This is a genomic window from Hyphobacterium sp. (assembly GCF_965229905.1).
GTDB lineage: Bacteria > Pseudomonadota > Alphaproteobacteria > Caulobacterales > Maricaulaceae > Hyphobacterium.
The window spans coordinates 2018133-2247514 of sequence record NZ_OZ245930.1; the positions used below are offsets into that span (position 1 = coordinate 2018133).

The following is a 229382-nucleotide window of genomic DNA, read 5'->3' on the forward strand; positions in this document are numbered from 1 at the left end:
CCTTGGCCGCATCGATGGCGTTCTGTACGGATTCAAGACGCAACGCTTCGCCGGTCAGGTGATTGGGGTGTTGGGCGCAGTCGCCCAGGGCGGCAATGTCCGGATCGGATGTCCGGCCATAGGTGTCGACGACGATCCCGTTATCGCATTTCAATCCTGCTGTTTCAGCCAGCCCGACCTCCGGCGTGACCCCGGTGCCAAGTACGACCAGATCGGCCGTAATGACCGAAGCGTCGGCGAGCCGGATACCGTCGTCAGTGATGGCCTTGGTCTGGGTTTCCAGCCTGAGGGTCGAGCCATGCGTGCGATGCAAATCCTCGAAGAAGCGGGAGACCGGCTCGCTCACTGCGCGCTTCATTACCCGGTCGAGCGCTTCGATGATGGTGACGTCCCGGCCGAGTTTTCGAGCCGATGCGGCCACCTCAAGTCCGATAAACCCGCCGCCGATGACGGCCACCGAGCGCGCATTGGCCAGTGCCGATTTTAGCCGCAGGCTGTCATCCAGCGTGCGCAGGGCGAGGACGTGAGGCTTGTCGATGCCGGGAATGGGCGGAATGCGGACCTTCGCGCCAAGGCACAGGGCGAGCTTGTCGTATGGCAGCGTGTCGCCGGTCTCGAGCGTCACGGTCTTGGCGCTGCGATCGATCGCCGTTGCACGCGTCCCGAAGCGCGTCGTGATCCGCCGCTGCTGGTAGAATGCATCAGGCCGCAATGGCAGGCGGGATTCTTCGATCTGATCGAGCAGAAAGCCTTTCGAGAGCGGCGGACGCTGATAGGGCGGCTGTGTCTCCGCACCGACGAGCGTGACCGGTCCCTCATGGCCCTCGCGGCGCAGGCTGTCGGCGAGCTGAACGCCCGCCTGTCCCGCGCCGATGATCACAATCTGATCGCTCATTGAGATTGCCCTACCTGTCCGGCATCGATCATCCGCTGAATCTCTTCGGCGCTGTAGCCAACCTCTTTCAACACGTTGATCGTATCCTCGCCTTGGAAGAAGGCACCCCGCCGGAAGTCGGCATTGCCGCTCGCAAAGCGCGGCGAAGGTGCAGGTTGTGGATAGCCATCAAGTTCGCGGAAGGTGCCGCGGGCCTCATTATGCGGATGGCGGGGCGCTTCGGCCATATCGAGCACCGGTGACACACAGGCATCCGTGGCTTCGAACCGTCCGGTCCATTCATCCCGGGTGCGGGTTTTGAAAGCCTTCGCAAACTCCTCCTGCATGGCCGGCCATTCTGCCTGGTCATATTGTTTCGCGGCCCAGGACGGATCGGCTGCCAGCCCGTTCAGCAATTCGGCGAAGAATTGCGGCTCGATCGCACCGACCGCCATGAACCCGCCATCGGATGTTTCATAGCACCGGTAGAAGGGCGCGCCGCCGTCGATCAGGTTGGCTTCGCGCCGATCCTGCCAGAGGCCCGACGCGCGGAGCGAGTGGATGAGGCTCATGATGGCGGCGCTGCCGTCGGTCATGGCCGCATCGATGACATCACCCTTGCCGGTCGTCCTGGCGCGGACCAGGGCCGCCATCAGGCCGAAGACCAGCATCAGCGAGCCCCCGGCATAATCGCCGACGAGGTTGAGCGGCGGCACCGGACGGCCGGTCTCGCCAATGGCGGCGAGTGCGCCGGTGATTGAAATGTAATTGATGTCATGTCCGGCCCGGGCGGCAAGTGGCCCGGTCTGGCCCCAACCGGTCAGGCGCCCGTAAACCAGGGCGGAATTAACGGCGTGCACAGCATCGGGTCCAAGGCCCAGACGCTCGGCTACGCCGGGACGGTATCCCTCAATCAGGATGTCGGCACGTTCGCAGAAGCGCAGCACAATGTCCGCAGCCCCCTCTGCTTTCAGATTGACCGCGACCGAGCGCTTGTTGCGGCGGTTCGCATCTTTTGGACGATCGGGTAGTCGCGGCTCGGCCTTGCGGTCGATCGAGATGACGTCTGCCCCAAGGTCGGCCAGCAATTGCCCTGCAAGAGGCCCGGGGCCGATCCCGGCCAGTTCGATCACGCGCACGCCATCCAATGGTCCGCTCATAGATCCTCCGGCACGTCTTCGGGTTCCCGGTTCCAGACGAGCGGCTGCCAGCGTTCGCCATCATGACGCGCCGCGCAGACATGACCGGTCTTCACCTTGGCATCGCCCGTAAATCCGATCGCCGCATGGAAGTACCGCAAAATGCCATTGGAGGTGATGACGAGGGCGGGAGATCCGGCGGCCTCCATGCCGGCGAGCACGGCCATCGCATTCGACCGCAGGGTAGCGTCGTCCGGTGTCCAGCCCGCATTGTCCGGCCGTTGGTGATCTTCACGCCAGTTGGATATGGCCTCCGGCCCGAACCGGGCGACGATCTCTCCGTCTGTTTTCCCACCCCAGCTGCCGTAATCAATCTCGGTCAGCCGCTTGTCGATGTCGATGCCGGCGTCCGATGCGGTGATGGCCTTGACGATCTCGGCGGCCCGGCGCGTGCGCTTGAGCGGACCGGAGACAATGCGTTGCGGGATGAGGCTCAATTCGCGCAGCTTTTCGCCGAGGCGGGCAGCCTGCGCTTCACCCGATTTCACCAATGGCAGATCCTGGCGGGCGCCCACCCAGACAATCCTGTCGCCAGGTCCAAATGTGTTTCCATGGCGGGCGAGCAAAAGGAGCGTCACGGTACCAGTTCGCCTTCGCGCGCAATAATGGCCTCAACTTCCGTGACGTCGGAGGGGGCGTCCACCGACCAGGCCGAGCGGCCGCGGTAATCGACGGCGACGACCTTTATCGGGATGCCGTTCTCCAGAGCGCGGAGCTGTTCGAGACTCTCGGCCTGCTCCAAAGGCGTCGGATCGAGAGCCACCAGGCGCCGCAATGTCTCGGCGCGATAGCCATAGAGTCCAATATGTTGCCAGGTCGGCGTGCCGGCTTCCGGATTGCGCTGGAACGGAATGACGGTCTTGGAGAAGTAAAGCGCGTTCATCGACCTATCGAAGACGACGGTGGTTCCGCCGATCTCTCCTGCGGCTTTCGCTTCGCGGAACTTTGCTTCGGTCTCCGGCGGCATTTTCACGGCCGGTGTCGCCATCGCGATCTCTTTGTCGGCCTTCATGGCAACGGGCACCGCGCCGATCACCCAGGGCGGTGTCAGCACGGCATCGCCCTGAACATTGATCACGATCTCCGCGTTACCACCGAGCGCGTCGAGTGCCGCCAGCGCGCGTTCGGTGCCGTTTCGGCAACTGCCCGGCGTCATCACCGCCTCGCCACCAAAATCGCGCACAGCGTTGGCAATGCGTTCGTCATCGGTTGCCACAACGGCACGATCAATGCCGTCAGCCGCAACCGTGTGACGCCAAACGCGTTCGATCATCGGGCGGCCGGCGATATTCGCAAGCGGCTTTCCCGGAAAACGGGTGGACCCGAAGCGGGCAGGAACTACGGCGAGAACGGTCATGGATACTCTGAAACGGAAGGCATGGGCGATGTTTGGGCCATTCCGCGCGACCGATCAACATTTCTTGATTGGGGCCCAAGCCGATCGACCGCTAACATATATTCGTAAAATAATTCAAGGAATCGAGCTTATGAACAAGATGTGGCTAATCATCGGGATGGTGGCTGTTTCCGCGTGCGCGACGAGCGCTGCAGACGATTCGCAGCGCGTCAGCACCGGGCAAACAAATGAGGATGTACTGGTCTTGCGTCGCGACGGCTCCCGCATGGTCGATCAAGGATCTGCCGGCAGGATTGCCGGTCATGAAATGGTCTGCCGCGTGGAGGCAACAACCGGGTCGCGGATCCGCAAGACGCAATGCCGGACGCAGGCCGAGTGGGAAGCGATTGCCCGGGAAGGCCGGCGGTTCATGGAACTGCGCCAGACCGGCACCGCCGATAGCAATTAGGCAATTGGCGAGCCCGATCGTGGGTCGTTGCCATACAGCATTTTTGAGGGAGAGATCAGGGCCCGCGCTGGCCGACAATACGGAGGGAGAAGAATGCGAAAAACAGCCATTTTCTTGATGAGCGGCGTGCTTGCAGCCTGTGCGACGGCGAGCGAGCCCGGCTCGTCGCAGAGCGCCATGGTCGCGGAAACTGCGACGCCCAGTGAAGACCGCTCTTCGTCCGCGACTGCGGCGATGTCAGCTGATTCCGGTCGTCAGGAAGGCCAGGTTGTCGGCGAGTACATCTTCGTCGATGGGTTGCCGCCCGAAGGTCAATACAATGCCGTTGCCGATGAAAACGGGACGATCCTTCGTGGAATGATGGTGGACAGCCAGGGGCGCGTGTGCCGCCGCGAGCGGGTTACCGGTTCGAATATTCCAGAGCTTCGCTGCCGCACGCTTCAACAATGGCGGGCCATCCAGGAGGCGGGACAAGAGCGCATCCGGCACCGTCAGTCCACCGGCTATATGTTTCGCGGCGGCTAAACCCGGTCTCACGAGAATACCAATCGCTCAATAGCTTGCACCTACAGCCCGACACGTTTGTCGAATCGGGAACGGGCCAAGCCCGCAATGCTGTGAACGACATTGCATGCGGGCAGATTGACGATCACCGGCATGAAATTGCCGTGAAACGCCGTCACTATGAATGTACAGTCGAGCTTTATGCGGGCGGGTAAAACAGTGTGGGCCACGCTCTCACCGTGGCGGAACTGACGTTGGCCGCATGCGCGGCAATGACGGATGCCGAAACGGCCGCCTCGGCGAAGACTGACGCGGAAGTCCGGACATCACAATTTGTTGATCAGAGCGAAACCGGCGCCGCATCGAATGGCGTAGCCGCCGGCCGGTGTGAGCGGACTGCCGGACAAGTTTGCCACGAATGAATATGCCGCAGCGTGGCCATGCGGCGGGGGCATAAGGCAAAGCGAAGCGCAGTCCTTCCCAGCGTAACCGAGCGGCCGGACAGCGCTGGCCGGCAGGTGAAGAGCAGACGGACACCAATCCGCACGATGCTTGTTACAACCCGCCACACGGACGGCCGGGGGCAGTCGCAGATTGCCAAAATGTAAGCTGCAGTGCTTTGACATCCCCCGATGCATCCACCATGGTCCGCCGTGAGCGCGGATCAGGGGTGTCGAGGGTTCCTCTGATCCTATTTGTTTGGATACAGGGGAATGAGTGTGAGAGCATTTTTAATTGCCGTAGCGGGCATGGCCGTCGCAGCTTGCGCGACCACGTCTGAAGAGGGTGACATGGCATCCAGTGCAGCTGCACCCGAGGCCGTCGAGGCCGCGGAGACGAACGCTGCCGAGGGGGCTCCCGCGGCCACTCGGACGGCCGAGAATGCAGACGATCCCAATCGTCAGATTTGCCGGACCGAGCGGGTCACGGGCCAATTGCGGCGTCAGCGGATTTGCCGCACGGCTGCCCAGTGGGAAGCCATTCGCGAAGCCGGGCGAGCCAGCATTGGGAACCGGCAGACGTCGGGCTACCAGGAAAGCCCGCAATAAGGGCTGCCGCGCAAGTGGCTATCGTGCGTATGCGACACGATTTGCCGTATCAGATTGAGCCGGCCGGGGTCTCCCGCCCGGCTCTTTCTTTGGTACTGAAGTGTCGTCATTATCGCGCAAATCAACATTGTCGTGATCATGGTTGACCGGGTCTGTGGCGCGCATAGGCTCGGCCTGTAAACAACGGCTGTGGGGCCGTGTTCGACTTCGCATCATAGGGGAAGTCGCGTGAAAATACTGATTGTAGCCACCGCCAGCCTTGCGGCGGCGTCCTGTGCAACTGCGCCCGGTTCCGTCGAAGAAACATCCGGCCAGCCACAGCAAATCGCCGGTGCCGAACCGGCATTGGCAACTGAAGCACCGGTGCCAACCGAGCCGGTGTCGGAAAACGACGCCGATCCCAATCGGATGGTTTGCCGCACGGAGCGCGTCACCGGACAATTGCGGCGGGAACGCATCTGCCGAACGGCAGCCGAATGGGCCGCCATTCGCGAATCCGGTCGTGCCATGATCGGCCGGAATCAGTCGACCGGTAATCAGTGGGCCGCTGGGCAAACGCAAAGCGATACCAATCCGCATTGAATTCATCGTGAAAAGGGCGGCTTTCACACGAAGCCGCAAGTGGTAATAAAGCCCGGCTCGGTGAGCCGGGCTTTCGCTTTCTGGAGACGGCAGAGATCATGCGGCACTTTCTCACGACCGAAGACTGGGACCAAAACGCGCTCCAGCATGTGCTCGACCGCGCCAAGGCGCTGAAAGCCGGCGCTTCGAGCGCGGCGCTTGCCGGCAAGTCTGTGGCGCTCGTCTTTTTCAATCCCTCGCTGCGGACGCGGTCGTCATTTGATATCGGTATTGCGCAACTTGGGGGTCATCCGGTGGTGCTCGATGCCCGGGCCGGGACCTGGCCGATGGAAATGACCGAAGGCGCGGTGATGGACGGCGATGCCGAAGAACATGTCGTTGAAGCGGCGCGTGTTCTCTCGCGATATGTCGACATGATTGCGATCCGCTGCTTTCCGAAGTTTCAAGACTGGTCTGTGGAGCGTGAAGATCCATTGATCAGCGCGTTTGCACGCCATTCCAGCGTTCCGGTTGTCAATATGGAGACGATCGTTCATCCCTGCCAGGAATTGGCCCTCATGATGACCCTGCAAGAGCGTCTGGGCCGTGTCGAGAACAAGACCTTCCTTCTCACCTGGGTGCCCCATCCGCGGCCGCTGAACACGGCGGTGGCGAATTCGGCGCTGCTGATTGCCTCCAAGTTCGGCATGAATGTCCGAATGCTGATACCAGATGACGTTTACCGGCTGGATGACCGCTATATGACGGCGGCCGAGCAAGCTTGTCGGGTGCATGGCACAAAATTCGAGATCATGACGGATGTCGAAGCCGCCTATACCGGCGCGCAGGCTGTCTATGCCAAGAGCTGGGGTGCGCTACCATTTTACGGCCAGTGGGAGAGCGAAGGGCATTACCGCGAGAAGGGCGCCGGCTTCATGGTTGATGATGCCAAGATGGCCCTGACCGACGACGCCATTGTCAGTCATTGTCTTCCCATGCGGCGCAATGTGAAGATCGCTGATTCTGTCGTGGATTCGCCGGCTTTTCTCGGGATTGAGGAAGCGGAGAACCGCTTGCATGTCCAAAAGGCGATGATGGAAGCGCTGTCGCGCGAACAGGACGCGCGCGGATGACGGACGCAACGCGTGAAACGATAATCCAGCTGCTCTCGCACATGCGTGACGGCAAGGAAGTCCGCGATTATCTCAACCGGTTTTCGCGTCTCGACCAGTCGCGCTTTGCGGTCGTGAAAGTCGGTGGTGCGGTGATCCGCGATGATCTCGACGGGCTCGCCGCTGCGCTGGCATTTCTGCAATCCGTCGGTCTCTCGCCTGTCATTGTGCACGGGGGCGGTCCGCAACTCGATGCGGCTTTGCGTGCAGCCGGGATCGGCAGCGAACGGGTCGACGGGCTTCGTGTCACGCCAGAGCGCGCCATGCCGGTCGTCCGCCAGGCCTTAAGCGCCGCGAACATCGCCATTGTCGATGCCATCCGGTCGAGCGGCGGGCGCGCGGCCAGCGTGCCGGCCGGTGTTTTCATGGCCGACCTTATAGACGAAGAGGTCTATGGCCGGGTCGGCATGCCCACGCATACCGATCTCGGTCTCGTGGAGGCGGCGGTGCGCGGCGGCGAGATCCCGGTGCTGGCCTGCCTTGGCGAGACGCCGGACGGGAAGCTGGTGAACATCAATGCGGATCATGCGGTCGCCGCGCTCGTCAAGGCGCTGCAGCCCTACAAGATCATTTTTCTCACCGAGACGGGCGGTTTGCTCGACGACAAGGGCGAGATCATCTCGACGTTGAACCTCGCCAGCGATCGCGAGCATCTGATGTCGGCAGGCTGGATTACGGGCGGAATGCGCGTGAAGATCGATCAAATCCAAGCGCTGCTGGATGAATTGCCATTGACCAGCTCGGTGTCGATCACGTCGCCAGGCGGCCTGACGCAGGAGCTGTTTACGCATGCCGGCGCCGGTACGCTGGTTCGCCGCGGCGAGCGCTTGTTGGCGATCACCGAACGTCGAGAGGTCGACTGGGATCGGCTGGAGGCGCTGATCGCGACATCGTTCGGCCGGGCGCCAGTCGCAGGATACCGTGATCGCGTCGCATTCGACCGGTTGTTTGTGACGGAAAACTACCGCGCTGCAGCATTGCTCACCCGAATTGACGATACCGCCTATCTCGACAAGTTCGCGGTGCTCGAAGAAGCGCGGGGCGAGGGGCTGGCGCGCGCGGTCTGGCAAGCCATGATCCATTATGCGCCGCGTTTGTACTGGCGATCGAAGACCGCCAATCCCGTCAACAGCTTCTATTTTCAGGAGTGTGACGGCGCCGCCAAAACCGGTCCGTGGACGGTGTTCTGGAAAGGCGAGGCGGAGCTGGGGCGGATGCCGACTCTGGTCGAGCGGATCGCGTCTCTCCCGGAAACGCTGGAACGGGCATCATGACAGTGCGGCTGGGACTGATCGGCGGGCGCGGGCATACCGGACGCGAAATATTGCGACTTTTGTCACGGCGTGACGATCTGGTTCTGGCAATGGCTAGTTCGCGGGAGCTGGCCGGGCAAGCTGTCAGGGACACGGCGCCGGAGCTTGAAAGCGATATCGAATTCGCTGCCATTGCGCCGGACGAGCTGGGACTGGCGTCGCTGGACGCCGTGATTCTCGCCCTGCCCAACGGGGCGGCCGCGCCCTATGTCGCGGCGGTCGATCCGCAAACCGTCATCGTCGATTTGTCGGCGGATTACCGCTTCTCGGACGACTGGGTCTACGGCCTGCCGGAAATATACGGTCGCGATCAGATCCGCGGTGCGAAACGGATTGCCAATCCCGGTTGTTATGCGACCTGCGGTCAGCTGGCGATTGCGCCGATGCGGGACAATCTCGACGGGCCCGCTCACGTTTTCGGGGTCTCGGGATATTCGGGTGCGGGCACGACGCCATCGCGCAAGAACGATCTGGCGGCGCTCGCCGACAATCTCATGCCCTATGCGCTGACCGGTCATATTCACGAGCGGGAAATGGCGCGCCAGCTAGGTGTGGACGTCCGGTTTTCCCCGCATGTCGCGCCCTTCTTCAGCGGCTTGTCGACGACCGTGCAGATGTCGCTGCGATCGCCGATGTCGGCTGACGAGGTGCGGCAACGCTATGCCCAAGCCTATGAGGGCGAGGCGCTGATCACATTGTCTGGGGACATCCCCGAGCCGGCGATGGTTGCGGGACAGGCCGGCGCGATGGTCGGCGGCTGGTCCGTGTCGGAGGACGGGCGGCAACTCGCGCTCGTTTCAGCGCTGGACAATCTGCAGAAAGGCGCAGCGGTTCAGGCGTTGCAGAACCTGGCGCTGGCGCTGGGACTGCCTGAATATGTTTAGCCCGGAGGCAGGATCAGTTGTCGTTGCCTTCGGCGGCTTGCAGCGCATTGACCAAAGCCTGCAAGTCCTGCTGGGCGCGGAGTGTGGCTTCGGCAAGCGCCGCTTGAGTCTCGGGATCGAGCGCATAATCGTCATCCGACCCATTGGTCGGTGACGGTGCGGCCGCACCGTCGGCCGACGCAACGGCAGCGTTCGAGTCTGCGGCCTCCCCGGACTGGACGCCGTTCTCGGCATCGATCAGCGGCTGGACCTGCCGCTGCAGCATGTCGCTGACGCGAGCGCCGTCCTCTTCGGATACCCCCTCCGATATCCGCTCGACGCGCAATCTTTGACTTTCGTCGGGCGCTTCGCCGCTGCGGCCCGACAACAATACAACGCGCTGAAGCTGGCTCTGGGTTTGTGGCGTATCGCCATAAACCAGCGCATAATCATAACCGGCAAGCAGGCGGGCGAGGATATCGCCGAGTTCGCCGCTGAGATCCGCCGTGACGGGCCGGTCGTCGATGAGCCGGTCGGCCCCAACCAGACGAAAATCGGCTTCGTCCCGAAGGGCGTTCAGGACTTCTGACAGGGCGTCGCCGTCTGCCGAGACCTGCCACTGATCGTCCGATTGCCGGACCGCGATCTCCGCCCCGGCAGAGGCCGTGATCAGCGCGAAAGCCGAAATCGAAAAGCCCAGCACCGGCAGAGACGGTCTCATTTTGTTGCTCCTTACTGCGTACGCACGGCCACGCTCGTCGCGCCGCGCGGCAGCGAGCCCTCATTAAACCGTATAAAGATACGATTTGTCGACGGATCGGACGGAATGGCGTTTCCGGTGCCGCGGACAAATACTGCGAAGGTCGCTGTTGTATTGGTATTCAACACGGCATTTACCGAGTTGGACCGGGCCGTGACACAGGCGCCGCTGGCATCGGTTCCGCATAGCTCGATTGTCTGAATTTCGAGAGCGCGTCCGGCGGTATCAGCCGTCGCCGTTATTAGCGCGCCCTGCCCGACATTTGTAATCGCCACCGAGGCGACGCCGACCATATTTCCCGTCGTCGGGATATCGACCCAACCATCATTATTGAGTGTCGCCGCGAGCGCGATGACATCCGCGACATTTGTCGCGGAAGACACGAAGGTCAATGAATTGAGCCCAACCACAAACTCGTCAGACCGGCGGTTGTCGCAGAATGCTTCGATGAACAAATCCCGTTCGTCATTGCCGCTGGGAACGGCACTCCCGACAGCGTTTGTGTTGTTATCGAAAGTATCCGCAGAGGTGACGCCGAACACGAAAGTCTGGCTGGCCCCCGCGGCAATGTCGACCGGCGTATTCGCGGAGCCGGTCAACGCATTACTGGAATCGGTTGTCTGGTAAGTGAAGGTCGAGGCATCGGATCCAGCGAGACGCAGACCGCAGCCGGCCGCGGTGGAATTGGACGAGGCCGGATTGATCAGCGTGGCAAAAGCCGTCGCGGTTTCGCCATTCTGAACCGAACGCGTAATCGGCAGCACAGCGGAGCGGATACGCGGAACTTCGGCCCGGAATGCAGTGACATTCAAGCCCTCCTCGCGGGCTGCCCGAGCATTGTCGGCCGGATCCTGGGCATCGTTGCTGCCGCACGGTGCTCCGTTCGGGCACAGCGTGATGTCGGGGTTCGAGAAATACGGGACTTCCTCTTCGTTGGGGCCGGCGCCCGGGCAATTGACGGACCCTTCCGAGCCGTAGGACATGATCGTGCGAAACTCGCAATCGACGCGGTGGCCATGGGCGAAATCGCGGACGCCGGCACCGTCTGTCGTGTCTTCGCGATTGTGTGCGAAACCGAGATTGTGGCCGATTTCGTGAGCGAAGGTGAGGGGCGAGCAGAACGCATATCCATTGCCGAGATTGGTATCGTTGCCATCGATGAAATCGCTGACCACCGAAACGCCGTTCGGCGCATCAGCTTGTGTTATCGCGTCTTGTTGGCCGCCATTGACGAAAGCGACGCCGCAGCCCGAACCGGACCGGTTCACGGCGCCCGAGCCACGATAGTGCCGGCGAACGAGTGCGACGAGATCGGCTCCCACGGCATCACGGATGCCCGCCAGTGCGCTGAAATCCTGTCCGGCACCGCCCGGCGCATTGTCAGACGGGATGCCATTCCCGGCGCCATCCTGCAGATCGTAAAGCGTGTCCTCATTGCTCGCGGTTTCGCTGGCGCTGACAGCGCTTAGATGGACGAGGCGGGCCCGCAAGCCGGTATCGCTGTCGATCAACGCCTGATCGAGCAGCGCGACGAGATACTGGATCCGCCCGCCAAGAGCGATGCCCCAGAGATCGACCATGCTTTGCGAATGCACGACGGCGATATCGATCGTCCCGTTCGAGCCAACGGCGACAGCCTCGGCCGTCAGGTCGGCTGCGAATTCGGGCTGGCTGTCTGCAAATTGTGTGGCAACCGAACCGGCGGACGGCACCACCGCATCATCGCCCCAGGGCTCCAGGAAAGCGGTTTCCGGGTGCCGGAAAATGCGATGACCGCCACCTGCGGCCGGGACGATTTCCCAGACGCCCTCGGGCGTCGCGATCCGTCCAAACGTAATGCCGTTGAGCTCGGAGATGATCACCCGGTCGGCGATGTCGCCGCCTTCGAGCCGGCCGATCCAGGTCCGGGCGCCGAGCGCCTGCTCGTCAATCCGGTCGAGCTCCGCCACATAACCCCGTCCGAAGTTGAGCGTGATCGTGTCGCCTTCCCGCATCGTCATGATGTCGGGCGACAGATTGGCGAAACGAACATCATTGGCCGGGCCGTCCGAATAAGCGAGCGTTTGAACGCCGCGGAACATATCGTCCGCAGCGGCCAAGGAGGCCATGGTCACCGACAAGCCAAATGCTGCGATGATCGACTTTAACATACTCATACTCCTCGATGCCCGCGCGGGTCAGCGGCCAGTTCCCAGCTGGCGGCGAGCATAACGGCAAAACGAAGGCCTGCAACGCTCGGACGCGGTGCGGATGATGACGATTTCATGGCGTCTGCGGGGCCGGCGAAACGAGATCAATTCTCGTCGTCGCCGATGAAAAGTCGATAGCTTGACGATCCGTTCGATACTTCGATCGAGGTGCGGTTGATCGCGTCAATTCGCCAGCCCTCGATGCGGTCGCCGACATAGGCCCGAACCGTCTCGAGGCCGGTCCGGATGGTCGCGACGCCACCGGTTTCGGTGGTGCCAATTCCCACCACGACAAAGGCCGGCTCGCCATCGCCGGATTGCGGCGGCAGCGTGGTTTCGCCCTGTAGAGGTTCGGGGATCGCGGCCGGCCGCCGATCGGGCCGGAAAAGCGGGCGTTCCTCAATCGCATCGAACACGGCATAGGGCGGCAGGAAGTCTCCCGATTCCTGCGCGATCACAGCTGTTTGTGACGGCGGTGCCGGCCGGACAATGCCCTCATCGTCGGTCCCGATGACCTGACGCAGCACGAGCAGCACGGTCAAAATGCCGGCCACGACCAAAAGCAGGGCGAGGCGCCAATTCATGATTCTTGCCCTGGCTCGCGGCGTGCCCGCACGGTGGCGGTTAGCTGCAATTCGGTTGACCGGCGGATCGGCACGATCCGGGCCTGCTCGACGATCAGTGCTGGCAATCCGGATTCCAGGGCGTGAATGAGTTCAGCCAGGTCGTCGAGTTCACCTTCCGCTTGAAAGACAATGACCATCAGAAGCGGGTCCTCGCCGGACGGGGCGTCGATTTGTACCCGGCTCGCGGTGACCCCCGCATTGCGGGCTGCCGACGTCAGGCGGCTTTGCAGATTCGAACTGGCGATCGCGAAATTCTCGCCCGGTATCAGATAGCGGGCCGGATCGGCGGCGGGCGGCAGCGCGCCGTCAGCTTCGGCCTGGGCAATGTCCGATTTGAGCTGCGACCAGCCGATTGCCGCGATCGTGAGCCACGCGATCAGGATCAGCGGAATCAATGCCGCCGCGATCAGCGCCAGACGCTGTTGAAGTTCGGGTGTCATGAGCCCGGCTCCTGCGGCACGATCCGGTGGCGCGCCGTCAATTGAAAGCGCTCGCGGCCGGAGTCCTCGTCGCGCACTGTTGCGCCGTCGAAGGCGGCATCCACGAATTCCGGGGCCGCGTCGAGCGCGCGCAGGGCCGCGGCGGCATCCCAGGCCAGGCCCGTTATCACAATGGTGCCGTCCTCATAGGCGAAATTCGATATGTAGGCCCCGTCTGGCAGGCGTCGGCTCAAGTCGGATAGGGCCACAACAACGGAACCTGACCGCGCCTTCGCGTTGGCATGATCGATTGCGGCTTGAAGACGCACCTCCAGACTGGCCGGGCGTTGGGCGGCTTCAAGCCGGGGTTCCAGCCGCCACTGGCCGTCGGCGGCCAGACCGGCAATGACCGCGGATGACAGCAGGCTTAGTCCCGCCAGCCATGCGAAAGCAGACCGCCCCGCAGAGGGCGCGCTGCGGCTCTGCCGGAGGTCAATGACCGGCGGTGCCAGAGGGTCATCGTGTTCAAGATCGACGGCATCTGGCGAAAGTCCGAACTCCGCTGTGCGTGCCATTGCCGTTTCGAGCGCTTCGCGCCGCACGATGGCAACGGGAATGCTGATCCTGTCGTCGGATTCTGCCATCCTGCCACGATCGGCCGCGAACACGATGTCTTCAGGCGGCAAGGGCGAGAGGCGCGGCAGTGCCAGCTCAACCGCCTCGTCCAGATGCCGCCGCGCCGCAGACGGAAAACTCGCCGTGCGGCGAAATCCGAGGGGACCGGCGATACGCAGCACCAGCGGACCCTTGCGGCCGAGCCGGCCAATTTCTGCCCGGGCCGTTGCGGGATCTTCTTCGGCGCGGAGTTCAACGCTTTCGCCGTCGCTATTGGTATAGCGGATGCCGGAGGCGTCATAGCGCAGGACCCGCCAGTTGCGCGAGAACAGGCCGCCAATGCCGGGCAGATCGGCGGCGGCGCTATCGACATGGTCCCGCCATACCGCCACGGCGCGCAAGATCGGACTGAAAATAGCGGTCAACGGTCTGACTCCGGGTCGAGAAAGTCTGCATACCCCATGACATGGCTATGCTGCGAGAGCCTATCATACAAGGTTGCCTCTCCCGGCATGCTGATAATGATTTCGCGCGCCCGCTGTGCACGCCCTGTCCCTTCCGCCTCAATGAACACGGCGTAGATGCCGGACGAGGACGGATCGGCTTGCGCCGCGTCGCTCAAGACAGGCGGTGGCCGGTTGGCACGGCGTGCGGCGAGAATCCGGCGGGCTTCACTGTCGGACAAGCCGGAGGCTGAGATCAATTCCGCCGGGGCATAGACTGCCGCGATGGTTTCGCCGCCATTGATAGTGAGGAAGGGCGCGATGGTCGTGAAAATGGCTTCATCCACACCCAGTACATTCCGGAACTCCGCGACAGCCAAAAACGGCCGATTGGGGGGTGGCGGCAGCCGGTTCGCCCGGTAGGCGGCGGCTTCTGCACCGCTTTCCCTGACATCGTCGTCCGGATCCCGCCAGTCGGCTACCGCATTCGCTATCCGGCGCGCGGTCAGCGGCGAGATGTCTCGTTCGACCAACAGCGCATCGAGTACGGCGATATCGCCTCGATTCAGGTCGAACCGGCCGGTTTCTGCGAGGGCTCGGACGTGAACCACAATGTCATCGATACGGATTTCATAAAGGCGCCCGTCGCCGATCCACGGATCGTCGTCGCGAGATAGTGCCAGTGCCGTGCGCGCGGTTGCGGCGTCAATCGCGGCTGCGAGTTCCAATTGTTCCAGATCGGCGAAAGCGTGGGAGGTTGATTGCCTTGCGGCAAGCGCGGTCATGCTCGCCGTTACGGACAGCGTGCCGAGCAAGGCGACGACGATCAACAAGGCAATGCCGCGGCGTCCGGTCATGGCGCCGGCTCGTCGTCCGGTTCCGCGATTGCGGAAGGGCGCGGCAGCTGTGCCAGCATCGCGGGAGTGGATTCGTCCGGTCCGATGAGCGCGACGAATGCCGGATAGGCGCCGGTATCGGTCCAGACCGGCTGCAAGCGTGTGAGCGTGTTGCCATAGCGGAATTCAAGTCCGCCATTGAGTGGCAGGTCCCAGCTTTCAAACCGGGCACCGGCGGGTGCGCCAAACTCGGCCAGGTTTGCAATCGGACGCCGCGACAAGCGCAAGCGGGGCGCGAGGTTCTCCTCCTCATCCGCCGCCAGCAGTTCCAGCCGGTATTCATAGAGGCCGGCGCGAGACGGATAACCCGGATCCGCAGCGATAAAGGCCAGGCGGCCGGATTCGCCCGAAAACAGCGTCTGCGGCGATCCGCCGGCTTCGGTGCCGGCGCGGTTGGCCGGGACCAGATGGTCGATCCGGCTTCTGATAGCGCCCGAGACCGCCATCATGGTTTCGCGCTCGGCCCGCACGTTTGTCAGGCGCGACTGAAACTCGATGGTTCGCCGCACGCCTTCAGACATGATCGCGATCGCCACAGCCGTCAGCGTCAGGGCGATCAGGATCTCGGCCAGTGTGAACCCCCGTTTCATTGGCGGTCTCGCGGCGTGACGGGGCGGTCGAAACGAAGATCGTAAGCGCGGCCGGAGGCGGCCGTCAGACGGATGTGGACCTCCTCCAGACCGTCATAACCGGGCGCTGGGCGGGTCGTGATTGTCCACGCAAAGCCATCGGTTTCGCCGGTTCCTGGCTCCGGTTCGAAGCGCAAAAATTCCGTAAGGCGGACCGCAGCGCGGGCCTCGTTGGCGGCGCGTTCGGCATTCGCCGCGGAAGCATAGACCTGGTAAATCGCGGCAAGCCCGGCGCTGGCCAAGGCTAACGCAACAACCGTTTCCAGCAATGTGAATCCGCGCTTAGTCGATCTCATCGGCCGCGATCTCCTCCACGCTGCCGGTCAACCAGCTGATACGGGCTGCGGCCTGCTGTTCGTCAAGCGTCATCAGAATCGTACCGCCCGTCGCCGCTCCGTCCGGGAAGAAACGGATGCTCGCCCGGTCTCCGTCGAGTTCGCGCTCCGCAACGGTTGCGCGGATGTCGATGCGCGGGTCGAGCCGGATGACACTGTCCGATGACGATAGGGCTATCGTCCGCGCTTCGGTATCGAGAGTCAGCAAGGTATCGCGTCCGGTCAGCCGCGCTTCGCTGCGGGCCGCGCGGGCGGCCTGTTCGAGGCGATCGAGTGAATTATTGAGCCGGCTTTGAGGGGTGGCGCGGAACAGGGCCGGCGCGGTCAACGCGACCGCCAGTCCCAGCACAATCAGAACGACGAGGAGCTCCGTGAGGGTGTAGCCCCTGGCGTTATTGCAGCGTTCGGAAGATGTCCTCATCCTCACCTTCGCCGCCTTCCTCTCCGTCGCGGCCATAGGTTCCAATGCGGGCCTGGCCGTCGCCCAGATATTCATACACGTAAGGCCGATTCCACGGATCATCCGGCACTCCGCGGCCCTCTTCCATCACCAAAACAGACAAGCCTTCGGTGGCATCGGGATAATCGCCGTTCTCGAGCCGGTAGAAATTGAGCTGTGTGGTGATGCTTTCGAGCTGGGCGGCTGCCGTATCCGTGTTCGCCCGTCCGACAAAGCGGAACAGTTGTGGACCGACCAGGGCCACGAGCAGGCCGAGAATGACCAAAACGACGATGATCTCCGTCAGCGAGTAACCGCTGCGTCCGTCGTTCTTTTGCAAGCCGTTGACCGCCATCCAATGCCTCTTAAAGCCCCACATCGTTGATGCTCACCATAGCAGACAGTATCGAAACGATCACGAGGCCGATGGCAATGCCGGCCAGCACAATCACGGCCGGCTCGACGATCCGGGACAGTAATCGCGCATTCTGTTCGAAACGCGTTTCGTAAAAGCTGGCGAGCCGTTCCGCCGCGAGGCCCAGATCGCCGGTTTCCTCCCCCACGGACAGCAGCTCGGCGGCCAGGGGCGGCAATACGTCGGATGCCTCGACGCGTTCGGAAAAAGCGCGCCCCGTCCGGACTTCAGCCAATGCCTCCGACAGGCGGCGAACGGCCCACAGATTGCCTGCTGCACGCGACGCCAGACGCAAAGCCGGAACGGCCGAGAGGCCATTGTGCAAAAGCAGCGCCAGGACGCGGCAGAAACGGGCCGCGATCAATGTGCGGCTGGCGGTGCCGAGCAGTGGCACTTGCAGGATTCGCCGGTCGAAGGCTTCGCGTATCGCCGGGCGGGCCAGTGCGAAACGAATGGCCATGACGATCAATGCGATGGCGATAACGATGAACGGGCCGAACGTGGCCAAAGACCGCGACAGGCCGAACACGAACGCTGCCTGAGCCGGAATGTCGCGCCCGATCTGATCGAACAGGTTTTCGAAACGCGGGACGACAAAGATCAGCAGCCCGGATACGGCGACCGTGGCCAACACCAACAGAAAAGCAGGGTAAACGAGCGCGCCACGCACCGACGCTTCCACGGCCTGGCGGCGCTCGCGGGCATCCGCGAGCTCGCCCAGCGCCCGCCCCAAAGCGCCGCCGGCTTCGCCGGCTTCCGCAATTTCGGGAAAGGGCGGCGGGAAGATCTCGGGCCGCTTGGCAAAAGCTTCGGACAGAGATGCGCCGCCTCGCACATCGGCCAATAATGCGTCGGCCGCCGATTTCAGCTTCTTGTCGGCGGCATGGCGCGACAGTGCGGCCAGCGCCGGTTCAATACTGAGCCCCGCCGCGATCAGCACGGAAAGTTCGCGTGCAATACGCGTGGCGAGGCGGGCCGAACCGGCGGCCGGCCGTGGAACAGGCTTTTCGCGCGCGGTCTGAATCTGGATGGGGGTAAGCCCCCGCGCCGTGACCATCGCCGCGGCAGCTTGCCGGTCTGCCGCTTCGATCCGGATGGATTCCTCGCCGCCATCCGGCCGGATCGCTCGGATCGCGAACCACGCCATCACAGGACTCCGAGTACGCGCTCGACCTCGGCCAGGCTGGTCAAGCCGGTTTCGACTTTTGTTTTGGCGTCATCGTGGATGGATTGAATTTTCTTCTTTCGCGCCAGCTTCTCGATGTCTGATGCGGCGACCCCCGGCTTGAGAATGTCCGACAGCTCATCCTTCATGTCGACAAACTCAAATACGCCGACACGGCCGCGGTAACCGGTTTCGGCACAATGACTGCAACCGACCGCTTTCCACGCGGCTTTCAGGCCTTCCGGCGGGGTGTCCGGTTTCCGGCAGTCGGGGCAGAGGCGGCGCACGAGCCGCTGTGCAATCGACAAGCGCAGGGTCGAGCGCAGCAGGGCCGGATCAACGCCCATGTCGATCAGGCGCGGCGCGGCGCCTGCTGCCGTATTGGCGTGGACGGTCGCCAGCACGAGATGTCCCGTCAGAGCCGCATTCACGGCGATTTCAGCCGTCTCGCCGTCACGCAGCTCGCCGACCACGATGACGTCCGGGTCATGGCGCAGGACCGACCGGAGCACACTGGCAAAACCGAGGCCGATCGGCGTATTCACGGCGATCTGGTTGACCCCTTCGATCTGATATTCGATCGGATCCTCAATCGAGATCAGCTTGCGATCGGTCGTGTTGAGCTGGTCGAGTGCTCCTGCCAGCGTTGTGGTCTTGCCGGATCCGGTCGGGCCGGTCACCAGGATCAGGCCGAAGGGCGCGTTCAAATGCGCTGTCAGATGATCGCGCTGGGCTGGCGACAGGCCGAGATCGTCAAGCTTGACGTCCGTGTCGCGATCTTCGAGCAGCCGAATGGTCACGCTTTCGCCATGTGCCGTCGGCGCTGTCGCGACACGAAGATCGAGCGCGCGTCCGGCAATCGTAATGCGCGCCCGCCCGTCTTGCGGCCGCCGGCGCTCGGCAATGTCGAGATTGGCCAGGATTTTGACGCGGCTGGTGACGAGCCGCGCGAGACCGGGCTTGGGTGACGGCCGCTCGTGAAGCACGCCGTCGATCCGAAAGCGAACGCGGAGACGGTCGCGGAACGGTTCGATATGAATGTCAGATGCGCGCGATTTGAGAGCGTCGGCAAAGAGGTCGTTTACGAGCCGGACAACGGGCGCCTCGCTGGCGAGATCCTTGAGGTCTTCGCCATCACGGACATCGTCTGCGAACATATCGTGTGCTTGTCCGCGCTGGCCGTACAAGCGGTTCAATGCGGTCTCGATATCCGCGAATGGTGCGACGCGGATCTCCACCTGCTTGCCAGTCGCGAGGCGCACACCTTCCGCTGGCGCGGGATCGGTCGGATCCGCCACAGCCAAGGCTATCCGGGTGTCGTCTTCGGCAATCGGCAAAGCGGTGGCGTCTTGCAGGAATTGAGGCGAAATGTTGCCGGCTTCGATTGGGCGTTCAGGAAACTCCGCGATCGCGATCCGCGGGACGCCGCTGGCTGCCGCCAAGGCTTCCGCGATGGCATTGTCAGAAGCTGCGCCCAGTCGCTTCAACGCTCGCGGCAGGCGTTCGCCGGTTTCCGCCGCCAGCCTTTTTGCGCGGGCAATGTCGACTTCGGACAGTCCCGCGATCGTGTCGATCCAGCTGGTGTCCACCGCCGCCATCACACTACCCGGTTTTTTGCGATGGCGCGCAGGTGCCGGACGATCAGGTCCGGATCGTAATGGCTGTTCTCGGCGACAATGTCGCTCCATTCATAAAGGCGCGGCATGCCGATGGGGTTAGCCGTCAGCACTTCCCGCTTGAGGTAGGGGAACCCTCCGATGATGAGCTGATCCCAGAAGAAATGACAGGGATTCATCGGCGCGCCGGCATCGGCGAATTCGAGCATCCGTTGCAGCAGCCGGCGGTGCCGTTTCGAAAGGCTTTCGTCCGCCAATACGTTATTGTCGCGGACGTGGTTCGCAAAGCCTGTGACCAGTTCGCGGTAAGGAAACAGCGCGGCACATTTCAAGCCGTGCTTTTCGAAACGCCCAGTCAGGCCGATTTCCAGCCGGTTGATGGTCCAGGACTTCGACTGAACATGCTTCCAGTTCTGCCATAGCGCTTTCACCCAATCGTTTTGCAACGCCGTTTTGTGAAGCAGCAGAAAATAGCTCTGCAGATGCCAGCGCGTATCCCAGCTATCGGTCATGCCCCAGACGTCGGCTTTTGCCGGATCAGCTTTCCTGATCAGCTGATCGAGCGGATGAAAGGCACCGTAAATGCTGTCATTGATCAGGATGAGCGAGTTTAACCGGTCGTAATTGGGCGCCAGGAGTAGACCGTCGCGATAAGCGCCGAAGTCATAACCCCGGTTGTGCCGCCAAGCGACCAGAGCGCAATGTGCGCGAGCCTTGTCCATCTCCGATTCCGGAAATTCCGGACTGTTGGACACAAGTATGACCGAGCGCCCGGCCGCTTTTAGCGACTTCATGTGTTCGATCAGGAAATCGTGAATCCGCCCGCGGGCATCCCAGGTTACCAGAACCGCCACATCGGTGGCGGCCATCAGATCGTCTGAACCTTCCCAGGTTTGGCGGACCAAGGAGCGCGGCCCGATGAGTGTGGCGATCAGCCAGGAGGTGAACTGGGCAACATAGTCCTTGCGCTCGCGCTGATCGAAGACCCAGCGCCACGGCCACTTCATCCAGCGAAAATAACGGCGCCAGCTCAATTCGCCGCCTCCTTCGACCCCGACTGTGCGCTATACCTAGCCGTCAATTCCTCGATCTGCGAGCCTAAAAGTGGATCGATAGGGCGCTCTTTTTGTAATTCTGCCAGCAAGTTGGGTAATATTTGCGATCGATGATCGGGTGCCAGGCGTTCCGCGGCGATGGCTTGATGAAGCCGCGCCTCGGCACGCGCGTCACCGCTGGCTTTTTCTGCAGCAATTCCAAACCAGGTCGTGGCTGCCGCCGGATCGGCGGCCATGTTGAGATGAAAAATGCCGAGCGCGAAGGCCACCGGTTGCGGTATTGCGGATTGGCCGCCGGTGGCCACCAACTGCACGGCCAAACGCTTCGCCGCCGCGTTGTCCCCGGCGTTCACTGCGTCGATTAAGGCCTTGCCGGGATCTGATTGGCGGCTTTCAAGCGCCGCCATTCGGTCTGCAAACACCTGTTTTTCGCGGGGGTCGCTCATGGCTTCAATGGCTCGACCGTACCAGAGACGGGCGGCGTCGGCTTGTCCGCGATCGGCGAGCGTGCTGGCCAGTCCGGCAGCGGCATAGCCCTGTCCGACGGTCATTGTCTCACCGCGCTCGGCCATGAGCTCCAAGTGTCCCCGGACGATGGGTTCGATCGCGGCGACGGCGCCGGATCGGCCGGTCAATGTGCCGGATGCATAAACCCTGAAAGCAATTCGGCGCCATTCCGGTTCCAAGTCTTCACCGATGATTCCCAGGGTCTGGCGTAGGAGATGCGTGGCTGCGGCGGGATCGGCCTCTGCTTGCAAGTCGGCAATCGCCAGCCGGCTGCGAATCCCGAGATCCTCGGTTTCGCGGCACGCCGCATACATGGCGGAAAACACGGATCGCAGCGTGGAGGAGATACGCGCGGCGGCTTCAAACGCCGCAATTGCCTCTGATCGCTTTCCGGTTTCACGATGGACACAGCCCGCATAGTAGAGCGCGATAACCAAGCTGAACGGATGGTGCGCAGCAAACCTGCGAAGACGCTTGCGGCGCCCTTTTTCGCTGTCGTCAAAGCGGGGCTCGAGGCCCGCGGGCGAGTTCAGGTCGAGGCCGTAATCGCGAAGCCAGCGCTGCTGGATCTTGCGGCGCACCTCCTCGGCCGGTGTCCACTGTGCGGTATGAACGAATTCCTTGAGCAAGCGGACGGCAAAGCCGGCGAAAAATGCGGGATCCGATCCCAATTCGTCGAGCCGAGCGGCCAAGTATGACTGTAGCCGTGAGCGATCCAAACGGGCGTCGAAACCGGCCTCAATGCCTTTATGTGCTGCGGCGGCGGTGAGGGAGGTCCCGTTTTGGCGGACTTTGACGTGGCTGTAGCCGGCGCGGCGCAGTGCTGATTCAAGGCCGCGCTTCGAATAGATCACGAGATGATGGCCCGCCGTGATAACGGGCAGCAGCCGGTTCAGACCGGCGTCTGGCGTCACGACCGCCGCGTCCGGCGTGGTGAGAAGGAGAAAGCCATCGGGCGAGAGCGCAGCGTCCAACGCCTCGAGGAATGGGTCGGGATCTTTGACGTGTTCGATCACTTCAGACGACAACACAAGGTCAAAGGAGTTGTCGGCCAATTCATGATCCGGATGCAGGTATGCCGGGATATGGTTATGGCCCAGATCGCGGGCACCGGTCCGGGCAAGAAAGGATGGATCTATGTTCACGGCCGTCCAACCGAGTTCGCGGCTGGCAAAATCGACCGAGAAGCCGTACCCGCCGCCGACTTCGAGAAATTGCGAGACGTCGTCCAAGGGAGTCCACGCGAGTGGCGCGAGCATGGCATCGAGTCCGGCGCCGACTTCCAGATAGAATTTCCGAGCGAGATCGGCGTCTTTGCGGCTCTCGTATTCGAATACTTTCGCGTCGGGATAGTGAAGTGTGCCGCAATGTCCGCATTGGTAGAGTGCGAAGCGTTCGCGCGGCTTGAAGGGCGGATTGGCGTCGAGGCGCTTCGCCATCAGATGGGTGTCGTGGCATGCGGGGCAGGTCAGCTCGCGCCAAGCGTTCTCGCGCCAAACCATCCAGGGTTCCGCCCAGAGACCCGCGGATTTGCGGGCGCGGGACCGACGAGGGCCGATCTGGAGGGCGGGGCGGTTGAACACGGGAAAAACCTTATCACACAGTTGCTTGGATGAGGTCCGGCAAACAATAGGCGAGAAAACACCCGGCCGCGAGGCCGGGGCCCAGCGGTACCGCCGTTTCGGCGCTCGCCTTGCGCCCGAACACATGGGCTATGACCACAATGAGCAGTGTTGCACCCGCGCCGATCGCCACAATCCATGGCAATGCGAAGGGCCCGGTCCATGCGCCGCCCGCTGCCAGCAATTTGGCATCGCCCAGGCCGAGCCCGTCACGACCACGCAATTGACGGTATGACCAAGCGATCAGGCCGAGGCTTGCGAATCCGAGCATTGCGGCCAGCGCAGCCTGCATAAAAGCGTCCGGACCGCGGCCGAGATAGGCCAAGCCCAGACCGGCCGGTATCAGTCCGAGCGTCACGACATCCGGCAGCAGGAAAGTCCGCAGATCGACGAGTGCGCCGAACAGTAACACCCATCCGAAAAGGGCGGCGGCCAGCGTCCAACCGCCATCGAACGCGGCAACCGCGATGATGGCGATCAGCAAGGCGCAGATTTCGCCGGCAGGATGCACGCGCGTAATCGGGTTTCCGCAGGCGGTGCAGCGTCCGCGCTGGATCAGATAGCTGACGATCGGGACCAGCTCCCAAGGCCGGAGCCTGCGGCCGCATTCATCACAGGAGGACCGTCCCTTGACGATGCGTCCCCAGTCCGGCCACGCCCTCGACGATGCCGTCACGAAGCTGCCGACGAACGGTCCGGCGGCGATCAGGAAAACGTCTAGAAAGGTGGCGATCAATTGGTGTCCGGCGCGAGCAGTTCCATCCGTCGGCGGATCTCATTGGTGACGGCGGCGGCTTCCTCGTCGGTCTCAATGACCCGCGGTGTCAGGAAGATCAGCAGTTCGGTCCGCGATGTGGTCACCGACGTCTGGCCGAAAACATCTCCGAGAACAGGAACCCGCGCCAGTCCCGGAATGCCGTCGCGCGCCGAGTCCCGGCTTTCGTCAATCAGGCCGCCCAGGATAACGGTCTGCCCGGAGCGGATCGATACCGTGGTGGACAGGGACCGGGTAGAAATCGTCGGCGTCAGCGTGCTCGCCGTGCCGCTGGCAACATTCGAGACTTCCTGCTCGATATCGAGGGTCACCATGCCGGTGGAGGACACACGCGGGGTCACGGTGAGCAGCACGCCCGTGTCGCGGAATTCGACGCTGTTTACAACGGGAGAATCGGGATTGATGACCGAGTTCGATTGGCGGGTCACGATCGGCACCTGATCGCCGACCTGGAAATTGGCCGTTGCGTTATCGCGTACCAGAACGGTGGGTGATGACACCACGGTCAGATCCGTAACGCTGGATAAGGCATCGAGTGCAGCGCGCGCATTACCGCCGGTTTCGAGGATCATGTTGAAACCCGGGAAGGTGCCGTCGGCATCAAATCCACTGACCCCGAAGCCGCCCCGCAGATCGTCGCCAATTCCGTCAACGCCATCGCCCTCGAAGAAAAATTGCACGCCATAGCGGAGCGTGTCGTTCAAGGTCACTTCGGCGATGACGGCTTCGATCACGACCTGGGCGGGCGTGCGGTCGATGGCTTCCAGAGCGCGTTCGACAAGGGCCTGTCCGGACGGGTCGGCGAGGACCAGAATCGCGTTGTTGATGGTGTCGGCAATGACCCGGATCCCGCCTCCATTGCGGCTCCCCGAGCCGCCGGAGGACGACGCCGTGCCGGTTTCGAGATCGGGTGCGACGCCCCCAAGCGCGCCGTCGCCGAGGAGCTCATTGAGCAGGGCAGCGGTCTCTTCAGCTTCGCCGTTCTCGAGAAAATATGTGCGCAAGGTCGAACCGTCGGCGCCGCCGATATCCAGCCGGCTGATCCAGCCACGGGCCTGATCCAGCAAGGCGCGGCTGGGCGCGATGGCAAGAATTGCATTAAGTCTTTCAACGTCTTGCAGGCGGAGTGCACCGGTCGAGCCATCGCCGGCGGAGGCATAGATGGTCCGCACTTCCTCGATCACGTCTTCGGCATTGGCGTTGGCGAGCGGGATAAGGGCGACCGACATGCCGGCCATCCAGTCGACATCGAAGGCCTGCGCGGCCGCCGCCGCATTGCGCCGTTCCGGCGCGGATCCGACGATCAGAAGCAGGTTCCGGGCCGGGTCCGCGCGCAGGGCGCCGGGCCGCGTCACCACCGATTCCATCAAAGTTCTCAATTCGTTGGCGGAAATGTATTCCAGCGGAACGGCGGTCACCCCCCAACCCGGCTGATTGGCACCGGTGACGCGCGCCAGCCCGGCTGTCTGGGCTTCGCCGGCCGGCATGACGCGGTAGACGCCGTCGGTGGATATCAGGGCCGCATTGTTGACCGAGAGGCTGGCTTCGAAGAGCGCCAACAGGCCCTCACGCGACAGCGGGCGGGGTGTATTTACCGTGACCCTGCCCTGAACCCTCGGGTCTATTGAATAGGGCTCTTCAAGGAGGTCCCCGAAGATCGTCTGGGCGGCTTCATCGACACGGGCGTCGGCGAAGTTCACCGTGAAGGATCCGCCCGGCAGTGAATCGGCGCTCAGACGGCCGCTCCGGACGCGCTGGCCGCTGCCATAGACGACCTGTTCCTGCAAACCGTCCGTGGTCCCGCCCCCCTGGATCGTCTGGCTCCCGGTGGCGCGGGTTTCGCCGGTATTGGTGAGGGGGTTGGTGTCCGGCAGGCGCGAGAGCGGACCGTTCCCCGGCCCGGCGGATGACGACGAAGCGGCGCAGCCGGCCAGCACCGCCGCCAAAAAGGCGACGCCCAGTCCGCGGACCCAGTTCATCCCTGCCATACGCACAATCCCTTGCATCCGGATGACGCTAGTTAAACCGTTGCGGCGTCCGCTTGCAAAACGTTTCCACCTAATCGCCCCCGCGGCGGGCGGCGTCAGCCGCCGCCTGGGCGTCCTCATAAGCCGCCGTACGCGGCATGCGTTGATATCCGGTTGCCGCATACAGGACGAAACGCCGGTCGGCATGACCACCCGTCGAAATCGCGATCTCGCCGATTTCGGCGGTGTTCGCGAAATCGGCCGCAAGGCGCGCACGATCGAAGGCGCGCTCGGAAACAATCAGGAAGGGCCCTTCGGCCTGCGGATCAAGCGCCCAGACCGCCTCGGCATGATTGTGCGGTGCCGCATAGCGCTGCCACATCCGCAACGGCGTGTCCCAGTCACCGCCATATCGCTGCATCTGGTGGAAGACGTTGCGGTTGTCGAAGACGATGGCCGTGTAGGCGTCGCGCTGTGCCGCCGCGGCGATCGCCTCGGCGGTTTCGGGCCAGGCGCGCAGATGCCGGATGCCGCGCGTCAGATCGTGACTGCCCGCGATCGCCGGTTGAATGGCAACCGCCGAAATGCCGGCTGAAAACACCAGGCCGATGGCGACCGAAACCGCCAGCAAACCGCGCCGCCAGGCGGCGCCGCGCAGCAGCAGGCAAACGACGAGCAGGGTTCCCGCGACATAGGCCGAGGCCGCCCAATTGGCATGGGCGCGGCTGATGAAGGCCTGGCCGGCGACCACCAGCAGGGGCGGCAGGCTGAACAGGGTCAACAGGCGGCCGGTCTGCCATTGCGCATCGTCAAAGTGCCGCCAGGCGGTCCAAGCCGCGGCCAGCAGGGCGGGAAAGAGCAGAAGTCCGAACACGCCGAACTGGCCGGCGAGAAACTCCAGCAATTCCTCGAAATTGAAGAGCCGGCCCTGCCAGTTGGCATTGGCCGCCGTGTGCTGGACGGTGGCGAAATCATTGGCCGCATTCCAGGCGAGGTTCGGCGCGATCAAGGCGAGCACGATCAGTCCGGCGGCCAGTCCTTTCAGCGTCAGCAAAGCTTGCCGCGATGGACGATCGATCAGGACCGCCAGCCCCAAACCCACCAAGAAATAGATCGCTGCGTATTTGGCCAGAAAGGCCAGTCCAAGGAAAATCCCGAGCCCGACAGCGGTGCGCCATCCGGCGCCGGATCGCAGCCGCCAGAACAGGAAAAAAGCGCCGGCAAGGAGCGGCAGCAGCGTCGCGTCCGTCGAGATCACCAGGCCCGACAGGCCGATCCCGGGCAGTGTCAGATAGACGAGCGGCGCCCACAGCGCCGCCCATCCCGGCCGCATGTCGCGTGCGGTGTACATCAGAAAAGCCGCGCCCATGGCGTGAAACAGGATGGAGGGCAGGCGGATCGCAAAATCGGTATCGCCGAGCAGGCCGGTCGAGGCGGCTATGACCCAGGCGATCAGGGGCGGCTTTGAGAAATAGCCCCAGTCAAACGTCTGCGACCAGATCCAATATTGCGACTCGTCCGGATAGAGCTGCAGTTGGGTTAGCGCGAGCACGATCACGCGCAGCGCCGTTATGGCCAGAATAACGGTCCATCCCCACGTCAAAGGTGATAACGACTCAAGATATCCGGCCCGGCGCGACATGGGCGCTTCCTGCCCGACCAGAGTGTAACATACAAGCCTCACTCCAGACGAAATGCGCAGTGGCGAGTTGGGGCGATCTCCGCCCGGATGGTCATCTTGTGGAAAGAATCCGAAACGGGGATCGATAGCAAATACTGCGGTTATCCAACGTCCTGCATACCAGTTCTTGACCGTCAGGCCGCTTCCCTTGTGCGCAGCAAAAACCCCACCCGCGGAAACCGTCACAAAAGCTTTGCAATTGAGTCATTGAACCTTTTCGCGGAATCCGTAATTCGCCGCCGTGTTTAACCGGGGGGCGCCTGCGTCCCCGCCTCTCGACTCGGTGGAATTGGAAGAACCATGTCATTCACTCGCAAGCTCTCTTACAGCGCGGCCGCTGCCGCCCTGTTTGCCCTGGCAGCCCCGGCGGCTGTGTACGCACAGCAGATCACATCGAACATCCGCGGCAGCGTGGCTTCGCAAGACGGAACGCCGGTGCAAGGCGCCAGCGTCGTTATCGTCCACACGCCGACCGGAACGGCCTCCTCAACGGTCACCAACACGTCCGGCCGGTTCACGGCAACGGGCCTGCGCGTTGGCGGCCCCTACACGGTCACGGTGACGGCGCCGGGATACAGCAGCGAGCGCGTCGAAGGCCTGTTCGCTTCGGCCGGCGAATTCGTCGATGTTCCGGTAACGCTGTCCTCCGGCACGGTGGACGACGTGATTGTGGTGACCGCCTCCGCTCTGAACTTGGGCGGCCTGGCGACCGGCCCGTCGCAAGCCTTCAATGTCGACGACATCAACGGCCTGCCGTCGATCAGCCGCGACCCGCGCGACCTGGCACGCATTTCCGGTTTTGCCAATCTCGATCCGGAAAACGGCGACGCGCTGTCGATCGCCGGTTCGAACAACCGCTACAACTCGTTCACGGTTGACGGTGTGACGCAGAACGACCTGTTCGGCCTCAATTCCTCGGGTTTCCCTTCGGAAAACCGCGGTCCGGTCTCGATCGATGCGCTGGAATCCCTGACCCTGGAAGTTGCTCCGTTCGACGTTCAGTTCTCGGGTTTCACCGGCGGCACGCTGAATGCGGTGACCCGTTCGGGTACCAATGAATTCCACGGCTCGCTCGCATACTACTGGACCAATCAGGACCTGGTGGGCGACACGACCGAAGGCCGCAATTTGACCTCGGCCGACTTTGAGGAAACCACCTGGTCGGCGACGCTCGGCGGACCGATCATCGAAGACCGTCTGTTCTTCTTTGTGTCCTACGAGCTGTTCGACCGCACCGACCCGCTCGGTGAAGCGCCGACCGGCGGCCCGGCAGCCCAGTTCACGGAAAGCCGCGTAACCCAGGCCGAAGTCGACCAGATCCTCGGAATCATGCAGTCGGTCTACGGTCTCGACCTGACCAACTTCACCGAAGCCGATCTGACCAATGAAGACGAGAAAATCCTTGTTACCTTCGACTGGAACGTGAACGAAGACCACCGCGTCAAGTTCACCTACAACTCGAATGACGGCACCTCGACGCAAGAGCGTAATGACGGTGCGAGCATCGGTACGCCGTCGACCTGGTACAACCGGGCGGAGCAGACCGAAACCTACGCGCTTCAAGTGCTTTCTGACTGGACCGACAATTTCTCGACCGAGTTCCGTTATTCCTACTCGACCCAGCAAACCGGCCAGAATTCCTATGACGGTGCCGATTTCGCGAACTTCCAGATCCAAACGCCGACCGGCGGCACGGTCTCGGTGGGTCCGGACTTCTTCCGTCATGCCAACGAGCTTGAAAACGAGCTGACCCAGGTCCTGATCCGCGGTGAATATGTCGCCGGCGATCACCTGATCTCGGCCGGCTTCGAACGCCGCGACCAACAGACGTTCAACCTGTTCGTCCCGGGTTCCGAAGGCGCGTACGAGTTCGACTCGATCACCGACCTGCAAAACCGCACGGCGTCCTCGCTGTTCTACCAAAACGCCGTGACCAACAATGAAGACGATGGCGCCGCCAACTGGGACTACGCCATCAACTCCTTCTACCTGCAGGACGAACTGACCTGGAGCGATGCGCTCACCCTTATCTTCGGTGTGCGCTATGAAAGCTATTCGGCGTCCAACAACATCACGCCGAACGCCCAGTTCGCGTCGCGCTACGGCTTCACCAACACGACGACGATCGACGGCCTCGACATCTGGATGCCGCGCTTCGCCTTCAACTATGACTGGGACCGCCAGTTCTCGGCCGGCCTCATTGAAACCACGGGCATCACGCTGCGCGGTGGCTATGGCGCCTTTTCCGGCGGCAGCCCGGCTGTGTGGATTTCCAACAGCTATTCGAATGACGGTGTGACGATCGACTCGATCTTCCTCGGTGGCCCGATCACGAATGTCGATGCCGTGAACCTGCCGACCGCCGCCACGACCGGCCTGGCCGCCGGCGATGGCAGCGTGAATGCGCTGTCGCCCGACTTCGACGTGCCGTCCGTGTGGCGGGCTTCGTTGGGCGCCGATGTCGAATTCCGCATTGCCGATGTGGAAGGCTTCCTGTTCACCTTCGACGCCCTGTTCGACGAGCGCCGTGACTCGCCGTTCTGGTATGACGCCTCCTGCGTCACGCCGGTTGCACAGTCGCCGGTGGACCAGCGTCCGATCTACGATTGTTCGACCGCGCGTCAGGACATCGTCGTGCGCAATGTCGACGGTGGTGCGGGTACGATCTTCTCCTACTCGTTGGAGAACGAGTTCGACAATGGCATCTCGTTCTGGCTGAGCTACACCAACCAGGACATCGACGAAGTGCACCCGGGTACGTCCTCGACGGCGACGTCGAACTATTCGGACCACGCGACGTTCGATCGTCAGAACCCGCTCAACCGTCCGTCGAACTATGAGATCGAGCATCAGATCAATGCCCGTCTCGGCTGGCGTCATGCCTTCTTCGGCGATTACGAAACCCGTGCGGAACTGTTCATGGAACGCCGTTCCGGCCGGAATTTCTCGTACACCTATGGCTACAGTGAAGGCCCGGGCCGTATCTATCGCCGCATCTCGCCTTTCGGTATCAATGAGCGCGCGGCTGACGATGAAGGCACGCTGTTCTATGTGCCGGAAACGGATGCCAATGGCCGCGTCACGATGACGTCGGATCCGCGGATCAACTATACCGCCGGCTTCGATATCGACGGTTTCAACCGTTACCTGCAGCAAACCGGCCTGATCAATTATGCCGGCCAGATCGCTCCGGCGAACGGGTTCACCACGGACTGGTCGACGATCTTTGATCTTCGCCTGAGCCAGGAAATCCCGGCCTTCTTCCCGCAATCGGCTCGCGGTATCTTCTACATGGATATCGAGAACTTCGGGAATTTGCTCAACGATGACTGGGGCCGTTACGACCTCATTCGTTACGAGTACTTCCAGCCGGTGGTCGAGCTGTACGAATTCGATCGTGCGGCCGGCACCTACACCTATGACGATGCGCGCGGCATCCCGCACTCGAACGAGTTCCGGGTCTCCCGCCGCTCGCTGTGGCAAATCCAGTTCGGTGTCCGTTACCAGTTCTAGGACTGTGTAAACGGATCATCCGGATCCAAGATCGGGGCGGCTCTTTCGGGCCGCCCCTTTTCTTTTGCGCGAAGTGCTGGCGGGGATATCGCCGCCGTGCTAGCGCACCGGCATGACACAGACCGCTCATATTCCGCACGAATTCGCCCCGCAGGACCGGATCTTCACCTGCTGGCCTGCCGCTGCCGACCTCTGGGAAGACAATCTTCTGCCGGCGCAGGCGGAATTCGGTGCGTTTGTGAAGCTGTTGGCCGGCGACAAGGCGCAGCGCCAAGCGATGACCGTGATTGCGGCGAGCGATCAGGCCGAGGCTTCCGTGCGCGAGCATCTCGCTGACCGCGTGGACATCACTCGCGCAGCGTATGGGGATGTCTGGGCCCGCGATACCGGTCCGGTGTTTCTGTCGTCTCCCGACGGGCCTATCGCGGTGCGCTTCCGCTTTAATGGCTGGGGCGGCAAGTATGAGCTGGCGGGCGACGATACGATCGGGGGCGTCATCGCGGAGGCGGCTGGTGCAACGGTGAAGTCCGTCGATTTCATCTGCGAAGGCGGTGCGCTGGAGTTCGATGGCACGGGCGGGGTGCTGACCACGCGGCAATGCCTTTTGAACGCCAACCGCAATCCGGGCATCATCGAAGCGCAGGCCGAGGCCGTGCTGAAGTCTGCCCTGGGCGTGGATAGCGTCTACTGGATCGAGGACGGGTTGCGCTTCGATCATACCGACGGTCATATCGACAATATTGCGCGCTTCCTTGCGCCTGGCGTGGTGGTTTGCCAGTCACCGAGCGGCACCGATGACCCGCAGGCGGAGGTGCTGATCGCAATATGTGACCAGCTGCGCGGGCTGAAACGACCGGATGGCCAACCCTTCGAAGTCATTGAAATTCCCTCGCCAGGACGGGTCGAGGACGCGGACGGCGAGCCCATGCCTGCCTCGCACATGAACTGGGTGAGCGCCGGGTCACGGCTTGTCATGCCGGTTTTCGACGAGACTCGCGGAAATCTCGCGGCCCGGGCCTTGCAAGAGGTGCTGGTTGATAAGACAATATTAACGAGTCCGGCGCGGTCGATCCTGTCGGGCGGCGGGGCTTTTCACTGCGTGACCTGTAATCTTCCCCGCTTGCCTTAAGCCGCGCGGCTCCGCCGTTTGTGAGGGGAAGGGCATGCGCGCCCTGTGTGTTGTTGCGTTGATGTTGATCGGCTGGACCCAGCCCGCGGGGGCGTCCAGCCCGGCGCTTTATGCGCAAGTTACACCCGCCGTACTGGCCGCTATGGAACCCACGCTGGTGATGACGCCGCCGCGTTTTGACCCGCAACTGGCCTATCTCAACGCTTTCCGGCAGCGCCTCGAAGAGGTGGCCGCGCGTGATTACATGGCCGGCCTGGCAGTGGCCGTAATCGATCAGGGCGAGCTGGTCATGGTATACACGGCCGGCGAAGTCGCCGCCGGATCGGGTGAACCGGTCACCGACCGGACGCTGTTCCGCGCCGCTTCCGTGTCAAAGGGCATGACCGGGACGCTGATGGCCCTGCTCGAACATGAGGGCCGATTATCGCTCGATGAAAGTGTGCCGCGCGAATTGCTGCCCTTGCCGCACGGCCGCAGCGCGACCGCTGTTCAGGTGCTCGCCCAGCGGACCGGCCTTGTGCCGCATGCGTTGGACCGGTCCATGGAGCGCGGTATCGAGCTTTACGATTTGCGCAACCGGTTCCGGACGCAGCGCGCCGTCTGCCGTCCGGGCACGTGCTATTCCTATCAGAATGTCACCTATACCAGCCTCGAAACACTGGGCGCGCAGGCGGCGGGTCTGCCGTTCGAGCAGGCCATGCGGGCCTGGTTGTTCGAACGGATCGGCATGCCGGATGCGACCGTCGGGGTTGACGATCTGGTCACCGCGGAAAGCTGGGCGAGGCCGCATCGGCGCCGTGAGCGCGAAGACGGGCTTCCCGTGCCGGGCGATCCAGAGTCGGCATACGATGCCACGGTGTCAGCAGCCGGCGTCAATATTTCGCTGCGTGACATGATTGCCTATGCCCAGGCGCATCTGGGGATTAGCGGGCGGTTGCCGCGCGCCGTCATCGAGCGGGTACAGACCAGCCAGGGCGACACACCCGAGCAGACGCGGCGGCTCTATCGCCTGTCCGAGCGCATTGACGGCACGGGATACGGGCTCGGCTGGCGTTCCTATGACTGGAATGGCCGGCAGCTGATGACGCATTCCGGCTATCTTTCCGGCTACGGCGCGCAAATCTATCTGGAACCCGCGACCGGTTTTGCGTATGTGGGCCTGTGGAATGCGGACGGCGATGCGCCCTGGTGGCTGTTTCCGACGCTGATGGATTTGCGCACGGGCGACGGGCCAGGCGACTGGATCGACCGGCTCGACGAATAGAACGGAATTTCAATGGCCGGAAACAGGCTGACCGTCGCGGCGCTGCAGGCGCCGTTCGGCCCGAATATCGACACGAATATCAGAACCGTGGCGGACCTGGTGCGGGCCGCGGCGGCCGACGGGGCGCAGGTGATCCTGCCGCCGGAGCTCTTCCAGGGGCCGTATTTCTGCAAGACGCAGGAAGAGCACTGGTTCGAAACCGCCTTTCCGGCGCTGGAACATCCGTGCGTGACGGCGCTGCAGCCGCTGGCTGCGGAGCTGGGCGTGGCGATCCCGGTGTCGATCTTCGAAAAGGACGGGCCGAGCTACTACAATTCGCTGGTCATGGTCGACGCCGACGGCGCGGCGCTTGGCGTCTATCGAAAGAGCCACATTCCGGACGGGCCGGGCTATCAGGAGAAGTATTATTTCCGCCCCGGCGATACCGGCTTCAAGGTTTGGCCGACGCGGTTCGGCCGTATTGGCGTCGGCATCTGCTGGGACCAGTGGTTCCCGGAGGCGGCGCGCGCTATGGCGATGATGGGGGCGGATGTGCTGATGTATCCGACGGCGATCGGCTCGGAGCCGCATGATGACAGCCTCGATACGGCGGCCCGCTGGCGCCGGGCGATGCAGGGGCATGCAGTGTCCAACGTGATCCCGGTGATCGCTGCCAATCGCATTGGCGACGAGGACGGTCAGGTGTTTTACGGCACCTCCTTCATTGCCGATCATTCGGGCGCGATTGTCGCCGATCTTGATCGCGAGACGACGGGTCATATTTCTGCGGAATTCGATCTCGACTTCCTCAACCGGCACCGCGCGGCGTGGGGCTTTTTCCGCGACCGGCGTCCGGAGTTTTACCGCTAGACCCATGGCCGACGATAAGAATCCGCAAACCAAATCCGCCCGCCTTGTGATCCGCAATGCCGAGACGGACGACATTGACGACATCATCGCGCTGCAGCTGCGCGCCTTTCCCAAGATGGAGCCGGATTCGGCGGGCATGATCCGCGGCCGGCTCGAACGGTTTCCCGAGGGCCAGTTCGTGGTCGAGCTGGATGGCGAGCTCGCCGGCTGGGCCTCGACCTTCATCGTCGACGAGGCGCTGGCCTTTAGCGATCATTCGCTCGACAGCATTACCGGCCATGGCTATGGCTCGCTGCACAATCCCGACGGCGACTGGCTTTACGGGGCGGAGATCGCGGTCGATCCCAATGTGCGCCGCATCCGGCTGGGCCAGCGCCTGTATGATGCGCGGCGGGGCCTGTGCGAGGATTGGGGGCTGAAGGGCATCGTGTTCGGGGCGCGCATGCCGTCCCTGCGCCGCAAGGTGAAGGAGTACGGGTCGCCGGAAGCCTATCTCGACGCGGTGCGCGAGAAGAAGGCCAAGGACCCGGTCTTCGCCTTCCAGACGCGGCTCGGTTTCGAGCCGGTGCGGCTGTTGAAGGACTATTATCCCGAGGACAAGGATTCGCTCGGCCATGCAGTGCTGATGTCCTGGCCCAATCCGGCCTACGAGCCGGAAGACAAGGCGCCGGTGCGGCCCGAGCCGCGGACGATCCGCGTCGCCGCCGTGCAATTCCAGGCGCGGGCCGAGGAAAGCCTCGAAAAGTTCGAGCGCAATGTCGAATATTTCGTCGATGTCTGTTCGGACTACCGCGCCGATTTCTGCGTCTTCCCGGAAATGTTCACCGTCGCCCTCTTGGCGCTGGAAAAGCGCAAGCTGACGCCGGAGGAATCGATTGCCGCGCTAAGCCGGCACACGCCGCGCTTCATCGAGTTCATGCGCGGGCTGGCGGTCGGCTACAATATCAACATCATTGGCGGCTCGCACCCGACCGAGACCGAGGATGGCGACATCCAGAACGTCGCCTACGTCTTCCTGCGTGACGGCTCGGTGCACGCCCAGGAGAAGATCCATCCGACGCCGAATGAGCGCTTCTGGTGGGGCATCAAGGGCGGCGATGAGGTACGCACGATCGACACGGATTGCGGGCCGATCGGCGTGTTGATTTGCTATGACGCGGAATTTCCGGAGCTTGCCCGCAAGCTGGCCGATGAAGGCGCCGGCATTCTGTTCGTGCCCTATGCGACCGATGACCGGACGGGTCATTTGCGCGTGCGCTATTGCGCCCATGCGCGCGCCATCGAGAACCAGGTCTTCGTGGTGACGGCGGGCAATGTCGGCAACCTTCCGGGCGTTGAAAACATGGACGTCAACTATGCCGAGAGCGCGGTCATCACGCCGTGCGACTTCCCGTTCGCGCGCGACGGTCTGGCCGCGGTGGCGACGGAGAATGTCGAGACGATTGCGGTCGCGGATATCCGGCTCGACGATCTGACATCGGCGCGGCATTCCGGCACGGTGCGCAATCTGCGCGACCGCCGTTTCGATCTCTACCGGGTGGTCTGGAACAAGCGCTAGGCGTCAGGCCGGTTTGCGGCGCGGCAGCGCCATGCCGAGCACGAGTGCGATGGCGAGGGCCGGCCACAGGAAGGCGATGCCGGCATTGATATTGCCCTGCGAAAAGGCGACGGCACTGGCCGTCACGCCGGTGAGCACCAGCGCCAGGACTGTCACAAAGACCGCAAGCCTCAACATGGCGGCGAAACTCCTCAAGGCCGTCAAGTATACCGACGAGTCTTTAAAAAACGCTTGCGGCCAGATTGTGGTTCCCATTGACAAAATGCACTCAAAGAACTTTGATAATCAAAGTTACGAGGAGCGGATCTCATGAAACATGCGATGATGGCGATGGCATCGATGGGAGTCATTGCCGGGATTGCGCAATCCCAGCAGCCGCCCGAGGCGCTGCCCCCGGCGCAAGCCCTGTCTTTCATGCTGGGTCACTGGCAGGGGGAGGGCTGGCGGATTTCGGCGCAGGGCGAGCGGCAAGTTTACCGCATCGAGGAAACGTTGACGGCGCAGGCCGGCGGGCATGCCATTTCCATTGTCGGGATCGGCGAGGCCGGGGAAGGCGAGGACGCGCGCCGGATCCACAATGCCTACGCCATGATCTGGCGGGAGCGCGACGGCCGCTATCGCATGCGCTCGGTCGTCGCGCCCGGCTATACGATCGAAACGACGCCGGAGCTCACCGGGAACGGCTATGTCTGGGATCTCAATGCCGGCCCCATGACGATCCGCTATGAGACCGTCATCGCGGACGGGCTGTGGATCGAAACCGGCGAACAGCTCCTGCCCTCCGGTGAGACTGTGCAAGTTCATGAAATGCGCCTGCGGCGCGTCGATTAACCCGCCAGCAGCGCGCCGGAAATCCCGTCAAAGATGAATTGTGCGGCCAGCGCCGCGAGGATGACGCCGAGAATGCGGGTGATCATGGCGGCCAGCGTGTCGCCCATGATCCGCATCAGCGGGCCGACGGCGAGGAAGATCACCAGGCAGGCCACGAGATTGGCCGCAAGCCCGCCGAAGATCGCGATCTGGCCGATCGCCGTGCCGCCATCGCTGGACATGAACAGCATGATCGAGGCGATTGCGCCCGGCCCGGCCAGCATCGGGATGGCCATCGGGAAGACCGAAATGTCCTCATGCGTGCCGGGAATCGTCTCGTCCTCGTGGGACATTTTGTCGGCCCGCTCCTCACGGCGCTCGGTGCGCTTTTCGAAAATCATGTCGAGCGCGATCAGGAAGAGCAGCACCCCGCCGGCAGCGCGGAAGGCGTCGAGGCTGATATGAAGCGCGCCCAGCAGCCATTCCCCGCCATAGGCGAAAAGGACGAGCACGCCGCTGGCAATCGCCACCGACTTGATCGCCATGGTCCGCCGGTGCGCCGGCGTTGAGCCTTCCGTTAGCGCGCCGAAAATCGGCGCCACGCCAATCGGATCGATGACGACAAAGAAGGTGACAAAGCTGGCGGTCAGAAGGGCGTAGTCGAAGGCTTCCATGGCGGTGTCTGTCCGTGGTCCGGGGCCGATCCCCAAAAAATCAGGATGGCTCCGGCCCTATCACGCGCCCGGCCGCTTGGCGATACCCGCTCTTGCATGGCGGGTTTGTGTTGGCTTTTGCACAACAATTTTGTTGTGTCAATTGACCACAACAAAAGCGTTGTGTTAAATGGGCGGTATGAGCACGCATTTGATTCTAAACGAAGCTGGGTTGAAGGAAGCCCAGTCGAGATTGGCAGAAATCAAGAACGCTTTTGAACGGGGCGTTCTTTTGCAGCGGCTGGCAGCAGGGCTGTCGCCAGAAATCATCCAGATGGTTGAGACGTCGTTGCGCGGAGAAATAAACGATCTATCCGACGCCATTTCATCATACCAGTTAGCCAAAGAAACTGGCTCGTCGCGAGAGTTAGAGAATCGCGCCGGGAAAGACCCGGGCCTTATGCTGATAGTCGCTAGAGTTGCCCGAGGACTTACTCAGCGGGAGTTGGCGTGGCGCATGGGTATGAAGGAGCAACAAATCCAGCGTTACGAGGCGGATCGATACCGTTCAATCAGTTTGCGAAACTACCAGAGGCTAGCAAAGCTCTTGGGCGTGAAGTTGGATCCAACAATTGGCGATAAGTTCGCTATTAGCGGTTTGGACAATGTAATCGAGGATGTCTCGCGCGCCGATATACGAAAAATTCTTTCGCATGGACGGACCCACGGCTGGTTCACCGACAGCATGGACGAAAACAAACTTCGTCAGTTTATCGCTGAGAATAGAGTTGATTATGGCAGCCCTACGCTTCTTCGTACGGGCTTAAATGTTGAAGATCATAGCGAAGACGTGTTGCTGCAATCGTGGCGGGCTGTTGTTGAAGAGCGGGCGCGTGACGAAATAAGACTAGGAGTCGGTAGGTTTCGTCCGGCCAAATTAGATTGGCTTATCGATTTGCCGAAGCTCAGTATTTTCGAAGATGGGCCGGTTAGAGCCAAAGCTATTCTTAGAGAAAATGGAATTCTATTGATTGCCGAACCGCAAATACCGGGCTTAAGTATAGATGGCGCTGCGTTTTTAGTAGAAGATGTGCCAGTTATCGGCCTAACACTTCGGCGTGACGATGTTGGCAATTTTTGGTTTTCACTATTACACGAGGTTGCCCACGTAATATTGCACCGTCGCACTGGTTTAACGCTAGGATTCTATGATCAGTTTGAGGGCAAGCCCATTGATGATCAAGAGATGGAAGCTAACCGCTTCGCTTCGGAATTGTTGCTGAAAGACGAAATATGGCGGAAGTCGCCAGCGCGAATTACTCGATCTCCCAAGGTTGTTGAAAAATTTGCCCGCCAGATCGGAATCAGTCCATCGATTATTTTTGGTCGCATTCAAAAAGAGCGAGATGACTACAGCATATTTTCCAAAAACATCGAGCGCGGAAAAATAAGACAGCAGCTGTACAGAAGGATGAAACAGTAGGATGCCAATTTACCGGCCCGCACTTCGCTTCAAAGAAGGTGAATACTTGGCGCTTGCCTCTCTCCCAGAAGACATGAAGCGCGAAGTGATTCCATACTTCGTGATACCGCCGCTAGCCGAGCGCGACCCAGAAAAACGGCGGGCAATTCGAAGCGACGAAATCGCTTATATTACCGGCGAAAGAATAGGGAGATACTGGCCCCTGCAGTCCGCGTACGTTGATCTTAGGTTCGTACTTCCTGAACTAAGTGCCAAGGACGTCGCTCGAGTTTTCGCCCAAGCTGCTTCGAAAAATGACGATCTAATCCCAGTCATTCCTGCGGTAGATTTTGAAGGGTTTCCTTGGAAGGAAGTGATCCGTAACGAATCTCCGAAAGCGGCGATATACATACCGCATTCGGAATTGGATTACGATCTGCTCAATAATGTGTTGGCTAGTATCAGGCTTTCAGCTTCCGAGTGTGAGCTGTTTGTAGATTTCTCAAGCGAAGAGCTATCGCCAGAGATTGCTACCGATAGCGTTATTGCGACGGTTGAAGACTTAGCGATCCAACAACCGTGGGCTTGCATTATCTTTCAGGCTTCGAATTTTCCGATCAAGAATCCGGCCGATCCTGACAATGAATGTTTAATCCCGCGGTATGAGTGGGAAATTTACAAGCAATTGCTTGCCGCCGCGGATGTACCAAGAGAGCGATTGGGGTTCAGTGACTATGGACCGGACACCGGTACAATCGTGTTTCCTACGAAGTCTGGCGGTGGCATGCCAATCCGGCACCTGAGATATTCGACGACTAACGGCACCTTGGTGATGCGCGGCAAAAAAGAAGGCAATCAAAGCGACGAAATTCGGCGCATTTTGAAGAAGCTGATTTCGCGATCCGAGTTTTTCGGTGCCGATTACTCAATTGCAGACCGAGAGATGTTTGATGCTGCGACCGGGCGTTCAGGAGTTGGTAACGCAACAACTTGGCGACGGTGGAACATGGGGCACCATTTTGCTCTCGTGCTAAGGGAATATGGAAAATTTATTGGTCGCAAATTTGCGCCTGTAGTCATTTCTGAACATCACGACCAAATCCAATTACTGTAACAGTCTATTTGATCGCGAATTTGGCAAAGTAGTACTGTCATTTCGTTCGGCCTTGATGCGCTGTTCCTCACCCCACCCCGATATTCCGGTTGTTGCGGAACACATTCCGCTTGTCCCAGCGGGACTTGACCGTGCGCAGGCGGTCATGGTTCGCGCTATTGGTGGCGCGGATATCGGCCTCGGCATTGGAGGCGAGGTAATTCGCATAAGTCGGGATGGACGCGCTTCTTGCGATGACGGTGTTGGCAGAGTCGACTCAACCATGCGAGCGGTGGATTGTCCGATACGCTGCCAGGTCGCGGAAATGCAGAGACCGCCAGCGTTATACGGCAAGGCGCTTTCCATTGGATAATGGTTCCGTGGCCAGCGAACCTTTCGCTTGCCGATTCCTGCCGGCTTCGCCCTAAAACGGTGTCAAATCCCACATCAACGCGAACACGGTGAGCGAGATCGCCGCCAGCCCGGTCAGCGTCACACCGGTCAGCGTGCCGAAGCGCACCGCGCCATCGGCGCGGGACCGGAATAGCTGAACGAGCGCCAGCAGGCCGAGGAGGCCTGACAAGAGGCCGAGCCAGGCGCCGATCACGGCCGGGCCGGCCAGGCCGGCCAGGATGGCGAATTCCGAGATCTCGAAGGCCTGATAGCCGCCCAGCCCCATCAGGGCAGGGAAGGCGACGCCGGCGAGGGCCGCGCCCCAGGCAAGCCAGCGCGCACCGCCGGTATCGGCCCGCAGGGTTTCGGCGCTTTGCCGTCCGATCAGGCGCGCCAGCCAGGCGATCGGATAGATGAAGGCCGACAGCAGCAGGATGAGCAAAGAGAGCCCGACCCAGACACCGATCGGCGCCAGATTCGCCGGATCGTCGACGGCGATCAGGCCGGCGCGCACGATGGCGTCGGTGTGATACAGCGAGACAAACTCGGGCTCGGGCACGGCGGTTTCGAAACAGCCGGCATCGACAGATTGCGGATCGGGATTGTCGAAGAAGGCATTGAGGAAGGGTCCGGCGCATTCGGGCAGGGAACGTGTCGGACCGTGTCCGGCATAGGGCACTTCGACATAACGCGCATTCGAGAAGCCGGGCATGATCAGCTGCGCTAGCGGCGGCGGCGTGACCGGGTCCCAGCCGCCATTGACGACAATGATCGGCCGGTCGCTCTCAACGAATTCATAGGCGGCAGGGTCAGGCTGGGGCGAGAGCCCCTCCTCGGCGCATACCCGCGCGACATGGATGGAATTTTCGACAAAACCGGTGCCGGCAAATTGCGGGTTTTCCGCAAGATCGTCGGCCGCTACTTCGGCCGCGGCGCCGTGAAACCCGTCATTGCAGCGGATCGCGCTGGCCATGCCCATGGAAATGCCGATGCCGCCATCGTCGCCGCCATTCGCGAGCAGTTCGAAGACCCGCCGGTCATCGGTCTCGACGGCGGTGACGATGGAATCGAGGACGGCGGCCATGGCCGGATGCTCGTCCTGTTCGTACATCATCACGAAAGCCGGGAAGAGCAGGATTTCCGGACCGAAGCGGACCCGGCCTTCGGGGTGGAGTTCGGGATTGTCGACCTCGACGATGACGGGGTTCTCGCGCATTTGCGCGATGGCGGCATCGAGCCGCGGGCGCAGCCCGTCGCAGATCGCAGCGTCGGCGCAGGCCTCGAACATATTGTCGAGACCGCGATTCACCCAGCGGGCGATGCGCATCAATTCCAGCGGCTGGATTGGCGCGATCGCGTCGAGCACCATGGCGCGGACACCGTCGGCATCTTCGCGCAGCACCATCTGTCCGAGATAGGACCCGTAGGAAATGCCCCACACATTCCAGTCCTCGTATCCCAGAGCTTGACGCAGGGCACCAACGTCCCGGGCGTTCTCGACCGTGTTGTATGCCGCGAGATCGATGCCCGCGGCCGCTGCCGTCCGGAAGCATTCGCGCATGCGCTCGGCCGTGTTGCGGCCGCTTTCGTCGAGGGTTTCGCCCCAGGCCAGGTCGCGGCGGACCGCATCGAATTGCGGGCAGAAATCGCCGGAATTGCCGATGCCGCGATGCTCGAGAATGTAGAGATCGCGCTGTTCCAGCACATCGTGCTCGCGCAGCCGGTCGGCATAGCCTTCCAGCGTCACACCCGGTCCACCGGTCAGGTAGATCACCGGATCCGGGCGGACGTCCGCCTCGTCCTCGGCGGTCGAGGCAATGCGAACATAGAGCAGTTGGAGGAAGCGCGTGTCGGGATCGGCGCGGTTTTCCGGCACGGCGATGAAACCGCAGCTCATCTCGCCCGGCTCATAGTCAAATGAGAAGGGGCAGACCACGTCGGTCACGTCCGATGCCGGCCAGTCCAGCGTGGCCGGCACGGTCTCTTGCGCGAGGTCAAGCGCCGGTACCGTCGCCTCCGTGGGGGTCTCTACGGCCTCATCCTGAGCCCAGCCGGCTGCGCTGACGAGCAAAGCCGATAACGCGATCACACTCGATTTCATTGGATTGTCTCCCCGCATGTCCGGCGCCAAGCCGGTCTTGGTGTAGAGGTTAGTCGCAACTCTCAATATCGCAAAGACAATGCGCCATGGCGGGCTGGACCGCGCGGCGGTGAACTAACCCCCGTGCCAGCGCTGGAAGTTGGCGGTCAGGTGCGCCAGGCTCAGGCCTATGGCGGAGATGATCGTCATGATTTGCTCGGCCCGCTCGCTGACGCCGGCCAGCGCGGCGAGGAACAGGCCGGCGACCGACACAATGCCAAGAATGCGGATCTGTGTGCCAAGCGGAGACCGTGGCCATTGGCGCATCGACAAGACGAGGATGAATGCGGCCGCGATGGCCAACGAAATGTGAACCCATTCGCCAGCCAGCCAGGTCAGCCCGGGCAGAGCGGCGATCAGCAATGGCGTTCCGAGGCAATGCAGGATGCAGGCGGCGGACAGGCCAATGCCAATCCCGTTTGAGGCTTGTGCGCTGACCGGCTTCATCGAACTCGTCTTCTGCACGTTTTGCACCTCTCCTGGCTGACGCCAGCTTTGTTATGATATAACATTACGGGACACAAGGGCGCAAAACCGCCACGGGGCGCTGAAGCGCCCGCGCGCAACAACATGATGAGGTCGAGACCATGCTTTCTTCCCTTCCTGCCTTCCTTTTCGGCGCGCTTATCGTTCATCAGGGCGATGTGCATGTTCATGGCCATGGCGCGCTCGTGATCGGCGCCGAGGCGACCGGCCGCGTTGAGGCGCAGCTGGACGTGCCGGCCGAGTCGCTCTGGGGTTTCGAATATGCGCCGCGAACCGACGCCGAGCGGGCCGCGGTCCTGGCGGCACAAAACCAGCTGCGCGCGCCGGGTCTGCTTTCCTTTTCGCAGGCCGCAGGCTGTACGCTTGAAACGGTCACGATTTCCGGCCTTGAACCGGATGCGGACGCCGATGATCATCGCGGCGGACACAGTCATGAGAAGCGCGATCATGTTCACGGTCACGATGATGATCATCATCATGGCAGCGATGATCATCACGGCCATCAGGACATCTCCGTCCGCTTCCAGTTCTGGTGTGCCTCTGCGGACGATATCGACCGGATCGCGACGACGATGTTCGAGGCTTTCGAGCGGCTGCAGCAGCTCAATGTGGTGTATGTCGATGCCCGCCGTCAGGCCGGTTTCGATCTGACACCGCAGGAGACGATGTACCGCTTGCCGTAATGACAACTTTCGCCCTTTCCCTTTCTGGCGTGACGTATGGCTGGAAGCTGGAGTCACCGCTGCTCGATGTGCCCGAATTCGCTGTCGAACGGGGTGAGCGCGTCATGCTCATGGGGCCGAGCGGGTCGGGCAAGAGTACGCTCCTGGGACTCATTGCCGGCGTTTCAGCGCCGCAGGCCGGCGAGATCTGCGTGCTCGGCGAGCGGCTCGACCAGATGCGCCCGGCGCAGCGTGACGCTTTCCGGGCCGAGCATCTCGGCGTCATCTTTCAGCTGTTCAACCTGGTTCCCTATCTGACGCCGGTCGAGAATGTGGTCCTGCCCACGCTGTTTTCCGCGGCGCGGCGAGCCAAGGCGAGCGGAGCGGCCGGGTCGGTGCGTGACGAAGCGCTGCGCCTGCTGGGACGGCTGGGACTGGATTCGGCGCATGCGCACAAGCCCGCGCTGGAATTGAGCGTCGGGCAACAGCAAAGGGTGGCAGCCGCGCGCGCCCTGATCGGACGCCCGGGACTGGTCATCGCCGACGAGCCGACATCGGCGCTTGATGCGACGGCGCGGGATGTGTTCCTCGAACTGCTTAGCGATGAATGTGCGCGATCCGGTGCCACGCTGCTTTTCGTCAGCCACGATGTGTCGCTGGCCCCGCGTTTCCAGCGTTCCGTCGATCTTCTGGCCCTGAACCGATGCAGGCCGGCAGCATGAGGTTTCCGCTGCTCCTTCTGGCCATAAAAAGCCTGGCCAACCGCAAGGTGTCGATCGCTTTGACGGTTGTTTCCATCGTGCTGAGCGTGACGCTGTTTCTCGGCGTGGAGAAGATCCGCGACGGCGTGCGGGAGAGCTTCAATTCCACCGTGTCAGGGACCGAGCTGATCGTCGGCGCGCGCGGCGGGGCCATCAATCTCCTTTTGTATTCGGTATTCCGGCTCGGCGATCCGACGGCGAATATCAGCTGGCAATCCTATGAGCTGATCTCGACGGCGCCGAATGTCGACTGGGCGGTGCCGATCTCGCTCGGCGACAGCCATCGGGGGTATCGCGTCGTGGGAACGACGCCGGCCTATTTCGAGCACTATGGCTATGGCCGCGACCAGCGCCTCGAATTTTCCGCTGGCAACCCGTTCGCCGGTATCTATGAAGTCGTCCTTGGCGCAGATGTCGCGTCGCGGCTCGATTACACCATCGGATCCGAACTGGTGTTGTCGCACGGTATCGGCGATGTGAGCTTTTCCGAGCATACGGGGCATGATTTCCGCGTCGTCGGGATCCTTGCGCCGACCGGAACACCGGTCGACCGGTCCGTCCATGTGTCGCTGGAAAGCATTGAGGCGATCCATGAAGGCTGGCAGGCGGGCATAGCGCCGGGCGCCGTTGCCGCATTGCCGACCACGGGCGAAGACCTGACTCCTGAAAGCGTGACCGCAATATTCGTCGGGGTCAGCTCGCCGATCCAGATCCTGAATCTGCAACGGCAGATCAATACGTATCGGGGCGAGGCGCTGACGGCGATCATGCCCGGTGTTGCGCTGGGCCAGCTCTGGCAGGTCATTGGCACTGCGGAGCGCGCCTTTGCCGCTATTTCCCTGCTGGTCGTGTTGGTCGGGCTGACAGGGATTCTGACGGCTCTGTCGTCGAGTATCCATGAGCGCCGCCGCGAGATGGCGGTATTGCGGGCCGCAGGCGCCCGGCCGCGCGACATTTTCCTGCTGCTGGTGTTGGAGGCCGCGGTTGTCGCGCTGGTTGCCGCGGTGATCGGCATCGCCGTGGCCAATGCGGCCTTTGCCGTCATCGGTGGAATGATAACTCAGCGATACGGGATCAGCCTGCCTGCCGGCATCGGTGTCGAGGAGGTGTGGGTCCTGGTTCTGATGCCGCTCGCCGGTGCGGCGATGGGGGTTTGGCCGGCGGTCCGCGCGTTGCGGAATGCCTTGTCGGACGGTTTGTCGATCCGGCTTTGAGACGAGATGGAGTTGAGTTTGATGGTCAGATTATCGCTAAACCTGCTGGGTGTTTTCCTGCTGACCGCTGCGATCATCGTGTCGCCGCAGGCGTCCGCGCAGGATGATGGCGCGCCCCATGCCGCCACGCCGATCCCGCCGCGCGAGGATTTGCCCCAGCCGGACGAGGCCGGCGTGACGACCATCAATTGGGACCATTTGCTTCCCCAGGGCGAAATGCAGCGGATCGAGGAACTTTACCGGGCTGCCGACAGCATTATGGGCATGAACCATTTCGGTAACCAGATGCCGCAGATCGGCACCTTCAATGTCGAGCTTGGCCTGATCGGCCGGACGATCCGGATGCCCGGCTTCATCCTGCCCCTGCATTACGATGTGGGCGGCGCGGTGAACGAGTTTCTTCTGGTGCCGTATTTCGGGGCTTGCGTGCACACGCCGCCGCCGCCGCCCAACCAGATCGTCTACGTAACCACTGAGGATCCGGTCACGATCGAGAGCATGTGGGATCCCGTGTGGGTGACGGGAGAACTCACCGCGGAGCGCAATATGAACGGCATGGGCAATGCGGCGTACACGCTGCTGCTCGAAAGCCACGAGCCGTATCAATAAGACCTATTCCCGCTGCCGCCCCCAATAAAAGACCGGCACGCCCGCGGCGAGCAGGACCACGCCCCAGGCCAGGACTTCAAATCCGGAGCCGAGAATGGCGAAGACCGAATAGAGCGCGCCGGCGATCGCAATCGCGGCCCAGCCCCGGGCGGTGCGCCAGGAGTGCCGGAACTCGGCGAGCGCGCTGGCGAGCAGCGGGATCAGCGTCGTCAACGTGCTCATCATCAACAGGAAGGTGAAAGCGCCGACGAGGCCGCGGGAGAAGTTGAGCAACAGAAGCACCGACGATATCGAGGTCGCTATGAGAAGCGGCCAATAGGGCGCATGCCCCTTGTTCCGCCGCGCGAGAAAGGCGGGCGCAAGCCGGTCGAGCGCGACGGCGAGCGGCATCTGGCCGGAGGTAAAGATGTTGCCGTTGAGCGAGCCCGCGGTCGAAACCAGCGCGCCGATTGCCACCAGGGGCGGTCCCCACGTCCCCAGCACGCGCGCGGCATCGGAAAAGGGTGAAGTCGAGGCGGCCAGCGCATCCGCCGGGACGAGTAGCATGACGGCCGCTGTCGATCCGATATAGACCAGCGCCACGGTGATCACGCCGTTGACGATCGCGCGCGGCATGGTCTTTTGCGGATTCTCGACCTCTCCGGCCGGGATGACGCCCGCCTCCATGCCGGCAAAAGCCCACATGGTGAGCAGCGCCGTGGTGGCGAGGACGCCGAGCGGGTGGCCGCCAGCTGGATTGACCTCAGGCAGATTGCCCGGTGAACCGGCGATCACTCCGGCGATGATCACGAGGATCAGCGGGACGAGTTTCAGCACCGTCATGGCGAGCTGGACGAGACTGGCTTCCTTGACGCCGCGGATCGAGACGAGCGTTAATGTCCAGAGCAGGGCGAGGGCGATGGCGGCCTGGGCGATCGGATTATCGTTGAGCTGCGGAAAAAAGACGCCGAGATAGCCGACAAAGGCGAGGGCGATGGTCGGGGTGGCAATCCACACCGACGCCCAATAACCCCAGGCTATGAGGAAGCCGGGCAGGTCCCCAAACGCGTCATGGGTGTAGGCGTAGGGCCCTCCGGTCCGTGTCGTGCGCCCGGCGAGGCGGGCCAGAACAAGAGCGATAAGGATGGACGATCCGCCGGTGATCAACCAACCGCCGAAGCTCAACAGGCCGTAAGGCGCGAGCACGGTCGGCAAGAGGAAGATGCCGGAGCCGATCATCACGCCGACGGTCAGCGACCAGCAGCCCCAGAAACCCAAGTGCTTCATCGCCGGATTGGGCGGAGTGGGGACACTGGCTTCGGTTTCGGTGGTCATGGCGTGTCCTTTTGGGTGCCATAAGCGCGGCGTAACAGGTTCTGGAAATGCCAGACAGCGGATTCCTGCTGTGGTGACAGCCGGCCCGGCGTGTATGCGCCTGAAGCGAGGCCTTTCTGGACGCGCTCGCAGATCATTGCGTCCTCGGCCTGCACCTCGGTTGAAAAGGCGTCGTCTTCGGGGGCGCGCCTTTCTTCGCCGGGCAGATAGTAATAGCCGAACTCGACCTCGCAGCGGGCCGGTCCGGTCGCGATCACACGATTGGTCTGGACCCGGTTCGGCAGGATGTTGAGCATGGTGTTGGGCCAGATAAAGACGTAGCGGGCCTCGCCGGTGCCGTAGAGGCTGTCATCCTCCATCGGCGATTTCTGCACCGAGGCCCAGCGCGAGAGATCGATCGTGTAATCGCCGTAATCGATGATGGCGTTGAGCCCGGCATGGACGACCGGCACGTGATAGCCCTCGAGATAATTGTCGACATAGACCTTCCAGTTCGCGGCGACCGGATAGGTGCGCGAATGGTGATATTGCATGGCGGTGAGGTGATCCGGCGCTGCCAACGGGGCGAAGTCGGCGGCGACATCCGCGAAGCCGGGCCCGGGTCCGGCGCGGGCGAAGATCATGCCGCACCATTCCGCGACATCGATCGCGGGGAGGCGGATGCCGGACGGGTCGAAATTCTTCGCGCCGTCCATCTGCGGCGTCACTTTCAGCCGGCCGTCGAGATCGTAAATCCAGCCATGATAGGCACAGCGCAGGCGTTTCGCGCCCTTGCCGTCGCACAGGGCGACGGGTCCTGCGCGGTGGCGGCAGACATTGTTGAAGCCGTTGAGCTCGCCTTGCGCATTGCGCACGATCAGGACGGGCTTGCCACCGAGCTCCCGCACAATGTGATCGCCAGGCTGGGCAACGAGATCGGCGGGTGCCACGAGTTGCCAGCCCGGGGCGAGAATATGACGCTGGTCGACGTCGAAGGCCGCCTGGCCGAGATAGAAGGACGGGTCGAGCGCCTGCGCCTCGTCAAGCGGCCGGACCGGATCGTGTCGCCCGGTCTGGAAGTCCGTCGTCCCCATGCCGGGCATCTAGTGGACATTTCGTCCGGCTGACAAGCGGCGACCTATCAGCCGCCTTGGCGTTCGAGCATCATTTCGTTGCCATAGAGATTGAGCGTGGCGGCCGGGCTGCCCTCCGTGAATTGAAGGCTGATGGGCGCGGTGCGGGAGAAATACTCCCATGGCGCCGCGCGGAAAACCCGCTGGGGCGGCTGGTAAGGCAGAGCGAGGAAGAGCTGATCCGCCTGCTGGGTGATCGCGACGATATCGCCCGATCCCAGCGTCCAATCGCCGATCACCTGCGCTGTTTCCTGCGGATTCAACGGTAGCGACACTTGCGCGCCTTCGATACCGCCGTCGATACGGTTCGCGTCCTGCCGGTCGAGCGTCGTGGTGACATAGGTGACACTTGCAAAATCGGCCGAGACGACAAAGTGGCGCAGCGTGTCCGGCGAAAAGAAGAGCCCGTTTCCGCCATGTGCCAGCTCGCGCCAGTGGCCGCCGCCGATATTGAAGCGGATGCCGTCCTGAATGTGGAATTGCAGCACTTCACCATCGTCGAGCCGGTAGCGGCCCTGCATATCTGCCCATTGGGTTTCATCGAAGGGTTGTTCGGTGAATTCCGGCGCCGGCCGGCCGGCCATGATGGCGAGAATGCGCCGCAGCGTGTCGGTCGTGTTGGCGCGGTAGTAACCGTTCGAGAACACCGCCACGGCGCGCTCCGTTCCGGGTTGATAAGCCCATGTCGCCTGGAAGCCGTTGATCGAGCCGGAATGCCAGATCAGTTGCTCGCCCATGAAATCGGAAACATTGAAGCCGAGCCCGTATTGCGTGTCCGAGCCGTCGGGCAGGGCAACAGATGTCCAGGCTAGCGCCTGCATGTCGCCGCTTAATAGCTCGCCACCCAGCAATGCATGGGTGAAAACCGCCATGTCGTCGGCCGATGTCATCAGCGCGCCAGCCGCATCGGCCAGGCTGGTGTCGAAGGTGATCGTATTGACCGGTCCGTCCGGGCCCAGATCATAACCACGGGCGCGGCGCGGGATGATGGCCGATTGCCGGTCAAAATGGCTGTCGTCCATTCCCAGCGGCGTGAACAGCTCCTCCTCGATATAGCGGCCAAATTCACGTCGCTCAGGATCGACGGCGCTGATCACCCGGCCCAGCAGAACATAACCGAAATTGGAATAGCCCCAGCGCGTGCCCGGTTCGAACATCAGGGTCTGGTCCGCCATCAGCGCGGTTATGCCCTCCGGTGTGATCGGGTTACGCATGATCTCGGGAATGACCGGCAGGCTGAAATGATCGCCGAGGCCGGAGGTGTGGCTCAGCACCTGCCGCAAGGTGGGCTGAGCCAGCGATTCCGGAAGGTCGTCGAGATAGGTTCCGAGCGGGGCGTCGAGCTCCACCTCGCCGGCCTCGGCGAGCTGCAGCAGGGCGATCGCGGCGAAGATCTTGCTGATGGAGCCGATGCGGAAGGTGGTGTCCGCGCCGGCCGGCTGCTGCCATTCGAGATCGGCGAGGCCGAAACCCTCCGACATCAGCACCGTACCGCGTTCCATGACCAGAATCGCGCCACCCGGGGCGTTGCCACCGTAACGCGCTTCGGCGAGATCGCGCACGTCCGAGAGACGCCGATCCGGTGTGCCTTCCGGCGTGCAGGCGACCGCGACGAACAGACAAATCAGGCCGGTGAGATATTTCATTTCGACTCGGCCCCGGTTGGCTGGCGGTCCACGGCGCGGGAGTCCTGAAGACGTTCGATCAGCGGCTTGTCCGCCAGCCGGGCTTCCATTTTCAGCAGCGCCTGTTCCAGATCGACGCCGACTTCCGCCCACAAGGCATCGTAGACGGGTTCGAATTCGCGCATGATGGCGTGGACGGTTTCCGCGACGGGCTGTGCGTCCGCGGCAATCTCATACAGGCGGCGCCGCGTATCGTGCGGGTCGGGCCGGCTGGCGAAAACTCTGCGTCCGCGGGCCGATTTCAGGCGCGCCTCGATAAGCTGCCGCGAATGACCAATGATCTCCGCCAGTTCGGAAGATGTCTTTGGCCCCTGCGTATAAAGGACAAGAAGGACGGAGGTGTGGCGCGCATCGAAGTCGACGCCGAGCGCATCCAGTGCCTGGCTGCCCTGCTGGCCGATCAGCTCGGCGGCGCGAAACAGGATGGCGCCGAATTGCGGCACGCGGAGGGGTTCGGAGTATGTCACGGACTCCGTATTATGCAAAATTTTGCATAAAACAAATTACAAAGCTGTTGGAATGGGCGGGAACTTTCCTGAAGCCCGCGCGTAACATGGCGGTGTCACACCAGTTCCTGACGTCCTCGATCTATCAGCGCATCGCGCAAATCGGTCTCTCGGCCCGCGCGCTTGTCTACTGGCTGGTGGCCGGATTGATGCTGAAGGCCGCCATGCTCGAGAGCGAACCGGACTCCGGCATGGGACCCACCGAAGCCTTCCGCTCGCTGGAAAGCACGGGCGCCGGCCGGTTGCTCCTGCTGACGATCGGGGCAGGGCTGCTGCTCTATGCCGGTTGGCGGTGGACGCAGGCCATGCTGGATGTCCGCGACGAGGGAAATGATGTGAAAGGCCTTCTGGCACGCGGCGGCATGGCAATGTCCGGGATCAGCTACACGGCCGTCGCTGCCGCGGCAATCACGGTGACGCTGGGCGCCAATAGCGGCGGAGGCCCGGGCGCAACGGAAACCGCCTTGCGGTGGCTGCTCGACATGCCGCTGGGACGGTTCCTGGTCGTATTGCCGGGGCTGGTCTTCATCGGCATCGGCGCAGCGCAGATCTGGCGCGGCATCGATGGCCGATGGGCGGACGATCTGGAGCCCGGCGACTGGGAGACAATCGGCCGGCCCCTGACCTACTTCGCGATTGTCGGACGCGGCCTGCTGTTCGGGCTGATCGGTGTTTTCGCCGTGCTGGGCGGTCTTGGCGGTGATCCCGAAGACGCACGCGGCCTGGCGGAAACGATGGGCTGGCTGCGTCAATTGCCCTTCGGCTTGTGGCTGTATCTGACGGGCGCCGCGATTATCGGCGCATACGGTTTCTATTCTTCGTTTCAGGCGGCCTATCTGCGGTTCCGGACCTAGAGGCCGGTATTGTCTTCCGGAACGCGGGACCGGTATTCTGATGGCTGTCGGCAGGAGACGGCCATGACCCATGACGAGTTGAGCGAAGCGGAACAGGACGCGCTGGATGCGGCGGCTTTCCGGCAATTGCTGGCGCATCTCGACGCGCGCAAGGATGTTCAGAATATCGACCTGATGATCCTGGCAGACTTTTGCCGCAACTGTCTCGCCAAATGGTATCGCGCGGCGGCCGAAGAAAAGGGCTTCGACATCAGCGATGCCGCGGCGCGCGAGCGCGTTTACGGCATGGCGTATGACGACTGGAAAGCGAAGCACCAGACGCCGGCCACGCCGGAGCAGCAGGCGGCGTTTGCGGCGCGGCACAAAAGCTAGCGCCGATCCGATTGCGCCTGAAGTGCCGATCTTTTTCCTTCGGCATGCCCCGATTTATTCGGGGCATCTCTGCGAATTCCCGGCGATCCCCCGGACCCCGCAATTGCGGGGCCGGAGGATGACGCGGGGGATGTTGGCATAGCTGTGCAGTCCGCCTAGTCCTCGAACATGTCTGCGAAGCGGCGCTTCTTGCGGTTCTTCCAGGCTTCGCGGTGATAGACGTCGGAAACGATGAGCGGCGCCACCGTGGTGGCTTCAGCATAGACCATCTGTTCCAGCGCGACATCGACCTTGCCCCAGGAGCAGGCCTCTTTCAGCGTCGAGGAGGAGCAGGCGCCGTCGCGCACATCGGCCACCGTGATCTGCACCGCATAGGCGTGCATCGGTACTTCGTGGCCGAGGATCTCGGCGCAGACGACCGTGTCCTGGGCAAAGTTCTTCGGCACGCCGCCGCCGACCATGAAGAGGCCGGTCGTGCCCGCCTTGATCTTGATGTCGGTGAGCTCGCGGAAATCGGCGACCGCGTCGATCGAGAGATAAGCCTCGCCGGCTTTCATGCGGTCGACCTGGTGTTTCACCAGCCCGAAACCGGCCGAGCAATCGGCGAAGGCCGGCACGAAGATCGGCACGCCGTGCTCATAGCATTCCTGGATCAGCGAGCCCTGCTTCTTGGCGTTGCCGTCGGCCAGCCATTTGCCCATGGCGTGGATGAAGGCGCGCGAAGAGATCGGCTTGGCCGGCAACGAATTGGCGATCTCGCCAATCGTGTGGTCGCAGGCCTGCAGTTCTTCCTCGTCGATATAAGTATCGTAGATCCGGTCGATATAGAGATCGCGCAGGATGCGGTCGTCGGGGATATCCTTGGCCTGGTAGTGCTTGAAGCCGAGGGCTTCGAAGAAGTCCATGTCGACGATAGAAGCGCCGGTGGCGACGATGGCGTCGACCATGTTGTTGCGGACCATGTCGCGCCAGACATGCATGCAGCCGCCAGCCGAGGTGGAACCGGCCAGGGTCAGGATCACCGAGCAATCCGGATCGGACACGGCCGAGTTGAGGATGCGTGCGGCGCGAGCGGCATCGCGGGAAGTAAAGGACATCTTCTCCCAGGCATCGATGACCGGGCGGGCGTCGAATTTCGTGACGTCAATATGCTCGACAGGCGAAGACAGGAGCTCCGCCTTCTTGTTGGACTTGTCCATTCTGACTTTCTCTTCTGCTTGCTATCTGCGGCGCATGCGCTCGCGGCGGCGCCGGGTGCGGGGAAACGCGACGATGTCGGCGCTCTGGTTCTGGATCTGCTGCGGGTTCGAGACATACAGGCTTTGCCAGGGGAAATCACGCATGTCCGCGGTTTCGTACTCGCCGAAGCCGTTGAAGCGGGTCGCCATGGCCTCGCCATAGGCGCCCAGCATGCCGATCTCGATGACATCGCCTTCGCGGATATCGGCCGGCAGATCGTAGGGGCCGGGCATGGAATCGATCGAATCGCAGGTCGGGCCGAACAGCCGGAAGGGCGAGACTTCGCCGTTCAGCTGACCGTCGGCGCGGAAGACCCGCATCGGGAACGGCCATTTGGCGTGGGTGGCGTCGAACAGCATGCCGTAGGCGCCATCGTTCAGATAGAGCGCATCGCCCTTGCGCAGCTCGACACGGGTCAGGACCGAGGCAGATTCGGCGACCAGAGCGCGGCCGGGCTCGCACCAGAGGTCGGCATTTTCGAGGACCATCATTTCCTCGAACGTCTCTTCGATGACCTCGATATAGTTTTGCAGCGGCGGCGGGGTGAGACCGGGATAAATTGACGGGAAGCCACCGCCGACATCGACGATATCGACCGTCACGCCGGCGCGCACGATAAGACGGCTGGCTTCCAGCATGGCCTGGCGATAGGCCATCGGGTCCATGCACTGGCTGCCGACATGGAAGCTGACGCCGAGTTCGAACGCGGCATGGCGGGCTTTCTCGATCAGCGCCGGGGCATCAAAGGTGCTGGCGCCGAACTTGCCGGCCAGCGGCAGGACGGATCCGGCGTTCGACACGCCAAGCCGGACGATCAGGATGAGGTCGTCGGCGCCGCCGGTTTCGGCCACGATCTTGTCGAGCTCGTCCTCGCAGTCGAGGGCGAAGATACGCACACCATGATCATGGTAGGCGGCACGGATCGCGGCGCGGCTCTTCACCGGGTGCAGGAACGCCATGGTGGCGCCCGGGCAGCGGTCGGCGATCAGCCTGATCTCGTTGAGCGAGGCCACATCGAACCAGCGCTGTCCGGCCGCGTAGAGGCTATCGATCACCCATGGCGAAGGGTTCGCCTTTACGGCGTAGAGAACCTCACCATCGAAATTTTCCTGGAACCACTGAACCGCAACGGTCAGCCGGTCTTTCCGAATACAAACGTTCGGAACCTCGACGGGCCGAGTGCGGACCAGGTCCAGGGGCGTATTGAACGTGTCCAACGCACGAAACCCCCTGACAGCTATTAACCCAATCCGGCATCGTTACCTCCGCCGGGACTCGCCATTTATGGCCAATCCGCGGGGCTGTAAAGCGAAATATTTGAGCCGTCAGACTGACTCAAACCGGCCCGCCAAACACCACCAGATGTTGGAGGTGTCACACAAATTTAATACAATAAAGGTGCCAGCATAGATTCACCGCCACACAGTAAAATTTATCAAAAAAATCAATACTAAAATCGAACAATTGATCCGCCTAAGGACGGCTTTTCGGTTTCACGAAAATCACGACAAATTTCTGCATCGAAACCGTCATCTGAACATTACATTTCTCCGATTTTGTCCGCCGTGATCGTGCGCGTGGGCAATGAGGCCTGCGTGCTCCCGCCTACTCTGCGCTAATCCTTCTGGGGGTCATTCATGTCTTTGGACGTCTCTTTCAAAAAGCTGCTGCTTGTCGCCGCGGCCGGCACGCTTGCCGCGTGTTCCCAAGGCTCTGACATCGCCTCGCCGGGCGTTACCAATCCGGGCACGGGCCCCGGTGGTGGTGGCGGCGGCGGTGGCGGCGGCGGTGGCGGCGGTGCCGCGGCCTGTCCGGCCGGCTTCACCTGCGCCACCGGCACGGTGGCCGGCAATACGGTTGCCCTGGTGTCCGGTGCCGTTCTCACCAATCTGACGCTGCCGGCCGCGCAAGGCGTGGTCTATCGGATCGATGGGCGCGTCGATATCGGTTCCGACGTTGGCGCTGACGGCAATGCCGGCGGTACGGCGGCGCGCCTGACGATCGATCCGGGCGTGACCCTGTTCGGGACGAGCGGCGCCGACTACATCGTCGTCAATCGCGGTTCGACGCTGGAAGCCGACGGTACCGCGTCCAGCCCGATCGTGATGACATCCGAAGACGATCTGCTGCGCCGCGCCGACAGCGATCCGTCCAACGATGATGGCGGCGACAACATCTCCGAATGGGGCGGACTGGTGATCCTCGGCCGCGCGCCGATCAATCGCTGCCGCGACGCGGCAACGCCGGGCACTGTGGATTGCGAGAACATCATTGAAGGCGTGACCAATCCGGACGCGCTCTACGGTGGGGCCTCGCCGAACGATTCTTCGGGCATTCTCGATTATGTCCGCGTCCAGTTCGCCGGCTTCGCCATCAACACCCAGGGCAATGAGCTGAACGGCATCACCTTCGGTGGCGTCGGAGACGGCACGACCGTGACCAATGTCCAAGTGCATAACAATTCGGACGATGGCGTCGAATTCTTCGGCGGCACGGTCAATGTCCGCAACCTCGTCCTGACGGGCAATGACGACGACTCGATCGACACCGACAATGGTTATCAAGGCTCGATCCAACGTGCGGTCGTCACCCAGCGTGCCAGCGGCGGCGACAATATCGTCGAAGCCTCGTCGGCCGGTAATGGCGTGACCCCGCTGTCGAACGCGGCGATCTCGAACTTTACCTTCCTCGCGCGCTCGGGCGGCGGCAATGGTTTCCGCGTGAACACGGGTACGGTCGGCCGCTACATGAACGGCGTGCTGGTTGAAGCTGGCGACGCCTGCTTCCGCTACCAGGACTCCGCCGGTAACGGCACGGCGGGTTATCAGGGCCCGGGCGAAGACCCGAGCTTCGATTCGGTGCTGTTCGACTGCGCCGGTGGTATCGCCACCTCGAACTCGGAAGCCGGCACCGCTGAAGCCGCCATCGCAGGCGGTTCGAACAATGTCGTCGGCGCCAACTCGCTGGCCGCGAACTACTTCCCCGGCCCGATCGAAAACGCGATGACGCCGTTCGATCCGACGACGGTCGACAGCTCGCTGTCCAATCTCGGCTATGTCGGCGCGTTCGGCCCGAACGAAACCGAGACCTCGAACTGGGCGGCCGGCTGGACGTTCGCGCTGTTCCCGGAGCCGAGCTGCCCGACGGGCACGACGGACCAGGGTTTCGCCATCAATGGCGTGACGGTGTGCCGTCTTAACGGTGTCATCACCAGCGACATCCGCCTGACGCGCGGCAATCTCTATGAAATCGACGGCCGCATCGATGTTGGCGTCGACGTCGGTGCCGACGGCACGGCGGCGAGCGGCGTTCCGGCCTCGCTGACCATCGAATCGGGCGTGACGCTTTTCGGTGACAGCGGCTCGGACTATGTGGTCGTGAACCGCGGCTCGCAGATGTTCTCCAACGGGACGGCGGCCAATCCGGTCATCTTCACCTCCGAGAATGATGTCACCAACGCTCCGGGCGACCGCGTCGATGCGATCTCCGAATGGGGCGGTCTGGTGATCCTCGGCCGCGCACCGATCAATCGCTGCCGCGACGCGGCAACGCCGGGCACGGTGGATTGCGAGAACATCGTGGAAGGCGTGACCAATCCGGACGCGCTGTATGGCGGTGCGACGGCCAACGATTCGTCGGGCTCGCTGCGCTATACCGGCGTGCGCTTCGCCGGCTTCGCGATCAACACGCAGGGTAACGAGCTGAACGGCATCACCTTTGCCGGTGTCGGCACCGGTACCACAGTGGAGAACATCCAAGTCCACAACAATTCGGACGATGGTGTGGAGTTCTTCGGCGGGGCGCCGAACGTCCGCTACCTGGTGCTGACCGGTAATGACGACGACTCGATCGACACCGACAATGGCTATCAGGGCAACATCCAGTTCGCGATCGTTGTTCAGCGCGACAATGGCGGCGACAATATCGTCGAAGCCTCGTCGGCCGGTAACGGTGTGACGCCGCTCTCGAACGCCCAGCTGTCGAACTTCACCTTCGTGGCCCGTTCGGGCGGCGGTAACGGGTTCCGCCTGAACACGGGTACGGTCGGTCGCTACGTCAACGGTGTCCTGTTCGAACAAGGCGATGAGTGCTTCCGCTATCAGAGCTCGGCCGGTAACGGCACGGCAGGCTATCAGGGCGTTGGCGAAGACCCGAGCTTCGACTCGGTGCTGTTCGACTGTGCCGCCGGTATCGAAACCTCGAACTCCGAAACAGGTACCGCGCAAGCCGCGATCGACGGTGGCACCAACAATGTCGTCGGGACCAACACGCTGTCGGGAACCTTCATCAACGGTGCGAACGAAACGGCCGTAACGCCGTTCGATGCGACGACCCTTGATGCCTGGTTCATGTCCGCTGCCTACGCCGGCGCCGTCCAGAACAACCAGGACCGCTGGTGGGCTGGCTGGAGCTGTGGTCTGGAAGCCGCAACGCCTTGCTAGAGCCTGGAGACAAGGCGCCGGTCCTGTGGCCGGCGCCGCACTCCCGCTCTCGCTCTCGTGCACACGAATTCAAAGGTTGAAGCCATGAAATCCGTAACCACATTCGGCGGTGCGCTTCTCGCTAGCACAATGTTCCTCGCGCCTTCGGTCGCGATGGCACAGCAAGCGGATGCCACGGCTGAAACGACTCCGGACGACACGATCGTCGTTCGCGGTCAGTTCATCCCGGAGCCACAGCGCCAGACGGCGCAGGTGGCGAGTTTTGTCACCAATGAAGACCTGCAACGCTCTGGCGATGCCGATGCCGCGATCGCGCTGACCCGGGTGTCGGGTCTGAGCGTCGTCGGCGGCCGGTTCGCTTATGTCCGCGGTCTGGGCGACCGCTATTCGGCGGCCCTGCTGAACGGTTCGCCGCTGCCGAGCCCGGAGCCGCTGCGCCGGACCGTGCCGCTGGATCTGTTCCCGTCGGGCGTGCTCGACCGGATCGCCGTCCAGAAGACCTATTCGGCCAATTATCAAGGTGAGTTCGGCGGCGGTCTCATCGACCTCCGCACGCTCCGCCGGCCGATCGAGAATTTCTTCAACTTCTCGTCCAGCATCGGATACAATACCGAGACGACCTATGAGGACGGCCTCTTCCACTATGGTTCGGAAGACGACTGGACCGGTTGGGATGGCGGCCTGCGCCAGCTTCCCGACCCGCTGGCCTACATTGTGGCCAACGGTATTCCGCTCAGCTCGCTGGACGACGAATATATCGAGAATGCCGGTGAGAGCCTGGTCAATTCTCCGGTGACCGTCATCCAGCAGGGCGAACTCGGACCGAGCTCGTCTTTCGAAGCCGAGGGCGGTCTGACCTTCACGCGCGGCGATTGGGACATCGGCCTGATCGGCGCCGCCGGTTACAGCCAGGGTTGGGAGACCCAGCGGGCGACCCGCCAGTTCGTGCTGGGCGATATCATCGGCAATGAGTTCCAGACCACCGAAACGGCTCTGGACATCCAGACCAACGCTCTGGGCTCGATCAGCTTCGATAATGGCGATCACCTGCTGCAGGCGACCGGCTTCTGGGTGCATTCGACCTCGAAGGAAAGCCAGATCGATACCGGCCGTGACTTCAACGCGCCGGGTGCGACGGGCCAGGTGTTCGACGAATCGACGGGATGGTACGAGCGTGAGCTCGGCATGTTCCAGCTGGCCGGTGAGCACTTCTTCGGTGATTTCGAGGTGCGCTGGCGTGGCTCGATCGCGCAAGCGACCCGCGATGCGCCGTATGAGCGTTCGCTGCGCCGTTTCCCGGATCCGACGACGGGTCTTCCCGGTTATGAAGAAGCGAACAATTATTCGATCCGCTTCTCTTACCTGACCGACGATCTCACCAATTTCGGCATCGATTTGCAGCGCACGTTCAATCTGAACGATGGCCGTGAGCTGGTGATCATGGGCGGTTACGACCGGTCGCGCACCGAGCGGGAATATGACTTCCTGGCGCTGCGCTTTGCCGGCGGCAACTCGCTTCCGGATGATGTGAAGGTGGCCCGGCCGGACTATCTGTTCGGCCCGGACAATATCGATCCGAACCGGTTCGTGCTGCAGGAAATCGTGACGCCGAACGATTCCTACTCCGCCAATCTGGACGTGGATGCTTTCTACCTGCAGGCCGATTTCGACATCACGAACTTCATCCGCGCCACCGTCGGTGCGCGTTATGAGGAAGGCGAGGAGCGGGTCCAGACCTTCAACCGCTTCGGGCTTCTAGGGGCCGGTTCGGCGATTTCGGAAGACTATGTGCTTCCGGCGCTGACCATCACCTGGAACTTCGCGGACGATCTGCAACTGCGTGCCGGTTATTCGGAAACGATTGCTCGCCCGCAATTCCGCGAACTGGCCCGGTCGTCCTTCTTCGACCCGGAATCCGAGCGCTTGTACCGGGGTAATTCCGGTCTGGTGGACTCCACGATCCAGAACTTCGATGCCCGCCTCGAATATTATATGGGCCGCGATCAGTTCGTGACCGGTGCGGTCTTCTACAAGAAGATCGAGAATCCGATCGAGGAAGTGCAGTTCTCGACCTCGACCTTCGTGTTCGAAACCACCTTCATCAACTCGCCCGAGGCGACGGTGCAAGGTGTCGAGCTCGAATTCCGCCGGTATTTCAACCTGCCGATCGACACCGGCTTCTTCAACGACCGCGATTTCCGCTTCTCGGTGAACTATACCTACACCGACTCGGAAGTGACGGCCGGTCCGAACGATATGGTGTTCGACCCGATCACCGGCACGCCGGTCGCCGCGTCGCGGTTCGGGCTCGACGGTTCGGTTCTGCAGGGGACGCCCGAGCATATCGTCAATGCCCAGCTGGGCTGGGAAAGCGATGTCGAGCAGCTCACCCTGCTCCTGAACTGGGTGGATGAGCGCGTGCTTCAGCGCGGTCTGACCCAGCCGGGCGCCGAGCTGCCGGACGTGCTCGAGGATCCGGGCTATCAGCTCGACCTGACCTATCGCCGGGACATCGACCTCCAGGGTCAGCCGATCACGCTGGGCTTGAGCGCCCGCAATCTGCTGAACGAGGATCATATCGAGTTCCAGCGCAACCCGACCATCGGTGTGACCAACTTCAACACCTATGAGCGGGGCATTTCGTTCTCGGCGAGCCTGACGGCCCGCTTCTAGAGCGCGTGTTCAAAGTATGCGGCGGCTCACCCCGGGAGGGGTGGGCCGTCACATCATTGAAACGAAACTGACAAACAAACTGTAGCAAACCGTCGTAAACGCAGGGGAGCCGTGACCCGACGGGGCGCGGTCAACGAGAACCTGCCGTGGATGGCGATGGCGATTTCAAGCAACACACCGCACATGCGTTCTGTGCCGCGCGCTGCCGTGATAGCGGCGGAGCTGTCGGCATTGGCCGTGCTGGCCTTCGTTCTGGCCAGGGCGGTCTGGTTCGGCCTTTACGGGGCGTATAGCGAGCCCTTCGCCTTTGCCGAACCGGACTATGGCGTCACTGTCCGGGATACCCGGCTGCAGCCGGCCGCCGGCACGTTCGAGACCCTGTTTTCCGGCGGCGCCGCAACGTCGGCCGATGCGTCTCTCGAGACGCTTCCCGAAACCCGTTTGAGCCTGCAGCTCTACGGCGTCCGCATGGGCGAAACACCGGAAACCGGCACCGCGATCGTCGAGGCCGGCGCCAGCGGACAACGGACCTTTGCGGTCGGTCAGGCGATAACCGATGATGCCGAGCTGGCCGCGGTTTATGCCGACCGCATCGTGATCGATCGCGGCGGCATCCGCGAGGTGCTCTATTTGCGCGACGGACCGGCGCGGTCGACCGCGGTGGTGACCGGTGCGCGGGCGATCAGCCCGCAAGCCCTGATCGCCGATCTGGCCTTGCAGCCGCAAATCGAAAACGGCCGCCTGACCGGCTTCCGCGTCGATGCGGCCAATGACGAGCCGGCTGCCGTGATGCTGGGGCTGCAGCGCGGCGACATCGTTATCGAGATCAATGGCCGCCCGATCCCGCAAAACGCCGACGCGGCGCAAAGACTGCTGCCGCAGATCGGGCAATCCCTTCAACTAACCGTGCGCCGTGCAGGTGAGCGGGTCACTCTGGACGTATCGCAATGACCTTCAAGACCGTTCGCCTGCTCGCGGCCGCGCTGCTGCTCGCGCTGACACCGGGTCAGCCGGCCCTGGGGCAGGAGCACACGCTGAACTTCGTCAACGCGGACATTCGCGCCTTCATCGACGATATCTCCCTGTTGACCGGCTACACCTTCATTGTTGATCCGGACGTGCGCGGTGTCGTCAATGTGACCTCGCAAACCCCGCTGACCGAGGAAGGCGTGTTCGACGTCTTCCTGTCGGTGATGCGGGTGCAGGGCTATGCGGTCATCCGCAGCCCGAGCGGTGCCTATCAGATCGTGCCGGAACAGGAAGGTGCACGGGCAGCCGGCGCGGAGGGCGGCGCCGCCAATCGCGAGCAATTCGTGACCTCCGTCGTGCGGCTGCAATACACCAGCGCCCAGGATGCGCAGGACATTCTGCGGCCGCTGACCAGCGCGCAGGGCGTGGTCAATGCCATCGACAGCGGCAATGCCGTGGTGATCGTCGATTTTGCCTCGAATGTGGCCCGCGCCCGCCAGGTGCTGCGCAATCTCGACCGCGACAGTTCGGTGTTCGAGATGCTGGCGCTGGAAAACGTGTCGGCGGCCGACATGGCGCGGATCCTGGATTCGACCCGCACCAGCACGCGGGCGGGCGAGGACGGGCTGCGCTACGCCGTCACCATCGTGCCGGTTGCGTCGTCGAACTCGCTCCTTTTCCGCGGCGATGCCGACCAGATTGCCGAGATGATGCGCCTGGCGCGCCAGATCGATGCGGTCAGCGAGTCGAACCAGGATTACCGCGTCATCTATCTCAACCATACGGACGGGGAATCGGTGCTGCCGATCCTCGAAGACGTCGCGGCCACGCTGTCGCCGGCGGGCGATAGCGGTCCGGCCGGCGGCCCGATCTCGATCTCGCATCACGCCCCGACCAATTCGCTGATCATCAACGCTCCCGCCGATGCGCAACGGCAGATCGAACAGGTTGTGCGCCAGCTGGATATCCGGCGGCCGCAAGTGCTGGTGGAAGCGATCATCGTCGAGATTTCAGATACGGCCGCCGAAGAGCTGGGCGTGCAGTTTCTGCTGGCCGGTGACGATGATGGCGAAGCTCCGCTGATCATGAGCCGGTTCAACCGCGCCAATCCGAACATTCTGGCCCTGACAGGCGCGATCGCCGAAATCGACGATGGCAGCGGAAACGATGGCGGCGTCAATGCTTCGCTGCGCTCGCTGGCGCTGTCCTCGCTGCTGGCATCTAACGGCATCATCGCAGGCTTCGGCGGTCAGGATTCGAACGGCAATCTGTTCGGCCTGGTGCTCAATGCGGTCGAGCAGGATCAGAATTCGAACGTGCTGTCGACGCCGCAATTGCTGACACTGGATAATGAGGAGGCCTACATCCTCGTCGGTCAGCAGATCCCTGTGACGACCGGCGAGGTGCTGGGCGCGAACAATGTCAATCCGTTCCGGACCATTGAACGCCGCGATGTCGGTGTGCGCCTCGAAGTCCGCCCGCAGATCAATGAGGGCGATACGATCCGCCTCAACATCCGGCAGGAAGTTTCCAGCGTGGCGGGTACCGTCAGTACGAGTTCCGACGAGCTGATCACCAATCAGCGCGAGATATCCACGACCGTCCTGGCCGATGACGGCGAGATCATCGTTCTGGGCGGGCTCATCGAGCAGGACCGCCAGACCAGCGTCAGCGGTGTGCCGGGCCTGAGCCGCGTTCCCGGTGTCGGCCGCCTGTTCCGCTCGGAAGGCGAGTCCGTGGTGGAACGCAATCTGATGGTCTTTATCCGGCCCACCATCATCCGCAGCGAGGCCGACATGCGCGATGCGACCGGCCGCAGCTATGGCCGGCTCCGTGAACGCCGCGGCGATGTGCGGCCCGGCACGACCGATCTGGAAGCGATCGCCGACATGCTCACCGGCCCGGCCGGCGGCGCGGATTTGCCATGACACAAGCGCCCGCACGCCTGGCCTATGGTTTTGCCAAATCGCGGGGGATCGTATTCCGGTCCGGCGAGCGGCCGGCCTTTGTGCTGAAGCGCGGCGGCGACCGGCTGGCACTGCTGGAAGCGCGCCGGGCCATCGGCCGCGCCTATCCGGTCGAAGAAGTGGATGCCCCGCAATTCGACCGTGCCTTGTCGGACATTTATGCCTTCTCCGGTGCCGATGCGGGCAGTCTCGGCGATCAGGCCGAAGGCGAAAGCCTGTCCAGCATTATCGACGACATCCCGCCGGCTGCGGATCTGCTGGATTCCGCTTCGGATGCGCCGATCATCCGGCTGATCAACGGGCTGATCGCAGAAGCGATCCGCACGGCCGCGTCCGACATTCATGTCGAGCCTTATGAGGACCGCGTCTCGGTGCGCTATCGCATCGACGGTGTGTTGTCGGAACGCGCCAGCCTGGCGCCGGCGCTGGCGTCACCCCTGGTCTCGCGGATCAAGGTGATGTCGCGTCTCGATATTGCCGAGAAACGGATCCCGCAGGACGGGCGGCTGACGCTGACGCTGGGCGGCAAGGGCGTCGATGTGCGCGTCGCCACATTGCCGTCGCGGTTCGGCGAGCGGGTGGTGTTGCGCCTGCTCGACAAGGATCAGGCGCGTTTCACGCTGGATCAGCTGGGGATGGGGCCGAACAATCTGGCGGCGATGAAAAAGGCGCTGGCCCAGCCCAATGGCATCATCCTGGTCACCGGGCCGACCGGAGCCGGCAAGACGACCACGCTGTATGCCGCGCTGAACCTTCTCAACGATGCGTCGCGCAATATTCTGACGGTCGAGGATCCGGTGGAATATGCGCTCGACGGTGTCGGACAGACACAGGTCAATGCGAAGGTCGGCATGACATTTGCCACGGGGTTGCGGGCGATTCTCCGACAGGACCCCGACGTGGTCATGGTGGGCGAGATTCGTGACACCGAAACCGCCAGCATCGCCACACAGGCCAGCCTGACCGGCCACCTCGTGCTGTCGACCGTGCACACCAATTCGGCCATCGCCGCCGTGGCGCGCCTGCGGGATATGGGCATTGAAAGCTTCCTTTTGGCCTCCACGCTGAGCGCGATCGTCGCGCAGCGCCTGGTACGCCGGCTGTGCCCGCATTGCCGCGAGAGTTACACGGCGTCGGCCGGTGAACGTGCCGCGATGGGCATCAAATCGGCCGGACCGGTCCTGCTTTACCGCTCGAACGGGTGTTCCGCCTGCAAGGGGCTTGGCTATTCGGGCCGGGTCGGCCTCTATGAAATCGTGCCGGTCGATGACGGATTGCGTGCGCTGATCCACGACAATGCCTCGGAAAAAGCGCTGACGGATCACGCTTTCAGATCGCGGAAGACGCTGTTCCAGGACGGGTTGTCTGCCGCCGTCAACGGCGAGACGAGCCTGTCGGAAGTGCTGCGGGTCTGCCGTGAGGAGACCGAACGTCATGCCGGCGTTTGAGTATGAAGCCCTCGATACCGGCGGCAAGAAGAGTCGCGGCTTCCTGAATGCCGACAGTGAAGTCGCCGCTCGTCGCGAGTTGCGCCGGCGCAATCTGGCGCCGTTAAGCGTTGGGCGGGCGGATGACCGGCGAACCCGTTCGGCAGGGCCGTCCGTGGCGTTCCGTGCCGGGCTGTCCCGCCGCGAATTAATGATCTTCACCCGCCAGTTCGCCAGCCTGGTGGCAGCGGGTATTCCGCTTGAAGAAGCGCTGGGGCTTCTCACCCGCCAGGCCGAGTCTCCGGGCCTGCGGCGCGTCCTGTCGGCGATCCGTTCGCGCGTTCAGGAAGGCAGCCGGTTGGCGGACGCTATGGGTGATCATCCGAAATCCTTTCCCGCCGTCTATCGCGCCATGATTGCGGCCGGCGAGGCCGCCGGCGGCCTGGAGCGCGTGCTGGACCGGCTGGCGGATTATCTTGAGAAGGCCGATGCCGTGCGGCGGAAGGTACAGGCGGCGCTGGTCTATCCGGCGGCCCTGGCCGTAACGGCGATCGCGGTTGTGTCGGGCCTGCTGGTCTTCATCGTGCCGCGCATTGCCGAACAATTCGACGGGACTGGCGTGGCGCTGCCATTGCCGACCCAGATCATGATCGGCCTGTCCGGCTTTTTGCAGGACTACGGCCTCGTTCTGCTTTCAGGGCTTGGGATTGTCATTCTGGCTAGCGTGTTGGCCTTGCGAAGCGCGGCCGTCCGCATGCAGCGAGACCGGTTGCTGGTTCGCTTGCCCGTCGCCGGCGGCTGGACGCGCGACATGGAAGCGGCGCGATTTGCGCGCACCCTGGCGATCCTGATCCAGTCCGGCGCGGTCCTGCCCGATGCGTTGCGGGCCGCGGGCCGGGCGGCGGGCAATGCGGCCTTTGGCGAGGCGATTGCGACCGTATTATGCGATGTGGAGATCGGCACCGGCTTGTCGGAGGCCATGCGGCGCAATGGCTGGTTTCCGCCCCTCCTGGTGCATCTGGCGGCCGCCGGCGAACGGTCGGGGACGCTCGGCGACATGCTTGAGCGCGCCGCTCATCAGATCGAGCAGGATGCGGACGGGCGCACCTCAATGGCGCTGAACCTCCTGGAGCCGGCCATCATCATCACGATGGGCGCGATCGTCCTGGCGATCGTCCTGTCGATCCTTTTGCCGATCCTGCGCCTCAACACTCTTGCTCTCGGATAGGAGTTTCCGACATGAAAGCGCTCTCGACGACAGCCAAACCGAAAGCGGGTTTTTCGCTTCTGGAAATGATGGTGGTCCTCGTGATCATCGGCATTCTCGCGACCATTGTCGTGATCAATGTGTTGCCGAGTCAGGACCGCGCGATGGCGGAGCGTGCGCGCGCAGATATCCGCACATTGGAACAGGCGGTCGAGCTCTACCGGCTGCAGATGCTGGCCTATCCCTCTACCGAAGACGGGCTGGAAGCGCTGGTATCGGGGCCGTCCGATACCGCGCTGGCGGCGCGCTTTCCGCAAGGCGGTTTCGTGCGCCGGCTGCAGACCGATCCCTGGGGTAATCCCTACCAGTATCTCTATCCCGGCGAGCTTGGCGAGTTCGATATCTTCACCTTGGGCCAGGACGGCCGCGCCGGGGGTGAAGGGCTGGATGCCGATATCGGGAATTGGGGCGATTGACGCGCTCGCTTGCCTCCAACCGCGGATATTCGCTGGTCGAGATCATGGTGGTTCTGACCCTTATCGGGTTGATGACGGGTGTCGCGTTTCTGACGCTTCGCCCGGACAGCGATCCGGCACGGTCGGCCGCCGAACAGCTGCTGCTCGACCTGTCGCAGGCAGAGACCCTGGCCGTCACGCGCGGCGAATTCATCGGCATACGCGTCCGGTCTGACGGGTATGATTTTCTCGCTTATACGCGTGGTGCCTGGGTGCCGCTGACCGGCCGCCGAAATCTGTCCGGACGGGCCCTGGCCGAGGGCATCAGCTTGCGCGTGCAGGGCCAGGCCATCGCGGGCGGAACGGATTTGCCGGACTACTGGTTCGACCCGACCGGCGCGAACGACCGGGCGCGGCTTGAAATCCGGACCGACGAGACGTTCTGGCAGATCGATATCGGCCAGCGCGACGGGCTCCGCCTGAGCGGGGGTCCGGCATGACACAGCGCTGCGGATTCTCCCTGATCGAGATGCTGGTCGCGCTATCGGTGCTGTCTATTGCGGGACTGGCGCTGCTGAACGCGACGCATCAGGCGAGCCGCGGCGCGCAGATAATCGAGGCGCGCAGCCTTGCCGCGCTGGCCGCTGAAAACGTGATGAATGCCGAATTGATCGAGCAGGCCGGAGGGCGGCTCACATCGGATCGCGGGCGCTATTCGCTGGCCGGGCGCGAGTATGACTGGACGCTGACCGTGTTGCCGACCACCGATGCCGGCCTCGTCCGCGTCGAACTGGCGGTGGAGGAAACGGGCGGCGGCGGTGCGCATTCGATACTGACCTTCCGGAGGGCAGGATGATGCCGCAGCGCGCCGGATTCAGCCTGGTCGAGATCCTGGTTTCCGTATTCGTGTTCGCGGCGGCGGGGATTATCGCTTCAACGCTATTGAATGCTTCGCTGACGGCGCGCGACATCAACCGCCAGAGCGCGGAGCGTGCCGAGATGACCGACCGCGCCCGTATGCTGATGCGGGAAGACTTTGGGCAACTCGCGAGCCGGCCGGCCCGCCTGCCGGACGGGCGTTCCGGCGGTTTCACCTTCCGCGGCTCGAACGCCGGATTGACCGATCTCCGGCATAGTGCGCGGGACGTTGTACTGCTCGCTTTCACACGCGCCGGACGCCCCAATCCGGGGCAGGTGCATCCGCGCGGCTCCCTGCAATATGTGGAATATGTCCGCGATGGAGATCGGCTGATCCGGCGCAGCTGGAGCTATCCCGACCGGGTGTTCGAGACGCCGGCACAGGAATTTGTCCTTTTGGAGGATTTCGCCGAGCTGGAGGTCGAATTCCTCAATCTGAATAGCTGGGTCGGCGAGATGGCGTCCGGACGCGGGCCCGGCGCGGCGTCAGCCCTGCCGCGCGCGGTACGCCTGGCGACGCAGCAGGCGGATGGCACGGCACTGGAATTCGTCCTCCTGACGCCGGAATTTCCGTCATGATCCGGTTCGGCGACAAGCGCGGCACGGCGCTCATCACCTCGCTGCTTATAACGGCGGTGATGGCGTCGGTCTCGGTCGGCCTTTCCCAGAGCCTGTTCTATGCGATCGAGCGCAGCGGCCAGATCGGCCACCGCGATGCCGCCTACTGGTATGCGCTCGGCGCGCGCGATTTTGCTGAAAGCGCACTGCTTCGCTCCCTGCCCCGAAATGGCGAACCGATGCGGCCCGGCGACGCCTGGAATCAGGGCGCCCGGCAATTCGACATTGAGAATGGTGCGCTGACCGGCGAAGTCCGCGATGCGCAGAATTGTTTCAATCTGAATAGTCTGGTACGCGGCAGCGAGGACGGATTCGTGGAAGACCCGGACGCCGGTGAGCGGTTCATCTCGCTGCTTCAAGCATTGAACATTCCGTCCATCGATGCGCAGGCCATTGCGGCCCAGGCCACCGACTGGGTCGATACGGATGCGCGGCCCGCTGCGCGGGGGGCAGAGGACTCGGTCTATTCAGCCCGCCCGATACCGCACCGCGCGGCGAACAATCTGTTTGTCGAACGCGAAGAGCTGCGCGCCCTGCCGGCCGTGACGCCCATGCTTTATGGCGTCTTGGCGCCCTTTGTTTGTGCGCTCCCGGAAACGAACCGGACGACGCTGAACCTGAACACCTTGCGTCCGGAGCAGGCCGCTCTTCTGGCGGCGGCGCTCGATAACCGGCTGTCGCGATCAGATGCCGCCCTTGTCCTGTCGCGCCGTCCGACGACGGGCTATGAAACCGTCGCGGAATTCTGGACCGACCCGCTCCTGGCGGCGCTCGAATGGCCGGTCGAGGAACGTCCTGAATTCGGCCTGTCGACCCGCTATTTCGAGATCCATGTCGATGTCCGGCAGGGTGACAGCGTCTATCGCCTGACGGAATTGGTTGAAATCATGTCCGGCAGCCGCTTGGTGCGCCACCAGCAACGCTTCGGAGTGTTCTCGTGAGCCGAGATCTGGTGATCCGCGCCCCGGCCGGTGGCGATGCCAATCCCCATTGGGTGTTGGTGCAGGATGGCCGCCGCAAGCGTTCGGGCGATGGCGTCCCGGCGGTGCCGGAAACGCCCTATGACCGTTTGTTCCTGGTGCTGCCGAGCAGCGATCTTTTCGTGGCGCGCGTGCCCTTGCCGGCGCGATCCGAGCGCGAAGCGCGCCAGGCCGCACCCTTCCTGATCGAAGACGAGCTGGCGGCTCCTGTCGAGGATACCGCAACCCTTATCGGGCCGGCCGATGGCGATGGCCGCCGTTATGTCTACGCCATGCGGCGCGAGCTGGCGGAACGCTGGCAGGCCTTGGCGGCACGCATTCCGGCCCGGCGGATCCTCCTTGTGCCGGACGTCTTCGCCGCAATGGATTTCAGCGAAGATGCCGTGCTGTTCGCCGATCGCGGCCATCTCCTGCTGTGCCGCCCGCGCGCCGACCGGCCGGCCCTGTGTATTGAAGACGCCCTGCTGGCCGACGCATTACCCGCAGCGCTGGCTGAGGCGAAGCCGGACTCGCTGGCGGTCGCCGATTCGATCGACTGGACCGAAATCGTCGGCATCCCGCTGCCAAAGCCGCGGCGTTTTGCAGCGTTCGATCTGGCCCGGGCCATCGCGGCCCTGCCGGAAACGCTGATCGACCGGTTGCCGGGATTTGCGACTGTTCGCGGCGGCGGCGCCTCCTGGCTGACCGTGCTGTCACCCTTCCGGCGCGCCGGCATGGCGTTGGCCGCCAGCCTGCTGGTGGCCGCGGTCCTGCTGGGTGCCGAGGGGATCTATTACCAGTCGCAGCGCGCGGCGATTGACGATGCGGGCACGGCGCTCTTCAGCGCGACATTCCCCGGCACACCGGCGGTCAATCCGGAGGTCCAGCTGCGGCGCCAGATCGAGGCGCTCGAAGGCGCGGGCGGTTCCGATTTCCTCGCCTTGGCGACGGCGTTGGCGGAGATCACACGCGGCGTCGACAGCGTTCAGATCGACACGATGCGTTACGATCGGGCGCTCAATGTTCTGAATGTCACGGCGGTGTACGCCGGGTTTTCGGATTTCGAGGCGTTGGCGCGCGCGGCGGGCGAGCTGGGTGTCGTGCTGGAAGATGGCGGGGTGCGCCAGACCGGCAACACGTTGACCGGCGAGTTTGCAGTGAGGTTGCCATGAATGCGCTTCTCGCCTCCCTCCGCTCGCAATGGGCAGAACGCAGCCCGCGCGAACAATGGCTGCTGGCGGTGTTGGCGCTGATCATCGCCGGCCTTGGCAGCTGGTATCTGGTTGCGGCGCCGTTGATCGATTTCCGGAATTCGGCGCGCACCGCCTATGTCGATTCCGTCGAGCGCTACCGGAATTTGAGCGTCGGCGTGGCGAGATATCAGGCCTTGTTGGCCAATGCCGATGCCGCCGCGGGCGACGATTCGCGGCCCTTGCGCACGATCGTTGCCGAGCGCGCAGCGGCAATGGAACTGCCTTTGTCGCGTATGGTTCCCGACGAAGACGGGCGCTTGAATGTCTGGACGGAAAGCACCAGCGCGGAGCGCCTGATGGCGTGGCTCACCGATCTGGATCGCCAGTCCGGCATTGTGGCCATTCGCGCGAATATCGAACGTGAAGGCGACGGACTGGCGCGCGCGCAGATCGTTCTCGAAAGAGGGCCGGGCTGATGTCGTGGCGGACCCTCACTCTCACGGGCGTTGTTTTTCTTCTGGTGGCGCTGATCGCACTCATGCCGGTTTCATTCGTGCACGCCCTGGCGGGCGGGCGCCTGGGCGAGGATGCATCGACCTATGGCCGGATCTGGGACGGCCGCATCTACGGTGCCGGAGCCGGAGCGGCCCGCTTCGAGCGGATCGATATCGGATTGCGGCCGACATCCGTGCTGACCGGCCGTGCCGTATTCGACTGGCAGCTTGCCGACCCCGAGGCGCGCGGCAGCGGCCTGGCGATGGCGGGCATTTCATCTTTCGGCGTCCGCGAAACCCAGTTTACGGCCACGCTGCGTGGCCTTGGCCTGGAGCTGCCCGGCATCGATCCCGCCGAGTTGGTTTCGTTCGGCATCAATGAGCTGACTTTCGAGCGCACGGGATGCCACCATGCAGACGGCGACGTGCGGACAGCCGCGCTGGTCGGTTTCGCCGCGCCCTATGACGTCGCCGCGCCCCTGCTGGAGGGTCCGCTCGGATGCAATCAGGGCAATCTCACCGCCGATCTCACCGGTAACAGTGCGGACATGATGCTGACGCTCAACCTGTCCTTGGCACCATCAGGGCTTTGGCGATGGACGGCGGAGGCCCGATTGCCGAATGAGGGCCTGACGGCGGTTTTCTCGGCGGCCGGATTCACGCAGGATGGCGATGTCTGGCGTGCCCGCGGCGAAGGACAGCTATGAGCCTGCAGATGTCAATTCGTTGGGGAATGATCGCAACCGCCGGCCTGGCACTTTCAGCCACGGCCTGCGCTGAGGTGCGGCACGACGAGCCCCTCGCGGAAATCCTGTTCGGCAATGCGGAAAGCGTCACGGCCCAAACAAACGCAGATCCGCCGGCACCGCCAGCGGCTTCTGATTATATGAACGGCTTGCCGCCGCAGGATCTGGCGCCGGGCGAGTGCGGCGCGTTCTTCTGGGATCGGGCCGAGCCCAATCCGCTGCGCGTCTTCGATAATGAAAGCCGTGGCGATGCCCGTCTCTTGCTGAATGGCGAGACCGTTGCGGTCGCATCGGCCGTGCGCAGCTTCGACTATCGGGCGGGTGAGCGCCTCGAGCGGCGTTATGGAAATGTGTCCATCGCCGGCGAGATCACAGACCGGCGCAACGGTGAAGCCGTGATCGGGCGCGCCCTGATGCGTGTGCGCGACGGGGACGGTCGCGAGACGGTGACACCGATGGTGGGCTTGATCAGCTGTCGCGAATAGCATCGGTTTCACAAAACTGTCGTGTTTGAAAGGTTAGTGAGACCCCGGGTTCCCAAGAGGCGTAAGTTTCATGTCTGAAACGGCACCGGCCCTTCTGGCCGAAAACATCAATGTCACCTTCGGCACGACGCAGGCGCTGAAAGGCGTATCACTCACGGTCGAGCCGGGCGAGATGGTCGCTCTGATCGGCCCGTCCGGCTCGGGCAAGTCAACGCTCCTGCGGGTTTCGGCCGGATTGCAGACCGCGGATACCAGTTCCGGTGTGACGCGCCTTTTCGGTGACCGGGTTCAGGAGGCGGGCAAGCTGTCGCGCGGCGTGCGACGGGCGCGCGCCCAGATCGGTTTCATTTTCCAGCAGTTCAACCTGGTTAAGCGGATCAGTCTTTATTCCAATGTGCTGATCGGCGCGCTGGGCCGGATGCCGAGCTGGAAAGGCGTGCTCGGCCGGTTCTCGAGCGCTGACCGCAAGAAGGCGATGGATGCGCTGGAGCGGGTCGGGATCGCGGAATATGCCGGCAATCGCGCGGCTAATCTGTCCGGCGGGCAGCAGCAGCGCGGCGCGATTGCGCGGGCCCTGGTGCAGGGTGCGCGGGCCATCTTTGCGGACGAGCCGATTGCCTCGCTTGATCCGGTCTCGGCGCGCAATGTGATGCGATTGCTGGCCGACCTCAACGAACAGGATGGAATCACGGTGGTGGTGACGCTGCACCAAGTCGATTACGCGCTGAAATATTGCAAGCGCGCCGTCGCGCTGAAGGATGGCAGGATCATCTATGACGGTCCGACCGGCGGTCTGACGCGCGAGCGGCTGATCGAGATCTATGGTGACGAGTATATCGGGGTGCTCGACGAGGAAGGAGAACCGGCATGATGGCGCGGCTCCTCTCTCTCCTGGCATTTTTCGGCCTGTGGGCGGCCTCGGCGACGGCACAGGACAGTGATCAGACCACGGTCGTGTTCGGCGTGGTGGCCACCGAACAATCGGAAAACGTGCTCGCCCTGTGGGAGCCCTTCGTCGAGGACATGGCGGAGGACACCGGATACAATATCGTGCTGCGCTCGGCCGGGGATTATACCGGCGTTGTCGAGGCGATGCGCGCCAACCAGGTTCAACTGGCCTGGCTGACCAACCGGTCCGGTCTGGAAGCCGCCCGGCGCGCCAATGCCGAAGTGTTCGCGAAATTCATCTATCCGGACGGACAGCTGGGCTATCGCTCGATCATCATTGTCCCCGTGGACAGTCCGCTGCAGTCGCTGGACGATCTGCTGGTCTGCGATGGCAGCCTCAATTTCGGCTTCGGCGATCCTTTGTCGACCTCCGGCACGCTGGTGCCGAATGCCTATATTTTCTCGCCGCGCGGAATCGATCCGCAGACCTGTTTCAATCAGGTGACGCGGGCCAGCCACGAGGCGAATCTGCTGACCGTGGCGAATGCGCAGCTGGATGCGGCAACGAACAATACGACGAATATCGAGCGGCTTCAGCGGGCGCGCCCGGAAGTGCTGGAGAATATCCGGACCATCTGGCGATCGCCTCTGATCCAGACCGATCCGATCATGTGGCGCCGCGATTTACCGGCCGATGTGCGCGCGCGCATCCAGGAGTTTTTCCTGACTTATGGCTGGCGCGGCGATACCGATCAGCGGGCGCGCGAACAAGGCATTCTGCGCGAGCTGGAAATGGGCGGCTTTTTGCCGGCGACCAATGATCACTTCCTGCCGATCCGGCGTCTTGAACTGATCGACCAGCGCGCGTCTCTCCGTTCGGACATCGCGACGGTCGAAGCCGATACCAGCCTCAATGACGTGTTGCGCGAGGAGCAGCTGACCGAGTTGCGCGGGCGGCTGGCCGCCGTCGAAGACGATCTCACCGAGGTCGCGATCCAGGAGCGCGCGATTGCGACACAGACGGTGTCGCTGCAAATCGAATCGGCGCGCGCGGCGATGCTGGCCAATCCGGAGGGCGACCAGGGCGCGGTCTCCGAGCTCGTCACCAGCTTCCTTCGCGACCAGGGCACGCCGCCACCGCAAAGCGTGCAAGCAGCGCAGGGGCGCGCAGCGGATGACAACGATCCAACCCTGTTCCGGGCGATGGTGGGTTTGATCGTTGGGCTCGGCGTGTTCGGGCTGATCATGTTCATGAGCCAGCCGCCAAAGCATGCGCCGGCGCGGCTGATGACCGACCGGCTGATCGATGCGGTGATCTGGGGCGGGTTCTTCGGCCTGCTCATCTGGAGCTTCTGGTCGGCGGAAGTGTTCAAATTCCCGCTGCTTGGCGCCAATGCCGATCGGATGGGCGAATACCTGGCCGGCTTCACGCGGCCCGATTTCTCGGAATGGCAGAACTATCTCGAGCAGATCATCGTCACCATTCAGATCGCGCTCTGGGGCACGTTCTTCGCCGTCGTTCTGGCGATTCCGCTCGGATTGCTCGGCGCGTCCAATATCGCGCCCTTCTGGATCCGGCGGCCGGTGCGGATTTTGATGGATGGGTTGCGGGCCATCAACGAGCTGGTGGTCGCGGCAGTCTTCGTGGCGGCGGTGGGTCTTGGCCCCTTCGCCGGTGTGCTGGCGCTCGCCTTCCATACGGCCGGCGTGCTCGGCAAGCTGTTCTCCGAGGCGGTGGAGTCGATTGATGAAGGCCCGGTCGAGGGCGTGCGCGCTACGGGCGCCGGTCCAATGAATGAGGTGACCTGGGCCGTGGTGCCGCAGGTCATCCCGCTCTGGGCGTCCTATGCGCTCTACCGGTTCGAATCGAACACGCGTTCAGCGACCATTCTCGGCCTGATTGGCGCCGGCGGTATCGGTCAGGTGCTGATCGAAAACATCCGGTCGTTCGAGTATGGCAAGACGGCGGTGATCATCGGCATCATCATCATTGCCGTGACGCTGGTCGACATGCTGTCGCAAGTCCTGCGCAAGCGCTTGATGTAGACGTTGGGTCCAAGATGGCGGCCGCCCGGAGCCGGCGATTTCCGCCGGCTCCGCGCGTGCGGCTGTCACAAAAGCTTTTTCAATCCGACAAAAAAGTGAGTTCTAAACTTCATAGAGGGGCGCGGAATTTGTCGCCGTTCTGTTAGCAAATTGTAACGGAACGCCGGCGCAACCCGACGGGATTGGCCATGCTCCGATTTTCTCTCGCTCTTGTTCTTCTCGCCATTTCCGGCCCCGCTGTGGCCGAGGATTTCAATATCGAGCTTCGCGGGCGGTTGTTCGTCGACTTCGCGGCTTTCGAAGAAGATTTTGCATCCCTGCAGGACAGCCGGGATGACAATCAGTTCCGGGCGGCGCGCCTCGGCGTTCAGGGCGGCTGGGATGATTTCAGCTTCGTGGCCGAACTCGACTTCGGCGGTGACAAGATTTCCGTGAAAGATTTCCGCCTGCGCTGGAGCGGCGAGCAGTTCAACGTTACGGTCGGCCATCAGAAGACGCCGAATTCGATCGAATACATCACGTCCTCGACGGTGATGACGTTCCAGGAGCGTGCGCAACCGGCGCAAGCCTTCCGCTATGACCGCCGCGTCGGCGTTCTGGTTTCGCGCGGTGGCGACAATTACTCGCTGGCGGCGGGTGTGTTCGGTGGAGCCATCAGCGATGACAGCCGCGATTTCGACATCACCGATTCGTCGGTTGTCGCAGCACGGGCCACCTATGCGCCGGTCAATGAGGACGGCCGTGTGGTGCATGTCGGGATTCACGGCCGCCTCTATAATCGCGATAGCGCAGAACCGGAATCGGTGCGCTTCCGGGCGCGGCCGGGCACGGCGTTGGCGAATCGTTATGTCGATCAGCGCACGGCGGCCGACAGCTCGACACTGGTCGGTCTGGAAGGGCTGCTCATCCAGGGGCCATTTCACCTGATGGCCGAGATTGCCACCGAGGATGCCGATGGCGCGGCGGATGCGACCTCCTGGGCCGTGATGGGCGGTATCATGCTGACCGGCGAAAGCCGCGTCTATCGGGCTTCGGATGGCGTTCTTCGCGCCGTCACGCCATCCGCTCCCGTTTCTGAAGGCGGTCGAGGCGCCTTCGAGCTGGTCGGCCGAATCGACCAGCTGGAAACCGATCTCGCCGGCCGCCAGACAACCTATACCGCCGGCCTCAACTGGCTCGTCGAGCGCAATGTCCGGGTCATGCTGAACGTGTTCAGCGCCGATGTGTCCGGCCCGGCGCGTTTCGGCGAGGGTGACTTCCAGGGCGCGCAAATCCGCTTCCAGGTGAACTGGCCATAAAAAATTCACACAATGGGCAGGCCGCAACCGGCTAGAGAGCTCGGTCAAAGGCCAACCAATGCGACAGGGATTGCCACCAATGAAATCGTTTCTCGCTTCCACCATGCTTATTACGGGTGCGCTTGCGCTCGCCGCATGCTCCGACGGCTCGGGCACATCGGCTCCTGCCAATTCCGGTGCGGTATCTGAAAGCGCCTCGACCGGTTCCCGCAACGTCTTGCGGATTGTCGGTTCGTCGACCGTGTTTCCGTTTACGACGGCCGTTGCCGAGAGCTTCGGCGCCCGCACCAGCTTTGCAACACCGGTTGTGGAATCCACCGGCACGGGCGGCGGGATGCAACTGTTCTGCTCGGGCGTCGGCGTCGACACGCCGGATTTGACCGGCGCTTCGCGCCGCATGACGGCCAGCGAATTCGAGATGTGCCAAAGCAATGGCGTGCGCGAGATCGTCGAATTGCCGATCGGCTTCGACGGCATTGTGATCGCGAATGTCTCGACCGGGCCAGAACTGGATATTTCGCGGGGTCAAATCTGGCGCGCGCTCGCGGCGCAGGTGCCGGGCGACGATTGCGCGATGATCGACAACCCCTATGACAGCTGGTCGCATATTGACGCGTCGCTGCCGAATCTCCGGATTGAAGTCTTCGGACCGCCGCCGACTTCGGGGACTCGCGATGCGTTCGTCGAGCTCGGCCTTGAAGCCGGCGCTGAAGAAGTGGCTGCCGAAACGGGTTGCGAAATTCCCGAGGAGGCAATGGCCCGTATCCGTGAGGACGGCGCATGGATCGATAGCGGCGAAAACGACAATGCCATCGTTCAGACGCTGGTGAATACGCCCACCGCTTACGGCGTGTTCGGCTATTCCTTCCTGGCGCAGAATGGAGACCGCATCAAGGCGGCCCGCGTCGACGGTGTGGCGCCGGAATTCGACGCGATCGCGTCTGGCGAATACCCGATCTCACGGTCGATGTTCGTCTATGCCAAGGCGCAGCATGCCGGCGTTGTGCCGGGCATCCAGGAATACCTGCAGGAGTTTACCTCCGACGACGCCTGGGGCGATTTCGGATATCTGACCGACCGCGGCCTGATCCCGCTGCCGGACGCGCGCCGCGCCGAGCTCGTGCAGCGTGTCGCCGGCATGGAGACGATGAGCGCGGCACCGGGCGAGTAAACCGCTCGACATTATTGCAATGTGTTTGAGCCCCCGGACCGATGTCCGGGGGCTTTTTCTTTTTGATGCTCCGACCCGTCCGGGTCGTCGCTCCGCGATCTTCTTGTTGTTTCCGCTGCGCGGCCCACTGGCCGCTCGCATAAAACGCGCTTAGGGCTGCTCGCCCGGGCAAGCCGGACACGCTGCGGGTGGCTTTTTCCCCTCCCCCTTGTGGGGAGGGGTAGGGCATGGCCTCGAAAAATCTGAGCATCCGCCTTCCTCCGGTTTAACCGGAGGATCTCGATCATCGAGCCCCGAACAATGAGGCCCTCCGGTCCCCCGCTTGCGGGGGCGGGGGACCCCGAAGGGGTGGAGGGGGCAATTGCCCCCCTCGTCCCTCCGGGACACTCCCCCCGTTCACGGGGGGAGAAAACTATACGTTCACGCCATCCGGGCGAAAGCCGGGACGACGATCGGATACTTCAAGTATCAGCTCCGCCCTAAAACAGCGGCTTGCGCTCCTTGCGGCCCAGGCGCCGCAGGCGTTTCCAGAATTTCCGGCCTTCCGGTTTGGGCTGCGGTTTGAGGTTTTTCACGAATTCCTCGGCGCAAGCCGTCCAAGAAAAACCCTCGGCGTATTCGCGGCAGCGTTCGCGCTTCATTTTCAGGGCTTCAAGACAGGCTTCCTGGAGGTTTTCCGAGACCGCGCCCGCGCCGGTTCCGGGAATGAGGTCCTTCGGACCCGGGGCCGGGAAGGCGGCGACCGGCGTGCCGCAAGCCATGGATTCAAGAATCACCAGTCCGAACGTGTCGGTGAGGCTCGGGAACACGAAAACATCGGCGTCGGCAAAATAGCGGGCCAGCTCGTCGCCATATTTCGGACCGAGGAACTGGATGTCGGGATAGTCCTTGCGCAGCTGGTCGAGCTGCGGGCCGGGGCCGATGACCACCTTGGTGCCGGGCAGGTCGCAATCGAGGAAGGACTCGATGTTCTTCTCGACCGCCACACGGCCGACATAGACGAAGATCGGTCCCTCGAGGTCCTGGTAAACGCCGCCATCAATGCCCCTCTTATCGGGGTTGAAGAGGGTGGTATCCACTCCGCGCGCCCAGGGCGTGATGTTCTTGAAGCCGCGGGCCGCGAGATCGTCGCGCATGGACGGCGTCGCGACCATCAGCCGGCCGCCGGCATTGTGAAACCAGCGCATGAACTGATAGCCGGCCGACAGCGGGATGAAGGGGAAGCGTGCGTGGACATATTCCGGAAACTTGGTGTGGTAGCTGGTGGTGAAGGGCAGCTTCCATTTCAGGCAGACGGCACGCGCCGCCATGCCGAGCGTGCCTTCGGTTGAAATATGGATGGCTTCGGGTTCGAACGCCTTGAAGCGTTCCTCGATATCCTTGCGGGCGCCGAGGGCGAGCTTGATCTCGGGATAGGTGGGGAGCGGCCAGGTCTTGTAGCCGAGGCCGGGATGGATGACCTCCACCTCATGACCCATGGCGCGGCATTCCTCGACCGTGCGGGTCAGGGTGCGGACAACGCCATTGACCTGCGGTTCCCATGCGTCGGTGACCAGCATGATGCGTTTCGGCCTGTCGCCGAATTCGTCGTCATCGATTTCGGCGGTGTCGGTATCGCTCTGAATGTCCATCATGGGCGCTTGCATAGCCCATAATTCGCACATGGCGAAGAGGCGTTTCATCCTCTTGCCAGCGCCTTTTGGGCGTGATCAAAGCGCCATGATAGAGTTGGGCATTTGCGGAGAGGATGCCATGCCGGATACCGCGACCGTTCGGATCAATTGGGATCGTATCGACGAGATCAAATTCGCCGATGAGACCGAGGCAGCGCGTGCGCTCGCCGGCAAGATCGGCTTCTCGGACACCGACATTGACGAGGTGCGCAGCAACGCCATCGATCTTGTCGAGCGGGCGCGCAAATCGACCAAGGTCGCCGGGCTGATGGAATCCTTCCTCCAGGAATTCGGGCTCTCGAACAAGGAAGGCCTGGCGCTGATGTGCCTGGCCGAAGCGCTGCTGCGCGTGCCCGATGCGGAAACCGTCGACAAGCTGATCGCCGAGCGGATCGGTTCCGGCGAATGGAGCGGTCATGTCGGCAAGTCCGAGCACTGGCTGGTCAATGCCTCGACCCTGGGTCTGATGCTGACCGGCTCGCTGGTCGAGGTCGACCGCGAGGCGAAGAAAAACCCCGGCACCTATATGCGGCGGCTGACCCACCGCTTGGGTGAGCCGGTGATCCGCGCCGCAACCATGCAGGCGATGAAAATACTCGGCGAGCAATTCGTGCTCGGCCGTTCGATCAAGTCCGCGATCAAGCGGGGCCACAAGACGGAAGGCCGACTGCATTCGTTCGACATGCTGGGCGAGGGCGCGCGTACCCGTGATGATGCGGCGCGCTATCACGCCCGCTATCTGGACGCGATCGCGGCTGTCGGGGCGCAGCGCGGTGAAGGCGGGATCGAACAGGTCGACGGGATATCGGTGAAGCTCTCCGCGCTTCATCCGCGCTATCATGCCGTAAAGGAAAAGACCGTTTTCGACGAGCTCTATCCGCTCGTTCTGGCCCAGGCCGAAGCGGCCAAGAACGCCGATATCGGACTGTGCCTTGATGCCGAGGAAAGCGACCGGCTGATCATATCGTTGAAGATTTTCGAACGTCTGGCGCGTGAACCCTCGCTGGCGGGTTGGAATGGCCTGGGTCTGGCCATCCAGGCCTATCAGAAGCGCTGCGAGGCGGTGATCGAGCAGTTGATCGCCCTCGGCCGCGAGACCGGCCGCCGTTTCCTGGTGCGGCTGGTGAAGGGCGCCTACTGGGATACCGAGATCAAGTTTGCCCACCAGATGGGCTGGCCGGACTTTCCGGTCTGGTCGACCAAGCCGGCGACCGACCTCAATTATCTGGCCTGTGCACGTCTGATGCTGACGGCCCCGGACGCGATCTATCCTCAATTTGCCACCCACAATGCCTTTACGCTCTGTGCGGTGCGAAGGCTGGCCGAGAAAGCCGATATCGAAGCCTATGAGTTCCAGCGCCTGCACGGCATGGGCGAACCGCTTTACTTGGCGGCCAAGGCGGCTTTTGGCGGACGTCCGGTGCGCATCTATGCGCCGGTCGGCGAGCATGAAGACCTGCTGCCCTATCTTGTCCGGCGGCTGCTCGAGAATGGCGCGAACACCTCTTTCGTGCACTCCTTCCTCGACAAGTCGGTTCCGGCGGAAAATGTCGCCAGTGGACCGTTCGACGGCGCCGATACGATTGACCGCCATCCCTTCATCGCGATACCGGGCAAGCTCTATGGTGAAAGCCGCGCCAATTCGGCGGGGGTCGATCTCAGTCAGACCGGTGTGCGCGAGCGTTTGGCCAAGGCGCAGGCCAAGCTCGATTCGCAATTGCCGCTTCCGGCTGGCTCGATCGTGCGCGGCAAACAATACGAATCCGATCCCTACAAGCATGCCGGGCCCATCAATCAGCATGAGGTCGTATCGCTCATTTCGAATGCGACCGACGACCAGATCGACGATGCGTTCGAAGCTGCACGGGCGGCCCAGGCCGGTTGGGATCATCTCGGCGGTTCAAAGCGGGCCGAGCTTCTGCGCGCGATGGGAGATGCGCTGGAAGCCGAGACCGACCGGCTGATCGCGATCATGACGCGCGAAGGCGGCAAGACGCTGCCGGACGGTGTCGCAGAAGTGCGCGAGGCGGTCGATTTCTGCCGCTATTATGCCTGCGAGGCCGAGCGCAAATTCGGCGCGCCGACGCGGCTGCCGGGACCGGCCGGTGAGACCAATCACCTCGAGCTGCGCGGGCGCGGCGTCTTTGTCTGTATCAGCCCGTGGAATTTCCCGTTGGCGATTTTCACCGGCCAACTCGCAGCCGCCCTGGCCGCCGGAAATACGGTGCTGGCCAAGCCCGCCGAACAAACGCCGCTGATCGCATGCGAAGCCGTGAAGCTGTTCCAGAAGGCGGGCCTGCCCAAAGACGTATTGCATCTGATCACTGGCGATGGCCGCGCCGGGGCCGCGTTGGTCAATGACCCGCGCACCGGCGGTGTCTGTTTTACCGGCTCCACCGAGGTGGCGCGCGTCATCAACAAGGCGCTGTCGGAAAAGGACGGGCCGATTGTGCCTTTCATCGCCGAGACGGGCGGGCTCAATGGCATGTTCGTCGATACGTCAGCGTTGAAAGAACAAGTGATAGACGATGCGATTCTCTCGGCTTTCGGATCGGCCGGTCAGCGCTGCTCGGCGCTGCGCATCCTGTTCCTCCCGGAAGATACGGCGGATGGCTTCATTGACGGCCTGATGGGGGCAATGGACGCCTTGGCGCTCGGCGATCCGGCGGACGCCTTCACTGATGTCGGCCCGGTGATCGATGAAGAAGCCAAGGGCGTGCTCGACCAGCACATGACGCGCATGCGGGTAAATGCGAAAGTCCTGAAGCAGGCCAATCCCGGTCCGCTGGCCGATGACGGCTTTTATTTCGCCCCCGCCCTGATCGAGATTCCTTCGCTTGACCTGATGGAGCGCGAAATCTTCGGACCGATTCTCCACGTGCTTCGCTACAAGCGCAAGGACATCGGCAAGATCGCCGCGGAACTGGCGGCGAAGGGGTATGGCCTGACGCTCGGCGTGCATTCGCGGCTGTCGCGATTCCACGAGGACATCATGGCCGCGGTTCCGGCCGGCAACGTCTACGTAAACCGCAACATCACCGGCGCGGTTGTCGGCGTTCAGCCGTTTGGCGGGGAAGGATTGTCGGGCACCGGACCGAAGGCCGGAGGGCCACATTATCTTCCGAGATTTGCCGCTGAGCGAACGGTCACCATTAACATTTCGGCGCAAGGCGGCGATCCGGAATTGCTAAGTCTTTGACCTTTCGTGGGGTCGAAAAACCCCACTGAAAAAAGCATTACCGGAGTTTGCCTGTGGCGACAGGGCATTAGCCGGTCGTTAACCAAAAAATCCGGATTCGGACCAATAACCGTGTTGACCAAGGCCCGGCCTGGGAGCACTATATGTTGGGTCGGCTGGAAGAGCAGACACACCATCTATGGGATTGTTAGGGCAGCGGCGCGAACGCGCGCGTTCCGCGCAACAGGACAGCTGCGCTCTAAATTCCGGGGGAGACGAGATCGAAATGACGCCTTACGACGCCGCCGCCATGACCAAAACGACAACGGATCTCGATGCGCAGGACGCACAGCGACCGGGTAAGCCGCGTGCGCCGAAGCCGGACCTCAAACTGGTCCGGACCGTCGAGACCGATCCCTCGCGTGACGATTTGCTGACGGATTTTGGCAAGAAGACGCTCACCGACCGCTATCTGCTTCCGGGCGAGAGCTATCAGGACATGTTTGCGCGCGTATCGACGGCTTATGCCGACGATACCGACCACGCGCAGCGCCTCTATAATTACATGTCGAATCTGTGGTTCATGCCCGCGACCCCCGTTCTGTCGAATGGCGGCGCGTCACGCGGCCTGCCGATTTCCTGCTTTTTGAACACGGTCGGGGATTCGCTGAACGACATCGTCAATACGTGGAACGAAAACGTCTGGCTGGCCTCGAATGGCGGCGGCATCGGGACGTATTGGGGAGAGGTCCGCTCGATCGGCGAAAAGGTCGGTCAGAACGGTCAGACTTCAGGCATCATCCCCTTCATCCGGGTCATGGATTCGCTGACGCTTGCCATCTCGCAGGGTTCGCTGCGGCGCGGTTCGGCCGCCGTCTATCTGGATGTGCACCATCCCGAAATCGAGGAATTCCTCGAAATCCGCAAGCCGTCGGGCGATTTCAACCGAAAGAGCCTCAACCTGCATCACGGGCTGAATGTCACCGACGCCTTCATGCACGCTGTCCGCGAAGACGACGAGTATGAGCTGAAATCGCCGCGCTCCGGCGAGGTGGTCCGCACCGTGTCGGCGCGCAAGATATGGCAGAAGATTCTCGACCTGCGCCTGCAAACCGGCGAACCGTATATCGTCTTCTCCGACACGGTGAACGATGCACTGCCCGCGCACCAGAAGAGGCAGGGACTCAAGGTCCGGCAATCCAATCTGTGCGCCGAGATCATGCTGCCGACCGGCGTCGACAAGCATGGCCGGGACCGGACGGCGGTCTGTTGTCTGTCCTCACTCAATGCCGAGAAATTCCTCGAATGGAAAGACGATCCGCACTTCATCGAAGATATCTACCGTTTCCTCGACAATGTGCTGGAAGACTTCATTGACCGCGCGCCGGCGGAAATGGGCCGCGCCGTTTACTCGGCGATCCGCGAACGTTCCGTCGGGCTCGGCCTGATGGGCTTCCACTCCTTCTTGCAGAAGATGAATGCACCGTTCGAGTCGCCGATGGCGAAATCGTGGAATCTGAAGATGTTCAAATATATCCGCCAAGCGGCCGACAAGGCGTCGGTCAAGCTGGCGGAAGAACGCGGCGCCTGTCCGGATGCCGAGGAAGCCGGCGTGAAGGCGCGCTTCTCGCACAAGCTGGCGATCGCGCCGACGGCGTCGATCTCCATCATCTGCGGCGGCACCTCAGCGGGTATCGAGCCGATCCCGGCGAATTTCTATGTGCACAAGACGCTGTCCGGCTCGTTCTCGGTCAAGAATCCGCAGCTGAAGAAAGTGCTGGAGGAGAAGGGCGCCGATACGGACGAGGTCTGGGCATCCATCCTCGAGCACGAAGGATCGGTCCAGCATCTCGACTGTCTCGACCCGACGGAGAAGGATCTGTTCAAGACCGCGTTCGAGATCGACCAGCGCTGGGTGATCGAGCATGCTGCCGACCGCACGCCCTATGTCTGCCAATCACAATCGCTCAACATTTTCCTGCCGGGCGATGTCGATAAGTGGGACCTTCACATGCTGCATTGGACGGCATGGGAGAAGGGTGTGAAATCGCTTTATTACTGCCGCTCGAAATCGGTTCAGCGGGCGTCCTATGCCGGCGCCGAATCAAAAGGCGATGTTGCGGCTTCAATGGCCGCTGCGGGCAAGACCGATTATGAGGAATGCCTCGCCTGCCAGTAGGTGAAATCAATGGAATGAGGGGCGGCCATTGAGCCGCCCTTTGTTTGTTGCGATGCAAGGTGTCGTTTTCGAGTCACGGTTTCCGGAATTCTTGGCAGGCCGCGACCATTGCACCGATTTCGACCGTTATTTTTAACACACCGGAAGAGCGGTCGTGCTAGCTTCGCGCGTATTGGCTTCAGGAGTCGCCCGTGGCGTGTATGGGCAGGTCATTTGCGTTCATCGCGGCTGCCGTCATGACTCTGACGGGATCGGCGCTCGCGCAGGATCCGCTTCCGGCGCAATCGCCGATGATCTTCAATGTAGATCGCGCCATCCTCACGCCGTTTCTGAGCGAACCGCAATTCCAGACACAAACCATTGATCGCGATGCGTTGTTTGTGGCGTCCAGCGTGCTCGCTGAAACCGGAAGCGACAATGCGGCGCTGACCGCTTTTTCCGGGCAATCCACCGCCATCAACGCTTTTGACGGGGGCGCGCGCATTGAGGTCCGCGTTTTTCAGCCGACCTTGCTGACACGCTCCGACCGGCTGTTTGACCCGGCGTCCGGTATCGATCCTGCCGTGATCCAACCGGAGCGCGAGCGCCGGTCATCTGTGGCGGTCGATTATGTGACGCGGTTTGAATCCTATGGTGGAGCAGACGGGCTGGACCTGACGATCGAACCGCATGCCGGGGTCAGTTTCGGGCCGGAAGGTTCTGGCGCCGGAGCAGGTGCCGAGCTGCGCGTCGGACGCTATCTGCGCCAGGATGCGGCGCGGCCGAGCTGGTATTTCTTTGCTGGAGCGGAACGCCGTGCGCTGCTTTACGATCCGGCCGAAGGCTGGAATATGCGCGGCGCGATGACGCTCGAACCGTATGCTGTTGTGGGCGATGCCCAGGCCGGCGTTGCTATGCGGCTGGGGGAGAATGATCTGTCCTTCGCTTATGTCCGCCGTGAGCGCACCGCGCGGATCGGTATCGACGATTACGATGCTGCTGACGACTTTGCCGCGTTTTCGCTGAGCCGCCGCTGGTAGGCTGCCGGCCCGGTTTTCCCCGGTCTTTTTTTCTTCCCCCATGGCGGTTCCGCCAAGCATTGGCTTGAATGCCGGTCCGGGGTCAGGCGGGCTGCGGCCCGATGTGGATTGTGATCCACAAGGTCTGGACGTTCAGCGCGTTTTAACCCCAATATGTAGTTATTGAAGGCTCGAATTCGTGCCGAGTCGTTCACGCCAGTTTCCGGGGAATTCCATGTCCGCAACCGCTTCCACGCCAGGCCTTCTCACGTCCAGCCACTCCTACAAGCCCTTCCGCTATCCATGGGCGTACGATTTCTGGAAGAAGCAGCAGCAGGTCCACTGGATGCCGGAGGAAGTTCCGCTCGGCGAGGACTGCAAGGACTGGGCAACCAAGCTGTCGGACCAGGAGCGCAATCTCCTCACCCAGATTTTCCGCTTCTTTACGCAGTCGGATGTCGAGGTGAATGACAATTACATGGAGCGCTATGCGCGCGTCTTCAAACCGACCGAGGTGAAGATGATGCTGTCGGCGTTCTCCAATATGGAGACGATCCATATTGCGGCATACGCGCTGCTGCTGGAAACCATCGGGATGCCGGACACTGAGTTCTCGGCTTTCATGGAATACGAGGCCATGAAGGACAAGCATGACTACATGCAGGAATTCGGCGTCGAGACCAATGAAGACATTCTGCGGACGCTGGCCATGTTCGGCGCCTTCACCGAAGGCCTGCAGCTGTTCGCCTCGTTCGCCATGCTGATGAACTTTCCGCGCTTCAACAAAATGAAGGGCATGGGTCAGATCGTGTCCTGGTCGGTGCGCGACGAGTCGCTGCACTGCGAAGGCATGATCCGCATGTTCCACGAGTTTGCCGAGGAGACGGGCGCGCTGACCGATCAGGTGAAAGCGGACATCGTCGCGAACTGTAAACATGTGGTGGAGCTGGAGGACAAGTTCATCGATCTCGCTTTCGAGATGGGCGATGTCGAAGGCATGACGCCGCAGGATATCAAGAATTATATCCGCTACATCGCCGATTGGCGTTTGCGGCAGCTGAAGCTCGAGCCGGTTTATGGCATCGAAAAGCACCCGCTGCCCTGGCTGACCGAGATATTGAACGGTGTCGAACACGCCAACTTCTTCGAGGCACGCGCGACGGAGTATTCCAAGGGCGCGACCAAGGGCGAATGGCATGGCGAGGACGGTGTCTGGTCTAGCTTCGACAAGTGGCAGAACCAGAAATCGGCCAACGAGCTGCCGGCGGAGTAGCCTGCCTAGTCTACCTCACGCTGTAGCGTAAATTGGAATTCGCCGGTCTCGATATAGATCCGCTCCGGCACGCCCAACTCGGATTCGCCAAGTGACAATATGATCCCCGCGAAAGCCGCGGTAACAGGGCAATTTCGCTCGACACCATGTATAGAGGCGACTTCCGGGGTAAGGCCGCCAGTGTTTCCGTTATGCAGGTACGCGGTGAAGTGGCATGTTCTGGTGTCATTCCAGTCTCTCACAAATTCGCCTGTGAGACTGCCATCACCCAAGATTGTCACGCGGCCGGATGAATAGCCGGGCGTATCGACCCGAAAGGTGCCGGCCCACCCGGCAATGCCCCGGAAGGGCCGTTGGAAAACCAAATCGATGTATTCATTCGTCGTCAACGTGCTTTCCATCACGTCGTCTGGACGGATCACCGCGCTGACGACCTCGCCACTCGATCTCGCGCCCGTGAGAATGAGATTATTGGAATCGGGTCGTGCAACGGATTCGAACACGCCAACCAAGTTGTTCAGGCTCGACGGTTCGAAACGCCCCTGACCCCTCCATCGGAGTGGGCTGACCTCTATGAATTGGCCTCGTCCGGTCAAGGCCAGCATTTCCTCCGCATTGACCCAATATCCGTATGGCGATCCAACGGTGTTCGGCGCTTCGCCCTGCCGGACTGCCATACTGGTCGATGCCCCCGCCTGCTCCCGATGGTGAAGATCGACGCTGGCCGATTCAACGAAGCGCAGCGTAAGGCGGCGCAAATCGGGCCGGAAGGGCAGGGCGCGACCCGACTCGTTTCGCGCCAAAATTGAGAACAGGGCAACTTCACCGTTCTCCAGCGTGAAGGTGACCTCGGCGGTTCGCGGTGCCAGACATTGGCCGGCTTCATCGGACCGGCATAATACGGCTTCCGCCGGGCCGGAGATGTCGGCCCGCGCGATAAATTCGCCGGCGGCGCCATTATTTATGACAGCAGCGGCAGCGACACCGCGGCCGGTGCTTTCATTGATCGTGAGGATGCCGTCGCCCGAGGGCGATGCCAAAACAGCGATCAAGTCCGGCGGGGCGCGGCCTGAAATGAAATGGGTCGTGATATCAAAAGCGGCTCCACCACCGGCGATGATCCAATCGGCCCGGCCCAGTTGCGGACGGCACATCGCTTGGAGGTTTTCCGGTCCGATGAAAGAGCTCCCGCCGAGGCCGTCCGCCCCGGAATCGAACGCCGTCGCCGACAATACGAAATATCGCGTTTCGCCCGGGTCAATATGGAAAACCACGCCGGTGTCATGCGGAATCAGCTGGCCAGAGACATCGACGGGCGCCCAGTTGATCAAGACGTGATCCAGCTGCGGCGGCGCCCAGTGCGAGTTCTGAAAATGGCAGTTCTCGATCCGGTCAGGGCCCGGATTCACCACGGCTGCATAGTATGTCAGCGTTTCGCCAAACTCTCCTGTCCGGTGGTTGGGCAGTACAGATGCGAAGATACGCGGGTTCGCCTGGCCAAGCACTTCCGGGCAAAGCAACGCGAATGCCAGAAGCGTAGATGTAATAAACCTAACAGTGTGATGGCCCATGCAGCGCAATTAGCCACATGCTGCATGGCCTGTCGATGCGTTGGAGCGACGCTTGCCCAGCCTCGCCATTTCCGGCATTAGCCAGACATGAAGATATTCGAAGAAGCCAAAAGCCCGGAGGCGGCCGTCGACCGGCTAGTCGACCTCCACCAGACTTCAGTTGAAAACCTGCGGGACGCCCTGCGAGACTATCTCGACAATGGGACGCTCCCCGACCCGGAACAGCGGGCCGCCGGCGCTTTCGCCTATCCCGAACTGCGCGTTCTCTACGAGACCGAGGGTTCACCGCCGCCGATTAGCCGCGCCTTCGGCAAGTTTTCCGAACCGGGCCTCTATGTGCAGTCGATCACCGAGCCGGAATTATTCCGGGACTATCTGATCGATCAGCTCAGCCTCTTGCAGGCCGATTATGATATCACCATCGAAACCGGTCTGTCTGACACGGAGATCGCATTCTCGACGGTATTGGACGGCGCCGACGATCTCAATCTCGACGCGGCTTCTGTCGCCGATCTCGTCCGTAATTTTCCCTACGCGGATCTCGCCGGGATCGATGACGCCCTGCCCAATGGCGAGCGCGCATCGCAGCCGGGAGAGCCGCGGCCGCTGACGCTGTTCGACGCACCCCGCGTCGATTATTCATTGCAGAGGCTGAAGCATTATACGGGGAGCCCGTATGAGGACTTCCAGCAATTCATCCTGTTCACCAACTATCACCGCTATGTCGATGCCTTCGTGGCGTGGGCGATCGGCCAGCTGAAGGCCGACAATGAATATACCTCGTTTTCGGCGGCGGGGTTTGTCGAGGTGGACGCTCAGTCGTCCAATCCGCGCGCGACGGTGGAAGCAGCGCCCTGGCGGCGTTTCCAGATGCCTGCCTATCATCTCAAGGCGCCGGGCGGCCGCGGGATCACGCTGGTCAATATCGGTGTCGGGCCATCAAACGCGAAGACCATTACCGATCACCTCGCCGTGCTGCGCCCGCAGTGCTGGCTGATGATCGGACATTGCGGCGGGCTGCGTCATTCCCAGCGATTGGGCGATTACGTGCTGGCGCACGCCTATCTGCGCTATGACCGCGTGCTGGATCGCGACCTGCCGCTGGAGATTCCGGTACCGCCGATTGCCGAGATCCAGATCGCTTTGGCCGATGCGGTTAAGGAAGTCACCGGCGATGGCGGTGACGATCTCAAGCGCCGGCTCAGAACCGGTACGGTCGCGACCTATGCCGACCGGAATTGGGAGTTGCGATATCATGCCGAGGCACGCCGCATCAACCAGTCGCGGGCGATCGCCGTGGACATGGAGTCGGCGACGATTGCCGCGAACGGGTTCCGGCTTCGTGTTCCTTACGGCACCTTGCTGTGCGTGTCGGACAAGCCGCTGCATGGCGAACTGAAACTGCCCGGTGCGGCCAATTTGTTTTATCAGCGCTCGGTTTCGGAACACCTGATGGCGGGGATCGAAACGGTTGAAATCCTGCGCCGGAACGAAGCCGCTGCCCTGCATTCGCGCAAGCTGCGCAGTTTCGATGAGCCGCCATTCCGTTAAGGCTTGCCCTTTGTGCCAGCGTCGATTAGCAGGGCGCTCATGAGCCGGGTTCTGGAATTCGAGGGCATTCGCAATTTTCGCCATTTTGGCGAGTATGCGACGCCGGACGGGGCGAAAGTCCGGTCCGGGCTCTACCGCTCGGGGCATTTTCACAATGCGACCGAGGCCGACCGGCAAAAGCTTGTCGACATGAATATTTCTGTCGTGGCGGACCTGCGCCGGCCGCATGAGCGCGATCACGAACCATCGCAATGGGGCGAAGGATTGCGCGTACTCCAATCGAATGTTGCCGGTCACAAAGAGCCACCGCATCTTCGCTTCATCCGCGAGGGTGATATGAGCCTGGACGGGGTCGCGGCCTGGATGCGCGCCACTTACCGGCGCCTGCCGAACGAGCCCGGCAATCAGGAAGTGTTTGCTGCGGGTCTGCGCGAGCTGGCCACACATGGCGCCGAGGAAGGCTTTGTCGTGCATTGTGCGGCGGGCAAGGACCGGACGGGCATTTTCTGTGCGCTGACACTGGCGCTGGCGGGCGTTGAGCGCGAAGCGATCTATACCGACTATCTCATGACCAATGAGGCGGTCGATTACGACGCGCTGGTGCCGATGGTGCAGAAGCGCCTTAGGGACAGTTATCAACGGGATGTGCCAGCGGACGCGATGCGCTTGTTCCTGGGCGTCGAGGCGGATTATCTCGATGAGGCTTTCGACGAGATCGGATCGGCAGAAGCCTATGCATCCGGCGTGCTGGGCTTGAGCGATGACGAGATCGCGGCCGTCCGCGCCAAACTGATAGCACGGTGAGCGGACCGGTCAGCGAAACGCTCGACTGGATATTGCCCGAGCGCGCCTTTGCGCCTTTCCGGATGCAGGATAGCGCGCTGCTCTTGCATGGCGGCCGGACCTCGCGATCGCGGCTTTACGCATTGGCCTGGGACATGCTGACCTTTCGCCCGGGCGATGACCTCGATGCGTTTCTGTCCAAAGCACGGTCCGCCCTGGCTGATGGGTTCGAGCTGGCCGGACTGTTTGCCTACGAGTTCGGCCATGAGCTTGAGCCACGGACCGGCACGCCGCCGCGTTGGCAACCGATGATCCAGCTGGGCGTTTATCCGGCGTGGGCCGTGTTCGACCCGGCGACGGAGTCGCTGACGGTGCACGGCAACAAGGACGGTATCGCTGGGCTCAAGACCGGCCTGCATCTGGGCCGTCCGCCGGCCGGTGAAGCCACCGGTGCATTAGCGCCCAATTGGCCCCGCGAAACCTATCTGGGCGCTTGCCGCAAGCTGATCGAGCACATCCGCGCCGGCGATATTTACCAGGTCAATCTCAGCCAGGCGTTCAGTGGCCGCCTGACCGGGGATCCGTGGGCGGTTTTCCAGCGCCTGATTGCGCGCAGCGATGCCCCGCATGCCGCCTGGTTCAGGGCATCGGACTCGCATGTCGTCATCACCAATTCGCCCGAGCGTTTCCTGCGCTTGCAGGCGGGACGGGTCGAGAGCCGGCCGATCAAGGGCACGCGCCCGCGGCGGGCCGATCCGGAGGCGGATCGCGCGGAGGCGGATGCCCTCGCGGCCAGCGGCAAGGACCGGGCGGAAAACCTCATTATCGTCGATCTCGTGCGGCATGACCTGTCCCGGGTGTGCCGGCCAGGTAGCGTCAGAGTGCCACGACTCAATACGGTCGAAAGCTATGCGAATGTGCACCATCTGGTCTCGACCGTGACCGGTGAATTGGCGCCCGGACGGGATGCCTTCGACCTTATATGTGCGGCCTTCCCGCCGGGCTCGATCACCGGAGCGCCGAAAATCCGGGCCATGGAGTTGATCGCCGAAGCGGAAGGGGCCACGCGTGGGCCCTATTGCGGAGCCCTCGGCTGGATCGGGGAAGGCGGCCAATCCATGGATCTCAACGTGATGATCCGGACGCTGGACCTGATCCGCACCGATTCCGACTGGCTCGTCAAAGCCAGATCCGGCGGGGCGATCACCATCGATTCCGATCCCGATGCGGAGTACGAGGAGACGCTGCATAAGCTGCGCGCGTTGCAGTCCGCGCTGGAAGGGTGACGCATGTACCGGCTTGAGCCGACACGCTGGCAGAAGATCCGAACCGGTGACGTGGTGAATGGCGATCGCGGATTTCTGCTCGGCGATGGCGTATTCGAAACGTTCCGCATCGAAGCCGGCAGCATCCGGAACAGCCGCTTGCACGCTGCCAGTCTGGCCGCATCGTGTGAGGCCCTGGATCTGGAATGTCCGGCGTGGGACAGCGTCGAACAAGGCGTTGCCGACCATAGCGGACCAGCGGACGGCGTCGGCAAAATGATTGTTACACGCGGCGTCGGGCCTCGCGGTTTGGCGCCGATCGCTGAACAGCGGCCACAGATCTATCTTGATCTTTCACCGCGACCGAACCTGCCGCGTGGCCTCCGACTGGCCAGTGTTCCGATCCGCCGCTCGCCGACCAGCCTGACCGCCCGTTTCAAGACGCTGAGCTATGCCGACAATCTGGCGGCGCGGCGGGCCGCGGCGGGAGCTGGAGCCGACATGGCATTGCTGACAACGACAGACGGCGAGGTGTCAGGGGGCGATAGCGCCAATCTGTTCTGGCTTGCCGGCGGCGAAGTGTTCACCCCTTCGGCGGATTGCGCGATCCGGCGCGGCATCATGCGTCAGCGCGTGATCGTCTGGCTGAAACGGCAGGGTTACGCCGTCAACGAGGTGAGGGCGCGCCCAGAGCGCCTGGACTCGGCGGAAGCGGTGTGGATGACCAATGCGGTTATGGGCGCAATTCCCGTCACCGCGATCGATAGCCGCTTGTTCGACGCAAATCATGCCTTGCTTTCGCAACTGGCCGCGGCTGATCTGTGATCTATTGCCGGCTGACCGTCAAGGATTGGCGCGGACGGAGGAAGAATTCTTCCTCGATCTCGAAATCGCCCGTGATTTCACGAAAGGGCGCGTCGTAGGAGTAAGCGACCTCCACCCACACCACCGACCGGCCGGGGCTTAAAATGCCGCCGGGGATGGCCGGTTCGGATCCCGGAGCGCGTGCCGCCATGCCGCGCGCGTCGCTCCAGTCTACGGCAATGTCATTGGTCAGGCTCATTGAGATGCTGGAGATGCGAACCGAATAATCGGCGGCGTCAAAAGGAGCGATGATTGCGGCGCCGGCATTCAGAATGTCTGTCATCTCGTCATCGGTAATGACATCATCCTGAGCGATCAGGTCGGCCAGCGCGCTGGCGGAATTGGTCACTTTCCGGTCCACCGAAAGCGCCATCGAGATTTCGACCATGCCGAGATAGAGCAGAACCATGACCGGCGCGATCAGGGCGAATTCAACGGCCGAAACGCCGCCTTGATCGCGGCCCAAGCGCTGCAGGATATTAGCAATCGCGCTAGTCATCGAACGGCTCGTTGCGGAAGACGGTGGCGGACGTTATCAGCCGCTGATTACCCGGAAGGTTCGCGACGGACCCGAACATGTTCGGCAGGATCAGCGGATAGGCGTAATACACGCGGACCATGACGATATCGCCGGCATCGCCGGGATCGAATCCCATGCTGCCGCCATCAAGTTCGCCTTCCTGATTGGTCGGCGGGGTCGGAGAGATGCCGTCAAAGTCGGCGAACACGGCGACTTCGAAAACCATGTTGTCGCAATTCGCCACCACCTCGATCCGCGTGCAAACCTCGTCCCGGAATGTATTGGCGTCGCCGCCACCCCCCTGGAGCTGACCGGTCCGGATCAGGCGCGCGGATTCCAGCACGGCGTTCTCGATAACGGTCTCGGCAAAGAAGACGGCTGCGATTTCGATCAAGGCCATCAGAAAGAAGAAGAAGGGACCGGCAATCAACGCAAATTCGACGGCGGTCGCGCCGTCGCGATTCTTGCGGAAGGATGTCATGAAGGCCGGTCTGCGCATCTTTCGCCCGCTCCTCTGGGCGCGGTATACGCGCGCGCGATTGAAAAGCGGTGAAGAAACGGAGTTAACCGCTGTTTATTCCGCGCCGTCGAGGCTGCGGGCGGATTGCGAGCCTTCGCTGATAGCGACGGCATCTCCGGCGATACCGATGCGCGTGCTCTGCTGGCCTGTGAGCGTATCAAATATCTCTGGATCGTCGCCGACGGTCGGCGAGGGGCCGCAGGTCGGTGTGCAGGTCATGGTCATGCGCGACGTGCCGCGCTGATACACAAGCTGGCCGTCCGGTGAGGGGCCGACCACAAAGTCGTCGGCATAGATCACGCGGCCCTGGCGATCGAGCGCGATAATGTTGGTGCGGCCATAAAGCCGTCCGGTCACGATGAGTGTCCGGCGGTCATGGATGACGGCGTCGGCGATGGCCGGGTTGCCGACGATCACCGTATAGGCGGAACCGGGCAGCCGAACGACATCCGCATGCTCCACTTCGAGGATCTGATCGGCCAATGCGATCCCCGGCAGGGTGAGCAAGCCGGTGAGGCTGATGAGGATTTTGCGCATGGCGGGCTCCGCGGATGAAAATTCGCCCATCATAGAAACGCGGACGCGTGAAGACTTTCTAAATCAAAACGGTTGAAGATTAGATTTGAGTTACATTTAATATATTCATACGCGATTAACTATAACTGCCACGAAAATCGATTCATACATGGTTAAGTATGAGTATTCACCAATTCGAAATCGTCCCGTGTTTTTATGATGGCACACGACAAGAGAGGTCGGGACAAGAAAACCTTCTTGAAGTGGATGTGTGGCTAGCAACACGGGAGTAGACCCATGAAAACGATTTCTCGTTTTTTCAAAGACGAATCCGGCGCCACGGCTATTGAATATGGCCTGATCGCCGCTCTGATCGCCGTTGTCATTATCGGTGCGGTTACCGCTCTGGGTACCGGCGTGCGTGACAACATGCAGACGGTTGCCGACGCGATCTAATTCGCACAAACGTTTGCAAACGACATCAGGGGCCGCCCGAGAGGGCGGCCCCTTTTGCGTTCGGGCCGCTCGAACGGCCAACCGAATATTAAACCTGTTCCATTAGTCCGGATTCCAACGCTTATCGGAGTGGTGTCATGGCGGGTCAGTTCCTTCTCCTGGTCTTTGCTTTTCTCATGGTGTTGGCGGCCGCCAAGGACGGGATGAGCTTCACCATCCCCAACTGGCTGACCGGCGGTCTCGCGGTGTCCTTTCCACTCGCCGCTGCAATGCTCGGCCTGGGCTGGGTTGAATTCGGCCTGCACATGGCCACCGGTTTCGCGGCCCTTCTGATCGGAATGGCATTGTTCGCCCCGGGGTGGATCGGTGGCGGCGACGCCAAACTCTTTGCCGCAGCGGCTCTTTGGTTTGGCTGGCCGGATGCGGCCATGTTCCTGGCCAAGGCCGCCCTGATGGGCGGTGTGCTCGCGGTCACCCTGCTGATGCTACGCCGCGCCGCGCCGGCAAGCGGGCTTCCGCGGCAGTGGCTGGAAGGAAAACTACTGATGCAGGGCGGTCCCGCCCCCTACGGTATAGCGCTGGCGGCCGGTGCGCTGTGGACCCTGCCGGACAGCCGGTTATTCGCCTTGGCGGCGCTTTGATTTCGTAAATTGTGAAGAATTCTTCCCAATCGGTTGCAATCGCGATTCTATCTTAACGGCCCTTTTGGAAATTGGCGGTCAGATGGTGGCGCAACCTGAGGGGATTCGCGCCCATGAATGCTGCCCGAATCATTGTTTTGATTGCCGCCGGACTGGCGGCTGCGGCTGCCGCCTATTTCGTTTACCGGTCTTCTTCGGGTGCACCGGCGACGGTCGAACCGCAAATCGTGCAGGCTGCAACGGTTGACGTTCTGGCCGCGCGGCGCGATCTGCCGGTCGGCGCGCGGGTGCAAGCCAGCGATCTGTATTGGCAGGCCTGGCCCGAAGATGCGGTGAGCCCGTCACAGATTCTTCGCGAACGTTCGCCAGATGCCGCCGAGCAATACGCCGGCGCTGTGGTCCGCAGAGCAATCTCCGAAGGCGAACCGATTTCGCCACGCTTCCTGCTGCAGGCTGGCGAGGCAGGCTTCATGTCAGCCGTGTTGAGCCCCGGCATGCGCGCGCATGCCGTCCCGATCACCGCGGAAACCGGCGCCGGCGGATTTATCCTTCCGGGCGACCGTGTCGATGTGATCGTGGCTTACGAGGCGGAAGAGGACGGCAATAGCCGCCGCCGCTATTTCGTGTCCGAAACGGTGGTCGAAAACGCCCGCGTTCTCGCGATCGACCAGGTGTTTGGTGGCGACGAAGAGTCCGACAGTGTTGTGGTCGGCGAAACCGCGACGCTGGAAGTGACACCCGAACAGGCGCGGGCCTTGGCGCTGGCCACCGAGCGCGGGCAGATTTCGTTGTCTCTGCGTAGCCTGGCAGACGCCGAAGGCGGACCGCGCCTCGTGAGTACGCAGCCTGATCCACGTGTTGCACAGCCCGCCCCCGACCCGGTGACGCCATACCGCAATGATGACGGCCAAGTCGTTGTCTACCGCTACGGCCAGGCCCGCGTCACAACGGTCGACGAGAATTAGGAGGGGATGATGCTACGCGCCCTGATCTCCGCCCTGATACTGGCCTTACCCGCCGGTCCGGCGATTGCGCAGTCTGCCACCGGCTCAACCACGATGCAGGTGTATATCACCCGCACCGGCGATGCGCCGGCGTCCGAAGTGCTTGACCTTCCGCTGTCCAAGGCCGCGATCATTCACCTGCCCGTCGATGCCGCCGATGTCCTTGTTACCAATCCGGAAGTCGCCGATGCCGTGATCCGGACGCCAACACGGGCTTACCTGCTGGGTCAGTCGATCGGTCAGACGAATGCGTTTTTCTTCGACGCGCAAGGCAATCTCATCCTGGATCTCGATATCCGCGTGGAGCGCGACATGCGGGCGCTCCAGGAAGCGCTGAACCGTTTTCTGCCGGACCGCCGCGTCTACGCGGAAGCCATGAACGACAATATCGTGCTGTCCGGTTCGGTGCGCAGTGCGGCGGAAGCCGACACCGCCCTGCAGCTGGCGCGCCGCTGGACGGACGATCCGGAAAACGTCCTGTCCATGCTGGCGATCGAAGGCCGCGAACAAGTCATGTTGTCGGTACGGATCGTCGAAATGCAGCGTACGATCGTGCGGCAGCTGGGCATCAATTTGTCGACAGCCGGACAAAGCGGCGATGTCGCGTTCAATATTGCCACGGAACAGGAATTCTCTCTGGTGGGCCGTGCATTAAGCGGGCTGTCCGGCTCGTTCAACTACACCAATCCCGGCGGCGGCGTCTTCAATACGGCCGGTGCGCTTATTCAGGCATTGGAACGGGTCGGGCTGGTCCGTACCCTGGCGGAACCAAATCTGACAGCGATTTCCGGCGAAGCCGCGAATTTCCTGGCTGGCGGAGAGTTCCCGGTGCCGGTCGGCCGCGACCGCGACGGCAATATCATCGTCGAATACAAGCAGTTCGGTGTCGGGCTAGGATTTACACCGGTGGTCTTGTCGGAAGGCCGGATCTCGCTGCGGATCTCGACCGAGATTTCCGAGCTGACCAACCAAGGTTCCCTCGAGCTGGGCGCACAGGAAGTCACTGACGATCAGGGCAATGTGATCGGTACGATCCCGGGCCTGCAGATCCCGGGGCTGAACGTCAATCGGGCTGAAACCACCGTTGAGTTGCCATCGGGTGGCAGCCTCGTGCTGGCCGGCCTGATCCAGGAAGAAACGCGGCAGAATCTGGACGGTGTGCCGGGTATTCAGAATTTGGCGGTGCTGGGCGCCCTGTTCCGGAGCCGCGACTTCGAAAACCGGGAAACCGAGCTGGTCGTGCTGGTGACGCCCTATCTGGTCGACCCGATCGCCCAGAATGAAGCTGCGACACCGGCCGACGGCTTCCGGAATGTGAGTGAGCTGGAAACGCTGTTCCTCGGAAATATCAACCGTGCATACGCCGTGCCGGGCGCGCGAACCGAAGGCCGGAGCTGGTCGGGCCCGATCGGCTTCATCATGGACTAGGGGAGAGACTGCGATGAAATTTTCAACACTTGCTCTTGTCTTGGCCCCGGCGCTTTTGACCGCCGCCTGTGCATCCTATCCGGCGACGACCAATGCCATCGGATTTCCGGAAGCGCGGCCGGTCCTGGATACCGCGCGCATGGACCTTTTGGTCGATCCCGCTGCGAATGGCCTGCTTTGGTCCCAGATGGGCGCGTTCGGGGTTTTCGTGGATCATTACAAGTCGAACGGTCACGGACCGATCATTCTCTCCTATCCCGATGGCGGAGCAGAAGATCGCGCCGCGCAAGGCGCCATGGCGGAGCTGCGGAACTTCCTCGATTCTCAAGGCGTGACAGCGCGGTATACCGAGGAAGGTCCGTATGACGCGACCGGTATGGGTAATCCGCCGGTGATTGTCAGCTATCTGCACTATGTGACTGAGATGCCTGCGGAATGCAGTGAGCGCCGCTGGGATGATCTTGCCCGCGAGAGACTGAATGACGGCTATTCCGGGTTTGGCTGCTTCATGGCGCAAAACCGTGCCGCGATGATCGGCGATCCATACCATCTCGCCGGACCGACAGATCACGATGCGCCGGACCAGGCCCGCCGCCAGACGGTTCTCGACACCTATCGCCGGGGCGAACCGACCGCCACGCAACGCCGCGAGGACGAAAGCGGCGCGGTCTCTTCGGCAGTGGATTAAGGCTGGACGATCATGGCTGAACCGCAAGCATACGATGACGATTTCCTGGACGAGGACGATTTGCTCGATCCGGCGGAAGTCGAGCGCCGCCTGACCGGCGATGCAGACGGCGAATTCGAGGAATTCGGCGATTCCGATGGCTTTGAGGCTGATAGCTACAGTGCGGATGATTCGGAGGAACCGGCGGATGTCATTGATGAGCCCGAGCCGGCGCCGCCCGCGATGACTCCGGAGGGCGGCAGCCGCCCGTTTGGTTCGCAAGCCGGCGCGGCCCCGGCCCGCGAAGCCTGGCAGGAGACCGAAGCGGAGCCGGCCGCCTCGCCGTTCGACGATATCGATTTGGGGCATTTCGGTCCGGAGCTCGCCAGCCCGCTGGCGGGCGAAGTCGATGACGATATTCCCGATCAGCCGATTCCGCGGATCACCATTCATGCTTTTTGCGAACGGCCGGAAAGCGGCGCGCTCGTTCATAACGCGGCGAACGACCGCCGCCTGTCGAAAGCCCATGTCGAGGTCGAATTGGGCGGGCTGCCCGCGGCGATCGAGCGCTTCACGCACCAGGCGACGCCCGATCTTCTGATCATCGAGACCGGCATGCGCGGGCAGGGACTTTTCGATCAACTCGAAGAGCTGGCCGGAGTTTGCGATCCCGACACCAAGGTCATCATCATCGGCGCGGCCAACGATATTTCGCTCTACCGCGAGCTCATCAAGCGCGGCGTGAGCGAATACCTCGTGCCGCCGATGTCGCCGCTGCATCTGATCCGAACGATCTCAGGGCTCTATCTCGATCCCGAGGCGCCCTTCGCCGGCAAGACGGTGGCGTTTATCGGCGCCAAGGGCGGTGTCGGGGCGTCGACCATTGCGCACAATACGGCGTGGTGCATTTCGGAGAACGCCCAATCGGACTGTGTGCTCGTGGACATGGATCTGTCCTTCGGCACGGCGGGGCTCGATTTCAATCAGGATCCGGCCCAGACGCTGGGCGATGCGCTGGCCGATCCGGAACGGCTGGATGAAGCGCTGCTCGATCGTCTGCTGGTGCGTTGCACCGAGCGGCTGTCGCTGTTCTCGGCGCCGGCAACGCTGGACAAGGATTGGGATTTCGGTCCCGAAGCCTATGAAACCGTTCTGGAAATCGTACGGCGGCAAGCGCCATTCATTGCGCTGGATCTGCCGCACACCTGGTCGCCCTGGGTGCGCCAGACCATCCTCACCGCCGATCAGGTCGTGGTGACGGTCACGCCGGAACTGGCCTCGCTGCGCAATGCCAAGAATTTGTTCGACCTGGTGCATGCCTCGCGCCCGAATGACGAGCCGCCGAAAGTGGTGGTCAATATGGCGGGTATCGCGAAGCGGCCGGAAATTCCGGTGAAGGATTTTGCCGATGCGTTGGGTGTCCAGCCGACTTTGGTCCTGCCTTTCGAACCGCAGCTTTTCGGCAAGGCCGCCAATGACGGCCAGATGATCGCGGAGGTGGATCCGAAATCGAAGGCCGCCGAAGGCTTTGCGCACCTCGCCGCGATGCTGTCCGGCCGGGCCGCGCCGACACGCAAGCGGGGCCTCCTCGGAGGCCTGTTTGGAAAGTGATCTGAGCCATGTTCGGTAAGCGAGACGCCATCGCAACGCGACCAGACCCGAAGCCGGCCCCTGCGCCGGCTTCTGCTGCGCCTGCGGTCCGGCCCAAGCCTGCGCCGAAACCGGTCGAAAAGCCCGCGCCGAAACCGGCTGCTGCGATGGGTCCCAAACAGGCTCCCAAGGTGAAGCCGGTCGCTTCGACGGCGGATACGCAGCGGACCGACGAGTATTATGCGATCAAGACGACGATCTTCAACGCGCTGATCGACACGATTGATCTGGGCGCGCTGGCGCAACTCGATAACGAGACGGCGGCGGAGGAAATCCGCGACATCGTCACCGAGATTATCTCGATCAAGAATGTTGCGATGTCGATCGCCGAGCAGGAACGCCTGCTGCAGGACATCTGCAACGACGTTCTGGGTTATGGCCCGCTGGAGCCCTTGCTGGCTCGTGACGACATTGCCGACATCATGGTCAACGGTGCGGGCGATGTGTTCATCGAAGTCGGTGGGCGGGTCGAGAAGACCAATATCCGCTTCCGCGACAATGGCCAGCTGATGAATATCTGCCAGCGCATTGTGAGCCAGGTCGGCCGCCGGGTCGACGAGGCGAGCCCGATCTGCGATGCGCGCCTGGCGGACGGTTCGCGGGTCAATGTGATTGCCCCGCCGCTGGCGCTGGACGGTCCGACGCTCACCATCCGGAAATTCAAGAAAGACAAGCTGCGGATGGCGAATCTGGTCGAGTTCGGCTCGATCTCGCCGGAGGGCGCCAAAGTTCTCGAGATTATCGGCGCCTCGCGATGCAATGTGCTGATCTCCGGCGGTACCGGCTCGGGTAAGACCACTCTGCTCAACTGCATGACCGGGTTCATCAGCGAGGAAGAGCGGATCATCACCTGCGAGGATGCCGCGGAACTCCAACTGCAGCAGCCGCATGTGGTGCGCCTGGAGACCCGTCCCAAGAATCTTGAAGGATCGGGCGAGGTCACGATGCGGGATCTCGTCAAGAACTGCCTGCGGATGCGTCCGGAGCGCATCATTGTCGGCGAGGTGCGCGGACCGGAAGCGTTCGACCTCCTGCAGGCGATGAATACCGGCCATGACGGGTCGATGGGCACGTTGCACGCCAACAGCCCGCGCGAAGGCCTGTCGCGGGTCGAGTCGATGATCACGATGGGCGGTTACAACCTGCCGTCCAAGACGATTCGCGAAATGATTGCCGGGTCTATCGATATCGTGATCCAGGCGGCGCGGATGCGCGATGGCTCGCGCAAGATCACCCATATCAGCGAAGTCATGGGGATGGAGGGCGATGTCATCATCACCCAGGACCTGATTGTCTTCGAGATTGAGGGTGAAGACGAAAACGGGCGGATCACCGGGGCCCACAAATCCACCGGTATTGCGCGGCCACGTTTCTGGGATCGCGCGCGCTATTACGGCCTGGAACGCGAGCTGGCGACCGCGCTCGACGCGGCGGAAAGCTAGCCGATGAGCGGACAGTTGCCCCTTCTGTTTGCAGCGATCGCGGCGTTTATCGCGGTTGGCGGCATTGGCTGGGTCGTGACGGGTACCATTGACGACGGACAGAAAGCTGCCCGGCGCAAGGCCGTGGTCGCGAATGGCGCCGGCCGCAAGCCGCGGGCGCAAGCGGTCGATCAGACCCAGCAACGCCGCAAACAGGTGGCGGAGTCGCTGAAGGAAATCGAGGACAAGCAGAAGTCCGCCAAGAAAAAGTCGCTGACGCTGAGATCGCGGATCGAGCAGGCGGGCTACAGCTTTTCGGTCCGGACCTTCTGGATTGCATCGGCCGTTCTGGGCATCGTCGGCTTTGCTGGCGCCTTTCTGACCGGCCAGAGCCTGCTGGTGTCGGCCGGAATGGCCCTGTCGACCGGGCTTGGCCTGCCCCGCTGGTATTTGGGTATGCGCCGCACCGGCCGGCAGAAGAAATTCACCGGCGAGTTTGCCAATGCCCTGGATATCATCGTGCGCGGCATCAAATCCGGCTTGCCGCTGAACGAATGTATCAAGGTGATCGCGCGCGAGGCGCCGGATCCGGTCGGATCGGAGTTCCAGAAACTTGTGGAATCCCAAGCGGTTGGTGTGTCTCTTGAAGAGGGTACAAAGCGGATGGTCGAGCGCATGCCGCTGCCGGAACTCAACTTTTTCTCCACCGTGCTGACCATCCAGGCCAAAACCGGCGGCAATCTCGCCGAGGCGCTGGGCAATCTCTCGGCCGTTTTGCGATCGCGGAAGATGATGCGGGAGAAAATCGGCGCGCTGTCATCGGAGGCCAAAGCGTCGGCGATGATTATCGGCGCACTGCCACCGGGCGTTCTGGCGATCGTCTATTTCACGACGCCGTCTTACATGACCGCGATGTTCGTTGAGCCGAAGGGTCAGCTGATGCTGCTTGGCGGCGCGATCTGGATGGGCCTCGGGATTCTGATGATGCGCGGCATGATCAATTTCAAGCACTAGGAGGCGGCGATGGATTTGCAGGACATCGCCGAACTGGTCACAAATCCGCAGGTGATCTGGGCGCTGATCGCCGCGATTGCGGTGTTTGCGACGGTCGTCACGCTAACCTCTCCGATGCTGGGTCAGAACAAGCTCGAGAAGCGCATCAAGGGGGTGCAGAACCGCAAGGAGGAGCTGCGCCGAAAGTCACGTGAGGCCATGGAGGAGGCGCATGCGTCGAAGCTGCGCGGCAAGGAAACGAAAGGCTTCGCCAAGACGGTTGTGGAAAGTCTCAACCTCCAGAAACTGTTCGAAGATCCCGATCTCAAAAACAAGCTGACGCAGGCCGGTTTCCGGGGCAATGGGCCGGTCATGACGTTTTATTTCTTCCGCCTGGCAGCACCGATCCTGCTGTTCGGCGGTGCGGCCTTCTACGTGTTCTTCGTCAATGATTTCGGGCTGCCGACGATCACCCGCTGGTGTGCCGCCGCCGGCATCGGCATGCTCGGCTATTACGCGCCCAATCTCTACCTCAAGAACGCGGCAACCAAGCGTCAGCAATCGATCATGCAGGCCTTCCCGGACGGTCTCGACCTCTTGCTGATCTGCGTCGAGGCCGGCATGTCGATCGAAGCGGCGTTCCAGAAAGTGTCAACGGAAGTCGGTGCGCAGTCGATCGAGCTGGCCGAGGAATTGTCGCTCACGACGGCCGAGCTTTCTTATCTGCAAGACCGGCGGACGGCGTATGAGAATCTGGCCAAGCGGACCAATCATCCGGGTGTGAAGGCCGTCGCAACCGCGCTGATTCAGGCCGAGCGTTACGGCACACCGCTCGGACAGGCGCTGCGGGTCATGGCCAAGGAAAACCGCGATATGCGCCTCGCCAATGCCGAAAAGAAGGCGGCGGCCCTGCCGGCGAAACTGACGGTGCCTATGATCGTCTTCTTCCTGCCGGTGCTCTTCGTGGTGATTCTGGGTCCGGCCATCATGCGCTACCAGGCGATGTAAACCTCGCTTTTCTGGCGATTAGGCTCGCCAATCCGTCCTCCCGCCGTTACAACCGCCCCATGCTTAACCGTCGCAGCAGCGTTACGCGTAGCGAGATGAACGCGATTGCCAGCCGCGCGTCCGAAGCCGCTTTGGCGGCTCTGGTGCGCTCGGATGTGCCACGTGCGCGTGACGAGCTTAGTGCCGTACCGAAGCGCGTCGAATTTGCCGAAGCGGGCTGGAAGGTCGCGCTGGTCAATGCGCTGACGGAGCTTGCCGCCGGCAAGCGCAAAAGTGGGATCAACGCGCTGACCAAGGTGTTTCAGCGGCTCGACGACACCGGGTTAAGTGCGGACGACAAGGGCTATCTGCGTTTGTTTGCGCTGTACCGCGCGATCGAACATTCCAAGGACGGCCGGGCGCCGGGCGCATTGCGCGATCACGCGGAGAATTTCCGCTTCGATACGACGCTGGTCGATCCTTTGCTTAAAGCAATGTTTCCCCTGAAACGGGTGGAAAAGAAGCCGCCGGACATACCGCCGCCGCCATTCCCGGCAGGTATGGGATCTTCGGAAGCCTAACGCGCGCCGCTATCGTCGCGGATGGCATCCCAGCGCCGACCGGTTGTCAGCATCGACCGGATATAGGCCATGTTGGCCTCGGCGGTCTGCGGGCTGACATCGACACGGGCCATCGCTTCGGCCTCGTCAAAGCGGCCCTGCAGGGCGATCACCAATGCGAGGTTCTGCCGCACGGTCGCATCGGCGTCCGGGCGTGCCATGGCTTCCCGAAGCAACCTCTCAGCCTGTTCAGCATCACCGTCGAAAGCGTATGACAGAGCCAGATTGGAGAGTACCGCTGCCTCGCCCGGCGCCAGAGCCAGGGCTTGCCGGTATTGTTCCCGCGATTGCGGGCGCAGCCCGGCCTGTTCGTAAGCAACGCCTAGCATGTTGAACACGCGCCAGTCGGCCGGGCGTGCGGCTGCCACGCGCGACAGCGATTCAATCGCTGCAGCGCCGCGTCCGCCTTCGGTCAGGGCCGCTCCGTACTCGTAATGGAGATCATTATCGTCCGGATAAAGCGCCATGGCCTGCCGTGCGACCGTGGCGGAGCGTTGTACCTGGCCAATGCGACGCAACACGCGGGACAATTCAATCGCGGCTTCGCGGTCGGCCGGGTTGAGCTCATGCGCTTCGGCCCAGAAAGCGGCCTGGGTCAACAGATCCTGGCTGCGGATCGCGTCACGCTCGGCCTGGCTTGCCGGGACGATCGAAGCGCGCTCGGAAAGGTCCTGTGCCAGCGCCTGCTCCTGCGGCGTTCGCGAGGTCGCACACGCGGTCAGGGAGAGCGCTGCCGCCAGCAGGCTGAGTTTAGACACGACACGCATGGGTCAGGTCCTTTACCAGTTGCATGTTCGCCTTAGTCTTCGCTGCGCCGGTCAAGAATGCGTTAATCTATTGATCCGGTTTGTTGGCTTGTTTGCTGATTTCTGGAGGCCATCCGCGTGACCGAAATGTTTGCCGCCCCGACCAAGAAAGCCAAGCGATTGCTGGCGGTTTCCGCGAGTCTGGCTGAATCGCTGCCGGCGAGCCTGACCGAGACGGGCCGCGCCGTGGCGAAAGCCAATGCGTTTGCCGGTGAAGCGGGCCAAATTCTTCTCTTGCCGGATGGCAGCGGCGCTGACGCCTTGCTCGGGATCGGCAATGCGGCTGATCCGTTTGCGTTCGGCGATGCCTCCAAGGTGTTGCCGGAGGGTGAGTGGGCGGTCGAGGGCGATCTCGGCGATATCGATCCGACGATGGCAATGGTCGCGTTCGGCGCCGGGGCCTATCAGTTCACGCGCTACAAGAAGGCCAGTCGGGCGCCGGCACGTCTGGCGGCCATTTCCGGTGGCGATGCCGATGAGGCGAGGCGCGTCGTCAGGTCGATCTGGCTGGCGCGCGACCTGGTCAACACGCCTGCCGGCGACATGGACCCGGCGGCACTTCAGAAAGCCGCCGAAGCGCTTGGCAAGGAGTTTGGCGCAAAGCTTCGCGCGACGGTCGGCGATGATCTGCTGGCTGAAAACTACGGCATGATCCACGCGGTGGGCCGGGCCGCGCAATGTCCGCCGCGTCTCATCGAGCTGGAATGGGGCGATGCCAAACATCCGCGCCTGGCGATCGTCGGCAAGGGTATCACCTTCGATAGCGGCGGGCTTGATATCAAGCCGGCTTCGGGCATGCGGCTGATGAAGAAGGATATGGGTGGCGCGGCCAACGCGCTAGCGCTGGCGCGGCTGATCATGGATGCCAAGCTGCCGGTCCGGCTGCATCTGCTGATCGCCGCGGCCGAGAACGCGATCAGCGGAAATGCGTTCCGTCCAGGCGATATTCTGACATCGCGGCTGGGGCTGACCGTTGAAATCGAGAACACCGATGCCGAGGGCCGTCTCGTGCTGGGCGATGCGCTTGCCAAGGCGGCGGAAAACGAACCGGACCTGATCCTCGATTTCGCGACGCTGACCGGCGCCGCCCGTGTGGCGCTGGGCCCGGAGTTGGCGCCGTTCTACACCGAGGACGACACGCTCGCGCAGCATCTCTCGGAGGGCGGGACACAGGTAGCCGACCCGGTCTGGCGCATGCCACTCTGGGACGGATATGACAAGCAGATCGACGGCACGATCTCGGATCTCAAGAATATGGGCGATGCGGGATTTGCAGGTTCGATCACGGCGGCGCTGTTTCTGCGCCGTTTCATAGCGGGCCGCCGCTGGTGCCATTTCGACATTTTCGCCTGGAATCCCAAGGACCGGCCCGGGCGGCCGGCCGGCGGCGAGATGCTGGGTTCCCGCGCGGCCTGGGCCGCATTGAAAACGCTTTATGGCAACTAGATGACCCATCCGCGCCTCCTGCCCGCCCGGCCCGACCTTGCTGCGGCGCATCTTCGCGAAGAAGTCGAGGCGGACCGTTATGTCGAGCCTGTCGACATGCAGGTGACGGCGGGCGTCACTGCCATCCGGCGCGAGCCGCGGGATGACGGTCCGATGGATACGCAAGCCCTGTTCGGCGAAGTGTTCGCGGTGCTGGAGGAGCGGGACGGCTGGGCCTGGGGCTATTCCCGGCATGACGGCTATGTCGGCTGGATCGACATGTCGGCACTGTCGCAACCGGTCACGCCCGCGACACATCGTGTCTCGGCATTGCGAACCTATCTGTTTTCCGAGCCCGATCTGAAGTCGGCGCCGCACAGCCTGCTGTCGATGAATGCCAAGATTGCCGTGGGCACGCGGCAAGGACGATTTGTCGACGCCGGCGGGCGAGGCTGGGTTTTCGAAGGGCACATTGTCCCGCTTGGCGAGCCTGCGGCGGATTTCGTCGCAGTGGCCGAGCAGTTTACGGGTGCGCCCTATCTCTGGGGTGGCAAGGAAAGCCTCGGCCTCGATTGTTCGGGCCTCGTGCAGTCGTCATTGGAGGCGGCCGGCATCATGGTATTGCGTGACACCGACATGCAGGAAGCCGAGTTTGCCCAGCGTTTCACGGCGATCGCGCACGATGCGCCGCGCCGCCGCGGGGATATCGTATTCTGGAAAGGCCATGTCGGCATCATGGTGGATGAAGAGCGGCTGTTGCACGCCAATGCCACCTATATGGCGACGATAACCGAACCGGCCGCCGAAACAGAAAGGCGCGCCACGCAAAGCGGCTCGCCTGTTACGTCCGTGATCCGGATCGGAAGCTAGTTTCCGTTATCCTCGGCGTCGTCGACTTGACCGTCTGCGGCGGCGTCATCCAGCGCGTCCATCTGGTCTTCGATATTTTCGATCGATTCGATGGCCGCAGCGCTGGCCTCGGCGCCTTCTTCGGTGAAGACATTCTCGAGCGTCGCATCCTCGACGACTTCTTCCTCGGACGGAGCCGGCGCCGGGAACGGCACTTGCGAATCGTCGAGGGTCTGAAGGTAGGCAAGAAGATCGGCACGGTCCTCATCGCCGCGGATGCCGGCGAATGCCATCGCGGTTCCGCTCATATAGCCGCGCGGATTGGCCAGGAACCCGTCAAGCGCTTCATAGGTCCAGTCGCCCGGGTATTCGGCCATGGCGCTTGAATAGGCAAAGCCGGGATAGGCTCCGATATCGCGGCCAACAACGCCCCACATGTTCGGACCTTGCAGATTTCCCGCACCCGGGGCCGCATTGTGACAAGAGACGCAGCGGCGGAAAATGCGTTCACCGGCAGAGGCGTCCGCAGCGGCCAGAAGCGTACCGAGGTCGATCGTCTCTTCTTCAATCGTGGCACCACCGGCAGTGCCGCCCAGCACGGCCTCAAGATCGATTGGATAGGCGAGGCCCGCATGTTCGTCACCGTGATCGCCTTCGGAGAACACAATGTCTCCGACAACGCCGATGACCATGACCATCAGAATGAGGCCGATAATCGCGGCTGCCACCTTGTTCCAGAAGAGATCGCCCATGCCAGTCCTCAAGATTTGATTGCGCGGTGTTTGGCACGCAGGCGCGTGTCAGGCAACCGCTTGATGTTGTCCGTGATCTACCCATGCGGCGCGCGTCCGTAAAGTGGCGCATCGTCGCGGGTTACATTGTTGTTAGGCGAAGCCAGCAGGCGGCTATATTCAGCCCGCATTCATGTGCTGCGGAAAAATCTGCGCAGCGTGAAAACAAGGACTTGAAGAGTTGGGTCTGCGTTCTCACCTCTGTGTCCGCAGCCAATCGTGGCTGCTATGATCTTAACCTGCGTCCCCCCAAACGAAAGGTATTTGAAATGTTGCGCACACTCGCTTCCGCCACGGCTCTTGCAGCTGTCGCGGCTTCCGCTTCTTTCGCCGGCCAAGGTGATTTCACGCTCGGCGGCGGCTATTCGGTCTTCGACGTTTCCGACGGCACATACGACGTGGATCTCGGCGCCGTCACGCTTCGCGGCGGTTATGAATTCACCGATTATCTCGGTGTCGAAGGCCAGCTCGACTTCGGTGTCAGCGACGACACTGTCGTGGTCGCCGGCACACCGGTCGACGTTGAGCTGAACCACGCGGCCAGCCTGTTCGGCGTGGCGCGTCTTCCAGTCTCGGAAAATGCCAACCTGTTCGCCCGCGTCGGCTATACGACGGCAGACGTTGAAGCCTCCGTTCCGGGTGTGACCTTCACCGATGACGCCGACGGCTTTGCCTATGGCGTTGGCGGCGAATTCTTCTTTGACGGCCGCAACGGCTTCCGTGCCGAATATACCCGTCACGAGCTGGACGACACCGATGCCGACGTGTTCGGCATTTCCTACGTCCGGCGCTTCGGTGCGGTCCGCTAGTCCAAGCCTACCCACCGACATCGCATGAATTTGACCGCGCTGTGATCAGCGCGGTCATTTCATTTCGGGGCCTGGTCACCATGTGAAGCGGCAGGCCGGGCGGATGCGCTGCCCGGACCGTCCAAAACAACGAAGAGGCTTGCTCCCCCATGTCCGAACTCACGGTTCACACGACTGAAACGGCGCCCGAAGCGTCGCGCCCACTTCTCCAATCGATTGAAACCAATAACGGTTTCCTGCCTAACCTCATGGGCGTACTGGCGGAATCACCTGCCACGCTTGAGGCTTACACCACGCTTTCGAAGATTTTCGACAAGTCAGATTTCTCCGCCATTGACCGTCAGGTGGTCCTGTTGACGATCAACCGTTTGAATGCGTGTCATTACTGCATGGCCGCGCATTCGACGATTGCGGGTCGCGCCGGCATGAACGCGGAGACACTGCAAGCCTTGCGCTCCGGCGATGCGCTGCCCGACAAGCGGCAGAACGCGCTGGCAGGATTCACGGCATCGGTCGTCGAAAAACGCGGCTGGGTTGGCGAGGCGGACATCGCGGCTTTCCTCGAGGCCGGTTTCAGCAAGGCCAATGTGCTCGAAGTCATTCTCGGCGCATCGCTGAAAACGATCTCGAACTATGTCAACCACATCGCCGAAACGCCGGTCGATCCGGCGTTCGAAGCGCAGACCTGGTCGAAAGCGGCCTAGCCGGCCCAGACTTCCAACAGCCGCCTGGCGATCGCGATTTTGGGCGGTATATCGGCTTCGGGGTGCGCGCCATTCAGCATGGCGCGCACCTCGTCTTTCGAGAACCAGCGCGCATCTTCGATTTCGTGCGTATCGATTGTGATGTCGACGGTTATAGCGTCGATGATCAGGCCGAGCATCAAGGACGAGGCGAAGGGCCAGGGCTGGTCTGCGATCAGCTGCGCCGTGGCCGGATCGGCAGTCAGCCCGGCTTCCTCATAGACTTCGCGGGCGGCCGCCTGAGCGATGGTTTCGCCGGGCTCCATGAAGCCGGCTAGCGCGGACCACATGCGCGGCGGCCAGCCTTCCTGCCGGCCGAGGAGGCACCAGTCATCCTTGACCACGAGCATGATCGCCACCGGATCGACACGGGGAAAATGCTCGGTGCCACAGTCGGGACAGGCGCGTTTGCGTCCAGCCTCGATCTGGCGGGTTTTCGATCCGCAATTGGAACAGAATCGATGCTTGCGGCGCCATTCGACGAGCGATCTGGCGTGCGCCAGGATTCCGGTCTCATCGATCGGCAATTGCAATGCGGCCATTCGGGTGTCGACAAAACGGGCTTCTTCCGGCGGAGCGGCGCCGGGATCGAGATCGACGACATAGAGCGGCGCTCCGTCCTCAAGGCCGAGCAGGATTGGTTCGTCGGCGTGCGGCAGTGCCAGCGCTTCTGCGAGTGGCCAGCGCAGAAGGGCGTGATCTGTTGTGATCGCGGGGCAGCCTTTAAGGAACAATATCGCGCCTGCGGCGTCCTGTTGTGCAAGCGCTGCCAGCTCGGAATCGCTCCGGCGCAGATCTTCTGCGCGATCCAGCGGTGACCCGCAAAAAGCCAGCGGCGGCAGTTGATTCATGCGATCCTCGCGGACTTGGCTTGGCGAGGTGGTATGGGGCAGCGGAACGGTCAGGTAAACCGTCCGGCAAGGAGTTGTCAGCGTTGACGCGCACAAGACTACATCTCGTATTCAATGCGCGCTCGGGAGCCTTTGTGCGCGGACTTACAATAGACGCTTTACGCAAAGCGATCGTCGATGCGGGATGGACGGTGTCCGGTGAAACCGACATCACGAGCGGTTCGGTCGATACGGCGGACATGGCCGATGCGGACGCGGTTGCCATCGCGGGCGGCGACGGAACCGTGATGGCGGTGCTCAACGCCTGCGCGGATGCGGACACGCCTCCCGTGCTCGTCTTGCCGTGCGGAACGGCCAATCTGCTGGCCCGGCACATTCACTCGACCATCGCGCTGGATGAGGTGCTGGCCGGTGCGCGGGACGCTGCCGTCAAACCGCTCGAACTGGGTGAAGCAAACGGGAAGACATTTGCGGTTGCGGCGGCAATCGGGATCTCGCCGGCCTTCGCAAGGCTGCGCGAGGAGATGCGGGACAACCGGGGTTGGCGCCGGATCCGGCGCTTCCCTGCCTATCTGGCGGCCGGGTTTCGGTCATTTTTCCGCGGTCAGTTCTATGCGAACCTGCATGACGATCTCGCACCCCGGCGGACAACCGCACTTTATGTGAGTTGTCCCGACACTCTTGTCACCGACGGCCGTTTTACGGTCCAGGGCGGGCGCATGCGCAACATTGCCGACCTCGCCGGTGGCGTCGCGCTCGCGGCGGTCCCGGGATTCCCGGAAGCCGGTCCCAATTGGATCACGGAAGCCAAACGGCTGACGGTGACGTCTCGCGGCCATGTTCCCGTGCTGCTCGATGGTGAGCCTGAACGCATGGACAGTCCCGTGGAACTTGAATTCGGAACGCGATGCGTCGATGTCATAGCAGTATGAGCCGCATTGTTCACATCGCAGACCTGCACTTCGGTGACGAGGATTCGCGTCTCGTCGACGACTTCCTGAATCGCCTTCCAGGCCTCTCTGCCGATGTCGTTGTCGTGGCCGGCGATCTTACCCAGACAGGTTCGCGCGCGGAGTTCGCTCAAGCCGCCGCTTTCTTCGGAGAGATTGATGCGCCCATTGTGCTCACGCCGGGCAATCACGACACGCCGCTGCTTAATGTCGCGACGCGGCTGACGCGGCCCTGGCGGCGGCTGCAAAAGGCGATGGGTGAGGTGGCCGACGACCGATTCCTGAACGATCGCGTGCATATCGAAAGCTTCAATTCAGCGCGGGGCGTTCAGTTCCGGCTCGACTGGTCGCTTGGCGTGGTCTCGCGCAAGAAGCTGGCGAATCCGTTGGCGGCGCTGGGCTCCAGCGCTGTTCCGACGAAGATCCTGACCGCACATCATCCGATCCTGTCACCGCTCGACAATCGCGGCCGGGCGCGCACCAAGCGGGCCCCGAAGTTCGCGCGCGAGATCGCTGCAATCGCGGATCTCACATTGACCGGTCATCTCCATCAGAGCTTTGCCTGCCCGGTGACCGCCGAAAACCGCACTGCCTGGTTTGTCGGCGCGTCCACAGCTTTCTCGTCGCGGACGCGAGAGGAGCCGGCCGGCTTCAATGTGATCGATGTTGCGGACGGTTATTTCAGCCTGACGCCGTACAGAGCCGAAAACGGCGCCTTCAAAGAAACCGATGTCTCCCGCCTCGACCGGCTTGACTAGTGCGTGCAAATGCGAGTTATTCTCATGTGATGCAGAGGTGAGGAGACGGCCATGGGCGCAGATATCCGGATAGGTGGTATTTCGTTGGACACGCGAACGGCGGCTGCCAATTCGGCGGCACGGGACTGGCTCGAAACGCAAGCCCGCGTGGCGGCCTATTGGCGTGACGTATTGGTCGATCGCAATGGCGATCTCGGGCTGATCGAGGCTCTGGATACCCATTACGCCTTTTTGCTGGCCGCAACCCGGTAGACGACTCCCCTCAGCCCGCGCCATCGCGGGACCGGTGCGGCAAATCGTGCTAGCGTGATGCCGCTAAAGGGGAGGACTGCGATGAGAGCTGGGATCTCGGGGCTGGCATGGGTTTTTAGTCTGGCGGCTGCGGCGAACGCCCAGACGACCGTCGCGCCGGTCGATCATGGCATTGAAGCCTGCCCTGCCTTTGACATCATTCAGCAACGCATTCTGGAAGTCGTCCGCGGCGTCTCTTTTGAAGACCGCGAGACCGTGGCGCCGGAGGGCGACGCGCCGGTCGCCGTTCAGTTCATCCTCGACGCGTCCGGTTCGATGGGAGCTTCCGCGGGCGCCCAGACCAAGATGGAGATTGCCCGCACGGCCTTCATCAATGCCCTTGATGTGATCGAGGATGCCAATGTCATGGCGTCGCTGCGGGCCTACGGATTTGATTCGAGTGTGGAGCATACGGCGGACGCGTCTTGCCCGAATACCGAGCGGATGACCGGCTTTACCGGCGATGACATGACGGAGTTGCGGGCTGCTGCCGCCGGACTGTCGCCCTATGGCTACACACCCATTGCGGCCAGCCTTGAAGCCGCGGCGATGGATCTGATGGAGACGGAAGCGCGCGAGCGGCTGATCGTGCTGTTGTCCGATGGTGAGGAAACATGCGGCGGTGATCCCGTTGCGATGGCGGAGACCATTCGCGGCTGGGATATCAATGTCTCGGCGTATGTGGTCGGCTTCGATCTCGATGCCGCCCAGGAAGCGCAGATGCGCGCCGTCGCGGCGGCCGCCGGCGGCCGTTATATCAACGCACCGGATGGCGAGGCTCTAGCAGAAGCCATGCGCGAGGTCGCCGGCATGACGGTCCGCCGGTCCGAGCGCGAATTGATCCGGTGCGAGAATCCGGTCCAGGGCGGATTGACGCCGGACACCGCGATACCGCTTGAGCCTGGAATCTACACGACCGGCGAATTGCTGCCGCGTGGCGAGTTCCGGTATTTCCGTATCGATACGGACGAGGGCGAGATGGGCGTCGTGCGCGGCCTGTTGCAGAGCTATGCCTATGTCGGACGGGATGATGAGGTGGAAGAATCCGGCGCTGTCCTGGGGGCGATGACGATCAGGATGCTGAATCCGGATGGCGAGCGCGCGGGCTCCGGTTTCCCGCGCGAACGCGATCTTCCGGGCACCAGCCTTACGGGTTACTATGTCGATACGACCGGCGAGGGATTCATTATCGGCGTCGGCGACAATTATGAACGCACGACGCCGCTTTCGCTGTTCGAGGTCGCGATTGAGGACGCCTCCGATCATGGCGCCGGCGATGCGGATTCAGAACAGGATGGCGAGTTTCCAACTCTTGCCGTGGGCGAATCGAGCCAAGGCCTGATCGGTCATGACGATTTGAGCGACCTCTGGCGGATCGAAACGGACGGCCCGATCGATGTCACCGTAGCGTTCGAGAACGAGGCCATGCGCCAGCAGGCGACGATTTATGATGCGGAAACCGGCCGCCGCCTCCGGCGCGAACGGGCCCAAACCGGTGCCCGATCCTATGCCATTGAAGCCACCGGCCCGGTGCTGGTGGAGATCATGACCGCCGAGCCTCGCCTCGCTTCGCGGCACAGCCGGTATGTGATCAGCGTTAGCGGGCGCTGACTCCGCGCCCTTGCGGAGCCGGACCGAAAGGCCGATATTGGTCGTGGAAGACCGGCGCGGACGGACGCCTCGCCAACCCGGTCAGGTCCGGAAGGAAGCAGCCGTAACGAGTTTTGCTCCGGGTCGCTGTCCGGTCTTCCACCTTCATCCGGAATCAGACCAGACACGGTGATATGGACGACGCGCCCGAACAGATGACGGACACCGATCCGGGGCCGTCTCTGGGGCTCGATCTTCCGGAGCAGAGCGCCGGCTATCAGGTGCTGGCACGAAAATACCGTCCGACACGATTTGAAGACCTGATCGGCCAGGAAGCGATGGTGAGAACGCTCACCAATGCTTTCAAAACCGGCCGGATTGCGCATGCCTACATGCTCACGGGCGTGCGCGGAGTCGGCAAGACAACGACGGCGAGGCTGATCGCGCGGGCGCTGAATTACCTGACCGATGATGTCGACGCGCCGTCGATCGCGCTCGAGCCGCCGGGTGAACACTGTGCGGCGATCCAGAAAGGCAATCATGTCGATGTCATGGAGATGGACGCGGCGTCGCGTACCGGTGTCGGCGATATCCGCGAGATTCTCGAGGGTGTTCGTTATGCGCCGGTGTCCGCGCGCTACAAGGTCTATGTGATCGACGAAGTTCACATGCTGTCGAATTCGGCATTCAACGCGCTTTTAAAGACGCTGGAAGAGCCGCCGCCGCACGTCAAGTTCATCTTCGCGACGACGGAAATCCGGAAAGTGCCGGTGACGGTTCTGTCGCGCTGCCAGCGCTTCGACCTGAAGCGTGTGGACCGCGAAGTATTGACCGCGCATTTGGCAAGGATTGCGAAGACCGAAGGCGCCGATATCGAGACAGACGGGCTCGCCTTGATCGCGCGCGCCGCCGAAGGTTCGGTGCGCGATGCGCTGTCGCTGCTCGATCAAGCCATCGTTCAGGGCGAGGAGGGGCCGGTCAGCGCGCTTCAGGTCCGCGACATGCTGGGACTGGCAGATCGGGCGCGGGTGCTCGACCTGCTCGAAGCGGCCCTCGCGGGCGATCATGCGAAGGCGCTCGGCGAATTGGCCTCGCTCTATGATTCCGGTGGCGATCCCGCCGTCATCACGCGCGACTGCCTCGACTATGTGCACGCCGTCACCCGCATCAAGGCTGCGGGGCCGGATACCGATCTGGCCGAAGCCAAGGAGACCGTGGCGCGCTTGGCGGCGCTGGCCGAAAACCTGTCGATTGCCCAGCTGACGCGGCTCTGGAAAATTCTGCTGACCGGACTGGAGGATGTGCGCCGCGCACCCGATCCGCTGACAGCGGCGGAAATGACGCTGTTGCGGCTGGGATCGGCCGCCTCGCTGCCGTCGCCGGAAGACGCGGCCAAATTACTGCGCGGGGAGGGGGAGGCTGCGCCGGCGGCCCCAAAGCCTGAACCGGCGCCCGCGCCGGAGCCCGCCCCGGTCGCTGCACAGGAGGTGGCGCCGTCCGAAGCGGCGGCTCCGCTGGACGATGCGCCGCAATCGCTGGACGATCTTTACGACGCGATGGCCGATCGCGCCGATGCGCATTTGCGTTCGGACGTGATGCGTTTTGTGCGGCCGATCTCGTTCAAGCCCGGCAAGATCGTGTTTGAGCCTGCCGAACATGCGCCGCCGGATCTCGCGCAACGCTTGGCGAAATGGCTGCAGGACAAGACCGGCACGACCTGGGCCGTGCTGCCGACGCATGACTCACGGGGCGGGGAAACGCTGCGCGAGCGGCAGCAGCGTGAAGAACGGGAGCATCTCGAGCGCGTGGCGCGCGATCCGGCCATTGCCAGAGCCCTGCAATTGTTCCCGGGGGCGGAAATTGTATCGGTAACGAAACCCGCTCAATCAGCGGAAGAAGATGAAATCCCGCCGAGTGCGAAAGGCCAGTCATGAAAGACCTGATGGGATTGATGAAGCAGGCGCAGGAGCTGCAAAAGCGCATGCAGGAGGCGCAGGCCCAGCTCGATCAGGAAGAGGCGGTCGGCGAATCCGGGGCGGGTCTGGTCCGCGTCACCCTATCGGCCAAGGGTGATATGAAGTCGATCGAGCTGGATCCTTCCATCCTCGTCGCCAGCGAGAAGGAAGTGGTCGAGGACCTCATCGCGGCCGCTCATGCCGATGCCCGGCGCAAGGCCGAAGAAGTGCAGGCGCGCGTGATGAAAGACGCGGCGGGCGGCATGCCCATGCCGCCCGGCTTTTCCTTTCCGGGATAGGCGCCGTGTCGACCCATTCCGCCGGACCGGAAATCGAACGCCTCATTCAATTGCTGGCCAAGCTGCCCGGTCTCGGGCCGCGTTCGGCGCGGCGTGTGGCGCTGCATCTCCTGAAAAAGCGCGAGGCGCTGATGGGGCCGCTCGCGGACGCACTGTCTGACGCGGCGGACAAGATCTCCGCGTGCTCGACCTGCGGAAATCTCGACGTGTCCGATCCTTGTGCGATTTGCGCGGCACCGGGCCGCGACCCGTCTGTGATCTGTGTCGTGGAGACCGTCGGGGATATCTGGGCGCTGGAGCGCGCTGCAGCTTTCAAGGGACGGTATCACGTGCTCGGCGGCGTGTTGTCACCCCTCGACGGTATACGTCCGGAGGACCTCAATATCGGCCAGCTGCTCGATCGGGCTGCGGCACCGGAGATCACGGAAATTGTCCTGGCGCTCAATGCCACTGTCGATGGACAGACGACGGCGCATTATCTGTCCGACCGCCTCGAAACACTGGATGTGACGATCACCAGCTTGGCCCGCGGTGTGCCGGTCGGCGGCGAGCTCGATTATCTCGATGACGGGACTTTGGCGGCGGCTTTCAAGTCACGCCGACCAGCCTAGCGGCAAGTGATACAGCTCAAGCCGGGCCGGGTAGGTTCACGAAGCCCTTGGCAAAAGTTGCAAGGCGGGGCCCGAGTCGTGGCTCGAACGCACTGACCTGCGACCACCGCCGCCGCATGCGGGCCGGAAGTTGGCCCAGCCTGCCGGGCAAGCGGCCGGCAACGGCTTCAGCCATATCCCAGCTCTTCAGCCCGAGCGCGGCGAGACCCGGGGCTGTTAAGCGGCCGGCATCGAGCGGGACTTCATAGGAGGCGTAATAGGTCTTGTAGTGCGTCCCGCCCCGCCCGAGATCGACGCGCGTGATTTTCTGCTCGGGCGCCGCCCGGAATATCTCATGCAGCAAGAGCAGGCCCGGCGAGACTTTCGCGAAACGTTCGTCATAGGCCGGGAACCAGGAGTGATAGAGATCGCCGGCGCGCAGGCCGAATTCGATCGCGGCCAGATCATCGCCGAGCCACAAGGCGTAAACCTCACCGCGGAATGCCGGATCGTCCAAAGCGGCGAGGTGTTCCAGAAGGCGTTTTGCCCAATGGATGCCAAACACGTCCAGCTTGCCGGTTTCGGCGTATTGCGTTGATTTCCAGCGCACCAGGGTCTCGAAAAGCCGGCCGTCCGGGTCGCCGGCCTGAAGCCGCACCGGGCCAAAGTCGCGTTCCGCATTGCGGCGGCGGCGTTCCATATTCTTGAACTGCGATTTGTGCAAAGCCTTGCGCGCCGCAAAATAGGCTTCGGGTCCGTCCGACAAATCGACGACCACCGATCCGTCCCGTTCACGGCCTGTGCCGCCTGGCTCGGCGGAGCCGCTCCACCAGTTTTCGAACGCTAGGAATCCGGCGCCGAGTTGGGATAACAGGGCGGTTGCGCCGATCGATGTGCCTGGCCGGGCGATAATGCCTTGGTAGTCCGACATTGGCGCGCCAACCGGGCGGATTCCCTGGCCGCGCTTGTGATGAGCAAAATAACCTGCGTCCTCGCCATTCTCGGTGATCACGGCGATGCGCACATCTTCCCGCACGGCGCCGACGGCTTCGGCGAAGTCGGGCAGGAGGTAGGGGCTGACCGGCTGGCCATCCGGGCAGGCCCAGCTCCGCCATTGCGCGCGCTGGGCGTCTGTCAGGTCGCGGATCGATATGTTCGTCACGCGCATCGCGCTTCTCCTGCTGGTCCAGTCGCGGCCATGCGGTGCTGATGACCGCTTTGTCACTGGATCGCTACCCAGCAGGATGGCAGAAAACCGTATGCATCGCGTTTACGCTTATGTCTGGGAATATCGTGTCGATCCCGCCTGGCGCGACCGATTTGCCGCCGCTTATGGCCCGGACGGTGTGTGGGCCGATTTCTTCGGCCGGTCCGAAGGATATTTGCGGACCGAACTTCACTGCGATGCCAGCGATCCCGACCGGTTTTTGACGATTGATTATTTCAAGGATCCATCCTGGCGGGCCGATTTGGTGGCCGCGCATGCGGAGGCATTCGATCGCATTGACCAGGAATGGGAACAAGCCACCCTGTCGGAAACCAAGATCGGTGAATTCTGGGTGGAACAGCGCTAGCTGGACGGCAGAGCTTTGGCCGGCTGGTCGTCATCGAGGTCGACTTCAGCAATCTTCTCGCCTTTCGAGATGATTTTCCCGGTGGAGGTCCGGATCTGGTCGACATCGCGTACGGCCATGTCGAAATGGCGCTGCAGCTTCTCGACCCGGTCGTCGAGCCGGCGAACATCCTCCACCATCTTGCCGACTTCCGCCTGGATAAGGTGAGCCTGCTTGTGCATTTCCGCATCGCGGAGAACCGCCCGGACGGTGTTCAGGATCGCCATCAGCGTTGTGGGCGAGACCACCAGCACTTTGCGCGCCCGCCCGTGATCCACCAGATCGGGGAAGTCAGCGTGTATGGTCGCGTAAACGGCTTCGGAGGGCACGAACATCAACGCGGTGTCCGCTGTTTCGCCTGGAATCAGGTATTTCTCACCGATCGCATCGAGATGTTTCTTGACATCGACGGCAAAGGCGCGCGCCGCTGTCAGTTTCGCAGCATCGTCGCCGGCATTGACCAGATGGCGGTAAGCTTCCAGCGGGAATTTGGCATCCACGGCAATAGGGCCCGGCGGTTGCGGCAGCAAGACGAGCGCATCCGGCCGTTTGCCGGTCGAAAGCGTCGACTGGAAGCTGTAGGCGGATGGCGGCAGCAGGCTCTCGATGACGTCCTTTAACTGGACCTCCCCGAACGCGCCGCGTGCCTGCTTGTTGGACAGGATTTGCTTGAGGCCGGTCACTTCTCCGGACAATTCAGAGATGTTCTTCTGCGCCGCATCGATTAGGGCCAGACGCTCATTCAGGGTCTGGAGCGACTGCGCCGTGCGTTGGGTCTGTTCACCGAGTGAATCGCCGACCCGCTTGGTCACGGCATCAAGCCGCTCATTGACGGTTTTTTGGAGTTCGGCGCGGCCCGATTGCTGATCGCTGGCGATCTGCGCCAATCGGCCCTGCAGCTCTGCATTGGCGCGGGCGAGGCCGGCGATCGCGCTGGTGACGGAAGCATCCGGCCGGGCGCGCCGGAACAGCAGCGCCGCGAGACCGGCGCCGGCGAGGACTGCGAGCCCGAAAAGACCTGCCAGGATCGGCCACGATCCGCTATCGATAATGTCTGGCAAGATGACCTCCGCAAACGAGTTGCCGAGTATCGCTGATTCGGTTGAACTTGCCGCGCCGCCAATCCATCCCTTGAACCGCGCGCCCGGCTCGCATACCTATGCCGCATGGCTGTTCGCGAGATTCTCACCGTTCCCAACCCGATCCTGAAACAGGTGTCGGAGCCCGTCGAAACCGTCGACGAGGAACTCCGCACGCTGATGGATGACATGCTGGATTCCATGTATGCGGCCGACGGCATCGGTCTCGCTGCGATCCAGGTCGGCGTGCCCAAGCGGGTGATCGTCATGGATCTCGATTGGGGCAAGGGCGAGCGAAATCCGCGCTATTTCGTCAATCCCGTCCTGTCCGAACCATCCGACAATCTCGTGCCGTATGAAGAAGGCTGCCTGTCGGTGCCGTCCTATTTCGACGAGGTTGAGCGCGCCGATCGCATCCAGGTCGATTATATCGACTATCACGGCAAGCCGCAGCGCGAGATCGCCGAGGGCATGTACGCGGTCTGCATCCAGCACGAAATGGATCATCTGGAAGGCGTTTTGTTCATCGATCATCTCTCCCGCCTGAAACGCCAGCGCGCGGTCCAGAAGGTGAAGAAGCTCGTCAAACAGCGCGAGCAAGACGCGGCGTGAACCTGCGGCCGGCGCAGGCGGACGATGTCGCCACGCTCGCGGCCTGGGACGAGAAACCTCATGTGAAATGGTGTACCGGACACGATCCGGATCAACCGCTCCCGCCCGAGGCGCAGGAGGGCTGGGCCACCGAAATTGCGCGAAACGTTGACTGGCAGGAGATCTTGATCGGCGAAGCGGAGGGGCGCCCGATCGGTGTCGTGCAAATCATCGATCCGGCGCGCGAGGAAAGCCATTACTGGGGCAAGTGCGCGCCCAACCAGCGGGCGATCGATATCTGGATCGGGGAAGAGACGAACATCGGGCGAGGGTATGGCACGCAGATGATGCGGGCGGCGATTGCCCGCTGTTTCGCCGATCCGTCGGTGACCAACATTCTGATCGACCCGCTGATGATCAATGTGAGGGCGATCCGCTTTTATCGCCGGCTCGGTTTCGCCGATGTCGGCGAGCGCTGGTTCGACGAGGATCATTGCCTGGTGATGGAGTTGAGGCGGGAAGATTGGACACCCGCACAGGTGAATTGACGGCCAGCCGTGATCTGCCACTGTCCCAAGCGAGTCTAGCGTAGATATCGCCGACAACGATGCAGCTAATGGCTGTATCACTGTGTTAGCACAATGAGGGGATAATGATCGAGCAATCCGGGAAGAATTGGCCACGAGGAATGGCAGTCGTGTTTCTTGTTGCCGGGATAACGGGATGTACTGCGGAGGACCCGACCACGGACACGACCACCCTGTTCGACTCCCTGCAAGCGTATTGCGGTCAGGCCTTTGAGGGCCGCGTCACGAGCGAGGATCCCCGCGATGCGGACTGGGCGTCGCAGACCCTGGTCATGCATGTCCGCGAGTGTTCAGACGATGAGATCCGCATTCCGCTGCATGTCGGCGAAGACCGTTCGCGGACCTGGGTTCTGAGCCGCACTGGCGATGGCTTCCGGCTGAAGCACGATCATCGTCACGAAGACGGGTCGGCAGACGTGCTGACGCAATATGGCGGCGATAGCTCCACCGTGACGGCGACGCGGATCGAGTTTCCAGCCGACGCATTTAGCCGCGAGCTGTTTGTTCGCGAGGGCATTGAAGCCTCGGCGCAAAATGTCTGGCTGATGCAGATCGATGGCGACACCTTCACCTACGGGCTCGACCGGCCGGACCGGACCTTCCGGGCCGAGTTTGACCTGTCTGAACCGGTGACGCCGCCTCCGCCACCGTGGGGCTTTGAGGACTGACCGCCGCGAAGGCTTGATCTTTGCCGCGCGATCGGCAGAAACGCCGGCATGAGTTTGCGCCTCGCCTTCATGGGAACGCCCGATTTTGCGGCCGCCTCGCTTGCCGAGATTGCGGCGGCCGGCCATGAGATCGTACGTGTGTACACGCAGCCGCCACGGCGGCGTGGGCGCGGCAAGGAAGAACGCAAGACGCCGGTACACCAGCTTGCCGAGACGCTGGGACTGAACGTCGCGACGCCGGAAAGTTTTCGCGATCCTGATGTGCTGGCAGACTTCGCCGCGCTGGAGCTCGATCTCGCGGCTGTCGTCGCCTACGGACAGATTTTGCCGCAGGAAGCGCTCGATGCGCCCCGTCTGGGCTGTCTCAACCTGCATGCATCATTGTTGCCGCGCTGGCGCGGGGCGGCGCCGATCCAGCGGGCGATCATGGCAGGCGACGAGAAAACCGGCGTGCAGATCATGCAGATGGAGGCGGGGCTCGATACAGGGCCGATCCTCTTGTCCGAGACGGTCCGGATTTTCCCTTTCGATACAGCCGGCAGCCTGCACGACCGACTGATGGCGACCGGCGCGCAGATGTGGCCGCGGGCGCTGGCGGCACTGGAACGCGGTTCGCTGGAAGCCGTCGCGCAGGACGAAGCGGGGGCGACCTACGCGAAGAAGATCAGCAATGGCGAAGCGCGCATCGACTGGTCGAAGCCGGCCAATGTCGTGGCCAACCAGATTCGCGGATTGTCGCCGTTTCCCGGCGCGTGGTTCGAGATGCCATCGGGCAAGGGCGCGATCCGTACAAAAGTGCACCTCGCCAAGCCGGAGGACGGTGAGGGCGAGCCCGGCACCGTGCTCGATGATGCATTGTTGATCGCGTGCGGAACGGACGCCGTTCGTTTGACGCGGTTACAGCGCGAGGGGCGCGCCGCGATGGATGCCAAGGAATTCCTGCGCGGTAACACGCTGTCCCCAGGCACGGTGCTGGACTGATGCCGCGCTACAAGCTGACGCTGGAATATGACGGATCGGCCTTCATGGGCTGGCAGTGGCAGGACCATGGACCGAGCATACAGGGCAGCCTGGAACGCGCCGCCGGACAGTTGAACGGCGCGCCGGTCGAGGTGATCGGCGCAGGCCGGACCGACAGCGGCGTGCATGCGCTGGGACAGGTCGCGCACGTCGATCTCGGCAAGAATTTGCGCACCGACACGGTTCGCGACGCGATCAACCAGCATCTGAAACCGGATCTGATTGCCGTTCTCGCCTGCGAGCGCGTGGACGAGGATTTTCACGCCCGGTTTTCAGCGACGAAGCGCCATTACATCTATCGGATTATCGACCGGCGGCCACCCTTGACGCTGGACAAGGGCAAGGTCTGGCGGGTGTCGGTGAAGCTTGACGTGGACGCCATGCATGCGGCCGCGCAGCGCCTTCTCGGAAAACACGACTTCTCGACGTTTCGCGATGCGCAATGCCAGGCCGACACGCCGGTGAAGACGCTGGATACGATCGCGGTGCGCCGCGTGGCCGACGAGGTGGAGCTGACCTGTTCGGCGCTCTCTTTCCTGCACCGGCAAGTGCGGTCGATCACCGGTTCGCTGGTCGAGATCGGCCGTGGCAAGTGGACGGAGACCGACCTGGTCCAGGCGCTCAAGGCGCGTGACCGCGCGCGCTGCGGCCCGGTGGCACCGGCCGACGGGCTCTATCTCGAACGGGTCGAGTATCTCGCCTAGCGGATCAGCTGGATCAGCATGAAGTCGGTGAAGACCGGTATCAGGCCCAGCGCGATGCCGCGGCCGGCCGGCAAGCCGAGTGCGACCACCGCGATGCGGGCATGCAGGAAGAAGCGGAACAGCAAATAGACGAAGGTGTAGATGAACGCTGTTGTCGACGCATTCGCCAATCCTGACAGGTAGAAAACGAAAACCAGCCCCTGAACCGCGAACAGGAACAGCACCGCCCAATTGTGCAGAACAAGCCAATGGACATAGCGGTGTTTGACGCCGGCCAGCCGCACAAGCGCCACTGCGAGAATTGGAAAGACCAGCCAGATGCGGACCATGTCAGCAATAAAGTCACCCGGCGTGTAGGTGATGGACGCATCCGGCGCGAGTTCGGCCGACAATCGCATCGCACCCTGCAGGGTGAACCAGAAAATCGGCAGGGTCAGGAGGGCGGCGGTAAAGCTGCGCACGAGACCTGACGCTGAGAGATTGAGCGTGGCCTGCCAGTCCTCGCGGAAGGCGATGGCGCGAGTCACGGCGATCACGCCGCCCCAGGCTTCGGCGATCAGCCGGATCATGTGCCGATCCCGAAATAGGCGAGGATCAGACCGACATAGATCCGCGTCAGCGTTTCGATATCGGCCGTCGAGACGCGTTCATCGACCTGATGCATGGTGGCGCCAACGAGCCCGAACTCGGCGACTTGCGCATAATCCTTGATGAAACGGGCATCAGATGTGCCGCCGGTTGTGTTGAGCGCCGGCGTCATACCGGTTTCGGCGGTCACGGCAGATTTGAGAGCTTCGGTGAAATGATCGGGTGTCGAGAGGAAGGCTTCGCCGGTCACCGTCAGATCAAGCTCGATCCGGCCATGAAAACCGACACTTAGCGCCTTGGCTTCGTCTTCGATCCAGCGCTTGAGATCGTCGCCCTTGTGGGCTGTGTTGAAGCGGATGTTGAACTTTGCCCGTGCTTCCGCGGGGATCACATTGTGTGGTGCGTTGCCGACATCGACGGACGTCACTTCCAGATTGCTCGGCTGGAAGTGCGGCACGCCGTCATCGAGCTTCCGTTCCAGAAGCTCGGACAGTAACGCCATCAGCTTGGGAATCGGGTTTTCGGCGCGCTCGGGATAAGCCACATGGCCTTGCCGTCCAATGACGCGGATGACGCCATTCAGACTGCCGCGGCGGCCCACCTTGATGGTTTCGCCCATGCGATGCGGATTGGTCGGCTCGCCGACCAGGACATGGTCAAAGCGCTCGCCTTCGCTGTGCAGCGCCTCCATCAGCTTCTTCGTGCCGTTGACCGCCGGGCCTTCCTCGTCACCGGTGATGAGAAAGACGATGGAGCCGGGAATGGCTTGTTCCGCCTGCACGCGCTCGACCGCGGCCACCATGGCGGCCAGGGCGCCTTTCATGTCCGAGGCGCCGCGACCCCAAAGAACGCCCTCTTCGATCCGCGCCTCGAAAGGGCCTTTGGTCCAGGCCGTATCGTCGCCAGGCGGTACGACGTCGACATGGCCGGCAAAGCCCAGCACGGGACTGTCAGTACCGAGCCGGGCGTAGAGATTATCGACTTCTTCAAACGGATAGCGCCGGACGGTAAAGCCCAGCCGTTCGAGCGCGGCCTGTAATACGTCCATGACGCCGGCATCGGCCGGTGTGACCGATGGCGCCTTGATCAAGGCCTGGGCGAGGGGCAGGGGGTCAGCGAAAGCCATGCGGCAGAGGTAGCTCCCGCATGCCGCTCTGCCAAGCGCTAGTGTTATTCCGGGCTGACGTCGGTGTCGGGCTTCTGTGCCCGGCGTACGAACCCGCCAAACCATGTGGCGACGACGAGTCCGTTGGCGACGGCATAACCGACCACTAGCCATGTCACGGCGTCATCGCCCCAGCGCGCATCGACCAGAAAAGCGATGCAGACAAAGAAGACCGCCAGCAATAGCTGGAAGATGGCGAAACGAATGCCGTGGGCTGGAGTGGTCATGTCAGTCCTCCCGGAAATCGGCGGCCCGCGAAGTGCCCGCGTGTAGCCACATCCATGCGGCCAACGCCGTGCCGAAAGCGACAAGCCCTGCAAAAGATGATCCGACCTTGGCCACCTCCAGCGGTGCGAATAACCAGATGGCGGCGAAGACAATGCCGGCCATCATCAGAACCAGGCCCACAAACCGTTCAGCGCGGACCGCCCGCGCCGGATGGCAGCGACGCGCGCTGACCGGGATGACGGCTTTTGGCAGGAAATTCCCGGTCGCGGCGAGCACCAGGCCGATCAACACGCCGGCTGTGCGCTTGGAGGCGGCCTCCGGTATCCAGTTGAACGTCTCACCGAGGCTGAACGCCAGGGCGATGCCGATTGAAAACCCTGCCGCGAACAGGCTGCGATAAAGATTTCGGCGGGTTGCCGGTTCCAGGTTGCGGCAGGCCACCATGGCCATCACCGCCGCCAATGCGAGGAACGCGACCCCGGTCCAGGCCAGCCACTTGTCCGGCGTTGCCCATCCATTGAGCGCAGACAGCATGATCACAAGGAGCGCCATCGAGATGACGCTGCCTTGGCTGGCAAACAGGCTAGCGGGCATGGGGTTCTCCCTCGGTCTCTGCCGCACCGGGGGCGAGTTCCCAGCCGAATGCCTGGGCAAACCCCAAGAGTGCATCCTCCAGCACGGACATTTTCAGTTGATAGATGACGGACTTGCCGTGTTTCTCCGACGCGACGAGATCGGCTTCGCGAAGCACGGCGAAATGCGCGGACATGGTTGGCTTGGAGACGTCGAATGCTGCGGCCAGCTCGCCCGCAGTCTTCGGACCGGAACGCAACATCTGCAACACCTGGCGGCGCGTCGGATCTGAAAGGGCTTTAAACACCGTCGACATGTTTCTACAATTAGCTAATTGTCGAATTGATGTCAATAACAGTTTGATGAATGTCTAAATGATGGGTCTGGCTAGTCCCGCAGCAATTCGTTGATGCCGGTCTTGGCACGGGTGCGCTCGTCGACTGTCTTGACGATGACGGCGCAAGCTAGCGACGGGCCGCCCTTCGGATCCGGCAAAGTGCCCGGTGCGACCACGGCATAAGCCGGGACTTCACCATAGGTGATCTTGCCGGTGGTGCGGTCGACGATTTTGGTCGAGCCGGAAATGAAAACACCCATGGCCAGTACCGCGCCCTCGCGGACGATGACGCCCTCCACGACTTCCGAGCGGGCGCCGATGAAAGCGCCGTCCTCGATGATCGTCGGATTGGCCTGAAGCGGCTCCAGCACGCCGCCGATACCGGCGCCGGCCGAAACGTGGACATTCTTTCCGATCTGGGCGCAGGATCCGATGCTTGCCCAGGTATCGACCATGGCCCCTTCGCCGACATGAGCGCCGATATTCACGTAAGACGGCATCAGCACGGCGCCCTTGGCGATAAAGGCGCCGCGACGCACGGCGCAAGGCGGCACGGCGCGGAAGCCTGCGGCCCTGAATTCCTCTTCCCCCCAGCCTTCGAATTTGGACGGGACCTTGTCCCACCATTTCGCACCGCCAATGCCGCCCGAAATCGGTGTCATGGGATTAAGGCGAAACGACAGCAGTACGGCTTTCTTAAGCCATTGATTGACGACCCAGCCTGCGCCGGACTTTTCGGCCACCCGCGCCTTGCCACTGTCGAGCAGACCGATCGCCTGGGCGACAGCGTCGGCAACGTCCCGGTTCAGGGCGTCCTTGTCGTCGCGTCGGTCCCATGCGGTATCGATGACGGCTTCGAGATGCGAGAGATCGGTCATGCGGCGCGGTCTTTCGTCTGGGCGGTGGACAGGAAGGTCTTGAGGCAATCGGCCGCGTAGTGCACGTGGGCTGGATGCTCGTCCGGGCCGGCGCTTTCTTCATCGCGCGGTCCCGGCCGGGCGCGCACCAAAATGGTCGTCCATCCCAAATCGTAAGCGGTTTTCAGATTGCGGATCGAATCCTCGAAGAAGGCGCTTTCTGGTGCTTCGATACCGAAACGGCGCGAGAAACGGTCGAACCCGGCCAGGTGCGGCTTCGGCTGGAAGCCTGCCGCTTCGACATCGAACATGTCGTCGAAACAATCGGACAGGCCGAGCCGGGTGCAGACATTCTCGGCGTGTTTCATCGAACCGTTGGTGTAGACGAGCCGGCGGCCGGGCAGCTCCTTGATGTGTTGTGCCAGCGCGGGATCCGGCGTCACAACGCTAAGATCGACATCATGCACGAAATCCAGAAAGTCCCGCCCATCCGGGATCTGATGATTGGCCATCAGCCCATTCAGCGTGGTCCCGTATTCGCGCCAATAGTCCTTCTGGACCTTGCGTGCCTGGTCGCGATCGAGATCCAGCAGCCGGGCCACATAGTCGGTCATCTTGGCATCAACCTGCGCCATTACGGCCGCATCCGACGGGTAAAGCGTATTGTCTAGATCGAAGACCCAGGTCGCCACGTGAGACAGGTCGGCCGTCATTCCTCGATCTCCGCCGATGCCGTGGTTTCAATGGTTCGGAAATCGCTCAATGTCAGCGAAACGCGGCTTGTGCCCTCCACCGGATCCGGGATCTGGCGGAACCGGGCGGCGGCGTAGCCACGCCCGGCACATTCGGTCCGGCCCTCCGCAACGAAGCGGGAGGGGGCGTAACAGAAGGTTTCATCGCCATTCTGTAACCGGCCAACCGTTTCGCCGGTGCGTTCGGCGTAAAACCAGGCGTCAGGAATATCGAGATGCTCGGCGATGACGCGTGCGCAACCACCCGCGTCCAGCCGCCACCATCCGCGGGATTCCCAGATGTCGTTGCGCTGCCGGCCGAGCGCCACCGCGATCCGGCCTTCGGTTTCATTGCAGACGACCAGCCCGGCTTCGGCATTACGGCGGATCGCTGCGGCTTCCAGCGCATCGATCAATTCAGGCCGCGGCGGGGTGCGCGGCAGGCCCTGGCCCTGAACAAAGGCCGAAATCGCGCGGAAGGTCCGCCGGCCTTCAACACCGTCGATAAAGCGGATGTCATAACCCGCATCCCGCAAGAGCCGTTGAATGCCGGCCTCCTGGGCGTCATCGCCAAAATCCAGAGGCTCGACGAGCACGGTGCGCAGACGATGTTCGCCGCGCAAAACATCGAATCCGCGGCGGTCGAGACCGAGCGATTCGCAGTCGGTGACGCCTTCCACGGCGAAATCCGCGGCGCCGACGCAAAGGTCCAGCTGCCCGCCCCACTCACGGACGCCGCCAAGATAGGCGGCCGTCGAGCGGGCATAGAAGAGCAGGGGATCGTCGCTGTCCGGATCCAGTGTCGGACCAGCTTCAACACATTCGCCCGGCCGGATGCGGGTCCACCCCTCGACCGCGATCTCGCGCCGATCGGTAATCCAGCCGAGAGCGGCCTCGATGACGAAGCTGGTCTCATTGCAAATATCCGCGGCGCGCGCGGGCGCTGCCGGAAGGACGAGAAGAACCAGGACAATCAGACGCGAAAACATTCCAGCAATCTAACCCGAAAACTCCGCCGTAAATGCGGCAATCGCATTGCGCAACTCGTCCAGCCCAGTTTTCTTCGACGCGGACGTGGCAATGATCTCTGGGAATGCCGCCGGCCGCTTGGCGAGTTTCTGAAGCGTTTCCGACTTGACCGCTTCGAGCTGTCCCGGTTTCAGCTTGTCCGCCTTGGTCAGGACAATCTGATAGCTGACGGCGGCTTCATCGAGCCCGTCCATCATCAGCGTGTCGATTTGCTTGAGCCCATGACGGGCATCGACCAGCTGATAAACGCGCTTGAGGTTGGGCCGGCCCTTGAGGAAGGCCTCGGTAAGGCGGGTCCAGACCTGGGCGGTTTTCTTCGGCGCCTTGGCGAAGCCATAACCGGGCAGATCGACCAGCCGGATCTGGCCGGCGAGATTGAAAAAGTTGAGTTCCCGGGTGCGGCCCGGCTCACCGGACGCCCGCGCCAGCTGCTTTTGGTTGGTCAGCGCATTGATAAGGCTGGACTTGCCGACATTCGAGCGGCCCCAGAAGGCGACTTCCGGCAGATCGGCCGGCGGCAAGCCGGCCAGATCGACCGCGCCCTTCAGGAACTCGCAAGGGCGGGCGAAAAGAGCGTTGCCGCGGCCGGTATCGGTCGTGCCGGACATGGCCGCTAGCCGGTCTCTCCGCCGCGATTGCGCCAATTCTTGATCATCGTGTCGAGGCGGGTCTCGACGCCCTGGCGGCGCATGATGATGTATTGCTGCAGAACCGACAGGAAGTTGTTCCACGCCCAGTAGATCACGAGGCCGACCGCGAACGGCGCCAGGATGATCGTGAAGACGAATGGCAGGAAGGCAAAGATGCGCTGTTGCATCTTGTCCGGCGGTGGCGGGTTCAGCGATTGCTGCGCCCACATGGTGATCCCCATGAGTACTGGCCAGGCGCCGATGGCGAGCACGCCGCCGAGGATCGGCCAACCCGACGGGTCATAGGGCAACAGGCCGAACAGGTTCCACATCGTGGTGGGATCCGGTGCGGACAGATCTTCCACCCAGCCCGGGAAAGGCTGATGGCGCATTTCGAGCGTCACAAAGAGCGTCTTGTAGAGCGCGTAGAAGACCGGGATCTGGAACAATATGGGCAAACAGCCGGCGAGCGGATTCACCTTCTCGCGCTGGTAAAGCGCAATGATTTCCTGCTGCTGCTTCTGTTTGTCTTCGGCATATTTGTCGCGAATTTCCTGCATTTTCGGCTGCAAATTCTTCATTTTCGCCATCGAGACATAGGCGCGGTTGGCGAGCGGGAAGAAGATAAGCTTGACCAGGACGGTCACTGCGAGAATAGCGAAACCGATCCCGCCGAGGAAGCCGGACAGGGTGTGCAGCAGCCAGAAATAAGGGCGGGTGAGGAACCAGAACATGCCCCAGTCGACGGCCATGTCGAAGCGCGAAATGCCGAGGTCTTCCTCATAGGTCTGCAGCAGGTCGACGCGCTTGGCGCCGGCGAAAATGCGGGCCGAGGTTTCCAGTGTCGCGCCGGGTGCCAGTTCGAGCGGCTGGGTGACATAGCCGGACTGGTAGGTGTCGGGGCCCTGCCGGCCGATCAGGCTGTATTCGCCGGTGATCTCCATCGACTGGTCGGGAATGACGGCAGCCATCCAGTATTTGTCGGTGATACCCATCCAGCCGCCGGTGCCGCTCTCGGAGGTTTCATCGCCGGGGTCCATGGAGCGGTATTTGTCGTCGATCAGCGTGGTGCCGACGACGCCGATCGGGCCTTCATGGAGAATGAAGAATGGCGCCCAGGGCGCCGGCGGTTCGCCATCGCGGCGCACGCGCGCGTAACGCGACAGGCTGGCGGTCTGGCCGGACGTGTTCTCGATCACGTCGGCATAGGTGAACATGTAGTCGTTATCGAGCGAGATCGTGCGGCGGAAAACCAGGCCGTCTGCCCCGCGATACTCCAGCACAATCGGTGTTTCAGGCGTCAGCCGGTTGCCTTCGACGAGGGTCCAGCTGGTATTGAAGCCGGGCGCATCGGACGGGCCTTCGCCCAGCGCCTGCCAGCCATCCTGGGCGTAAAAGGCGTGTTCGCCATCGCGGCGGCGCAGAAACTCGACCGGCGAGGGATCGTCGACTTCGGTGTCGTACCGGTTGAGCCGCAGCTCGTCGATGCGGGTGCCGGTCAGGGAGAGCGACCCGTTGACCGCCTCGCTGACGATCTCGATCCGCTGGTCAATCACCGCCGGCTCGGTCGCGGCTTCGGCGGATTCTGCCGCGGCTTCGGCGAGCTCGGTCTGGACAGCGGCGGATTGCTGCGCGACCTGTTCGGCGCGCTGGCGTTCCTGCATCGGGCTGATCACGAAGATCTGGTAGGGGATGAGGATGGCCGCGGAAATGAGAATGGCCAGGAGAATGTTGCGATTTTCGCCCATGATGGGGTGTTCCGATCGGCTCTAATCTGTCATTTCGCCCGAAGCCGGGCGGGCGAGGGTTTGCAGTGCCAGCGTCACATCGTCAAGCAGGGCCGGCCAGTCACGTCGGGCCGTGTTGGCCCGCGCGACGAAGACATAGTCATTCCCGGCTTGTCCGTGGAGGGGCAATAGCAGCCTGGCGGCCTCTTTCAGGCGGCGTTTGGCCCGATTGCGCGTGACCGCGCCCCCGATCTTGCGGGTGGCGGTAAAGCCGACGCGGATCTCGCCGGGCGGGCAGCGACCTTCGCGCGCCTGGATCACCACGCCGGGGCGAACCGCCTTTCGGCCTTGGGCCACATACAGAAAGTCCCGCCTGACGCGCAGGCGGGACATCTTGATTCCGTTATCGTCTTTAGCGATCAGGCTGACAGCCGCTTGCGGCCTTTGGCGCGACGGCGGGCCAGAACCTGACGGCCGGCTTTGGTTGCCATGCGCGCGCGGAAGCCGTGCCGACGCTTGCGGACCAGCTTGGACGGTTGAAAAGTACGTTTCACTTCACGCGCTCCATTGAATGGGCAAATCTCAAGAGGCGGGGTCCTTACGCCAGTGATTACGGGGCGTCAAGGGCATAAGCCTTGCTTGTTCAGCCGCGCGGGGTGGGCTATCGGCTGTGTCACGAGGGATATGACAGATACGCCGCCTTCCCCCCGAACGACGCAGCGTTTTCGTCAGGCTGTGGTCGATGTTTGCCGGGCTGTTTTCGAGAGCCTGCCCGGACGGCTGTTGCTGTTCACCCTGGTCTTCGTGATGCTTGCCCAATTGCTGATTTTCCTGCCATTGGCCGCGCAATTCCGCACCAATTGGCTGTCCGACCAGGCGGAAACCGCTTTCATTGCCGCACTGGCAGCCGATGTCGCACGGGGCGGCACGCTCGGCGACATGGAGGTGAGCGAGCTATTGGAAGCCTCCGACGCGGTTGCCGTTGCGCGCGTGACCGAGGGGCGCAACGAACTCGTGCTTTATGGCGGGCCCATCGATGCCCCGCTGATCGAAGCGGATTTGCGTAATGAGGCCTGGCTGGCGCGGATTACAGCCGCAGCGCGGACTTTTGCGGTGAGCGAAGAGCGCTATCTGCGCATTATCGCGAACCCGCAGGCGCGGCCCGATGACATTATTGACGTCATCGTGCCGGAACCGGCACTCCGCGAAGACCTGATTGCCTACTCTGCCGGACTGTTCCAGCTCTCCTTCTTTATAGCGGTGGTGACCGGGGCCTTGCTCTACATCACTTTGCTCTATGCCTTTGTGCGGCCGATGCGTCAGCTGGCAGCCGCCATGGAGCGCTTCCAGCGCGATCCGCTTGATCCGCGGCGCGGGATTGTGCCGGAAAAGCGGCGCGACGAGATCGGTCAGGCACAACGCGCGCTCGCTGCTATGCAGGACGACGTTCGCTCGGCTTTAAAACAGCGCGAGCGTCTGGCGGCGCTGGGGGTCGCGGTGTCGAAAATCAATCACGATTTGCGCAATGTGCTGGCCTCTGCACAGCTTGTCTCCGACCGGCTTGTATCGTTTGAGGACGAGCGGGTGCGCAAAATGGGCGCCCGCATGGTGCGTGCCGTCGGGCGCGGAATCCGGCTCACCGAGGCGACGCTGCAATATGGCAAGGCGGAGGAAAGCCCGCCGCAGACCATGCGGCTCAATCTGCGTGTCGCGCTCGACGAAGCTGCCGCCGATGCCATGGCGACCGAGAGCGGCGGAGAAGGCGATTGGACGAATGAGATCGGCGACGGTCTCGCGATCGAAGCCGATCCCGATCATGTGCACCGCATTTTCCTGAACCTGTTCCGGAATGCGCTACAGGCCATGACGGCATCGGCCTGCGACATCCGGATGGCGGTGCGCAGCGAAACCATGGACGGGTTCGTGACCATAGAGGTGGAGGACGGCGGGCCGGGCCTGCCCCCGCGGGCTCAAGAGCACCTGTTTCAGCCTTTCACCTCTTCGACGCGGCGTGAGGGTACGGGGCTGGGCTTGTCGACGGCGCGCGAGCTGGCGCGCGCCCATGGCGGCGACATTGTGCTGGTCCGGACGGGGCCGGGCGGGACGGTGTTCGCGGTTACTCTTCCGCTGGCCGACTAAGCAATCCGACCGTGCCTTCACGCCGCGGATCTGCGCCGCCGGCCAGCGTGCCATCTTCTAGCTGGCGGATAATATGGATGCCGGAATTTTCCGAGCGATTGGCATCCAGCGTGAAGCCGAGCGCTTCCAGTTCAGCGGCGATCTCCGCCGGGAAGGTGTCTTCGAGGCGCACCACATTGCCGCGCCCGACGACGTTGGGCAGCTCGATGGCGTCCTGCGGCGACAGGTTCCAGTCGAGCATGCCGACCAGTGTCTTGGCTGTATATGCGATGATTGACGCGCCGCCCGGCGATCCGGTTGTCAGCACGAAATCGCCCCGCTCATCGAAGACGATTGTGGGCGACAGCGAGGACCGCGGCCGCTTGCCGCCCGCGGGCGCATTGGCCGTCAAATAACCCTCCGTGTCGCGCGGCCGGAAATTGAAATCGGTCAGCTGGTTATTGAGAAAGAATCCGCCGGCCATCCGGTTCGAGCCAAACAGGAATTCGACCGTGGTGGTCATCGACACGATGTTTCCGTCAAAATCGATCACCGTGAAATGGCTGGTTCCCGGCATGTCGGCGTTGCCCGAGGAGACATCGGGTAATGCCGTCTCGCGGTCGATCAGCGCGGCGCGGGCACCGATATACTCATCCGACAAGAGCGCTTCGACCGGAATGCCGGTGAAGGCGGGATCGCCGATATAGGCGTCCCGGTCGGCATAGGCGAGGCGGCTGGCCTCGATGAAGCGGCGCCAGCCTTCGACCGTCGCCGGTCCGGTCGCGGCCATGTCGAAAGGCTCGAGCATGCCCAGGATCTGATTGACGATGATGCCGCCGGAGGCCGGCGGCGGCGCAGAACATATTTCATAGATCCGGTAGGTACGGCAGAGTGGCTCGCGCTCAACGACCTGATAATTCGCCAGATCGTCCAGTGTCATGTTTCCGGGAACATCGCCGGTATTGACGGCCGCCACGATTTCTCCGGCCAGCGGGCCCTCATAGAAATTCCTCCAGTCATCGGCAATCAGCCGGAGACTCTCGGCGTAGTCCGGATTGCGCAGGACGTGACCCACCGGCCAGGGATTGCCGTCGGCATCATAGAAATAGGCTTGCATGTCGGGCGTCGCCGAGACATCGCGCATGGCATTGACCCGGACCATGAAACCCTGCAGGCGCGGGCTGATGGCGAAGCCGTTCTCCGCCAGATTGGCCGCGAAGTCGAAATTGCCGGACCAATCTGCCGCGCCGTGATCGGCATGCGCCCGGGCCAGCAGGGCGATAACGCCAGGCACCCCGACCGCGCGGCCCGACGTCCAAGCGGTAAGGAAGGGGAGAGGCTCGCCTGCGGTATCAAGCCAATGATCTTCGGTCACCACCGCCGGTGCTGCCTCGCGTCCGTCATATACCGTCGTTTCGCCGGTGGTGGCGTTGTAATAGAGCATGAAGGCGCCGCCGCCGATGCCGCTGGATTGCGGCTCGACCAGCGACAGGGTTGTCTGGATGGCAATGGCCGCGTCGATCGCATTGCCGCCATTGCGCAGGGCTTCCAGCCCGGCCTCGGTCGCATGCGGATTAGCCGCCGCTACCATGGCTGTGGGTGGCGCCGCCGGCCGTACTGCGACATCGCCTTGGGGCGGACTCGAACAGGCCGCTGCCAGCACAAACAGCGAAAGCGACAGGAATCGGATCAACGCACTTGCTCCCGGTGGTGTGGGTGGCACCATAGCGCGGTCGGACAGCAGCGGAAGACCTGAACATGGCAAAGCCCGGAGCCAGGAATGCGATCACCGATGTGCCGGGGCTGAAGGTCGGTCAGGCACATGATGACAAGGCCAAAACGGGCGTCACGGTGATCCTGCCCGACGAACGGGCGGTTTGCGGTGTCGATGTGCGCGGCGGTGGGCCGGGAACGCGAGAAACAGATGCCCTTCAGCCGCATACGCTGGTGGATGCCGTCGACGCCGTGGTGCTGTCGGGTGGTTCATCCTACGGGTTGGCAGCCGCGGACGGCGTTGCCGGTCTATTAGGCGCGCAGCGGCGCGGCTTCGAGTTGTTTCCCCATCCGGAAATCCCGGTATCGCCGGTCGTGCCAGCGGCGATCCTTTATGACCTCGCGAATGGCGGCGACAAGACCTGGAACGAGGTGCCGCCCTATGCTGCGCTGGGGCGCCAGGCGTTGGCGGCCGCCGGAGCGGAAGTTGTCGAAGGCCGCGCCGGTGCGGGCTTCGGCGCAAGTGCCGCAAGCCTGCCCGGCGGAATCGGCACGGCGAGCATCGTCACCGATGACGGATACACGGTCGGCGCCATCGTTGCGGTGAACTGTTTCGGATCTGTCCGCGTACCCGGCAGCGACGCTTACTGGGCAGCACCTTATGAAATCGGCGGCGAGTTCGGCGGTCAGCGCGTGCCCGACACTTTGGCGTTCGATCCGGAAGATTGGGGGGCCGCGAAGTTCAACCCGGCTCCGGGGACCAACACAACCATTGCCGCCGTGGCGACCGATGCGGTGCTCTCGTCCGCCGATTGCAAACGTCTGGCGCAGATGGCCTCGGCAGGTTTCGCCCGGGCGATCCGGCCCGTATTCACACCCTTGGACGGCGATACCGTGTTTGCGCTGTCGACCTCGTCGCGGCCGCTGGCGGATCCCGCCGCTTTCACCCTCGCGCGTCTCGGCTCGCTGGCTGCAGATTGCTTGGCGCGTGCTGTCGCGAAGGGTGTGCATGCCGCCCGCCACCCCACCGCCTAGAATCGGTTCGCACTTGCACAATGCGATGAAATATCGCCTTATCCGGGTCTGCGAGGGGAGTTTCCTGCGACCGGCCTGACCGGCCGCGGGAAAAGGCAGGCTTGGACTTATGATCGGTGATCAGCGCCTGACAGGCGTGATGATTTGCGGGGCGGGACATTCCGGATCGACGCTGCTGGGCCTTATTCTCGGCCGGGCAAAAGGCGCTTTCTACATGGGAGAGGGTGCCAAGGTCCGCTATCTCGGAGATCCCAACAAACCCTTGCGCAAGCGGGCGTGCAAGGTGTGCGGCGAGACCTGCCCGGTCTGGTCGGTCTTCAATTGGGACCCGGACCAACCGCTCTACCGGCAGGTGGCCGGGCATGTCGATGCCCACATTATTGTCGATTCAACCAAAAATCCGGCCTGGATTCGCAAACGGAGCCGTGAGCTTGAACAGGCTGGAGACCGGCCGGCGCTGATCTTCTTGCAGCGAGATGGGCGCGCTGTGCTCAATTCGCGTTTCCGCAAATACCCGGAGCGCGACGCCGCCGAACAGATTGAAGCGTGGAAGGCGCAAATTTCGGCGAGCCGGGCGGTGTTTGACGCTTTCGGCGGCCGCAAGATCGCGGTCCGCTATGAGGAATTGGCGACATCACCGGAGACGGTGGTCCGGTCGATCTGCGAGCGCTTCGGCTTGCCCCATTCGCAGAACATGCTGGCCTTCGCCGATGGCGAATCGCATCCGCTCGGCGGCAATACCGGCACGCAGTTCGTGGCGGCGCGGGACCGGGTGGATGGCGATCCCGACGCGATTCTGCAGCTTACGCCGAGAACCAAGAGCTATTACGCCAATCATTCTGGCGCCATCCGGCTGGACCTGCGCTGGAAAACAGAAATGTCGGCACCGAATCTGTCCCTGTTCAACCGGCTGGCCGGGGATTTCAATGCCGCCATGGCCTGGGGGGAATAGGCACATGACCAAGATCGACCTTGTCTTCCGGCAGATTGATGAGCGTACGCGTGATGTGGCGTTGGAACTCGCCAAGCGATACATCCGGCCGGACAAGGTTCACATCATCGATGATGTGCGCCCGTTTACCGAATGCGTGAATCGGATGCTGCGCATCGATCATGATTGCGACTATGTCGTCTATCTTGATGCCGACTGTCTCATCCTCGAGGATATGAGAGAGTTCATCGAGCAGACGGATTCGGCCTATGTCGATTCCTATGTTTCTGACCGGTTCCGCGGCCGGCTGCATTGCGGCGTCCATATCACGCGGATCGACCTGGTCCACGCGATGGCGGCGATCAAGCCTCCGCTTGATGACATGAAATACGTGCTGAGGCCGGAATCGCGGTTGCGGAATTTGGCCATGAAGCCATTGCGGATGAGCAAGCAATTCCGCAATTTCGATATCCTGCACGATTATTTCCAGTACTATCGCCATGTGTTCATGAAGTACGCCCTGCGCGAATTGCGCAGCCGAACCAAGGTGCAGCTGAAGCGGTTATCCTCGGCCATGAAGCACTGGCCGGACACAACCGAGGGCGCGGATGATTTCGTGATTGCCAATCACGCGGTCCAGTTTGCGCGCCAAAATGTTCCGAAGTCGGCCTCGGCTGCGGAAACTCATGCATTCATCGAGGCCTTGCCGCAATTCGCGCAACAGGAACTCGACCGCATGGGGGTTGCCGAGAAGGGGCCGTTCACCATGGCCGATCTCGATGATTGGCTGGATAAGAATGACGAGCGCCATGTTTACGGAGCGGCCAAGGACAAGCCGATGGTGTTTGGCCTGGGCCTGTCACGAACCGGCACACGGTCGCTGACGGCAGGCTTGCAGATGCTCGGTTGGGATACCTCGCATTATCCCATCGACGAGGACACCTATACCGAGCTGGCTTACGGCCAGTACGATCTTACCCTGCTTAAATATCATGACGGGCTGACCGACATCACGACGGTTCCCTACTATCAGCAACTCGACAAGCAGTATCCGGGATCGAGATTCGTCCTGACGGTCCGCGAGGAGGCGGGCTGGCTGCGGTCCTGCCAGAACCATTGGTTCAACCGGCCGGCCTTCAAGCATACCGACGATCCGGACGAGGAAACGCATCTTCTCATGCGGCAATTGCTGCGGGCGGCGGTCTACGGTTGCTACAATTATCAGCCGGAACGATTCAAATGGGTCTATGAACGCCATGTCCGCGAGGTGCAGGACTATTTCAAGGAGCGGCCGGACGATCTCTTGATCCTCAATATCTGCAATGGCGACGGCTTCGAGAAGCTGGCGCCCTTCATGGGCGTGCCGGTGCCGGCGGAACCCTTCCCGCACAAGGGCAATATCATGTCGCAGCGGGTCGAAGCCGCGCGCGTAGCGGCCCGCGTGGCGGAGTAGCCGGCAAGCAGTATGGCCGAGACCGATACGCCTTTTCCCGACGTGGAAGCCCCCGGCTTTCGCGCGGCCATTGGCTATGCCGGCCGGACGCTGGGCCTGGTCTGGAAATCCGCCCCCCGCCTAACCGTGCTGATTGCGGCGCTGACGGTTGGCGTCGCTCTTGTGCCGGCGTTGGCCGCCTATGTCGCCAAGCTGATTGTCGACACGGTTTTGCTGGCCATCGACACGCAATCGCCGGCTGACCGACAGCAAGCGCTGGTCTGGGTGGCGGCTGAGGCCGCTATTCTCGGCAGCGGTATGGCGGCGCGCCGTCTGCTCGTGTTTTTCAAGCGGATCCTGCATGCCGGACTGGGCTTCGCCGTCAGCAATTTGATCTTTGACAAGGCAAGCGGTTTCGATCTGGAAACCCTTGAACGCGCCGACGTCCAGCAACAGATCCTGCTGGCGCGCCAGCATGCGAGCGCGCGGCCTTATAATCTCGCCAACCGCCTGATCGAGGCGGGGCAACATGCGATCACGCTATTATCTCTGGCGGCGGTTCTGTGGACGTTTTCGCCCTATGCGGTGCTGATCATCCTCGCCGGCGGGCTGCCGCTCTTCCTGGCCGAGTTGAGGTTTTCCGGCACCGCCTTCCGGTTCTATACCGGCCGCACACCTGAGATGCGCCAGCGCAACTATCTGGAAACGCTGATGACGGCCGAGAAGCCGGCGATGGAGCAGATGCATTCCGGGGCCACGCCCGAAGTGCGCGCCAGGCACGGGGCGCTTTTCCGATGGCTGTTTGGCGAAGACCGGCGCCTGCAAGCTTCGAGGACAAGTGTCGGCGTGGTTTTGCTACTGGTAAGCTCGGCCTTTTTCCTGGGCGGCAAGGCCTGGGTTGTCTGGGCGACCGTCCTCGGCACGCTGACGCTGGGCCAGATGACCATGTATGCTGCGGTTCTGAAACAGGGTCAGAACACCGTCACCACCCTGCTGGCGACGTTAAGCGGCGGGTATGAAGACCTTCTCTACATCTCCAATCTCTATGCGCTGCTCGGGCGGGACAATGGCGGCGCGCGCGGCGGCGCTTCTGCCGGTCCGGCGCCCGGCACGGGATACAGGCTTCGCGACGCCGGATACCGTTATCCGGGGTCGGCGCGCGCGGCCGTCTCCGGGCTGACCTTCGACATCCCGGCAGGCCAGAAGTTGGGGATTGTCGGCGCCAACGGGTCGGGCAAGTCGACGCTCGTGAAACTCCTGACGGGGCTCTATCTGCCGCAAACAGGCGATATTTCGCTGGACGGCTTGCCGTTGCGCGACTGGGATCCGCAAGCCCTGTTCGCCCGCACGGCCGCGGTTTTCCAGCCGTCACAGCGCTACAGCCTCACGGCCGGGGAAAACATCGCCATGGGCGAGGGGTTGCGGAACACCGATCGTGACGCCTGGAGGCGTGCCGCCCACGACGGCCTCGCCGAGCCGGTTCTTGAGGATCTGCCCGACGGGCTCGATACCAAGCTCTCGAAACAGTTTGTCGATGGCCGCGAGCTGTCGGGCGGGCAATGGCAGCGCCTGGCGCTCGCCCGCGCCATGCTGCGGACCGGTGCGGATATCCTGATTCTGGATGAACCGACGGCCGCCCTGGACCCTGCCGCCGAAGCGGAATTCGTGAACGCGCTGGCGGCAAAGGATGCGACTCTCATCGTCATCAGTCACCGCTTGTCGACGCTTCGCCTGTGCGACCGCATCCTCGTGCTCGACAAGGGACGGGTTGTTCAGGACGGTGCGCCGGCCCGGCTGGCCGCCGACGAAGGCTTCTACCGCGACCTGTTCAAGGAACAATCGGATTTCTACGCCTGACCCGTTTTTCCTCGCCATGGGGCTAGGCAGCGTCTAGCGTCCGGTGGGGATTTCAGGGGGGAGTGCGATGTTCAGGCAAATGGCGGCCGCCGCGATGGCGGCAATCCTGGCGGGTGCGGGTCACGCGCAGGACATGTTTTCGAACGTGCAGACACTGGCGAGCGATGCGGGCGATCCGGGCCGCATCGTGTTCGACCGGTTGTCGCCGGATGTGATGCGGATGATGCCGGGCGAGACCGTCCGGCTCAATTTCGGCGCGGGATATGTCGCCGCGCTCGATGAGATCCGCCATCAGGAGATGGGCGGCACGGTCTGGGCCGGGCGCCTTGAGGGAGACGGCATTGCCAACCGAGTCCTGATCACCGAGACGAACGGGCAGGCTTTCGGCCGGATCTCCACCCCGGACGGGGTGTGGCAGGTGGTGTCAATGGACGGGCGCCAGCAGATCGTGCGGGTGCCGTCCCTGTCGTCGCGATATCGAGCGGATGATACCGTCATTCCCTACGGATTGCGGGTCCTGACCGATACTGTGACCGCCGAGGATGCGCACCAGATCGCGGAAGCGGTCGCGGTCGGCTCCAACGGGACGATCGATATCGCCGTCTACTATTCGCAGAGCTTCTCTGATTTGTGGGGGATCGCATCCGGCGGGCGGGTGCAACATCTCATGGCCGTCCTCGACCAGGCGCTGATCGACAGCGACACCGGCCTGCGCGCCCGGCTGGTCTTCCACGGCGGGGTCACGCTCGACGATGACGATGCCGACCAAGCCCAGACATTGGCCAACATTTCCGGCATTGCGGATCCGCAGGAAGCGCCGACCATTACGCAGGATCTGTCTGCGGAACGCGGCGTGCGGACCTCGCACGGGGCCGACCTGATTGCGGTGTTGCAGCGGACGTCCGACGGACATGGCGGTTGTGGAATCGCCAATCTTCTGGGCGCTCTGGATGCAACGTCGGACGCCGGCGACATCAATGCGAACTGGGCGGATCAGGGCTATTCGGTCAGCGGCGACTGGTTCGACACGGCGGACAGCGGGTTTTGCTCCGACATCACCTTCGCGCACGAAGTCGGGCACAATATGGGCATGGCCCACAATGTGGAGAATTCCGGCGTCGGCACGGGCGTCCGGAATTATGCGAACGGCCACAGGGTGGACTGTGAGTTCGTCACGATCATGGCCTATCCGACCGGCTCGGGCGGCACGAATGCCTCCACTGAATGCCCGGCAGGCGCGTCGCGCAATTTTGGCGACGAACAGGAAGCGCCTTACTTTTCCAATCCCGAGCTGACCCTCTGCCCGGACGGGGCCGCCTGCGGCATCGCCGTGCCCAGCGGCCTCTTTTCGACACCGGCAACGGACAATCAGGACCCGGCCTACAATGCGCGCGCCGCGCGAGAGGAAAGCCTCGACATTGCCAATTTCCAGGCGGAGGCGCCGCGCGTCGTGTCGTCGGTCCTGCCGATCACCCGTTCGGTACAGAATGGTACGGCCGCGACGGCGTTCGCCACTGTGATCAATCCGGGCAGTTCGGGCAGCGATGCAACCGGTTGCCGCTTGCGGCTCGGCGGCAGTACGGCCAGCCAGTTCTCTTACCAGACGACGGATTCCGCGAATGCCCTGACCGGCACGGCGGACACGCCGGTGGATATTCCCGCCGGCGGCGTCCAGAGTTTCGTGTTTTCGGTCACTAGCGCCACGGATTTCGCCGATGATCAGGGGCTCAGCCAGGCTTCGGCCAACAATGAGACGAATTTGTTCATCGAGGCCTTCTGCACCAATCGCCGTTCGGCGGAATATGTGCTGGGGCTCAACACGCTGACCTTTACCTCGTCGCCCACGGCGGTGCCCGACATTGTGGCGCTCGCCGCATCCAATGACCCAGGCCGCGTGAATGTGCCGACCACGGGCAATATGGTCGGCGCTTTTGCGGTTGCGATCTCGAATGTCGGGGCGGCCGGCACGATCGACGTCTCCGCGGATACCGGCGGACAATCGCTCGCCATCCAGAATATCGAAGTTTGCCCGACCGACCCGAACACCGGCGCGTGTACCGCTGCCCGCGCTGCCACGACACAGGCGGCGGTGAGTGCCAACGGTACGGCGACGTTCGGCATTTTCGTGCGCGGCAATGGTGCGGAAATCGCCAATGATCCGGCGCGCAACCGGGTGTTCGTGCGGTTCAACGAAGGAGGTGAGGCGCGCGGGGCGACCAGTGTCGCGGTGCGCACCGAATAGCCGCTTGGAAGCTTGCCGAAGCGCCTTTGCCGGGGCCTTTCCGGCCGCTTCAAACGCGGCGCAGTGGAGCGGCATCTGCTGCCTTGCAATTTGAAAAACCCGAAGCTAGTTTCCGCGCCTCTTCGCAGGGGCTCCTGCGGATGACGGCCTGCACCGGTAGCTCAGCTGGATAGAGCACCAGACTACGAATCTGGGGGTCGGGAGTTCGAATCTTCCCCGGTGCGCCATTTTTTCGTTTGTCCTCCCTCGCCTCCGCTCGGTCGGTCCTCGCTTACGCTGCGGGCGGGCGGTCGCGCTTGCCGAACCCTTGCGTGTTCGAGGGCCGGATGGCACGAACTTCGGCTGGGCAAGCCCATTTTCTTCAATCTTCCGATTATCCGACGGACCACCGGCAACTTTCAGGCGGACGCGGCTGCGTGCGCTTACTTCCGCGAGTATTTTGTTAAGGCCCTGCCGACTAGTTTTCCACAGGCCGATTCGATGGTTGCACCGGGGACTGGCAGATGCCGGGTTCGCTCTCCTTCAAGAACCGCTTATTCATGGGTCCGCATCGCGAGGATGCGGATTTGCCCGACATGGACGAGGCCGCGCGTCAGGCGGTTGAGTCCCTTGAAGCCTATCAGATCGCGCTCGACCAGAATGCGATCGTCTCGGTCTGTGATGCCGACGGAAAAATCCTGCGGGTCAACGACTCCTACTGCAAGATCAGCGGCTATAGCGAGGCCGATCTCATCGGCCATCCCTATGAGGAGCTGATCTCCGACGAACACCCGGACGGGTTCTGCATGAGTATCCGCGAGGCGCTCGACAAGGAGCATGCCTGGCGCGGTGAAATCTGCATGCGGCACAGGGCCGGGCATGCCTTTTGGCTGGAGTCGATCATCTTCTCTGTCAATGGCGAGAGTCCTGCCGACAAGACCTATGTTTCGATCAGCTTTGACATCACCCGGCGCAAGCGGGCCGAAACCCTCGTCCGCCGGAGCGAGAGCCGTATGCGCCAAGCCTTGCTTCTGGCCAATGCCGAGGCCTGGGAAGTGGATATGACAAGCGGCAGGATGTCGCTGCCGACGGATCCGACAACCGAGCTGGGTTCGGCGTTGACCGGCGGGCGGACGATCGATCGGGTGTTCGAGAGGATCCACCCGCATGACCGGCGCATCGTGTCCGGCCATTGGCAGCGTCATGTCGCCGGCGGGCCGGCGGTCGATTGTGAGCATCGCCTGCGGCTGACGGATGGCAGCTATCGCTGGGTGCGCACGTTCGCGCGCGCCGAGACCAATTATGACGGCCAGCCGGTGATCTACGGCTTGACGCAGGATATCCGTGAGGCGAAGCGCCAGGAAGTGAAGCTCAAGCTGGCCGAACAAGAGGCCGAAGAGCGCTTCCGGCGCGAAGGCGTGCTGACCCATGCGCTGATTGATGCCATGGGCGATATGGAGCTTGACGAATTCCTGCGCCTGGCGGTTTCGGGGTTGATCAATCATACGCTCGATCTCGCGATCGAAGCCAAGGCCGGCGTGTTTCTGGCCGAACAGAAAGGCGGCGTTACAACACTGAAGCTGGCGCAGTCCCTGTCGCTGGGTACAGAGATTGAAAAATTATGCGCCGAAGTGCCGCTCGGGACTTGCCTGTGTGGCCGTGCCGCGCAATCACGCCAGGTGCAACACGCCGACTGTGTCGACGACCGCCACGAGATCAGCTTCGATCGCATGGCGCCGCACGGCCATTACAATATTCCGCTGCTGATCGGCGAAGAACTGATCGGTGTGCTGGTCGTCTACCTCCCGCACGGTCACCAGCGGGATGAGGGTGAGGTGGCGTATCTCAAGCGATTTGGGTCGATCCTCGCCATGGGCATCGACCGGCGGCGCCACCTGGATGCCTTGGCGCGTGCGCGGCGAACCGCCGAGGCGGCCGCGAAGATCAAGTCGGATTTCCTGGCGATGATGAGCCACGAGATCCGCACGCCGATGAACGGCATTCTGGGCATGCTCGAATTGCTGCACCGATCGGATCTGTCCTCCAGCCAAGCGAAATGGACCGAGATCGCCCGGCAGTCTGCCGAGACGCTTCTGAAAATCATCGATGATGTGCTCGACCTGTCGAAAATCGAGGCCGGCAAGCTGGTCATGGAAACGATCGCGTTTTCGCCGCGCGAAATGGTGTCGAGTGCCTACGAGCTGATGAAGGTCAAGGCGGACGAGAAGGGGCTGGCGTTCGACCTCGACATTGATCCCGGCGTTCCGGAGCGGTTCGTCTCCGACCCGACGCGGATCCAGCAGGTCCTGTTCAACCTCTTGGGCAATGCCATCAAGTTTACACCGCAAGGACGCGTTAGCTTGCGGGTTAAAGCTGTCGCATTCGGTCCCAATGGCGGGTTGCGCTTTTCGGTGGCCGATACGGGCATCGGCATTGATCCGGAACTCAAGGATCATCTCTTCGAGCCTTTCGCGCAGGCGGACGGTTCCACCACAAGGCAGTTCGGAGGAACGGGTCTGGGCCTGGCGATCAGCCGCCGGCTCGCCAATGGCCTCGGCGGATCCCTCGATTTCGCATCGATCCCCGGCGAGGGCACGACGTTTACGGTCGAGGTGCCCGCGCGGAGTGCAGCAGACAGGGTTGAACAGCCCGACAGGGTCGACGCCCCGGCGGCAGACCTATCCGAGCCTTTGCGGATTCTGGTTGCCGAGGACAATATACTGAACCAGCAAGTGATCCGGGGACTGCTGGAAACCGATCATGCGCTGACATTCTGTGCCAATGGCGAAGAAGCGCTCGAACTGGCCACGACCGAAACATTCGATCTCATTCTGATGGACGTTCACATGCCGAAGATGGACGGCGTAGCGGCCACGACCGCCATCAAGAAGAAGGGGGTTTCGGCCCCGGTCGTCGCGCTGACGGCGGATGCGGACGTCGGAAAGCCAACATCCCTTGCCGCCGGACCCTTCGACGGGGTGGTCGTCAAACCTTACAAAGTCCGCGCCCTGTTCGAAGAGATATCGCGGGTCCTCTCAGCTCGGCACGCCTGTGCAGCGGTTGGGCGGCGGGAAGCAGGATAATCGCGATCCATCGCGGCCGGTGCCCCGATGACGCCATACCCGGCGGCAAGAAGCCAAAAAATCGAGGCTGGAGCGGGTGAAGGGAATCGAACCCTCGTCTTAAGCTTGGGAAGCTCCTGCTCTACCATTGAGCTACACCCGCAACGCCCGACATCCTTATCGGCCAGCGAACACCTTGCAAAGGTCCCGATAGCGCCGGTTCATCACGTCACGATTATGGAGCGGCGTCAGGTCCTGGAAGCAGACATCGGTTTTGCGGGAACCGGTCCAGATGGCGGGCATGCCCGCCAGGACAGGTGCCTTATGGAGCCGAATTAACAAAATACCTCATGCCGGCATAAAATATTTCGCGAGCTTCAGCTTCTGAGCCTGATAGTTCGACTGGACCGTTCCGTAGGGCCTATCCGGTGCAGCCGCCATGGGCTCATAGACCAGCCGCGCCACCGGCTGGCCGTGCTCCAGGATAAACGGCACATCGCGGCCGCGGACCTCCAGAACGGCGCGGCCGCCGGTTCCGCCGGCTTCGGCCACCCCGAACCCGGGATCGAAGAACCCGGCATAATGCGCGCGGAACTCCCCGATTTCCGGGGCGATGGGGGCCATCTCAGCGGCTTCGTCCAGCGGTATGGTCACAGCCTCGCGCGAAGCCAGAATGTAGAATTCGCCAGGATCCAGCACGAGACGGTCGTCACGCGTATCGACCGGCTCCCAATAGTGCAATGGAGCGTGCGCCCCGATGCCCGCCAGGTCAATGAGCCCGGCGTGACGGCGTGCGCGCCAACCGATACGGCCGTCAAAACCCTGCAGATCGACCGACACGGTGACTTCGCGCGTGATCTTGCGCTCGCCGCGGCGGAAGCGGGCTTGTACCAGCCGGTCGCCGGGGCGGGCGAGAATGGAGAAAGTGCGCGGCGAAATCTCTACGTAAAGCGGGCCGGAATAACCTGCGGGTGCTTGATCAAAGGCGTTGGCATTGTCGGCGATCACGCGCGTGAACACGTCGATCCGGCCGGTCGAGCTTTTGGGGTTCATCGCAGCGCTGATATCCGCCGGAAGATCGAGCCCCTCGAGCAGCGGAACGAGGTAGACGCATCCCGTTTCCAGCACGGCTCCTGCCGAGAGGTCCAACTCATGCATCACCACGCCCGAATCGAGGACGTCCTTCACGGTGCGGTTCTGGCCCGGCAGGAAGCTTGCCCGCACGCGATAGGCCCGGCTACCGAGGCGCAGATCGAGGCTGGCGGGTTGAACCTGACCGTCGGCCAGCGCCTCGGCCGGGATCACGCGGCCATCGCGGGTGAGGGACAAGATCTGTGAATCGGGAAGGATGCCGCCGGCCGCCATGTGTGCCCCTGAAGCTCGCTCGTTCCGGTCTGGTTAGGCGAATTCGGGCGTGCGGGAAAGTGTGGAGCGCGGGACTTGAGCGCAAGCGCATTCGGGGTGATCATCGGGTCATGACCACCGTTTCCACCCGCCGGCGATATGAACGCGAGACACAAGGGGTAATTGTTCGCGTCGAGCCGGAATTTCTGGAAGATCAGTCCGATCCGGCTGCGCACCGTTTTGTTTGGGCGTATACGATTGAAATCGAGAATCGCGGCAGCGAGACGGTCCAGCTGGTTTCGCGGCATTGGTCAATCACGGATTCGACGGGAAAGGTGGAGGTCGTACGCGGTCCGGGCGTTGTCGGCGAACAGCCGGTGCTTGGTCCGGGTGACCAGTTTTCGTATACGTCTGGCGCGCCGCTGGAAACGTCATCCGGGTTCATGTGCGGCAGTTTCGAAATGGTGCGCCTGTCCGGCGACCGTTTTGATGCAATCATCCCGGCGTTTTCGCTCGACAGCCCGTATGAAACCACCAGCATTCATTAGCGCTCGGCTGGCCGCGGCATGAGCGAATCTGTCCGATCCGTCCTGTTCGTGCTTGGCATCATGGTGGCCAGCCTGGCCGCGGCGATGCTGATTCCGGCTTTGATCGACTTGAACGCAGGTGAATTGCAGAGTGCGGGTGCCTTCCTCTGGTCGGCGGCCGGCTGCGGGTTTTTAGGGTTGGCGATCGCGATGGCCGTGAATACGGAAAAACGCGACCTGACGACCCGCGCCGCCTTCCTTGTTACAGCGGGATCCTGGCTGGTCCTGGCGATCATCGCCGCGCTGCCCATGCGGTTTGGGGGGCATGGGCTGACCTTTATCGACGCGCTGTTCGAAGCGATATCCGGATTGACCACCACCGGTGCGACGGTTGTCACCGGACTCGATACGCGCCCGCCCGGCTTTTTGATGTGGCGCGCCATTTTGCAATGGATCGGCGGCATCGGCATCATCGTCACCGCCATGGCGATTTGGCCGTTGCTGGGCGTTGGCGGCATGCAGCTCTTCAAGCTCGAATCTTCAGACAATGCGTCCGAAAAAGTGCTGCCGCGGGCTGCTGAAATCGCTGCAGCGATTTCGCTGATCTATCTTTCGCTGACCCTGATCTGCGCCATGGCCTATGCCTTCACGGGCATGAGCGGATTTGATGCTATCGCGCATGCCATGACGACACTCGCGACGGGTGGCTATTCGACACGCGATGCGTCGCTCGGGGCGTTCACGGAAGGCGGGTCCGATGTTGTCGCGATGATCTTTATGCTGATGGCGGCGCTGCCATTTGCTGCCTATCTGATGATGGTGCGCGGCCGGCCCGCTGCGCTTTGGCGTGACCCGCAGATCCGCGGTTTTGTGACATTGGTCGTCGCGGCGATTGTTGCGATGGCGGCCTTTGTGGTCGCAGCGGACATCTACGAGCCCGCTGCCGGTATCCGGACGGCAGCATTCAATACGATCTCCGTCATCACCGGGACGGGTTATGCGACAGCCGATTTCGGCGTTTGGGGGGCACCGGCGACCGCCGCTTTCTTCGTATTGATGTTTGCGGGCGGTTGCGCCGGTTCCACGACCTGCTCGGTCAAGATTTTCCGCTACCAGATCGCTTTGCTGGCGATCCGCCAGCACATCATATCCCTGGCGCATCCGCGCGCGATCACGCCGTTGCACTATGGCGGCCGGCCGGTGCCGCCCGAAACGGTCTATTCCGTGCTTGGATTCCTGTTTGCCTTCATCGCCATCTTCACGCTGTCGTCCGCCGTGCTCGGCGCGATCGGGCTGGATACCACGACGGCGTTGTCGGGGGCGGCTGCGACGCTGGCCAATGTTGGTCCGGGACTGGGCGACATCATCGGTCCGGCGGGCACATTCCAGCCGCTGCCGGACGCTGCGAAATGGGTGATGATGGCGAATATGCTGATCGGCCGGCTGGAAGTTCTGACCGTGCTCATCCTGTTCACGCCGCGGTTCTGGCAGTCATGAATTGACCGTCAGTTGGCCTATGAGGGGTTGACCAGCAATCCGACCAGAAAAAAGGGGGCGGTGTAGAAGGACACGAAACCGCCAATCCATACGCAGCCGGTTGCCACGTTTTCAATGAAGCGAGACGGGCCGGTCGCCGCCACGGTGCGCCGCGCGAAAACCACTCGTGCAGCGGCGATCGTTACCCCAATAAGGGTCACCGATGCCGCAAATATGAAAAGCGCCCCCGCGAACATGTGCCCATCGCATTTTTGTTTGCAACCTATGCTATCAAAACTACAGAGATGTCGCAATTCATAGATGAGATGAGGCAGGCGCTACCGAGCCGCGGCCGGACGCTGCGAGATGAGTGATGATGAAAAATTTGCGGAGCGCGGGCCGGAGGGTCTGACGGTGCCGATCCCGCACACGCCGCGCTTCTGGCCGTCATGATTTGACGGCTGCCACCTCTTCCGGCGTGAATTCCCACAGGCGATTGCAATATTCGCAGGTCATACCGATTGTGCCGTTTTCCTGCATGTCGGCCTGATCGTCGTCGGAAAAACTCGCAAGGACCCTGACAAGCCGTTCGCGGGTGCAGGGGCAATGCTTGCGCAGACGCCGCGGCTCGAGCAGGCGTGCGCCGTCCTCATGATACAGGCGATAGATCAGCGTCGCGGCGGAGATATCCGGATCGATGAGCTCGTCGTCCTTGATGGTTTCGAACAAGGCGCGGCAATGATCCCAGTCTTCGACGGGATCGCCGCGCGCCTCGTCAGCGGCAATCTGCTGGATCACCGCGCCGCCGCCGCGCCAGACCGAGCCGCCACCCGTTTGCAGGCTTTCGCCGACGGCCAGCGCGATCCGCGTCGGGGTTTGTTCGGATTGCTCGAAATAGCGTTCGGCACATTGCGCGAGCGTGTCGCCTTCAAGTGCGACGACGCCCTGATAACGCTCCATGCCTTCGCCAGGATCGATCGTCATGGCGAAAGCGCCTTTTCCAAGCAGTTCCGGCACCCCGGCGTCGTCCGCGACGGCTTTGCCGTTGAATTGTGCGAAGCCGCGCACCGCGCCGCCGCTATTCCATTCGGCCACCACAAAGCCGACCGGACCGTCGCCATTGGCCTGGATGATCAGACGCCCGTCGAATTTCAGGGAATCGCCGATCAGCGCGGCCAGAATGACGGCTTCTCCCGTCAGGCGCCGAACCGCCGCGGGGTGATCGTGTGCTGACACAATGTCCTCAAGAACCGCGCCCATGCGCACAATCCGCCCGCGGGCCGCGTGCCCGTCGACCTGGAAGACGGCGACAATGTCGTCGGTTTCACCGAGGGGGTCGGACATGAGGTCTATTTGGCGACATCCGCCAGGGTGTCGTCGAGGATGGAAATTGCTTCGCTGGCGTCGTGCTCTGTGATTATCAGCGGCGGTGCCAGTCGTGCGACATTGTCGCCGGCCGCGCCGATCAGGAGGCCACGCTCGCGGGCCTTGCCGACGAAATCCCGACTGACGAGGCCGTCGACGAGGCGGAGCCCGACCAGCAAGCCCTTGCCGCGGACTTCCTGGACAATGCCTGCATGCCGGTCGGCCAGCCCGCCGAGCTGTTGTTTCAGGAAATTCGAGACATCGACCACATGGTCCATGAAGCCCGGTGCGGTGAGTTCGTCGAACACGACATTGCCGACCGCCATAGCCAGCGGATTGCCGCCGAATGTCGAACCGTGCGTGCCGACGACCATGGGCGCGCCTGCCGCCTCTGTGGTCAGGCAGGCGCCCATCGGGAAGCCCCCGCCGACACCTTTCGCCACTGCCATGATGTCCGGCTGCGCGTTCTCCGCCCATTCATGGGCAAACAATTTGCCGGTGCGGCCTGCGCCACACTGAACCTCGTCATAAATCAGCAGCAGGCCGTGCTCGTCGCACATTTCCCGCAGGCCGCGCAGGCATTGTTCCGGAAGCGCGCGAACCCCGCCTTCGCCTTGGACCGGCTCGACGAGGATGGCCGCGGTTTCCTCGGTGATGGCGGCTTTCAAGGCGTCATGATCGCCGAACTCGACCTGGTCGAATCCTTCCATGCGGGGGCCGAAGCCTTCGAGGTATTTCGGATTTCCACCAGCATTGATGGCGCCATAGGAACGGCCGTGGAATGCGCCGGTGAAGGTGATGATCCGGTAGCGATGCGGCTCACCCTTGTCGAAGAAATAGCGGCGGGCGGTCTTCAACGCGGCCTCGACGGCTTCTGTGCCGGAATTGGTGAAGAAGACGCGGTCGGCAAAGGTGGCGTCAGTATACTTCTTCGCGAGCTCGATCTGGCCCGGAACCTTGAACATGTTCGACAGGTGCCAGATCTTGTCGGCCTGCGCCTTCAGTGCCGCCACCGCCTTGGGATGATGATGGCCGAGCGCATTTACGGCGATCCCGGAGATGAAATCGAGATACGCCTTGCCTTCGCCCGTGTAGAGACGGACGCCTTCACCGCGCTCGAAAACGAGATCCGGCGGGGCATAGGTGTCCATAAGCGGTGCGGGCATGGCAGCATCTCCCTGTGCGTGATGGCAGCGATATGAGACGCTTCCTCTAGGCGTCCGGCGCTAACTCTTCAAGCGCCAGCCTGAGCGCAGCACACGATAGGAAACCGTCAACAAGACGATGTTGAGCACCAGGACCAGAATGATGCCGGTGATGATGCTGCCATCGGCGTGACCGGTGAAGCCGTATCGGAAGCCGTCGATCATGTAGAAAAACGGATTGATGTGGCTCAAAGTGTAGAAGGGCTCGGGCAGAACCTCGATGGAATAGAAAGTTCCCGACAAGAATGTCAGCGGTGTAATGATGAAATTCGTGATCACCGCGATATGGTCGAATTTTTCGGCCCATACGCCGCCGATCAGACCGACCATGCCGAGCAGGGATGCGCCGGTTATGCCGTAGAACAGGATTGCCCAGATGTGGTCAGGCCGCAGATCGACGAAAAACGCCATGACGACCGCCGTCGCAATCGCCACCACGACGCCGCGCGTCACCGCACCGGCGATGAAGGCGATCATCAATTCAAGCGGCGACAGCGGTGGCATCAGGAAATCGACCGAATTGCCCTGCACCTTCGACACGAGAATGGATGAAGACGAGTTCGCGAAGGCGTTCTGCAGCAAGCCCATGAGAATGAGGCCCGGCGCGAGGAATTCCGAGAACGGGATGCCGGCGATATCGCCGCGCCGGTCACCGAAGGCGAGATTGATGACCGCGAAAAACAACAGGGTCGTCACAACGGGTGCGAAGATGGTCTGGAACATGACCTTCCAGAAGCGCTGCACTTCCTTGCGGTACAGGGTCCAGAGCCCGAGCGTGTTGAGCGCGCCGAAACGGCGCGGCTGGGGTGCGGATGCATTCGGGGCGGGTTCGGTCATAGCGGCGGACCTAGCACGGCGGCGCCGTGTGGGCGAGCCTCGAACCCTGACGCTGCTGCAAACGAATCAGCTTTCCACAGGCGAATCAGCCCCTGCATCTTGTGGCAGGCGAAGTTCTCGATACTGTATCTCGTATCGGACACAACATATTGCGGTCGGGCGAGGTGAGTACACTTCCAATAGTATGATCGCGGGATTGGCGGAGCACTTAGATGGCTTGGACGGACGAGCGCGTGGAAGAATTGAAGAAGCTGTGGGCGGAGGGCCTGTCAGCCAGCCAGATCGCCAAGAAAATCGGCGGTGTGACGCGCAATGCGGTGATCGGCAAGGTGCACCGGCTGGGTTTGTCAGGCCGCGCCGCGCCGTCACGGCCGTCCAGCCGGCCGGCGCGGGCGCCGAAACCGCGTGTCGCGGCCAGCACGCCTGCGAAGTCGAAGGTGCCGGCACCGCGCAAAGCGGTCGAACCAACTGTGACGGCACCAGATCCCGAACCGCTTCCGAATGGCGAGTTCGCGACGGTGCTGACGCTCAAAGACTCGATGTGCAAATGGCCCCTGGGTGATCCGGCGAGCGGCGATTTCCGTTTCTGCGGTCACCGGACGAAGGCCGGCGATGCGTACTGCGAAGCGCATTCGCAGATCGCCTACCAGCCGCAGCAGAAGCGCAAGCGCAAGGCCGCCGATGCCAATGCGGCGCTGGACGCGCTGCAGGCGACGCGCCGGGTGAATTTCTAAGACTTACTGCAGATCGAGCGAATACCCGGCCGAACGGACCGTTCGGATCGGGTCGGTCTGTCCCTTGGTATTCAACGCCTTGCGAAGCCGGCCGATGTGTACATCGACGGTGCGGACCTCGACATAGACGTCGGAGCCCCAGACGGCATCGAGCAATTGTTCGCGCGAAAATACGCGGCCAGGATGCTGAATGAGATAATCCAGAAGGCGGAACTCGGTGGGGCCGAGATGGATTTCCTGGCCATCGCGACGCACACGGTGCGCGACCCGGTCAATAATGATGTCACCATAGGTGACCTTGTCTTCCGCCAGGCCCGGCCGAATCCGCCGCATCACGGCGCGGATGCGGGCGAACAGCTCGGTCATGGAAAAAGGCTTCACGACGTAATCGTCCGCTCCGGTATCCAGTCCGCGGATTCGGTCGGCCTCTTCGCCGCGCGCCGTCAGCATGATGATCGGCACATTACGGGTTTCCGAGCGGTTGCGCAGCCGCCGGCAGACCTCGATGCCCGAGAGTTTGGGCAGCATCCAATCGACGAGTACGAGATCCGGAGTCGATTCCTCGGCCAGCATCAGCGCTTCTTCGCCATCGCCGGCGACCGTGACCTGATAGCCTTCCTTCTCGAGGTTGTATTGCAGCAGAGTGGAGAGCGCGTCTTCGTCTTCGACAACAAGAATATGCGGGTCCATGCCGGTCTCCCTGGCTAGGCGGCGTCGGTCGGCTCGCGACGCGTGTCGCGGTGCAGCTCCGCACCGGTTACGAGATAATGGATCATCTCGGCGATGTTGGTGATGTGATCGCCGATGCGTTCGAGATTCTTGGCCACGAACAGCAAATGAGCCGACGCCGTAATGGTTCGCGGGTCTTCAATCATGAAAGAGAGGAGTTCGCGGAACAGGCTGTTATAATGCTCGTCGACTTCCTCGTCGGCCCGGCAGACGGCAATGCTCTCCTCTGCGGAGCCAGCCGCGAACGCATCGAGCACGCGGTGCAGATTTGTCACCACGAGACGTCCCATACGCTCGGCGCTGCGCGTCAAATCAAGCGGCTCGGCCTTGTTCAGCTCATGCACGCGGCGCGCTACGTTTTTCGCGAGGTCGCCGATCCGCTCCAGATCGCCGGCAATCCGGTAGGCGGCGATTGTGGTGCGGAGGTCCGAAGCCATCGGCTGGCGCAGGGCGAGCATACGGATGACGCGGCGTTCGATCGCTGTCTCCAGCGCATCGACGTCGCGGTCGCCGGCGACGACCTTGTCAGCGAGTTCAGGATCGCGGCGGATCACGGCTGTGAGACAGTCCGCGACCTGGCTCTCGCAAAGACCGCCCATGCGGGCGATCTCGTCAGAAAGCGCGTTGAGTTCTTCGGAATAGGCGCGGACGGTGTGTGAGGGGGTATTCATCCAGATTGCCTTTCAACCGCTAGCCGAACCGGCCGGTAATGTAATCTTGCGTCCGGCTGTCGAGCGGGTTGGTGAAAATCGCCTCGGTGGGTCCGTATTCGACCAGGTCACCGAGATGAAAAAACGCTGTCATTTGCGAGACGCGCGCGGCCTGAGCCATCGAGTGAGTCACGATGACGATACAATAATTCTCGCGCAGCTCGTCGATCAGCTCTTCAATCTTCGCCGTAGCGATGGGGTCGAGCGCCGAGCACGGTTCGTCCATCAGGATGACTTCCGGGCTGACGGCGATCGCACGGGCGATGACCAAGCGCTGCTGTTGGCCTCCCGACAAGCCGGTGCCAGGCTGATCGAGCCGGTCCGAGACCTCGTCCCACAGTCCCGCCTTTCGCAGGCTGGTTTCAACGATCCCGTCGAGTTCGCTCTTGCCGCTGGCGAGGCCATGAATGCGCGGTCCGTACGCTACATTGTCGTAGATCGACTTCGGAAACGGGTTCGGTTTCTGAAAAACCATGCCGACGCGCGCGCGCAAAACGACCGGATCGACGGCCCGGGCGTTGATTTCCTCGCCATCGATCAGGATCGATCCGTCCGTCCGCGCAATGTCGATCGTCTCATTCATGCGGTTGATGGTCCGCAGGATCGTCGATTTCCCGCAGCCTGACGGGCCGATGAACGCGGTCACCGACCGGTCCGCAATCTCCAGATTGACGTCGCGCACGGCCTGTTTCGGCCCGTAGTGCACATTCACATGCCGAAGGGCGATCTTGCCCGAAAGGTGGCGGGTCTCATCATGGTAGACGGTTTTGGCGCGGGTTGTGGTCTCGGACATTTCTACCATCTCCGTTCGAACCGGCGGCGAAGGAAAACCGCGATCGCGTTGAATATGATCATCAGGGCCAGCAGGACGAGAATAGCGGCGGCCGTGCGCGGCTCGAACGCGCGTTCGGCGCCGTCAGACCATAGGAAGATCTGCACTGGCATAACCGTCGCAGGCTCGGTGAGGCCGGACAGCGAAAGGCTGGGCGTGTCGGCGACGAAGGCGACCATGCCGATCATCAAAAGCGGTGCAGTTTCGCCGAGCGCCTGGGCCAAGCCGATGATCGATCCTGTCAGGATGCCAGGGGCGGCCAGCGGCAAGACGTGGTGCATCACGGTCTGCAGCTTCGAGGCGCCGACGCCCAAGGCGGCCTCGCGAATGGAGGGTGGCACCGCTTTCAGGGCGGCGCGCGACGAGATGATCACCGTCGGCAAGGTCATCAGGGCGAGGACCATGCCGCCGACCAGCGGGGCAGACCGCGGCAAGCCGAACAGGCTAATAAAGACCGCCAAGCCCAACAGGCCGAACACGATGGACGGCACCGCGGCGAGATTGTTGATATTCACCTCGATGAAGCCGGTAAGCCGGTTCTTCGGCGCGAATTCTTCCAGATAGACCGCCGTCGCCACGCCAATGGGCACGGCGAGGAACATGGTCACCAGCATGGTCAACGCCGACCCGATGATCGCGCCCAAAACGCCGGCCAATTCAGGCTCGCGGGAATCGGCATTGGTGAACAGATAGGTATTGAAGCCCGCGGTCACGAGGCCGCGTTCGCGCAGCGTTTCGGCCCAGGCGATCTGGGCGTCGCTGATGCGGCGTTCGGCTTGCGGAACGGTGAGGGTCCAGATCCGCCAGTCGCGGCTTGGCGCCGTGCTGTCCAGCGCGACCAGGACACGGCCCTCGGCTGATCGGCCGCTGTCGCCAATCCGCTCAATCAAGACGATGCCGCCATTGATACGGACGAGCCGGCTTGGCAATTCAGGTGACATCTCGACCGCCTCGCTTCCGGGGCTGGCCAATGCGCTGAGATTTTCGGCCTCCGCCCGGGCGAGCGCGGCTTCGCGCTGCAATCGCTCGGCGGCATCGCCGCTGGCGGAACTTTCCGCGCGCCGCGCATAGCGCTCACTGCGGTTTTCAAGCTCGGCGGCGCGATCGGTCAACCGCTCGCGGATGTCGGACACGATCGGCGAAAACACGTTGGCATTCGCGAAAATCGTGATTGTGCCATTGGTGCCCGAGGGAGTGGCTTCAAGCGCCGGCGCGATTTCGCTGGAACCGGTCGTCAGCCCCTTGAGATAGAGGTCGGCGTCATCAGAGATCGGGAATGTGAAATCGACCGTTTGCCCTACAAGGCCGGGGTCGTCGAGAACTCGGTCAAGAAGGCGGGCCGAGTTGAGCGAGGTATAGAGGCCGAACAGCTCACGCAGTTCCGCACGCGTTTCGATGCCGGGAAAAACCTCCCGCAGCGCTTCCTGGAGAAGACTGCTGTAGGCACCTCGGCGAAGCGATGCCTCGCTTCGGTCTCCGGCAGGATCAATCCGGGCCGGGTCGAGCTCGATCCGCAGCGTCAGCTCGTAGGCGCGAAAAGCGGGAATCGACTGAATCGTGATCGAGCCGATCAACAGGATCAAAACCGAAATCGCGGCGGTGATCGCCAGGATGCCGAACATCCGGAATCGGCCTTCGGCGCGATAGCGGCGCGCCAATCGTGCCTTCACGGCCGCGCGGATATCCTTCCGGTCAGTCATACTTTTCCCGATATTTCTGGACGACGCGCAGCGCGATCACATTGAGCGCGAGGGTGAAGACAAACAGAACAAGGCCAAGTGCGAAGGCCGACAGGGTCTTGGCGCTGTCGAATTCCTGATCACCGGTCAGCAGCATCACGATCTGCACGGTGATGGTCGTGACCGATTCCAGCGGATTGGCTGTGAGATTCGCGCCCTGTCCGGCGGCCATGACAACGATCATGGTTTCGCCGACGGCGCGGCTGATGGCGAGCAGAAACGCCCCGACAATCCCCGGCAGGGCGGCCGGCAACACAACCTGTTTTACGGTTTCCGACTTGGTCGCGCCCATTGCATAGGCACCGTCACGCAGGCTTTGTGGCACGGCGTTGATGACGTCGTCGGACAGCGATGAGACGAAGGGTATGATCATCACGCCCATCACCAGGCCCGCGGAAAGGGCGGATTGCGTGACGGCGCTTTCGAAACCCGCCCACTGTGCCGCGGCGCGGATGGCGGGGCCCACGGTTAGGAGCGCGAAAAAGCCGTAGACGACGGTGGGGATGCCGGCGAGAATCTCCATCACCGGCTTGACGACGTTGCGGGTCCGCTGGCCGGCATATTCGGACAGGTAGATCGCCGCGAACAATCCAATCGGGCCCGCCACCATCATAGCAATGACGGTTATCATAAAGGTGCCAGCAAACAGTGGCACGGCTCCGAATGCGCCGGACTGGCCGACCTGTTCCGCGCGGATCGCGATTTGCGGGCTCCATTGCGTGCCGAACAGGAATTCATCGAGACGCCAGTCGATCGCTTCGAAGAACCGCAGGGATTCAAACAATAGCGAGGCGATGATCCCGACCGTCGTCAGGATGGCGATTCCCGAACAGAAGATCAGGAATCCCATGAACGCGGATTCGACGCGGTTACGGGCGCGGAATCCGGCGCGGATACGTGAGCGGGACCAGGACAGGCCGGCCAATGCGAGGATGAGCGCCAGGGCCGCGCCGCCATAGCGAAGCGCGGCATCCGCCGGACGGAAAACCGCCGCAGCTGCCTCGGTTTCGGGCGTGACCCGGCTGGGTTGACCGCCGAATGCAAGGGCCCGCGCATCGCTCAAAAACAGCTGCTGGCGCTCCTGGGGCAGGGTGAGATATCGAAACCCGGCCAGGCTCAGCGCGGATCGCCCGTCGCTGTTGGCGGAGCGAATAATGTCGTCGACCAGTTGATAGCGGCGTTCCGACAGGCGGGCACGGGCGCTGGCCTGCTGGCCGAGATCCGTCGCCGTATCCAAATCGCGTTCGGCGGCGATCAAAAGATCATCGGCGGCCTGGCGCGATTCAAATTCGGCGATGAGGGGTGCCGCCGCGCCTGCCAGGCGGGTTTCCACATAGCTGCCGGTTAGCATGTTGCCGAAGACCGCGATGACAGCGACGAGCAACAGCGCCGGCATGCCGGTCCACAACGCGACGAAATAGCCGTGATAGTTCGGAAGGGAGTGGAGCGGGATCGTTCCACCGCTGGCGGTTCGCAGCGCTCGCGACCGGCCGAGGTAGAAGGCGGCCGAAATCAGCACGAGCAAACTCAGGAGCAGCAGGGCATTGATCGGCATCGAAAAACCAAAACAGATCCAGGACGGCGGGCCGCCGTGACGGGTATTGATGGGTCCCCTAGCAGCCGCTTCACGGCGCAGTTATGTCATTTTGATAACAGTTTAATGACGCGGACCGCGATTGGTGGGGGTCAGCCCGGCACAGCTGGCGGTTTGGCCGGTACGGCGGGGATGCACACCGAGAATATCGAGCCTTCGCCCGGCAGGCTTTCAACGTAGAATCCGCCGCGGTGACGGCTGACAATATGCTTGACGATGGCCAGGCCCAAACCGGTGCCTTCCTTGGGCCCGCTCTTTTGACCATCGATGCGGTAGAAACGTTCCGAGAGCCTCGGCAGGTGACGCCGTTCGATTCCCTTGCCGGCATCGCGAACCCGCAACATCGCGTAGCGCCGTCCGGGCGGCAGCGCCGGATTGGCGATGGTCAAGCGGCCGGCCCTGGGGCCCAGCGTGTTCGTCAACCGTTCGATATCCTCGCGGCCGATATCCGCATGTATGTCGCAGATGATCCGCGTGCCGCTCGCGGAGTATTTGATCGCGTTCTCGATCAGATTCTGCGCGATTTCAAACAGCTGGTCACGTTCGCCAATGACATTGGCGGACGCATCACCTTCAAAATCGACGGCGATGGCTTTGGCGTGTGCCTGCGGTGTCAACGAATCGATTGTGTCCTGCGCCATTGCGGCCAGATCGGCTTCGCCACTGGGGGGCACGTGTTCGTCCATTTCGATGCGGCTTAGCGACAGAAGGTCGTTGATCAGGCGGCGCATCCGTTCGGTCTGATCCTGCATGATGGTCAGAAACCGGTCGCGCGCTTCGATATCCTCGCGCGCATGGCCTTTCAGGGTTTCGATGAACCCGGCGAGCGACGCCAGCGGGGTGCGCAATTCATGGCTGGCATTGGCGAGGAAATCGCCCCGCATCCTTTCAGCCCGTTTGCTGGCGGTTTCATCGGCGAGTACCAGCAGGGCGCGCCAGGGAAAGGCGCCGCCATCGACAATTTTCAGCGGGATCACGTGGACCCGGACATGGCTCTCGATCGGAGCGAATGTCGAATATTCCACCAGCCGGCCGGGCTCGCCGCGCAGCACACTGCTGACAGCCTCAAGCACTTTGGGCTGTCGCAGGGAGGCGGACAACAGGCCCGATTCCGCCCCGAGGCCGAGGAATTCATGGGCGGACGGGTTTGCCCGTTCGATCCGGCCCCCCGGTCCCACGAGCATGACCGGGAAGGGCAGGCTTTCAAGTATGTCGTGCGCCGGCGACCGATCGGCGGGCTCCGCTGTGGCGGGCTCGGAATCCGCTTGGTGAGGGGTTCGTGCGGATGCGGTGGTGGAGACCACGAGGAAATAGATGAGCGACATTGCCGATATCGCGGCGATGGCAGAGAGCGAGACCCAAATATTCATCGCGGCGGTCAGCCCGAGGATCAGCAGAACGGCGATCGAAATCAGCGTCAGCGCGATCGTGTCGCGGCGGCGCAGGCGCCGGCCCTCGAGTTCCGGAGGCGTTTCGTTGCTCAAAATTCACTCGCTTCGTGGTCAAGCGAGGCACATAAGGGCCGCAATCGCCTTGGCAATCAACCGCTTCGGCTTAAACCGCCTGCGCCGGCCCGGGACTGGAAACGCGGCTGTTGGATAGTGATATTCGAGAGGGTTTTCATGATTTTCGATAGAGGTTTAGTGTTTTTCGATAAATTTTTGTTGACATTCGAAAAGCGGCTTTTAGGGTGCATCCAATCCCGCCGCTTCCGGCATCAAGAGTGCAAGATGATCAAAAGAACACTCCTTCTTTCGGCAACGGCGCTTGCCCTTGCTTCATGCGCGTCAACTGGTCAGGTCCCGCGCGCATCCGACGTCAATGCTTCGGCCCCCGCGAGCTGGGCGTCGGGCGGCATGGCGGACACCGTTTTCGTCGATGACTGGGTCGCGACGTTTGACGATCCGCGTCTGCTGCAACTGGTCGATGAGGCCGTTACCGAAAATCCGAGCCTCCTGGCGGCCGAAGCGAGAATTCGTGCGGCTCGCGCCAGCGCCCGCGCGGCCAATGCCGGCCGGCTGCCAAGCCTGAGTGCCGATCTGTCGGTCACGCAGCGCGAGACCGATGCGTCCAGTTCGACCGCTTACGGCGCGGGATTGGGTGTCAGCTGGGAAGCCGATCTTTGGGGCAGCCTGGGTGCCCGCGCGCGCGCTGGCGTGCTGGAGTTCGAGGCGACCGATGCCGATTTCGAAGCCGCGCGCCTGTCAGTCGCCGGCCAAGTCGCCCGCGCCTGGTTCCTGCTGATCGAAGCGCGCTTGCAGACCGAGCTCGCGCAGCGCGATGTCGAAGCCAAGGAAAACTCGCTTGCGCTGATCGAGCGCCGCTTCTCCGCAGGTGTGTCGCGGTCGTCCGACGTTCGCACATTCCGCTCGGCGCTGGCGTCGAGCGAAGCGGTTCTGGCCTCGCGGCAGCGCTCGCAGGCCGCCGCCGCCCGCAATCTTGAGATACTGCTCGGCCGTTATCCGGCCGGCGCCATCCCGCACGATGCCGATCTGCCCGAATTCGCGAACTTGGCCGGCATTGGCGCGCCGGGCGATTTGCTGTCGCGGCGCCCCGATCTCATTGCCGCCGAGGCCCGGCTGGAAGCAGCCGGTCTACAGGCGGTGATCGCGCGCAATGCCTTGCTGCCCAGCCTCACCTTGCGGGGTAATGCCGATACCGGCGGTGCCGACCCGTCCGATCTGCTGGATCTGGATACGGTCGTGGCGACGCTGGTCGGCGGGCTGACGGCTCCGATCTTCAGCGGCGGCGCGCTGCGCGCGGAACGCGATCGCGCGGCTGCGGCTGCGGAGGCCGCGTTGCGGACCTATGCCGGGACGGTGTTAGCCGCCTGGCGGGAAGCTGAGGACGCCATCTATGCCGACAGCGTCCTGGCCGCGCGTGTTGACGCGCTCCAGACCGCTTTTGAGCAGGCGGCAGCTGCAGAGGAGTTGGTGATCCGTCAGTACGGGTCCGGTCTGGCGACGGTGTTTGAACTGCTGGACGCCCAGAGCCGTCGGTTTGCCGCGGAAGGCCAGTACATCTCGGCGCGCCGTGAGCGCGCCACGAACCGCGTTGATATTTATCTTGCGATCGGCGGCGATTTCGACGCGCCCGATCTGCGGAACCTGGAGGGATAGGAGGTCGTCATGGGCCGTATCGTTTTATCAGTTCTGATTTTTGCGGGCGTCGCCGTCGTCTTCGTCCTCGCCTATATCGCCCTGTTCGCCTCGGCGCCACAGCCGGAGCGCGCCAATGCCGAGCCACGACCGGTGGCGGTGTTTGCCGCACCGGTCGAAAATACCGATGTGACCTTGCGGGTTTCCACGCAGGGTGAAGTCCGGCCGCTGATCCAGATCAGCCTGGTTCCGCAGGTGTCGGGCCGCATTGTCTTTGTGAATCCGAACTTTATCGAAGGCGGTTTCTTCGAGGCCGGTGAGACGCTTATCCAGATCGAGGACGCCGATTACCGGCTTGCCGTGACGCGCGCCCAGGCGCAGGTTGCGCAGGCTCAGCAGGCTCTGGTGCGTGAGCAGGCAGAAGCCGATCTGGCCGCCGCCGAATGGGAACAGCTGGGTGAAGGCCAGGCGTCATCGCTGACGCTGCGCGAACCGCAGCTTGCTCAAGCGCGCGCGTCGCTGGCAGCCGCGCAAGCGCAGCTGCAGGAGGCCCGTCTGAACCTTCAGCGGACGCGCATATCGGCACCGTTCGCTGGCCGGGTCCGCGCGAAGTCAGCCGATTTGGGCCAGTTCGTCGCGCCCGGCACGCCGCTGGGTGAAGTGTTCGCCACCGATGCGGTGCAAATCCGTTTGCCGCTGACCGATGACGAGTTGGCGATGCTGAACATTCCCGTGGCGTTCCAGGCGACGGCCGACAATCCCGGACCGCAGGTCCGCGTGTCAGCGACGTTGGCCGGACAATATCGCGAATGGCATGCTGAACTGGTCCGCACAGACAGCGCGATCGATACGCAGACCCGCGTTCTCTACGGCATTGCCCGGATCGACGATCCCTACGGCGCAGCCGCGGAAGCCGGCGGGTCGCCGCTTCCGGTCGGCCTGTTTGTCGATGCGGAGATTGAAGGCCGTACGGTCAGCGGTGCCTATGTCTTGCCGCGATCCGCTCTACGGGGGTCCAGCACGGTTTATGTCGCCGAAGAGGGCGGGCTACTGAGCATCCGTAACGTGAGTGTGATCACATCCAGCCCGGAACGTCTGGTAGTTTCGACCGGCGTGACGACGGACGACATGGTTGTGACAAGCCCGATCCGCGCGGCCAGCGACGGGATGCGGATCCGGACATTCGACCAGGATGGCGAGATCGTTGAAGGCCGCTCGGCGACATTGCCGACCGGTGGCGACGAGACTGAAGAAGATGGCGATGAGGCCGCCTCGGGTGAAACCGATGGTGACGCCCAAGTTGCCAGCGCGACCGAGTAAGGCCGCATAAAACCGCGAGCGAGGAGGCGGTCATGACTGATCCGAAAGTGGAAACCGAACATAAGGGCATTATCGCCTGGTGGGCTGCCAATGGTGTTGCGGCCAACCTGTTGATGCTGGTGGCGATTGTCGGCGGTATCCTTGGTTATCTCTCCATGACCCGGGAAGTCTTCCCGACGGCCAGCTTCTCCGGGGCGACCGTTTCGGTCGCTTGGCCGGGTGCTTCACCACAGGAAATGGAAGAGCAGATAACGGTTCGGATCGAAGAAGCAGTCTCCTCAGTTGACGGGATCGAGACCATCACCTCGACCTCCCGCGAGGGCAGCGCCTTCATCAATATCGAAGGTACCCGCACCGTCGATATGCAGACCTTCATCAATGAGATTGAGCAGCAGGTAAACTCGGTCAACAATCTGCCGCCATCTTCCTTCCGCCCGATCGTCAATCAGTGGCGAAACGAGGACCAGGTCGTCGGTTTCGCGGTTCATGGCAATGTCGACCGGCGCGAATTGCAACGGTTTGCGCGCGATATCCGGGACGAGGTGGCGGCCGATGTGCCCGGGGTGTCGCTGGTCCAGGTGTGGGCGACCCTGTCTGAAGAAGTCGCGGTTGAAGTCGATGAAAGCTCGCTGCGCCGCTACAATCTGACGTTCGACCAGGTCGCGCGCGCGCTTCGCAATTCTTCGCTCAATGCTTCGGCCGGCCAGGTGCGCACGGAGATCGGCGACGTATCGCTGACGGCGCGCCAGCTCGGCGACACGGCTGAGGATTTCGAGAACATCGTCGTGCGTCAAACCGCCGAAGGCGGCACGATCCGCATCAGCGACATTGGCAGTGTCACCGACGGTTTTATCGATGCCAACCTGATCGGCACCTTCAATGCCGAGCCGATGGCGCTGGTCGTGATCCTGACCAGCCCCGGTATGGATGTGGTCGATGTTTCCGACGGTGTCGAACGCTTCATTGCGGAACGGCAAGCGACGTTGCCGGAAGGCGTATCGCTATCGCTGTGGTGGGATTCTTCCGAGCTCTATGAGGGCCGGATGGCGACGATCTTCAATTCGGCGACCTTCGGTATGGCGCTGGTGTTGTTGACGCTCGTGCTGTTCCTCCGGCCGATCGTGGCTTTCTGGGTTACCGTCGGTATTGGTACGTCCTTCCTGGGCGCCTTCCTGCTTTTGCCGATGTTCGGTGTGACACTGAACATGTTGTCGCTGTTCGCTTTCCTGATCGTGATCGGGATTGTCGTGGACGACGCGATCATTGTCGGCGAAAACATTCACAACAGGGTTGAACGCGGCGAGACGGGACTCACGGCTTCCGTGGTCGGTACCCAGATGGTGATGAAACCGGTGATCTTCGCGGTTATCACCACGATCCTGATGTTCGCTCCTTGGATGATGCTGTCGGGTCCGGAAGTGCAATTCACGCGACAGATCTCACTCGTGGTGATCGCGGCGCTGGTCTTCTCGCTGATCGAATCGCTGCTGATCCTGCCGGCTCACCTGAGCCACATGAAGCCGCAGAAAATGACGGGCTTCCTGGGACCGCTCCTGAAGTTCCAGAGAGCGATCGCGGACTCGATGATCTGGTTCGCCCGGCATGTGTACCGCCATGTGGCCGTCTTCGCCGTCAAACAGCGCTATGCGACGCTGCTGTTCTTCATCGGGCTGTTCGGCCTGGCGATTGTGCTGCAAGCCACCAACCGCGTCGGCAATGTGTTCATGCCCGAGATCGAGAACGATACGATCCAGGTCAACATTCAGCTGGCGGAAGGCACGGCCTGGCAACGCACCGAAGCCGTGCGGCAACAACTCGAACATGCCGAAGAGGAAACACTCCTCTATTACCGCGACCAGTTCCCGGGTGAAATCGACATGATCGAGAGCCGCTCGACGCTGGCGACCGATGGCCGGGTCCGTGCCTGGATCACTCTGGCACCGCCGGAGGAGCGTCCTGGCGGATTGTCGACCCGAGAGGTGGCGCAGCGGATGCGTGAGCTGCTCGGGCCGATTCCGGACGCCGAGGAAGTGCGCCTCGACACCAATATCAATGATGGCGGTGCGGGACTGCGCTTCGCGATCTCCGGCCAGGAGCTCGACGAGCTGCGCGAAGCCGCCGATGAGCTGAAGGAGCATTTGCGGTCATACGACACGCTCTACGATGTCGTCGACAATCTTCAGTCGTCTGCCGAGGAGCTGCAATTCACGCTGCGCCCGGACGCCCAGGCCTTGGGGATCACGCTGGCCGATGTGACGCGTCAGGTCCGCCAGGCTTTCTATGGCGAGGAAGTCATGCGGCTGCCGCGCGACGGCCAGGATGTGCGGGTCATGCTGCGCTTCCCGACCGAGGCCCGGCGGTCCCTGGACACGCTGCGGAACTTCCGTATCCGGACGGCCGATGGGCGCGAAGTCCCGCTGACAGCGGTGGCGGATGTTGAGTTCGCACCGGGTCTGAACCGGATCAACCGCCGCGATCGCATGCGGACGATTACGGTCAGCGCGGAGTTGAGCGATCCGGCCGCCCGCCGTGAAATCGCACAGAGCATGGACGACAACTTCTGGGCAGTTTGGGAAGAACGCCATCCTGGCGTCAGCCGCCAGGAATTCGGGCAGGCCGAGGGTGAAGCCGAGTTCATGGCCGAGCTTAGCCGTCTGGTGATCCTGGTGCTCGGTGGCATTTACATCCTGCTGGCGGTTGCCTTCCGGTCGTATACGCAACCGGCACTGATCCTGATCGCCATCCCGTTCGCCTTTGCGGGAGCGGTGTTCGGTCACCTGTTCTTCGGAATGCCCTTTGCGCTGTTCTCCTGGTTCGGCGTGGGCGCTGCGGCCGGGGTCGTCATCAACGACAATCTCGTTCTCGTGGACTTCGTGAACCGGTTGCGCGCCAATGGCGTGGGCGCTTTCCAGGCCCTGATCGATGCGGGGGTTCAACGCTTCCGTCCGATTATACTGACATCGGTCACGACCTTCCTGGGCATCCTGCCGATGATGGCCGAGACCTCGACACAGGCGCAGTTCCTGAAGCCGATGGTGGTTTCGCTCGGTTTCGCGATCACCTTCGCCCTGTTCCTGACGCTCCTGCTGGTGCCGGCGCTTTACGCGATCGGCGTCGATATCCGCCGCTTCTTCCTCGGCATCTGGACCGGCAAGAAGCAGCCTAGCATCGGCTCGACCTACCACGAGACAGCCGATGGTTCGCCGGAGACTGATGTCGGCAAGATCCAGCCGGCTGAATAGGCCTTGTTGAGACTGGCCAGTCCGACAATCGGGCTGGCCAGTTCTCTACTGGCCGGTAGTATCCGATCATCTTTGCAATTCTGCCGGGCGATTCCGGCATCGAAAGGGACTTCGAAACATGAGAAAATTGTTATTGGGAAGCGCCTGCCTTGTGCTGCTGGCAGCGTGCAGCCAGCCGGCGGATGAGACCACAAATGACCCGAACGGTTCGGAAACTGCGAGCCGCGAAACCGCAACGGAAATGGCCTCGGCCGATATCGGCGAATGGGGCTTTGACCTGGAGGGCATGGATCGGTCGGTCGAACCGGGCGACGATTTCTTCCGCTACGCCAACGGCGAATGGCTCGACGAGACCGAAATTCCGTCCGATCTGTCGAATTACGGCATGTTCACCGAGCTGGCGCTTGAAGCCGAGCAGGATGTCCAGAACATCATTCTCGAACTGTCCGAGGCGGGCGGCGCGGATGGCTCGGTCGAGCAACAGGTCGGTGATCTCTATGCCAGCTGGATGGACACAGAGGCCCTGAACGCACGCGGCCTGGAAGCGATTCAGCCGATCCTCGCCGACATCGAGGCGATCGACAGCCATGAAGGCTTCGCCACCTTGTTTGCCACCGTGCACAGCCCGGCCCTATATGGCGTCGGCATCATTCCTGATCCGGCAGACACCACCCGCTATACCGTGTTCGTGGGTCAGGACGGGCTGGGCATGCCCGACCGCGATTTCTACCTGTCCGAAGGCGATCGGTTCGATCAGTACCGCGAGGCCTACGAGACTTATATCGCGCAACTTTTCGATCTGGCCGGCTATGACAATGGTGCTGCGCGGGCCGGCGAGATCATGGCTCTGGAAACGCGGATCGCTGAAGTCCACTGGACCCAGGAGCAGAGCCGCAACATCCAGGCGATCTACAATCCGATGCCGATGGATCAGCTGGCTGCGTTGGCCCCGCAATTCAATTTCGAGGCGGGCATGACCGCACTCGGCCTCGACGGCGTGGCCACCTATCTGGTGGCGCAGCCCAGCGCAATCGAAGGTGCGGCAACGATCTTCGCCGAGACACCGGTTGATGTGCTGCGCGACTACATGCTGTTCCAGACGCTGAATGCCAATACGAATGCGTTGCCGCTGGCTTTCGACGAAGCCAGTTTCGAATTCTTCGGCCGGACGCTCAATGGCACCGAGGAGCAGCGGCCGCGCGACCGCCGCGGGGTGAACCTTGTCGGCGGTGTGCTCGGGGAAGCGGTCGGTCAGGTCTATGTCGACCGCCATTTCCCGCCGGAATCGAAAGAGGAAATGGAAGCGTTGGTTGCCAATCTGACCGCCGCTTTCGAGGAGCGTCTGGATAACCTTGCCTGGATGGACGAGGAAACACGTGAGCAGGCGCTTCTGAAACTGTCGACTTTCGAGCCGCGGATCGGATATCCCGATGAGTGGACCGACTATTCGGAGCTCGAAATCCGCGCCGACGACCTGTTCGGAAATCTCCGGCGGATCACCGAGTTTAACTGGAACGAACAGGTTCAGGACCTGGGCGGGCCGGTGGATCGCGGCGAGTGGCCCTATCCGCCGCAAACGGTGAATGCGTCCTACAATCCGCTGATGAACCAGATCACCTTCCCGGCCGGCATTCTGCAAGCGCCGTTCTTCGACCGTCATGCCGATGCGGCGATCAATTACGGGGCCATCGGTGCCGTGATCGGCCACGAGATCGGTCATGGCTTCGACGATCAGGGCCGTGAGTTCGACGAGGCCGGCCGGATCCGCAATTGGTGGTCGGAAGACACCAATGCGGCATTCCTCGAACGCGCAGGCGTGTTGGGCAGCCAGTATGACACCTATTGCCCGCTGGAAGGCGAATGCGTGAACGGCACGTTCACGATGGGCGAGAATATCGGCGACCTGGGCGGCGTGCAGATGGCCTATTCCGCCTATCAGCGCCATCTCGATGCCTGCTGTGACGGCGAGGCCGAAGTGATCGACGGATTTACCGGCGATCAGCGCTTCTTCCTGGCCTGGGCGCAGGTCTGGCGGCGGCTGTACCGCGAGGACAATCTGCGTCAGCGGCTGGTGACCGATCCGCACAGCCCGTCGCAATACCGGACCAATGGCGTGGTGCGGAATCTCGACGCCTGGTACGAAGCCTTCAACGTGCAGGAAGACGATCTGCTCTACCTGCCGCCGGAAGAGCGCGTGCGTATCTGGTAGTCGCCGCGATCGGCTCTAATAAGGAAAGGCCCGGGCTAGTACTTGCCCGGGCTTTTTCTTTTTTTGTTGAAGTTCCGGCGCTCTGCGGCGTTAATCACTCTGCATGAAGCGGGGGAAATACATGAATTTGTTTCGGTGCATATTAGCCGGTGCGATCCTGGCAATTAGCCTCTCGGTCTCGTCGATTGCACAGCATTCAAATGCGATGCTTCCGGACATGTCAGCCGACCTCCGGTCCGCCCTCGCGGAACGCGAACGGGTTCGCGTGATTGTCGAGTTTGATATTCCGCAACTCGACTTTGAGTCTTCCGACGGTTTTGATCGCGAGGCACGGATCGCGCAGATGGATGCCTCGCGCGATGCCATCATCGCCCGTGCGATCGGCATCTCCGCGGACGTCTTGGCCGCCGCACCGGTCTCTGTTGACCGCCCCTCCATCAGCCATGAATACCGCTATACGCCCGCGGCCGCGATGTATCTGGATGCCGGCGAGATCGCGGCGCTGCTGCGCGACCCCAGTGTGCGCCGCGTGGTGCTCGACCAGGTCAGCCGGCCCATGCTCGATACTTCGATCGGCCTGGTGGGCGCGGCCGACCTCCACACCGCCGGACTGACCGGGCAGGGGGTGTCCGTTGCCATCGTCGATACGGGCGTCGATCACCAGCATCCCATGGTGTCCGGGCAGATCATCGAGTCGGTCTGCTTCTCCACGCCGGATCCGGCCCGGCAGGTGACCGGGTTCTGTCCCAATGGTCAGGCCAGTGACATTGCCTCTGCCGAGGCGGGTGATGATTGCCAGGAATATTCCGCCGATCCGGTCCGTGGCGCCATTGGCTGCGGCCATGGCACGCATGTGGCCGGCATTGCGGCCGGGCGTGACTTCCAGAATCCAGACAACCCGGCGCAGACGATCCGTGGCGTAGCGCCCGGCGCCGACATCGTGGCGGTCCAGGTCTTTCAGCGGTTCGACAATGCGGAAGCCTGCGGGCCGCAACGCGCCCCGGTTTGCGCGCTGGCCGCCAACAGTGACCAGCTGGCAGCGCTTGAATGGCTCTACGACAACAGGGCGGCGTTGAACCTCGCTGCGATCAATATGAGCCTCGGTGGTGGTCAGTACCGCTCGGCGTGCGACCAGCAATTGATCACGCCGATCATCCGCCAATTGCGCGCTGTCGGGATTGCGACCGCGATCGCCAGCGGCAATGCGAGCTATCCGGATACGATCGGTGCGCCGGCCTGCATCACCCCGGCGGTCACGGTTGGCTCGTCGACGGACACGGACACGCTCTCGGCGTTCTCCAATACCGGATACCTGATCGATCTGCTGGCGCCGGGGACGCAAATCCTTTCGGCGCGGGGGACGGCCAATGACGGTGGAGCGGCGGGCGCGGTTGCCTTCAACGGCACCTCAATGGCGACGCCGCACGTGGCAGGTGCCTTCACACTGCTGCGTGCGGCTCATCCGAATGCCAGTGTTGATGAAATTGAAAACGCGCTGGAGAGTACCGGCCGCAATATTGCGCATCGGCGCTCCGGATTTCAGGCGCCGAGAATCCGCGTTGACAGCGCGCATGCGCTCTTGTCGGCACACGGAAGCGGCCGGATCGGCACGCTGGAAGTGACGCCGCTCCTGGCTTTCGACAGCCTGGTCTCGTCACGCGACCCGTTCACCTCCTTCGGACCAACGCATACGCTGACCAATACCGGCACCGCTGCGGTTCGATGGTCGGCGCGGTCGGACGCGCCCTGGATACGGTTCGCCGAGGAGGCGATTTCCAACAACGACATCGCGGACCGCTCCGTTCCTATGTTGAATGGCACCATCCCTCCTGGTGAATCGAAACGCATTTTCGTGTTCGCGAACGGGGCTGGCATGGCGCCAGGCGCCTATCAGTCATTTTACGAGATCGACTCGCAAGAGGCGAGCGGGCAACTCCTGGTGGCCGCGCGCCTTTCGATCGTCGCGCCGCCGCTAAACGATCATTTTGCCGACGCGGCCCCGATCGTTCTGCCGCTTAACGGGCTGTCGTTTGACAGTGTTGGCGCGAGCGTGGAATCCGGCGAGCCGGTGCATGGTCCCGCCGGCAGTGGTTCGTCGGTGTGGTTCCGTTGGACCTCCAACGTCTCCGGCAACGTCTTTGTCCATGTTGAGGGACGTGATTTTTCACCGGTAGTGGCCGCCTATACCGGCCAGTCGGTGTCCGCCCTGACACCGGTGGTTCCCACCGACAGCCTCGGCAATACGGGGATCGCATTCAATGCTGTCGCCGGGACCACCTATCACTTCGCGGTCGCGGGAGAGAATGGCGCGACCGGTCACGCTGTCATTGTGTTGGATGCCAACCTGCCGCCCTCCAATGATGATGCGGAGGCCGCACAGGCGATCTCCGGCGGCCAAGGCCGGGTCACGGGCTATAACATTGCGGCCACACGGGACGATCACGAGCCGCCGGACTATGGCGGACATTCGGTCTGGTACGCCTGGACCGCGCCGCAATCCGGACTGGTTTTCTTCGAGGCCTCCGTGGCCACGTTTACACCGCTTCTGACCCCTTATGATTCCTCGGAAAACCCGGTCGCGGACACGAGTGCCAATGCGGTCGCGTTCCAAGCCCAGGCCGGGCAGGTCTATTATGTCTCGGTCAACGGGCTGAATGGCGGCCAAGGCGTGTTCAAGTTCGCCTGGGTCATGACCGAAAATCCGAGTCAGCTGGCGGCATCGGTTCTGCCGACCGTCCGGACCGGCCGTGTCGGCGATGCCATGACCGCGTTTGCCACGCTGATCAATCCAGCCCGGTCGGGCGTTGCGGGCGAGAATTGCCGGGTCGAGGTGCCGCCCGGCTTCCAGGGAACGCTGACCTACCAGGCGACGGATCCGGCCACCAATGCCCTGACGGGCGCGCCGAATATGCCGGTCACCATCCCGGCCGGCAGCGCGCAAAGCTTTTTGTTCGCGTTGACGCCATCCGTCCCGCTGGCGCAGACCATGCTGCGGCCGATCTTCGTTTGCGACAACATCGCCGCGGCGGCGCCGGTAGAGAATGTGAACACCTTCCGTTTTCAAGCCGACGGTTATCGCAATGTCGATATCGCCGCGGTCGCGGCCACGATCGGCAATACAGGCTTCGTCGATGTGCCCCTCAATCGTGCAACCGCGTTCTCGATGGCGATGCAGAACCAGGGCGCCGATCTGATCGACGGGCGCATTCTGGTGTTCGTGAACGGCAATCGCGTGCATGAGCCGGATGGCACGGTCGTTCCGGTCAGCGACGATATGCCGATCATTGTGGAGGCTTGCGAAACCGATCCGGCGACCGGACAATGCGCCACGCCGCGCACCAATGCGCGCCAGCATTTCGATCTGGCCTCAGGGCAGACACGGACCTTCACCATCTTCCTGCGGGGGCAGGGTCGGGACGTCGCCGCGGCGCCGGCGCAGAACCGGATTTCCGTGTTTCTTGTCGATGCCGACGATAACATTTATGGCGGCACCAGTGTGGCCGTGCGGACGGTCGCGGATCCCTGATAATCCGGCGCCGAGCGGCGTGAGAGTTCAAAAATGACAGCATTGTCAGTTGAGCGGCGCGCTTTGCGGGCTAGTTTCGTATGCTGAATTTTTTGGGGAGCTGATTGTGATCAAGAAGATTTTGCTGGCGAGCACCTGTTTTGCCCTGGTGGCGGCCTGCAGCCCGGGTGGTGAGGTTGCCGACGAAACCGCCGATGAGGCTGCGGAAGCGGGTTCGTCCGCTGCAGAAAATGGTTCTGAAGCATCGGGCGGCGGTGAAGCCGTTCTCGGTGAGTGGGGTGTTGAAACGCAACACGTTTCCGGCGCCATCGATCCGGGCGATGACTTTTTCCGCTATGTCAATGATGGCTGGCTGGAAACGGCTGAATTTCCGCCCGGTTTTTCGAGCCTGAACGCGTTCACCGAGCTGTTTCTGGAAACCGAGCAGCGCGTGCAGGATATCATCCGCGAAGCGTCTGAAGCCGATGCGGAGCCGGGTTCGCCAGAATATCAGATCGGGGTGATGTATAATGATTACCTCAACATCGATCGCATCGAAGAGCTGGGCCTGTCGCCGCTGCAGGACAATATCGACGCCATCCTGGCTTCTGAGTCCCGTGAAGACATCGCCCGATGGTTTGGCCGTCCGTCGCAAATGTCGATGTTCTCGCTCGGCGTGACGATCGACCCGGGCGATCCGACCCGTTATGTGATTTCCACCGGCCAGTCGGGCCTGGGTCTGCCGAACCGGGATTACTATCTGCGCGATGACGAGCCCTTCCCCGGGCACCGGGCAGCCTATGTCGATTACATGGCAGGTCTCTTTGACCGGTCGGGGATCGAAAACGGCCGCGAGCGCGCCGAAGCCATCCTGGCACTGGAAACCGCGATCGCCGATATCCACTGGACCCGGGCCGAGGCGCGTGACCGGATTGCCAACTACAATCTGATGACCGTCGATGAGCTCGCCGAGTTTGCGCCGGGCTTTGATTGGCAGGCCTTCCTCGAGGAAGAGGCCGTTGGCGATCAGGAAGAGATCATCGTCAACACGGATACGGCCGTGCAGGCGCTTGCCGGGCTGTTCGCAGAGACATCCGTCGAGACGCTCCGGTCCTATCTGGCGTTCCATTACATCGACAATCACACGTCGATGCTGCCGGCCGAGTATGATGACGCGTCGTTTGCGTTCTACGGTCAGCGCCTGAACGGCACGGAAGAGCAGCGGCCGCGCGAGCTGCGGGCCGTGCAGTATGTGAACGGGAATCTGGGCGAGCTGATCGGCCAAGTTTATGTCGAACAGCATTTCCCGCCGGAGTATCGCGACCAGATGACCGAGCTGGTCGAGTATCTCCGCCGCGCCTTTGCGGATCGGCTGGAAACGCTGGAATGGATGGATGACGATACGCGCGCGGAAGCGTTTGCCAAGCTCGAAGCCTTCATTCCGAAAATCGGTTATCCGACGCAGTGGCGCGACTATTCGACCATTGAAATGGAACCCGGCCAGCTGATCGCCAATTCGCATGCCGTGCGTGATTGGGGCCGGGCCGACTCGCGTTCGCGGCTCGGTGGTCCGATCCGCACCTGGGCCTGGTTCATGAGCCCGCAGACGGTGAATGCTTACTACTCACCGCAGCGCAATGAGATCGTCTTCCCGGCCGCGATCCTGCAGCCGCCCTTTTTCGATCCGAACGCCGATGCGGCGGTCAATTTCGGCGCCATTGGCGGCGTGATCGGGCACGAGATGGGCCATGGTTTCGACGATCAGGGCAGCCGCTCCGACGGCACCGGCCTGCAACGCAATTGGTGGACGGAATTTGCGCGTAACGAGTTCGAGAGCCGGACCTCGGTTCTGGAAGAACAGTATAACGCGTTCTGCCCAATCGAAGGCGATTGCGTGCGTGGCAATCAGACCATGGGCGAAAACATTGGCGACCTTGGCGGCCTGTCGATCGCGCTGCATGCCTACCGCATGTATCTGGACGATCATGGCGGCGGTGAGGTGATTAACGGGTTCACGCCCGAGCAGCGCTTCTTCATGGCCTGGGCGCAGGTCTGGCGCGGCATCCGCACGGAAGACTCGATGCGGAACCGCCTGCTGTCGGGCGTTCACAGCCCGAACCAGTACCGGACCAATGGAGTCGTCCGCAATATGGACGCCTGGTATGAGGCGTTCAGCGTGACCGAGGACGACGATCTTTACCTGCCGCCCGAGCAACGGGTAAGCATCTGGTAGAGTATCGACGCCTTTCGTTGAATTTGAGGCCCGGCCCAGTGCCGGGCCTCATTTTTTGGCTCGCGCAAATGTGATGCCGAAATCGCCGGAATTTTTACAGTGTGGCGCAATTTCCTGCTGTGATACCGGCTGCAAACGGAGGATCGAGCATGAAGCTGGTAACGGCACTAATCACGGTCTGTGTATTGTCGGCGGCACCGGCGCTGGCGCAGGACAGCACATCCGGACCTCCACAATGGTATCGCGACCATATTGTCTTCATGACGCGCGATGGCGGCCATTGGCAGGCGCCGAACGCCGAGTATTCCGAGAGCAATCCCTACACGCACTATGGCATCCGCTGGACGGTCATGCCCGGACAAAGCGGTATGACCGGGCGGCTTTTCGGGGTGCGCGAAGACGGTGGCGAAGACGAGTTCTGGCAGTTTCGCGAATTCTGGGATACCGGGCGCCATGAGGCGCGGGTGTTCCAATGGGGTCTCGGCGGGGCCGTCGGAGAGGGCGAGATGATCCGCTATGGTGACCGCTTCAGCACAATCCGGCAGACCTTTTCCTGGCCCAACGGTGCGCGGACCGAGGGCGGTCATATTGTCCGGACGCCGGACGATGCGACCTATATCGCCGAACAATACCGGGTGAATGACCAGACCGCGCAGTGGGAATTCGAACACGCGCTGACCTTCCGGCGCACGAACTAAGGCCCCGGAATGCCATGCAGTCGTGTGGTCGGCGGTTGCGTTTCCCGCCAAGGCCTGTTTTCTGCCTCTACACGAAGGGGGTGGCGCGCAGATGCGGGTTCTCGTCACAGGTGGATGCGGTTTCATCGGGTCGGCACTGGTCCGGCGGCTGGTGTCCGACGGGCATGATGTCCTGAATATTGACGCCATGACCTATGCCGGAGATGCTCGCGCCGTGGCGTCGGTCGCCGACTCCGGTCGCTATCACTTCCTGCAGGCCGACATCGCCAATCCCAATGCGGTCGGGAGAGCTTTCCGCGATTTCAATCCGGAGCGCCTGTTTCATCTCGCAGCCGAGAGCCATGTCGACCGGTCCATCGATGGGCCCGGCGTGTTCGTACAGACCAATCTGGTGGGCACTTCGGTCCTGCTGGAGGCCGCGCTAGCGTATTGGCGGGGGCTTTCGGACCCGGACAGCTTCCGCTTCGTGCATGTCTCGACCGACGAAGTCTATGGCAGCCTTGCGGCGAGCGATCCCGCCTTCACCGAAGACACGCCTTATGCGCCGAACAGCCCCTATGCCGCTTCAAAAGCCGGCGCCGACCATCTGGTACGGGCCTGGGTCGAAACCTATGAGCTGCCGGCGCTCATCACCAATTGCTCGAACAATTACGGACCGTTTCAACATCCCGAAAAACTGATCCCGACGGTTATCAGGACCGCGCTCTCGGGCGATGGCATCCCGGTCTATGGCCAAGGCGAAAACATCCGGGACTGGCTGTTTGTGGAAGACCATGTGGACGGCCTCCTGGCCGCTGGCGCAAAAGGGCGCACCGGCCGAAAGTATAATTTTGGCGGCAATGCCGAGCGTGCGAATATCGATCTCGTTCGCGCGGTGTGCGCGCTGCTCGATGCGCGGCGTCCGGGACGTGCGCCCTACGCAGAGCAGATCCGGTTCGTCACGGACCGGCCGGGACATGATCTACGATATGCGGTCGATGCGCGGCGCGCGCAGTCCGAACTCGGCTGGTCTCCACGCCTGACATTTGATGAGGGCCTTGCGGCGACGGTCGACTGGTATCTTGCACATCCCGAATGGCTGTCACGGGATGCGGACGGGATGTCGCGGCTTGGCCTGGCGCGGACGGCAGGAGGCCAGCCATGACGAAGAGCTGGAAAGGCTTGATCCTGGCCGGTGGTACCGGCAGCCGCCTGTATCCGCTGACCCATGCGGTGAACAAGCACCTATTGCCGGTGTTCGACAAGCCGATGATCTATTATCCGCTGACGACGTTAATGCTCGGCGGAATCCGCGATTTTGTCATCGTGTCGAGTCCAGAAGCATTGCCGCAGATCAAAGCATTGCTGGGCGATGGCGAGCGTTGGGGGCTGACCTTCACCTATGTGGCGCAGGACAAGCCGGGGGGCATCGCCGAAGGCTTCCGTGTCGCCGCCAACGAGCTGGCGGGTCACAATGTGGCGCTGATCCTCGGCGACAATATTTTCTATGGCGACGGATTGTCGAAGCGTATCCAGGAAGCGGCCAAACAGGGCGCGGGCGCGACCATTTTCGGCTATGAGGTCGCGGATCCGTCATCCTTTGGCGTGGTTGAGCTCGCGGCGGATGGCACGGCGCTTTCGCTTGAGGAAAAACCGAAGAAACCGAAGTCCAAATGGGCGGTCCCCGGCATCTATTTCTACGATCAGGACGTGGTTGATGTCGCCTGGAATCTGAAGCCGTCCCGCCGCGGCGAGCTTGAGATCACCGACGTCAACCGGGTATATCTGGAGCGCGGCGCGCTGCACGTGAAGACCATCGGTCGCGGCGTGGCATGGCTTGATGGCGGCACACATGCCGACCTTTTCGAGGCCGGCCAGTTCATCAAAGTGGTTGAGGAGCGGACAGGCCTCAAAGTCGCCTGCCCGGAAGAAATCGCCTTCCGGATGGGCTTCATCGATCATGACGGTCTGGCCGAACTCGTCGACGACAGTCCAAAAACCGAGTACCAGAAGTATCTGAAAGACTTGCTGAATCGAAGCCGCTAGTGTTGCGGCTCGTCGGGGGAGGCGAGATGGCAGGCCCGCTCATCGGAACTATGACCTATCCACGGTCCATGCGGCCGGTGCGATAGCCCATGCTGCAGGACCTGCTCTCGGTCATGTCCGGAAGCCTTGTCGGCTTCATTCTCGGCCTGATCGGCGGCGGCGGTTCGATCCTTGCCGTGCCGCTGCTCTTCTACGTCGTGCGCGTGGGCAGTGAACACCTGGCGATCGGAACCGGTGCGCTCGCCGTCGCCGCGAGCGCGTTGTTCAATCTCATGACCCATGCCCGGGCGGGCAATGTGCGTTGGCAATGCGCGCTGGTATTTGCCGCAGCCGGCGTGGCGGGCGCATTTGCCGGCGCCGCGATCGGAAAGCGGGTGGATGGCGAATTGCTGCTCGGCCTGTTCGGCGTGCTGATGATAGCGGTCGGGCTGCTGATGCTTCGAAAACGCAGCGGCGGCAATACGGAAGTCCGCCTGACCTGGCGCCTGGTGCCGCGGCTGGCAGCGTCGGGCTTTGCCGTTGGCGGCTTGTCAGGCTTTTTCGGCATTGGCGGCGGTTTCCTGATCGTGCCGGGCCTGATCGTTTCGACCGCCATGCCACTGATCAATGCGATCGGCTCTTCGCTGGTGTCGGTTACCGCGTTTGGCAGCGCAACCGCAGCCAGCTACGCGTTGTCGGGCCTTGTCGTCTGGCGCGTCGCGATCCTGTTCATTCTCGGCGGCGCTTTGGGCGGCATTGCCGGCAGTTGGGCTTCGCAAGCGCTCTCGGAAAAGAAACAGGCGCTCAACTATGTCTTTTCCGGTGTCGTGATCTCGGTCGGCGTCATGATTGCGTTCGACGGCCTGCGTGATCTCTACGCATTGATGAACGGCGCGGGCTAGCGCGGCGGTTCGACGATCCCGTATTCGATGAGCGATTCCGCCGCCGCGATCACGGCTTCGCGCGCGGGACGGAAGGCGATTCCCGTCTTTTCCGTGACGTAAGCGGTTTTGGCGTTTCGGCGGCGCCCGAGATCGGACGTAACCGAACGCAGTGAGCGATCGAAAAAGGCCAGGAAGCGGACCAGCCAGGCCGGCAGTTCGCCGGTCGGTATCTTCTTTTTGAAGGCCGGGAAGGCTTCGCGCAAAATCAACGCGGTTTCCCTCATGGAGACGGTATCGGCGGCTGCCAGCAAGCGCAGACCTGCCGTGTTAGGTGAGTCCATTGCCGCGACGTGAAGCGCTGCCAGATCGCGGACATCGACGGTCGGGAAGCAGATCGGCGGCGACGCCGGATAAGCGGCTTTCATCAACAATTCGACGACAGAGAGCGAGGTGCCGATGCGCTCATCCAAAGCCGGGCCGAGCACAAGGCCGGGATTAATGACGGTGGCCCGGTCGCGCGCGCCGCGTTCGTCGAGCAGTTTCCAGAGCGCCTGTTCCGCCCTTGTTTTCGAAACGATGTAGGGAGAAATTGCAGACCATTCCGGATCCGACCAGTCGTCCGGGCCGGCTTCGAAATTGCCTTTGAATTTCGGGTGATACATCACCGCCGCCAGCGAAGAGGTCACAACAATCCGTTTTACGCCTGCATCGAGAGCCGCCGTGGTGACGCGCAGAACGCCTTCGCGCGCAGCGGGCACGAGCGCTTCGCGATCGCGCGGCTGTTCCAAAGGAAAGGGCGAAGCGAGATGCTGGACATAGTCGCAACCGGCCACTGCCTCGCCCCATCCGGCATCGTCCGTGAGATCGGCTTCCACGAAACTGATCTTGCTGTGATCGGCGCCATGGCGCACCAGCGTGTCCTTGACCGGACCGGCTTTTGACGCGTCGCGAACCGTGCCGACGACATCATGACCGGCCTGCAGCAATTGAAGTGCTACATGCTTGGCGATGAAGCCGCTGATGCCGGTGATCAGAACTCTTGCCATTCGACCATCCCCCGATTGAGCAGCTTATTCGAACCGCAATGCCTCGATGGGATCAAGCCTTGACGCGCGATGGGCGGGATAAAATCCGAAAAACACGCCGACGAAAGCCGAAGCGCCGATGGCGATCAGGGCGACCGTCGGCTGGATCTGGATCGGGAACTGGTCCAGCGAGTCGATATAGGCGGCAGCGCCGATGCCGATGGCCAGTCCGATCAGGCCGCCGGTGAAGCAAAGCACGACGCTCTCGATCAGGAACTGGTTACGGATGTCACTGCGCTTGGCCCCAACGGCCAGGCGCAGTCCGATTTCGCGTGTCCTTTCAGTGGTCGAGACCAACATGATATTCATGATGCCAATACCGCCAACGAGGAGCGAGATTACGGCGGCGGCGGCCAATAGCAGGCCGAGCTGATTTTCGGTTTCGTTTCGCGCGCGGATGAATTCTCCCAGATTGCGGACATCGAAATCGTCTTCCGCGCCGGGCTGGATGTTGCGGCGGATCCGCATCAGATCCTCAATGTCGGCGGTGACGATCTCCGGGTCTGCGGCTGGCGAAATTTCAGCATAGATGGTGAACACCGGATCGCGGACGCCAAGCTGGTATCCCAGGATGCGGTCGCGGGCGGTCGAAACCGGCACGAAAACGGTATCGTCCTGATCCGTTCCCCAACTGGACTGGCCCTTTTCGCTCATCACGCCGATGACTTCCATCGGCGTCGACCCGACGCGCACGATCTGGCCGATCGGATCGGAGGCGCCAAACAATTCGTTGACCACGGTTTGCCCCAGCACGATGACGCGAGCGCCGGACTCGACCTCCTCGGCATAGAAGGGGCGGCCGCTTTGCGGGAACCAGTCACGCGTTTCGAAATAGGCGGCATGCACGCCTTGTACGCGCGTGGTCCAGTTATCGCCTTCAACCACCAACGCCGTATTGCCGGAAATCTCTCCGGACACGCCGGTCACGCCGTCGATTTCATTCGCGAGCGCTTCCACATCCTCGTCGTTGAGGAAGGTCGCGGTTCCAGCGCCGCCGCGGCGGCCACCAAAGGCACTCGATCCCGGCCGGATAATCAAAAGATTGGCGCCGAACGAGGCGATCCGCTCTTCCATGGCCTGCTTGGCCCCGTCGGTGACGGACACCATGGCGATGACCGCGGCAACCCCGATGACCACACCGAGCATGGCGAGGGCGGAGCGCAGGGCGTTTACGCGCAAGGCGATCAGGGCGACGCGGATGGCTGAAAACAGGTTCATTGACGGTCCTCCACGATCCGGCCGTCCCGAAACAGGATCTGCCGCCGGGCGTGGTTGGCGACTTCGGCCTCGTGTGTGACCAGAATGATCGTCATGCCGTCGCGGTTCAACCGGTCGAAGATTGACAGGATCTCCTCGGACGTCTGGGTGTCGAGCGCGCCTGTGGGCTCATCGGCCAGCAGGATTGCCGGATCATTCACAAGCGCTCGCGCAATGGCGACACGTTGTTGCTGTCCGCCCGACAGCTGTGAGGGATGGTGTCCCATCCGGTCTCCGAGTCCGACCTGTTTGAGCCGGGCTTGCGCCCGTTCTCGCCGTTCAGCGGCGGCCAGTCCGGAGTAGATCAAAGGCAGGGCCGCGTTTTCAACGGCGCTGGTTCGCGGCAGCAAGTTGAATTGCTGGAAGACAAAACCGACGCGCTGGCCGCGAAAGGCGGCGAGCTCATCCGGTTTCAGCCCTTCCAGCCTCTGGCCGTCGATTTCCAGCGTGCCGGACGTCGGACGGTCGAGCGCGCCGACCATGTTCATGAAGGTCGACTTCCCCGATCCGGACGGGCCCATGATGGCGACGTAATCTCCGCGCTCGATGTCGGCGGTGACGCCGCGAAGGGCGTTCACGACATTATCGCCCATCGCGTATACGCGAGTCAGGTCACGGCAGCGGATCAGCGTTTCACTCATCCGGCAGACATGCGCGCGCGGGTCACGACCGCTTCGCCTTCTTCAAGTTGACCAGCCAGAACCTCGGTTCGCCGGCTATCGCCGACGCCGATCCGCAATCGGCGCTCTTCGAGCCTGCCGTCCCCGGTCTCGATCCAGACGCTGGCGGGCCGCGATTCTGCGTTCTCGGCCTGCATTTCCCGGTATCGGGCCATTTGTTCCGGGGTAAGAACGCCGCGCAGCGCATTCGCCATCAACTGATTCATCGCAGCGCGGTCCGGGCGCTGCCCGCCGGCCTGCATCTGACTTTGCATTTGCGAAAAGGCGGTGCGGATGGCTTGCTGCGCATCCTGACGCTGGCTGTCGGTGAGGTCCAATTCGCTGGCGAGCCTGTCCATCATGCCACCACCGCTGCGTCCACCGGGCCCGCCCCGTTGACCTCGACCCGCTTCCGGTGCGGGAGCCGGTTGCGCGATGGATTCCAGTGCTCCGGACGGGCGAAAACGCAAGGCGCTGTTGGGAACGGTCAGCACATCGTCGCGCTGGCCTGTGACAATGTCGATATTGGCCGTCATACCCGGCAATAAGCGTTGTCCGGGGTTTTCCGCGGTGATTACGACAGTGTAGGTGACGACATTCGCCTGGTTCGTCGCCGCGAGCCGCACCTGATCAACGCGGCCCTCATATTCCTGACCGGGGAAGGCATCGACGCTGAATGTGGCGCGCTGGTTTTCGCGGATCTGACCGATATCGCTCTCATCGACCTGGGCGTCGATCTGGATGACGGACAAGTCCTGGGCGATCGTGAAGAGAACCGGAGCCGAAAGGCTTGCGGCAACGGTTTGCCCGATATCGACGGCGCGGTTGATGACGACGCCATCGATCGGCGATCGGATCACCGTGCGCTCCAGATCGATCCGCGCGCCGGCGAGCGTGGCCTCGCGTTGCTGGAGCGTGGCGCGGGCATTCTGAATCTGGGCTTGCGCCACGGCGCGCTCGGAGCGTGCCGATTCCAGCGCCGCTTCGGCCGCCTCGAACGCGGCGTCCGAGGCAATTCCGCGTTCCCGCAGGTTTTCAATCCGCGAGAATTCTTCTTCGGCAACCCGGAGATTGGCGTTGACGCGTTGCAGTCCGGCCTGTTGCAGCGACACTTGTGCCTGAGCTGTAGCGACGGCGGCTTCTGCTTCGCTGACACGTGTTTCGAAGGTTTGGGGGTCGATCCGCGCAATCACCTGGCCGGATTCAACCGGCGAATTGAAATCGACGTTCAGTTCTGCGATCTGGCCGGATAATTGCGAACCGACCTCGACCGTAACCCGGGCGCGCACCGAGCCGGTTGCCGCGACCGACCGGCGGATGTCGGCAATCTCGGCGGGTTCGGATTCGATGGTGAGTTCACCAGCCGGTTCAGATCGGCCCAGCACATACCAGGCCGCCACAATCAGGACTATCACGGCGATTGCGCCGCCGATCCACCATCTATTCATCCGAACCGCCCCGGTCTTTCCACGAACAACGCTGTTCATGGCCTGTCCCCGTCGTATTTGACGCAGGCGGGACGGACTTCAAGTGAATATACGTTCAGGCATCAGATACCGAAGCGATCGCGAAAACGTCCGCCGGTCTCAATACCGACAAAGGAAAGGAGGTGTGCCACCAGCAGGAGGTTCCAGAATCCCAGCGTGATGGCAAGCAAGGTCCAGGGTATCAGGCGCGGACCTTTTTCCGGGTCCGGTTCACCGCGTGTGCGAAGTGCGCAGAAGATGAAGGCCGCAATCGAGATGACCTGGAGGATAATGGTGAGGGTGAGAGACATTGCGGTCCTTCGGCGCGGCTGAAGCCGTGCTCGGTTTTGGCCCAGAAGAACGGCCGGAATTTCAATTCCGCCATCGCAATGATGGCGGCAAATGTCTGTAATGGCCAATAAAGTGGCAAACGCAAGAGGTCTGTTCCCCGCGTGCGCAATCCGGCTCGCCGAATGGCAACCGCACAGCACACCATGTTCGCGGCATAGCCGCATGCCAGCAAGCCTAGCGCGGCTCCAGGCGACCCCGACGCACCGCCGATTGCCAGCAGCAGGCTCCAGAACACGGCGGGGATATGCAGCACGGCCGACATGATGGCCGCGCCCAGGGTGAGACAAAGACCCAACGTGGCCGACGGCGGGAGCTGCCGCGGACGGCGCAGGTGAACGGCCATGGTCTGCAGATAGCCCTTCAGCCATCGGGATCGTTGCGCGGTCCAGCGGCCGATCGTTTCCGGCGCTTCTTCCAGTGTGGGCGGTGCAATCACGTCGCAGCGGAATCCGAGCCCCGCCAGCCGGAATCCCAGATCGGCATCCTCGGTCACATTCCACGCATCCCAGCCGCCGGCGGCGTCTAAAGCGCTGCGCCGAATGTGGTTGCTCGTTCCGCCCAAGGGCAAGGCGATGCCCCATCGTGCTAGCAGGGGCAGGACGGCATGAAAGTGAACGGCGTATTCCAGCGCGAATTGCCGCGTCAGCGCGTTGTGCTGGTGATTATACCAGTTCAGCGGCGCCTGGACGCAACCGAGCAGGCCGTCTGCGGCGGCGAATGCGCCTACGGCGGACCGGATCTGCGAGGGGTGCGGCACATCCTCCGCATCATAAATCGTAACGATGTCGCCGCGGGCGAACAGCAATGCGTAGTTCAGGGCTCGCGGCTTGGTCCGCGGCGTGCCCGGCGGTACAAGGATCAGCTCGAAACGGCTGTCAAAAGCCAACTCCCGCGCTGCTGCGATGGTGTCCCGGTCATCCGCTTCCAAGACGATTTTGATGTCCAGGAGGCGTGGTGGGTAATCGATGGCAACCAAGGCGCGCATCAGTTGATCGAGAATGGCGGTTTCCCGGAAAACCGGAGCCAGTATCGTCACCACGGGCAATTCGCTTTCGGACACTTCCGCAACCGGCGCCCAGCGCGGCGGCAAAATCGCCGCGATCAGCCGGATGAAGATCAGCAACACAAAAATGACCGCCGCCAGCATCTGAACGATGATCCATGCTGAGCCGGGGTCCGCCAAAGCACAAATCGCAGAGGTAACCGCTATCAACCCCACCGCCCGGCACTGATTTGCGGTGACACCCGAGCGCGCCGATGCATCGGGATGAAGACGCGTAAGCTGGTTCGCGGCGCGGTCCGCGAGATCAGCGGCCAATCGATGCGGCGCCAGCCGCTCGACCGCGCGCATGCTTCGGCTGCGATCCGCCAGCGTGAGTGCATTCCCACCATCCATCGCCACCCCCGACGAAATGAGAATGCAACCTTAGCGACAAAAAATGCATTTGGCGAATCAGGGTTGTTTTCAGGCTTTCGGGTTGACAATCAGGTCGAGCGTCGGGTGTTCAAGCGAGGGTGTCGCCGAAGAGAAGACGGTCGCTGCGGATGTGGGATAGCCGTCGGGCATGTCCTGGAGGCGGCCGGCCCGTTCGGCGAGGTTCTGCGCCAGCACGCCAATTCCGGGATTGTGACCCACCAGCATCACGGCTTCTGCGCGCTCCAGCGCTTCGGTCGCCGCGCGCAGGAGCATGTCCGGGGAGGCGTGATAGAGCGCCATCGGATCCTCGAAGGCCGGGCTGCCAAGAACATCACGCATGGCGATGAAGGTTTGCAGGGTGCGCTGCGAGGGAGAGACCAGCGCTAGGCTGACGCTGACACGCGCATTATGCAGTGCGTCGGCGGTGTCGGCCGCATCATAACGGCCACGCGGCGTCAGGCCGCGTTCGAAATCATCGTCCGCATCCATCCGGTCAACGGCCTTGGCGTGGCGGACAAGGATCAGTCGTGGCATCAGCAAATCACTCCTGGCTCGCGCTTCTGAGTTTGCCGCCGGCCTCGCAAAAAGACCAGTTCCAGGCCTGATAATCCTGTTGATCCATCTCGTGCAGTAAAGGACGCTTGACGTAAAGCGAGCTTGTCATTATGTATGTCAAGGTAACTTAACAAAGGAGTGCTGTCATGCACCGCCACTTCCTCCTCTCAGCCGCGAGCGCGGCCCTGCTGACGGGTCTGAACGCGTGTGCCGACGCGCAGTCTCCGGCGCGCGCCGGCCAAGATCTCTATTTCGGATTTACGCGGCTCGATCCTGACGCCCGCACCATTACGCCCGACAGCTACGTGGTTGCCGCGGACGGCAACATCGTCGAAATCGGCGCCGGCCAAGTGCCAACGGGAGAATTCGCAAACAGGATCGATCTAACCGGTACTTATGGACTTCCCGGATTCGTCGATGCCCATGCCCACATCACAGCCGGTCCACACAGTTTTCAGATGGTTGACGGTGCACCGCTCATCAGCATTGAGAGCTTTCCGCATATCACCGAATACCATGCACGGATGGCGCTTGCCTTCGGCGTCACCTCGGTGCGCAATCCGGGAGGCGATCCGGAAGCCAATGCCGACTATGACGCCCGCATTGCAAGCGGTGAATGGGCGGGTCCGGATGCGGTGCATGCCGGGGCTGTGATCCAGCCGCCGCCCATGGGTGGCAATGCCTTTGCCTATCCGCAGGGCCGCGAGGCCTGGATGGCGGAAGCCGAACGGCAGGCCGCCCTGGGCATGCGCTATTTCAAGCTCTATCACGGGCTCACAGAAGAAGAACTGGCCCTGGGTATCGAAGCCGCCCATGCGCATGGCATGGAGGCGATCGCGCATCTCGACCAGGTGAGTTGGCAAACGGCCGCCGATCTCGGTATTGACGCACTGTTGCACGGGTTGCCGACAAGTTCGGAACTGATCGAGCCGGAGCACCGCGAGGCATACATCGCGTCGCGCGGTCCGGATACGCGGTTCATGTATCGCTGGTTCGAGCTCGCCGATTTCGACGGGCCCATCCTGCAGCGGCTGATCGGCACCTTGGCGGAGCGGCAGATCGAGGTCGACCTGACACTGCTCGTCAACGCCATTGTCTACAGCGAAGACCCGTTCGCGGAATTCACGCCCGAATCCGACCTGCAGTATTTCCATCCCACGACGCTGGCCGCCGCGATGCAGTTCGCCGATCTCGGCCGCATGGGCTGGACGGATGACGATTATCACCGTGCGGAAGCTGCACAGGAAAACGTCTATGAATTCGTCCGCAGGCTTCACGCAGCCGGTGTGCCCTTGTTGATCGGTACGGACGGCAATGGTGGCGCGCCGAACTATGCGCTCGAGTTGTTGCAGCATGAAGCGGCCGGCCTTGAGCGTTGGGAGATTTTGCGGCTCGCGACATCTGCCTCCGCCGAGGGCATCGGGATGACCGGTACCGGGCGTCTGGCGGCCGGCCATGAAGCCGACATGGTCTTTCTCAATGCCAACCCGCTCGACGATCTGAACCATGCGCGCGACGTGCACACCGTCGTGACCAATGGCCATGCCTACACGTTCGAGGCGCTCACCGCGGCTCCGCCGCAATCCCAATCCTTGGAGGACTGACATGACGAAACTCATCCGAAAGGCCGCACTGGTGGTTGCCTTCCTCGCCTTCGGCGGCGCCTGGACCGGCGTGGTGATCACATACTTTTCGACGGACTCGATTGTCGCATTCACAATCGCCGTCACCATCGCCGCGCTGGCGACCGAGGTGCTGGTCTGGGCGCTGGCGATCATCGGCGGCTGGACGTTATTCGCCAACCGCCAGCGTCTCTGGAACCGCATCACCGGCCAACAAGGAGAAGTCTGATGAGTGATGGAACGACCTGCCCGCCCAAAAAGACCGGCCGGAAGTCCACACTTGTCGGCCTGTTCGCCACCATCGTTCTCACAGCGCTGACGGCTTTCGGATTGAACGCCACTGTCAGTCATCTGTTAGCGCTGAACGGCATTGCTGCGGACATTGTCCGACTGGGCATCACGCTTGGCGCTATCATTGCCGGAATCACGCTATTGCGTGCCTATCGACGCCGTCCGTTGGTGCAGTTTGACGGAGACCGTTGATGGATTTGATGCCGGAAGCGAGTTCGGCGCTGCCTCAAGCGAGGCGGCGCTATATCTGGCGCTCGTCATTGTCGGCGGCTGGATGCTGTTCGCGAACCGGGCGCGAATCTGGAAAAGACTGACTGGCAGGGCGACATAGGAGAGGAGCAAACCATGGAAAGCCCGGAGCACAATGAGGAAACGCGATCTGGCATGAGCCCATCGCTTAGCAGCGGTTTACGTTTGACCGGCTTGGTCGCCTTTGTCGGCGGCTCGATTTGGGCGGCTCACGCCTTTGCTTCGGGCGCGCCGCTTTGGACGGCCGCTGCGGCATTCACTACGCTTGCTGGCATGGTCGCCATGGCCGAAGGCATGCGCCGCGAGCTGATGGCGGGACGCACCAGGTTGACCACGCCCGAGCGCTCTCGCCTGCGCTATGATCAGTGGCATGGTTTCTGGGTTATCGGTTATGTCTTCAGCTTTGTGTTGGCCGTTAACGTCGCGCCAAGTCTGGAGAACCTGCTGGCAAAAAGTGCACTGATAGCGGTGCCGATGATCTTGTTAGTGGGCATGGTCAGCGAGTTCGTGCGGATGATCGTCAAAAGCGATGAACGTCAGCGCGCGCAACACATCACAGCCTCCGCCATAGGGGCGGGCACACTCGTCGTTTCGATCGCTGCCTGGGGAACGCTGGGCGAACTGATGGGCGGATGGCCAAGTCCGCCGGGCTGGACGCTGCTGCCGAGCTTTGCCATCGTCTATGCAATCGCACTATCGGTTTTGAATCGGGGCGAGACTTGAAAAACGATCTCAAGGCGCTGCGGGCCGACAAGGGCTGGAGCCAGGCCGGGCTGGCCGAGCGCCTTGACGTCTCGCGGCAGACCATCATCTCGATCGAGAACGGCAAATACGATCCATCATTGCCGCTGGCGTTCAAAATCGCGCGGCTGTTCGGCAAGCGGATCGAGCAGATCTTCGATGATGGCGCCTAGTCCAGAGTCCGCCGGTAGCGGGTGAGCGCCAGCGCGGCGATCACCGCAAAGAGAACTGCCAGTGGCCACAGCTCGGGCACCACATCTCCCAGCCCGGCATCTTTCAGCATGATCGCGCGCACCGCGCGGATGAAATGCGTGGTCGGAATGGCTTCACCGATGAATCGAGCCCAGGCCGGCATGCCGGAAAAGGGAAACATGAAGCCGGACAACAGGATGGACGGCAGAAAGACGAAGAAGGTCATCTGCATGGCCTGCATCTGGCTGCGGGCCAGCGTCGAGAACAGGAAGCCGAGCGACAGGTTGACCAGGATGAAAAGCGCGACGGCGAGAGCGAAGGCCCACGGGTCGCCCCAGAAGGGAACACCGAACAGGTACCGCGCCGCGAGCAGCATCAGCCCGACCTGCAGGGCGCCAACAAGAATGTAGGGTGCAATCTTTCCCGCCATCACCTCCAGGGGGCGGGTTGGCGTGGCGAGCAGCGTTTCGAGTGTGCCGCGTTCGGCTTCCTTGGTTATGGCCATCGAGGTCATCATTGCCATGGTCATGGTCAGAATGATGCCGAGCAATCCCGGCACGATGTTCATCGCCGTCTCCCCGGCGGGATTGTAGCGCCGGTGGATGACCGGATTGGCGGGTGAGGCCGATGCGCCATAGTCCGACAGGGCGCGCGCGATGATCTGCGGAAAGGCGCCCGCGCCGGCGCCGGCTGCGACAGGGTCGGAGGCATCGATGTCCAGCAGGATGTCCGGCCGATCTCCGCGCAACAGGTCGCGTTCGAAATCCGGTGGGACAACGAGGAGGAATGTGGCCTCATTGGTTCGAAGCGCCGCGTCTGCTTCGCCCGGTCCGATCATGCCTTCGATCTCGAAATAGTCGGAGTTTTCCATGGTTTCGAGAATGGCGCGGACGGCCGGTCCGTCGTCGCCCAGTTCGACAAGGGTCGGGAGGTGGCGCGGATCGGTGTTGATGGCGTAGCCGAACAGCAGCAGCTGCACGAGCGGTATGCCGATCATCATCGCGAAGGTCAGCCGGTCGCGCCGCATCTGGATGAATTCCTTCATCACGACGGCGAGGATGCGCGAGAGCGAGGCGTTCATGAGAAATTGTCCTCCGCCCCGGTCATCAGATAAATGAAGGCTTCTTCCAGCCCGGTCCTGGCTTCGCTGACGGAAATGCCGTCTCTTGCTGAGAACGGTTCCACAGCGCGGCGCAAGGCGTTGGCGTCCTTTCCGGATACGTGCATGGCCGAGCCGAAGCGGGCGATCTGCTCGACGCCCGTGGCGCCCTCAAGCGCATCCTGGATGGGTTGCAGCCCGCTGCCTTCAATGCGCCAGGTATGCAGCCCGACACGTTCTGCGATCTCGCCCGCCGGCGCATCGATCAGTTTCCGGCCATAGGCGATGTAGGCGATGAAATCGCACTGGACGGCCTCGTCCATGTAATGGGTGGAGACCAGCACCGTGACTCCCTGCTTTGCCAGCTTGCGGATCCGGTCCCAGAAATCACGGCGCGCCTTCGGATCGACGCCGGCCGTCGGTTCATCCAGCAGCAACAGCCCCGGGGCGTGTAGAGACGCGGCGGCCAGCGCTAGCCGCTGTTTCCAACCGCCGGACAGCGTGTCCGCCATCTGCCCGGCACGGGGTGCGAGGCCATATTCTTGCAGCGCAGCCTCGACCGTGTGCTTCGGCTTCGGCAAGGCGTGCAAGCGCGCCATGAAGTCGAGGTTCTCGCGCACCGTCAGGTCGCCATAAAGCGAAAATTTCTGTGTCATGTAGCCGACCCGCGACTTGATCTCGCGGGGCTGTGTCCGGATGTCGAGGCCCAGCGCCTCGCCGCCGCCGGCATCGGGTTTCAACAGGCCGCACATCAGCCGGATCGTCGTGGTCTTGCCCGAACCGTTCGGTCCGAGGAAGCCGTAGATCGCGCCCTTGGGAACCGTCATGGAGAAATTGTCGACGACGGTCTTTTCACCGAACCGCTTGGTCAGGCCCTCGACCCGGATCGCGACTTCGCTCATCGGATCAGTCCGGACGCAAGGTCAGCGGTGTGCCCGCGGGCGGCGGCGTGCCGTCGAAAGCCGCCTCCGCGCGAAAGACGAGGCGCTCGCGCTGGTCTTCGGAATAGATGACGGGCGGCGTGAAAGACGGTTCGGCGTCAATCCGGGTCAGCGTGACAGACAGTCCCACCGCGCAGGATGCGCAATCTGCCGAAAGCGTGTCGCCGCGTGACCAGTTGCCGATCTCCGCTTCGGGAATGAAGACCACCGCATGCAGCGCTCCGTCCGGCAGCAGCCGCAACACCGGCTGGTTGGGCCCGGCCAGCTCGCCTGCATAGCGGATCTGGCGTTCGATGAGACCAGCGGCCGGCGCATTGACGGTATATCGATCGAGGTGACGGTCGATCCGATCGACTTCGGACTGCGCGGCTTCGATCTCGGCGGCCAGCGCGCGGAGCTGGTTTTCGCGCGCGGGCAGGGAGGCAAGCGTCACCCGCTGGCGCATTTCCGCGACACGGGCATTGGCCGCCGTTGCCGCGGCCTCCGCCTCGTCGAGGCGCGCGCGGGGAACAATTCCCTGGGCGAAAAGCTCGCGCTGGCGCGCCAGATTTTCGGCGGCTTCCTGTTGGCTGGCGCGCGCGGCCATGAGCTGATCGCGCGCCGCTTCGATTTCCGGTTCGCGCCCGCCCGCCGCGGCATCGTCAAAGCGGGCCGTGGCCGCTTCCAGCCGGGCGCGGGCGGCCGACAATTGCTCGCGGTCCACGGAAGCATCGAGCTCGAACAGGACATCGCCGGCCTCGGTGCGCTGGCCCTCGGCCACCGCAATGGTCTCGATCCGGCCGGACACTTCTGGTGCGATCAGCCGGTAATCGCCCTCTACATAGCCGAGATAGTGCGGGTCCGGTGCGTCACCGCAGGCGGCGGCCAGAAGCGGAAGGAGGAGCAGGGCTTTACGCATCATTCGCGCTCCGCGGTTTCAGGCCATTCAGGACGATATCGGCGATGGCGTCGGCTAGATCACCGGGATCGAGTTCGGGGTCATCGTCCAGCCGAAATACGGTCGAGAGCATCATCTGGGCGACCGCCGGGCCGATGAAGGCGAGCAGCGCCGCCTCGTCAGCCACGTTGCGGAAATGCCCGTTCTTGCGGCCGGTGTGGATGAGATGGGCCATGGCCATGCGCCCAACGTCGATCACCCGCTTGCGGTAGAATTGTGCCAGTTCGGGAAAGCGGCCCGCTTCGCCGAGAACCAGGCGCGGCGCGGCCGAAATCTCCGGATCGGACAGGGCGGTCAGTGCCATTTTCAGGATCGCGCGATAGGCCTTTTCGGGATCGTCCTTGGCGCCCATCAAGGACAGCGTGGACGCGGCATTGGCGATACGCCCCGCGGATTGCTCGACCAGCGCCTTCAGCATCGCGTCCTTGCTTTCGAAGTAGAGATAGACGGCGCCCTTTGACAGGCCGGCGCGTTTGGCGATGTCCTCGACCCGGGCGGCGCCAAACCCCTTTTCGGAAAAGACCTCCAGCGCGGCGGTCAGAATCTCGTCCGGACGCTCATCCGGTCGACGGCGGGCGGTCTTGGTCGATACGGTCATGGGCCGTTTATAACTGACCGGTCAGTCAGTTGCAAGATGAAAGACCGTGCTGGGAAAGAAGGGAGAATCGCCAAGCCGGTGTTGGCGCCACCCACCAATAAATGGGTGCTAATTGATCTGGAACTGCCGGCGCAGGGCCAGGGCCGCGAGGAAGAGCAGGATGATCGAGATCAGTGACTGGATTGCGCTGAGGAAGCCCAAAACCAGCCGAAAGGCTGGCGCACTGTCTATGATGTGGCCATAGGGTGTCGAGCCAGTGAAGATGAGCTTCAATGGTCCGAGCATGTTCTTCATGGCCAGTTCTACGGGATCGTCGCCTTTTCAGCGTGGGTGCCGAGATTACGCCTGCGGCGCCCCCCGGAATGGCGGATATTTGATGGCGCCAGCAGAACCCCTCACGCTGGCCATTCATAGCTTCGCGATCTCGCGCCCTTACTTTTATATGGGGCCTAATCATGCAAGAGCACCCGCCGCGCGGTGGGCGATTAAGTGATTAAGGTGTTAGCTGTTTTCTGCCGCCGTCGTGGGGCTGGTCATAGTGACTTCAAGTTGCATGTCATGCCACTCGATAGATGGTTGGTCATCTACAGGTTTTTCGGCGTCAGTGAGGTGTTTGTTAAAGACAATACGCACTGCAAAATCCTCAGTGCGGCGCGCCTCACTCGATCTATAGAAAACGTCTTCGAATTCGACCCCGCAGATCAGAATGATATAGTAGCCCTTTTCAATAGCCTCCTTTACAGCGTCCCACGGCAGAGTTCCTCCCTGCAAAAAGATAGTTCGTTGCGCGCCGACGCGAATGGTTCCGTGTGGGGTGCTATTGGCCTCAATTTCAATCTCAGTTGGCCGCACCGGCTCGATTGAAACTGCGCTGCGAGTAACGCGAATATGCGCAGGTGTCTGCCCAGTATTTATAATGTGCGGGCGAAATAGAATCGAAGTGATCACATCACCCTTGGGATTTATGTAAACAGGTTTTACAGTATCAAAGCTGAGGTAAGCGCGCGTCTGGGCTTCTCCAATGCTTCGAGTTACATCAACGGCAGCTTGGGCTGCTCTATTCGCCTGTCGTGTCAGCCAGAGCGTGTATAAGAGAGCGGTAGTACCGATGGCGATCAAAACGGTCTGCCAAAGGGCGAGATCCGCCATCCTCTGAGTGGCTTCATTCATGCCCTGCTGCGCTACAAGATTTCCATCGGCACGTTGCTCACTCGCCTGTCTGGCTTCTGCTTCGCCATCTTCCACGACAATCTCGACCTGAAGGGGGGTCGGAACCGTGAGTATTTGTTCCGAATTCTGTTGCTCTTGCTCCTCGGTATCTCCCTTGTTCTCTTGGGCTGGCAGGTCTGATGAAGCCAGTAGCGTTAGTCCAAGCGCGATGAGTGCCATAAAGTAGATTCGAGACATGCTTGCATAAAAGCAGCAGGAAACAGGCGGCGCGAGAGTTATTTGCGGGCATACATCGCTTATCGCTGACGCCATCGCCGTCCAGTTTTTCAACCGGCTGGTCACCTCGGTCCTTCGGACAACTCTCCCTGCAAGCCGGGAGATAGAACCCGATTAATCCCCGCCATTGACGAAAGCGCAAGCCGGGCCTAGTTGCCGGGGCCGTATTGCTGTTACGTAGAAAGCTTGCCGCCATGTCCCTCTCATCCACCGCCGCCAACGCCAAAGCTTGGCCGTTCGAGCTCGCGCGGGAGATCCTCAAACGGGCCGAGAAGTCCGGCAAGGACGAGGTCATCTTCGAGACCGGCTATGGCCCGTCCGGCCTGCCGCACATGGGCACGTTCGGCGAGGTGGCGCGCACCTCCATGGTCCGCCACGCCTTCCGTGTGCTGACCGACGACAAGATCAAGACCCGTCTGATCTGCTTTTCCGACGACATGGACGGCATGCGCAAAGTGCCGGCGAATGTGCCGCAGCAGGAGATGCTGCAGCAATACCTGCAAAAGCCGCTGACCGATGTGCCCGACCCGTTCGGCACGCATGAGGGCTTTGCCCAGCACAATAATGCGCGCCTGCGCGCCTTCCTCGACGGGTTCGGATTTGACTATGAATTCCTGTCGGCGACCGAGCAGTACCGCTCCGGCGCGTTCGATGACGTGCTGCAGCGCGCGCTCGAAAAGTATGATGACATCATGAAGGTGATGCTGCCGACGCTGGGCGCGGAACGGCAGGCCACCTATTCGCCCTTCCTGCCGATCTCGCCGAAGACCGGGCATGTGCTCTATGTGCCGATGAAGTCGGTCAATCCGGCCGACGGGACGATCACCTTTGAAGACGAGGATGGCGAGGACGTGACCCTGCCGGTGACCGGCGGGCATGTGAAGCTGCAGTGGAAGCCGGATTTCGGCATGCGCTGGGCAGCGCTGGGCGTTGACTTCGAGATGTTCGGCAAGGACCACCAGACCAATGCGCCGATCTATTCGCGGATCTGCCGCATTCTCGGCGTCGAGCCGCCGGTGCAGTTCGTCTACGAGTTGTTCCTGGACGAAGAGGGCGAGAAGATTTCCAAGTCCAAGGGCAATGGTCTGTCGGTCGAGGAATGGCTGCGCTACGGCACGCAGGAAAGCCTGTCGCTCTATAATTTCACCAAGCCGCGCACGGCCAAGCGGCTGTATTTCGACGTGATCCCGAAGGCGGTGGACGAGTATTACCAGCATCTTGCCGCGTACCAGACCCAGGACGAGGCGAAGCGGCTCGAAAACCCGGTCTGGCACATTCATGACGGCCACCCGCCGGCCGACGGCACGCCGGTGAGTTTCGCGATGCTTCTGAATCTCGCCTCGGTGGCGAGCGCGCAGGACAAAGCGACGCTGTGGGGCTTCATCTCCAAATATGCGCCGGACGCCACGCCGGAGACCGATCCGGTGCTCGACGGGCTCGCCGAGCGCGCGGTCGCCTATTACGAGGACTTCGTCAAACCGGCCAAGACCTATCGCGAGGCCAGCGACCTGGAGCGCGCGGCCATGCTCGACCTTGTCGGGCGGCTGAAAGCGCTGGGCGCAGAGGAGCGCGATCCTGAAACAATTCAGAACGAGGTCTATGCCGCCGGCAAGACACAACCGTTCGACAATCTGCGCGACTGGTTCAAGGGGCTTTACGAGGTGTTGCTGGGCCAGAGCCAGGGCCCGCGCTTTGGCGGTTTCGTGGCAGTCTACGGTATTCCGGAAACCATCGCTCTGATCGAGAAAGGGCTGGCGGGCGAGCTCGTCTCGGACTAGGCGCCGAGCTCGACGACGCGATCGGCGAAGGCGTGGATTGCAAGTTGGTGATCTAATTCACCGCTGCAAACGCGCTTGTTCGATTAATTCGATCAGGTCGATTTCCGGAAGGTCAGACCGCGACGCGAGGCCAGCACGTGCACGTTCAACGCGCTGTGCCGGGCTGGGCAATTTCGATTGGGCCCTCCCGAGCGCGTCCAGCGGGGTGTCTAGCGCGCGCCTGACGTCTTCGTCGCGTGGGCTGTCAAACGGGGCTCTTATTGAAGTCATAGCTTTCGCATCTACCCGAAAACAGGGGACGCCGCTAGTGGCTAACGGTTTCCGCTTAACGTGTTACAATGCCCTCTTGGATGCCCCCCAGTACCCGCAGCCCTTTTCAGATGAGAATCGCCAGAGATCACCTGTCAGCAGACAATTGAGCGTCGATTCGTCATTGCACGACCTGACCCGCTCGCACCTGAACGGCAGGCGTGTTTTCACACCAGATGTGAAACCGTCCTGTTGGCTATTAAAAAAAAGCAAATAAAAACAATAAGATAACGCAAATTTACATGTATCTGTAACATGCCTTGACGTTACAATGACTTCCGCATATAAGCGAATTTCGTGACTGAAAGGTATGCAAAATGCCGGTTTCACAAGACAAGCCTGCGCCTTACGCGCCAGCAAAGGCTATCGTGGACATTATCGAGCGACACCGCAGTCGCGGCGTGCCGTCACCTATTGATAAAGATGTTCTCGCGCGCGCGGGCGTAAGCGACAGCCTTATCCCTCGCACGCTGCAGGCACTTCATTCTCTCGATCTCGTAGATGAGGACGGATCCCACACCGACGTATTTGAAGGTCTGCGCCTTGCCCCGGAGGCCGAGTTCAAGCAACGCATGAGTGAGTGGCTGGCAAACGCTTACGCCGATGTGCTGCAGTATGTCGATCCAGCAAATGACGATGAGGTTGCAATCCGTGACGCGTTCCGTCCGTTTACGCCAACAGGGCAGCAAAGTCGCATGGTGTCATTGTTTACTGGCCTGTATACCGCTGCTGGCGTTCGGGCGGCGCCCAGCAAGGGGGCACGATCAACGCGGGCACAATCTTCCCCTCGTGAGACTGAGCGGCGTGCTTCAACGACGCGGCGAAATCCGCCGCCTCCATCTCCGCCGTCGCCGCCGCGTCAGTCCCGCATGATCCAAGATGGCATTCCTGCGCCGATTGCGGGCCTGCTTACTGGCTTGCCGCGTGAAGGCGAGGGCTGGACCCGCGAACGACGTGACGCATTCATGCAGACATTTCAGTCCGTGACCGACTTCTGCTTTCCTATTGTGAAGCCATCAGAGATTGGGGCCTCCACGGAGGCTCCAAACGCGGACGCCGAAGATGATTGAAGCATCTCCGGCGTCTTTTATCCCCAACCCTGCTCAGGGCAAACGAAAGGAGGAAAGCATGGTTTGGCATACCATCCGGAGGATACCAGATCGCGGCCTATTGGCCGCCTAACCCACTCCCTGCCCCCTTCCAAAAGGGGTAAGAGCAACGGTCTGTCTGGCTTCCAACCCCGGCAGGCCGTTGTGCTGTCTGGGTAGCGAAATCTACCAATCGTTTCAAGCAAAATGCTCTTTAGCAAACGTTCGCGAAGAGCCGAGCTGTCACGTTTTATCTGCCGAAGTAGGTTGGTTTACTCAGAACGAATGTAAGAATAATTTGACATCAAGTCAGCCATCGCTTACACCTCGTCATGTTAAAAATAGCTAACACGAGGTCGATGAGGTTTGACATGAGTTTTCGAGAGATGAGTACCTGGGTGCTGCTGGCGGTCACCGTGATCGTCTATGGCCTCTACTTCAACATCACGATCGGCGATGCGCTGGCCAATGGCGTGCCCGAGGTGGCCGACAATGTCCGCCTGTTCGGGGCGGTCGTGCTGATGGTGATTCTGACCATCGTCGCCCATATCGTGATGGCAGTCCTGTCGCCGAAGGGATCGGAAGAAGCCGATGAGCGCGACAAGCTGATCGAGCTTCGCGGCGATCAGCGCGGCGGTTTCGTCATGGCCGTAGCCCTGTTTTCGACCCTGGGTCTGGCGCTCGCCGGTGCCTCCGTGTTCTGGATCGCGCATGTCGCGCTGGCGGGTCTGGTGGCGAGTGAAATCGTCAAGGCGTTGACCAAGCTGATCGACTACCGGCGGGGCGTTTAGCGATGAGTGTGATGCAGAAACTGAATATCGCGGCGCTCGTGACTGGTCTCTTGGCCCTTGGCTGGTATCTGGTGCGCGTCGTGCCGCAGCTCGGCGGTGACGCCGGGGCGATAGCCTGGCAATGGCCGATGGGGATCAGCCTTCTTGCATTCATTGTCATGATAACGGTGGCAGCCATCCTTATCGCGGTGACCGATGCCGATTTGCGCGCGGATCCGGACCGGCTCGACGATGAGCGCGACCGCGCGTTCGAGCGCCGCGGCGATGCCTGGGCCGGCCATGTCGTGCAGGGCTTTGTGCTGGCCGCGCTGGTCTTGCTGATGCTGGGTCAACCGGCCTTCTGGGTGGCCAATACGCTTTATGCCGGCGTGATGATCGGCGGTATGGCGGGGCTGGTCATCCGCTTGTCCGGTTATAAGGGGGGCTGATCATGGCAAAGCCCACCCGCATCACCAACCGGCTGCGCGAGCTCCGCTTTCATGCGCAGGAGATGACGCAAGCCGATCTTGCCCAGCGCGTCGGCGTCACGCGGCAGACCATCATCGCGATCGAGCAGGGAAAGTACTCACCGTCCCTGGAAGTCGCCTTCCAGATCGCCGCCGTCTTCAAGGTGCCGCTGGAAGAGGTCTTCCAGTACCCGCAAGCCGATTGATCAGGCGGCCGCCGGGCGATACTCGCCGAAATGCTGGTTCAGCATGCGGCGGAGACGCGGATCGGCATCGTTGAGCGCGTCGCGTGACGGGAAAGCCGGCGCGGCGCGCAGCGTTTCGATCGGCACGTTGAGCACGCAGCGGTCATAAGCCGGATCGAAAGTCAGCGCGTCCCAGGGCACGGCGTAAAGGCGTTCGCCGAGCTCGCTGGCGTCGTCGAGGGCGACAACGGCATGCATCACGCGGCCGGTGGCCACACCGACGACGACATCGTCCATCGTACCGAGCTTGCGGCCGGACGGGCTGACAACGGGAATGCCATGAAGGGCAGTGGCGGAGGAGATACGCGGGAGGATAGACATGACCCAGCTCCTTTCTAGAGCGTCAAATCAACCTTGCGTCCGGCGACGAGCTGATTTGCACCGGTACGCAACATCCTATCGCCGATGATTCGGCGACTTTTCAGTGACATGAACATGTCCGCTTTGTGACGAACCTGATCGTGTCATTAAGGATAACGCGTGACTAGATATTGTGTTTCATTGGCTCGCCCACACAATTCTTGCGATCCAGCTGATGTCGGCGGTCTTGAGCGAGCGGCCGGGATAATCGGGGTTGAGCGAGGCGAGTTCGAGCCCGTCATCGGTGAAACGCAAGAGCTCCTTGGCCATCACTTCGCCATCGCGGGTGCGGACCACAACCCGGTCGCCGCGGCGCGGCAGTTCGCCGGGGGCGACGACGACGCGGTCACCATCGCGATAGACCGGCGCCATGGAGTCGCCGGATATTTCCAGCGCGTAGGCATGGGCATCGTCGATGCCGGGAAAGACGACCTCGTCCCAGCCCTGTCCGACCGGAAAGCCGGCATCGTCGAAAAAGCCGTCATTCCCCGCCTGTGCAAAACCGAGCAGCGGGACCGAGCGGGTTCGCGCGGCGCCGGTGGCCAGGGCGGCGAACTCCTCGAAGTCAACGCGCACGGCATCCAATGCCTTGGCGATGCTTTCGGTCGAGGGCCAGCGCGGGCGGCTGCCATCGGGGCTGGTGCGTTTGGAGACGTTGAAGGTGGTGGAATCCATGCCCGCCCGGCGGGCCAGTCCGGACGGCGTCAGACCGGCTCGGGCCGCCAGAAGGTCGACGCCCTTCCAGATTTGATTATGGGTGAGCATGGTGTTTATTCCGCTCAAGCTGAGTCGCTCCTTACTACAGGAATATATTCCTTGACCACAACCCAAGATAGAATAGCATGCGGAATATATTCCGCAACCAAGGCCGGATCCGGCACATGAGCGAGCCGGTCTACAAGCTGGTCGATCCGCGTGTCTGGGCGGAGGCCATGTCAGCCGGCGTGTTCAAGGGCGCAGGGGCCGATCTGGAAGACGGCTACATCCACCTGTCGAATGCCGAACAGCTGCCAGGCACGCTGGAGAAATGGTTCGCCGATTTCGACCGGCTGGCGCTGATCGAGATCGATGCCGGGCATTTCGGCGATGAGCTGGTCTGGGAAAAATCCCGCGGCGGGGAGCTGTTTCCGCATCTCTATGACGAATTGCCGATGATCGCGGTCAAGACCGTGCGCCTGTTGCGCAAGGGCGATGAGGGCGGCTGGCTGTTGCCGGACGATCTGTCGACGTGAGCGGGCTCGCCAAGCTGGGCACACGGGCGCTGCACCTGTTGCCGCCGGAAGCGGCACATACCGCCAGCCTGGCGGCGCTGAAGTCCGGTTTGGTACCGGCCCCGTCCATCATTGCCGATCCGGTGCTGGAAACCTCCATCGCCGGGCTCGTCCTGCCAAACCCGGTCGGGCTGGCGGCCGGATATGACAAGAATGGCGAGATCATCGACGCGCTTTTGAAGCTGGGTTTCGGCTTTGTTGAATGCGGTGCGGTGACCCCCAAGCCGCAACCAGGCAATCCGAAGCCGCGAGTGTTCCGGCTGTCGGCCGATCGCGCCGTGATCAACCGGATGGGGTTCAACAATGCCGGGCTGGTGGCGCTGAAAGCCCGCCTTTCGGCGCGGCTCGGCCGGCCGGGCGTGGTGGGCGTCAACCTCGGCGCCAACAAGGAATCCGAGGACCGCACGCAGGATTATGTCACGTCGCTGCAGGCGCTCGACGGGCTGGCGGATTTCTTCACCGTCAATATTTCCTCGCCCAACACGCCGGGTCTGCGGGCGCTGCAATCGAAGGCCGCGCTGGACGATCTCCTGACGCGGGTGATGGCGGCGAAGGGGGCGGCGCCGGTGTTTCTGAAAGTCGCGCCCGATCTCAAGGACGAAGACCTGGCCGATATCGCCGCCAGCGTCCGCGACAATGGCCTCGATGCGCTGATCGTCTCGAACACGACGATCGAACGGCCGGACACGCTGATGAGCGCGGATCGGGCCGAGGCCGGCGGCCTGTCAGGGCGACCGCTGTTCGAACGGTCGACCGCGCTCCTGAAAGCCTTCGCGCAAGCGCTCGGCGGTGCGGTGCCGCTGATCGGGGTCGGGGGCGTCGAGGACGCGGCGACCGCCTATGCCAAGATCCGTGCCGGGGCGTCAGCCGTGCAGCTCTATTCGGCTTTGGTCTATGAGGGGCCGGGGCTCGTTGCTCAGATCAATCGTGGCCTGGCCGAACGGCTGAAGGCGGATGGGTTTGCCAGCGTGACCGACGCGGTCGGGGTGGAGGTTTAGGCGTATTTCCCCTCCCCTTTATGGGGAGGGAAGCCAAGCCGATCCCGCCTTACATTCCATGTTGGCCAGTGTTTCGCGCCGGGTTTTCAGCTCAAGGGTGAAACCGCGTAGCGGCGCCCTCGCGCCCTTGATCTGAAAACCACGGCGCTGAAAAAATCCCGGCAAGGCATGAAAGGCGATTTGTGTTCGATTTCTTCCCCTGCTTGCGGGGGGTTAGGCCGCCAACCGTTTCTCCAGCATTGGATACTGGACCGCCAGCGTGGCCGCGCGGGCGATGTAATAGATGAGGAAGGCCGCCCAGACGCCGTGATTGCCGTAGATCGGGGCAAGGACATAGTCGGCCGCGAGATAGATCAGCACCGCAGCGATGGCGGCATTGCGCAGCATGGCACCGCGGGTGGCGCCGATGAAAATCCCGTCGAAAATCCAGGCCATGGCCCCCATCAACGGCACAATCGCGCACCAGGGGAGGAAGCGGATCGCTTCGCGGCGTGCATCCTCGTCGCCGATGACCAGGGTCAGCGCCTCATCGCCCCAGCCGATCAGGACGATGGCAAAGAGCGCACCCGTGACCAGCGCCTGTTCCGAGGTCAGGACCAGCGCGCGGCGTAGCCGCCGGACCGATTTCTGACCGACGGCCCGCCCGGATTCGGTTTCCGAGACGAAGGCGAAAGCATCGAGCACGAAGGCGGTGACGGTGATCACCTGCAGGAGGACGTGATTGCCGGCGAGCACGGCCGCGCCCTGGCGGGCCCCGGCATTGGCGAACCAGGCAAAGCCGATGATCATCGCCCAGGTGCGGATCATCAGGTTGAGATTGACGTCGATCATGGTGCGGATCGCTGCCGGGTCGAGCAGGCGTTCGCGGACAAAGATGTCGGAACACCAGCCGCCGCGCTTCGGAATGACGCGCAGCACGAAGACAATGCCGAGGAGAAGGCCCGACCATTCAGCGATGGCGGTCGCTGCACCGACCCCGCCGGCCGCATAGCCCAGGCCCAGAACGAACCAGAGATCGAGCACGATGTTCACCACGCTGATCAGGCCGTGGACGATCAGGGTTTCGGTCGAGCGCCCAAGCCCGATCAGCCAGCCGGTGATCGCGAAGACGCCAAAAGCGCCGATCGCCCCCCAACTCCGGGCATGGAAATAGTGCGCGCCATTGGTCTCGACGGCTTCGCCGCCCTGTAAGAGGAAGAAGCCGGCGCGGGCAAACGGATATTGCGCCGCCATGACCACGACACCAATGACACCAGCGAGCAGCAAGGCCCGGATCAGGGAACGCTGGACCTCGGCTTCTTTTCCCGCCCCGTCGGCCTGCGAGGTCAGGCCCGTCGTGCCCATGCGCAGGAAGTAGAAGCTCCAATAGACGATGTTGAACAGGGCGGCGCCGAGCGCGACGCCACCGAGATCGGTCTCGTCACCGGCGATGCCCAGCACGAAGGTGTCGACGACGCCGGCCAGCGGTATCGCGGCGTTGGCGAAGACCAACGGCCAGGCGCGCAGGAAGACATCCTTGCGGGTCAGGGCAACAGGATCCATGCGCTGCCGTTATCCGCAAGCGGAGCGGGACGCAATCGCCGCATCGCTATATGCTGATCACAAAGACTTGCGGGGAGTGACACAAATGATCCGGGCATGGGCAGCAAAAGAACAGGGCGCAGCGCTGGAGCGGTATGATCTCGATCCCGGGCCGTTGCCGGCCGACGAGGTCGAGATCGCGGTCGAGAGCTGCGGGCTGTGCCTTTCCGATGTGTCGCTGATCGACAATGAGTGGTTCGTCTCCGAATACCCGCTGGTGCCCGGACATGAAGTCGTCGGCCGGATTACGCGGGTCGGATCGGGCGTTACCCATCTGGCCGCGGGCGATCGGGTCGGTGTGGGCTGGTATGCGCATTCCTGCCTGACCTGCCACACCTGCATGAGCGGCGATCACAATATGTGCCCCGATGCAAAAGGCGTTGCCGCTGCACATCAGGGGCGATTTGGCGGATTCGCGGATACGGTGCGTGCGCAAGCGGCCTGGGCCGTGCCGCTGCCCGAGGGCGTCGACGCGGCCAAGGCCGGACCGCTGTTCTGCGGCGGCATCACCGTGTTCAATCCGATCGTCCAGTTCGGCATCAAGCCGACCGACAAGGTCGGCGTGATCGGCATTGGCGGGCTGGGCCATATCGCCCTGAAATTCCTCAAAGCCTGGGGCTGCGAGGTGACGGCGTTTACCTCGTCCGAAGCCAAGGCCGAGGAGGCAAGGGAATTCGGCGCGCACCGCATCGTCAACAGCCGCGATGAAAACGCTCTGAAAGCCGAGCGCGGGCGTTATGACATGGTCTTGTCGACGGTGAATGTGCCGCTGAAATGGTCACGCTATATCAACGCGCTGGCGCCGCGCGGCCGGTTGCACATGGTCGGTGCGGTGATGGATCCGGTCCCGGTTTCCGCCGGCATGCTGATGGACAATCAGCGCAGCGTGTCCGGGACTTCGGTCGGGGCGCCAGCGACGATTGCGACCATGCTGGAGTTCTGCGCGCGCCACGGGATTGCACCGCAGACCGAGCATTTGCCAATGTCGAAGGTCAATGAAGCGATCGCGCGTCTAAAAAAAGGCGATGTGCGCTACCGCTTCGTGCTTGAAAACGATTTCGGCTGATCGCGGCGAATATTTTCTCCCTTTTCGCGCGCGCGGCGACTAGATTGCCGCCCTCACAGGGGAGGTAGGACCATGAGCGACGCGCACGTCATCGACTATGAAATCAAGGGCAGCGACATCCAGTTCGTCGAAATCGAACTGGACCCCGGGGAAAGCGTGGTGTCGGAAGCCGGCGCCATGATGTTCAAGGCACCGACGATCGGTATGGAAGCCGTGTTCGGTGACGGTTCGAAAAAGAACCAGGGCTTCATGGGTGCGCTGGCCGGGGCGGGCAAACGTCTTCTGACCGGCGAGAGCCTGTTCATGACGGTGTTCACGCACAATGGTCAGGGCAAGGCGCGGGCGGCGTTCGCGGCGCCCTTTCCGGGCACGATCATTCCGGTCCATTTGCCGGATGTCGACGGCAAGCTGATCTGCCAGAAAGACTCTTTCCTGGCGGCGGCGAAGGGCGTTTCGGTCGGCATTGCCTTGCAGAAGCGGATCATGACCGGGCTCTTTGGTGGCGAAGGCTTCATCATGTAGAGTCTGGAAGGCGATGGCTGGTGCTTTGTTCATGCCGGCGGCACGCTGACCGAGATGACGCTGGCCGCGGGCGAGGAGTTGCATGTCGATACCGGCTGTGTCGTCGCCTACACGCAGGAGGTCTCGATGGAGATCGAGCGCGCCGGGAACATCAAATCGATGATTTTCGGCGGCGAGGGCGTGTTCTTTGCCAAGCTGCGCGGCCCAGGCCGGATCTGGATCCAGTCCATGCCGTTCTCGCGGCTGGCTGGGCGGATCCTGGCCAATGTGCCGGTGACCGGATCTGGCCAAGGAGAGGGGTCCGCGCTAGGTCCGTTGGGATCGATGCTGCGCGGCTCGTAACGGAGTTTTTAAATCCCGCCACCGCTTGTCTTTCACCCGCTCTACGTGGCGGCCGATGTCCCGGCCACACATCGCTTTCCCATGGGCAAATACCGCGCTGTGGCAGAGCAGCTTTTGCGGGACGGGGCGGTGGCCTCAATGGAGGATTATCACCAGCCGATCATGGCGCCGGAGGCCTGGCTGACGCTGGCGCATGATGCGGATTATGTGGCGGGTGTGCTCGGCCAGACGCTGGACGCGGCGACCCAACGCAAGATCGGCTTCAAGGTGACGAAATTCATCGAGCACCGGACGCGGACCTCGGTGGCCGGTACGGTGCTGGCGGCGCGGCTGGCGCTTGAGAACGGCATCGCCGGCAATCTCGCAGGTGGTTCGCATCACGCCACGCCGGAGGGCGGGGCCGGGTTCTGCGTCTTCAATGATGTCGGCGTGGCGGGGAAGCTCTTACTGGCCGAGGGCTCGGTGTCGAAACTGCTGATCGTCGATCTCGACGTACATCAGGGCGATGGCACGGCGAAAATTTTCGCCGACGAGCCGCGCGCCTTCACCTTCTCCCTGCATTGCGAGAAGAACTGGCCGCGCCGCAAAGTGCCGAGCGATCTCGATATCGGGCTCGACGAGGGCATTGGCGACGACGCTTATCTCCGGACGCTGGCGGCGACTCTGCCGGGCCTGATTTCCCAAGAAAAGCCGGACCTGGTCTTCTTCAATGCCGGGGTCGATCCGCATCGTGAGGACCGGCTGGGTCTGCTTGATCTATCCGATGACGGTCTGGCGAAACGGGAGGCCTACGTCATCGACACGGTAAAGCGCGCCGGCGTGCCGCACTGCGTTGTCATGGGCGGAGGATATTCCCGGGATGTCGAGGCGCTCGCCAAGCGCCATGCGCTGGCGTTTGCGGAGGTAGCGCAGGCCGCCTAACGCCGCCCGGAACACCGTTTCGAGCAATACTTCACCTCTTCCCAGACGCGTTCCCACTTCTTGCGCCAGGTAAAAGGACGCCTGCAGGTCAAGCAGATCTTGGCCGGGAGATCAGCTTTCGATTTCGCACGCGCCATCGGCACATTTCCGTCGCGGGCGGTAGGGGGCGATCAAGCGGTAGAGCTTGTCGAGCGGCCGGTTGATGAATGACGGCCGGGTAAGGGCGGCAAGCCAGCCGAGGCCGCGGCTTCGCTCCCAGATGGCGATAAAGGCATCGAGCCCGGTGACCAGTTCGCCATCGCTTTTTCGAAGCCAGAGCGCATCGAGCGCTTGCTTGCGGTCGACATCGTCCGGGATGTCGCCATTGACGTCGTGCAGGACAATGCGGCCCTCGCCGCGGCGCTTGTAAGCGTTCATCTCATGCACGCAGATTGTGCACTGGCCGTCATAATAGGCGATGACAGGATCGGTTTTCATGAGGCGGGAGGTAGGGCGCGCCGGGGCGGCTTCAATTGCGGCGGTGTGGCGCGGTGATTTACAGTGGATTTCCTCCCCCGCTCGCGGGGGAGGGGGACCACGAAGTGGTGGAGGGGCATGCCCCCTCGTCGCTGCGCGACACTCCCCCCGTAAACGGGGGGAGAAAGCACCGGCTTGACCGGAGCATCTTGATCGAGGCCCTCCGATTAAGTCGGAGGGAGGCGAAAGCTTGGGTAGGAAGTATCATTCCTCTCCCCTTTTGTGGGGTGGGTAAAAAGTCCTCGTCATTCCGGGGCATGCCTGAGGCATGAACCCGGAACCCATTCCGTGAGTGCACCGTTCCGGCATGGGTCCCGGATCGTCACTTCCCCGCTTTCGCGGGGACAAGCCGTGCCGTCCGGGATGACGAGGCGGTAGATCTGTTCACCCCACCCTGACGGCTGCGCCGTCTTCCGTTCCCATCAAGGGGAGGGAAAAGGGTGCCGGGCAACGCTATCCGATCACCCCGAACACGACGAGCGTCACCAGCACGATCGGGATGAAGTTGAAAATGGCGTGGGCGACGATGCCCGGCGTCGTGCTTTTGGTCCATTGGCAGACTGCGGCGAGGGCAAGATCGCCGGGCCAGAGCATCAGCAGCTCCCACGGTTTCCAGGCGTGATAGAGCGTCCATTGCGTGCCATGGATCAGCCAGGCCCAGCGGCCATGCGCCAGTTCCTGCCGGGGCAGCAGCATGCCGCGCCACAGCAATTCCTCGCCGAAGATGTTGAGGACAAAGAGGCCCAGCCGTGCCCATATAATCCAGTAGGCGCCGAGCATGGGCGAGTTGGTTTCGCCCTCGCCGGAATACCAGGCCGGTATCGGGATGTATTGGGCGATCCATTCACGCGTGCCGGCAAAAAGCAGGCCGAGATAGACGGCGGTCATGAAGACCGCGAGCAGGAGGGTGGCGGCCCATTCCTTGCCGGTCATGCGTTTGAGCCGCAGCCGCTCCTTGAAGGCGCGCCAGGTCCAGCGATGGCCTTCCGCGATGTAAAGACCGGCGGTGACGAAAAACAGCATGCCGAAGGCCACCGCGCCGACCATGAGGAAGGCGGTGCGCGGTTCGTATCCCATGGCAATGACCGCATCGCGGCCGGGCACCAAGAGCAGGAAGGTGAGGAAGGCCGGAATGAAGAAGATGAGGGATGAGGTCACGAGCCCCATCGGCTTGAGGTGTTTCGGTTCGGACATGAATTCAGCTCCATCGAATGATGGGCTCATGTCGCGCGGCGCGTCGGCGCTGGCGTCCGGATACGCGATTCCGGACGGTCGGACTTACGCGTCGATGCCGTCCTGTGCCCTGAATTGCGACGGGGTCTGGCCGGTCAGCTTGCGAAAGGCCTCATTGAATGTGGACTTCGAGTTGAATCCGTTGGCGAAGGCGATGTCGAGCACGGTTTGGCTGGGGCCGTGGCGCAACGCCGCTTTAGCGGCGTCGATGCGTGCGGTGTTGACGAAGGTATGAAAATTGACCCCGGCGCACTGATTGATGGCTTCCGACAATTGCCGTTGTGGCAGGCCAAGCCGGCGCGCCAGCCGGGCGACGGTCAGATCCGGGTCCTGATAGAGCCGATCCTCGCGCAGCAGCGCGTCGGCCCGGGCCAGGACCGCAGCCTGTTCGTCCGTGGGTGATCGGCCGGTCGTGTTAGCGGCCACAGCCGCTTCAGCCGTATCGGCTTGGGCGGTCAGCGCGCCGATGGTCAGCGCGTTGATCAACAGCAGATGCCCGAGATTCAACGCAACGCCGATACCGCTGCTCCCGGTCAGGGTCCACAGGAAGTGGATCGCGATGATGCCGGCCATCAGCGCCAGCACGGTTCGCAATCCCGACAATGTCCGGTTCTCGATGGTCGAAAACCAGTTCCGCGCGCGTTTGTCGTGCTGAATCAATGCCCAGATCGCCGCGCCGAGAAAAGACAGGCTGACCGCGTCCCCGGCGAGCGGAATAATAAGCGTATTGACGGGATTTAGAATGGCTGCGGTTTCAAAGAGGGCGCGCTGCGCCGCCAGGTCGAGCCGGTGGTAGGTCGCGATGGCGTAAAGGACGAGGGCGGCGAACGGCAGAAAGGCCCAGGCCTGACGCCAGCCGAGCCGAGTGCCGGGGTCAATCCGCGCGCGGATGTGAAAATAGGTGAGCGGTGCGATGAGGGCGCCGAACAGGTTGCCGATCATCGCGAATTGCGGGTGGTTCAGGACCGCGCCGCTGGCGAGGAAGACCTGGTCGCTTTTCTCGATCGCGAAAACGAGCAGAAGCGCCAGCAGGATGCGGTTTGCGAAGGACGCAGATTGCCGGGGATGGGCCAGCAGCGCAGCGAACAGGATGGCTTGGATCAGCGTGGCCCAGGTGAGGATCCAGCTCGCTTCGGCCATTGCGCTAGGCGCTTGCCGGTTCCGGCTTGATCAGGAAATGGCCGTGCAGCGTAGCGACCGGGGCTTCGCGGCGGCCCTGCCAGGCTTCGACGCGGACATTGGCAACGCGGGCGCCCGAGCGTCCGATCACGGCGCGGGCATAAACATCGACCGGGCGCGCGGGGCGGAGATAGTCGACCGCGACGTCGATCGGCTTGGGAAGACGCATGAGATTCTGCGACGCGATCAGCGCACCCGATCCGACGACCTCCATGAAGGCGCCGACGGCGCCGCCATGCAGCGCCGGCACCAGCGGGTTGCCGACCAGGTGTTCGTCATAGGGCAGCACGCCGGTCAGCTCGTCGCCCTTGCGCTCAAAGCGGATGCCGAATTTGGCGACATAGGGCGCTTCCAGCAGCGTTTTCAGGAGATCGTCGCTCATGACAGATCTCCCGTTTCGATCGCCTTGCGCACCCGGTCGGCGGCTTCCTTGGACGGCCGCGTCACCATAAAGGCCGCCGAGGCCATGGCGACCGGATCGCTCTCATCGCCGTCATGGGCGGTCGCCCGGACAAAGGCGATGAGCCCGTGGGCGCGCACGCATTCGGCTTCGGCTACAATGTCATTGCCCGGTTCGGCCGGACGCATGTAGTCGATGCGCAGATCGAGCGTCGCCGGCGTTTCCTTGGCGCCGAGGCCCGAAAAAGCCGCGACGCCACAGGCATGGTCGAGGAGGGCTGTCACCACGCCGCCATGCAGCACGCCGGTTCCCGGATCGCCGATCAGGTCTTCGCGATAAGGCGCGCGCATGGTGGCGCGGCCCGGACCCAGACCGTCGAGCGCCAGGCCGAGCGCTTGTGCATGCGGTGATCCGTCGACGATCAGCGGGGCGAGACGGTTCAACAATTCCTGAAGCGATTCCGACATGGGGCGGTCCTTGAAACGGACCCCACAGATAGGCGGGAACCGGATGGGAGGCTAGAGCTTGGCGAGGCGCATCTGCACCACGTCCTCGAGGCCCTTGACGACGGCCAGTCCGACCTGGCCTCCGGCATGGCCGCTGTTCTCGAGCTGCACCAGCGCAGCACGATGCATTTCCACGACTTCGTTTTCGCGCGGACCGAATTCGGAAACGGCCGTCAGATAGCGTTTCAACGAAACCGAGACGCGCCGCGCATGCTTGCAGCCTTCCCGGGCGATCTCGACGGCGAGCGCGTAACAGGCATTTCGTGCCGCTTGCAGCGCATCGACACGGCCCATTTCGACATCGCGCCCGCGTTTGAACTGCGGATCTCTGGCGGCCGGCGGCCGGCGGCGCCGGTCCGGTCCGGCAAACCGCGTCTCCCGCACGAAGGGCCGCGGCGTCGCGGCATGCTGAACACGTGTCAGAAACGCACCGGTCGGCAGGGGCTTCTTCAGGAATTCGGAAACGCCGGCATCGCGGGCGCTTTCGACCTCGCGGCGCGTCGAGCGCTGGCTGGTCAATACGATGGGGACGTCGCGGTAGGCCGGGTTTTCGCTGTTGCGGACCGATTTCACGAGTGACAGCGCCTGGCGGGAATCCTGCACGTCCGCCTTCCAGTCGGCGATCACCATGCCCGGCAGGTCGGATTCGATGATGGAGTGGGCCTCGGCTTCATTGTCAGCCGTGATGATCCGGCGGGCGCCTGCGTTTTTCAGCGAGGCGGTCAGCAGACGGCGCATCAGCGTCTCGCGTTCGAGCACCAGAACCGGGCGGTCACGCCACGTTTCGCCCGAAGACGACCAATGTGCAAAACTCTCTATGAACGGCGCCGCACCCATCAACCCCTCCGAACTCCCGCATAACTAACGCGAAGCTTCGGATTTCTCAGGTGATTTCGGGTGTTAGGATGAACGCTTCCCTAATGCGCGCACGATGTGGACGATCAGCCAGATCGGTACGACGAGGATAGCGCCGAGCAACAGATAGTCGATGGACCAGCGTACAAGGTCCATGGAAATATTGAGAAATTCCGCCCAGGTTTCGGCGATCGTGCCAAAGAAATCGACCCAGAGGCGGCGCGGATCCACGCGGAAGGCTGCCAAAACGAGTCCGACGATCACCGAGATCAGCGCGACCCGCAAAATGTCGCCCGGCGTTATCGATAACAGGCGCTGAATCCGCGATTTCCGTTCTGCCGGCGGTTCCGGCGTGCGCGAGGTATTTCGGCTCTCGGTCATGGCGCCTATCTTTCTGCCGATTGCGGCGTGATTGAGGCCTTAGCCTTTCTTCTGGATCTCGACCTGATGCGGATAAGGGATCTCGATACGGTTCTTGTCAAAGGCTTCCTTGATGCCCTTCATGGCATCGAAATAAACGCCCCAATAATCCGCCGTGTTGGTCCAGGCCCGGGTCACGATATCAATCGACGAGGCGCCGTGCGAGATGACCCCCACGAAAAATTCGGGTTCCTTGTGGACGCGCTCATCCGCCGCGTAATGGTCGCGGATCACCGTCATCGCCTTGTCGATATCGTCATCGTACGAGATCGAATAGGTGATATCGACACGGCGCGTCGGCTTGACGGTGAAATTCGTGATGACGCCGCCCCAGGCTTGGCCGTTGGGGACGATGATCGCTTTATTGTCGGGCGTGGTCAGTTCGGTGGTGAAGAGGTTGATGTCGGCGACGGTTCCCGACACGCCGGCGACCTCGACGAAATCGCCCAGCGAGTAGGGCCGGAAAAAGACCAGCATGACGCCGGACGCGACGTTGGAAAGCGTGCCCTGCAGGGCGAGGCCGACGGCGAAGGCGGCCGCACCGATCGCGGCAACAAGCGAGGTCGTTTCGACGCCGAAGCGGCTCAGAACCGCAATGAAAACAACGACCAAAATGCTGTATCGCGCCATCGACGCGAAGAAGGTCGCGAGCGTTCTGTCGAGCCGCGGATTGCGATCCGAGAGACGCAGAACGGCGCGTTTCACAGCTCCGGCGACGATGTAACCGACGATCAGTATGCCCAAGGCGAGCAAGACATTGACGCCGCCCGCCGTGACGATTTCCGTGATCTGCCGGATCAGGGCTTCATTGTCGCTGAAGAACTGTTCCATGAATTTCCGCCTCTGTCGTAATTGCTGCGAACCCCCGGCCTGATAGTCAGCGATCCTGCGCGGTGCAAGACCTTTGGCCCCGGCGCTTTGCGAATTCGGCGGCGCCTGCTAACCCTTCGCCTTTGAATAATTCCGGGGAGCCACATGTCATCTGAAAGCACAGCCGAACATCCCGAGGCGCAAAAGGGCATTCTGGGTTGGATCGAACGGACTGGTAACGCCTTGCCGGATCCGGTTTTCATTTTCTTCTATCTGATCCTGGCACTGGTGGTGATCAGCGTGGTTCTGGCGCTGATGGGCGTGTCGGTGCAGCTCAGCAATGAAGTGCTGGCGGGGCTTGGCGACTCCGGACGCGCACGTTTCGGCATTGGCGAGGACGGCGTGATCTCCGTCGCCAGCCTGTTGAGCCCGGCGAATCTTCAGCAACTGCTGACGCAAATGCCGACGACGTTCACGCACTTCCATCCGCTGGGCTATGTGCTGGTCGTGATGCTGGGCGCGGGCGTGGCGGAGCGGGCCGGCCTGTTCGGCACGGCCATGCGGGCCGGGGTCCGCAATGCGCCGAAATTCCTGCTGACGCCGGTGGTCGCCTTGATCGCCATGCTCGGCAACCATGCCGCGGATGCCGGCTATGTCGTGCTGATCCCGCTCGCCGGCGTGTTATATGCAGCGGCTGGCCGTCACCCGATCGCCGGTATAGCGGCCGCATTCGCGGGCGTGTCCGGCGGATTCTCGGCGAATGTTGCGCCCGGTCAGCTCGATGCGCTGTTGTTCGGGATTACCCAGGCCGGCGTGGATCTGATCAATCCCGGCTATCTGGTGAATATCGCCGGCAATACGTATTTCATCATCGGTCTCCTGGTTTTCTATCTGCCCATCATCTGGTTTGTAACCGACCGCATGATCGAGCCACGGCTCGGCAAATGGACCGGCGGAGCGGCGCCCGGTGGTGCGATGGCGGATGATGACGACGATCCCAACGCGCCGCTGACGGCGGGACAGCGCAAGGGCTTGGCCTGGGCGGGGCTCGCCACGCTCGCCGTCATCGTCGTCTGGGCGTTCTTTACGATCGGACCGGGCACGCCGCTGTTCAATGAAGATGCGGCCGACGCGGTGACGGGGCTCGCGCCGCTGTTCAATTCGCTGGTGGCGGGCTTCTTCATCCTCTTCATCGCCGCCGGGACCGCTTATGGCGTGGCCGCCGGCACGATCAAGAACCATCGCGATCTGGTCGACATGATGTCCAAGGCCATGGGCGACATGGCCTATTATCTCGTGCTCGCCTTCGCCGCGGCGCACTTTGTGGCGATGTTCGGCTGGTCCAATCTGGGCCTGATCACAGCGGTGACCGGTGCCGGGGTCATCGAGTCCTCCGGCATGCCATTGCCGCTGGTGCTGGCATCGCTGGTTCTGTTGACCGGATTCATCAATTTGTTCGTCGGGTCGGCGAGCGCGAAATGGGCGCTTTTGGCCCCGGTATTTGTGCCAATGTTCATGCTGCTTGGCGTGTCGCCGGAAGCGACGACGGCTGCCTACCGCGTCGGCGATTCCGCGACCAATATCATCACGCCGCTGATGGTCTATTTCCCGCTGATCCTGGTCTTTGCACGGCGCTGGATCCCGGGCTTCGGCCTTGGCAGCCTGACGGCGATCATGGTGCCGTACTCCATGCTGATGCTGGTGTTCGGCTTCGTGATGATGCTCGGCTGGGTTTATCTCGGCTGGCCGCTCGGGCCGGGTGCAGGCGTCGAATATGTCGCGCCTGGTGTAACCGGCGGCTAGGCTATCCGTCCTTGGGCGGTGAAAGTTCCTCGCCGCCCTCGATGCGGCATCCGATCCGGCGCAAGGCAGAGAGGGCCTGCGCCGGATCGGCCGACAAAGTCAGGAAGTTCGCCTCGGCAGCGGTCGCGGTGTCGTTTTCGGATATCCTGAGGCAGTCCAGAGCTGATCTGACCTTTCATTTAGTGAGTTATGTTTGCCGAAGCCGCCAATGCCGGAGCTAAAGGGGCGAGCACGCCTTTTGCAATCGACCGAATGAGCACGCTCCCTCATTTTGTATTGTTCAATACCGGATGAGGTGATGCCCCCGAGAAAAGAGGCGAGTTAGGCATTGCTTGGCCGCTTTCCGTGACAATCGCTTCGTCATCCTTGTGACTTCGTTGCCTGAAATTAAATTGACCGGCGCCGACTGCCGGTGCCTCCATCAGGAAATGGGCGGGCTGAAATATTTCATGCTTGCGCTGGCATTGACCGGCGCTGATGCGGCGGCGCTGCAAGACGACGGGCCTGTGCGCTACCGGTTCCCGTTGCAACTCTCGGAATCGTCACAGGCCTTCGGCTATGGCGCGGTGCACGATTATTTCGATCATGACCCGTCAGGCCCCGGACGCCTGATGGACTGGTCCTGCGGTACCCGGACCTATGACCGGCTGGCCGGAGGCTATGATCATGCCGGCACAGATTATTTCCTGTTGCCGTTTCCTTGGGACATGCTGGACTCCGAGGAAGTCGAAGTGGTCGCGGTGGCGGCCGGTGAGGTCGTGGCACTGCGCGACGGTCAATATGACCGCGAATGCTCGTGGAATGGCGCGCCAGGCTCACCGGACTATGAACGGCGCGACAATTTCGTCCGGCTTCGGCATGCCGATGGCAGTTTCACCCATTACGGTCATCTCGGGAACGGCCTGCCTGAGGGCATCGTCATCGGCGCGCAGATCGCGGAAGGCGACGTTCTCGGCACCATCGCGACGTCCGGATACACATCCTATCCGCATCTGCATTTCGAGCCCTGGACGCCCGATGGGACCGCTTTCGATCCCTATGCCGGTGTCTGCCACGCGGGCGAGACACGCTGGCGCCACCAACCGGCCTATCAGAACACCGTGGTCAACCGGATCGAGACCCATTCGGAAATGCCCTACATCCCGACGCTGGGCTTGCAGCTCTGCGGTCAGACCGATCAGGAAGAGTATCTCGCCGACCGGTTTGTGCCCGGCGATACGGTATTCATCGGCGTCGGCCTGAGCGATTTCTATACGTCGACGCGCGGGCGTTATGAGGTGTTAAGGCCTGACGGCAGCGTGTTCGCGACGCAGGACAGCCAGGAGCCGACCCCTCTTTATCCGGTCGGTCGCTGGAATACCGGCTTTTACGACGTCTTTTCGGTCGACTTGCCGGCGGAAGCGCCATCGGGGGCGTGGCGGGTTCGCGTCGATATCAACAATCAGATCTGGGAACGTGGATTTTTTGTCGGCATCGATCCAGGCGAAACGCGTCTGGCCGCGGCCGTTCTGCCATCCAGCCGCTCGGTCTACACCGGCGACATCAATGGCAGCGATGTGGCGACCGTCCTCGCGACCGTTGTGAATGCCGGTTCGGAAACCGCCTATGCCTGCGGGGTTTACGCCGATCAGCCGGTCGATGGCCGGCTCGATTTCTTCGTGACCGATCCCGGCACCCAAGCGGTGATCAGCGACCGCAATGAGAGCTTCGATATTGCGCCGGGCAGCCAGCGGGGCTTGCTGCTTGCCTTCACGCCGAATTACCGGTCGCAGGCCGAGAACTGGGAGATGCGTTACCGTGTTGTGTGCCGCAATGCCAACCGGGCGCGCCAGATCGACGGTGTCAATTCGGTATCGATGTCGTTCGGGCCCGTCCAGGCCCCGGATCTGATCGCGATTGCGGCAACTGCGGGCAATAACGGCATCGTCGAACTGCCCGACGCGCAGTCGGCGGCGGCGTTTGCCGTAGCGGTCGCCAATGTCGGCGCATCCGGCGAGCTGACGCTGCGGCCGCAAGGATTGGGTGCGGCGGAAGGGCTTCAGCTTCGTATCTGTGAAACCGATCCGGGTTCCGGCGCCTGCCTCAATGCAGCTTCGTCGTCGATCGGGCGCACATTCGCCGCGAACGAAACCGCGAGCTTCGCCATATTTGCGAGAGCGCAAGGAGAAGACCTTGCTTTTGCACCGGCCCGGACACGCATTCGCATGATTGCGGAAGATGCAGCCGGAACGGTTCGCGGTGCGACCAGCGTTGCGGTGCGCACGCCATCCCCGTAAACAGGATCGTGACTTGGCTTTCCAATGTAGGCGCTAGTCTGATCGTCCACATGGGGGTGTGGACGATTTAACGGGCGCAGCAGGAAAGCTGCCGGATCGGGGTCCGGCAGGATGAGATGCTGTCATGGTCCACCTTTTTGCCGGTGCTGCGATCATGCCGTTGATGGCGGCGATTGCACTCGCGCAATCGGAATTATACGAGCCGATCGGCCAGCCGCTTCACGCGCCGCTCGACTATTCCCGCATCGAGGCGGAGATCGAAGCCAATATCGAAAGGCTCAGCCTGGAGCGGCCGGCGGCTGCTACGCCGGAGGAATTGCGGGCCGGATTTGACCGGCTGATTTTCCCGGTGCGGGCGCGGCCGAATGCCGACCTCTTCCGTCCCAGCTTTATCGGCAATTTCGTGGATCTGGATCCCGTCGCGCCGTTCTCGCGTCGCGATTGGGCCTGCGGCGCGCGGACCTATGATCTCAATACGGGGTATGACCATGCGGGGACCGACATCTCGTCGGGGCCCTTTCGCGCGCACGCGATGAATCGCGAATGGGTGGAAGTGGTGGCGGCCGCGCCGGGCGTGATCATCGCCCGCAACGACACGGCGCCGGACCGGAATTGTGCGGGCCTGGGTGCGCAACAGAGCGCCAATTACGTGTCCATCCTTCAGGATGACGGGCTGACGGCCTATTACTGGCACCTGGCGCGCGCCACGGTCACGGACCGGCAGATTGGTGACCGTGTCGAGGCGGGCGACTTTCTCGGCTTCGTGGGCAGTTCGGGGATATCGACGGCGCCGCACCTCCATTTCGAACTGCGCCATCCGGATATTCCGGGCTTCGTGGTCGATCCCTATGAGGGGATTTGCGGGCAGGGCGAGACGATGTGGCGCCACCAGCATAACTATGTCGACCCGGTGATCACGGCGATTTTCACGCACAATTACACACCGGAGAATGTCTCGGATTCCTTCTGTCAGCCTGAGTATCCACGTTTCCGGACCGACTTTGGCCCGGGCGACCGGGTCTATGTCGGGCTGTATGTGCGCGACCGCGCGATCGGTGCGATGTCATCGCTCTCCGTACAGGACCCGTCCGGGACGACCGTGTTCACCCACGACTTCCCCGAGGCCACAACTTTCGCTGCGGCGGGCGATTATCAGACCAGCTTTGTCTTGGCTGACGATGCGACGCCCGGTCAGTGGGTGATCCGCGCCGAATACGGATTGGATGTGCGCGAGCGGGCCTTCTATGTCGGCGGCAGCCACGTTGCCGAGGCGCGGCTGGCCGCCGCCCTGCTTCCCAATAGCCGGTCGGTTCAGTCTGGCCATGCGGCCACTGTGTTTGCGACCGTGCTCAATCCGAGCGAGGGGCTCGCGCGAGGGTGCTGGATATCGCCGGCATCGCCATTCGCCGGGCGGTTCGAATACCGGGAGACGGACCCGGTCACGAATGCGGTGACCGGCGATCCGAATGCCCTGTTCGACATCGCCGGCGGTGGCGCCCGCAGCTTCGTTTTGTCCTTTACGCCGAATACGGGCAGTGAAGCGAACGCATACGATCTGTTGTTGCGCTACAAGTGCGATAACAGTGATTCCACCGCCTATCTGTCGGGGGTGAATACCGTCCTTTTGTCCTTCGGGGACCGGCCGACGCCCGACCTCGTTGCGATCGCACTGACACCCAGCCGGGACGGCATTCTGCGCCTGCCCGATACCGATTCCGGCAATGCATTTGCCGTGGCTGTGGCCAATGTCGGCGCAGAGGGCGAGCTGATGGTGCGACCGGCCGGTCTGCGGGAGGCCGGCACGCTGCGCTTGCGGATCTGCGAGACCGATCCCGATACGGGTGCGTGCCTCGCGGCGGCAGGAGACAGCATCACAAGGGTTTTTGCAGCCGATGAATCCGCAAGCTTTGCGGTGTTCGCGCGCGGCGGGGGCAGCGCCGTACCGTTCGCGCCAGCCAGCAATCGCATCCAGCTTATCGCAACAGATGAAAACGGCGTGATCCGCGGCTCCACCAGCGTGGCGGTCCGGACAGACTGATCAAGCCGCATTCCATTGTGGCTTGAATATTGAGCAAATCTTCCACGATTTGCAGGGCGCGTCCGTCTGGCTTTCTATGGTGCCGGTTGAACACATATCGCTGCGGGTGTCCCAATTATGAGTGTCGTTCCCCTCATTGTCGCGAGTCTGCTCGACGGGTCTACGGTAACGGAAAGCCGGCCGCTGCATCCGCCCATTCCCTACGCGTTTATCGAGGCGAGAGTGGCGGCGAATGCCGAACGGCTCGGGCTGGATAGGGTTCAGGCCGAACCGGCGCGCAGCGAGTTCGGCCGGCTGCTATTTCCCGTTCGCGCCCGCTCGAACGCCGAGCCGTTCCGGGTGCACCATGTCATCAATTATGTGGATCATGATGCTTATGGCCCGGGCATGCTTCGCGATTATGAGTGCGGGCTGCGGACCTACGATTTGCCCGGCGGCTACGACCATGCCGGGATCGATTACAGCTATGTCTCGTTCCAAGACCACGCCATGGATGAAAGCTGGGGCGAGATCATTGCCGCCGCGGCGGGCGTGATCATCGACTGGCATGACGGCGAGCCGGACCGCAATGGGGGCGGGCGCAATGAGTCGCTGATCTCCAACTATGTCATCGTGCGCCACGATGACGGGATTGAGGCGTTTTACTATCATCTCGCGAATGGCAGCCTGACGGCGAAACAGGTCGGCGAGCGGGTCGAGCAGGGCGAGTATATCGGGCTGATCGGCAGTTCCGGCACTTCGGCCGAACCGCACCTGCATTTTCAGCTGCATCACCCGGCGCTGTTCCAGCGGGTGGTCGATCCCTATGGCGGGCCGTGCGGCAACGGTCCGGATACGGTCTGGCAGCATCAGCACGGCTATCTCGATCCCGCCATCACGGCGATGTTCACGCATGCGCAATCGCCCTACCGGCCGCCGCGCTACACGCAGGACGAAATTGTCAGCCTGCAGCAGAGTTTCGCGCCCGGAGACGAGGTCTTCTTCAGCTTCTTCCTGCGCGACCAGGCCTATGAGGCCGAAGCGCTGGCCCGCGTGATCGATCCCGGCGGGACTGTCGTCGAACAACACGCGTTTTCGACGCTTACCTTTCCCTCGGTGAGCTGGAACCACAGCCAGTTCTCCTATGTCCTGCCGGGCGATGCCCCGGCCGGGGTCTGGCGCTATCGCGGTGAATTCGAGGGCGATATCCGCGAGCGGGCCTTCTATGTCTCGGCGGCTCCGGAGCCGGGCGCGCGGCTGGGCGCGGCGCTGCTGCCCACCAGCCGGTCGGTCCAGGCGGGCACACAGGCCACGGTTTTTGCGACCGTGGTTAACAATGCACCTGTCACCGCCCAGGGCTGCTGGATCGGGCCCGGCGCGCCGTTCCGCGGACAGTTCCGCTACCGTCAGACCAACCCGGTGACCAATGCGGCCATCGGTGCCGAGAACCGGATTTTCGACATTCCGGCCGGCGGATCGCGCAGTTTCGTTCTCAGCTTTACGCCGGAGTCCGGAGCGGAGGGGACATCTTTCGACCTGCCGCTCCGCTACAAGTGCGATAATGGCGATGCGGCCCGGATTCTGCCGGGTGTGAACTCGGTGCTTTTATCGTTCGGAGCCGCGGCCCCACCCGATTTGGTGGCCATCGCCCTGACGTCGACCTCCGACGGTATTTTGACGCTTGCGGATGCGAACACCAATGGCGCGTTCGCCATGGCGGTCGCCAATGTCGGTGCCGAAGGCGAGTTGACGGTCAGACCGCGGGGCACGGGCGGGGCCAGCGCGCTCGAACTGGTCATCTGCGAGACCGATCCGGCCGACGGGACTTGCCTTGCACCGGCAACGGCCTCCGTCACGCGGACATTCGGCGCAAACGAAACCGGCAGCTTCGCCATTTTCGCCCGGCCCGGAGGTCAGGAGATCGTCTTTGCACCGGCCTCAACCCGGATCCGTGTCGAGGCACTCGACACCCAGGACATTGTCCGGGGTTCAACCAGCGTTGCGGTCAGGACGAACTAGGTCGCCACGACAACAGCGGCAGTCGCGGCTGTCGTGGTCGCGATGACAGCCGCCTGCGCGGCCAGAATGGCGGCCAGATCGACGGCCGCGCCGCCAGGGGACCGGACACCGGTCATCACGGCGGCCAAACGGACCGCCAGCCGGCCGGCCGCCATGCCGTTCACGCGCGGCCGGTGTTCCTGCACGAAACGGTCCGCCTCAACGAGGGCATCGCCCGCCTGGGACCCGTCCTCGACCTGGGCGGCGAGCGTCGCAATCCCCGCCCAGCTCGCCCGGCGCAACAGTCCGCGTCGCTGGCGTACGGCAATCGAAAGCGCCGTCCAGGCTGAAGTGAAGTCATCGACCCGCGGATTGGCGACAGCGACATCGAAGCGGCTCGTCGACATGATGCTTCGCGGGGCGCCCGCCGCTTTCAGCGACATTTCGGCCCGCGCCAGTCTTTCCGCAGCCGTTGCCGGGGTTTCACCGGCCGCCGTCATGATCGCGGCAAACCCCTCTTCTTCCGCTGGCCGCCGACGCCACCAGGGCGCGGCGATTTCCTCGAGCACGTCATAGAACATGCCGGCTTGCGAATAGCTGCCGCCCGCACAAACCAGGATGAGCGCTGCCCTGGCCCCCCCGGCGGACAGGCTGCGTCCACCCCGCCTTTTTCTTTCGGCCGCCAGGGCGTCGATCATTTTGACGAGACCGCCCCCATCGCGTCGTGATGCTGCGAGGGCAGCGCCATAGACGAGACGGAGCGCCCCTGAAGGCGCCTTCCACCGCGATATCTGTTGAGCAATCGCATCGCGCTCCCGGAGCGATCTGCGCACCAAGGTGGGCACATCATCTTCGGCTGACAGGCAGGCCGCTGCCGCGAAGCGGGCCGACAGGCGCTCGGATCTTTTTGTGGTCTCGAAAAAAGCGGATTCCAGCGCCTTGAAGCGCTCGATGGCTGCGTGTGCCATGTCTGTCCCTCACACGTCTGCGCTCCCCCGAGCTGTGTTTCTTATAGCAAAGACCCGGCGGTCGCGCAGGGGGAACCGGATTCACATCGTCCCCCCAAGGCGATGAGATGCCCCCTGTCGCTTTTGTCCTGCGCGGCTAGATTTGTCGGATGCCTAAAGCGCTGCTTCCCGATCTGTTTTCCCGCTGGTTTGCCGATCGCGGCTGGCGCGCGCGGCCACACCAGCTGGAAATGATCGAAGCCGCACGCGCCGGCGAGGATGCGCTACTGATCGCCCCGACGGGCGGCGGCAAGACGCTGGGCGGGTTTCTGCCCAGCCTGATCTCGCTGGCCGATATCGCCGGTGAAGGACCGAAGCGCCCGCATCGTCTGCACACGCTTTACATCTCGCCGCTCAAGGCGCTGTCGGTCGATGTCGCGCGAAACCTGATGATCCCGGTCGACGAGTTGGGGCTGGATATCCGCATCGAGACGAGAACCGGCGATACGCCGCCGGCCAGGCGCCAGCGGCAGCGTGACAAGCCGCCGGATATTCTGCTGACAACGCCGGAACAACTGGCCCTGTTTTGCGCCTCGCCCAATGCGCGGGCGTGGTTTGCCGACCTGCAGCGTATCATCGTCGACGAGATCCACGCGCTGGCCCCGCAGAAGCGTGGCGATCTCCTGTCCCTCGGCCTGGCGACGCTGGCAGATTGGTCACCGGCGGCCCGGCGGGCCGGCTTGTCGGCGACCGTGTCGGACGAGGGCGGTTTGGCGCGCTGGCTGACGCCGCAATCGGACGCGCCGCGTTTCGCGCGGATTGTGCGCGGCCGTGACGGCCCGAAGCCGCAGATCGACATTCTGGCCAGCCGCGAACGGATCCCCTGGTCGGGCCATTCCGGGCGGCATGCGATGGCCGAGGTTTACGAGGCGATCAGGTCGGCACGCCTGACGCTGGTCTTCGTCAACACACGCAGCCAGGCTGAACACACCTTCCAGGAGCTGTGGCGGCTGAATGATGACGGGTTGGCGATCGCGCTTCACCACGGGTCGCTGGCCGTCGAACAGCGCCGCAAGGTCGAGGCGGCCATGGCGTCCGGCAAGCTGAAGGCCGTGGTTTGCACCTCGACGCTCGATCTGGGCATTGACTGGGGCGATGTCGATCTGGTGATCCAGATGGGCGCCCCGAAAGGATCGGCCCGGCTGATCCAGCGCCTGGGCCGGTCCAATCACCGCCTGGATGAGCCCTCCCGGGCGTTATTGGCGCCGACGAACCGGTTCGAGCATCTCGAATGTGAAGCCGCGCGCGCCGCCGTGGCCGAAGGTGTGCTGGATGGCGAGCCTCTGCGCGCCGGGGCGCTGGACGTGCTCGCCCAGCACATGACCGGCCGCGCCTGTGGCGAACCGGTCAGCGCCGATCGACTTTATGCGGAGGTGACAGCCGCAGCGCCCTATTCGGCGCTGTCGCGCGCCGACTTCGACCGGGTGCTCGAATTCTGCTCGACCGGTGGATATGCGCTCGACAGCTATGAGCGCTTCCGCCGCCTGATCAAGAACCGTGACGGTCTCTGGCAGGCGCGCAATGCCCGCGTGGCGCAACGGCACCGAATGAATGTCGGCACGATCATCGAGGCCGAGATGTTGGCCATCGTGCTTTCCTCCCCCGTTCGCGGGGGAGGGGGACCACGCAGTGGTAGAAGGGGGGATTTGCCCCCCTCGGTCCTTCGGACCACTCCCCCCGCAGGCGGGGGTAGAAAAACGATGCGGCGACGTGGCCGCCCCCTCGGCGAGGTTGAGGAGTGGTTCATCGAACAGCTGACGCCGGGCGACACTTTCGTGTTCGGCGGCGAGGTGCTCGAGTTTCAGGGTATTTCAGAAAATGCGGCGCTGGTCTCACGGTCGGCCGATCCGGAGCCTAAGGTGCCATCCTACCAGGGCGGGAAATTCCCCCTGTCGACTTACCTCGCCAAGCGTGTCCGCGAGATCGCGCATGATCCGGCGCAATGGCATGTCCTGCCCGAACAGGTGCGGGACTGGCTTGCGCTGCAAAAGGAAAAATCGCGACTGCCGCAGCCTGATGATCTCCTCGTCGAGACCTTTCCCAAGCATGGGAAATTCTACCTCGTCTGCTATCCGTTCGAAGGACGGCTGGCGCACCAGTCGCTGGGCATGTTGCTGACGCGGCGCCTGGAACGAATGCGGTTGCGTCCGACGGGGTTCGTGGCGAACGAGTATGCGCTGGCGGTGTGGGGGCTTCGCGACATGGCGTCTGCCGACATGGATGCGCTGTTTTCGGAAGACATGCTGGGCGATGATCTCGATGCGTGGCTCGCCGAGAGCCCGCTGATGAAACGCACCTTCAAGAATTGCGCGATCATTTCCGGTCTGATCGAGCGCCGCCTGCCGGGCCATGAAAAAACCAGCCGGCAAGTCACGTTTTCCGCCGACCTCATCTATGACGTACTGCGCGAGCACGAGCAGGAGCACATTCTCTTGCAGGCCGCCTGGCGCGATGCAGCGACGGGCCTGTTGGACATTCGACGGCTTGGCGAAGCGCTGCGGCGGGTGAAAGGGCAGATCCATGCCATCGATCTGCCGCGCGTGTCGCCGTTGGCGGTGCCGGTGATGCTCGAAATCGGGCGCGAACCGGTCTATGGCGAAGCTCAGGAAAGCATCCTGGCGGATGCCGCGGAAGACCTCATCTCGGAGATGTTGGGCGATGGCTGAGGCCGCGCGGAAAGCGGAGACATTCGAATGCGTCGTCAATGGCGAGCGTGTCATGCCCCATGTTAGCGGGGCGCTTTTCGTGCCGGCGTTTGCTGCGTTGCTCGTCGCCGATCTGCACCTGGAGAAAGGCTCCGCCTATGCGGCGTCGGGCCAGCTTTTGCCACCCTATGACACGCGCAAGACGCTGAAACGGCTGGCCGCGGCGATAACCCTGCTGAAGCCTGAAACCGTGATCGCGCTCGGCGACAGCTTTCATGATCTCGGGGCGGATGACCGCATCCATGACGCAGATGCCAAGCGGCTCAAGGAACTCGTCGGTTCTGTCGGCGAATGGGTGTGGATCGAGGGCAATCACGATCCGGTGCCGCCGGCGCGCTTCGGTGGCGTAACGCGCCCCGAGATGCGGCTCGGCGGGCTGGTATTGCGGCACGAACCGGTGAGCGGCCGGGCAGACGGTGAGATTTGCGGTCATTTGCATCCGGCCGCGAAAGTGCTCGGCCGGGGACGGCGGCTGCGCTGTTTTGCGACGGATGGCGTGCGCATGATCCTGCCTGCTTTCGGTGCTTATGCGGGCGGGCTGTCGGTGCGCGATGAGGCGATCAGAGCCGTGTTCGGGCGCTGCCCGGATGCCTGGGTGCTGGGCCGCGATGCGGTCTATCCGATCCCGGCCAAGCGGATCGCCGGCTAAAAGGTCGCCGCGGCGATCAGGCTGGCAGCGACAATTACCGTCAGGCCGATTCGCAATGGCATGTACCAGCGCGGGAAGGTGCCGTTGCGGATTGCCGTCATGTCCCAGAGCATCTGCATGACAAAGGCGAGCACCAGCAACCAGTAGGCCGGTGCGGCCGTCGCCACGACTGCCACAATCATCGCCGCCCAACCGGTGAGTGAGGGCAGCATGGCCAGGCAGAGGATGGCTGGCGAGGGCACGTCCGGGCGCCTGTGAATCTCCGCCCCCCAGCGCGAACCGCCGAGGAAGGACAGGATGACCGCGCCATAGGCGAGCAAGAGGGTTCCCGCGATCGCCGCTGACGGCGTGTTCAGGACCGTCGCATAAACCGCCAGGCCAACGAAGGGGATCAGGCCGGCAATGCCCAACACATAGGGCAGGACGGGGCGCTGGCTCATCAGCCTATCTCCTGTTGAAGATCGCGGCGGCGCCCCAGCCGAACAGCAGTGCGAGCGCGACGGCGGTCAGCCCGTACAGCCAGCCATGTGTGTGTGCGAAATTGTAGATGACGCGTTCCAGCCCGGCCTTGCGGACGCCCAGCGCGACCGATCCGGATGCGACAGGCCGTCCGTCCCGGAACAGGTAGACGTCGGCGGTGTAATCGCCGACGGGGGTTGCTGGCGGCAAGGCCACATTGGCCCGGAACAGGCCTCCTTCCAGCATCTGGACGCCGGTGGTCGTCTCATTGAAGAGCCGGTCGCGGCGCCGGTTGCGGCTGATGGCTTCGCGGTATTCGATGACTTCCGAGGCGATGTCGCTGACCGTCACTTCGACGCCGAGCCGGACCTCGGTCCGCTCGGTTTCGGGGGCTGACAGCCGCAAATGCTCCAGGCCGATGCCTTCCCGGCGTAAGGCGGAGAAGGCCCCGATCTCCTGAAGCGGGCGCGTTGATGCGACGGAGTAATAGCTGGGCACATCCTCGAACCGCACCGGGGACCGGTTGATCCAGATCCCGAAGGTCCGTTCCTTGCGCATGACGCGCAAATCCATGGCCGGACCGCGTACCACGACGACCAGGTCGTCATCGTCTGCCATGTCGGTCACGGCGCCGAACAGGATGATCTCGGCACCTGCGAAATCGGAGCGGATTTCGACGACTTCCTGGGACAGGGCGGCCACGACGCGCGGGCCGGTGTCGCGTCCGATCTCGAGATCGGGCTGGCCTTGCAGCGCCAGCAGGGCGGCAGCGAGCGGCGCGATCAATGGCCTTCTCCCCGGGCCGGCAGAATGGCGAACAGGTCGCTGGGCGTCGCCACCAGATCCCAACCGAGCTTGGCGCACACCGCCAGAACCATGAGCGCGAGCGCGATCCGCAATTCCTCGGCCTTCACCCGGCGGCCGGCGCGGGCGCCGAGCTGGGCGCCAATGACGCCGCCGACGATCAGGAGCAAGGCGAGCACCAGATCAACGGTCTGGTTCTGTGTAGCCTGCAGGAAGGTGGTGAGCGCGGTGACAAACAGGATCTGGAACAGCGAAGTGCCGACCACCACGCTGGTTGGCATGCGCAGGATATAGATCATGGCCGGCACCATGATGAAGCCGCCGCCGACGCCCATGATGGCGGCCAGCGTCCCGACGAAGAAACCGATCACGATCGGCGGGATCACCGACAGGTACAGGCCGGATGCCGGGAAGCGCGTCTTGAAGGGCAGGCGGTCGATCAGCCGCCGCTTGCGGCGTTTGGTGACCGGTTGTGCGGAATGCTCGGCGCGGTTGCGGCGGCGGATCGCGCCGACGCTTTCGATGAACATCAGGCCGCCAATGATGCCGAGAAAACCGACATAGCAGAGCGAGATGATGAGATCGATCTGGCCGAGACTTCGCAAAAACGCGAAGAGCTGAACCCCGGCGATGGAGCCCGAGGCCCCTCCCACGAGTAAGAGGAGCCCCATCTTGATGTCGAGCGATTTCCGCCGCCAGTGGGCGATCGCGCCCGAGGCCGATGAGGCGACGATCTGGTTGGCTTCCGTCGACACGGCGACCGCCGGCGGCACGCCGATGAAGATCAGCAGCGGCGTCATCAAAAACCCGCCGCCGACGCCGAACATGCCGGACAGGAATCCGATTCCCAATCCGAGTCCGAGCAGGAGGAAAATGTTGACCGAGATTTCGGCGATCGGCAGGTAGATCTGCATCGCCCGCGCGCCCCTAGCCGGCGCGGGCGGATTCCAGACGCCCGAGGAGTGTCCGATCGATCATGCCGGTGGCCGGCAGGTTGCGGGCTTGCTGGAAGGCGCGCACGGCCGCGGCGGTTTGCGGCCCGAACTGGCCGTCCGCCGGTCCGGCATCATAGCCCAGCGCGTTCAGATGAATCTGTGCCGCAGCAATCACGTTTCTTTCCAGCGTTATCGTCGCGCCCCAATTGCGGTCGTAAACCCCGTTGACTTCGGCATCAATGGGGCGGGGCGTGAAAGAGGCGATGACCCGGTCGGCCTGGGCCCGTAATTCCTCGGTCAGCGTGGCTGCGATGGATTGTGCTTGCTGGGCGGCACCGCTATCGCCGCCGGCCCCGGCGATCGAGAACCAGGCATAGGCATCGGCGGCGCTTTGCGGGCGGCCGCGCCCCTGCTGGAACAGGATCGCCAGATTGTACTGGGAGTCGGTGAGGCCCCGCAGTGCGGCTTCTTCGAACCAGCGCGCGGCCTCTTCGATATTCTCTTCTCCACCCGCGCCGGTGGCGTACATGACGCCGAGATTGTGCATGGCGCGCCGGTGACCCGCTTCTGCGGCCGTGCGCGTCCAGCGCCGGGCGGCCACCGGGTCTTCGGCCACGACCTCGCCGCGCTCCAGCAGTTTGGCGTAGCGGTATTGGGCGGCCGGAATGTCCTGTTCCGCGGCCCGCCGGATGAGCGCCACCGCGGCACTGGCATTGCCTTCGGCCAGGCGGGCTTCGCCCAGCAGATAGCGGGCGACCGGATCGCCGGCGGCGGCAGCTTCCTGCAGGGTGGGAATGCGGATCGTCACGTCTTCGTTTGCCGCTGGCGTGGCGGCGAGCGTTTGCAGATCGACGCCGCGGCTGGCATCCGTCACGGCGGGCTCGACGGGCGTTTGGGCAGCCGCGGCCGGCGGTTCTGCCGGCGGGTCGTTTTCAGCGACCGGATCGGCTGCGGTCTCCGCGGGCGTCTGCTCGACGGTTTGCTCGGCCGGTGGTGGCGCGCTTTGATCGCTTGTCGCGACAGTGTCGGCTTGCGCCGGGATGGCGGCGGGCGGTGTTCGTCCCAGCACATCCGCCGTGAAGGCGTCGGCGGTGCTGGCGGGCGGCTGGCTCAAATTCTCCCACAAGAGAACGCCGACCGCGCCCGTCAGCGCGACAAAGCCGAACAGGCTGGCGGCGATCATCAGGCCGCGGCCGCCACCCGATGATGTGGTTTCGGTCGCGTAGGGATCGTAATTCGCGGCGCTATCACCGCGTGTGCGGCTGCGGGCGGCGGCGAGGAAATCGGCATCGGCCGTGGCGCCGAGCCGCGCAGCCGGGCGTGACGGTGCCTTCGACGCCTCTTGTCTGCGCGGTTGACGGACCGGCTCGTCGACCGGTTCCATCGGCTGCAAGATCATCTGAGCATCCGCGCGCGGGGCGGGCTGTGGCTCGGCAGCGTCGATGAATTCGTCGACCGGTTCGGGCTGCGACCGTTCGGGCGCTTCGGCGATGATGAAGGGATCATCGACCTCGTCATCATCGAAACCGGGCGGGGTTTCGGCGTCCGGCGGCGGTGCGAGGGGCGTGTTGAAATCCGGCTCGTCATAAGCGGCCTGACGCATCACCGGCGCAGGGATCTCCACCTGGCGCCTGGCCCGATTGTCTGCGGCGGAGTCCTTGTCATCGGGCTTGGCGCCGCGCGTTTCGATGGCTTCCAGCCGGTCGGCGAGGGCGTTCATGGCGCGCTGGACGGGCGACAGGCTTTCGGCGGCTTCGCCGCGCACCTGTTCGAGCCGTTCGGAAATGCCGCCGATCGCATCCTCGATCCGCTTCGCGGTACGCTCTTCAGAGGCGCGCAGCCGCGCTTCAAGCTCGTCTTCACGGGTCTTCGCCTGTTCGCGGGCTTCCAGCCGATCCACGGCTTCGGCCATGGACCGCGTCGCAGTCTCGATGGCAGTGGCCGAGCGCTGTTCGCTTTCGGCAACCCGCACTTTGAGGGTTTCGCCGAGATTTGAAACATCCTTGCCGATCCGCTCGACCGCCTTGCGGTTTTCCAGACGGACGGCTTCGAAGCGGCGCTCCATCTCGCGCTCGGCCTTGTTGCCGCTGTGCAGCGCCGCGGCTTTCTTCTCGGTCTCGCTGATGCGTTCATCCATCACGCGGGCCAGCCGCGTGATTTCAAGGCCGATGCGGGACAGGCTGTCGGAGTGTGAGGTCTCGGCGGCCGCAATCCGGTTTTCCGCGGATTTCAGCGCCCGCTCCAACCGCTCGACCCGCGGTTCGGTGACGACGGATTCCAGTTCCTTGGCGACCTGGGCGCGGGTGTCGGCAACGACTTGTGCCAACTCGTTCGACAAAATGTCGAAGCGCCGGTCAATGTCGGCCGTTTCTGCACCGAAGGGCCGTGTCTCGAGCGATCGCAGCCGGGAATCGATACGCGCGACGGATTCCTCGAAGGAGCTGGCGACATCATTTGTGAGACGCTCGGTTTCCTCAACGCGGCGGCGCAACCGGTCGGCCGCTCCATGCAGGCCGTTCAGTGCCCGGCCGGCCTGTGCCGACCGGTCGCCGGATTTCCGCAGATCGGCGGAGAGCTGCTTTTGCCCGGCCTCCATCGCTTCGATGCGGCGTTGAAGAGAGACCGTCGCCTGCTCGGTCGCAGCGCCGAAATCCGCCAGCGCTTCCTGGATGATCTCCGAAGATCGCTGCGTATTGGTTTCGTTGCGATAGACCCGCGTCGCCAGCTTGCCGAACGCGTTCTCGAAAGCCCGCAGGGTAGACGGATCGGCTGTCCCGCCCGCCTCCTCGATCCGCTTGACGCGAAGCGCCAGCGCTTCGGCGGCTTTTCGTGCGGCTTCCGCGACACCGCGGGTTTTCCGGCGGTCATCGCGCCAGGACTTGTCGGCGGTTTCGAGACGCTGGGCGAGGCTGGAAATCGAACGATCGACTTCGGTGCGCACGCTCGCGGAATTCTGTTCGGTGGTGTCCACGCGCTGGGTCAGGCGCTCGACCATGCCGCGCAGCAGGGCATCGCCCTCGGTCTCGGAACGCGGAAACCCTGGATAATCTTCGAGATGGTTGGACCAGCGCGGATCGTCGCCTTCGTCAGGACCGTCATCGAGAATGACCCGGTTCAGCCATTCCCCGAGCGTCATGCCCTCACGCCGCGCAGCGCTCTTGGCCCTTGCGCGTGCGCGGGGATCAATACCTTTGACGCTCCAGGGTCCCCCCGAGGTCATAACGAATCGCACTCCATTCCAATGCCCAACGCTAGCTGACGCCTTAATATTGTGTAAACCGATCCGATGGGCCCAAGATGTGGTATATCCACAGGTCAGGACCGGAACCGGCGGCGCCGTGCGCGGGCATTGCAGCCAGACGCAATCGTTAATGAGGGCGGTTTCGGTTAATCCCCAGTAAAGAGGCGTTAACGCGGCAGGAAGAAATCGGGCGCCAGAACACGTAACCGGTCTTCGAGAATCGCCACGTCTGCCAGCAATTCATTGTCGGCGGCACCAGGCACAGCCCGTCCGGCATCGTAAACCGCCCAGGCAGCGATCGGGTTCCGCGAATTCAGAAAAGCATTGCCGAGATAGCGGTAATTGGCGCCCGCAGACGGGTCGATGGCGATGGCCTCGGCCAGCAGAGCAAACGGATCAAATTCGGCAGGTGGTCCTTCAGGGTCTCTGGCCGCCCATGCCATCAATTCGTTGGCGGCGATGGTTCGGGCCGCGGCGCCGGCATAACCTTCCTCATCGAGATAGGGGGTCATCGCTTCGAGAATGGACGCGCTGCTGTCGCCGCCAATATCGTTGACGGCACCAAACACCGTCTCGAATGCCGGATTACCGAGGCCGCTGGCCACAACACTGTTGGCCTCGGCGCAGGCCGCACGGCGTTCAGACTGACCGGGCGGCGGGCACCGGCCATTGCGGCTCGTCTCATGGAAAGCGACCAGAAAGGCCCGTGCCGGATCGCCGGCTTCGCGAAAGCCGGCAATGGCCTCGACAATGGCCGTGTCATCCGGTGCAGCGTCTGCCATTGCCGCGCTTGCGGCGAAAGAGAGCAAGTTGCCCAACAGCTCTGGTGAACCTGCCAGCGCGTCCAGCTCCGGCTCCAGGCGGAAGCCTGGTGGCACGGTCCCCGATCGTTCCAGCGTCCAGAATTCCCGGCGTCCGTCCGGGCTGTCGGGGCTGACGACAAAGAAGGTGAAGCGCGCCGGGATGGCAGGCGCGCCGCGCAGGGCCGCCAAGACATCCGGATGCAGTGGAAGAGCGTGCCGCATCCAACGGCGGAACAGCTCGGCCTGCGCCTGTTGCTCCGGCGCGGCTTCCGGCCAATCGATCGTTGCGCCTGCCCGATTCAGCGAAATCGGTACTGCGGCCTGAGACGGGTCGAAGACGACCGACTCACCGGCTGATAGGTCGATCGGCGTCGCCATGGCGGCAATCGCGTCCTCGGCTGACATTGGCGTTTCGGTCGTTTCAGCCGCTTCGGTCTCCTCTGGCGCGGGTTCCGGCGTTTCCGGCACGGCGGAAACGTCGAACTGCGCGGTCAGGAGTGGCGGGCCATCGCCGCGCTCGACGGTCAGCTCGCCGTCCGTCAATGCGGTTTGCAAATCAGCCGGCTCGCGCCTTATGCCCATCGCGGCTTCGAGCCAGAACCTTTCGAAGCTGCGTCCCGGGCCGAGCGGAATCTGGTCTAGCTGTCCGGCCTGCGACAGGCCGAGATAGGTATCGAGCCGGCGCCGGACTTCGGCTGCAAATGCGGTGTTGGTGAATGTGCCGGCGTCCAAATCGAGCTCAAGATGGCGATCGGTTGCGAAGTCGAAT

Annotated in this window: 211 protein-coding genes, 2 tRNA genes, 1 other RNA gene and 1 pseudogene (2 of these 215 cut by a window edge); 118 read left to right on the forward strand and 97 right to left on the reverse strand. The window is 62.6% G+C overall.

The genetic code is table 11. The annotated features are described in order from the left end of the window. The 4 genes in view from ACO08C_RS10100 to kdsB are tightly spaced (each overlapping or abutting the next) and all read right to left on the reverse strand, a layout consistent with a single transcriptional unit that may run on beyond the window. On the reverse strand, window positions 1-895 hold the 5' portion of the coding sequence (locus tag ACO08C_RS10100; protein WP_421785386.1) for an NAD(P)/FAD-dependent oxidoreductase. The gene continues 311 nt to the left of window position 1, outside the view; 895 of the gene's 1206 nt are visible here — the first part of the coding sequence; its start codon is at window positions 893-895; its stop codon lies off the left edge, out of view. Further along, complete coding sequence (locus ACO08C_RS10105) at window positions 892-2034, reverse strand: CaiB/BaiF CoA transferase family protein (RefSeq protein WP_421785387.1); 1143 nt, start codon at window positions 2032-2034, stop codon at window positions 892-894. Before ACO08C_RS10105 ends, ACO08C_RS10100 begins: the two co-directional genes overlap by 4 nt. Further along, a complete protein-coding gene (locus ACO08C_RS10110; RefSeq protein ID WP_421785388.1) occupies window positions 2031-2651 on the reverse strand; it encodes a histidine phosphatase family protein in 621 nt (206 codons plus the stop codon). The genes ACO08C_RS10105 and ACO08C_RS10110 overlap by 4 nt, the downstream gene beginning before the upstream one ends. Then, the gene (gene kdsB / locus ACO08C_RS10115; protein ID WP_421785389.1) at window positions 2648-3430 is read right to left on the reverse strand and encodes a 3-deoxy-manno-octulosonate cytidylyltransferase; all 783 of its coding nucleotides are present in this window, start codon (window positions 3428-3430) and stop codon (window positions 2648-2650) included. Before kdsB ends, ACO08C_RS10110 begins: the two co-directional genes overlap by 4 nt. Here kdsB and ACO08C_RS10120 point away from each other — a divergent pair. The 7 genes from ACO08C_RS10120 (at window position 3429) to argC (ending at window position 9361) form a co-directional block, all read left to right on the forward strand. After that, on the forward strand, window positions 3429-3878 hold the full coding sequence (locus ACO08C_RS10120; protein ID WP_421785390.1) for a hypothetical protein: 450 nt from the start codon (window positions 3429-3431) through the stop codon (window positions 3876-3878). The genes kdsB and ACO08C_RS10120 overlap by 2 nt on opposite strands. Before the next feature lie 93 nt (window positions 3879-3971). Further along, window positions 3972-4403, forward strand: a complete 432-nt coding sequence (locus ACO08C_RS10125; protein ID WP_421785391.1) for a hypothetical protein — start codon at window positions 3972-3974, stop codon at window positions 4401-4403. A gap of 692 nt (window positions 4404-5095) precedes the next feature. Further along, complete coding sequence (locus tag ACO08C_RS10130; RefSeq protein ID WP_421785393.1) at window positions 5096-5431, forward strand: hypothetical protein; 336 nt, start codon at window positions 5096-5098, stop codon at window positions 5429-5431. A gap of 228 nt (window positions 5432-5659) precedes the next feature. Further along, window positions 5660-6013, forward strand: coding sequence for a hypothetical protein (locus ACO08C_RS10135; RefSeq protein WP_421785395.1), 354 nt, complete (start codon window positions 5660-5662; stop codon window positions 6011-6013). Between the two features lie 98 nt (window positions 6014-6111). Then, complete coding sequence (locus ACO08C_RS10140; protein ID WP_421785397.1) at window positions 6112-7125, forward strand: N-acetylornithine carbamoyltransferase; 1014 nt, start codon at window positions 6112-6114, stop codon at window positions 7123-7125. Continuing rightward, entirely contained in the window at window positions 7122-8438 is a 1317-nt protein-coding gene (locus ACO08C_RS10145) for an acetylglutamate kinase (protein ID WP_421785398.1), read from the forward strand. Before ACO08C_RS10140 ends, ACO08C_RS10145 begins: the two co-directional genes overlap by 4 nt. Beyond that, window positions 8435-9361: an N-acetyl-gamma-glutamyl-phosphate reductase gene (gene argC / locus ACO08C_RS10150; RefSeq protein ID WP_421785400.1), complete on the forward strand. Its 927-nt coding sequence runs from the start codon at window positions 8435-8437 to the stop codon at window positions 9359-9361. Before ACO08C_RS10145 ends, argC begins: the two co-directional genes overlap by 4 nt. Window positions 9362-9374: 13 nt before the next feature. On the opposite strand, the gene ACO08C_RS10155 is transcribed toward argC, so the two are convergent. The 17 genes from ACO08C_RS10155 to ACO08C_RS10235 form a co-directional block, all read right to left on the reverse strand. Beyond that, the gene (locus tag ACO08C_RS10155) at window positions 9375-10061 is read right to left on the reverse strand and encodes a hypothetical protein (RefSeq protein ID WP_421785402.1); all 687 of its coding nucleotides are present in this window, start codon (window positions 10059-10061) and stop codon (window positions 9375-9377) included. A gap of 11 nt (window positions 10062-10072) precedes the next feature. Then, window positions 10073-12250, reverse strand: coding sequence for a reprolysin-like metallopeptidase (locus ACO08C_RS10160; protein WP_421785404.1), 2178 nt, complete (start codon window positions 12248-12250; stop codon window positions 10073-10075). A 143-nt stretch (window positions 12251-12393) separates the two neighbouring features. Beyond that, the gene (locus tag ACO08C_RS10165) at window positions 12394-12873 is read right to left on the reverse strand and encodes a hypothetical protein (RefSeq protein WP_421785406.1); all 480 of its coding nucleotides are present in this window, start codon (window positions 12871-12873) and stop codon (window positions 12394-12396) included. Further along, a complete protein-coding gene (locus ACO08C_RS10170; RefSeq protein ID WP_421785407.1) occupies window positions 12870-13355 on the reverse strand; it encodes a GspMb/PilO family protein in 486 nt (161 codons plus the stop codon). The genes ACO08C_RS10165 and ACO08C_RS10170 overlap by 4 nt, the downstream gene beginning before the upstream one ends. Beyond that, the gene (locus ACO08C_RS10175) at window positions 13352-14374 is read right to left on the reverse strand and encodes a PilN domain-containing protein (protein ID WP_421785409.1); all 1023 of its coding nucleotides are present in this window, start codon (window positions 14372-14374) and stop codon (window positions 13352-13354) included. Before ACO08C_RS10175 ends, ACO08C_RS10170 begins: the two co-directional genes overlap by 4 nt. Next, on the reverse strand, window positions 14371-15249 hold the full coding sequence (locus ACO08C_RS10180) for a hypothetical protein (RefSeq protein WP_421785410.1): 879 nt from the start codon (window positions 15247-15249) through the stop codon (window positions 14371-14373). Before ACO08C_RS10180 ends, ACO08C_RS10175 begins: the two co-directional genes overlap by 4 nt. After that, complete coding sequence (locus ACO08C_RS10185) at window positions 15246-15878, reverse strand: prepilin-type N-terminal cleavage/methylation domain-containing protein (RefSeq protein WP_421785412.1); 633 nt, start codon at window positions 15876-15878, stop codon at window positions 15246-15248. Before ACO08C_RS10185 ends, ACO08C_RS10180 begins: the two co-directional genes overlap by 4 nt. Then, window positions 15875-16213, reverse strand: a complete 339-nt coding sequence (locus ACO08C_RS10190) for a prepilin-type N-terminal cleavage/methylation domain-containing protein (RefSeq protein ID WP_421785414.1) — start codon at window positions 16211-16213, stop codon at window positions 15875-15877. The genes ACO08C_RS10185 and ACO08C_RS10190 overlap by 4 nt, the downstream gene beginning before the upstream one ends. Further along, window positions 16200-16673, reverse strand: a complete 474-nt coding sequence (locus ACO08C_RS10195; protein WP_421785415.1) for a GspH/FimT family pseudopilin — start codon at window positions 16671-16673, stop codon at window positions 16200-16202. The genes ACO08C_RS10190 and ACO08C_RS10195 overlap by 14 nt, the downstream gene beginning before the upstream one ends. Next, window positions 16645-17046, reverse strand: a complete 402-nt coding sequence (gene gspG, locus ACO08C_RS10200) for a type II secretion system major pseudopilin GspG (RefSeq protein ID WP_421785417.1) — start codon at window positions 17044-17046, stop codon at window positions 16645-16647. Before gspG (ACO08C_RS10200) ends, ACO08C_RS10195 begins: the two co-directional genes overlap by 29 nt. Before the next feature lie 10 nt (window positions 17047-17056). Continuing rightward, entirely contained in the window at window positions 17057-18253 is a 1197-nt protein-coding gene (locus tag ACO08C_RS10205) for a type II secretion system F family protein (protein ID WP_421785419.1), read from the reverse strand. Next, window positions 18253-19869 (reverse strand): GspE/PulE family protein, encoded by a 1617-nt coding sequence (locus tag ACO08C_RS10210; RefSeq protein WP_421785421.1) that lies wholly within the window; start codon window positions 19867-19869, stop codon window positions 18253-18255. The genes ACO08C_RS10205 and ACO08C_RS10210 overlap by 1 nt, the downstream gene beginning before the upstream one ends. Then, window positions 19869-20921: a rhamnan synthesis F family protein gene (locus tag ACO08C_RS10215; protein WP_421785423.1), complete on the reverse strand. Its 1053-nt coding sequence runs from the start codon at window positions 20919-20921 to the stop codon at window positions 19869-19871. The genes ACO08C_RS10210 and ACO08C_RS10215 overlap by 1 nt, the downstream gene beginning before the upstream one ends. Next, window positions 20918-22951: a class I SAM-dependent methyltransferase gene (locus tag ACO08C_RS10220; protein ID WP_421785424.1), complete on the reverse strand. Its 2034-nt coding sequence runs from the start codon at window positions 22949-22951 to the stop codon at window positions 20918-20920. The genes ACO08C_RS10215 and ACO08C_RS10220 overlap by 4 nt, the downstream gene beginning before the upstream one ends. Before the next feature lie 94 nt (window positions 22952-23045). Further along, window positions 23046-23807, reverse strand: coding sequence for a prepilin peptidase (locus tag ACO08C_RS10225; protein ID WP_421785425.1), 762 nt, complete (start codon window positions 23805-23807; stop codon window positions 23046-23048). Continuing rightward, window positions 23804-25834, reverse strand: a complete 2031-nt coding sequence (gspD, locus tag ACO08C_RS10230; protein ID WP_421785427.1) for a type II secretion system secretin GspD — start codon at window positions 25832-25834, stop codon at window positions 23804-23806. Before gspD (ACO08C_RS10230) ends, ACO08C_RS10225 begins: the two co-directional genes overlap by 4 nt. 70 nt (window positions 25835-25904) lie before the next feature. After that, window positions 25905-27455, reverse strand: coding sequence for an ArnT family glycosyltransferase (locus tag ACO08C_RS10235; RefSeq protein WP_421785429.1), 1551 nt, complete (start codon window positions 27453-27455; stop codon window positions 25905-25907). 339 nt (window positions 27456-27794) lie between these two features. Between ACO08C_RS10235 and ACO08C_RS10240 the strand changes: the two genes are divergently transcribed. The 5 genes from ACO08C_RS10240 to ACO08C_RS10260 all read left to right on the forward strand — a co-directional run bounded on the left by ACO08C_RS10240 (window position 27795) and on the right by ACO08C_RS10260 (window position 35807). Further along, on the forward strand, window positions 27795-31007 hold the full coding sequence (locus tag ACO08C_RS10240) for a TonB-dependent receptor (RefSeq protein WP_421785431.1): 3213 nt from the start codon (window positions 27795-27797) through the stop codon (window positions 31005-31007). A gap of 112 nt (window positions 31008-31119) precedes the next feature. Next, window positions 31120-32136, forward strand: coding sequence for an agmatine deiminase family protein (locus ACO08C_RS10245; RefSeq protein WP_421785433.1), 1017 nt, complete (start codon window positions 31120-31122; stop codon window positions 32134-32136). A gap of 34 nt (window positions 32137-32170) precedes the next feature. Continuing rightward, entirely contained in the window at window positions 32171-33400 is a 1230-nt protein-coding gene (locus tag ACO08C_RS10250; protein ID WP_421785435.1) for a serine hydrolase domain-containing protein, read from the forward strand. Between the two features lie 12 nt (window positions 33401-33412). Beyond that, window positions 33413-34249, forward strand: coding sequence for an N-carbamoylputrescine amidase (gene aguB, locus ACO08C_RS10255; RefSeq protein WP_421785437.1), 837 nt, complete (start codon window positions 33413-33415; stop codon window positions 34247-34249). A 4-nt stretch (window positions 34250-34253) separates the two neighbouring features. Beyond that, a complete protein-coding gene (locus ACO08C_RS10260; RefSeq protein ID WP_421785439.1) occupies window positions 34254-35807 on the forward strand; it encodes a GNAT family N-acetyltransferase in 1554 nt (517 codons plus the stop codon). Between the two features lie 3 nt (window positions 35808-35810). On the opposite strand, the gene ACO08C_RS10265 is transcribed toward ACO08C_RS10260, so the two are convergent. Beyond that, a complete protein-coding gene (locus ACO08C_RS10265) occupies window positions 35811-35984 on the reverse strand; it encodes a hypothetical protein (RefSeq protein ID WP_421785441.1) in 174 nt (57 codons plus the stop codon). A 132-nt stretch (window positions 35985-36116) separates the two neighbouring features. Between ACO08C_RS10265 and ACO08C_RS10270 the strand changes: the two genes are divergently transcribed. Next, a complete protein-coding gene (locus ACO08C_RS10270) occupies window positions 36117-36638 on the forward strand; it encodes a hypothetical protein (protein WP_421785443.1) in 522 nt (173 codons plus the stop codon). Here ACO08C_RS10270 and ACO08C_RS10275 read toward each other — a convergent pair. Beyond that, on the reverse strand, window positions 36635-37291 hold the full coding sequence (locus tag ACO08C_RS10275) for a MarC family protein (RefSeq protein WP_421785444.1): 657 nt from the start codon (window positions 37289-37291) through the stop codon (window positions 36635-36637). The genes ACO08C_RS10270 and ACO08C_RS10275 overlap by 4 nt on opposite strands. Before the next feature lie 169 nt (window positions 37292-37460). Here ACO08C_RS10275 and ACO08C_RS10280 point away from each other — a divergent pair, with 169 nt between their 5' ends. Next, window positions 37461-38753, forward strand: coding sequence for an ImmA/IrrE family metallo-endopeptidase (locus ACO08C_RS10280; protein WP_421785446.1), 1293 nt, complete (start codon window positions 37461-37463; stop codon window positions 38751-38753). A 1-nt stretch (window position 38754) separates the two neighbouring features. Beyond that, window positions 38755-39846 (forward strand): beta family protein, encoded by a 1092-nt coding sequence (locus tag ACO08C_RS10285; protein WP_421785448.1) that lies wholly within the window; start codon window positions 38755-38757, stop codon window positions 39844-39846. A gap of 67 nt (window positions 39847-39913) precedes the next feature. Here ACO08C_RS10285 and ACO08C_RS10290 read toward each other — a convergent pair whose 3' ends face one another. The 3 genes from ACO08C_RS10290 to ACO08C_RS10300 form a co-directional block, all read right to left on the reverse strand. Then, a complete protein-coding gene (locus tag ACO08C_RS10290) occupies window positions 39914-40081 on the reverse strand; it encodes a BBE domain-containing protein (RefSeq protein WP_421788702.1) in 168 nt (55 codons plus the stop codon). A 168-nt stretch (window positions 40082-40249) separates the two neighbouring features. After that, on the reverse strand, window positions 40250-42319 hold the full coding sequence (locus ACO08C_RS10295) for an alpha/beta fold hydrolase (protein ID WP_421785450.1): 2070 nt from the start codon (window positions 42317-42319) through the stop codon (window positions 40250-40252). Window positions 42320-42433: 114 nt separating this feature from the next. Further along, entirely contained in the window at window positions 42434-42823 is a 390-nt protein-coding gene (locus ACO08C_RS10300) for a MerC domain-containing protein (protein WP_421785451.1), read from the reverse strand. Between the two features lie 122 nt (window positions 42824-42945). Between ACO08C_RS10300 and ACO08C_RS10305 the strand changes: the two genes are divergently transcribed. Genes ACO08C_RS10305 through ACO08C_RS10320 form a run of 4 tightly spaced genes read left to right on the forward strand, consistent with a single transcriptional unit; the run spans window position 42946 to window position 46090 of the window. Next, complete coding sequence (locus tag ACO08C_RS10305) at window positions 42946-43527, forward strand: ZrgA family zinc uptake protein (RefSeq protein ID WP_421785453.1); 582 nt, start codon at window positions 42946-42948, stop codon at window positions 43525-43527. Continuing rightward, a complete protein-coding gene (locus ACO08C_RS10310; RefSeq protein ID WP_421785455.1) occupies window positions 43527-44228 on the forward strand; it encodes an ATP-binding cassette domain-containing protein in 702 nt (233 codons plus the stop codon). Before ACO08C_RS10305 ends, ACO08C_RS10310 begins: the two co-directional genes overlap by 1 nt. Then, window positions 44225-45481, forward strand: a complete 1257-nt coding sequence (locus ACO08C_RS10315) for an ABC transporter permease (RefSeq protein WP_421785457.1) — start codon at window positions 44225-44227, stop codon at window positions 45479-45481. Before ACO08C_RS10310 ends, ACO08C_RS10315 begins: the two co-directional genes overlap by 4 nt. Window positions 45482-45502: 21 nt before the next feature. Next, window positions 45503-46090, forward strand: coding sequence for a DUF3299 domain-containing protein (locus ACO08C_RS10320; protein WP_421785459.1), 588 nt, complete (start codon window positions 45503-45505; stop codon window positions 46088-46090). Window positions 46091-46093: 3 nt separating this feature from the next. Here ACO08C_RS10320 and ACO08C_RS10325 read toward each other — a convergent pair whose 3' ends face one another. From ACO08C_RS10325 to ACO08C_RS10340, 4 genes are read right to left on the reverse strand one after another with little or no spacing between them, the layout of a single operon-like run. Then, on the reverse strand, window positions 46094-47404 hold the full coding sequence (locus tag ACO08C_RS10325; protein ID WP_421785461.1) for an APC family permease: 1311 nt from the start codon (window positions 47402-47404) through the stop codon (window positions 46094-46096). Further along, window positions 47401-48477, reverse strand: a complete 1077-nt coding sequence (locus ACO08C_RS10330) for an aromatic ring-hydroxylating oxygenase subunit alpha (RefSeq protein ID WP_421785463.1) — start codon at window positions 48475-48477, stop codon at window positions 47401-47403. The genes ACO08C_RS10325 and ACO08C_RS10330 overlap by 4 nt, the downstream gene beginning before the upstream one ends. Before the next feature lie 47 nt (window positions 48478-48524). After that, window positions 48525-50162 carry a serine hydrolase domain-containing protein gene (locus tag ACO08C_RS10335; RefSeq protein WP_421785465.1) on the reverse strand — a complete coding sequence of 546 codons (1638 nt, stop codon included), beginning with the start codon at window positions 50160-50162 and terminating at the stop codon, window positions 48525-48527. Next, entirely contained in the window at window positions 50159-50668 is a 510-nt protein-coding gene (locus tag ACO08C_RS10340; protein ID WP_421785467.1) for a hypothetical protein, read from the reverse strand. The genes ACO08C_RS10335 and ACO08C_RS10340 overlap by 4 nt, the downstream gene beginning before the upstream one ends. A gap of 86 nt (window positions 50669-50754) precedes the next feature. On the opposite strand from ACO08C_RS10340, the gene ACO08C_RS10345 reads away from it, so the two are divergent. Continuing rightward, window positions 50755-51561 carry a DUF1206 domain-containing protein gene (locus ACO08C_RS10345; protein WP_421785468.1) on the forward strand — a complete coding sequence of 269 codons (807 nt, stop codon included), beginning with the start codon at window positions 50755-50757 and terminating at the stop codon, window positions 51559-51561. Between the two features lie 63 nt (window positions 51562-51624). Further along, window positions 51625-51933, forward strand: a complete 309-nt coding sequence (locus ACO08C_RS10350; RefSeq protein ID WP_421785469.1) for a DUF1244 domain-containing protein — start codon at window positions 51625-51627, stop codon at window positions 51931-51933. 155 nt (window positions 51934-52088) lie between these two features. On the opposite strand, the gene ACO08C_RS10355 is transcribed toward ACO08C_RS10350, so the two are convergent. Next, window positions 52089-53132 carry a 1,9-bis(guanidino)-5-aza-nonane synthase gene (locus ACO08C_RS10355; protein ID WP_421785471.1) on the reverse strand — a complete coding sequence of 348 codons (1044 nt, stop codon included), beginning with the start codon at window positions 53130-53132 and terminating at the stop codon, window positions 52089-52091. Between the two features lie 21 nt (window positions 53133-53153). Then, window positions 53154-54389, reverse strand: coding sequence for a type III PLP-dependent enzyme (locus tag ACO08C_RS10360; protein ID WP_421785472.1), 1236 nt, complete (start codon window positions 54387-54389; stop codon window positions 53154-53156). 420 nt (window positions 54390-54809) lie between these two features. Here ACO08C_RS10360 and ACO08C_RS10365 point away from each other — a divergent pair, with 420 nt between their 5' ends. The 19 genes from ACO08C_RS10365 (at window position 54810) to ACO08C_RS10455 (ending at window position 77128) form a co-directional block, all read left to right on the forward strand. Then, the gene (locus tag ACO08C_RS10365) at window positions 54810-57614 is read left to right on the forward strand and encodes a hypothetical protein (RefSeq protein WP_421785474.1); all 2805 of its coding nucleotides are present in this window, start codon (window positions 54810-54812) and stop codon (window positions 57612-57614) included. 153 nt (window positions 57615-57767) lie between these two features. Further along, the gene (locus ACO08C_RS10370) at window positions 57768-60287 is read left to right on the forward strand and encodes a TonB-dependent receptor domain-containing protein (RefSeq protein WP_421788704.1); all 2520 of its coding nucleotides are present in this window, start codon (window positions 57768-57770) and stop codon (window positions 60285-60287) included. Between the two features lie 111 nt (window positions 60288-60398). Next, window positions 60399-61238: a type II secretion system protein N gene (locus ACO08C_RS10375; RefSeq protein WP_421785476.1), complete on the forward strand. Its 840-nt coding sequence runs from the start codon at window positions 60399-60401 to the stop codon at window positions 61236-61238. Next, window positions 61235-63184 (forward strand): type II secretion system secretin GspD, encoded by a 1950-nt coding sequence (gspD, locus tag ACO08C_RS10380; protein ID WP_421785477.1) that lies wholly within the window; start codon window positions 61235-61237, stop codon window positions 63182-63184. Before ACO08C_RS10375 ends, gspD (ACO08C_RS10380) begins: the two co-directional genes overlap by 4 nt. Further along, window positions 63181-64671, forward strand: coding sequence for a type II secretion system ATPase GspE (gene gspE, locus ACO08C_RS10385; RefSeq protein WP_421785479.1), 1491 nt, complete (start codon window positions 63181-63183; stop codon window positions 64669-64671). The genes gspD (ACO08C_RS10380) and gspE overlap by 4 nt, the downstream gene beginning before the upstream one ends. Further along, window positions 64658-65878, forward strand: a complete 1221-nt coding sequence (gene gspF, locus ACO08C_RS10390) for a type II secretion system inner membrane protein GspF (RefSeq protein WP_421785481.1) — start codon at window positions 64658-64660, stop codon at window positions 65876-65878. Before gspE ends, gspF begins: the two co-directional genes overlap by 14 nt. A gap of 11 nt (window positions 65879-65889) precedes the next feature. Further along, window positions 65890-66333, forward strand: a complete 444-nt coding sequence (gspG, locus tag ACO08C_RS10395) for a type II secretion system major pseudopilin GspG (RefSeq protein WP_421785482.1) — start codon at window positions 65890-65892, stop codon at window positions 66331-66333. Next, on the forward strand, window positions 66330-66812 hold the full coding sequence (locus ACO08C_RS10400) for a pilus assembly FimT family protein (RefSeq protein ID WP_421785483.1): 483 nt from the start codon (window positions 66330-66332) through the stop codon (window positions 66810-66812). The genes gspG (ACO08C_RS10395) and ACO08C_RS10400 overlap by 4 nt, the downstream gene beginning before the upstream one ends. Then, entirely contained in the window at window positions 66809-67168 is a 360-nt protein-coding gene (gspI, locus tag ACO08C_RS10405) for a type II secretion system minor pseudopilin GspI (protein WP_421785484.1), read from the forward strand. The genes ACO08C_RS10400 and gspI overlap by 4 nt, the downstream gene beginning before the upstream one ends. Continuing rightward, window positions 67165-67809 carry a type II secretion system minor pseudopilin GspJ gene (gspJ, locus tag ACO08C_RS10410; RefSeq protein ID WP_421785485.1) on the forward strand — a complete coding sequence of 215 codons (645 nt, stop codon included), beginning with the start codon at window positions 67165-67167 and terminating at the stop codon, window positions 67807-67809. The genes gspI and gspJ overlap by 4 nt, the downstream gene beginning before the upstream one ends. Further along, entirely contained in the window at window positions 67806-68789 is a 984-nt protein-coding gene (gene gspK / locus ACO08C_RS10415; protein WP_421785486.1) for a type II secretion system minor pseudopilin GspK, read from the forward strand. Before gspJ ends, gspK begins: the two co-directional genes overlap by 4 nt. After that, complete coding sequence (gene gspL, locus ACO08C_RS10420; RefSeq protein ID WP_421785487.1) at window positions 68786-69979, forward strand: type II secretion system protein GspL; 1194 nt, start codon at window positions 68786-68788, stop codon at window positions 69977-69979. Before gspK ends, gspL begins: the two co-directional genes overlap by 4 nt. Beyond that, window positions 69976-70476, forward strand: coding sequence for a type II secretion system protein GspM (gspM, locus tag ACO08C_RS10425; RefSeq protein ID WP_421785488.1), 501 nt, complete (start codon window positions 69976-69978; stop codon window positions 70474-70476). Before gspL ends, gspM begins: the two co-directional genes overlap by 4 nt. Next, window positions 70476-71201, forward strand: coding sequence for a type II secretion system protein N (gene gspN, locus ACO08C_RS10430; protein ID WP_421785489.1), 726 nt, complete (start codon window positions 70476-70478; stop codon window positions 71199-71201). Before gspM ends, gspN begins: the two co-directional genes overlap by 1 nt. An 8-nt stretch (window positions 71202-71209) precedes the next feature. After that, on the forward strand, window positions 71210-71725 hold the full coding sequence (locus ACO08C_RS10435; protein ID WP_421785490.1) for a hypothetical protein: 516 nt from the start codon (window positions 71210-71212) through the stop codon (window positions 71723-71725). 70 nt (window positions 71726-71795) lie between these two features. Further along, on the forward strand, window positions 71796-72596 hold the full coding sequence (gene phnC / locus ACO08C_RS10440; protein WP_421785491.1) for a phosphonate ABC transporter ATP-binding protein: 801 nt from the start codon (window positions 71796-71798) through the stop codon (window positions 72594-72596). After that, a complete protein-coding gene (gene phnE, locus ACO08C_RS10445; protein WP_421785492.1) occupies window positions 72593-74659 on the forward strand; it encodes a phosphonate ABC transporter, permease protein PhnE in 2067 nt (688 codons plus the stop codon). The genes phnC and phnE overlap by 4 nt, the downstream gene beginning before the upstream one ends. Before the next feature lie 188 nt (window positions 74660-74847). Beyond that, entirely contained in the window at window positions 74848-75957 is a 1110-nt protein-coding gene (locus ACO08C_RS10450; protein ID WP_421785493.1) for an OprO/OprP family phosphate-selective porin, read from the forward strand. A 79-nt stretch (window positions 75958-76036) separates the two neighbouring features. After that, a complete protein-coding gene (locus tag ACO08C_RS10455) occupies window positions 76037-77128 on the forward strand; it encodes a substrate-binding domain-containing protein (RefSeq protein WP_421785494.1) in 1092 nt (363 codons plus the stop codon). A gap of 479 nt (window positions 77129-77607) precedes the next feature. Here ACO08C_RS10455 and ACO08C_RS10460 read toward each other — a convergent pair whose 3' ends face one another. Then, window positions 77608-78687, reverse strand: a complete 1080-nt coding sequence (locus ACO08C_RS10460) for a glycosyltransferase family 4 protein (RefSeq protein ID WP_421788705.1) — start codon at window positions 78685-78687, stop codon at window positions 77608-77610. A gap of 193 nt (window positions 78688-78880) precedes the next feature. Here ACO08C_RS10460 and putA point away from each other — a divergent pair, with 193 nt between their 5' ends. From putA to ACO08C_RS10480, 4 genes are all read left to right on the forward strand, one after another. Further along, complete coding sequence (putA, locus tag ACO08C_RS10465) at window positions 78881-82000, forward strand: bifunctional proline dehydrogenase/L-glutamate gamma-semialdehyde dehydrogenase PutA (RefSeq protein WP_421785495.1); 3120 nt, start codon at window positions 78881-78883, stop codon at window positions 81998-82000. A gap of 289 nt (window positions 82001-82289) precedes the next feature. After that, window positions 82290-84158, forward strand: coding sequence for a ribonucleoside-diphosphate reductase subunit alpha (locus ACO08C_RS10470; protein ID WP_421788707.1), 1869 nt, complete (start codon window positions 82290-82292; stop codon window positions 84156-84158). Between the two features lie 200 nt (window positions 84159-84358). Continuing rightward, window positions 84359-85177, forward strand: coding sequence for a lipid A-modifier LpxR family protein (locus ACO08C_RS10475; protein WP_421785496.1), 819 nt, complete (start codon window positions 84359-84361; stop codon window positions 85175-85177). A gap of 214 nt (window positions 85178-85391) precedes the next feature. Then, complete coding sequence (locus tag ACO08C_RS10480; protein ID WP_421785497.1) at window positions 85392-86429, forward strand: ribonucleotide-diphosphate reductase subunit beta; 1038 nt, start codon at window positions 85392-85394, stop codon at window positions 86427-86429. Window positions 86430-86434: 5 nt separating this feature from the next. On the opposite strand, the gene ACO08C_RS10485 is transcribed toward ACO08C_RS10480, so the two are convergent. After that, on the reverse strand, window positions 86435-88000 hold the full coding sequence (locus tag ACO08C_RS10485) for a hypothetical protein (protein WP_421785498.1): 1566 nt from the start codon (window positions 87998-88000) through the stop codon (window positions 86435-86437). An 87-nt stretch (window positions 88001-88087) separates the two neighbouring features. Here ACO08C_RS10485 and ACO08C_RS10490 point away from each other — a divergent pair, with 87 nt between their 5' ends. The 4 genes from ACO08C_RS10490 to ACO08C_RS10505 are packed head-to-tail and all read left to right on the forward strand — an operon-like array spanning window position 88088 to window position 92424. Beyond that, window positions 88088-89551, forward strand: coding sequence for an AMP nucleosidase (locus ACO08C_RS10490; RefSeq protein ID WP_421785499.1), 1464 nt, complete (start codon window positions 88088-88090; stop codon window positions 89549-89551). A gap of 39 nt (window positions 89552-89590) precedes the next feature. After that, complete coding sequence (locus tag ACO08C_RS10495; protein ID WP_421785500.1) at window positions 89591-90355, forward strand: tyrosine-protein phosphatase; 765 nt, start codon at window positions 89591-89593, stop codon at window positions 90353-90355. Continuing rightward, window positions 90352-91620 carry an anthranilate synthase component I family protein gene (locus ACO08C_RS10500; protein WP_421785501.1) on the forward strand — a complete coding sequence of 423 codons (1269 nt, stop codon included), beginning with the start codon at window positions 90352-90354 and terminating at the stop codon, window positions 91618-91620. Before ACO08C_RS10495 ends, ACO08C_RS10500 begins: the two co-directional genes overlap by 4 nt. A 3-nt stretch (window positions 91621-91623) precedes the next feature. Continuing rightward, window positions 91624-92424 carry an aminotransferase class IV gene (locus ACO08C_RS10505; protein ID WP_421785502.1) on the forward strand — a complete coding sequence of 267 codons (801 nt, stop codon included), beginning with the start codon at window positions 91624-91626 and terminating at the stop codon, window positions 92422-92424. Window position 92425: 1 nt separating this feature from the next. Here the strand turns inward: ACO08C_RS10505 and ACO08C_RS10510 are convergent, their stop codons facing one another. The 3 genes from ACO08C_RS10510 to ACO08C_RS10520 form a co-directional block, all read right to left on the reverse strand. After that, window positions 92426-92962 carry a TadE/TadG family type IV pilus assembly protein gene (locus ACO08C_RS10510; protein WP_421785503.1) on the reverse strand — a complete coding sequence of 179 codons (537 nt, stop codon included), beginning with the start codon at window positions 92960-92962 and terminating at the stop codon, window positions 92426-92428. Further along, window positions 92955-93482, reverse strand: coding sequence for a TadE/TadG family type IV pilus assembly protein (locus ACO08C_RS10515; RefSeq protein ID WP_421785504.1), 528 nt, complete (start codon window positions 93480-93482; stop codon window positions 92955-92957). The genes ACO08C_RS10510 and ACO08C_RS10515 overlap by 8 nt, the downstream gene beginning before the upstream one ends. A 75-nt stretch (window positions 93483-93557) precedes the next feature. Continuing rightward, window positions 93558-94040, reverse strand: a complete 483-nt coding sequence (locus ACO08C_RS10520) for a pilus assembly protein N-terminal domain-containing protein (RefSeq protein WP_421785505.1) — start codon at window positions 94038-94040, stop codon at window positions 93558-93560. A gap of 276 nt (window positions 94041-94316) precedes the next feature. Here ACO08C_RS10520 and ACO08C_RS10525 point away from each other — a divergent pair, with 276 nt between their 5' ends. The 10 genes from ACO08C_RS10525 (at window position 94317) to ACO08C_RS10570 (ending at window position 103847) form a co-directional block, all read left to right on the forward strand. Then, window positions 94317-94475, forward strand: coding sequence for a Flp family type IVb pilin (locus ACO08C_RS10525; RefSeq protein ID WP_420430938.1), 159 nt, complete (start codon window positions 94317-94319; stop codon window positions 94473-94475). 137 nt (window positions 94476-94612) lie between these two features. Next, on the forward strand, window positions 94613-95116 hold the full coding sequence (locus ACO08C_RS10530) for an A24 family peptidase (protein WP_421785506.1): 504 nt from the start codon (window positions 94613-94615) through the stop codon (window positions 95114-95116). Window positions 95117-95229: 113 nt separating this feature from the next. Then, the gene (cpaB, locus tag ACO08C_RS10535; RefSeq protein WP_421785507.1) at window positions 95230-96081 is read left to right on the forward strand and encodes a Flp pilus assembly protein CpaB; all 852 of its coding nucleotides are present in this window, start codon (window positions 95230-95232) and stop codon (window positions 96079-96081) included. Between the two features lie 9 nt (window positions 96082-96090). After that, a complete protein-coding gene (locus ACO08C_RS10540; protein ID WP_421785508.1) occupies window positions 96091-97548 on the forward strand; it encodes a type II and III secretion system protein family protein in 1458 nt (485 codons plus the stop codon). Window positions 97549-97561: 13 nt separating this feature from the next. Continuing rightward, window positions 97562-98236 carry a CpaD family pilus assembly lipoprotein gene (locus tag ACO08C_RS10545; protein WP_421785509.1) on the forward strand — a complete coding sequence of 225 codons (675 nt, stop codon included), beginning with the start codon at window positions 97562-97564 and terminating at the stop codon, window positions 98234-98236. Between the two features lie 12 nt (window positions 98237-98248). Then, the gene (locus ACO08C_RS10550) at window positions 98249-99826 is read left to right on the forward strand and encodes an AAA family ATPase (protein ID WP_421785510.1); all 1578 of its coding nucleotides are present in this window, start codon (window positions 98249-98251) and stop codon (window positions 99824-99826) included. An 8-nt stretch (window positions 99827-99834) separates the two neighbouring features. Beyond that, a complete protein-coding gene (locus ACO08C_RS10555; protein ID WP_421785511.1) occupies window positions 99835-101307 on the forward strand; it encodes an ATPase, T2SS/T4P/T4SS family in 1473 nt (490 codons plus the stop codon). Window positions 101308-101310: 3 nt separating this feature from the next. After that, the gene (locus tag ACO08C_RS10560) at window positions 101311-102300 is read left to right on the forward strand and encodes a type II secretion system F family protein (protein ID WP_421785512.1); all 990 of its coding nucleotides are present in this window, start codon (window positions 101311-101313) and stop codon (window positions 102298-102300) included. Between the two features lie 9 nt (window positions 102301-102309). After that, the gene (locus ACO08C_RS10565; protein ID WP_421785513.1) at window positions 102310-103287 is read left to right on the forward strand and encodes a type II secretion system F family protein; all 978 of its coding nucleotides are present in this window, start codon (window positions 102310-102312) and stop codon (window positions 103285-103287) included. Between the two features lie 95 nt (window positions 103288-103382). Next, window positions 103383-103847 (forward strand): hypothetical protein, encoded by a 465-nt coding sequence (locus ACO08C_RS10570; protein ID WP_421785514.1) that lies wholly within the window; start codon window positions 103383-103385, stop codon window positions 103845-103847. Here the strand turns inward: ACO08C_RS10570 and ACO08C_RS10575 are convergent. Beyond that, complete coding sequence (locus ACO08C_RS10575) at window positions 103844-104653, reverse strand: tetratricopeptide repeat protein (RefSeq protein WP_421785515.1); 810 nt, start codon at window positions 104651-104653, stop codon at window positions 103844-103846. The genes ACO08C_RS10570 and ACO08C_RS10575 overlap by 4 nt on opposite strands. A 126-nt stretch (window positions 104654-104779) precedes the next feature. Between ACO08C_RS10575 and ACO08C_RS10580 the strand changes: the two genes are divergently transcribed. Both ACO08C_RS10580 and ACO08C_RS10585 read left to right on the forward strand, forming a co-directional pair. Next, on the forward strand, window positions 104780-106138 hold the full coding sequence (locus ACO08C_RS10580; RefSeq protein ID WP_421788708.1) for a leucyl aminopeptidase family protein: 1359 nt from the start codon (window positions 104780-104782) through the stop codon (window positions 106136-106138). Next, a complete protein-coding gene (locus ACO08C_RS10585; RefSeq protein WP_421785516.1) occupies window positions 106139-106987 on the forward strand; it encodes a C40 family peptidase in 849 nt (282 codons plus the stop codon). It abuts the gene before it with no gap. Here the strand turns inward: ACO08C_RS10585 and ACO08C_RS10590 are convergent. Beyond that, entirely contained in the window at window positions 106984-107718 is a 735-nt protein-coding gene (locus ACO08C_RS10590) for a c-type cytochrome (protein ID WP_421785517.1), read from the reverse strand. The genes ACO08C_RS10585 and ACO08C_RS10590 overlap by 4 nt on opposite strands. 308 nt (window positions 107719-108026) lie before the next feature. On the opposite strand from ACO08C_RS10590, the gene ACO08C_RS10595 reads away from it, so the two are divergent. Both ACO08C_RS10595 and ACO08C_RS10600 read left to right on the forward strand, forming a co-directional pair. Next, a complete protein-coding gene (locus tag ACO08C_RS10595) occupies window positions 108027-108566 on the forward strand; it encodes a porin family protein (protein ID WP_421785518.1) in 540 nt (179 codons plus the stop codon). 149 nt (window positions 108567-108715) lie between these two features. After that, complete coding sequence (locus ACO08C_RS10600) at window positions 108716-109270, forward strand: carboxymuconolactone decarboxylase family protein (RefSeq protein ID WP_421785519.1); 555 nt, start codon at window positions 108716-108718, stop codon at window positions 109268-109270. Here the strand turns inward: ACO08C_RS10600 and nudC are convergent. Continuing rightward, window positions 109267-110160 carry an NAD(+) diphosphatase gene (gene nudC / locus ACO08C_RS10605; RefSeq protein ID WP_421785520.1) on the reverse strand — a complete coding sequence of 298 codons (894 nt, stop codon included), beginning with the start codon at window positions 110158-110160 and terminating at the stop codon, window positions 109267-109269. The two genes, ACO08C_RS10600 and nudC, sit on opposite strands and share 4 nt — an antisense overlap. Before the next feature lie 134 nt (window positions 110161-110294). On the opposite strand from nudC, the gene ACO08C_RS10610 reads away from it, so the two are divergent. From ACO08C_RS10610 to recR, 8 genes are all read left to right on the forward strand, one after another. Further along, window positions 110295-111092: a diacylglycerol/lipid kinase family protein gene (locus tag ACO08C_RS10610; RefSeq protein ID WP_421785521.1), complete on the forward strand. Its 798-nt coding sequence runs from the start codon at window positions 110295-110297 to the stop codon at window positions 111090-111092. Beyond that, the gene (locus ACO08C_RS10615) at window positions 111089-111868 is read left to right on the forward strand and encodes a metallophosphoesterase family protein (RefSeq protein WP_421785522.1); all 780 of its coding nucleotides are present in this window, start codon (window positions 111089-111091) and stop codon (window positions 111866-111868) included. The genes ACO08C_RS10610 and ACO08C_RS10615 overlap by 4 nt, the downstream gene beginning before the upstream one ends. A 51-nt stretch (window positions 111869-111919) precedes the next feature. Next, a complete protein-coding gene (locus ACO08C_RS10620; RefSeq protein ID WP_421785523.1) occupies window positions 111920-112120 on the forward strand; it encodes a hypothetical protein in 201 nt (66 codons plus the stop codon). Between the two features lie 81 nt (window positions 112121-112201). Continuing rightward, window positions 112202-113770 (forward strand): vWA domain-containing protein, encoded by a 1569-nt coding sequence (locus ACO08C_RS10625; RefSeq protein WP_421785524.1) that lies wholly within the window; start codon window positions 112202-112204, stop codon window positions 113768-113770. A 45-nt stretch (window positions 113771-113815) separates the two neighbouring features. Next, an RNA gene (ffs, locus tag ACO08C_RS10630) (signal recognition particle sRNA small type) lies at window positions 113816-113913 on the forward strand. A 30-nt stretch (window positions 113914-113943) separates the two neighbouring features. Then, entirely contained in the window at window positions 113944-115683 is a 1740-nt protein-coding gene (locus ACO08C_RS10635; RefSeq protein ID WP_421785525.1) for a DNA polymerase III subunit gamma/tau, read from the forward strand. Further along, window positions 115680-116003, forward strand: a complete 324-nt coding sequence (locus ACO08C_RS10640; protein ID WP_421785526.1) for a YbaB/EbfC family nucleoid-associated protein — start codon at window positions 115680-115682, stop codon at window positions 116001-116003. The genes ACO08C_RS10635 and ACO08C_RS10640 overlap by 4 nt, the downstream gene beginning before the upstream one ends. Window positions 116004-116008: 5 nt before the next feature. Then, window positions 116009-116614, forward strand: a complete 606-nt coding sequence (recR, locus tag ACO08C_RS10645; protein ID WP_421785527.1) for a recombination mediator RecR — start codon at window positions 116009-116011, stop codon at window positions 116612-116614. A 16-nt stretch (window positions 116615-116630) separates the two neighbouring features. On the opposite strand, the gene ACO08C_RS10650 is transcribed toward recR, so the two are convergent. After that, window positions 116631-117761: a GNAT family N-acetyltransferase gene (locus tag ACO08C_RS10650; RefSeq protein WP_421785528.1), complete on the reverse strand. Its 1131-nt coding sequence runs from the start codon at window positions 117759-117761 to the stop codon at window positions 116631-116633. Window positions 117762-117852: 91 nt separating this feature from the next. Here ACO08C_RS10650 and ACO08C_RS10655 point away from each other — a divergent pair, with 91 nt between their 5' ends. After that, window positions 117853-118167, forward strand: a complete 315-nt coding sequence (locus ACO08C_RS10655) for a hypothetical protein (protein ID WP_421785529.1) — start codon at window positions 117853-117855, stop codon at window positions 118165-118167. Here ACO08C_RS10655 and ACO08C_RS10660 read toward each other — a convergent pair. After that, window positions 118164-119267 carry a DNA recombination protein RmuC gene (locus ACO08C_RS10660; RefSeq protein ID WP_421785530.1) on the reverse strand — a complete coding sequence of 368 codons (1104 nt, stop codon included), beginning with the start codon at window positions 119265-119267 and terminating at the stop codon, window positions 118164-118166. The two genes, ACO08C_RS10655 and ACO08C_RS10660, sit on opposite strands and share 4 nt — an antisense overlap. A gap of 105 nt (window positions 119268-119372) precedes the next feature. Here ACO08C_RS10660 and def point away from each other — a divergent pair, with 105 nt between their 5' ends. The 5 genes from def to truA all read left to right on the forward strand — a co-directional run bounded on the left by def (window position 119373) and on the right by truA (window position 122855). Further along, the gene (gene def, locus ACO08C_RS10665) at window positions 119373-119897 is read left to right on the forward strand and encodes a peptide deformylase (protein WP_421785531.1); all 525 of its coding nucleotides are present in this window, start codon (window positions 119373-119375) and stop codon (window positions 119895-119897) included. Then, a complete protein-coding gene (locus tag ACO08C_RS10670; RefSeq protein ID WP_421785532.1) occupies window positions 119894-120424 on the forward strand; it encodes a GNAT family N-acetyltransferase in 531 nt (176 codons plus the stop codon). Before def ends, ACO08C_RS10670 begins: the two co-directional genes overlap by 4 nt. A 140-nt stretch (window positions 120425-120564) precedes the next feature. Continuing rightward, window positions 120565-121131, forward strand: a complete 567-nt coding sequence (locus ACO08C_RS10675) for a hypothetical protein (RefSeq protein ID WP_421785533.1) — start codon at window positions 120565-120567, stop codon at window positions 121129-121131. A 48-nt stretch (window positions 121132-121179) separates the two neighbouring features. Beyond that, the gene (fmt, locus tag ACO08C_RS10680) at window positions 121180-122112 is read left to right on the forward strand and encodes a methionyl-tRNA formyltransferase (RefSeq protein ID WP_421785534.1); all 933 of its coding nucleotides are present in this window, start codon (window positions 121180-121182) and stop codon (window positions 122110-122112) included. Beyond that, window positions 122112-122855, forward strand: a complete 744-nt coding sequence (gene truA, locus ACO08C_RS10685) for a tRNA pseudouridine(38-40) synthase TruA (protein WP_421785535.1) — start codon at window positions 122112-122114, stop codon at window positions 122853-122855. The genes fmt and truA overlap by 1 nt, the downstream gene beginning before the upstream one ends. On the opposite strand, the gene ACO08C_RS10690 is transcribed toward truA, so the two are convergent. The 12 genes from ACO08C_RS10690 to rpmH all read right to left on the reverse strand — a co-directional run bounded on the left by ACO08C_RS10690 (window position 122852) and on the right by rpmH (window position 131273). Continuing rightward, window positions 122852-123424: a hypothetical protein gene (locus ACO08C_RS10690; RefSeq protein ID WP_421785536.1), complete on the reverse strand. Its 573-nt coding sequence runs from the start codon at window positions 123422-123424 to the stop codon at window positions 122852-122854. The two genes, truA and ACO08C_RS10690, sit on opposite strands and share 4 nt — an antisense overlap. Continuing rightward, on the reverse strand, window positions 123421-124569 hold the full coding sequence (dapE, locus tag ACO08C_RS10695; RefSeq protein WP_421785537.1) for a succinyl-diaminopimelate desuccinylase: 1149 nt from the start codon (window positions 124567-124569) through the stop codon (window positions 123421-123423). Before dapE ends, ACO08C_RS10690 begins: the two co-directional genes overlap by 4 nt. A gap of 44 nt (window positions 124570-124613) precedes the next feature. After that, entirely contained in the window at window positions 124614-124835 is a 222-nt protein-coding gene (locus ACO08C_RS10700) for a hypothetical protein (RefSeq protein ID WP_421785538.1), read from the reverse strand. A gap of 1 nt (window position 124836) precedes the next feature. Beyond that, window positions 124837-125430: a hypothetical protein gene (locus tag ACO08C_RS10705; protein ID WP_421785539.1), complete on the reverse strand. Its 594-nt coding sequence runs from the start codon at window positions 125428-125430 to the stop codon at window positions 124837-124839. After that, a complete protein-coding gene (locus tag ACO08C_RS10710; protein WP_421785540.1) occupies window positions 125420-125725 on the reverse strand; it encodes an autorepressor SdpR family transcription factor in 306 nt (101 codons plus the stop codon). The genes ACO08C_RS10705 and ACO08C_RS10710 overlap by 11 nt, the downstream gene beginning before the upstream one ends. 71 nt (window positions 125726-125796) lie before the next feature. Then, window positions 125797-126624, reverse strand: coding sequence for a 2,3,4,5-tetrahydropyridine-2,6-dicarboxylate N-succinyltransferase (gene dapD / locus ACO08C_RS10715; protein WP_421785541.1), 828 nt, complete (start codon window positions 126622-126624; stop codon window positions 125797-125799). Then, window positions 126621-127316, reverse strand: a complete 696-nt coding sequence (locus ACO08C_RS10720) for a pyrimidine 5'-nucleotidase (RefSeq protein WP_421785542.1) — start codon at window positions 127314-127316, stop codon at window positions 126621-126623. The genes dapD and ACO08C_RS10720 overlap by 4 nt, the downstream gene beginning before the upstream one ends. Continuing rightward, window positions 127313-128323 carry a DUF1036 domain-containing protein gene (locus ACO08C_RS10725; RefSeq protein WP_421785543.1) on the reverse strand — a complete coding sequence of 337 codons (1011 nt, stop codon included), beginning with the start codon at window positions 128321-128323 and terminating at the stop codon, window positions 127313-127315. The genes ACO08C_RS10720 and ACO08C_RS10725 overlap by 4 nt, the downstream gene beginning before the upstream one ends. A gap of 9 nt (window positions 128324-128332) precedes the next feature. Further along, window positions 128333-128971: a ribosome biogenesis GTP-binding protein YihA/YsxC gene (gene yihA / locus ACO08C_RS10730; protein ID WP_421785544.1), complete on the reverse strand. Its 639-nt coding sequence runs from the start codon at window positions 128969-128971 to the stop codon at window positions 128333-128335. 5 nt (window positions 128972-128976) lie between these two features. Then, window positions 128977-130740, reverse strand: coding sequence for a membrane protein insertase YidC (gene yidC / locus ACO08C_RS10735; RefSeq protein ID WP_421785545.1), 1764 nt, complete (start codon window positions 130738-130740; stop codon window positions 128977-128979). Between the two features lie 21 nt (window positions 130741-130761). Next, window positions 130762-131112 carry a ribonuclease P protein component gene (rnpA, locus tag ACO08C_RS10740; RefSeq protein WP_421785546.1) on the reverse strand — a complete coding sequence of 117 codons (351 nt, stop codon included), beginning with the start codon at window positions 131110-131112 and terminating at the stop codon, window positions 130762-130764. A gap of 26 nt (window positions 131113-131138) precedes the next feature. Beyond that, complete coding sequence (rpmH, locus tag ACO08C_RS10745) at window positions 131139-131273, reverse strand: 50S ribosomal protein L34 (RefSeq protein WP_236955547.1); 135 nt, start codon at window positions 131271-131273, stop codon at window positions 131139-131141. 130 nt (window positions 131274-131403) lie between these two features. Between rpmH and ACO08C_RS10750 the strand changes: the two genes are divergently transcribed. Beyond that, window positions 131404-132858: a sensor histidine kinase gene (locus tag ACO08C_RS10750; protein WP_421785547.1), complete on the forward strand. Its 1455-nt coding sequence runs from the start codon at window positions 131404-131406 to the stop codon at window positions 132856-132858. On the opposite strand, the gene ggt is transcribed toward ACO08C_RS10750, so the two are convergent. Next, window positions 132836-134530, reverse strand: a complete 1695-nt coding sequence (ggt, locus tag ACO08C_RS10755; protein WP_421785548.1) for a gamma-glutamyltransferase — start codon at window positions 134528-134530, stop codon at window positions 132836-132838. The genes ACO08C_RS10750 and ggt overlap by 23 nt on opposite strands. Before the next feature lie 65 nt (window positions 134531-134595). Here ggt and ACO08C_RS10760 point away from each other — a divergent pair, with 65 nt between their 5' ends. The 7 genes from ACO08C_RS10760 to ACO08C_RS10790 all read left to right on the forward strand — a co-directional run bounded on the left by ACO08C_RS10760 (window position 134596) and on the right by ACO08C_RS10790 (window position 145109). Then, window positions 134596-135585, forward strand: a complete 990-nt coding sequence (locus ACO08C_RS10760) for a P1 family peptidase (RefSeq protein ID WP_421785549.1) — start codon at window positions 134596-134598, stop codon at window positions 135583-135585. Between the two features lie 109 nt (window positions 135586-135694). Continuing rightward, a complete protein-coding gene (locus tag ACO08C_RS10765) occupies window positions 135695-136537 on the forward strand; it encodes a sulfotransferase (RefSeq protein ID WP_421785550.1) in 843 nt (280 codons plus the stop codon). Between the two features lie 4 nt (window positions 136538-136541). Beyond that, window positions 136542-137969 carry a sulfotransferase family protein gene (locus ACO08C_RS10770; protein ID WP_421785551.1) on the forward strand — a complete coding sequence of 476 codons (1428 nt, stop codon included), beginning with the start codon at window positions 136542-136544 and terminating at the stop codon, window positions 137967-137969. A gap of 12 nt (window positions 137970-137981) precedes the next feature. Then, entirely contained in the window at window positions 137982-139805 is a 1824-nt protein-coding gene (locus ACO08C_RS10775) for an ABC transporter ATP-binding protein (protein ID WP_421785552.1), read from the forward strand. Between the two features lie 67 nt (window positions 139806-139872). Further along, window positions 139873-142047: a M12 family metallo-peptidase gene (locus ACO08C_RS10780; protein ID WP_421785553.1), complete on the forward strand. Its 2175-nt coding sequence runs from the start codon at window positions 139873-139875 to the stop codon at window positions 142045-142047. A 150-nt stretch (window positions 142048-142197) separates the two neighbouring features. Beyond that, window positions 142198-142274, forward strand: a tRNA-Arg gene (locus ACO08C_RS10785). A gap of 276 nt (window positions 142275-142550) precedes the next feature. After that, window positions 142551-145109 carry an ATP-binding protein gene (locus ACO08C_RS10790; protein WP_421785554.1) on the forward strand — a complete coding sequence of 853 codons (2559 nt, stop codon included), beginning with the start codon at window positions 142551-142553 and terminating at the stop codon, window positions 145107-145109. A 68-nt stretch (window positions 145110-145177) separates the two neighbouring features. Here ACO08C_RS10790 and ACO08C_RS10795 read toward each other — a convergent pair. Together ACO08C_RS10795 and ACO08C_RS10800 are read right to left on the reverse strand one after the other, a co-directional pair. Further along, a tRNA-Gly gene (locus ACO08C_RS10795) sits at window positions 145178-145251 on the reverse strand. Window positions 145252-145436: 185 nt separating this feature from the next. Further along, on the reverse strand, window positions 145437-146453 hold the full coding sequence (locus ACO08C_RS10800; protein WP_421785555.1) for a 2'-deoxycytidine 5'-triphosphate deaminase: 1017 nt from the start codon (window positions 146451-146453) through the stop codon (window positions 145437-145439). Window positions 146454-146563: 110 nt separating this feature from the next. Here ACO08C_RS10800 and apaG point away from each other — a divergent pair, with 110 nt between their 5' ends. Continuing rightward, on the forward strand, window positions 146564-146980 hold the full coding sequence (apaG, locus tag ACO08C_RS10805; RefSeq protein ID WP_421785556.1) for a Co2+/Mg2+ efflux protein ApaG: 417 nt from the start codon (window positions 146564-146566) through the stop codon (window positions 146978-146980). An 18-nt stretch (window positions 146981-146998) separates the two neighbouring features. After that, a complete protein-coding gene (locus ACO08C_RS10810) occupies window positions 146999-148456 on the forward strand; it encodes a TrkH family potassium uptake protein (protein ID WP_421785557.1) in 1458 nt (485 codons plus the stop codon). 17 nt (window positions 148457-148473) lie between these two features. Here the strand turns inward: ACO08C_RS10810 and ACO08C_RS10815 are convergent, their stop codons facing one another. The 4 genes from ACO08C_RS10815 to ACO08C_RS10830 all read right to left on the reverse strand — a co-directional run bounded on the left by ACO08C_RS10815 (window position 148474) and on the right by ACO08C_RS10830 (window position 151842). Continuing rightward, entirely contained in the window at window positions 148474-148692 is a 219-nt protein-coding gene (locus ACO08C_RS10815) for a hypothetical protein (RefSeq protein WP_421785558.1), read from the reverse strand. A 190-nt stretch (window positions 148693-148882) separates the two neighbouring features. Then, on the reverse strand, window positions 148883-149779 hold the full coding sequence (locus tag ACO08C_RS10820) for an Hsp33 family molecular chaperone (protein ID WP_421785559.1): 897 nt from the start codon (window positions 149777-149779) through the stop codon (window positions 148883-148885). Between the two features lie 5 nt (window positions 149780-149784). Beyond that, entirely contained in the window at window positions 149785-150966 is a 1182-nt protein-coding gene (locus ACO08C_RS10825; RefSeq protein WP_421785560.1) for an aspartate aminotransferase family protein, read from the reverse strand. A 60-nt stretch (window positions 150967-151026) separates the two neighbouring features. After that, entirely contained in the window at window positions 151027-151842 is an 816-nt protein-coding gene (locus tag ACO08C_RS10830; RefSeq protein ID WP_421785561.1) for an ABC transporter permease, read from the reverse strand. Window positions 151843-152054: 212 nt separating this feature from the next. Here ACO08C_RS10830 and ACO08C_RS10835 point away from each other — a divergent pair, with 212 nt between their 5' ends. After that, the gene (locus ACO08C_RS10835; protein WP_421785562.1) at window positions 152055-152576 is read left to right on the forward strand and encodes a GcrA family cell cycle regulator; all 522 of its coding nucleotides are present in this window, start codon (window positions 152055-152057) and stop codon (window positions 152574-152576) included. Between the two features lie 3 nt (window positions 152577-152579). On the opposite strand, the gene phoB is transcribed toward ACO08C_RS10835, so the two are convergent. From phoB to ACO08C_RS10865, 6 genes are all read right to left on the reverse strand, one after another. Next, a complete protein-coding gene (gene phoB, locus ACO08C_RS10840) occupies window positions 152580-153266 on the reverse strand; it encodes a phosphate regulon transcriptional regulator PhoB (protein WP_421785563.1) in 687 nt (228 codons plus the stop codon). A gap of 14 nt (window positions 153267-153280) precedes the next feature. After that, the gene (phoU, locus tag ACO08C_RS10845) at window positions 153281-153976 is read right to left on the reverse strand and encodes a phosphate signaling complex protein PhoU (protein ID WP_421785564.1); all 696 of its coding nucleotides are present in this window, start codon (window positions 153974-153976) and stop codon (window positions 153281-153283) included. A gap of 19 nt (window positions 153977-153995) precedes the next feature. Further along, a complete protein-coding gene (gene pstB, locus ACO08C_RS10850) occupies window positions 153996-154817 on the reverse strand; it encodes a phosphate ABC transporter ATP-binding protein PstB (RefSeq protein ID WP_421785565.1) in 822 nt (273 codons plus the stop codon). Then, a complete protein-coding gene (gene pstA, locus ACO08C_RS10855; RefSeq protein ID WP_421785566.1) occupies window positions 154811-156547 on the reverse strand; it encodes a phosphate ABC transporter permease PstA in 1737 nt (578 codons plus the stop codon). The genes pstB and pstA overlap by 7 nt, the downstream gene beginning before the upstream one ends. After that, window positions 156540-158141 (reverse strand): phosphate ABC transporter permease subunit PstC, encoded by a 1602-nt coding sequence (pstC, locus tag ACO08C_RS10860; protein WP_421785567.1) that lies wholly within the window; start codon window positions 158139-158141, stop codon window positions 156540-156542. Before pstC ends, pstA begins: the two co-directional genes overlap by 8 nt. A 131-nt stretch (window positions 158142-158272) precedes the next feature. Continuing rightward, window positions 158273-159664 carry an ATP-binding protein gene (locus ACO08C_RS10865; protein ID WP_421785568.1) on the reverse strand — a complete coding sequence of 464 codons (1392 nt, stop codon included), beginning with the start codon at window positions 159662-159664 and terminating at the stop codon, window positions 158273-158275. A gap of 246 nt (window positions 159665-159910) precedes the next feature. On the opposite strand from ACO08C_RS10865, the gene ACO08C_RS10870 reads away from it, so the two are divergent. The 10 genes from ACO08C_RS10870 to ACO08C_RS10915 all read left to right on the forward strand — a co-directional run bounded on the left by ACO08C_RS10870 (window position 159911) and on the right by ACO08C_RS10915 (window position 177391). After that, a complete protein-coding gene (locus tag ACO08C_RS10870) occupies window positions 159911-161299 on the forward strand; it encodes an efflux transporter outer membrane subunit (protein WP_421785569.1) in 1389 nt (462 codons plus the stop codon). A 9-nt stretch (window positions 161300-161308) separates the two neighbouring features. Next, window positions 161309-162598 carry an efflux RND transporter periplasmic adaptor subunit gene (locus ACO08C_RS10875; RefSeq protein ID WP_421785570.1) on the forward strand — a complete coding sequence of 430 codons (1290 nt, stop codon included), beginning with the start codon at window positions 161309-161311 and terminating at the stop codon, window positions 162596-162598. 32 nt (window positions 162599-162630) lie between these two features. Beyond that, entirely contained in the window at window positions 162631-165840 is a 3210-nt protein-coding gene (locus ACO08C_RS10880) for an efflux RND transporter permease subunit (protein ID WP_421785571.1), read from the forward strand. A 118-nt stretch (window positions 165841-165958) separates the two neighbouring features. Next, complete coding sequence (locus ACO08C_RS10885; protein ID WP_421785572.1) at window positions 165959-168049, forward strand: M13 family metallopeptidase; 2091 nt, start codon at window positions 165959-165961, stop codon at window positions 168047-168049. Between the two features lie 217 nt (window positions 168050-168266). Then, window positions 168267-171575: a S8 family peptidase gene (locus ACO08C_RS10890; protein WP_421785573.1), complete on the forward strand. Its 3309-nt coding sequence runs from the start codon at window positions 168267-168269 to the stop codon at window positions 171573-171575. A 106-nt stretch (window positions 171576-171681) separates the two neighbouring features. Then, window positions 171682-173787: a M13 family metallopeptidase gene (locus ACO08C_RS10895; RefSeq protein ID WP_421785574.1), complete on the forward strand. Its 2106-nt coding sequence runs from the start codon at window positions 171682-171684 to the stop codon at window positions 173785-173787. 149 nt (window positions 173788-173936) lie between these two features. Continuing rightward, window positions 173937-174485, forward strand: a complete 549-nt coding sequence (locus ACO08C_RS10900) for a hypothetical protein (protein WP_421785575.1) — start codon at window positions 173937-173939, stop codon at window positions 174483-174485. Window positions 174486-174576: 91 nt separating this feature from the next. After that, window positions 174577-175629, forward strand: a complete 1053-nt coding sequence (gene rfbB / locus ACO08C_RS10905) for a dTDP-glucose 4,6-dehydratase (protein WP_421785576.1) — start codon at window positions 174577-174579, stop codon at window positions 175627-175629. Continuing rightward, window positions 175626-176510 carry a glucose-1-phosphate thymidylyltransferase RfbA gene (gene rfbA, locus ACO08C_RS10910; RefSeq protein WP_421785577.1) on the forward strand — a complete coding sequence of 295 codons (885 nt, stop codon included), beginning with the start codon at window positions 175626-175628 and terminating at the stop codon, window positions 176508-176510. The genes rfbB and rfbA overlap by 4 nt, the downstream gene beginning before the upstream one ends. An 89-nt stretch (window positions 176511-176599) precedes the next feature. Further along, the gene (locus tag ACO08C_RS10915) at window positions 176600-177391 is read left to right on the forward strand and encodes a sulfite exporter TauE/SafE family protein (RefSeq protein ID WP_421785578.1); all 792 of its coding nucleotides are present in this window, start codon (window positions 176600-176602) and stop codon (window positions 177389-177391) included. Here the strand turns inward: ACO08C_RS10915 and ACO08C_RS10920 are convergent. The 6 genes from ACO08C_RS10920 to ACO08C_RS10945 form a co-directional block, all read right to left on the reverse strand. Next, window positions 177388-178419, reverse strand: a complete 1032-nt coding sequence (locus ACO08C_RS10920; protein ID WP_421785579.1) for an NAD-dependent epimerase/dehydratase family protein — start codon at window positions 178417-178419, stop codon at window positions 177388-177390. The genes ACO08C_RS10915 and ACO08C_RS10920 overlap by 4 nt on opposite strands. 24 nt (window positions 178420-178443) lie before the next feature. Further along, the gene (locus ACO08C_RS10925) at window positions 178444-179676 is read right to left on the reverse strand and encodes an ABC transporter permease (RefSeq protein WP_421785580.1); all 1233 of its coding nucleotides are present in this window, start codon (window positions 179674-179676) and stop codon (window positions 178444-178446) included. Next, the gene (locus ACO08C_RS10930; protein WP_421785581.1) at window positions 179673-180356 is read right to left on the reverse strand and encodes an ABC transporter ATP-binding protein; all 684 of its coding nucleotides are present in this window, start codon (window positions 180354-180356) and stop codon (window positions 179673-179675) included. The genes ACO08C_RS10925 and ACO08C_RS10930 overlap by 4 nt, the downstream gene beginning before the upstream one ends. Then, window positions 180353-181861 (reverse strand): efflux RND transporter periplasmic adaptor subunit, encoded by a 1509-nt coding sequence (locus ACO08C_RS10935; RefSeq protein ID WP_421785582.1) that lies wholly within the window; start codon window positions 181859-181861, stop codon window positions 180353-180355. Before ACO08C_RS10935 ends, ACO08C_RS10930 begins: the two co-directional genes overlap by 4 nt. Window positions 181862-182042: 181 nt before the next feature. Continuing rightward, a complete protein-coding gene (locus ACO08C_RS10940) occupies window positions 182043-183542 on the reverse strand; it encodes a glycosyltransferase (protein ID WP_421785583.1) in 1500 nt (499 codons plus the stop codon). Window positions 183543-183656: 114 nt separating this feature from the next. Further along, the gene (locus ACO08C_RS10945; protein WP_421785584.1) at window positions 183657-184142 is read right to left on the reverse strand and encodes a SixA phosphatase family protein; all 486 of its coding nucleotides are present in this window, start codon (window positions 184140-184142) and stop codon (window positions 183657-183659) included. A gap of 167 nt (window positions 184143-184309) precedes the next feature. On the opposite strand from ACO08C_RS10945, the gene ACO08C_RS10950 reads away from it, so the two are divergent. From ACO08C_RS10950 to ACO08C_RS10970, 5 genes are all read left to right on the forward strand, one after another. Continuing rightward, entirely contained in the window at window positions 184310-185767 is a 1458-nt protein-coding gene (locus ACO08C_RS10950) for an amidohydrolase family protein (protein ID WP_421785585.1), read from the forward strand. A gap of 1 nt (window position 185768) precedes the next feature. Continuing rightward, entirely contained in the window at window positions 185769-186014 is a 246-nt protein-coding gene (locus ACO08C_RS10955) for a hypothetical protein (RefSeq protein WP_421785586.1), read from the forward strand. Then, window positions 186014-186268: a hypothetical protein gene (locus tag ACO08C_RS10960; RefSeq protein WP_421785587.1), complete on the forward strand. Its 255-nt coding sequence runs from the start codon at window positions 186014-186016 to the stop codon at window positions 186266-186268. Before ACO08C_RS10955 ends, ACO08C_RS10960 begins: the two co-directional genes overlap by 1 nt. A gap of 153 nt (window positions 186269-186421) precedes the next feature. Next, window positions 186422-187048: a hypothetical protein gene (locus ACO08C_RS10965; protein ID WP_421785588.1), complete on the forward strand. Its 627-nt coding sequence runs from the start codon at window positions 186422-186424 to the stop codon at window positions 187046-187048. Further along, entirely contained in the window at window positions 187045-187239 is a 195-nt protein-coding gene (locus ACO08C_RS10970) for a helix-turn-helix transcriptional regulator (protein ID WP_421785589.1), read from the forward strand. Before ACO08C_RS10965 ends, ACO08C_RS10970 begins: the two co-directional genes overlap by 4 nt. On the opposite strand, the gene ACO08C_RS10975 is transcribed toward ACO08C_RS10970, so the two are convergent. The 6 genes from ACO08C_RS10975 to ACO08C_RS11000 all read right to left on the reverse strand — a co-directional run bounded on the left by ACO08C_RS10975 (window position 187236) and on the right by ACO08C_RS11000 (window position 192345). After that, window positions 187236-188339: an ABC transporter permease gene (locus ACO08C_RS10975; protein WP_421785590.1), complete on the reverse strand. Its 1104-nt coding sequence runs from the start codon at window positions 188337-188339 to the stop codon at window positions 187236-187238. The genes ACO08C_RS10970 and ACO08C_RS10975 overlap by 4 nt on opposite strands. Further along, complete coding sequence (locus ACO08C_RS10980) at window positions 188336-189259, reverse strand: ABC transporter ATP-binding protein (protein WP_421785591.1); 924 nt, start codon at window positions 189257-189259, stop codon at window positions 188336-188338. Before ACO08C_RS10980 ends, ACO08C_RS10975 begins: the two co-directional genes overlap by 4 nt. Window positions 189260-189263: 4 nt before the next feature. After that, on the reverse strand, window positions 189264-190199 hold the full coding sequence (locus tag ACO08C_RS10985) for an HlyD family secretion protein (RefSeq protein WP_421785592.1): 936 nt from the start codon (window positions 190197-190199) through the stop codon (window positions 189264-189266). Beyond that, on the reverse strand, window positions 190189-190833 hold the full coding sequence (locus tag ACO08C_RS10990) for a TetR/AcrR family transcriptional regulator (protein ID WP_421785593.1): 645 nt from the start codon (window positions 190831-190833) through the stop codon (window positions 190189-190191). Before ACO08C_RS10990 ends, ACO08C_RS10985 begins: the two co-directional genes overlap by 11 nt. A 108-nt stretch (window positions 190834-190941) precedes the next feature. Further along, window positions 190942-191127 carry a hypothetical protein gene (locus ACO08C_RS10995; RefSeq protein ID WP_421785594.1) on the reverse strand — a complete coding sequence of 62 codons (186 nt, stop codon included), beginning with the start codon at window positions 191125-191127 and terminating at the stop codon, window positions 190942-190944. A 207-nt stretch (window positions 191128-191334) separates the two neighbouring features. Further along, complete coding sequence (locus ACO08C_RS11000) at window positions 191335-192345, reverse strand: hypothetical protein (RefSeq protein WP_421785595.1); 1011 nt, start codon at window positions 192343-192345, stop codon at window positions 191335-191337. Between the two features lie 128 nt (window positions 192346-192473). Here ACO08C_RS11000 and ACO08C_RS11005 point away from each other — a divergent pair, with 128 nt between their 5' ends. The 5 genes from ACO08C_RS11005 (at window position 192474) to ACO08C_RS11025 (ending at window position 196897) form a co-directional block, all read left to right on the forward strand. After that, entirely contained in the window at window positions 192474-194057 is a 1584-nt protein-coding gene (locus ACO08C_RS11005; protein ID WP_421785596.1) for a lysine--tRNA ligase, read from the forward strand. 626 nt (window positions 194058-194683) lie between these two features. Beyond that, window positions 194684-195436 carry a DUF5343 domain-containing protein gene (locus ACO08C_RS11010; protein WP_421785597.1) on the forward strand — a complete coding sequence of 251 codons (753 nt, stop codon included), beginning with the start codon at window positions 194684-194686 and terminating at the stop codon, window positions 195434-195436. A 389-nt stretch (window positions 195437-195825) separates the two neighbouring features. Further along, window positions 195826-196245, forward strand: coding sequence for a hypothetical protein (locus ACO08C_RS11015; RefSeq protein WP_421785598.1), 420 nt, complete (start codon window positions 195826-195828; stop codon window positions 196243-196245). 2 nt (window positions 196246-196247) lie between these two features. Further along, on the forward strand, window positions 196248-196673 hold the full coding sequence (locus ACO08C_RS11020; protein ID WP_421785599.1) for a hypothetical protein: 426 nt from the start codon (window positions 196248-196250) through the stop codon (window positions 196671-196673). Window positions 196674-196675: 2 nt separating this feature from the next. Further along, window positions 196676-196897 (forward strand): helix-turn-helix transcriptional regulator, encoded by a 222-nt coding sequence (locus ACO08C_RS11025; protein ID WP_421785600.1) that lies wholly within the window; start codon window positions 196676-196678, stop codon window positions 196895-196897. On the opposite strand, the gene ACO08C_RS11030 is transcribed toward ACO08C_RS11025, so the two are convergent. Both ACO08C_RS11030 and ACO08C_RS11035 read right to left on the reverse strand, forming a co-directional pair. Next, the gene (locus tag ACO08C_RS11030; RefSeq protein ID WP_421785601.1) at window positions 196898-197257 is read right to left on the reverse strand and encodes a PRC-barrel domain-containing protein; all 360 of its coding nucleotides are present in this window, start codon (window positions 197255-197257) and stop codon (window positions 196898-196900) included. It lies immediately after the preceding gene. 177 nt (window positions 197258-197434) lie between these two features. Then, entirely contained in the window at window positions 197435-198061 is a 627-nt protein-coding gene (locus ACO08C_RS11035; RefSeq protein WP_421788710.1) for a S24 family peptidase, read from the reverse strand. A 77-nt stretch (window positions 198062-198138) separates the two neighbouring features. Here ACO08C_RS11035 and ACO08C_RS11040 point away from each other — a divergent pair, with 77 nt between their 5' ends. Together ACO08C_RS11040 and ACO08C_RS11045 are read left to right on the forward strand one after the other, a co-directional pair. Then, window positions 198139-198528, forward strand: coding sequence for a DUF952 domain-containing protein (locus ACO08C_RS11040; protein ID WP_421785602.1), 390 nt, complete (start codon window positions 198139-198141; stop codon window positions 198526-198528). After that, window positions 198525-199565, forward strand: coding sequence for a quinone-dependent dihydroorotate dehydrogenase (locus ACO08C_RS11045; RefSeq protein WP_421785603.1), 1041 nt, complete (start codon window positions 198525-198527; stop codon window positions 199563-199565). Before ACO08C_RS11040 ends, ACO08C_RS11045 begins: the two co-directional genes overlap by 4 nt. Before the next feature lie 213 nt (window positions 199566-199778). On the opposite strand, the gene ACO08C_RS11050 is transcribed toward ACO08C_RS11045, so the two are convergent. Further along, window positions 199779-201107 (reverse strand): MATE family efflux transporter, encoded by a 1329-nt coding sequence (locus ACO08C_RS11050; RefSeq protein WP_421785604.1) that lies wholly within the window; start codon window positions 201105-201107, stop codon window positions 199779-199781. An 85-nt stretch (window positions 201108-201192) separates the two neighbouring features. Here ACO08C_RS11050 and ahr point away from each other — a divergent pair, with 85 nt between their 5' ends. From ahr to ACO08C_RS11065, 3 genes and pseudogenes are all read left to right on the forward strand, one after another. After that, entirely contained in the window at window positions 201193-202212 is a 1020-nt protein-coding gene (gene ahr / locus ACO08C_RS11055) for an NADPH-dependent aldehyde reductase Ahr (protein ID WP_421785605.1), read from the forward strand. 72 nt (window positions 202213-202284) lie between these two features. Continuing rightward, window positions 202285-203076 (forward strand): annotated as a pseudogene (locus tag ACO08C_RS11060) (AIM24 family protein). An 81-nt stretch (window positions 203077-203157) separates the two neighbouring features. Continuing rightward, on the forward strand, window positions 203158-203997 hold the full coding sequence (locus ACO08C_RS11065) for a histone deacetylase (RefSeq protein ID WP_421785606.1): 840 nt from the start codon (window positions 203158-203160) through the stop codon (window positions 203995-203997). On the opposite strand, the gene ACO08C_RS11070 is transcribed toward ACO08C_RS11065, so the two are convergent. From ACO08C_RS11070 to ACO08C_RS11110, 9 genes are all read right to left on the reverse strand, one after another. Next, window positions 203994-204134, reverse strand: a complete 141-nt coding sequence (locus tag ACO08C_RS11070; RefSeq protein ID WP_421785607.1) for a DUF2256 domain-containing protein — start codon at window positions 204132-204134, stop codon at window positions 203994-203996. The genes ACO08C_RS11065 and ACO08C_RS11070 overlap by 4 nt on opposite strands. Then, the gene (locus tag ACO08C_RS11075) at window positions 204109-204474 is read right to left on the reverse strand and encodes a thiol-disulfide oxidoreductase DCC family protein (RefSeq protein WP_421785608.1); all 366 of its coding nucleotides are present in this window, start codon (window positions 204472-204474) and stop codon (window positions 204109-204111) included. The genes ACO08C_RS11070 and ACO08C_RS11075 overlap by 26 nt, the downstream gene beginning before the upstream one ends. A gap of 492 nt (window positions 204475-204966) precedes the next feature. Continuing rightward, window positions 204967-205707 (reverse strand): CPBP family intramembrane glutamic endopeptidase, encoded by a 741-nt coding sequence (locus ACO08C_RS11080; RefSeq protein WP_421785609.1) that lies wholly within the window; start codon window positions 205705-205707, stop codon window positions 204967-204969. A gap of 84 nt (window positions 205708-205791) precedes the next feature. Further along, on the reverse strand, window positions 205792-206886 hold the full coding sequence (locus ACO08C_RS11085; protein ID WP_421785610.1) for a helix-turn-helix domain-containing protein: 1095 nt from the start codon (window positions 206884-206886) through the stop codon (window positions 205792-205794). 4 nt (window positions 206887-206890) lie between these two features. Continuing rightward, window positions 206891-207307 (reverse strand): PaaI family thioesterase, encoded by a 417-nt coding sequence (locus tag ACO08C_RS11090; RefSeq protein ID WP_421785611.1) that lies wholly within the window; start codon window positions 207305-207307, stop codon window positions 206891-206893. Continuing rightward, a complete protein-coding gene (locus tag ACO08C_RS11095) occupies window positions 207304-207792 on the reverse strand; it encodes a PaaI family thioesterase (protein WP_421785612.1) in 489 nt (162 codons plus the stop codon). The genes ACO08C_RS11090 and ACO08C_RS11095 overlap by 4 nt, the downstream gene beginning before the upstream one ends. A 51-nt stretch (window positions 207793-207843) precedes the next feature. Beyond that, window positions 207844-208668, reverse strand: a complete 825-nt coding sequence (locus tag ACO08C_RS11100) for a response regulator (protein ID WP_421785614.1) — start codon at window positions 208666-208668, stop codon at window positions 207844-207846. A gap of 63 nt (window positions 208669-208731) precedes the next feature. Next, entirely contained in the window at window positions 208732-209067 is a 336-nt protein-coding gene (locus ACO08C_RS11105) for a DUF6460 domain-containing protein (RefSeq protein WP_421785616.1), read from the reverse strand. A gap of 39 nt (window positions 209068-209106) precedes the next feature. Continuing rightward, window positions 209107-209937, reverse strand: a complete 831-nt coding sequence (locus ACO08C_RS11110; protein ID WP_421785617.1) for a mechanosensitive ion channel family protein — start codon at window positions 209935-209937, stop codon at window positions 209107-209109. A gap of 144 nt (window positions 209938-210081) precedes the next feature. On the opposite strand from ACO08C_RS11110, the gene ACO08C_RS11115 reads away from it, so the two are divergent. The 4 genes from ACO08C_RS11115 to ACO08C_RS11130 all read left to right on the forward strand — a co-directional run bounded on the left by ACO08C_RS11115 (window position 210082) and on the right by ACO08C_RS11130 (window position 218031). Further along, on the forward strand, window positions 210082-211719 hold the full coding sequence (locus ACO08C_RS11115) for an AbgT family transporter (RefSeq protein WP_421785619.1): 1638 nt from the start codon (window positions 210082-210084) through the stop codon (window positions 211717-211719). A 392-nt stretch (window positions 211720-212111) separates the two neighbouring features. Then, window positions 212112-213995: a peptidoglycan DD-metalloendopeptidase family protein gene (locus tag ACO08C_RS11120; RefSeq protein ID WP_421785621.1), complete on the forward strand. Its 1884-nt coding sequence runs from the start codon at window positions 212112-212114 to the stop codon at window positions 213993-213995. 124 nt (window positions 213996-214119) lie between these two features. Beyond that, window positions 214120-216033 carry a peptidoglycan DD-metalloendopeptidase family protein gene (locus ACO08C_RS11125; protein WP_421785623.1) on the forward strand — a complete coding sequence of 638 codons (1914 nt, stop codon included), beginning with the start codon at window positions 214120-214122 and terminating at the stop codon, window positions 216031-216033. A gap of 117 nt (window positions 216034-216150) precedes the next feature. Further along, window positions 216151-218031: a peptidoglycan DD-metalloendopeptidase family protein gene (locus ACO08C_RS11130; RefSeq protein ID WP_421785625.1), complete on the forward strand. Its 1881-nt coding sequence runs from the start codon at window positions 216151-216153 to the stop codon at window positions 218029-218031. On the opposite strand, the gene ACO08C_RS11135 is transcribed toward ACO08C_RS11130, so the two are convergent. Then, window positions 218028-218978, reverse strand: a complete 951-nt coding sequence (locus ACO08C_RS11135; RefSeq protein WP_421785627.1) for a hypothetical protein — start codon at window positions 218976-218978, stop codon at window positions 218028-218030. The two genes, ACO08C_RS11130 and ACO08C_RS11135, sit on opposite strands and share 4 nt — an antisense overlap. A 149-nt stretch (window positions 218979-219127) precedes the next feature. On the opposite strand from ACO08C_RS11135, the gene ACO08C_RS11140 reads away from it, so the two are divergent. Then, complete coding sequence (locus ACO08C_RS11140) at window positions 219128-221683, forward strand: ligase-associated DNA damage response DEXH box helicase (protein WP_421785629.1); 2556 nt, start codon at window positions 219128-219130, stop codon at window positions 221681-221683. Next, window positions 221676-222371 (forward strand): ligase-associated DNA damage response endonuclease PdeM, encoded by a 696-nt coding sequence (gene pdeM / locus ACO08C_RS11145; RefSeq protein ID WP_421785631.1) that lies wholly within the window; start codon window positions 221676-221678, stop codon window positions 222369-222371. Before ACO08C_RS11140 ends, pdeM begins: the two co-directional genes overlap by 8 nt. On the opposite strand, the gene ACO08C_RS11150 is transcribed toward pdeM, so the two are convergent. The 5 genes from ACO08C_RS11150 to ACO08C_RS11170 form a co-directional block, all read right to left on the reverse strand. Beyond that, the gene (locus ACO08C_RS11150; RefSeq protein ID WP_421785633.1) at window positions 222368-222811 is read right to left on the reverse strand and encodes a DUF3429 domain-containing protein; all 444 of its coding nucleotides are present in this window, start codon (window positions 222809-222811) and stop codon (window positions 222368-222370) included. The two genes, pdeM and ACO08C_RS11150, sit on opposite strands and share 4 nt — an antisense overlap. A 4-nt stretch (window positions 222812-222815) precedes the next feature. Next, on the reverse strand, window positions 222816-223616 hold the full coding sequence (locus ACO08C_RS11155; protein WP_421785634.1) for a TIGR02186 family protein: 801 nt from the start codon (window positions 223614-223616) through the stop codon (window positions 222816-222818). Continuing rightward, on the reverse strand, window positions 223613-224548 hold the full coding sequence (locus ACO08C_RS11160; RefSeq protein WP_421785636.1) for a sulfite exporter TauE/SafE family protein: 936 nt from the start codon (window positions 224546-224548) through the stop codon (window positions 223613-223615). The genes ACO08C_RS11155 and ACO08C_RS11160 overlap by 4 nt, the downstream gene beginning before the upstream one ends. A 13-nt stretch (window positions 224549-224561) precedes the next feature. After that, a complete protein-coding gene (locus ACO08C_RS11165; RefSeq protein WP_421785637.1) occupies window positions 224562-227705 on the reverse strand; it encodes a peptidoglycan-binding protein in 3144 nt (1047 codons plus the stop codon). Between the two features lie 272 nt (window positions 227706-227977). After that, window positions 227978-229382, reverse strand: partial view of a hypothetical protein gene (locus ACO08C_RS11170; protein WP_421785638.1) — the 3' portion only. Its footprint extends 671 nt past the window's final position; the window shows 1405 of its 2076 coding nt (coding positions 672-2076); the start codon falls outside the window, past its right edge — the gene reads right to left on this strand; it ends in the stop codon at window positions 227978-227980.

Excerpts from the sequence above, each read along its gene's own strand:
- ACO08C_RS10105 (WP_421785387.1), bottom strand. The coding sequence starts at position 2,034 with ATGAGCGGACCATTGGATGGCGTGCGCGTGATCGAACTGGCCGGGATC.
- ACO08C_RS10120 (WP_421785390.1), top strand. The coding sequence starts at position 3,429 with ATGGATACTCTGAAACGGAAGGCATGGGCGATGTTTGGGCCATTCCGC.
- kdsB (WP_421785389.1), bottom strand. The coding sequence starts at position 3,430 with ATGACCGTTCTCGCCGTAGTTCCTGCCCGCTTCGGGTCCACCCGTTTT.
- ACO08C_RS10125 (WP_421785391.1), top strand. The coding sequence starts at position 3,972 with ATGCGAAAAACAGCCATTTTCTTGATGAGCGGCGTGCTTGCAGCCTGT.
- ACO08C_RS10130 (WP_421785393.1), top strand. The coding sequence starts at position 5,096 with ATGAGTGTGAGAGCATTTTTAATTGCCGTAGCGGGCATGGCCGTCGCA.
- ACO08C_RS10140 (WP_421785397.1), top strand. The coding sequence starts at position 6,112 with ATGCGGCACTTTCTCACGACCGAAGACTGGGACCAAAACGCGCTCCAG.
- ACO08C_RS10145 (WP_421785398.1), top strand. The coding sequence starts at position 7,122 with ATGACGGACGCAACGCGTGAAACGATAATCCAGCTGCTCTCGCACATG.
- argC (WP_421785400.1), top strand. The coding sequence starts at position 8,435 with ATGACAGTGCGGCTGGGACTGATCGGCGGGCGCGGGCATACCGGACGC.
- ACO08C_RS10155 (WP_421785402.1), bottom strand. The coding sequence starts at position 10,061 with ATGAGACCGTCTCTGCCGGTGCTGGGCTTTTCGATTTCGGCTTTCGCG.
- ACO08C_RS10160 (WP_421785404.1), bottom strand. The coding sequence starts at position 12,250 with ATGTTAAAGTCGATCATCGCAGCATTTGGCTTGTCGGTGACCATGGCC.
- ACO08C_RS10165 (WP_421785406.1), bottom strand. The coding sequence starts at position 12,873 with ATGAATTGGCGCCTCGCCCTGCTTTTGGTCGTGGCCGGCATTTTGACC.
- ACO08C_RS10170 (WP_421785407.1), bottom strand. The coding sequence starts at position 13,355 with ATGACACCCGAACTTCAACAGCGTCTGGCGCTGATCGCGGCGGCATTG.
- ACO08C_RS10180 (WP_421785410.1), bottom strand. The coding sequence starts at position 15,249 with ATGACCGGACGCCGCGGCATTGCCTTGTTGATCGTCGTCGCCTTGCTC.
- ACO08C_RS10185 (WP_421785412.1), bottom strand. The coding sequence starts at position 15,878 with ATGAAACGGGGGTTCACACTGGCCGAGATCCTGATCGCCCTGACGCTG.
- ACO08C_RS10190 (WP_421785414.1), bottom strand. The coding sequence starts at position 16,213 with ATGAGATCGACTAAGCGCGGATTCACATTGCTGGAAACGGTTGTTGCG.
- ACO08C_RS10195 (WP_421785415.1), bottom strand. The coding sequence starts at position 16,673 with ATGAGGACATCTTCCGAACGCTGCAATAACGCCAGGGGCTACACCCTC.
- gspG (WP_421785417.1), bottom strand. The coding sequence starts at position 17,046 with ATGGCGGTCAACGGCTTGCAAAAGAACGACGGACGCAGCGGTTACTCG.
- ACO08C_RS10205 (WP_421785419.1), bottom strand. The coding sequence starts at position 18,253 with ATGGCGTGGTTCGCGATCCGAGCGATCCGGCCGGATGGCGGCGAGGAA.
- ACO08C_RS10210 (WP_421785421.1), bottom strand. The coding sequence starts at position 19,869 with ATGGCGGCGGTGGACACCAGCTGGATCGACACGATCGCGGGACTGTCC.
- ACO08C_RS10220 (WP_421785424.1), bottom strand. The coding sequence starts at position 22,951 with ATGGTTTGGCGCGAGAACGCTTGGCGCGAGCTGACCTGCCCCGCATGC.
- gspD (WP_421785427.1), bottom strand. The coding sequence starts at position 25,834 with ATGGCAGGGATGAACTGGGTCCGCGGACTGGGCGTCGCCTTTTTGGCG.
- ACO08C_RS10235 (WP_421785429.1), bottom strand. The coding sequence starts at position 27,455 with ATGTCGCGCCGGGCCGGATATCTTGAGTCGTTATCACCTTTGACGTGG.
- ACO08C_RS10240 (WP_421785431.1), top strand. The coding sequence starts at position 27,795 with ATGTCATTCACTCGCAAGCTCTCTTACAGCGCGGCCGCTGCCGCCCTG.
- ACO08C_RS10245 (WP_421785433.1), top strand. The coding sequence starts at position 31,120 with ATGACACAGACCGCTCATATTCCGCACGAATTCGCCCCGCAGGACCGG.
- ACO08C_RS10250 (WP_421785435.1), top strand. The coding sequence starts at position 32,171 with ATGCGCGCCCTGTGTGTTGTTGCGTTGATGTTGATCGGCTGGACCCAG.
- aguB (WP_421785437.1), top strand. The coding sequence starts at position 33,413 with ATGGCCGGAAACAGGCTGACCGTCGCGGCGCTGCAGGCGCCGTTCGGC.
- ACO08C_RS10260 (WP_421785439.1), top strand. The coding sequence starts at position 34,254 with ATGGCCGACGATAAGAATCCGCAAACCAAATCCGCCCGCCTTGTGATC.
- ACO08C_RS10265 (WP_421785441.1), bottom strand. The coding sequence starts at position 35,984 with ATGTTGAGGCTTGCGGTCTTTGTGACAGTCCTGGCGCTGGTGCTCACC.
- ACO08C_RS10270 (WP_421785443.1), top strand. The coding sequence starts at position 36,117 with ATGAAACATGCGATGATGGCGATGGCATCGATGGGAGTCATTGCCGGG.
- ACO08C_RS10275 (WP_421785444.1), bottom strand. The coding sequence starts at position 37,291 with ATGGAAGCCTTCGACTACGCCCTTCTGACCGCCAGCTTTGTCACCTTC.
- ACO08C_RS10280 (WP_421785446.1), top strand. The coding sequence starts at position 37,461 with ATGGGCGGTATGAGCACGCATTTGATTCTAAACGAAGCTGGGTTGAAG.
- ACO08C_RS10285 (WP_421785448.1), top strand. The coding sequence starts at position 38,755 with ATGCCAATTTACCGGCCCGCACTTCGCTTCAAAGAAGGTGAATACTTG.
- ACO08C_RS10295 (WP_421785450.1), bottom strand. The coding sequence starts at position 42,319 with ATGAAATCGAGTGTGATCGCGTTATCGGCTTTGCTCGTCAGCGCAGCC.
- ACO08C_RS10305 (WP_421785453.1), top strand. The coding sequence starts at position 42,946 with ATGCTTTCTTCCCTTCCTGCCTTCCTTTTCGGCGCGCTTATCGTTCAT.
- ACO08C_RS10310 (WP_421785455.1), top strand. The coding sequence starts at position 43,527 with ATGACAACTTTCGCCCTTTCCCTTTCTGGCGTGACGTATGGCTGGAAG.
- ACO08C_RS10315 (WP_421785457.1), top strand. The coding sequence starts at position 44,225 with ATGAGGTTTCCGCTGCTCCTTCTGGCCATAAAAAGCCTGGCCAACCGC.
- ACO08C_RS10320 (WP_421785459.1), top strand. The coding sequence starts at position 45,503 with ATGGTCAGATTATCGCTAAACCTGCTGGGTGTTTTCCTGCTGACCGCT.
- ACO08C_RS10325 (WP_421785461.1), bottom strand. The coding sequence starts at position 47,404 with ATGACCACCGAAACCGAAGCCAGTGTCCCCACTCCGCCCAATCCGGCG.
- ACO08C_RS10330 (WP_421785463.1), bottom strand. The coding sequence starts at position 48,477 with ATGGGGACGACGGACTTCCAGACCGGGCGACACGATCCGGTCCGGCCG.
- ACO08C_RS10335 (WP_421785465.1), bottom strand. The coding sequence starts at position 50,162 with ATGAAATATCTCACCGGCCTGATTTGTCTGTTCGTCGCGGTCGCCTGC.
- ACO08C_RS10345 (WP_421785468.1), top strand. The coding sequence starts at position 50,755 with ATGGCGGTGTCACACCAGTTCCTGACGTCCTCGATCTATCAGCGCATC.
- ACO08C_RS10350 (WP_421785469.1), top strand. The coding sequence starts at position 51,625 with ATGACCCATGACGAGTTGAGCGAAGCGGAACAGGACGCGCTGGATGCG.
- ACO08C_RS10355 (WP_421785471.1), bottom strand. The coding sequence starts at position 53,132 with ATGGACAAGTCCAACAAGAAGGCGGAGCTCCTGTCTTCGCCTGTCGAG.
- ACO08C_RS10365 (WP_421785474.1), top strand. The coding sequence starts at position 54,810 with ATGTCTTTGGACGTCTCTTTCAAAAAGCTGCTGCTTGTCGCCGCGGCC.
- ACO08C_RS10370 (WP_421788704.1), top strand. The coding sequence starts at position 57,768 with ATGGCACAGCAAGCGGATGCCACGGCTGAAACGACTCCGGACGACACG.
- gspD (WP_421785477.1), top strand. The coding sequence starts at position 61,235 with ATGACCTTCAAGACCGTTCGCCTGCTCGCGGCCGCGCTGCTGCTCGCG.
- gspE (WP_421785479.1), top strand. The coding sequence starts at position 63,181 with ATGACACAAGCGCCCGCACGCCTGGCCTATGGTTTTGCCAAATCGCGG.
- gspF (WP_421785481.1), top strand. The coding sequence starts at position 64,658 with ATGCCGGCGTTTGAGTATGAAGCCCTCGATACCGGCGGCAAGAAGAGT.
- gspG (WP_421785482.1), top strand. The coding sequence starts at position 65,890 with ATGAAAGCGCTCTCGACGACAGCCAAACCGAAAGCGGGTTTTTCGCTT.
- gspI (WP_421785484.1), top strand. The coding sequence starts at position 66,809 with ATGACACAGCGCTGCGGATTCTCCCTGATCGAGATGCTGGTCGCGCTA.
- gspJ (WP_421785485.1), top strand. The coding sequence starts at position 67,165 with ATGATGCCGCAGCGCGCCGGATTCAGCCTGGTCGAGATCCTGGTTTCC.
- gspK (WP_421785486.1), top strand. The coding sequence starts at position 67,806 with ATGATCCGGTTCGGCGACAAGCGCGGCACGGCGCTCATCACCTCGCTG.
- gspM (WP_421785488.1), top strand. The coding sequence starts at position 69,976 with ATGAATGCGCTTCTCGCCTCCCTCCGCTCGCAATGGGCAGAACGCAGC.
- gspN (WP_421785489.1), top strand. The coding sequence starts at position 70,476 with ATGTCGTGGCGGACCCTCACTCTCACGGGCGTTGTTTTTCTTCTGGTG.
- ACO08C_RS10435 (WP_421785490.1), top strand. The coding sequence starts at position 71,210 with ATGTCAATTCGTTGGGGAATGATCGCAACCGCCGGCCTGGCACTTTCA.
- phnC (WP_421785491.1), top strand. The coding sequence starts at position 71,796 with ATGTCTGAAACGGCACCGGCCCTTCTGGCCGAAAACATCAATGTCACC.
- phnE (WP_421785492.1), top strand. The coding sequence starts at position 72,593 with ATGATGGCGCGGCTCCTCTCTCTCCTGGCATTTTTCGGCCTGTGGGCG.
- ACO08C_RS10450 (WP_421785493.1), top strand. The coding sequence starts at position 74,848 with ATGCTCCGATTTTCTCTCGCTCTTGTTCTTCTCGCCATTTCCGGCCCC.
- ACO08C_RS10455 (WP_421785494.1), top strand. The coding sequence starts at position 76,037 with ATGAAATCGTTTCTCGCTTCCACCATGCTTATTACGGGTGCGCTTGCG.
- ACO08C_RS10460 (WP_421788705.1), bottom strand. The coding sequence starts at position 78,687 with ATGCTGGTCACCGACGCATGGGAACCGCAGGTCAATGGCGTTGTCCGC.
- putA (WP_421785495.1), top strand. The coding sequence starts at position 78,881 with ATGCCGGATACCGCGACCGTTCGGATCAATTGGGATCGTATCGACGAG.
- ACO08C_RS10470 (WP_421788707.1), top strand. The coding sequence starts at position 82,290 with ATGACCAAAACGACAACGGATCTCGATGCGCAGGACGCACAGCGACCG.
- ACO08C_RS10475 (WP_421785496.1), top strand. The coding sequence starts at position 84,359 with ATGGGCAGGTCATTTGCGTTCATCGCGGCTGCCGTCATGACTCTGACG.
- ACO08C_RS10480 (WP_421785497.1), top strand. The coding sequence starts at position 85,392 with ATGTCCGCAACCGCTTCCACGCCAGGCCTTCTCACGTCCAGCCACTCC.
- ACO08C_RS10485 (WP_421785498.1), bottom strand. The coding sequence starts at position 88,000 with ATGGGCCATCACACTGTTAGGTTTATTACATCTACGCTTCTGGCATTC.
- ACO08C_RS10490 (WP_421785499.1), top strand. The coding sequence starts at position 88,088 with ATGAAGATATTCGAAGAAGCCAAAAGCCCGGAGGCGGCCGTCGACCGG.
- ACO08C_RS10495 (WP_421785500.1), top strand. The coding sequence starts at position 89,591 with ATGAGCCGGGTTCTGGAATTCGAGGGCATTCGCAATTTTCGCCATTTT.
- ACO08C_RS10505 (WP_421785502.1), top strand. The coding sequence starts at position 91,624 with ATGTACCGGCTTGAGCCGACACGCTGGCAGAAGATCCGAACCGGTGAC.
- ACO08C_RS10510 (WP_421785503.1), bottom strand. The coding sequence starts at position 92,962 with ATGACTAGCGCGATTGCTAATATCCTGCAGCGCTTGGGCCGCGATCAA.
- ACO08C_RS10515 (WP_421785504.1), bottom strand. The coding sequence starts at position 93,482 with ATGCGCAGACCGGCCTTCATGACATCCTTCCGCAAGAATCGCGACGGC.
- ACO08C_RS10520 (WP_421785505.1), bottom strand. The coding sequence starts at position 94,040 with ATGCGCAAAATCCTCATCAGCCTCACCGGCTTGCTCACCCTGCCGGGG.
- ACO08C_RS10525 (WP_420430938.1), top strand. The coding sequence starts at position 94,317 with ATGAAAACGATTTCTCGTTTTTTCAAAGACGAATCCGGCGCCACGGCT.
- ACO08C_RS10530 (WP_421785506.1), top strand. The coding sequence starts at position 94,613 with ATGGCGGGTCAGTTCCTTCTCCTGGTCTTTGCTTTTCTCATGGTGTTG.
- cpaB (WP_421785507.1), top strand. The coding sequence starts at position 95,230 with ATGAATGCTGCCCGAATCATTGTTTTGATTGCCGCCGGACTGGCGGCT.
- ACO08C_RS10540 (WP_421785508.1), top strand. The coding sequence starts at position 96,091 with ATGCTACGCGCCCTGATCTCCGCCCTGATACTGGCCTTACCCGCCGGT.
- ACO08C_RS10545 (WP_421785509.1), top strand. The coding sequence starts at position 97,562 with ATGAAATTTTCAACACTTGCTCTTGTCTTGGCCCCGGCGCTTTTGACC.
- ACO08C_RS10550 (WP_421785510.1), top strand. The coding sequence starts at position 98,249 with ATGGCTGAACCGCAAGCATACGATGACGATTTCCTGGACGAGGACGAT.
- ACO08C_RS10555 (WP_421785511.1), top strand. The coding sequence starts at position 99,835 with ATGTTCGGTAAGCGAGACGCCATCGCAACGCGACCAGACCCGAAGCCG.
- ACO08C_RS10560 (WP_421785512.1), top strand. The coding sequence starts at position 101,311 with ATGAGCGGACAGTTGCCCCTTCTGTTTGCAGCGATCGCGGCGTTTATC.
- ACO08C_RS10565 (WP_421785513.1), top strand. The coding sequence starts at position 102,310 with ATGGATTTGCAGGACATCGCCGAACTGGTCACAAATCCGCAGGTGATC.
- ACO08C_RS10570 (WP_421785514.1), top strand. The coding sequence starts at position 103,383 with ATGAACGCGATTGCCAGCCGCGCGTCCGAAGCCGCTTTGGCGGCTCTG.
- ACO08C_RS10575 (WP_421785515.1), bottom strand. The coding sequence starts at position 104,653 with ATGCGTGTCGTGTCTAAACTCAGCCTGCTGGCGGCAGCGCTCTCCCTG.
- ACO08C_RS10580 (WP_421788708.1), top strand. The coding sequence starts at position 104,780 with ATGTTTGCCGCCCCGACCAAGAAAGCCAAGCGATTGCTGGCGGTTTCC.
- ACO08C_RS10585 (WP_421785516.1), top strand. The coding sequence starts at position 106,139 with ATGACCCATCCGCGCCTCCTGCCCGCCCGGCCCGACCTTGCTGCGGCG.
- ACO08C_RS10590 (WP_421785517.1), bottom strand. The coding sequence starts at position 107,718 with ATGGGCGATCTCTTCTGGAACAAGGTGGCAGCCGCGATTATCGGCCTC.
- ACO08C_RS10595 (WP_421785518.1), top strand. The coding sequence starts at position 108,027 with ATGTTGCGCACACTCGCTTCCGCCACGGCTCTTGCAGCTGTCGCGGCT.
- ACO08C_RS10600 (WP_421785519.1), top strand. The coding sequence starts at position 108,716 with ATGTCCGAACTCACGGTTCACACGACTGAAACGGCGCCCGAAGCGTCG.
- nudC (WP_421785520.1), bottom strand. The coding sequence starts at position 110,160 with ATGAATCAACTGCCGCCGCTGGCTTTTTGCGGGTCACCGCTGGATCGC.
- ACO08C_RS10615 (WP_421785522.1), top strand. The coding sequence starts at position 111,089 with ATGAGCCGCATTGTTCACATCGCAGACCTGCACTTCGGTGACGAGGAT.
- ACO08C_RS10620 (WP_421785523.1), top strand. The coding sequence starts at position 111,920 with ATGGGCGCAGATATCCGGATAGGTGGTATTTCGTTGGACACGCGAACG.
- ACO08C_RS10625 (WP_421785524.1), top strand. The coding sequence starts at position 112,202 with ATGAGAGCTGGGATCTCGGGGCTGGCATGGGTTTTTAGTCTGGCGGCT.
- ACO08C_RS10635 (WP_421785525.1), top strand. The coding sequence starts at position 113,944 with ATGGACGACGCGCCCGAACAGATGACGGACACCGATCCGGGGCCGTCT.
- ACO08C_RS10640 (WP_421785526.1), top strand. The coding sequence starts at position 115,680 with ATGAAAGACCTGATGGGATTGATGAAGCAGGCGCAGGAGCTGCAAAAG.
- ACO08C_RS10650 (WP_421785528.1), bottom strand. The coding sequence starts at position 117,761 with ATGCGCGTGACGAACATATCGATCCGCGACCTGACAGACGCCCAGCGC.
- ACO08C_RS10655 (WP_421785529.1), top strand. The coding sequence starts at position 117,853 with ATGCATCGCGTTTACGCTTATGTCTGGGAATATCGTGTCGATCCCGCC.
- def (WP_421785531.1), top strand. The coding sequence starts at position 119,373 with ATGGCTGTTCGCGAGATTCTCACCGTTCCCAACCCGATCCTGAAACAG.
- ACO08C_RS10675 (WP_421785533.1), top strand. The coding sequence starts at position 120,565 with ATGGCAGTCGTGTTTCTTGTTGCCGGGATAACGGGATGTACTGCGGAG.
- fmt (WP_421785534.1), top strand. The coding sequence starts at position 121,180 with ATGAGTTTGCGCCTCGCCTTCATGGGAACGCCCGATTTTGCGGCCGCC.
- truA (WP_421785535.1), top strand. The coding sequence starts at position 122,112 with ATGCCGCGCTACAAGCTGACGCTGGAATATGACGGATCGGCCTTCATG.
- ACO08C_RS10690 (WP_421785536.1), bottom strand. The coding sequence starts at position 123,424 with ATGATCCGGCTGATCGCCGAAGCCTGGGGCGGCGTGATCGCCGTGACT.
- dapE (WP_421785537.1), bottom strand. The coding sequence starts at position 124,569 with ATGGCTTTCGCTGACCCCCTGCCCCTCGCCCAGGCCTTGATCAAGGCG.
- ACO08C_RS10700 (WP_421785538.1), bottom strand. The coding sequence starts at position 124,835 with ATGACCACTCCAGCCCACGGCATTCGTTTCGCCATCTTCCAGCTATTG.
- ACO08C_RS10705 (WP_421785539.1), bottom strand. The coding sequence starts at position 125,430 with ATGCCCGCTAGCCTGTTTGCCAGCCAAGGCAGCGTCATCTCGATGGCG.
- ACO08C_RS10710 (WP_421785540.1), bottom strand. The coding sequence starts at position 125,725 with ATGTCGACGGTGTTTAAAGCCCTTTCAGATCCGACGCGCCGCCAGGTG.
- dapD (WP_421785541.1), bottom strand. The coding sequence starts at position 126,624 with ATGACCGATCTCTCGCATCTCGAAGCCGTCATCGATACCGCATGGGAC.
- ACO08C_RS10720 (WP_421785542.1), bottom strand. The coding sequence starts at position 127,316 with ATGACGGCCGACCTGTCTCACGTGGCGACCTGGGTCTTCGATCTAGAC.
- ACO08C_RS10725 (WP_421785543.1), bottom strand. The coding sequence starts at position 128,323 with ATGTTTTCGCGTCTGATTGTCCTGGTTCTTCTCGTCCTTCCGGCAGCG.
- yihA (WP_421785544.1), bottom strand. The coding sequence starts at position 128,971 with ATGTCCGGCACGACCGATACCGGCCGCGGCAACGCTCTTTTCGCCCGC.
- yidC (WP_421785545.1), bottom strand. The coding sequence starts at position 130,740 with ATGGGCGAAAATCGCAACATTCTCCTGGCCATTCTCATTTCCGCGGCC.
- rnpA (WP_421785546.1), bottom strand. The coding sequence starts at position 131,112 with ATGTCCCGCCTGCGCGTCAGGCGGGACTTTCTGTATGTGGCCCAAGGC.
- ACO08C_RS10750 (WP_421785547.1), top strand. The coding sequence starts at position 131,404 with ATGACAGATACGCCGCCTTCCCCCCGAACGACGCAGCGTTTTCGTCAG.
- ACO08C_RS10760 (WP_421785549.1), top strand. The coding sequence starts at position 134,596 with ATGGCAAAGCCCGGAGCCAGGAATGCGATCACCGATGTGCCGGGGCTG.
- ACO08C_RS10765 (WP_421785550.1), top strand. The coding sequence starts at position 135,695 with ATGATCGGTGATCAGCGCCTGACAGGCGTGATGATTTGCGGGGCGGGA.
- ACO08C_RS10770 (WP_421785551.1), top strand. The coding sequence starts at position 136,542 with ATGACCAAGATCGACCTTGTCTTCCGGCAGATTGATGAGCGTACGCGT.
- ACO08C_RS10775 (WP_421785552.1), top strand. The coding sequence starts at position 137,982 with ATGGCCGAGACCGATACGCCTTTTCCCGACGTGGAAGCCCCCGGCTTT.
- ACO08C_RS10780 (WP_421785553.1), top strand. The coding sequence starts at position 139,873 with ATGTTCAGGCAAATGGCGGCCGCCGCGATGGCGGCAATCCTGGCGGGT.
- ACO08C_RS10790 (WP_421785554.1), top strand. The coding sequence starts at position 142,551 with ATGCCGGGTTCGCTCTCCTTCAAGAACCGCTTATTCATGGGTCCGCAT.
- ACO08C_RS10800 (WP_421785555.1), bottom strand. The coding sequence starts at position 146,453 with ATGGCGGCCGGCGGCATCCTTCCCGATTCACAGATCTTGTCCCTCACC.
- apaG (WP_421785556.1), top strand. The coding sequence starts at position 146,564 with ATGACCACCGTTTCCACCCGCCGGCGATATGAACGCGAGACACAAGGG.
- ACO08C_RS10810 (WP_421785557.1), top strand. The coding sequence starts at position 146,999 with ATGAGCGAATCTGTCCGATCCGTCCTGTTCGTGCTTGGCATCATGGTG.
- ACO08C_RS10815 (WP_421785558.1), bottom strand. The coding sequence starts at position 148,692 with ATGTTCGCGGGGGCGCTTTTCATATTTGCGGCATCGGTGACCCTTATT.
- ACO08C_RS10820 (WP_421785559.1), bottom strand. The coding sequence starts at position 149,779 with ATGTCCGACCCCCTCGGTGAAACCGACGACATTGTCGCCGTCTTCCAG.
- ACO08C_RS10825 (WP_421785560.1), bottom strand. The coding sequence starts at position 150,966 with ATGCCCGCACCGCTTATGGACACCTATGCCCCGCCGGATCTCGTTTTC.
- ACO08C_RS10830 (WP_421785561.1), bottom strand. The coding sequence starts at position 151,842 with ATGACCGAACCCGCCCCGAATGCATCCGCACCCCAGCCGCGCCGTTTC.
- ACO08C_RS10835 (WP_421785562.1), top strand. The coding sequence starts at position 152,055 with ATGGCTTGGACGGACGAGCGCGTGGAAGAATTGAAGAAGCTGTGGGCG.
- phoB (WP_421785563.1), bottom strand. The coding sequence starts at position 153,266 with ATGGACCCGCATATTCTTGTTGTCGAAGACGAAGACGCGCTCTCCACT.
- phoU (WP_421785564.1), bottom strand. The coding sequence starts at position 153,976 with ATGAATACCCCCTCACACACCGTCCGCGCCTATTCCGAAGAACTCAAC.
- pstB (WP_421785565.1), bottom strand. The coding sequence starts at position 154,817 with ATGGTAGAAATGTCCGAGACCACAACCCGCGCCAAAACCGTCTACCAT.
- pstA (WP_421785566.1), bottom strand. The coding sequence starts at position 156,547 with ATGACTGACCGGAAGGATATCCGCGCGGCCGTGAAGGCACGATTGGCG.
- pstC (WP_421785567.1), bottom strand. The coding sequence starts at position 158,141 with ATGCCGATCAATGCCCTGCTGCTCCTGAGTTTGCTCGTGCTGATTTCG.
- ACO08C_RS10870 (WP_421785569.1), top strand. The coding sequence starts at position 159,911 with ATGATCAAAAGAACACTCCTTCTTTCGGCAACGGCGCTTGCCCTTGCT.
- ACO08C_RS10875 (WP_421785570.1), top strand. The coding sequence starts at position 161,309 with ATGGGCCGTATCGTTTTATCAGTTCTGATTTTTGCGGGCGTCGCCGTC.
- ACO08C_RS10880 (WP_421785571.1), top strand. The coding sequence starts at position 162,631 with ATGACTGATCCGAAAGTGGAAACCGAACATAAGGGCATTATCGCCTGG.
- ACO08C_RS10885 (WP_421785572.1), top strand. The coding sequence starts at position 165,959 with ATGAGAAAATTGTTATTGGGAAGCGCCTGCCTTGTGCTGCTGGCAGCG.
- ACO08C_RS10890 (WP_421785573.1), top strand. The coding sequence starts at position 168,267 with ATGTCAGCCGACCTCCGGTCCGCCCTCGCGGAACGCGAACGGGTTCGC.
- ACO08C_RS10900 (WP_421785575.1), top strand. The coding sequence starts at position 173,937 with ATGAAGCTGGTAACGGCACTAATCACGGTCTGTGTATTGTCGGCGGCA.
- rfbB (WP_421785576.1), top strand. The coding sequence starts at position 174,577 with ATGCGGGTTCTCGTCACAGGTGGATGCGGTTTCATCGGGTCGGCACTG.
- rfbA (WP_421785577.1), top strand. The coding sequence starts at position 175,626 with ATGACGAAGAGCTGGAAAGGCTTGATCCTGGCCGGTGGTACCGGCAGC.
- ACO08C_RS10915 (WP_421785578.1), top strand. The coding sequence starts at position 176,600 with ATGCTGCAGGACCTGCTCTCGGTCATGTCCGGAAGCCTTGTCGGCTTC.
- ACO08C_RS10920 (WP_421785579.1), bottom strand. The coding sequence starts at position 178,419 with ATGGCAAGAGTTCTGATCACCGGCATCAGCGGCTTCATCGCCAAGCAT.
- ACO08C_RS10925 (WP_421785580.1), bottom strand. The coding sequence starts at position 179,676 with ATGAACCTGTTTTCAGCCATCCGCGTCGCCCTGATCGCCTTGCGCGTA.
- ACO08C_RS10930 (WP_421785581.1), bottom strand. The coding sequence starts at position 180,356 with ATGAGTGAAACGCTGATCCGCTGCCGTGACCTGACTCGCGTATACGCG.
- ACO08C_RS10935 (WP_421785582.1), bottom strand. The coding sequence starts at position 181,861 with ATGAACAGCGTTGTTCGTGGAAAGACCGGGGCGGTTCGGATGAATAGA.
- ACO08C_RS10940 (WP_421785583.1), bottom strand. The coding sequence starts at position 183,542 with ATGCGCGCGGTCGAGCGGCTGGCGCCGCATCGATTGGCCGCTGATCTC.
- ACO08C_RS10945 (WP_421785584.1), bottom strand. The coding sequence starts at position 184,142 with ATGCCACGACTGATCCTTGTCCGCCACGCCAAGGCCGTTGACCGGATG.
- ACO08C_RS10950 (WP_421785585.1), top strand. The coding sequence starts at position 184,310 with ATGCACCGCCACTTCCTCCTCTCAGCCGCGAGCGCGGCCCTGCTGACG.
- ACO08C_RS10955 (WP_421785586.1), top strand. The coding sequence starts at position 185,769 with ATGACGAAACTCATCCGAAAGGCCGCACTGGTGGTTGCCTTCCTCGCC.
- ACO08C_RS10960 (WP_421785587.1), top strand. The coding sequence starts at position 186,014 with ATGAGTGATGGAACGACCTGCCCGCCCAAAAAGACCGGCCGGAAGTCC.
- ACO08C_RS10965 (WP_421785588.1), top strand. The coding sequence starts at position 186,422 with ATGGAAAGCCCGGAGCACAATGAGGAAACGCGATCTGGCATGAGCCCA.
- ACO08C_RS10975 (WP_421785590.1), bottom strand. The coding sequence starts at position 188,339 with ATGAACGCCTCGCTCTCGCGCATCCTCGCCGTCGTGATGAAGGAATTC.
- ACO08C_RS10980 (WP_421785591.1), bottom strand. The coding sequence starts at position 189,259 with ATGAGCGAAGTCGCGATCCGGGTCGAGGGCCTGACCAAGCGGTTCGGT.
- ACO08C_RS10985 (WP_421785592.1), bottom strand. The coding sequence starts at position 190,199 with ATGATGCGTAAAGCCCTGCTCCTCCTTCCGCTTCTGGCCGCCGCCTGC.
- ACO08C_RS10990 (WP_421785593.1), bottom strand. The coding sequence starts at position 190,833 with ATGACCGTATCGACCAAGACCGCCCGCCGTCGACCGGATGAGCGTCCG.
- ACO08C_RS10995 (WP_421785594.1), bottom strand. The coding sequence starts at position 191,127 with ATGAAGAACATGCTCGGACCATTGAAGCTCATCTTCACTGGCTCGACA.
- ACO08C_RS11005 (WP_421785596.1), top strand. The coding sequence starts at position 192,474 with ATGTCCCTCTCATCCACCGCCGCCAACGCCAAAGCTTGGCCGTTCGAG.
- ACO08C_RS11010 (WP_421785597.1), top strand. The coding sequence starts at position 194,684 with ATGCCGGTTTCACAAGACAAGCCTGCGCCTTACGCGCCAGCAAAGGCT.
- ACO08C_RS11015 (WP_421785598.1), top strand. The coding sequence starts at position 195,826 with ATGAGTTTTCGAGAGATGAGTACCTGGGTGCTGCTGGCGGTCACCGTG.
- ACO08C_RS11020 (WP_421785599.1), top strand. The coding sequence starts at position 196,248 with ATGAGTGTGATGCAGAAACTGAATATCGCGGCGCTCGTGACTGGTCTC.
- ACO08C_RS11025 (WP_421785600.1), top strand. The coding sequence starts at position 196,676 with ATGGCAAAGCCCACCCGCATCACCAACCGGCTGCGCGAGCTCCGCTTT.
- ACO08C_RS11030 (WP_421785601.1), bottom strand. The coding sequence starts at position 197,257 with ATGTCTATCCTCCCGCGTATCTCCTCCGCCACTGCCCTTCATGGCATT.
- ACO08C_RS11035 (WP_421788710.1), bottom strand. The coding sequence starts at position 198,061 with ATGCTCACCCATAATCAAATCTGGAAGGGCGTCGACCTTCTGGCGGCC.
- ACO08C_RS11040 (WP_421785602.1), top strand. The coding sequence starts at position 198,139 with ATGCGGAATATATTCCGCAACCAAGGCCGGATCCGGCACATGAGCGAG.
- ACO08C_RS11050 (WP_421785604.1), bottom strand. The coding sequence starts at position 201,107 with ATGGATCCTGTTGCCCTGACCCGCAAGGATGTCTTCCTGCGCGCCTGG.
- ahr (WP_421785605.1), top strand. The coding sequence starts at position 201,193 with ATGATCCGGGCATGGGCAGCAAAAGAACAGGGCGCAGCGCTGGAGCGG.
- ACO08C_RS11065 (WP_421785606.1), top strand. The coding sequence starts at position 203,158 with ATGGGCAAATACCGCGCTGTGGCAGAGCAGCTTTTGCGGGACGGGGCG.
- ACO08C_RS11070 (WP_421785607.1), bottom strand. The coding sequence starts at position 204,134 with ATGGCGCGTGCGAAATCGAAAGCTGATCTCCCGGCCAAGATCTGCTTG.
- ACO08C_RS11075 (WP_421785608.1), bottom strand. The coding sequence starts at position 204,474 with ATGAAAACCGATCCTGTCATCGCCTATTATGACGGCCAGTGCACAATC.
- ACO08C_RS11080 (WP_421785609.1), bottom strand. The coding sequence starts at position 205,707 with ATGTCCGAACCGAAACACCTCAAGCCGATGGGGCTCGTGACCTCATCC.
- ACO08C_RS11085 (WP_421785610.1), bottom strand. The coding sequence starts at position 206,886 with ATGGCCGAAGCGAGCTGGATCCTCACCTGGGCCACGCTGATCCAAGCC.
- ACO08C_RS11090 (WP_421785611.1), bottom strand. The coding sequence starts at position 207,307 with ATGAGCGACGATCTCCTGAAAACGCTGCTGGAAGCGCCCTATGTCGCC.
- ACO08C_RS11095 (WP_421785612.1), bottom strand. The coding sequence starts at position 207,792 with ATGTCGGAATCGCTTCAGGAATTGTTGAACCGTCTCGCCCCGCTGATC.
- ACO08C_RS11100 (WP_421785614.1), bottom strand. The coding sequence starts at position 208,668 with ATGGGTGCGGCGCCGTTCATAGAGAGTTTTGCACATTGGTCGTCTTCG.
- ACO08C_RS11105 (WP_421785616.1), bottom strand. The coding sequence starts at position 209,067 with ATGACCGAGAGCCGAAATACCTCGCGCACGCCGGAACCGCCGGCAGAA.
- ACO08C_RS11110 (WP_421785617.1), bottom strand. The coding sequence starts at position 209,937 with ATGGAACAGTTCTTCAGCGACAATGAAGCCCTGATCCGGCAGATCACG.
- ACO08C_RS11115 (WP_421785619.1), top strand. The coding sequence starts at position 210,082 with ATGTCATCTGAAAGCACAGCCGAACATCCCGAGGCGCAAAAGGGCATT.
- ACO08C_RS11125 (WP_421785623.1), top strand. The coding sequence starts at position 214,120 with ATGGTCCACCTTTTTGCCGGTGCTGCGATCATGCCGTTGATGGCGGCG.
- ACO08C_RS11130 (WP_421785625.1), top strand. The coding sequence starts at position 216,151 with ATGAGTGTCGTTCCCCTCATTGTCGCGAGTCTGCTCGACGGGTCTACG.
- ACO08C_RS11135 (WP_421785627.1), bottom strand. The coding sequence starts at position 218,978 with ATGGCACACGCAGCCATCGAGCGCTTCAAGGCGCTGGAATCCGCTTTT.
- ACO08C_RS11140 (WP_421785629.1), top strand. The coding sequence starts at position 219,128 with ATGCCTAAAGCGCTGCTTCCCGATCTGTTTTCCCGCTGGTTTGCCGAT.
- pdeM (WP_421785631.1), top strand. The coding sequence starts at position 221,676 with ATGGCTGAGGCCGCGCGGAAAGCGGAGACATTCGAATGCGTCGTCAAT.
- ACO08C_RS11150 (WP_421785633.1), bottom strand. The coding sequence starts at position 222,811 with ATGAGCCAGCGCCCCGTCCTGCCCTATGTGTTGGGCATTGCCGGCCTG.
- ACO08C_RS11160 (WP_421785636.1), bottom strand. The coding sequence starts at position 224,548 with ATGCAGATCTACCTGCCGATCGCCGAAATCTCGGTCAACATTTTCCTC.
- ACO08C_RS11165 (WP_421785637.1), bottom strand. The coding sequence starts at position 227,705 with ATGACGCTCGGGGAATGGCTGAACCGGGTCATTCTCGATGACGGTCCT.